This is a genomic window from Streptomyces olivoverticillatus (assembly GCF_014203555.1).
Taxonomy (GTDB): Bacteria; Actinomycetota; Actinomycetes; order Streptomycetales; family Streptomycetaceae; genus Streptomyces; species Streptomyces olivoverticillatus.
Window position 1 is genome coordinate 282,699 of record NZ_JACHJH010000006.1, and the last position, 199,626, is coordinate 482,324.

184 protein-coding genes, 3 pseudogenes and 1 riboswitch (1 of these 188 cut by a window edge) are annotated in these 199,626 nt (G+C 72.6%); of the genes and pseudogenes, 123 read left to right on the plus strand and 64 right to left on the minus strand.

All coding sequences use genetic code 11. From position 1 onward, the window contains the following. The 5 genes from yajC to FHS39_RS20830 all read left to right on the plus strand — a co-directional run. Positions 1–100: the final stretch of a preprotein translocase subunit YajC gene (yajC, locus tag FHS39_RS20810; RefSeq protein WP_184350911.1), read on the plus strand. 386 nt of this gene lie to the left of the window's left edge; 100 of the gene's 486 nt are visible here — the last part of the coding sequence; its start codon lies beyond the left edge, outside the window; the stop codon is at positions 98–100. Between the two features lie 148 nt (positions 101–248). Then, positions 249–2,087: a protein translocase subunit SecD gene (gene secD / locus FHS39_RS20815; RefSeq protein WP_184350913.1), complete on the plus strand. Its 1,839-nt coding sequence runs from the start codon at positions 249–251 to the stop codon at positions 2,085–2,087. A gap of 1 nt (position 2,088) precedes the next feature. Next, entirely contained in the window at positions 2,089–3,225 is a 1,137-nt protein-coding gene (gene secF, locus FHS39_RS20820; RefSeq protein WP_184350915.1) for a protein translocase subunit SecF, read from the plus strand. Next, positions 3,222–3,788 (plus strand): adenine phosphoribosyltransferase, encoded by a 567-nt coding sequence (locus FHS39_RS20825; RefSeq protein WP_184350917.1) that lies wholly within the window; start codon positions 3,222–3,224, stop codon positions 3,786–3,788. Before secF ends, FHS39_RS20825 begins: the two co-directional genes overlap by 4 nt. Before the next feature lie 165 nt (positions 3,789–3,953). After that, positions 3,954–6,506 carry a RelA/SpoT family protein gene (locus FHS39_RS20830; protein WP_184350918.1) on the plus strand — a complete coding sequence of 851 codons (2,553 nt, stop codon included), beginning with the start codon at positions 3,954–3,956 and terminating at the stop codon, positions 6,504–6,506. A 63-nt stretch (positions 6,507–6,569) separates the two neighbouring features. Here the strand turns inward: FHS39_RS20830 and FHS39_RS20835 are convergent, their stop codons facing one another. Then, on the minus strand, positions 6,570–7,799 hold the full coding sequence (locus FHS39_RS20835; RefSeq protein ID WP_184350920.1) for a DUF349 domain-containing protein: 1,230 nt from the start codon (positions 7,797–7,799) through the stop codon (positions 6,570–6,572). A 230-nt stretch (positions 7,800–8,029) separates the two neighbouring features. Next, positions 8,030–8,857, minus strand: coding sequence for a peptidylprolyl isomerase (locus FHS39_RS20840; RefSeq protein WP_184350922.1), 828 nt, complete (start codon positions 8,855–8,857; stop codon positions 8,030–8,032). Positions 8,858–9,041: 184 nt separating this feature from the next. Between FHS39_RS20840 and FHS39_RS20845 the strand changes: the two genes are divergently transcribed. The 4 genes from FHS39_RS20845 (at position 9,042) to FHS39_RS20860 (ending at position 13,197) form a co-directional block, all read left to right on the plus strand. After that, positions 9,042–9,752 carry an MBL fold metallo-hydrolase gene (locus FHS39_RS20845; protein ID WP_184350924.1) on the plus strand — a complete coding sequence of 237 codons (711 nt, stop codon included), beginning with the start codon at positions 9,042–9,044 and terminating at the stop codon, positions 9,750–9,752. An 11-nt stretch (positions 9,753–9,763) separates the two neighbouring features. Beyond that, on the plus strand, positions 9,764–11,032 hold the full coding sequence (hisS, locus tag FHS39_RS20850; protein ID WP_184350926.1) for a histidine--tRNA ligase: 1,269 nt from the start codon (positions 9,764–9,766) through the stop codon (positions 11,030–11,032). Between the two features lie 58 nt (positions 11,033–11,090). Further along, positions 11,091–11,741, plus strand: coding sequence for a vitamin K epoxide reductase family protein (locus FHS39_RS20855; protein WP_184350927.1), 651 nt, complete (start codon positions 11,091–11,093; stop codon positions 11,739–11,741). An 85-nt stretch (positions 11,742–11,826) separates the two neighbouring features. Continuing rightward, entirely contained in the window at positions 11,827–13,197 is a 1,371-nt protein-coding gene (locus FHS39_RS20860) for an AAA family ATPase (protein WP_184350928.1), read from the plus strand. Between the two features lie 60 nt (positions 13,198–13,257). On the opposite strand, the gene FHS39_RS20865 is transcribed toward FHS39_RS20860, so the two are convergent. After that, complete coding sequence (locus FHS39_RS20865; RefSeq protein ID WP_184350930.1) at positions 13,258–13,968, minus strand: DUF2470 domain-containing protein; 711 nt, start codon at positions 13,966–13,968, stop codon at positions 13,258–13,260. A 188-nt stretch (positions 13,969–14,156) separates the two neighbouring features. Between FHS39_RS20865 and rpsD the strand changes: the two genes are divergently transcribed. The 15 genes from rpsD to nusB all read left to right on the plus strand — a co-directional run bounded on the left by rpsD (position 14,157) and on the right by nusB (position 28,117). After that, positions 14,157–14,771, plus strand: coding sequence for a 30S ribosomal protein S4 (gene rpsD / locus FHS39_RS20870; protein ID WP_184350932.1), 615 nt, complete (start codon positions 14,157–14,159; stop codon positions 14,769–14,771). Positions 14,772–15,026: 255 nt separating this feature from the next. Next, positions 15,027–15,473 (plus strand): DUF948 domain-containing protein, encoded by a 447-nt coding sequence (locus FHS39_RS25540; protein ID WP_343069664.1) that lies wholly within the window; start codon positions 15,027–15,029, stop codon positions 15,471–15,473. A gap of 8 nt (positions 15,474–15,481) precedes the next feature. Beyond that, positions 15,482–15,808 carry a DUF6167 family protein gene (locus tag FHS39_RS20880; protein WP_184350933.1) on the plus strand — a complete coding sequence of 109 codons (327 nt, stop codon included), beginning with the start codon at positions 15,482–15,484 and terminating at the stop codon, positions 15,806–15,808. Beyond that, the gene (gene alaS, locus FHS39_RS20885) at positions 15,808–18,477 is read left to right on the plus strand and encodes an alanine--tRNA ligase (protein WP_184350935.1); all 2,670 of its coding nucleotides are present in this window, start codon (positions 15,808–15,810) and stop codon (positions 18,475–18,477) included. Before FHS39_RS20880 ends, alaS begins: the two co-directional genes overlap by 1 nt. Positions 18,478–18,479: 2 nt before the next feature. After that, positions 18,480–18,944, plus strand: a complete 465-nt coding sequence (ruvX, locus tag FHS39_RS20890; RefSeq protein ID WP_184350936.1) for a Holliday junction resolvase RuvX — start codon at positions 18,480–18,482, stop codon at positions 18,942–18,944. Between the two features lie 123 nt (positions 18,945–19,067). Continuing rightward, positions 19,068–20,684 carry an endolytic transglycosylase MltG gene (mltG, locus tag FHS39_RS20895; RefSeq protein ID WP_184350938.1) on the plus strand — a complete coding sequence of 539 codons (1,617 nt, stop codon included), beginning with the start codon at positions 19,068–19,070 and terminating at the stop codon, positions 20,682–20,684. After that, complete coding sequence (locus FHS39_RS20900; protein ID WP_184350940.1) at positions 20,681–21,514, plus strand: shikimate dehydrogenase; 834 nt, start codon at positions 20,681–20,683, stop codon at positions 21,512–21,514. Before mltG ends, FHS39_RS20900 begins: the two co-directional genes overlap by 4 nt. Before the next feature lie 177 nt (positions 21,515–21,691). Next, entirely contained in the window at positions 21,692–22,876 is a 1,185-nt protein-coding gene (gene aroC, locus FHS39_RS20905) for a chorismate synthase (protein WP_184350941.1), read from the plus strand. Beyond that, the gene (locus FHS39_RS20910; RefSeq protein WP_343069665.1) at positions 22,873–23,418 is read left to right on the plus strand and encodes a shikimate kinase; all 546 of its coding nucleotides are present in this window, start codon (positions 22,873–22,875) and stop codon (positions 23,416–23,418) included. Before aroC ends, FHS39_RS20910 begins: the two co-directional genes overlap by 4 nt. A gap of 7 nt (positions 23,419–23,425) precedes the next feature. Further along, on the plus strand, positions 23,426–24,517 hold the full coding sequence (aroB, locus tag FHS39_RS20915) for a 3-dehydroquinate synthase (RefSeq protein ID WP_184350943.1): 1,092 nt from the start codon (positions 23,426–23,428) through the stop codon (positions 24,515–24,517). Beyond that, the gene (gene aroQ / locus FHS39_RS20920) at positions 24,514–24,951 is read left to right on the plus strand and encodes a type II 3-dehydroquinate dehydratase (protein ID WP_184350945.1); all 438 of its coding nucleotides are present in this window, start codon (positions 24,514–24,516) and stop codon (positions 24,949–24,951) included. The genes aroB and aroQ overlap by 4 nt, the downstream gene beginning before the upstream one ends. A 258-nt stretch (positions 24,952–25,209) precedes the next feature. Next, positions 25,210–25,887 carry an AAA family ATPase gene (locus tag FHS39_RS20925; RefSeq protein WP_184350947.1) on the plus strand — a complete coding sequence of 226 codons (678 nt, stop codon included), beginning with the start codon at positions 25,210–25,212 and terminating at the stop codon, positions 25,885–25,887. A 65-nt stretch (positions 25,888–25,952) separates the two neighbouring features. Next, positions 25,953–27,059 carry a M24 family metallopeptidase gene (locus FHS39_RS20930; RefSeq protein ID WP_184350949.1) on the plus strand — a complete coding sequence of 369 codons (1,107 nt, stop codon included), beginning with the start codon at positions 25,953–25,955 and terminating at the stop codon, positions 27,057–27,059. A 54-nt stretch (positions 27,060–27,113) separates the two neighbouring features. Continuing rightward, entirely contained in the window at positions 27,114–27,680 is a 567-nt protein-coding gene (gene efp, locus FHS39_RS20935; RefSeq protein ID WP_184350951.1) for an elongation factor P, read from the plus strand. 2 nt (positions 27,681–27,682) lie between these two features. Beyond that, positions 27,683–28,117 (plus strand): transcription antitermination factor NusB, encoded by a 435-nt coding sequence (gene nusB / locus FHS39_RS20940; RefSeq protein WP_184350953.1) that lies wholly within the window; start codon positions 27,683–27,685, stop codon positions 28,115–28,117. Between the two features lie 110 nt (positions 28,118–28,227). Here the strand turns inward: nusB and bldD are convergent, their stop codons facing one another. Then, positions 28,228–28,728: a transcriptional regulator BldD gene (gene bldD, locus FHS39_RS20945; protein ID WP_004948690.1), complete on the minus strand. Its 501-nt coding sequence runs from the start codon at positions 28,726–28,728 to the stop codon at positions 28,228–28,230. A 235-nt stretch (positions 28,729–28,963) separates the two neighbouring features. Here bldD and pyrR point away from each other — a divergent pair, with 235 nt between their 5' ends. From pyrR to FHS39_RS21015, 14 genes are all read left to right on the plus strand, one after another. Further along, positions 28,964–29,545 carry a bifunctional pyr operon transcriptional regulator/uracil phosphoribosyltransferase PyrR gene (gene pyrR / locus FHS39_RS20950; RefSeq protein ID WP_184350954.1) on the plus strand — a complete coding sequence of 194 codons (582 nt, stop codon included), beginning with the start codon at positions 28,964–28,966 and terminating at the stop codon, positions 29,543–29,545. 90 nt (positions 29,546–29,635) lie between these two features. Further along, a complete protein-coding gene (locus FHS39_RS20955) occupies positions 29,636–30,625 on the plus strand; it encodes an aspartate carbamoyltransferase catalytic subunit (protein ID WP_184350955.1) in 990 nt (329 codons plus the stop codon). Positions 30,626–30,627: 2 nt separating this feature from the next. Continuing rightward, complete coding sequence (locus tag FHS39_RS20960; protein ID WP_184350956.1) at positions 30,628–31,914, plus strand: dihydroorotase; 1,287 nt, start codon at positions 30,628–30,630, stop codon at positions 31,912–31,914. Then, positions 31,911–32,483 carry a PH-like domain-containing protein gene (locus FHS39_RS20965; RefSeq protein ID WP_184350957.1) on the plus strand — a complete coding sequence of 191 codons (573 nt, stop codon included), beginning with the start codon at positions 31,911–31,913 and terminating at the stop codon, positions 32,481–32,483. The genes FHS39_RS20960 and FHS39_RS20965 overlap by 4 nt, the downstream gene beginning before the upstream one ends. Beyond that, entirely contained in the window at positions 32,480–33,637 is a 1,158-nt protein-coding gene (gene carA, locus FHS39_RS20970) for a glutamine-hydrolyzing carbamoyl-phosphate synthase small subunit (RefSeq protein ID WP_184350958.1), read from the plus strand. The genes FHS39_RS20965 and carA overlap by 4 nt, the downstream gene beginning before the upstream one ends. Continuing rightward, positions 33,630–36,941: a carbamoyl-phosphate synthase large subunit gene (gene carB, locus FHS39_RS20975; RefSeq protein WP_184350959.1), complete on the plus strand. Its 3,312-nt coding sequence runs from the start codon at positions 33,630–33,632 to the stop codon at positions 36,939–36,941. The genes carA and carB overlap by 8 nt, the downstream gene beginning before the upstream one ends. A 90-nt stretch (positions 36,942–37,031) precedes the next feature. Continuing rightward, entirely contained in the window at positions 37,032–38,147 is a 1,116-nt protein-coding gene (locus FHS39_RS20980) for a quinone-dependent dihydroorotate dehydrogenase (RefSeq protein ID WP_184350960.1), read from the plus strand. A gap of 62 nt (positions 38,148–38,209) precedes the next feature. Further along, complete coding sequence (gene pyrF, locus FHS39_RS20985; protein ID WP_281396888.1) at positions 38,210–39,064, plus strand: orotidine-5'-phosphate decarboxylase; 855 nt, start codon at positions 38,210–38,212, stop codon at positions 39,062–39,064. A 214-nt stretch (positions 39,065–39,278) separates the two neighbouring features. After that, complete coding sequence (locus FHS39_RS20990) at positions 39,279–39,602, plus strand: integration host factor (protein WP_071966183.1); 324 nt, start codon at positions 39,279–39,281, stop codon at positions 39,600–39,602. A gap of 38 nt (positions 39,603–39,640) precedes the next feature. After that, positions 39,641–40,231 (plus strand): guanylate kinase, encoded by a 591-nt coding sequence (gene gmk, locus FHS39_RS20995; protein WP_184350962.1) that lies wholly within the window; start codon positions 39,641–39,643, stop codon positions 40,229–40,231. A gap of 34 nt (positions 40,232–40,265) precedes the next feature. Beyond that, entirely contained in the window at positions 40,266–40,538 is a 273-nt protein-coding gene (gene rpoZ / locus FHS39_RS21000; protein WP_030360466.1) for a DNA-directed RNA polymerase subunit omega, read from the plus strand. 109 nt (positions 40,539–40,647) lie between these two features. Continuing rightward, complete coding sequence (gene coaBC / locus FHS39_RS21005) at positions 40,648–41,856, plus strand: bifunctional phosphopantothenoylcysteine decarboxylase/phosphopantothenate--cysteine ligase CoaBC (RefSeq protein WP_184350963.1); 1,209 nt, start codon at positions 40,648–40,650, stop codon at positions 41,854–41,856. Between the two features lie 220 nt (positions 41,857–42,076). Beyond that, on the plus strand, positions 42,077–43,285 hold the full coding sequence (gene metK, locus FHS39_RS21010) for a methionine adenosyltransferase (protein ID WP_184350964.1): 1,209 nt from the start codon (positions 42,077–42,079) through the stop codon (positions 43,283–43,285). Between the two features lie 109 nt (positions 43,286–43,394). Beyond that, entirely contained in the window at positions 43,395–45,545 is a 2,151-nt protein-coding gene (locus FHS39_RS21015; RefSeq protein WP_184350965.1) for a primosomal protein N', read from the plus strand. A 33-nt stretch (positions 45,546–45,578) separates the two neighbouring features. On the opposite strand, the gene FHS39_RS21020 is transcribed toward FHS39_RS21015, so the two are convergent. Further along, a complete protein-coding gene (locus tag FHS39_RS21020) occupies positions 45,579–46,067 on the minus strand; it encodes a hypothetical protein (protein WP_184350966.1) in 489 nt (162 codons plus the stop codon). Positions 46,068–46,333: 266 nt separating this feature from the next. Between FHS39_RS21020 and fmt the strand changes: the two genes are divergently transcribed. The 4 genes from fmt (at position 46,334) to FHS39_RS21040 (ending at position 50,920) form a co-directional block, all read left to right on the plus strand. Then, a complete protein-coding gene (gene fmt, locus FHS39_RS21025; protein WP_184350967.1) occupies positions 46,334–47,278 on the plus strand; it encodes a methionyl-tRNA formyltransferase in 945 nt (314 codons plus the stop codon). A gap of 38 nt (positions 47,279–47,316) precedes the next feature. Next, positions 47,317–48,753, plus strand: coding sequence for a transcription antitermination factor NusB (locus FHS39_RS21030; RefSeq protein ID WP_184350968.1), 1,437 nt, complete (start codon positions 47,317–47,319; stop codon positions 48,751–48,753). Between the two features lie 346 nt (positions 48,754–49,099). Beyond that, positions 49,100–49,783 carry a ribulose-phosphate 3-epimerase gene (gene rpe, locus FHS39_RS21035; RefSeq protein WP_184350969.1) on the plus strand — a complete coding sequence of 228 codons (684 nt, stop codon included), beginning with the start codon at positions 49,100–49,102 and terminating at the stop codon, positions 49,781–49,783. A gap of 147 nt (positions 49,784–49,930) precedes the next feature. After that, positions 49,931–50,920: a sugar-binding transcriptional regulator gene (locus FHS39_RS21040; RefSeq protein WP_184351108.1), complete on the plus strand. Its 990-nt coding sequence runs from the start codon at positions 49,931–49,933 to the stop codon at positions 50,918–50,920. Between the two features lie 21 nt (positions 50,921–50,941). Here FHS39_RS21040 and FHS39_RS21045 read toward each other — a convergent pair whose 3' ends face one another. From FHS39_RS21045 to FHS39_RS21055, 3 genes are all read right to left on the minus strand, one after another. Continuing rightward, a complete protein-coding gene (locus FHS39_RS21045) occupies positions 50,942–51,589 on the minus strand; it encodes a PadR family transcriptional regulator (protein ID WP_184350970.1) in 648 nt (215 codons plus the stop codon). 8 nt (positions 51,590–51,597) lie between these two features. Beyond that, positions 51,598–52,380 carry a DUF4097 family beta strand repeat-containing protein gene (locus FHS39_RS21050; RefSeq protein ID WP_184350971.1) on the minus strand — a complete coding sequence of 261 codons (783 nt, stop codon included), beginning with the start codon at positions 52,378–52,380 and terminating at the stop codon, positions 51,598–51,600. Positions 52,381–52,487: 107 nt separating this feature from the next. Then, positions 52,488–52,982, minus strand: coding sequence for a MarR family winged helix-turn-helix transcriptional regulator (locus tag FHS39_RS21055; RefSeq protein ID WP_184350972.1), 495 nt, complete (start codon positions 52,980–52,982; stop codon positions 52,488–52,490). A gap of 250 nt (positions 52,983–53,232) precedes the next feature. Between FHS39_RS21055 and FHS39_RS21060 the strand changes: the two genes are divergently transcribed. Continuing rightward, positions 53,233–54,939 (plus strand): DHA2 family efflux MFS transporter permease subunit, encoded by a 1,707-nt coding sequence (locus tag FHS39_RS21060; protein WP_184350973.1) that lies wholly within the window; start codon positions 53,233–53,235, stop codon positions 54,937–54,939. Between the two features lie 66 nt (positions 54,940–55,005). On the opposite strand, the gene FHS39_RS21065 is transcribed toward FHS39_RS21060, so the two are convergent. After that, a complete protein-coding gene (locus tag FHS39_RS21065; RefSeq protein WP_184350974.1) occupies positions 55,006–55,794 on the minus strand; it encodes an SDR family NAD(P)-dependent oxidoreductase in 789 nt (262 codons plus the stop codon). Positions 55,795–56,041: 247 nt separating this feature from the next. Here FHS39_RS21065 and FHS39_RS21070 point away from each other — a divergent pair, with 247 nt between their 5' ends. From FHS39_RS21070 to FHS39_RS21090, 5 genes are all read left to right on the plus strand, one after another. Next, positions 56,042–56,497, plus strand: a complete 456-nt coding sequence (locus tag FHS39_RS21070) for an anthrone oxygenase family protein (RefSeq protein ID WP_184350975.1) — start codon at positions 56,042–56,044, stop codon at positions 56,495–56,497. A gap of 71 nt (positions 56,498–56,568) precedes the next feature. Beyond that, positions 56,569–57,198: a class I SAM-dependent methyltransferase gene (locus FHS39_RS21075; RefSeq protein WP_184350976.1), complete on the plus strand. Its 630-nt coding sequence runs from the start codon at positions 56,569–56,571 to the stop codon at positions 57,196–57,198. Positions 57,199–57,400: 202 nt separating this feature from the next. After that, entirely contained in the window at positions 57,401–59,308 is a 1,908-nt protein-coding gene (locus tag FHS39_RS21080) for an AfsR/SARP family transcriptional regulator (RefSeq protein ID WP_184350977.1), read from the plus strand. 12 nt (positions 59,309–59,320) lie between these two features. Beyond that, complete coding sequence (locus FHS39_RS21085; protein ID WP_184350978.1) at positions 59,321–60,517, plus strand: cytochrome P450; 1,197 nt, start codon at positions 59,321–59,323, stop codon at positions 60,515–60,517. Between the two features lie 73 nt (positions 60,518–60,590). Further along, entirely contained in the window at positions 60,591–61,136 is a 546-nt protein-coding gene (locus FHS39_RS21090) for a DUF1707 SHOCT-like domain-containing protein (RefSeq protein ID WP_184350979.1), read from the plus strand. 69 nt (positions 61,137–61,205) lie between these two features. Here FHS39_RS21090 and FHS39_RS21095 read toward each other — a convergent pair whose 3' ends face one another. Continuing rightward, positions 61,206–62,396, minus strand: a complete 1,191-nt coding sequence (locus tag FHS39_RS21095; protein WP_184350980.1) for a cytochrome P450 — start codon at positions 62,394–62,396, stop codon at positions 61,206–61,208. Between the two features lie 124 nt (positions 62,397–62,520). Continuing rightward, positions 62,521–63,525: an acyltransferase domain-containing protein gene (locus FHS39_RS21100; RefSeq protein WP_184350981.1), complete on the minus strand. Its 1,005-nt coding sequence runs from the start codon at positions 63,523–63,525 to the stop codon at positions 62,521–62,523. Between the two features lie 179 nt (positions 63,526–63,704). Here FHS39_RS21100 and FHS39_RS21105 point away from each other — a divergent pair, with 179 nt between their 5' ends. The 15 genes from FHS39_RS21105 (at position 63,705) to FHS39_RS21175 (ending at position 74,425) form a co-directional block, all read left to right on the plus strand. Then, on the plus strand, positions 63,705–64,028 hold the full coding sequence (locus tag FHS39_RS21105; RefSeq protein WP_184350982.1) for a TcmI family type II polyketide cyclase: 324 nt from the start codon (positions 63,705–63,707) through the stop codon (positions 64,026–64,028). Then, positions 64,025–64,471 carry a cupin domain-containing protein gene (locus FHS39_RS21110; RefSeq protein WP_343069667.1) on the plus strand — a complete coding sequence of 149 codons (447 nt, stop codon included), beginning with the start codon at positions 64,025–64,027 and terminating at the stop codon, positions 64,469–64,471. The genes FHS39_RS21105 and FHS39_RS21110 overlap by 4 nt, the downstream gene beginning before the upstream one ends. Before the next feature lie 5 nt (positions 64,472–64,476). Continuing rightward, on the plus strand, positions 64,477–65,739 hold the full coding sequence (locus tag FHS39_RS21115) for a beta-ketoacyl-[acyl-carrier-protein] synthase family protein (RefSeq protein ID WP_425507802.1): 1,263 nt from the start codon (positions 64,477–64,479) through the stop codon (positions 65,737–65,739). Continuing rightward, positions 65,736–66,986, plus strand: coding sequence for a ketosynthase chain-length factor (locus FHS39_RS21120; protein ID WP_184350985.1), 1,251 nt, complete (start codon positions 65,736–65,738; stop codon positions 66,984–66,986). The genes FHS39_RS21115 and FHS39_RS21120 overlap by 4 nt, the downstream gene beginning before the upstream one ends. Positions 66,987–67,033: 47 nt before the next feature. Then, positions 67,034–67,291, plus strand: a complete 258-nt coding sequence (locus FHS39_RS21125) for a phosphopantetheine-binding protein (RefSeq protein WP_184350986.1) — start codon at positions 67,034–67,036, stop codon at positions 67,289–67,291. 2 nt (positions 67,292–67,293) lie between these two features. Beyond that, positions 67,294–67,758, plus strand: a complete 465-nt coding sequence (locus tag FHS39_RS21130) for an SRPBCC family protein (protein ID WP_184350987.1) — start codon at positions 67,294–67,296, stop codon at positions 67,756–67,758. Then, positions 67,755–68,219: an anthrone oxygenase family protein gene (locus FHS39_RS21135; RefSeq protein ID WP_184350988.1), complete on the plus strand. Its 465-nt coding sequence runs from the start codon at positions 67,755–67,757 to the stop codon at positions 68,217–68,219. The genes FHS39_RS21130 and FHS39_RS21135 overlap by 4 nt, the downstream gene beginning before the upstream one ends. A 54-nt stretch (positions 68,220–68,273) precedes the next feature. Further along, positions 68,274–69,023: an SDR family NAD(P)-dependent oxidoreductase gene (locus FHS39_RS21140; RefSeq protein WP_184350989.1), complete on the plus strand. Its 750-nt coding sequence runs from the start codon at positions 68,274–68,276 to the stop codon at positions 69,021–69,023. A 1-nt stretch (position 69,024) separates the two neighbouring features. After that, positions 69,025–69,354, plus strand: a complete 330-nt coding sequence (locus FHS39_RS21145; RefSeq protein ID WP_184350990.1) for an antibiotic biosynthesis monooxygenase family protein — start codon at positions 69,025–69,027, stop codon at positions 69,352–69,354. Beyond that, entirely contained in the window at positions 69,351–69,665 is a 315-nt protein-coding gene (locus FHS39_RS21150) for an antibiotic biosynthesis monooxygenase family protein (protein WP_184350991.1), read from the plus strand. Before FHS39_RS21145 ends, FHS39_RS21150 begins: the two co-directional genes overlap by 4 nt. A gap of 29 nt (positions 69,666–69,694) precedes the next feature. Beyond that, positions 69,695–69,931, plus strand: coding sequence for a DUF6059 family protein (locus FHS39_RS21155; protein ID WP_184350992.1), 237 nt, complete (start codon positions 69,695–69,697; stop codon positions 69,929–69,931). A gap of 68 nt (positions 69,932–69,999) precedes the next feature. Beyond that, positions 70,000–71,037 carry a dTDP-glucose 4,6-dehydratase gene (gene rfbB, locus FHS39_RS21160; protein WP_184350993.1) on the plus strand — a complete coding sequence of 346 codons (1,038 nt, stop codon included), beginning with the start codon at positions 70,000–70,002 and terminating at the stop codon, positions 71,035–71,037. Continuing rightward, the gene (locus FHS39_RS21165; RefSeq protein ID WP_184351109.1) at positions 71,034–72,101 is read left to right on the plus strand and encodes a glucose-1-phosphate thymidylyltransferase; all 1,068 of its coding nucleotides are present in this window, start codon (positions 71,034–71,036) and stop codon (positions 72,099–72,101) included. The genes rfbB and FHS39_RS21165 overlap by 4 nt, the downstream gene beginning before the upstream one ends. Before the next feature lie 15 nt (positions 72,102–72,116). Beyond that, complete coding sequence (locus tag FHS39_RS21170; RefSeq protein WP_184350994.1) at positions 72,117–73,730, plus strand: FAD-dependent monooxygenase; 1,614 nt, start codon at positions 72,117–72,119, stop codon at positions 73,728–73,730. Then, positions 73,727–74,425, plus strand: a complete 699-nt coding sequence (locus FHS39_RS21175) for an N-acyl homoserine lactonase family protein (RefSeq protein ID WP_184350995.1) — start codon at positions 73,727–73,729, stop codon at positions 74,423–74,425. The genes FHS39_RS21170 and FHS39_RS21175 overlap by 4 nt, the downstream gene beginning before the upstream one ends. A 61-nt stretch (positions 74,426–74,486) precedes the next feature. Here FHS39_RS21175 and FHS39_RS21180 read toward each other — a convergent pair whose 3' ends face one another. The 3 genes from FHS39_RS21180 to FHS39_RS21190 all read right to left on the minus strand — a co-directional run bounded on the left by FHS39_RS21180 (position 74,487) and on the right by FHS39_RS21190 (position 78,352). After that, entirely contained in the window at positions 74,487–75,677 is a 1,191-nt protein-coding gene (locus FHS39_RS21180) for a cytochrome P450 (protein WP_184350996.1), read from the minus strand. Continuing rightward, the gene (locus FHS39_RS21185) at positions 75,674–77,008 is read right to left on the minus strand and encodes a glycosyltransferase (RefSeq protein ID WP_184350997.1); all 1,335 of its coding nucleotides are present in this window, start codon (positions 77,006–77,008) and stop codon (positions 75,674–75,676) included. Before FHS39_RS21185 ends, FHS39_RS21180 begins: the two co-directional genes overlap by 4 nt. 147 nt (positions 77,009–77,155) lie before the next feature. Beyond that, entirely contained in the window at positions 77,156–78,352 is a 1,197-nt protein-coding gene (locus FHS39_RS21190) for an amidohydrolase family protein (RefSeq protein WP_184350998.1), read from the minus strand. 240 nt (positions 78,353–78,592) lie between these two features. Between FHS39_RS21190 and FHS39_RS21195 the strand changes: the two genes are divergently transcribed. Genes FHS39_RS21195 through FHS39_RS21205 form a run of 3 tightly spaced genes read left to right on the plus strand, consistent with a single transcriptional unit; the run spans position 78,593 to position 82,129 of the window. After that, the gene (locus FHS39_RS21195; RefSeq protein WP_184350999.1) at positions 78,593–80,068 is read left to right on the plus strand and encodes an FAD-dependent oxidoreductase; all 1,476 of its coding nucleotides are present in this window, start codon (positions 78,593–78,595) and stop codon (positions 80,066–80,068) included. A 40-nt stretch (positions 80,069–80,108) separates the two neighbouring features. Beyond that, positions 80,109–80,903, plus strand: coding sequence for an FkbM family methyltransferase (locus tag FHS39_RS21200; RefSeq protein WP_184351000.1), 795 nt, complete (start codon positions 80,109–80,111; stop codon positions 80,901–80,903). Between the two features lie 53 nt (positions 80,904–80,956). Then, entirely contained in the window at positions 80,957–82,129 is a 1,173-nt protein-coding gene (locus FHS39_RS21205; protein ID WP_184351001.1) for a nucleotide disphospho-sugar-binding domain-containing protein, read from the plus strand. Positions 82,130–82,198: 69 nt separating this feature from the next. Here the strand turns inward: FHS39_RS21205 and FHS39_RS21210 are convergent, their stop codons facing one another. Then, on the minus strand, positions 82,199–82,627 hold the full coding sequence (locus FHS39_RS21210; RefSeq protein ID WP_184351002.1) for a hypothetical protein: 429 nt from the start codon (positions 82,625–82,627) through the stop codon (positions 82,199–82,201). A gap of 174 nt (positions 82,628–82,801) precedes the next feature. Here FHS39_RS21210 and FHS39_RS21215 point away from each other — a divergent pair, with 174 nt between their 5' ends. The 3 genes from FHS39_RS21215 to FHS39_RS21225 are packed head-to-tail and all read left to right on the plus strand — an operon-like array spanning position 82,802 to position 84,857. Further along, positions 82,802–83,575 (plus strand): NAD-dependent epimerase/dehydratase family protein, encoded by a 774-nt coding sequence (locus FHS39_RS21215; protein WP_184351003.1) that lies wholly within the window; start codon positions 82,802–82,804, stop codon positions 83,573–83,575. Further along, positions 83,572–84,555, plus strand: a complete 984-nt coding sequence (locus FHS39_RS21220; RefSeq protein WP_184351004.1) for a beta-ketoacyl-ACP synthase III — start codon at positions 83,572–83,574, stop codon at positions 84,553–84,555. Before FHS39_RS21215 ends, FHS39_RS21220 begins: the two co-directional genes overlap by 4 nt. Before the next feature lie 47 nt (positions 84,556–84,602). Next, positions 84,603–84,857: an acyl carrier protein gene (locus tag FHS39_RS21225; RefSeq protein WP_184351005.1), complete on the plus strand. Its 255-nt coding sequence runs from the start codon at positions 84,603–84,605 to the stop codon at positions 84,855–84,857. A gap of 64 nt (positions 84,858–84,921) precedes the next feature. On the opposite strand, the gene FHS39_RS21230 is transcribed toward FHS39_RS21225, so the two are convergent. The 3 genes from FHS39_RS21230 to FHS39_RS21240 form a co-directional block, all read right to left on the minus strand. Next, positions 84,922–85,779 (minus strand): NAD(P)-dependent oxidoreductase, encoded by an 858-nt coding sequence (locus tag FHS39_RS21230; protein ID WP_184351006.1) that lies wholly within the window; start codon positions 85,777–85,779, stop codon positions 84,922–84,924. Between the two features lie 30 nt (positions 85,780–85,809). After that, the gene (locus FHS39_RS21235; RefSeq protein WP_184351007.1) at positions 85,810–86,202 is read right to left on the minus strand and encodes a SchA/CurD-like domain-containing protein; all 393 of its coding nucleotides are present in this window, start codon (positions 86,200–86,202) and stop codon (positions 85,810–85,812) included. A gap of 65 nt (positions 86,203–86,267) precedes the next feature. Then, positions 86,268–87,005 carry an SDR family oxidoreductase gene (locus tag FHS39_RS21240; RefSeq protein ID WP_184351008.1) on the minus strand — a complete coding sequence of 246 codons (738 nt, stop codon included), beginning with the start codon at positions 87,003–87,005 and terminating at the stop codon, positions 86,268–86,270. 288 nt (positions 87,006–87,293) lie between these two features. Here FHS39_RS21240 and FHS39_RS21245 point away from each other — a divergent pair, with 288 nt between their 5' ends. The 3 genes from FHS39_RS21245 (at position 87,294) to FHS39_RS21255 (ending at position 91,469) form a co-directional block, all read left to right on the plus strand. Beyond that, positions 87,294–88,736, plus strand: coding sequence for a GuaB1 family IMP dehydrogenase-related protein (locus FHS39_RS21245; RefSeq protein ID WP_045932836.1), 1,443 nt, complete (start codon positions 87,294–87,296; stop codon positions 88,734–88,736). Positions 88,737–89,055: 319 nt separating this feature from the next. Further along, entirely contained in the window at positions 89,056–90,831 is a 1,776-nt protein-coding gene (locus FHS39_RS21250) for an amino acid permease (RefSeq protein WP_425507803.1), read from the plus strand. Positions 90,832–91,013: 182 nt separating this feature from the next. Further along, positions 91,014–91,469, plus strand: a complete 456-nt coding sequence (locus FHS39_RS21255; RefSeq protein ID WP_045932835.1) for an Lrp/AsnC family transcriptional regulator — start codon at positions 91,014–91,016, stop codon at positions 91,467–91,469. Between the two features lie 15 nt (positions 91,470–91,484). Here FHS39_RS21255 and FHS39_RS21260 read toward each other — a convergent pair whose 3' ends face one another. After that, positions 91,485–92,033, minus strand: a complete 549-nt coding sequence (locus FHS39_RS21260; RefSeq protein ID WP_184351009.1) for a hypothetical protein — start codon at positions 92,031–92,033, stop codon at positions 91,485–91,487. 333 nt (positions 92,034–92,366) lie between these two features. On the opposite strand from FHS39_RS21260, the gene FHS39_RS21265 reads away from it, so the two are divergent. Both FHS39_RS21265 and FHS39_RS21270 read left to right on the plus strand, forming a co-directional pair. After that, positions 92,367–93,167, plus strand: coding sequence for a carbon-nitrogen hydrolase family protein (locus tag FHS39_RS21265; RefSeq protein WP_184351010.1), 801 nt, complete (start codon positions 92,367–92,369; stop codon positions 93,165–93,167). A 48-nt stretch (positions 93,168–93,215) separates the two neighbouring features. Further along, the gene (locus FHS39_RS21270) at positions 93,216–94,931 is read left to right on the plus strand and encodes a flavin monoamine oxidase family protein (RefSeq protein WP_184351011.1); all 1,716 of its coding nucleotides are present in this window, start codon (positions 93,216–93,218) and stop codon (positions 94,929–94,931) included. A gap of 44 nt (positions 94,932–94,975) precedes the next feature. Here the strand turns inward: FHS39_RS21270 and FHS39_RS21275 are convergent, their stop codons facing one another. Both FHS39_RS21275 and FHS39_RS21280 read right to left on the minus strand, forming a co-directional pair. Next, on the minus strand, positions 94,976–95,668 hold the full coding sequence (locus FHS39_RS21275) for a DUF5995 family protein (RefSeq protein ID WP_184351012.1): 693 nt from the start codon (positions 95,666–95,668) through the stop codon (positions 94,976–94,978). A gap of 108 nt (positions 95,669–95,776) precedes the next feature. Further along, entirely contained in the window at positions 95,777–97,195 is a 1,419-nt protein-coding gene (locus FHS39_RS21280) for a uracil-xanthine permease family protein (RefSeq protein WP_184351013.1), read from the minus strand. Positions 97,196–97,426: 231 nt separating this feature from the next. Between FHS39_RS21280 and FHS39_RS21285 the strand changes: the two genes are divergently transcribed. After that, positions 97,427–98,149 carry a hypothetical protein gene (locus FHS39_RS21285; protein WP_184351014.1) on the plus strand — a complete coding sequence of 241 codons (723 nt, stop codon included), beginning with the start codon at positions 97,427–97,429 and terminating at the stop codon, positions 98,147–98,149. Between the two features lie 109 nt (positions 98,150–98,258). On the opposite strand, the gene FHS39_RS21290 is transcribed toward FHS39_RS21285, so the two are convergent. Next, positions 98,259–100,607: a chitinase C-terminal domain-containing protein gene (locus tag FHS39_RS21290; protein ID WP_343069670.1), complete on the minus strand. Its 2,349-nt coding sequence runs from the start codon at positions 100,605–100,607 to the stop codon at positions 98,259–98,261. 325 nt (positions 100,608–100,932) lie between these two features. Then, a riboswitch (FMN riboswitch) is annotated at positions 100,933–101,063 on the plus strand. Positions 101,064–101,230: 167 nt separating this feature from the next. Here FHS39_RS21290 and ribD point away from each other — a divergent pair. The 10 genes from ribD to FHS39_RS21340 all read left to right on the plus strand — a co-directional run bounded on the left by ribD (position 101,231) and on the right by FHS39_RS21340 (position 109,762). Beyond that, positions 101,231–102,343 carry a bifunctional diaminohydroxyphosphoribosylaminopyrimidine deaminase/5-amino-6-(5-phosphoribosylamino)uracil reductase RibD gene (gene ribD, locus FHS39_RS21295; RefSeq protein ID WP_343069672.1) on the plus strand — a complete coding sequence of 371 codons (1,113 nt, stop codon included), beginning with the start codon at positions 101,231–101,233 and terminating at the stop codon, positions 102,341–102,343. Between the two features lies 1 nt (position 102,344). Continuing rightward, positions 102,345–102,956 carry a riboflavin synthase gene (locus tag FHS39_RS21300; protein ID WP_184351015.1) on the plus strand — a complete coding sequence of 204 codons (612 nt, stop codon included), beginning with the start codon at positions 102,345–102,347 and terminating at the stop codon, positions 102,954–102,956. Further along, positions 102,953–103,621, plus strand: coding sequence for a nicotinamide mononucleotide transporter family protein (locus FHS39_RS21305; RefSeq protein ID WP_184351016.1), 669 nt, complete (start codon positions 102,953–102,955; stop codon positions 103,619–103,621). The genes FHS39_RS21300 and FHS39_RS21305 overlap by 4 nt, the downstream gene beginning before the upstream one ends. Then, positions 103,618–104,907: a bifunctional 3,4-dihydroxy-2-butanone-4-phosphate synthase/GTP cyclohydrolase II gene (locus tag FHS39_RS21310; protein ID WP_184351017.1), complete on the plus strand. Its 1,290-nt coding sequence runs from the start codon at positions 103,618–103,620 to the stop codon at positions 104,905–104,907. Before FHS39_RS21305 ends, FHS39_RS21310 begins: the two co-directional genes overlap by 4 nt. Before the next feature lie 29 nt (positions 104,908–104,936). Next, positions 104,937–105,422: a 6,7-dimethyl-8-ribityllumazine synthase gene (gene ribH / locus FHS39_RS21315; RefSeq protein WP_045932823.1), complete on the plus strand. Its 486-nt coding sequence runs from the start codon at positions 104,937–104,939 to the stop codon at positions 105,420–105,422. A gap of 33 nt (positions 105,423–105,455) precedes the next feature. Next, a complete protein-coding gene (locus FHS39_RS21320; protein WP_045932822.1) occupies positions 105,456–105,725 on the plus strand; it encodes a phosphoribosyl-ATP diphosphatase in 270 nt (89 codons plus the stop codon). A 62-nt stretch (positions 105,726–105,787) separates the two neighbouring features. Then, the gene (gene hisG / locus FHS39_RS21325; protein WP_045932821.1) at positions 105,788–106,636 is read left to right on the plus strand and encodes an ATP phosphoribosyltransferase; all 849 of its coding nucleotides are present in this window, start codon (positions 105,788–105,790) and stop codon (positions 106,634–106,636) included. A gap of 50 nt (positions 106,637–106,686) precedes the next feature. Next, on the plus strand, positions 106,687–107,148 hold the full coding sequence (locus FHS39_RS21330; protein WP_343069673.1) for a PH domain-containing protein: 462 nt from the start codon (positions 106,687–106,689) through the stop codon (positions 107,146–107,148). A 185-nt stretch (positions 107,149–107,333) separates the two neighbouring features. Beyond that, positions 107,334–108,680, plus strand: a complete 1,347-nt coding sequence (locus FHS39_RS21335; protein WP_184351018.1) for a hemolysin family protein — start codon at positions 107,334–107,336, stop codon at positions 108,678–108,680. Continuing rightward, positions 108,677–109,762 carry a hemolysin family protein gene (locus FHS39_RS21340; protein ID WP_184351019.1) on the plus strand — a complete coding sequence of 362 codons (1,086 nt, stop codon included), beginning with the start codon at positions 108,677–108,679 and terminating at the stop codon, positions 109,760–109,762. The genes FHS39_RS21335 and FHS39_RS21340 overlap by 4 nt, the downstream gene beginning before the upstream one ends. Positions 109,763–109,777: 15 nt before the next feature. Here FHS39_RS21340 and FHS39_RS21345 read toward each other — a convergent pair whose 3' ends face one another. Further along, positions 109,778–111,691, minus strand: a complete 1,914-nt coding sequence (locus FHS39_RS21345; protein WP_184351020.1) for an AAA family ATPase — start codon at positions 111,689–111,691, stop codon at positions 109,778–109,780. A gap of 509 nt (positions 111,692–112,200) precedes the next feature. After that, on the minus strand, positions 112,201–112,773 hold the full coding sequence (locus FHS39_RS21350) for a uridine kinase family protein (protein WP_184351113.1): 573 nt from the start codon (positions 112,771–112,773) through the stop codon (positions 112,201–112,203). Positions 112,774–113,025: 252 nt separating this feature from the next. On the opposite strand from FHS39_RS21350, the gene FHS39_RS21355 reads away from it, so the two are divergent. Together FHS39_RS21355 and FHS39_RS21360 are read left to right on the plus strand one after the other, a co-directional pair. Next, on the plus strand, positions 113,026–114,396 hold the full coding sequence (locus FHS39_RS21355; protein WP_184351021.1) for a peptidase C39 family protein: 1,371 nt from the start codon (positions 113,026–113,028) through the stop codon (positions 114,394–114,396). A 667-nt stretch (positions 114,397–115,063) separates the two neighbouring features. Beyond that, entirely contained in the window at positions 115,064–117,253 is a 2,190-nt protein-coding gene (locus FHS39_RS21360; RefSeq protein ID WP_343069674.1) for a putative bifunctional diguanylate cyclase/phosphodiesterase, read from the plus strand. Between the two features lie 20 nt (positions 117,254–117,273). Here FHS39_RS21360 and FHS39_RS21365 read toward each other — a convergent pair. After that, positions 117,274–117,699, minus strand: a pseudogene (locus FHS39_RS21365) (DUF779 domain-containing protein); the annotation flags it as partial. Then, positions 117,696–118,445, minus strand: a complete 750-nt coding sequence (locus FHS39_RS21370; protein ID WP_184351023.1) for a PhzF family phenazine biosynthesis protein — start codon at positions 118,443–118,445, stop codon at positions 117,696–117,698. The pseudogene FHS39_RS21365 and the gene FHS39_RS21370, both read right to left, overlap by 4 nt. A gap of 75 nt (positions 118,446–118,520) precedes the next feature. Here FHS39_RS21370 and FHS39_RS21375 point away from each other — a divergent pair, with 75 nt between their 5' ends. Then, the gene (locus tag FHS39_RS21375; RefSeq protein ID WP_425507804.1) at positions 118,521–119,249 is read left to right on the plus strand and encodes a nucleotidyltransferase domain-containing protein; all 729 of its coding nucleotides are present in this window, start codon (positions 118,521–118,523) and stop codon (positions 119,247–119,249) included. A gap of 5 nt (positions 119,250–119,254) precedes the next feature. On the opposite strand, the gene FHS39_RS21380 is transcribed toward FHS39_RS21375, so the two are convergent. Together FHS39_RS21380 and FHS39_RS21385 are read right to left on the minus strand one after the other, a co-directional pair. Next, entirely contained in the window at positions 119,255–119,857 is a 603-nt protein-coding gene (locus FHS39_RS21380; RefSeq protein WP_184351024.1) for an AAA family ATPase, read from the minus strand. Positions 119,858–119,885: 28 nt separating this feature from the next. Further along, the gene (locus FHS39_RS21385) at positions 119,886–120,683 is read right to left on the minus strand and encodes a class F sortase (protein ID WP_184351025.1); all 798 of its coding nucleotides are present in this window, start codon (positions 120,681–120,683) and stop codon (positions 119,886–119,888) included. A 187-nt stretch (positions 120,684–120,870) separates the two neighbouring features. Between FHS39_RS21385 and FHS39_RS21390 the strand changes: the two genes are divergently transcribed. From FHS39_RS21390 to FHS39_RS21405, 4 genes are all read left to right on the plus strand, one after another. Next, positions 120,871–121,380: a hypothetical protein gene (locus FHS39_RS21390; RefSeq protein WP_184351026.1), complete on the plus strand. Its 510-nt coding sequence runs from the start codon at positions 120,871–120,873 to the stop codon at positions 121,378–121,380. A gap of 744 nt (positions 121,381–122,124) precedes the next feature. Then, complete coding sequence (locus FHS39_RS21395; protein ID WP_246470370.1) at positions 122,125–123,213, plus strand: globin domain-containing protein; 1,089 nt, start codon at positions 122,125–122,127, stop codon at positions 123,211–123,213. A 44-nt stretch (positions 123,214–123,257) separates the two neighbouring features. Then, entirely contained in the window at positions 123,258–123,875 is a 618-nt protein-coding gene (locus FHS39_RS21400) for a pyridoxamine 5'-phosphate oxidase family protein (RefSeq protein ID WP_184351028.1), read from the plus strand. 229 nt (positions 123,876–124,104) lie between these two features. Continuing rightward, positions 124,105–124,536 (plus strand): tautomerase family protein, encoded by a 432-nt coding sequence (locus FHS39_RS21405; RefSeq protein ID WP_184351029.1) that lies wholly within the window; start codon positions 124,105–124,107, stop codon positions 124,534–124,536. A gap of 107 nt (positions 124,537–124,643) precedes the next feature. Here FHS39_RS21405 and FHS39_RS21410 read toward each other — a convergent pair whose 3' ends face one another. The 3 genes from FHS39_RS21410 to FHS39_RS21420 all read right to left on the minus strand — a co-directional run bounded on the left by FHS39_RS21410 (position 124,644) and on the right by FHS39_RS21420 (position 128,775). Then, positions 124,644–125,192: a hypothetical protein gene (locus FHS39_RS21410; protein WP_184351030.1), complete on the minus strand. Its 549-nt coding sequence runs from the start codon at positions 125,190–125,192 to the stop codon at positions 124,644–124,646. Between the two features lie 748 nt (positions 125,193–125,940). Then, positions 125,941–127,464: an acetaldehyde dehydrogenase ExaC gene (gene exaC, locus FHS39_RS21415; RefSeq protein ID WP_184351031.1), complete on the minus strand. Its 1,524-nt coding sequence runs from the start codon at positions 127,462–127,464 to the stop codon at positions 125,941–125,943. 51 nt (positions 127,465–127,515) lie between these two features. Further along, positions 127,516–128,775: a GAF domain-containing protein gene (locus FHS39_RS21420; RefSeq protein ID WP_184351114.1), complete on the minus strand. Its 1,260-nt coding sequence runs from the start codon at positions 128,773–128,775 to the stop codon at positions 127,516–127,518. Between the two features lie 233 nt (positions 128,776–129,008). Between FHS39_RS21420 and FHS39_RS21425 the strand changes: the two genes are divergently transcribed. Beyond that, complete coding sequence (locus tag FHS39_RS21425) at positions 129,009–129,284, plus strand: holin (protein ID WP_184351032.1); 276 nt, start codon at positions 129,009–129,011, stop codon at positions 129,282–129,284. 410 nt (positions 129,285–129,694) lie between these two features. Further along, positions 129,695–130,354 (plus strand): hypothetical protein, encoded by a 660-nt coding sequence (locus FHS39_RS21430; protein ID WP_246470371.1) that lies wholly within the window; start codon positions 129,695–129,697, stop codon positions 130,352–130,354. A 120-nt stretch (positions 130,355–130,474) separates the two neighbouring features. Here the strand turns inward: FHS39_RS21430 and FHS39_RS21435 are convergent, their stop codons facing one another. Further along, a complete protein-coding gene (locus tag FHS39_RS21435) occupies positions 130,475–130,723 on the minus strand; it encodes a zf-HC2 domain-containing protein (RefSeq protein WP_184351034.1) in 249 nt (82 codons plus the stop codon). Between the two features lie 61 nt (positions 130,724–130,784). Here FHS39_RS21435 and FHS39_RS21440 point away from each other — a divergent pair, with 61 nt between their 5' ends. Next, positions 130,785–131,363: a sigma-70 family RNA polymerase sigma factor gene (locus tag FHS39_RS21440; RefSeq protein ID WP_184351035.1), complete on the plus strand. Its 579-nt coding sequence runs from the start codon at positions 130,785–130,787 to the stop codon at positions 131,361–131,363. Positions 131,364–131,449: 86 nt separating this feature from the next. On the opposite strand, the gene FHS39_RS21445 is transcribed toward FHS39_RS21440, so the two are convergent. Genes FHS39_RS21445 through FHS39_RS21455 form a run of 3 tightly spaced genes read right to left on the minus strand, consistent with a single transcriptional unit; the run spans position 131,450 to position 134,576 of the window. Next, a complete protein-coding gene (locus tag FHS39_RS21445) occupies positions 131,450–131,929 on the minus strand; it encodes a copper chaperone PCu(A)C (RefSeq protein WP_246470372.1) in 480 nt (159 codons plus the stop codon). Continuing rightward, the gene (locus FHS39_RS21450) at positions 131,926–134,322 is read right to left on the minus strand and encodes a heavy metal translocating P-type ATPase (RefSeq protein ID WP_184351036.1); all 2,397 of its coding nucleotides are present in this window, start codon (positions 134,320–134,322) and stop codon (positions 131,926–131,928) included. The genes FHS39_RS21445 and FHS39_RS21450 overlap by 4 nt, the downstream gene beginning before the upstream one ends. Continuing rightward, a complete protein-coding gene (locus FHS39_RS21455) occupies positions 134,322–134,576 on the minus strand; it encodes a hypothetical protein (protein ID WP_184351037.1) in 255 nt (84 codons plus the stop codon). Before FHS39_RS21455 ends, FHS39_RS21450 begins: the two co-directional genes overlap by 1 nt. A gap of 236 nt (positions 134,577–134,812) precedes the next feature. On the opposite strand from FHS39_RS21455, the gene FHS39_RS21460 reads away from it, so the two are divergent. Both FHS39_RS21460 and FHS39_RS21465 read left to right on the plus strand, forming a co-directional pair. Then, entirely contained in the window at positions 134,813–136,060 is a 1,248-nt protein-coding gene (locus FHS39_RS21460; RefSeq protein WP_184351038.1) for a cytochrome P450, read from the plus strand. 7 nt (positions 136,061–136,067) lie between these two features. Then, entirely contained in the window at positions 136,068–137,021 is a 954-nt protein-coding gene (locus FHS39_RS21465; protein WP_184351039.1) for an L-tyrosine/L-tryptophan isonitrile synthase family protein, read from the plus strand. Here the strand turns inward: FHS39_RS21465 and FHS39_RS21470 are convergent. From FHS39_RS21470 to FHS39_RS21480, 3 genes are read right to left on the minus strand one after another with little or no spacing between them, the layout of a single operon-like run. Continuing rightward, entirely contained in the window at positions 137,018–137,809 is a 792-nt protein-coding gene (locus FHS39_RS21470) for an ABC transporter ATP-binding protein (RefSeq protein ID WP_184351040.1), read from the minus strand. The genes FHS39_RS21465 and FHS39_RS21470 overlap by 4 nt on opposite strands. Before the next feature lie 4 nt (positions 137,810–137,813). Then, the gene (locus FHS39_RS21475; protein ID WP_184351041.1) at positions 137,814–138,896 is read right to left on the minus strand and encodes a FecCD family ABC transporter permease; all 1,083 of its coding nucleotides are present in this window, start codon (positions 138,894–138,896) and stop codon (positions 137,814–137,816) included. Further along, complete coding sequence (locus FHS39_RS21480; RefSeq protein WP_184351042.1) at positions 138,897–139,955, minus strand: ABC transporter substrate-binding protein; 1,059 nt, start codon at positions 139,953–139,955, stop codon at positions 138,897–138,899. 175 nt (positions 139,956–140,130) lie between these two features. Here FHS39_RS21480 and FHS39_RS21485 point away from each other — a divergent pair, with 175 nt between their 5' ends. Beyond that, on the plus strand, positions 140,131–140,865 hold the full coding sequence (locus FHS39_RS21485; protein ID WP_184351043.1) for a PIG-L deacetylase family protein: 735 nt from the start codon (positions 140,131–140,133) through the stop codon (positions 140,863–140,865). Here FHS39_RS21485 and FHS39_RS21490 read toward each other — a convergent pair. The 4 genes and pseudogenes from FHS39_RS21490 to FHS39_RS21500 form a co-directional block, all read right to left on the minus strand. Then, complete coding sequence (locus FHS39_RS21490; protein ID WP_184351044.1) at positions 140,840–141,988, minus strand: PP2C family protein-serine/threonine phosphatase; 1,149 nt, start codon at positions 141,986–141,988, stop codon at positions 140,840–140,842. The two genes, FHS39_RS21485 and FHS39_RS21490, sit on opposite strands and share 26 nt — an antisense overlap. 145 nt (positions 141,989–142,133) lie before the next feature. Next, positions 142,134–142,514, minus strand: a complete 381-nt coding sequence (dhaM, locus tag FHS39_RS25545) for a dihydroxyacetone kinase phosphoryl donor subunit DhaM (RefSeq protein WP_343069682.1) — start codon at positions 142,512–142,514, stop codon at positions 142,134–142,136. A 90-nt stretch (positions 142,515–142,604) separates the two neighbouring features. Beyond that, positions 142,605–143,231: pseudogene (gene dhaL / locus FHS39_RS25550) on the minus strand (dihydroxyacetone kinase subunit DhaL); the annotation flags it as partial. 91 nt (positions 143,232–143,322) lie between these two features. Beyond that, positions 143,323–144,537 carry a glycoside hydrolase family 18 protein gene (locus FHS39_RS21500; protein WP_184351046.1) on the minus strand — a complete coding sequence of 405 codons (1,215 nt, stop codon included), beginning with the start codon at positions 144,535–144,537 and terminating at the stop codon, positions 143,323–143,325. A 367-nt stretch (positions 144,538–144,904) separates the two neighbouring features. Here FHS39_RS21500 and FHS39_RS21505 point away from each other — a divergent pair, with 367 nt between their 5' ends. Further along, positions 144,905–146,077 carry an acyl-CoA dehydrogenase family protein gene (locus FHS39_RS21505; protein ID WP_184351047.1) on the plus strand — a complete coding sequence of 391 codons (1,173 nt, stop codon included), beginning with the start codon at positions 144,905–144,907 and terminating at the stop codon, positions 146,075–146,077. 96 nt (positions 146,078–146,173) lie between these two features. Here FHS39_RS21505 and FHS39_RS21510 read toward each other — a convergent pair whose 3' ends face one another. After that, positions 146,174–146,554 (minus strand): hypothetical protein, encoded by a 381-nt coding sequence (locus tag FHS39_RS21510; RefSeq protein WP_184351048.1) that lies wholly within the window; start codon positions 146,552–146,554, stop codon positions 146,174–146,176. 194 nt (positions 146,555–146,748) lie between these two features. Between FHS39_RS21510 and FHS39_RS21515 the strand changes: the two genes are divergently transcribed. The 5 genes from FHS39_RS21515 to fxsA all read left to right on the plus strand — a co-directional run bounded on the left by FHS39_RS21515 (position 146,749) and on the right by fxsA (position 152,473). Next, complete coding sequence (locus FHS39_RS21515) at positions 146,749–147,192, plus strand: Lrp/AsnC ligand binding domain-containing protein (protein WP_184351049.1); 444 nt, start codon at positions 146,749–146,751, stop codon at positions 147,190–147,192. A gap of 53 nt (positions 147,193–147,245) precedes the next feature. Next, positions 147,246–148,904 (plus strand): amidohydrolase, encoded by a 1,659-nt coding sequence (locus tag FHS39_RS21520; protein WP_184351050.1) that lies wholly within the window; start codon positions 147,246–147,248, stop codon positions 148,902–148,904. A 517-nt stretch (positions 148,905–149,421) separates the two neighbouring features. Continuing rightward, positions 149,422–151,101, plus strand: coding sequence for an apolipoprotein N-acyltransferase (lnt, locus tag FHS39_RS21525; RefSeq protein WP_184351051.1), 1,680 nt, complete (start codon positions 149,422–149,424; stop codon positions 151,099–151,101). Further along, the gene (locus FHS39_RS21530) at positions 151,098–151,862 is read left to right on the plus strand and encodes a glycosyltransferase (RefSeq protein ID WP_184351052.1); all 765 of its coding nucleotides are present in this window, start codon (positions 151,098–151,100) and stop codon (positions 151,860–151,862) included. Before lnt ends, FHS39_RS21530 begins: the two co-directional genes overlap by 4 nt. Before the next feature lie 50 nt (positions 151,863–151,912). Next, positions 151,913–152,473, plus strand: coding sequence for an FxsA family membrane protein (gene fxsA, locus FHS39_RS21535; RefSeq protein WP_184351053.1), 561 nt, complete (start codon positions 151,913–151,915; stop codon positions 152,471–152,473). A gap of 77 nt (positions 152,474–152,550) precedes the next feature. Here the strand turns inward: fxsA and FHS39_RS21540 are convergent, their stop codons facing one another. Next, positions 152,551–152,925 (minus strand): RNA polymerase-binding protein RbpA, encoded by a 375-nt coding sequence (locus FHS39_RS21540; RefSeq protein WP_004948858.1) that lies wholly within the window; start codon positions 152,923–152,925, stop codon positions 152,551–152,553. A 255-nt stretch (positions 152,926–153,180) separates the two neighbouring features. Further along, positions 153,181–153,897, minus strand: a complete 717-nt coding sequence (gene yczE, locus FHS39_RS21545; RefSeq protein WP_343069675.1) for a membrane protein YczE — start codon at positions 153,895–153,897, stop codon at positions 153,181–153,183. A 102-nt stretch (positions 153,898–153,999) separates the two neighbouring features. Between yczE and FHS39_RS21550 the strand changes: the two genes are divergently transcribed. Next, the gene (locus FHS39_RS21550; protein ID WP_184351054.1) at positions 154,000–155,505 is read left to right on the plus strand and encodes an SCO1417 family PLP biosynthesis transcription factor; all 1,506 of its coding nucleotides are present in this window, start codon (positions 154,000–154,002) and stop codon (positions 155,503–155,505) included. On the opposite strand, the gene FHS39_RS21555 is transcribed toward FHS39_RS21550, so the two are convergent. Together FHS39_RS21555 and FHS39_RS21560 are read right to left on the minus strand one after the other, a co-directional pair. Next, positions 155,493–157,064 carry a hypothetical protein gene (locus tag FHS39_RS21555; RefSeq protein ID WP_184351055.1) on the minus strand — a complete coding sequence of 524 codons (1,572 nt, stop codon included), beginning with the start codon at positions 157,062–157,064 and terminating at the stop codon, positions 155,493–155,495. The genes FHS39_RS21550 and FHS39_RS21555 overlap by 13 nt on opposite strands. Positions 157,065–157,106: 42 nt before the next feature. Beyond that, positions 157,107–157,301: a hypothetical protein gene (locus FHS39_RS21560; protein ID WP_184351056.1), complete on the minus strand. Its 195-nt coding sequence runs from the start codon at positions 157,299–157,301 to the stop codon at positions 157,107–157,109. Between the two features lie 103 nt (positions 157,302–157,404). Here FHS39_RS21560 and FHS39_RS21565 point away from each other — a divergent pair, with 103 nt between their 5' ends. Both FHS39_RS21565 and FHS39_RS21570 read left to right on the plus strand, forming a co-directional pair. Then, positions 157,405–157,821: an ankyrin repeat domain-containing protein gene (locus tag FHS39_RS21565; protein WP_184351057.1), complete on the plus strand. Its 417-nt coding sequence runs from the start codon at positions 157,405–157,407 to the stop codon at positions 157,819–157,821. 106 nt (positions 157,822–157,927) lie between these two features. Continuing rightward, positions 157,928–159,922, plus strand: coding sequence for a glycoside hydrolase (locus FHS39_RS21570; RefSeq protein WP_184351058.1), 1,995 nt, complete (start codon positions 157,928–157,930; stop codon positions 159,920–159,922). A 53-nt stretch (positions 159,923–159,975) separates the two neighbouring features. On the opposite strand, the gene FHS39_RS21575 is transcribed toward FHS39_RS21570, so the two are convergent. Together FHS39_RS21575 and FHS39_RS21580 are read right to left on the minus strand one after the other, a co-directional pair. Continuing rightward, complete coding sequence (locus FHS39_RS21575; RefSeq protein WP_184351059.1) at positions 159,976–161,511, minus strand: ATP-dependent DNA ligase; 1,536 nt, start codon at positions 161,509–161,511, stop codon at positions 159,976–159,978. A gap of 41 nt (positions 161,512–161,552) precedes the next feature. Beyond that, the gene (locus tag FHS39_RS21580; RefSeq protein ID WP_246470374.1) at positions 161,553–162,959 is read right to left on the minus strand and encodes an FtsW/RodA/SpoVE family cell cycle protein; all 1,407 of its coding nucleotides are present in this window, start codon (positions 162,957–162,959) and stop codon (positions 161,553–161,555) included. A gap of 123 nt (positions 162,960–163,082) precedes the next feature. On the opposite strand from FHS39_RS21580, the gene FHS39_RS21585 reads away from it, so the two are divergent. Then, positions 163,083–163,460, plus strand: coding sequence for a hypothetical protein (locus FHS39_RS21585; RefSeq protein ID WP_045933881.1), 378 nt, complete (start codon positions 163,083–163,085; stop codon positions 163,458–163,460). A gap of 62 nt (positions 163,461–163,522) precedes the next feature. Here FHS39_RS21585 and FHS39_RS21590 read toward each other — a convergent pair whose 3' ends face one another. The 4 genes from FHS39_RS21590 to FHS39_RS21605 are packed head-to-tail and all read right to left on the minus strand — an operon-like array spanning position 163,523 to position 168,369. Continuing rightward, positions 163,523–163,807, minus strand: a complete 285-nt coding sequence (locus FHS39_RS21590; RefSeq protein ID WP_184351060.1) for a hypothetical protein — start codon at positions 163,805–163,807, stop codon at positions 163,523–163,525. Then, positions 163,804–165,567: a peroxidase family protein gene (locus FHS39_RS21595; RefSeq protein ID WP_184351061.1), complete on the minus strand. Its 1,764-nt coding sequence runs from the start codon at positions 165,565–165,567 to the stop codon at positions 163,804–163,806. Before FHS39_RS21595 ends, FHS39_RS21590 begins: the two co-directional genes overlap by 4 nt. Before the next feature lie 37 nt (positions 165,568–165,604). Then, positions 165,605–166,972, minus strand: coding sequence for an alpha/beta fold hydrolase (locus FHS39_RS21600; RefSeq protein WP_343069676.1), 1,368 nt, complete (start codon positions 166,970–166,972; stop codon positions 165,605–165,607). Continuing rightward, the gene (locus tag FHS39_RS21605; RefSeq protein ID WP_184351062.1) at positions 166,969–168,369 is read right to left on the minus strand and encodes a cytochrome P450; all 1,401 of its coding nucleotides are present in this window, start codon (positions 168,367–168,369) and stop codon (positions 166,969–166,971) included. The genes FHS39_RS21600 and FHS39_RS21605 overlap by 4 nt, the downstream gene beginning before the upstream one ends. Positions 168,370–168,713: 344 nt before the next feature. On the opposite strand from FHS39_RS21605, the gene FHS39_RS21610 reads away from it, so the two are divergent. Further along, entirely contained in the window at positions 168,714–168,989 is a 276-nt protein-coding gene (locus FHS39_RS21610) for a hypothetical protein (protein WP_184351063.1), read from the plus strand. A 133-nt stretch (positions 168,990–169,122) separates the two neighbouring features. Here FHS39_RS21610 and FHS39_RS21615 read toward each other — a convergent pair whose 3' ends face one another. Beyond that, a complete protein-coding gene (locus FHS39_RS21615) occupies positions 169,123–169,563 on the minus strand; it encodes an SPW repeat domain-containing protein (protein WP_107072684.1) in 441 nt (146 codons plus the stop codon). A gap of 199 nt (positions 169,564–169,762) precedes the next feature. Between FHS39_RS21615 and FHS39_RS21620 the strand changes: the two genes are divergently transcribed. Together FHS39_RS21620 and FHS39_RS21625 are read left to right on the plus strand one after the other, a co-directional pair. After that, the gene (locus FHS39_RS21620) at positions 169,763–169,912 is read left to right on the plus strand and encodes a hypothetical protein (RefSeq protein WP_184351064.1); all 150 of its coding nucleotides are present in this window, start codon (positions 169,763–169,765) and stop codon (positions 169,910–169,912) included. An 84-nt stretch (positions 169,913–169,996) separates the two neighbouring features. Next, positions 169,997–171,130, plus strand: a complete 1,134-nt coding sequence (locus FHS39_RS21625) for a glycosyltransferase family 4 protein (protein WP_184351065.1) — start codon at positions 169,997–169,999, stop codon at positions 171,128–171,130. 13 nt (positions 171,131–171,143) lie between these two features. Here FHS39_RS21625 and FHS39_RS21630 read toward each other — a convergent pair whose 3' ends face one another. The 4 genes from FHS39_RS21630 to FHS39_RS21645 are packed head-to-tail and all read right to left on the minus strand — an operon-like array spanning position 171,144 to position 174,068. Continuing rightward, on the minus strand, positions 171,144–172,007 hold the full coding sequence (locus FHS39_RS21630) for a 5-oxoprolinase subunit C family protein (RefSeq protein WP_184351066.1): 864 nt from the start codon (positions 172,005–172,007) through the stop codon (positions 171,144–171,146). Then, a complete protein-coding gene (gene pxpB / locus FHS39_RS21635; protein WP_078847879.1) occupies positions 172,004–172,642 on the minus strand; it encodes a 5-oxoprolinase subunit PxpB in 639 nt (212 codons plus the stop codon). The genes FHS39_RS21630 and pxpB overlap by 4 nt, the downstream gene beginning before the upstream one ends. Then, positions 172,639–173,427, minus strand: a complete 789-nt coding sequence (locus FHS39_RS21640; protein WP_184351067.1) for a LamB/YcsF family protein — start codon at positions 173,425–173,427, stop codon at positions 172,639–172,641. Before FHS39_RS21640 ends, pxpB begins: the two co-directional genes overlap by 4 nt. Beyond that, positions 173,424–174,068, minus strand: coding sequence for a GntR family transcriptional regulator (locus FHS39_RS21645; protein WP_184351068.1), 645 nt, complete (start codon positions 174,066–174,068; stop codon positions 173,424–173,426). Before FHS39_RS21645 ends, FHS39_RS21640 begins: the two co-directional genes overlap by 4 nt. Before the next feature lie 184 nt (positions 174,069–174,252). Between FHS39_RS21645 and FHS39_RS21650 the strand changes: the two genes are divergently transcribed. The 6 genes from FHS39_RS21650 to FHS39_RS21675 all read left to right on the plus strand — a co-directional run bounded on the left by FHS39_RS21650 (position 174,253) and on the right by FHS39_RS21675 (position 183,991). After that, the gene (locus FHS39_RS21650; RefSeq protein WP_184351069.1) at positions 174,253–174,960 is read left to right on the plus strand and encodes a DUF969 domain-containing protein; all 708 of its coding nucleotides are present in this window, start codon (positions 174,253–174,255) and stop codon (positions 174,958–174,960) included. Then, complete coding sequence (locus FHS39_RS21655; protein ID WP_184351070.1) at positions 174,957–175,925, plus strand: 5-oxoproline transporter, DUF979 family subunit; 969 nt, start codon at positions 174,957–174,959, stop codon at positions 175,923–175,925. The genes FHS39_RS21650 and FHS39_RS21655 overlap by 4 nt, the downstream gene beginning before the upstream one ends. 15 nt (positions 175,926–175,940) lie before the next feature. After that, a complete protein-coding gene (pcp, locus tag FHS39_RS21660) occupies positions 175,941–176,600 on the plus strand; it encodes a pyroglutamyl-peptidase I (RefSeq protein ID WP_184351071.1) in 660 nt (219 codons plus the stop codon). A gap of 67 nt (positions 176,601–176,667) precedes the next feature. Then, on the plus strand, positions 176,668–178,209 hold the full coding sequence (locus FHS39_RS21665; RefSeq protein ID WP_184351072.1) for a hypothetical protein: 1,542 nt from the start codon (positions 176,668–176,670) through the stop codon (positions 178,207–178,209). Between the two features lie 166 nt (positions 178,210–178,375). Then, positions 178,376–179,284, plus strand: a complete 909-nt coding sequence (locus FHS39_RS21670) for a hypothetical protein (protein ID WP_184351073.1) — start codon at positions 178,376–178,378, stop codon at positions 179,282–179,284. A 48-nt stretch (positions 179,285–179,332) separates the two neighbouring features. Continuing rightward, positions 179,333–183,991 carry a coiled-coil domain-containing protein gene (locus FHS39_RS21675; RefSeq protein ID WP_184351074.1) on the plus strand — a complete coding sequence of 1,553 codons (4,659 nt, stop codon included), beginning with the start codon at positions 179,333–179,335 and terminating at the stop codon, positions 183,989–183,991. Here FHS39_RS21675 and FHS39_RS21680 read toward each other — a convergent pair. Then, positions 183,988–184,399: pseudogene (locus FHS39_RS21680) on the minus strand (hypothetical protein). The gene FHS39_RS21675 and the pseudogene FHS39_RS21680 overlap by 4 nt on opposite strands. Positions 184,400–184,661: 262 nt before the next feature. Between FHS39_RS21680 and FHS39_RS21685 the strand changes: the two are divergent. From FHS39_RS21685 to FHS39_RS21700, 4 genes are all read left to right on the plus strand, one after another. After that, the gene (locus FHS39_RS21685) at positions 184,662–187,010 is read left to right on the plus strand and encodes a sensor histidine kinase (RefSeq protein WP_184351076.1); all 2,349 of its coding nucleotides are present in this window, start codon (positions 184,662–184,664) and stop codon (positions 187,008–187,010) included. Further along, positions 187,007–187,468: a roadblock/LC7 domain-containing protein gene (locus tag FHS39_RS21690; RefSeq protein ID WP_184351077.1), complete on the plus strand. Its 462-nt coding sequence runs from the start codon at positions 187,007–187,009 to the stop codon at positions 187,466–187,468. The genes FHS39_RS21685 and FHS39_RS21690 overlap by 4 nt, the downstream gene beginning before the upstream one ends. An 8-nt stretch (positions 187,469–187,476) precedes the next feature. After that, the gene (locus FHS39_RS21695; RefSeq protein ID WP_184351078.1) at positions 187,477–187,896 is read left to right on the plus strand and encodes a DUF742 domain-containing protein; all 420 of its coding nucleotides are present in this window, start codon (positions 187,477–187,479) and stop codon (positions 187,894–187,896) included. Between the two features lie 98 nt (positions 187,897–187,994). Next, complete coding sequence (locus FHS39_RS21700; RefSeq protein WP_184351079.1) at positions 187,995–188,603, plus strand: GTP-binding protein; 609 nt, start codon at positions 187,995–187,997, stop codon at positions 188,601–188,603. Between the two features lie 4 nt (positions 188,604–188,607). Here the strand turns inward: FHS39_RS21700 and glpK are convergent, their stop codons facing one another. The 3 genes from glpK to FHS39_RS21715 all read right to left on the minus strand — a co-directional run bounded on the left by glpK (position 188,608) and on the right by FHS39_RS21715 (position 193,413). Further along, a complete protein-coding gene (gene glpK / locus FHS39_RS21705; protein ID WP_184351080.1) occupies positions 188,608–190,122 on the minus strand; it encodes a glycerol kinase GlpK in 1,515 nt (504 codons plus the stop codon). 84 nt (positions 190,123–190,206) lie between these two features. Further along, positions 190,207–190,995, minus strand: a complete 789-nt coding sequence (locus FHS39_RS21710; RefSeq protein WP_184351081.1) for a M15 family metallopeptidase — start codon at positions 190,993–190,995, stop codon at positions 190,207–190,209. 63 nt (positions 190,996–191,058) lie between these two features. Further along, the gene (locus tag FHS39_RS21715; protein ID WP_184351082.1) at positions 191,059–193,413 is read right to left on the minus strand and encodes a glycoside hydrolase family 31 protein; all 2,355 of its coding nucleotides are present in this window, start codon (positions 193,411–193,413) and stop codon (positions 191,059–191,061) included. A 209-nt stretch (positions 193,414–193,622) separates the two neighbouring features. Here FHS39_RS21715 and FHS39_RS21720 point away from each other — a divergent pair, with 209 nt between their 5' ends. After that, positions 193,623–195,632: an acetoacetate--CoA ligase gene (locus FHS39_RS21720; protein WP_184351083.1), complete on the plus strand. Its 2,010-nt coding sequence runs from the start codon at positions 193,623–193,625 to the stop codon at positions 195,630–195,632. Positions 195,633–195,699: 67 nt separating this feature from the next. Continuing rightward, a complete protein-coding gene (locus FHS39_RS21725) occupies positions 195,700–196,605 on the plus strand; it encodes a hypothetical protein (RefSeq protein ID WP_184351084.1) in 906 nt (301 codons plus the stop codon). Positions 196,606–196,709: 104 nt separating this feature from the next. Here the strand turns inward: FHS39_RS21725 and ptsP are convergent, their stop codons facing one another. Continuing rightward, the gene (ptsP, locus tag FHS39_RS21730) at positions 196,710–198,380 is read right to left on the minus strand and encodes a phosphoenolpyruvate--protein phosphotransferase (RefSeq protein ID WP_045934509.1); all 1,671 of its coding nucleotides are present in this window, start codon (positions 198,378–198,380) and stop codon (positions 196,710–196,712) included. Between the two features lie 247 nt (positions 198,381–198,627). Beyond that, positions 198,628–199,077: a PTS sugar transporter subunit IIA gene (locus tag FHS39_RS21735; RefSeq protein WP_184351085.1), complete on the minus strand. Its 450-nt coding sequence runs from the start codon at positions 199,075–199,077 to the stop codon at positions 198,628–198,630. Between the last annotated feature and the right edge of the window lie 549 nt (positions 199,078–199,626).

The following is a 199,626-nucleotide window of genomic DNA, read 5'->3' on the forward strand; positions in this document are numbered from 1 at the left end:
GGCCGCCGCTGACGAGTCCGGGAAGCAGGACGAGAAGCCCGAGGCCGAGGGCACCGAGGCGAAGGACGCCAAGCGGGACGGCAACACCGACGCGAAGTAGCCCCTTCACGGAACCGCGGAGCACCCACCGAGCGGTGCGCCGCGGTTCCGTTACGGTCTAGGCTCCGGCGGGGGCAGGTCCCCACAACACTTCGTGGCCGTCCGGCGAACACCCGACGCCCGGCGGTTGGACAGGGAGAAACGACAAGGTGGCAGCACCGAAGAAGGGCCGCAGGTCCCCGGGCGGCCAGGGCAGGCCGGGCCGAGTCCTGGCCCTGATCCTGATCGCCATGGTGGCGCTCACCGGGGGGATGTTCGCCTCCGGGCACACCACGCCGCGGCTGGGCATCGACCTCGCGGGCGGCACCAGCTTCACGCTGGAGGCCAAGAACCAGCCCGGCAAGCCCAACGCGATCAACAAGACCAACATGAACACCGCCGTCGGCATCATCGAGCGGCGTGTCAACGGTCTGGGTGTCACCGAGGCCGAGGTCCAGACGCAGGGCGACAAGCACATCATCGTGAACATCCCTCGCGGGACGAACGCGAAGCAGGCCCGTCAGCAGGTCGGCACCACCGCCCAGCTCGGCTTCCGCCCCGTGCTGGTATCCGCCCCCGCGATGAAGGCGCCCGAGCCCACGCCGAGCACCTCCGCCAACGGCAAGGACAACGGCGACAAGAGCAAGGGCGACAAGAGCAAGGGCGACAAGAGCAAGGACGACAAGAACAAGTCCTCCGGCTCCCCGTCCCCCTCCGCCAGCACCCAGGGCCGCCCGGTCACCGACGCCCTCAAGGCCGACGGCACCGCGACCCCCGGCGCCACCGCCACCGTCTCCCCGTCCGGCAAGACGGACGACAAGAGCACGGACGGCAAGACCGACGCGAAGAAGCAGGACGACAAGAAGGCGCCCACGCCCACCCCGTCCGCCGGGGACACGGCCGCCCTGCAGAAGAAGCTCGACGCCGTGGACTGCACCACCAAGGACGGCCGCGCCAAGGCGAACGCGGACGCTGCCAACACCGCGCCGACCGACCCCATCGTCGCCTGCCGCAAGGACGGCACGACGAAGGAGATCCTCGGTCCCGTGGCCGTCGAGGGCACCGGCGTCACCGAGGCCAATGCCGTCTTCGACAGCCAGGGCGGCAAGGGCTGGATCGTCCAGCTGAAGTTCAACTCCTCGGGCTCCAAGAAGTTCGCCCAGGTCACCGGCGATCTGGCCACCAAGCAGCCGCCGCAGAACCAGTTCGCGATCGTCCTCGACGGCGAGGTCGTCTCCGACCCGTCGGTCAGCACCTCGATCGCGGGCGGCCAGGCGGAGATCTCCGGCGGCTTCACCCAGCAGTCCGCCCGGGACCTGTCCAACGTGCTGTCCTACGGTGCCCTGCCGCTCTCCTTCGACGTCGTCACCGAGCAGACGGTCACCGCCGCGCTCGGCGGTGAGCAGCTGCGTGCCGGCCTGATCGCCGGCGCCATCGGCCTCGGCCTCGTGATCATCTACCTGGTGGCGTACTACCGCGGGCTGGCGCTCGTCGCCCTCGCGAGCCTGGCGTGCTCGGCCGTCCTCACGTACACGATCATGGTCCTGCTCGGCACGGCACTCAGCTTCGCGCTGAACCTGCCCGCCGTCTGCGGCGCCATCGTGGCGATCGGCATCACGGCCGACTCCTTCATCGTCTACTTCGAGCGCATCCGGGACGAGATCCGCGAGGGCCGCACCCTGCGCCCCGCCGTCGAGCGTGGCTGGCCGCGGGCCCGCCGCACCATCCTCGTCTCCGACTTCGTCTCCTTCCTCGCCGCCGCGGTGCTCTTCATCGTCACCGTCGGCAAGGTGCAGGGCTTCGCCTTCACCCTCGGTCTGACCACGCTGCTCGACGTCGTCGTGGTCTTCTTCTTCACCAAGCCGCTGATGACACTCCTCGCGCGCCGCAAGTTCTTCGCCAGCGGCCACCCCTGGTCCGGCCTCGACCCCAAGCGGCTCGGCGCCAAGCCGCCGCTGCGGGCCTCCCGCCGCCGCCCCTCCGCCACCGTCGACCCGAAGGAGGCGTGAGATGTCGCGACTCGGCACCCTCGGCGCCCGGCTCTACCGCGGCGAGGTCGGCTACGACTTCGTCGGCAAGCGGAAGATCTGGTACGGCATCTCGATCCTCATCACCATCACGGCCATCCTCGGCCTGGCGGTGCGCGGCCTGAACATGGGCATCGAGTTCTCCGGCGGCGCGGTCTTCACCACCCCCACGACCTCGGTCTCGGCCGAGGACGCCCGTCGCACGGCCCAGGATGCCTCCGGTCACACCGCGATCGTCCAGAAGCTCGGCAACCACTCGCTGCGCGTCCAGGTCAGCGAGCTGACCACGGACCAGTCGCGCAAGACCCAGGAGGCGCTGGCCAAGAAGCTGGACGTCTCCACGGACAAGGTCAACACCGACATCGTCGGCCCCAGCTGGGGTGATGAGATCGCCAACAAGGCCTGGACGGGCCTCGGGGTCTTCATGATCCTCGTGGTGATCTACCTGGCGATCGCCTTCGAGTGGCGGATGGCGCTCGCCGCGCTGATCGCGCTGATCCACGACCTCACCATCACCGTCGGCGTCTACGCGCTGGTGGGCTTCGAGGTCACCCCCGGCACCGTGATCGGTCTGCTGACCATCCTCGGCTACTCCCTCTACGACACCGTCGTCGTCTTCGACGGTCTCAAGGAGAGCTCGAAGGACATCACCAAGCAGACCCGCTTCACCTACAGCGAGATCGCCAACCGCAGCCTCAACGGCACCCTGGTGCGCTCCATCAACACCACGGTCGTGGCGCTGCTGCCGGTCGCCGGTCTGCTCTTCATCGGCGGCGGCTTCCTCGGCGCGGGCATGCTCAACGACATCTCCCTCGCCCTGTTCGTCGGCCTCGCGGCCGGTGCGTACTCCTCGATCTTCATCGCCACCCCGCTGGTCGCCGACCTCAAGGAGCGCGACCCGCAGATGAAGGCGCTGGCCAAGCGGGTGCGCGCCCGCCGGGCCGCGGACGCCGCCAAGGCGGAGCAGGGCGCCGTGCAGGACGAGGCCGCAGAGTCGGCCGAGGCGGACGAGGACGACGAGCCGCAGGACGCGTCGCCCGCCGGCGTCGTCGGCCAGCGCGACCGGTCCGCAGGCCGGGGCCGCGGCGGCCGCGGCCGCACCTCGGGGAAGCGCCGATGACCGCCGTGAGCGCCTCGGGCGCCGACGAGAACCTGCGCGAGCTGCTGCTCAGCCGCATCCACGACGTGCCGGACTACCCCAAGCCGGGCGTGATGTTCAAGGACATCACCCCGCTGCTCGCCGACGCCCAGGCGTTCGGCGCGCTGACGGACGCGCTCGTCGACCTGTGCGAGCGCTGCGATGCCGACAAGGTGGTGGGCCTGGAGGCCCGCGGCTTCATCCTGGCGGCCCCCGTCGCCGTCCGCGCCGGGGTCGGTTTCGTGCCCGTGCGCAAGGCGGGCAAGCTGCCGGGCGCCACGCTGTCGCAGGCCTACGACCTGGAGTACGGCACCGCCGAGATCGAGATACACGCCGACGCGCTGGCCCCCGGCGACCGGGTGCTCGTCATCGACGACGTGCTCGCCACCGGCGGCACGGCCGAGGCCTCGCTGAAGCTGATCCGCCGGGCCGGGGCAGAGGTGGCCGGGGTGGCCGTGCTGATGGAGCTCGGATTCCTGCCCGGGCGCGAGCGTCTGGAACCCGCTCTCGAAGGCGCGCCGCTCGCCGCACTGATCACCGTCTGACCAGCTCAGGCCGCGGATACACCAACCAAGGCGGGCACCGGGAGACACCCGGTGCCCGCCTTGTGCGTACCCGGCCGGCACCGGGCGAGCGGCGCCGAGGTGGCCGGGATCGATACCATGGCAGTCCGGACCTGAACGGGGGGCCGGTACGCATGAGGAGTGCTCTTGCCAGACGAGGTCCAGCCGCTCACCGCCGCTCAACAGGACAAGCCGTCTCCCGAGGCCGCGGCGGCCCCGGGCGCGCCCAAGGGCCGCCCGCGAAGCGCGCCGGAGGCCGCGGCCGCGCCCGGCGCGGGCCGTGAGCCGGAATCCCAGGAGCCGCACCGCAGGGCGGCTCCCCAGCCGGAGCCTGCCCGCCCGCAGCCCCCGGCCTCCACCTCGGCGGCCCGCCCCGCCGCGGCCCCGCAGGGCCCCACGCCCCGCAGCGGCTCCTCGAGCCGGGTCCGCGCCCGCCTCGCCCGCCTCGGCGTCCAGCGCTCCAGCCCGTACAACCCCGTGCTGGAGCCCCTGCTGCGCATCGTCCGCGGCAACGACCCCAAGGCCGACACCACCACGCTCCGCCAGATCGAGCGGGCCTACCAGGTGGCCGAGCGCTGGCACCGCGGCCAGAAGCGCAAGAGCGGCGACCCGTACATCACCCACCCCCTGGCGGTGACCACGATCCTCGCCGAGCTGGGCATGGACCCGGCCACCCTGATGGCGGGCCTGCTGCACGACACCGTCGAGGACACCGAGTACGGCCTGGAGGACCTGCGCCGCGACTTCGGCGACCAGGTGGCCCTGCTCGTCGACGGCGTCACCAAGCTGGACCGCGTGCAGTTCGGCGAGGCCGCCCAGGCCGAGACCGTGCGCAAGATGGTCGTGGCCATGGCCAAGGACCCGCGCGTCCTGGTCATCAAGCTCGCCGACCGCCTGCACAACATGCGCACCATGCGCTACCTCAAGCGGGAGAAGCAGGAGAAGAAGGCCCGCGAGACCCTGGAGATCTACGCCCCGCTGGCGCACCGGCTGGGCATGAACACCATCAAGTGGGAGCTGGAGGACCTCGCCTTCGCGATCCTCTACCCCAAGATGTACGACGAGATCGTCCGCCTCGTCGCCGAGCGGGCCCCCAAGCGCGACGAGTACCTGGCCATCGTCACCGACGAGGTCCAGGCCGACCTGCGCGCCGCCCGCATCAAGGCCACCGTCACCGGACGGCCGAAGCACTACTACAGCGTCTACCAGAAGATGATCGTGCGGGGCCGGGACTTCGCCGAGATCTACGACCTGGTGGGCATCCGCGTCCTCGTCGACACCGTCCGCGACTGCTACGCGGCGCTCGGCACCGTCCACGCCCGGTGGAACCCGGTGCCGGGGCGGTTCAAGGACTACATCGCGATGCCCAAGTTCAATATGTACCAGTCGCTGCACACGACGGTCATAGGGCCCAGCGGCAAGCCCGTCGAACTCCAGATCCGTACGTTCGACATGCACCGCCGCGCCGAGTACGGCATCGCCGCGCACTGGAAGTACAAGCAGGAGGCCGTCGCCGGTGCCTCCAAGATCCGTACGGACGTGCCGAAGAACGCCGGCAAGAACCAGGACACCGTCAACGACATGGCCTGGCTGCGGCAGTTGCTCGACTGGCAGAAGGAGACGGAGGACCCGGGCGAGTTCCTGGAGTCCCTGCGCTTCGACCTCTCGCGCAACGAGGTCTTCGTCTTCACCCCCAAGGGCGACGTCATAGCGCTGCCCGCCGGCGCCACTCCGGTCGACTTCGCCTACGCCGTGCACACCGAGGTCGGCCACCGCACGATAGGCGCCCGGGTCAACGGGCGGCTCGTCCCGCTGGAGTCGACCCTCGACAACGGCGATCTGGTGGAGGTCTTCACCTCCAAGGCGACCGGTGCCGGGCCCTCCCGCGACTGGCTGGGCTTCGTCAAGTCGCCGCGCGCCCGCAACAAGATCCGCGCCTGGTTCTCCAAGGAGCGCCGCGACGAGGCCATCGAGCAGGGCAAGGACGCCATCGCGCGGGCGATGCGCAAGCAGAACCTGCCCATCCAGCGCATCCTCACCGGCGACTCGCTGGTCACCCTCGCGCACGAGATGCGCTACCCCGACATCTCCTCCCTCTACGCCGCCATCGGCGAGGGCCATGTCGCGGCCCAGGGCGTGGTGCAGAAGCTGGTCCAGGCCCTCGGCGGCGAGGACGCGGCGACCGAGGACATCGAAGAGGCGGCGCCGATCCGCGGCCGCTCCAAGCGGCGCTCCAGCGCCGACCCGGGCGTCGTGGTCAAGGGCGTCGACGACGTGTGGGTCAAGCTGGCCCGCTGCTGCACCCCCGTCCCCGGCGACCCGATCATCGGCTTCGTCACCCGGGGCAACGGCATCTCGGTGCACCGCGCCGACTGCGTCAACGTCGACTCGCTCTCGCAGCAGCCCGAGCGGATCCTCGACGTCGAATGGGCGCCCACCCAGTCGTCGGTCTTCCTCGTGGCCATCCAGGTCGAGGCGCTGGACCGCTCCCGGCTGCTGTCGGACGTCACCCGGGTCCTCTCCGACCAGCACGTCAACATCCTCTCCGCCGCCGTGCAGACCTCCCGCGACCGGGTGGCCACCTCGCGCTTCACGTTCGAGATGGGCGACCCCAAGCACCTGGGCCATGTGCTCAAGGCCGTCCGCGGCGTGGAGGGCGTCTACGACGTCTACCGCGTGACGTCGGCCCGCAGGCCGTGACACGGCAATGAGTAAGGGGCTCCGGCAATAGCCGGAGCCCCTTACTTCATGCGCTCGTGCGGGTCAGCCGCCGAACTCCTCAAGCCCCTTGAGGGCCTGGTCCAGCAGCGCCTTGCGGCCCTCCAGCTCCTTGGCGAGCTTGTCGGCCTTGGCGTCGTTGCCCGCGGCACGCGCCTTGTCCACCTGCTCCTGGAGCTTGTCGACGGCCGACTGCAGCTGCCCGGTCAGCCCGGCCGCACGGGCCCGCGCCTCCGGGTTCGTACGCCGCCACTCGGCCTCCTCGGCCTCCTGGATGGCGCGCTCGACCGCGTGCATCCGGCCTTCGATCTTCGGCCGGGCGTCGCGCGGCACGTGGCCGATGGCCTCCCAGCGTTCGTTGATCGAGCGGAACGCCGCCCGCGCCGACTTGAGGTCCGTCACCGGCAGGAGCTTCTCGGCCTCGACGACCAGCTCCTCCTTGAGCGTGAGGTTGCCCTGCTGCTCGGCGTCGCGCTCGGCGAACACCTCGCCGCGCGCCTGGAAGAAGACGTCCTGGGCGCCCCGGAAGCGCGCCCACAGCTCGTCCTCCGCCTCGCGCTGGGCGCGGCCGGCGGACTTCCACTCGGTCATCAGATCGCGGTAACGCGCGGCCGTGGGGCCCCAGTCGGTGGACCCGGAGAGCGCCTCGGCCTCGGCGACCAGCTTCTCCTTGGCCTTGCGGGCGTCCTCGCGCTGCGCGTCCAGAGAGGCAAAGTGCGCCTTGCGCCGCTTGGAGAACGCGGAGCGGGCGTGCGAGAAGCGGTGCCACAGCTCGTCGTCCGTCTTGCGGTCCAGCCGCGGCAGGCCCTTCCAGGTGTCGACCAGCGAGCGCAGCCGCTCCCCGGCCGACCGCCACTGCTCGCTCGCCGCCAGCTCCTCGGCCTCGGCGACCAGCGCCTCCTTCGCCGTACGGGCCTCTTCCGACTGCTTCGCCTTCGCGGCCTTGCGCTCCTCGCGGCGCGACTCGACCGTGGCGACCAGCGCCTCCAGCCGGCCCCGCAGCGCGGCCAGATCGCCGACCGCGTGGTGCTCGTCGACCTGGGTGCGCAGATGCTCGATGGCCGTCATCGCGTCCTTGGCCGACAGGTCGGTGGTCCTGACCCGGCGCTCGAGGAGGCCGATCTCCACGACCAAGCCCTCGTACTTGCGCTCGAAGTAAGCCAGGGCCTCCTCCGGAGACCCGGCCTGCCACGAGCCGACGACCTGCTCGCCGTCGGCGGTACGCACGTACACGGTCCCCGTCTCGTCGACGCGGCCCCACGGGTCGCTGCTCACAGCGCCTCCTCCACATGATGCCGGGCCGGTGTGCGGCCCGCGCATCGTCCACAGTTGTTCCGGGCAGGGCCGCGCCCTGGCCGGTCCGACGGCTTGATCATCCGGGTGCGTACAGCCGCCGGAGCAGGCACCCTACACAACGCCAACATAGGCGAACGGCGCCCCGGCTGTCCGTATCCCGCGCGACCGAAATTTCGCCGTACGGGCATCGAGAACGCGCCAGGACCGGCTCAGGACTTCGAGACGACCGCCTTGTCGATCACCACGGTCGCCTGGGGGGCGCCGTCCCCGGCCCCCGACTGCTCGCCCGCGGCGGCGATCTTCTTGAGGGTCTTCATGCCCTCGGCCCCGATCGTGCCGAAGGGCGTGTAGTTGGGGGGCAGCGGGCTGTCCTGGTAGACGAGGAAGAACTGGCTGCCGCCGGAGTTGCGGCCCTGGCCCGACTGCTCGTCGAACCGGTTGGCCATCGCCACCGTGCCCGCCGGGTAGACGCTCCCCTTGAGCCTGGGGTCCTTGAGGTTCTCGTCCGGAATGGTGTAACCCGGCCCACCCGCGCCGGTGCCCTTCGGGTCACCGCACTGCAGCACGTAGATGTTGGCCGTCGTCAGCCGACTGCACTTGCTGTGGTCGAGGAAGCCCTCCTTCGCCAGGAAGTCGAAGGAGTTGACCGTGTGCGGGGCGGCCGCGGCGTCGAGCTTGAGGTCGATCGAGCCGCACGTCGTCTTGAGGTCCATCGCGTACGAGGCGGACTTGTCGATGCTCATCTCCGGCTCCGACTTCCACGTCTTGGTGGAAGGCGACCCGGGGGCGGGCTTGCCGCACGGGTCCGGGACCTTCTTGGGCGTGGGGGTGTCGGAGGCGTCGGCGCGGTCGCTCTTGTTGCCCTCCAGGACGCCCGTGGCGTACGCGGTGGCACCCGCGGCGAGGACCAGCGTCAGGCCGCCGGCGATCGCCGCGTTGCGGAGTCGGGCCTTGCGGCGCGCCGCCTCGCGGCGCTGCTGCTGCCGCTCGTACTTCTCCCGGGCGAGCTGCCGCCGCCGCTGCTCGTTACTGACCACCGGGTCGTCTCCTCGTCAGCCGTCTGGTCCGTGTGCGATCCATGCTCTGAGCCGCGCATCGCGAGTGTCCGTACCGTATACGGGTTCGCGGCGGCGGGAGTGCCGCCGGTAGGCTCTTAGGCGGTCGGGTGTCTCAGCGGGGCTCCCGCCTCACACTCCTACTGGCCGACCTTTAAGGACGAACGTGCTCATTGCCGGGTTCCCTGCCGGAGCCTGGGGGACCAACTGTTACCTGGTCGCCCCGGCCGCAGGCGAGGAGTGCGTGATCATCGACCCGGGCCATCAGGCCGCCGAGGGCGTCGAGGAAGCACTGCGCAAGCATCGGCTCAAGCCCGTCGCCGTCGTCCTCACCCATGGCCACATCGACCACGTCGCCTCGGTCGTCCCGGTGTGCGGCGCGCACGACGTCCCGGCCTGGATCCACCCCGCGGACCGCTTCATGATGAGCGACCCGGAGAAGGCCCTCGGCCGCTCCATAGGGCAGCAGCTCATGGGCGAACTGACCGTGGGGGAGCCCGACGACGTCAAGGAGCTGTCCGACGGCGCCCGGCTCGACCTCGCGGGCATGGAGTTCACCGTCGCGCACGCGCCCGGCCATACCAAGGGGTCGGTGACCTTCCGGATGCCCGAGAGCCCCGACGTCCCGTCGGTGTTCTTCTCGGGCGACCTGTTGTTCGCCGGCTCCATCGGACGCACCGACCTGCCCGGCGGTGACCACGCCGAGATGCTCCAGTCGCTGGCCCGTGTGTGCCTGCCCCTGGACGACTCGACCGTGGTGCTGTCCGGCCACGGCCCCCAGACGACCATCGGCCGCGAGCGCGCCACCAATCCCTACCTCCGGGACGTGGCCGCCGGCCTTGGAGCCGGATCCCCGGCTCCGCGACGAGGAATGTGACGAAAGCTTCCGTGAGCACCTTCAAGGCCCCCCGGGGCACCTACGACCTGACCCCGCCGGACTCCGCGGTCTACCTGGCCGTCCGCGAGGCCATCTCCGCCCCCCTCAAGCGGGCCGGCTACGGCTACATCGAGACCCCCGGTTTCGAGCAGGTGGAGCTGTTCTCCCGCGGCGTCGGCGAGTCCACCGACATCGTGACCAAGGAGATGTACACCCTCACCCAGCGCAGCGAAGGCAGCGAGCGGCTCGCCCTGCGCCCCGAGGGCACCGCCTCCGTGCTGCGCGCCACGCTGGAGGCCAACCTCCACAAGGCGGGCAACCTCCCCGTCAAGCTCTGGTACTCCGGCTCGTACTACCGCTACGAGCGCCCGCAGAAGGGCCGCTACCGCCACTTCTCGCAGGTCGGTGCCGAGGCCATCGGTGCCGAGGACCCGGCGCTGGACGCCGAGCTGATCATCCTGGCCGTCGACGCCTACAAGTCGCTCGGCCTGACGAACTTCCGCCTGCTGCTGAACTCGCTCGGCGACAAGGAGTGCCGCCCCGCCTACCGGGCCGCCCTGCAGGACTTCCTGCGCGGCCTGGAGCTGGACGAGGACACCCGCCGCCGCGTCGAGATCAACCCGCTGCGCGTGCTCGACGACAAGCGCGACGACGTGCAGAAGCAGCTCGTCGGCGCCCCCATGCTCCGCGACCACCTGTGCGAGGCGTGCAAGGAGTACCACGAGCAGGTGCGCGAGCTGCTGACCGCCGCCGGCGTCGCCTTCCAGGACGACGAGAAGCTGGTGCGCGGCCTGGACTACTACACCCGCACCACCTTCGAGTTCGTCCACGACGGCCTCGGCTCGCAGTCCGCGGTCGGCGGCGGCGGCCGCTACGACGGCCTGTCCGAGATGATCGGCGGCCCCGCGCTGCCGTCCGTCGGCTGGGCGCTCGGCGTGGACCGCACGGTGCTGGCGCTCCAGGCGGAGGGCATCGAGCTCGAACTGCCCCCCGTCACCCAGGTCTTCGCGGTGCCGCTGGGCGAGGAGGCCCGCCGGGTGCTCTTCGGCGTGGTGACCGAGCTGCGCCGGGCGGGCATCGCCACCGACTTCGCGTTCGGCGGCAAGGGCCTGAAGAACGCCATGAAGTCGGCCAACCGTTCGGGCGCCCGCTACGCGCTCGTCGCGGGCGAGCGCGACCTGGCCGAGGGCGTGGTGCAGCTCAAGGACCTGGAAAGCGGCGAGCAGCGGGCCGTCCCGTTTGACACCGTCGTGAGTGAACTCAAGGCCGCACAGGGCTGATTGCCAGGCCCCTGGTGCACAATGGGCGCAACGACCGACTGATGGGACCCACGGCGCTATGACCACTTCGGCTCTCGACCGTTCCGACACCGACGACGTGGAGCGGGACGGCCCCGGCACCGGTGCCGTGGGAGGCAGCCGGGCGTTCGCCCTGCTGCTGGTGATCACCGGTGCGCTGGGGGTGCTGGCGTCCTGGGTCATCACGCTCGACAAGTTCAAGCTGCTGGAAGACCCGAACTTCGTACCGGGCTGCAGCCTGAACCCCATCGTGTCCTGCGGCAACATCATGAAGAGCGAGCAGGCCCACGCCTTCGGGTTCCCCAACCCGATGCTGGGCCTCGCCACCTACAGCGTGATCGTCGCCATCGGGCTCGGCCTGCTCGGCGGGGCCCGCTTCCCCCGGTGGTACTGGCTGGGCATGGAGGCCGGCTGCCTCTTCGGCGTCGGCTTCGTCACGTGGCTGCAGTACCAGTCGCTGTACGTGATCGGCTCGCTGTGCCTGTGGTGCTGCCTGGCCTGGGTCGCCACGATCGTCATGTTCTGCTACGTGACCGTGCAGAACATCCGGCACCGCTTCATCCCGGTCCCGGAGGGGCTGCGCCGCGGCCTCCTGGAGTTCCACTGGGTGGTGCCGGTGCTGTGGGTCGGCGTGATCGGCATGCTGATCCTCACCAAGTGGTGGTGGTTCTGGACAGGCGGCACGCCCTGACGCGCGCCCGCGCCCTGGCTTGACCTACGCCGTCGGACCTTCGGGTCCGGCGGCGTTGTCAGTGCCGTGGCATAGGGTTTCGAGCGTGGAGCCCGACCTGTTCACCGCAGCCGCAGAGGACCGCCAGGAGAAGGATCCGGCGGGCAGCCCTCTGGCCGTTCGCATGCGCCCCCGCACCCTCGACGAGGTCGTCGGCCAGGGGCACCTCCTCAAGCCGGGCTCGCCGATGCGCAGACTTGTCGAGAGGGGGGCAGAGGGGAGCGGCGGCCCGGCCGGGCCCTCCTCGGTGATCCTCTGGGGCCCGCCCGGCATCGGCAAGACGACGCTGGCCTATGTGGTCAGCCAGGCCACCAACAAGCGCTTCGTGGAGCTGTCCGCGATCACCGCCGGGGTCAAGGAGGTGCGGGCCGTCATCGACGGCGCCCGCCGGGCCTCGGGCGGTTACGGCAAGGAGACCGTCCTCTTCCTGGACGAGATCCACCGTTTCAGCAAGGCCCAGCAGGACTCCCTGCTGCCCGCCGTGGAGAACCGCTGGGTCACCCTGATCGCGGCCACCACCGAGAACCCCTACTTCTCGATCATCTCCCCGCTGCTGTCGCGCTCGCTGCTGCTGACGCTCCAGGCGCTCACCGACGATGATCTGCGCGCCCTGATCTGGCGGGCGCTGGCCGATGAGCGCGGGCTCGGCGGTGCCGTGACCCTGCCAAAGGACGCCGAGGCGCACCTGCTGCGCATCGCGGGGGGCGACGCCCGGCGGGCGCTGACGGCCCTGGAGGCCGGTGCGGGCTCCGCCCTCGCCAAGGGCGAGGGCGAGGTCAGCCTGGAGACCCTGGAGGGCGCCGTCGACCGCGCCGCGGTGAAGTACGACCGCGACGGCGATCAGCACTACGACGTGGCCAGCGCCCTCATCAAGTCGATCCGCGGCTCGGACGTGGACGCGACGCTGCACTACCTGGCCCGCATGATCGAGGCGGGGGAGGACCCCCGGTTCATCGCCCGGCGCCTGATGATCTCGGCGAGCGAGGACATCGGGCTGGCGGACCCCACGGCCTTGCAGACCGCCGTCGCGGGCGCGCAGGCGGTGGCGCTGATCGGCTTCCCCGAGGCCCGGATCACGCTCAGCCAGGTCGCCGTGGCGCTGGCCCTGGCGCCCAAGTCCAATGCGGCGTATCTCGCGATCGACGCCGCGTTGGCGGACGTCCGGGCGGGGCTGGCGGGGCCGGTTCCGCCGCATCTGCGGGACGGGCACTACAAGGGTGCCGAAAAGCTCGGCCATGCGCAGGGCTATGTCTATCCGCACGACCTTCCCGGCGGCATCGCCGCCCAGCAGTACGCGCCGGATGCCATTCACGGCAAGCGCTATTACGAGCCGACGCGCCACGGGGCGGAGGCGCGGTACGCGGATGTGGTCGAGCGCGTCCGGGACCGGCTGCGCGGCGAGCAGCCGAAGGAGTAGCCGGCCCCCGGCCGTCGACGGCCGGACGGGCCGCCGGATCCGGCCCGTCCGGCCCCGGCGTCAGGAAGCCGCCGATTCGAAGAGGCGGTGCATCTCGGCGCGGAGGCCCGCGATGTCGCGGACCGGCTGCGGGAATTCGAAGCGTGCGTCGAAGGAGCGGTCCGCCGGGCTGCCGCCGCCGTGGCGCCGGGTGAAGCGCACCCGCAGTCCGAAGCGGTCCAGGGCGAGGGGCGTCACCTGCTCGTAATCGCCGTCGTCGTGGCCGCCGCCGAGCAGCGTGCCCAGGCCGCGCACCTGGTCGCCGTGGCCGGCGGCCAGGTGCTGCAGCAGCTCCGTCTCGTGGCAGGCCAGCGGGTCCGCCGAGGCGGTGGCGAAGGCCTCCGGCTCGACGTGGTCGGCGCCCCACAGGTCGTCTACGCTCACCTCGCCCGGCTCCAGGCGCAGCAGCATCCGCCCCGGCTCCGCGACCCCGGGCACGCAGGTGAGCCAGCCGGAGATCCAAGCCCGGCCCCGGATACGGTCGGGTACGGAGACCGGCGCCACGTCGGTGATCTCCAGCACAGCGGCCAGTTCGTCGTCCTGGGCGTGCGTGGCGGCCCGTACGGCCGGGGAATCGGCGGGCAGCAGCAGGAACACCTCGCCGTCCGGGCCCACGGTGCGGACCTCGGGCGCCGGCCGGTCGGCCCCGGCGGCCCGGAGCCCGGGCACGAGCAGTACCGAGGAGCATGTACTCTGTACGAGAGTTCGTGTGCGCTCGGCTGCTGACGGCATCCGTGCGATTTCAAGTCCGCTGGGACGCGGCTGACCACGATCTGATCGGACCTCCGTCGCGTCGACGCCTTGAGCTGCGTCGGCCTTCTTCGTGCTGTCCGTGATGTGACTGGTGTTCCCCGGACGAGACATGCGATCTCCTTGAGTAAGGTGAGCCTAACCTAACCTACAATGGAGGTCTGGAGAACGTGCCTAACCAGTCGCGTCCCAAGGTCAAGAAGTCTCGCGCGCTCGGCATCGCGCTGACCCCGAAGGCTGTCAAGTACTTCGAGGCCCGCCCCTACCCGCCGGGCGAGCACGGCCGTGGCCGCAAGCAGAACTCGGACTACAAGGTCCGTCTGCTCGAGAAGCAGCGTCTGCGCGCCCAGTACGACATCAGCGAGCGCCAGATGGCCCGCGCCTACGACCGTGCCAAGAAGGCCGAGGGCAAGACGGGTGAGGCGCTGGTCGTCGAGCTCGAGCGCCGCCTCGACGCCCTGGTCCTGCGTTCGGGCATCGCCCGCACCATCTACCAGGCCCGCCAGATGGTCGTCCACGGCCACATCGAGGTCAACGGTGGCAAGGTCGACAAGCCGTCCTTCCGCGTCCGTCCCGACGACGTCGTGATGGTCCGCGAGCGCAGCCGCACCAAGCCCCTCTTCGAGGTCTCCCGCGCCGGTGGCTTCGCCGCCGAGGGCGAGACCCCGCGCTACCTCCAGGTCAACCTGGCCGCGCTGGCCTTCCGCCTGGACCGCGAGCCGAACCGCAAGGAGATCCCCGTGATCTGCGACGAGCAGCTCGTCGTCGAGTACTACGCCCGCTGACCCGGACGTCGCACTCTCCTTTTCGCCCAGCCCGTCGTCTTCGCCGTCCCTCGTGGTCGGCGAGCCGGCGGGCTGGCGCGTTTACGGCCTTTCCCCGCGGCCAAGGCCCTTCCCCGCGGCTGCGGCCTTTCCCCGCGGCGTAATGCGGTACGGGCCGCGAGGCCCGGCGCGATAAGGTCGGTACCCGACGTTTATTTCGATGGACGCGATGTCCATTCCGATGGACAGCGACGATTTTGCAGGGAGCGGTGCAGCGTGTCCGGTGGAGAAGTGGCCGGGATCCTCGTGGCCGTCTTCTGGGCGATCCTGGTGTCCTTCCTCGCCTTGGTGCTGGTGCGGCTCGCGCAGGCGCTGAGGGCGGCCACCAAGCTCGTCACCGACGTCTGCGAACAGGCCGTGCCGCTGCTCGCCGACGCCTCCGCGACCGTCCGCTCCGCGAACACCCAGCTCGCCCGCGTCGACTCGATCACCGCGGACGTCCAGGAGGTCACGGCCAACGCCTCCGCGCTCTCCTCGACCGTCTCCTCCGCCTTCGGCGGGCCGCTGGTCAAGGTCGCCGCGTTCGGCTACGGCGTACGGCGCGCGATCGGGCGCAAGACGGACCCCGTGGCATCGCCGGGCACCGTCTTCGTCGGCCGGGCCGTCGACCAGAAACTCCCGTCCGCCCGCCGGGGCGGCCGCCGCACCCGTGGGAAGGGTTGACCCCAGAAATGTTCCGCCGCACGTTCTGGTTCACCACCGGTGTAGCAGCCGGTGTCTGGGCCACCACCAAGGTCAACCGCAAGCTCGCCAAGCTCACCCCGGAGAGCCTGGCCCTGCAGGCGGCGGACCGCGCTGTCATCGCGGGCCGGAAGGTCAAGCTCTTCGCCCTCGACGTCCGCGACGGCATGGCGCATCGCGAAGCAGCACTCAAGGACGCGCTCGGCCTGAGCGCACCGCCGCCCGAGCCCGAGCGCGGCGCACTCCCCGAGCAGCGCCGCCTGGTCGCTCTCGAACAGCACACCTACAACTCGCTCACCCGGAAAGAGGACCACTGATGGAGTCGGCTGAAATCCGCCGCCGCTGGCTGCGCTTCTTCGAAGAGCGCGGGCACACCGTCGTGCCGTCGGCGTCGCTCATCGCGGACGACCCGACCCTGCTGCTGGTCAACGCGGGCATGGTGCCCTTCAAGCCGTACTTCCTCGGCGAGGTCAAGCCGTCCTTCTCCCGCGCCACCAGCGTGCAGAAGTGCGTCCGCACCCCGGACATCGAAGAGGTCGGCAAGACCACCCGGCACGGCACGTTCTTCCAGATGTGCGGCAACTTCTCCTTCGGCGATTACTTCAAGGAAGGCGCCATCAAGTACGCCTGGGAGCTGCTGACGGCTCCCGTGGCGGATGGCGGCTACGGCCTGGAGCCCGAGAAGCTCTGGATCACCGTCTACCTCGACGACGACGAGGCCGAGCGCATCTGGCGCGACGTCATCGGCGTGCCCGCCCAGCGCATTCAGCGCCTGGGCAAGAAGGAGAACTTCTGGTCCATGGGCGTTCCCGGCCCCTGCGGACCGTGCTCCGAGATCAACTACGACCGCGGCCCCGAGTTCGGCATCGAGGGCGGCCCGGCCGTCAACGACGAGCGCTACGTGGAGATCTGGAACCTGGTCTTCATGCAGTACGAGCGCGGCGCGGGCGAGGGCAAGGAGGACTTCCCGATCCTCGGCGACCTGCCCGCCCAGAACATCGACACCGGCCTCGGTCTCGAGCGCCTGGCGATGATCCTGCAGGGCGTGCAGAACATGTACGAGACCGACACCCTGCGCGTCGTCATCGACAAGGCCACCGAGCTGACCGGCGTCCAGTACGGCGCCGCCAAGGACTCGGACGTCTCGCTGCGCGTGATCGCCGACCACCTGCGCACCTCCACCATGCTCATCGGAGACGGCGTCACCCCCGGCAACGAGGGCCGCGGTTACGTCCTGCGCCGCATCATGCGCCGTGCCATCCGCAACATGCGCCTGCTGGGCGCCACCGGCCCGGTCGTCGGCGAGCTCATCGACGTCGTCATCAAGACGATGGGCCAGCAGTACCCGGAGCTGCTGACGGACCGCAAGCGCATCGAGACCGTCGCGCTCGCCGAAGAGGCCGCCTTCCTCAAGGCCCTCAAGGGCGGCACCAACATCCTCGACGCCGCCGTCACCGAGACCAAGGCCGCCGGCGGCAAGGTGCTCGCCGGCGACAGGGCGTTCCTGCTCCACGACACGTGGGGCTTCCCGATCGACCTCACCCTGGAAATGGCCGCCGAGCAGGGCCTGTCCGTGGACGAGGACGGCTTCCGCCGCCTGATGAAGGAGCAGCGGGAGCGCGCCAAGGCCGACGCCAAGGCCAAGAAGACCGGCCACGCCGACCTCTCCGCCTACCGCGAGGTGGCCGACACCGCAGGCGAGACCGACTTCACCGGCTACACCCTCACCGAGAACGAGGCCACGGTCGTCGGCCTGCTCGTCGACGGCGTGCCCTCGCCCGCCGCCTCCGAGGGCGACGAGGTCGAGGTCGTCCTGGACCGCACCCCCTTCTACGCCGAGGGCGGCGGCCAGTTGGCCGACCAGGGCCGCATCAAGCTCGACAACGGCGCGGTCATCGAGGTCCGCGACGTCCAGAAGCCCGTCCCGGGCGTCAACGTCCACAAGGGCGTCGTGCAGGTCGGCGAGGTCACCCTCGGTGCCACCGCCTACGCGTCCATCGACGTCCGGCGCCGCCGGGCCATCGCCCGTGCCCACAGCGCCACTCACCTCACCCACCAGGCGCTGCGCGACGCGCTGGGCCCGACGGCCGCCCAGGCCGGTTCGGAGAACTCGCCCGGCCGCTTCCGCTTCGACTTCGGTTCGCCGGCGGCCGTGCCGGGCTCGGTCCTCACCGACGTCGAGCAGCGGATCAACGAGGTCCTCTCGCACGAACTCGACGTGCACGCCGAGGTGATGAGCCTGGAGGAGGCCAAGAAGCAGGGCGCCATCGCCGAGTTCGGCGAGAAGTACGGCGAGCGCGTGCGCGTGGTGACCATCGGCGACTTCTCCAAGGAGCTGTGCGGTGGCACGCACGTCCACAACACTGCCCAACTGGGCCTGGTGAAGCTGCTGGGTGAGTCTTCCATCGGCTCGGGCGTGCGCCGCGTCGAGGCCCTCGTCGGTGCCGACGCCTACAACTTCCTGGCCAAGGAGCACACGGTCGTCGCCCAGCTCACCGAGCTGGTCAAGGGCCGTCCCGAGGAGCTTCCGGAGAAGATCTCCGGCATGCTCGCCAAGCTCAAGGACGCCGAGAAGGAGATCGAGCGCTTCCGCGCCGAGAAGGTCCTGCAGGCCGCGGCCGGTCTGGCCGAGGGTGCCAAGGACGTGCACGGCGTGGCCCTGGCGATCGGCCGGGTGCCGGACGGCACCGGCGCCGACGACCTGCGCAAGCTCGTCCTCGACGTCCGCGGGCGCATCCAGGGCGGCCGCCCGGCCGTCGTGGCCCTGTTCACCGTGGCCAACGGCCGTCCGCTGACCGTCATCGCCACCAACGACGCCGCCCGCGAGCGCGGCCTCAAGGCCGGCGACCTGGTCCGTACGGCCGCCAAGACCCTCGGCGGCGGAGGCGGCGGCAAGCCGGACGTCGCCCAGGGCGGCGGCCAGAACCCCGAGGCCCTCGACGAGGCCATGGCCGCCATCGAGCGCCTCGTGGCGGAAGCGGCCTGATCGTGCGACGAGGCAGGCGCATCGCCGTCGACGTCGGGGACGCCCGGATCGGGGTCGCTTCGTGCGACCCCGACGGGATCCTCGCCACTCCGGTCGAGACCGTGCCGGGCCGTGACATCCCGCAGGCCCACAAGCGGCTCGTGGCGATCGTCGCGGAGTACGAGCCCATCGAGGTCGTTGTCGGTCTGCCCCGCTCCCTCAAGGGGGGAGAGGGGCCGGCCGCGGCCAAGGTGCGGACCTTCGCCCGGGAGATGGCGCGGCGCATCGCCCCGGTGCCGGTCCGGCTGGTCGACGAGCGGATGACGACCGTCACGGCCACCCAGGGGCTCCGTGCCTCCGGGGTGAACTCGAAGAAGGGCCGCTCCGTCGTCGACCAGGCGGCGGCCGTGATCATCCTGCAGAACGCCCTGGAGACCGAGAAGGTCTCCGGGCGGCCGCCGGGGGAGACCGTGGAAGTGGTCATCTGATCGCAATACGGTAACGTTCCGCGCGACATGGCAGCTGTTCGAATGTCTTCCGGGCAGGACCAGACATCGGATCGCGTCCGACGGGGCGCTCATTGGCTGCCGCTGTGCGGCTCTAGGGGATAGATGACTGAGTACGGCCGGGGTTCCGGCTCCCAACCGTGGCATCCCGAGGACCCCCTCTACGGGGACCAGGGATACAACGGGCAGCAGTACCCGCAGCAGCACCAGCCGCAGCAGTCGCAGCCCCCCTACGGTCAGCAGCAGCACTACCCCGAACAGCAGCAGGGCCACGGCTGGGACCCCTCCCAGGACACCGGAGGCCACTACGTCCCCCAGCCCGGCGGCCAGTACGCCGGGCAGGGCGGCGGCTCCTACCCCGGGGAGGGGCAGGGCCACTACGGCACGCCGCAGGAGGCCTACCCGCCCCAGCAGCACGCCCCCTACGTGGGCGAGCAGCGCCAGGGCGGGCACGAGCAGCTGCAGCAGCAGTCCGCTCCGCAGGGGCTGCACGAGGAGTGGCGCCCGGAGCCCGACCAGGACAAGATCTCCCTCTTCGACGACCCGCCGGAGGCGCCGTCCGCCCCCGCCGAGGACGAGCCCGAGCCGGACGAGGGGCGCGGCCGCGGCCGTGACCGGCGCGGCAAGGGCAAGAAGAAGAACAAGCGCCGCAGCGGCACGGCCTGCCTGCTGGTGGCCGTCGTGCTCGTCGGCGGCGTGGGCGGCCTCGGCTATCTCGGCTACGACTACTGGGAGGCCAACTTCGGTCCCGCGCCCGACTACGACGGCGAGGGCACCGGGCAGGTCCAGGTCGAGATCCCCAAGGGGTCCGGGCTTACCCAGATGGGCGACATCCTGCAGAAGAACGGCGTGGTCAAGAGCTCCCGCGCGTTCACTGAGGCCGCCGGGGAGTCCGCCAAGGGCAAGGGCATCCAGCCGGGCACGTACACCCTGCACAAGGAGATGTCGGCACAGGCGGCCATCGCGATGATGACCGACACCAAGAACCTGCTCACCTTCGGCGAGGGGACCCGGGCCGCCGAGGTCTATGCCGCGATCGACAAGAAGCTCGGCCTCAAGGCGGGCACCACCCAGGACGTCGCCAAGAGCCAGGCGAAGAACCTGGGCCTGCCCGACTGGGCCGGCACCGAGGCCGACATCAAGGACCCGCTCGAGGGCTTCCTCTTCCCCTCGCAGTACAACGCGGCCAAGGGCACCAAGCCCGAGGACCTGCTGCGGCAGATGGTGGCCCGCGCCAAGGACAACTACGCCGAGCAGGACCTGGACGGCAAGGCCAAGGAGCTGGGGCTCAAGTCCCCGCTGCAGGTCCTCACCGTCGCCAGCCTGGTGCAGGCCGAGGGCCGCTACAAGCACGACTTCGACAAGGTCTCCCGCGTCATCTACAACCGGCTCAAGCCGGACAACAAGGAGACCTACGGACTGCTCGACTTCGACTCGACGGTCAACTACGCCAAGAAGACGAGCACCCTGGACACCGGCGCCGTCAGCGACCTGCGCCAGTTCAAGGACCCGTACAACACCTACAAGATCAAGGGCCTGCCGCCCGGACCGATCGACAACCCCGGTCTCGAGGCGCTGAAGTCGGCGCTCCAGCCCGCGCCGGGCCCCTGGTACTACTTCGTGTCGATCAACGAGAACGAGACGCTGTTCGCGGTGACGAACGAGGAGCAGAACCGCAACCGCGAGAAGTACAACCAGGCGCACAAGAAGGGCGGCCAATGACCACACGTCACCGGGCGGCGGTGCTCGGTACGCCGATCGCCCACTCGCTCTCCCCGGTGCTGCACCGGGCGGCCTACGCGGAGCTGGGCCTGACGCAGTGGACGTACGACCGCTTCGAGGTCGACGAGGCGGCGCTGCCCGCCTTCGTCGAAGGGCTCGACGACAGCTGGGCCGGGCTGTCGCTGACCATGCCGCTCAAGCGGGCGGTCATCCCGCTGCTCGACGGCGTCAGCGCCACCGCCGAGTCCGTCGAGGCCGTCAACACCGTGGTGTTCACCGAGGACGGCCGCCGCATCGGCGACAACACCGACATCCCCGGCATCGCGGCCGCCCTGCGCGAGCGCGGCGTCGAGAAGACGGACTCCGCCGCCGTGCTGGGCGCGGGCGCCACCGCCTCCTCCGCGCTCGCCGCCCTCGCCCGCATCTGCACCGGCGAGGTCACCGCCTACGTGCGCAGTGCCGAACGCGCCGCCGAGATGCGGCAGTGGGGCGAGCGCCTCGGGGTGTCCGTGCGCACCGCCGACTGGTCGCGCGCCGCCGAGGCCCTCACCGCGCCCCTGGTGATCGCCACCACCCCGGCCGGAGCCACCGACGAGCTGGCCGCCGCCGTCCCCGAACACCCTGGCACCCTCTTCGACGTGCTGTACGAGCCCTGGCCCACCCCGCTCGCCGCTGCCTGGCGCTTGCGTGGCGGCGCGATCCTCGGCGGCCTCGACCTGCTGGTGCACCAGGCCGTCCTCCAGGTCGAGCAGATGACCGGCCGCGCCCCGGCGCCGCTGGCCGCGATGCGCGCCGCGGGCGAGGCCGCACTGGCGGCCCGCGGCCGTTGACCGGTCTCACAACCTGACGCAGTAGGTCCGCAAACTGGACCTGCGACCGGAGAAATCGCCCGGACGTGGGAGGATCGGAGTCGGCGGGCCAAGGGCCGCGTTCCTCCAGCCACCGCTGGGAGGTGTCCCCGGGCCGCGCCGCCGCATGATCCCGAGGCGCGAGCAAGAGGAGTCCCGTTGAGCAGGTTGCGCTGGCTGACGGCCGGGGAATCGCATGGTCCGGCACTGGTGGCGACGTTGGAGGGGCTGCCTGCCGGCGTGCCGGTCACCACGGACATGGTGGCGGACGCCCTCGCCCGCCGCCGCCTGGGCTACGGCCGCGGCGCGCGCATGAAGTTCGAGAAGGACGAGGTCACCTTCCTCGGCGGCGTCCGGCACGGCCTGTCGCTGGGCTCCCCGGTCGCGGTCATGGTCGGCAACACCGAGTGGCCCAAGTGGGAGAAGATCATGGCGGCCGACCCCGTCGACCCCGACGAGCTCGCCGCGCTGGCCCGCAACGCCCCGCTGACCCGTCCCCGCCCCGGCCACGCCGACCTCGCGGGCATGCAGAAGTACGGCTTCGACGAGGCCCGGCCGATCCTGGAGCGCGCCTCCGCCCGGGAGACCGCCGCCCGTGTCGCCCTCGGCACGATCGCCCGCTCCTTCCTCAAGGAGACGACGGGCATCGAGATCGTCTCGCACGTCGTGGAGCTCGCCGCGGCCAAGGCCCCCTACGGCGTCCACCCCAAGCCCTCCGACGTCGAGAAGCTCGACGCCGACCCGGTGCGCTGCCTGGACGCCGACGCGAGCAAGGCGATGGTCGCCGAGATCGACCAGGCCCACAAGGACGGCGACACCCTCGGCGGCGTCGTCGAGGTCCTCGCCTACGGAGTGCCGGTCGGCCTCGGCTCGCACGTGCACTGGGACCGCCGTCTGGACGCCCGCCTCGCCGCCGCCCTGATGGGCATTCAGGCGATCAAGGGCGTCGAGGTCGGCGACGGCTTCGAGCTGGCCCGGGTGCCCGGCTCCAAGGCGCACGACGAGATCGTCGCCACCGAGGACGGCATCCGCCGCACCTCCGGCCGCTCCGGTGGCACCGAGGGTGGCCTGACCACCGGCGAGCTGCTGCGCGTGCGCGCCGCGATGAAGCCCATCGCGACCGTCCCGCGCGCTCTGGCCACGGTGGACGTCGCCACCGGCGAGGCCGCCCAGGCGCACCACCAGCGCTCCGACGTCTGCGCCGTCCCGGCCGCCGGGATCGTCGCCGAGGCGATGGTGGCCCTGGTCCTCGCGGATGCGGTGGTGGAGAAGTTCGGCGGCGACAGCGTCGCCGAGACCCGCCGCAACGTCCGCTCCTACCTCGACAACCTGGCGATCAAGTGACCGGAAGCGCAGGTCCCGTGGTCGTCCTGGTGGGCCCGCCCGGAGCGGGCAAGTCCACCATCGGCGCCCTGCTCGCCGAGCGGCTGGGCACCGGCTACCGGGACACCGACGCCGACATCGAGCGCACCGCGGGCAAGCCCATCCCGGAGATCTTCCTCGACGACGGCGAGCCGCACTTCCGCGAGCTGGAGCGGCAAGCCGTCCGCGCCGCCGTGGCCGAGCACCGCGGAGTGCTCGCCCTCGGCGGCGGCGCGATCATGGATGCCGCCACCCGAGCCCTCCTCAAGGGGCTGCCGGTGGTCTTCCTCGACGTCGAACTGGCCGACGCCGTGCGCCGCGTCGGCCTGGACACCCCGCGTCCGCTGCTCGCCGTCAACCCCCGCAAGCGGTGGCGCGAGCTGATGGAGGCGCGCCGCCCGCTCTACACCGAGGTCGCCCGTGCCGTCGTCGCCACCGGCGGCCGCACCCCGGCCGAGGTCGCCGACGCCGTGCTCGAGGCGCTGGCCCCGCCCCCGGCCCACACACCGGACACCACGCAGTGAGGAACGCATGACCGACGCCCCCACCCGCATCCACGTCGCAGGCAGCGCGGGCACCGCGCCGTACGACGTCCTGGTCGGGCGCCAGCTGCTGGGCGAGCTGCCCGGCCTCGTCGGCGACAAGGCCAAGCGGGTCGCCGTGCTGCACCCCGAGGCGCTCGCCGAGACCGGCGAGGTGCTCCGGCAGGACCTGACCGACCAGGGATACGAGGCCATCGCGATCCAGGTGCCCAACGCGGAGGAGGCCAAGACCGTCGAGGTCGCCGCCTACTGCTGGAAGGCGCTGGGGCAGTCCAACTTCACCCGCACCGACGTCATCGTCGGCGTGGGCGGCGGTGCCACCACCGACCTGGCCGGATTCGTCGCCGCGACCTGGCTGCGCGGGGTGCGCTGGATCGCGGTGCCCACCACCGTGCTGGCCATGGTCGACGCGGCAGTCGGCGGCAAGACCGGCATCAACACCGCCGAGGGCAAGAACCTCGTCGGCGCCTTCCACCCGCCCGCCGGGGTGCTGTGCGACCTGGCCGCGCTGGACTCGCTGCCGGTCAACGACTACGTCAGCGGGCTGGCCGAGATCATCAAGGCCGGGTTCATCGCCGACCCCGCCATCCTGGAGCTGATCGAGGCCGACCCCGAGGCCGCCCGCAGCCCCCGGGGCCCGCACACCGCCGAGCTCATCGAGCGCTCGATCCGCGTCAAGGCCGAGGTCGTCTCCTCCGACCTCAAGGAATCCGGCCTGCGCGAGATCCTCAACTACGGGCACACCCTGGCCCACGCGATCGAGAAGAACGAGCGCTACAACTGGCGGCACGGCGCGGCCGTCTCCGTCGGCATGGTCTTCGCCGCCGAGCTCGGCCGCATCGCGGGCCGCCTCGACGACGCCACCGCCGACCGCCACCGCGAGGTCCTCGCCTCCGTCGGACTGCCCGTCACCTACCGCGGCGACCAGTGGCCCAAGCTGCTGGAGACCATGAAGGTCGACAAGAAGACGCGCGGTGACCGTCTGCGCTTCATCGTGCTGGACGGCCTGGCCAAGCCCACGGTCCTGGAGGGCCCGGACCCGGCCATGCTGCTGGCGGCACACGCGGAGATTGCGGCGTGAGGCCCGTCCTGGTCCTGAACGGGCCCAACCTCGGACGGCTCGGCTCGCGCGAGCCCGACGTCTACGGCTCGACCTCCTACAAGGGCCTGGTCGAGGAGTGCGGCCGGCTCGGCGCGGAGCTCGGCCTCGCCGTCGAGGTCCGCGAGACCAATGACGAGGGCGAGTTGATCCGCTGGCTGCACGAGGCGGCCGACGGCAGCATCCCCGTCGTCATCAACCCCGGCGCCTTCACGCACTACTCGTACGCGATGCGGGACGCGGCCGCCCAGCGCACGGCGCCGCTCATCGAGGTGCACATCTCCAACCCGTACGCCCGGGAGGAGTTCCGGCACACGTCCGTGATCGCGGCGGTCGCGAGCGGGACGGTGGCGGGCTTCGGCATCGGCTCCTACCGGCTGGCGCTGCGGGCGCTGGCGGAGGAACTCGCGGGCTGAGCCGCCCGTTTGCTGTTTGGGGTACGCTCCCGGGGCTGCGCCCCGGACCTCCGGTGGTGCGGCCCGGTGGGCCGGTTGGTGCCCACCCTCCCCCGGCTACCGCTGGGAGGGGCCCCCAGCCCTGCGGAACGCCTGCCCACCAACCGGGGGCTGGGGGCGGTAGCCCCCAGGAAACGGTGAAAGGGCGGGACCGGGGCACCCTCACCGGGTGTACCCCGGCGCACAGATCACCCGCACGAAAACGGAGCGTGCCACAGGATGCAGCAGCCCGTGGAGTCACCGCTGCCCCCCGCCCATCCGCCGATGCCGGCCGTGCCGCCGCCCGGCCCGGAGGCGGCCACCGGCCACTTCCCGCCGGCGGCGGCCCCGGTCGTGGCGGACGCCACGACCGCCCCGGTCGCCGTGCTGCTGATCGGCCCCGCAGGGGCAGGCAAGACCACCGTCGCCCGGCACTGGGCGGATACCCGCCGGGTGCCCACGGCCCACATCAGCCTCGACGACGTCCGCGAATGGGTCCGCTCCGGCTTCGCCGACCCCCAGTCCGGGTGGAACGACCACTCCGAGGCGCAGTACCGCCTCGCCCGCCGCACCTGCGGCTTCGCCGCCCGCAATTTCCTGGCCAACGGCATCTCCTGCATCCTCGACGACGCCGTCTTCCCCGACCGGCCCGTCGTGGGCCTCGGCGGCTGGAAGCGGCACGTGGGCCCCGGCCTGCTGCCGGTCGTCCTGCTGCCGGGCCTGGAGGTCGTCCTCGAGCGCAACGCCGAGCGCACCGGCAACCGCCGCCTGAGCGACGAGGAGGTCGCCCGCATCCACGGCCGGATGGCGGGCTGGTACGGCTCCGGCCTGCCGATCATCGACAACTCGCAGCAGGACGTCGCCACCACGGCCCGCCTCATCGACGAGGCCGTCGCCCGCGCCCTCGCCCCCTGGTAGCGGCACCCGCCCGGTCGGACGCGCTGAACCGGCCGGATCCCTCCGCCGAACGTACGCTCGGGACCATGTCCGAGGTGTACGCGGCACGGCGCGCCCGGCTGCGCGAGCGGTGCGAGGCGGGCGGCAGCGCGGCCGCACTGGTCACCGGCGAGGCCAATCTCCGCTATCTGGCGGCTGATGCGCCCGCCGGGTCCGCGCTGCTCGTCGGGCCCGGCCAGGACCTCCTCGTCTGCACCCGCGACCCCTTCACCGACGTCGCGGGCGGGCGGCCCGCGGAGGACCTGCGGGTCTTCGTCCTGCCGACGCCCGAGGGCGACCCGGCCGTCGCGGCGGCCGAGCGGGCCGCCGCGGCCGGGGCCGCCTCGCTGGCCGTCGAGGAGCACCACCTGACCGTCGCCCGGCACCGCGCCGTGCGCTCGGTGGCGCCCCGGCTGCGCCTGGACGACCTGGGCACGGCCGTGGAGCAGCAGCGGATCGTCAAGGACAACGAGGAGATCTCCTGCCTGCGGATCGCCGCCGAGATCGCGGACCAGGCGCTGGGCGAGCTGCTGGAGTCGATACTCGTCGGGCGCACCGAGCGGCATCTGGCCCTGGAACTGGAGCGCCGGCTGATCGACCACGGTGCGGAGGGCACGGCCTTCCCGACCAGTGTGGGCACCGGCCCCCACTCGGGGCTCGCCGGGCACACGCCCACCGACCGGCGTGTCGAGGAGGGAGATTTCCTGAGCGTCTGCCTGGGCGCCGACTACCGTGGATACCGCAGCGAGATCGCCCGCACCTTCGTGATCGGCACCTCGCCGGCCGACTGGCAGATCGAGCTGTACGAGCAGGTCTTCGCGGCTCAGCGGGCGGGCCGGGAGGCGCTGGCGCCGGGCACGGCCTACCGCGATGTGGACCGCGCCGCGCGCGTTGTGCTGGAGGCCGCGGGCCACGGGGAGCGGGTCGGACCGAGGGTCGGACACGGCGTGGGACTCGAAAACGACGAGGACCCTCGGCTCGCGCCCTCGGCAATGGGTAAACTGGACGCTTGCGTGCCGGTCGCCGTAGATCCGGGGGTTCACCTCCCGGGGCGGGGCGGCGTCCGGATCGATGACACGCTCGTCGTCCGCCCCGAGGCGGACGGCGGTCCCGAGCTACTCACCATTACGACCAAAGAGCTGCTCGCGCTGTAGCGGCGCACCGCACTTTCTGGTTCCACCAGTCGCAGTCCAGGAGATACCGCAACCGTGGCATCCACGAACGACCTCAAGAACGGCATGGTGCTCAAGCTCGAAGGCGGCCAGCTCTGGTCCGTCGTCGAGTTCCAGCACGTCAAGCCCGGCAAGGGCCCCGCCTTCGTCCGTACGAAGCTGAAGAACGTGCTCTCCGGCAAGGTGGTCGACAAGACCTTCAACGCCGGTGTGAAGGTCGAGACGGCCACCGTCGACAAGCGGACGATGCAGTTCTCGTACATGGACGGCGAGTACTTCGTGTTCATGGACATGGACACGTACGACCAGCTCATGGTCGACCGCAAGGCCGTCGGTGACGCCGCCAACTTCCTGATCGAGGGCTTCGAGGCCACCGTCGCTCAGCACGAGGGCGAGGTCCTCTACGTCGAGCTGCCGGCCGCCGTCGAGCTCGTCATCGAGCACACCGAGCCGGGTGTCCAGGGCGACCGCTCCACCGGTGGCTCCAAGCCCGCCAAGCTGGTGACCGGCTACGAGATCGCGGTCCCGCTCTTCATCACCACGGGTGAGAAGATCAAGGTCGACACCCGCTCCGGTGAGTACCTCGGTCGGGTGAACAGCTAACCGTGGCCGCCCGTAGCAAGGCCCGTAAGCGCGCCTTCCAGATCCTCTTCGAGGCCGACCAGCGCGGTGCCTCCGTGCGCAGCGTCCTCGCGGACTGGGTCCGGCACTCCCGGTCCGACGACCGTCAGCCGCCGGTCAACGAGTACACGATGCAGCTGGTCGAGGGCTATGCGGAGCATGTCGCCCGGATCGACGACCTGATCGCCACCTATGCGGTCGACTGGGACCTGGACCGGATGCCGGTCGCCGACCGGAACATCGTCCGGCTCGGGGCCTACGAGCTGATCTGGGAGGACGGCACCCCGGACGCGGTGGCGATCGACGAGGCGGTTCAGCTCGCCAAGGAGTTCTCCACCGACGACTCGCCCGCCTTTGTGAACGGTCTGCTGGGCCGTTTCAAGGAGCTCAAGCCGAGCCTTCGGCGCGACGAGCGCTAACTAGCAGCGCGCGAGCGCCGCAGGCACAGCGGAGCAACAGACGAAAAACCGCCGGGGGCGGGAGATCCGAATGGGTCTCCCGCCCCCGGCGGTACGTTTCTCTGTCGCTGTCAGGCGTCTTCGTGCTGGACGGCACGGCGCGCATCGGCGTCGAGCACGCCCCAGCTGATCAGCTGCTCGGTGAGCACCGAGGGCGACTGGTCGTAGATGACGGCAAGGGTGCGCAGGTCGTCCTGGCGGATCGAGAGGACCTTGCCGTTGTAGTCACCGCGCTGGCTCTGGATGGTCGCGGCGTAACGCTGGAGGGGGCCCGCCTTCTCGGCCGGGACGTGGGCGAGGCGCTCCAGGTCCAGGACGAGCTTCGGCGGGGGCTCGGCGGCGCCGCCGGGCGTGGTGCCGGGCAGGAGCTCCTGCACGGGCACACCGTAGAAGTCGGCGAGCTCGGCCAGACGCTGCACGGTCACGGCACGGTCACCGCGCTCGTACGAGCCCACCACGACGGCCTTCCAGCGGCCCTGGGACTTCTCCTCGACGCCATGGAGGGAGAGGCCCTGCTGGGTGCGGATGGCGCGGAGCTTGGCCCCGAGCTGCTTGGCGTATTCGCTGGACATAAAGCTCCCCGGACGCTGTATCGACGGCGACGGCCTCTTCTCGACTGCCGCGTGTCTGGTAACTCACTGTGAGGTTACGCAGCGTAATCTCGGTTCGTCAAGCCGAATGGTCCACCCCCTCGGCCGTCAGGGGGGTGGTGGTGAGGGGCCGCCGTTCCTCCTGGTACCGTGAAACCTGTAAATCCGACGTCCTTTAAAGTCCGTCCCGTGAGGCGGAGAAGGAGGTCCGTTTCGTATGGACGCAGTCATTCCTGCGGCAGACCCCGCGCGTCCCGTGCTGGAAGCACCGGACATCGCCCGGGTTCTGACCCGTATCGCCCACGAGATCGTCGAACGCGCCAAGGGCGCCGGCGACGTCGTCCTCCTCGGCATCCCCACCCGTGGCGTCTTCCTCGCCCACCGGCTGGCCGCCAAGCTCGAGGAGATCACCGGGGCCAGGACCCCGGTCGGCTCCCTCGACATCACCATGTACCGCGACGACCTGCGGCTGCGCCCCGCCCGCGCGCTCGCGCGCACCGAGATCCCCGGTGAGGGGATCGACGGCAAGCTGGTGGTCCTCGTCGACGACGTGCTCTTCTCCGGCCGCACGATCCGCGCCGCGCTCGACGCGCTGAACGACATCGGCCGCCCCCGCGCCGTCCAGCTCGCGGTCCTCGTCGACCGCGGCCACCGCGAACTGCCGATCCGCGCCGACTACGTCGGCAAGAACCTCCCCACGTCGCTGCGGGAGACGGTCAAGGTCCAGCTCACCGAGGAGGACGGCCGCGACAGCGTGCTCCTCGGCGTGCGCGCGGCCGCCCCGGCCGACGGGCAGTAGCTCCCACTCCACGGACCCGGCACCCCGGGCCCGCGGAGCGGCATGTCCGGCCACCACCCCCGCAAACCTCCTAAACCACGGAGCAACCGGATGAAGCGCCACCTCATCTCGGCCGCCGACCTCTCGCGCGACGACGCCGTCCTCATCCTCGACACCGCCGAGGAGATGGCCCGGGTCGCGGACCGGCCGATCAAGAAGCTGCCCACCCTGCGCGGCCGCACCGTCGTCAACCTCTTCTTCGAGGACTCGACGCGCACCCGCATCTCCTTCGAGGCCGCCGCCAAGCGGCTCTCCGCCGACGTCATCAACTTCTCCGCCAAGGGCTCCTCGGTCTCCAAGGGCGAATCCCTCAAGGACACCGCCCTGACCCTGGAGGCGATGGGCGCGGACGCCGTCGTCATCCGCCACCACGACTCCGGCGCCCCGCACCGCCTGGCCACCTCCGGCTGGATCGGCGGCTCGGTCGTCAACGCCGGCGACGGCACCCACGAGCACCCCACGCAGGCGCTGCTGGACGCCTTCACCATGCGCCGCCGCCTCGTCGGCCCGGACGCCGGGATCGGACGCGATCTGGCCGGCCGCCGGATCACCATCGTCGGCGACATCCTGCACAGCCGGGTGGCCCGCTCCAACGTGCACCTGCTGAACACCCTCGGCGCCGAGGTCACCCTCGTCGCGCCGCCCACCCTGGTGCCGATCGGCGTCGAGACCTGGCCGTGCGAGGTCTCCTACGACCTGGACGCGGTGCTGCCGAAGTCCGACGCCGTGATGATGCTGCGCGTCCAGCGCGAGCGGATGAACGCCGCGTTCTTCCCCACCGAGCGCGAGTACGCCCGCCGCTACGGGCTCGACGGCGACCGGATGGCCCGGATGCCGGAAGACGCCATCGTCATGCACCCGGGGCCGATGAACCGGGGTATGGAGATCACCGCCGAGGTTGCCGACTCCGACCGCTGCACCGCCGTCGAACAGGTGGCCAACGGCGTCTCGACCCGCATGGCCGTCCTGTACCTGCTGCTCGGCGGCTCCGAGCCGGCCGTGGCGCCCCAGAACAACGCTCGCACCGAGGAGAACAAGTAACCATGCCGAAGATCCTGATCCGTGGTGCGAAGCTCCTCGGCGGCGAGCCGCAGGACGTCCTCGTGGACGGCGAGACCATCGCCGCGGTGGGCACGGGCCTGAGCGCCGAAGGCGCCACCGTCGTCGAGGCCGACGGCAAGATCCTGCTGCCGGGCCTGGTCGACCTCCACACCCACCTGCGCGAGCCCGGCCGCGAGGACTCCGAGACGGTGCTGACCGGCACCCGCGCCGCGGCGAGCGGCGGCTACACGGCGGTCTTCGCCATGGCCAACACCTTCCCCGTCGCCGACACCGCGGGCGTCGTCGAGCAGGTCTGGCGGCTCGGCAAGGAGTCCGGCTACTGCGACGTGCAGCCCATCGGCGCCGTCACCGTCGGCCTGGAGGGCAAGAAGCTCGCCGAGCTGGGCGCCATGCACGACTCCGCCGCCGCGGTGAAGGTCTTCTCCGACGACGGCAAGTGCGTCGACGACGCCGTGATCATGCGCCGCGCGCTGGAGTACGTGAAGGCCTTCGACGGCGTCGTCGCCCAGCACGCCCAGGAGCCCCGGCTGACCGAGGGCGCCCAGATGAACGAGGGCGTCGTCTCCGCCGAGCTGGGCCTGGGCGGCTGGCCGGCCGTCGCCGAGGAGTCGATCATCGCCCGCGACGTGCTGCTCGCCGAGCACGTCGGCTCCCGCGTCCACATCTGCCACCTCTCCACCGCCGGCTCGGTCGAGATCGTCCGCTGGGCCAAGTCCCGCGGCATCGACGTGACCGCCGAGGTCACCCCGCACCACCTGCTCCTCACCGACGAGCTGGTGCGCTCGTACAACCCGGTCTACAAGGTCAACCCGCCGCTGCGCACCGAGCGCGACGTCATGGCCCTGCGCGAGGCCCTCGCCGACGGCACCATCGACATCGTCGCCACCGACCACGCCCCGCACCCGCACGAGGACAAGGACTGCGAGTGGGGCGCGGCCGCCATGGGCATGGTGGGCCTGGAGACGGCGCTGTCGGTCGTCCAGCACACGATGGTCGAGACCGGCCTGCTGGACTGGGCGGGCGTCGCCGAGCGCATGTCCTTCCGCCCCGCGGGCATCGGCCGCCTCTCCGGCCACGGCCGCCCCATCGCCCCCGGTGAGCCCGCCAACCTCACGCTGGTGGATTCCGCTTACCGTGGTGTCGTGGACCCCGCGGGCTTCGCCTCCCGCAGCCGCAACACGCCCTACGAGGGCATCGAGCTGCCGGGACGCGTCACCCACACCTTCCTGCGGGGCCGGGCGACGGTCGTGGACGGGAAACTCGCGTGACACCTGCACTGATCAATCTGGCGGCCGAGGAGAAGTCTGCGGCCGTCACCGACTGGGCCGCACGGATCGGCTGGGTCGTCGGGCTGCTGCTCTTCATCGCGCTGCTGTACTGGCTGATGCGCGAGGGCTGGAAGTGGCGCGGCACCCTCCAGGGTGACCTGCCCGAGCTCCCCGCCGCGCCCGCCGAGCCCGGTGCGGCCACGCTCACCATGACCGGCCGCTACCACGGCTCCACCACCGCCGGGCAGTGGCTCGACCGCATCGTCGCCCAGGGCCTGGGCACCCGCAGCCGAGCCGAGCTCACCCTGACGGAGCAGGGGGTGGCCGTCGTACGGCCCGGTGCCAAGGACTTCTTCGTCCCGGCGGCGGCGCTGCGCGGCGCCCGTCTGGACAACGGCATCGCGGGCAAGGTCCTCGCCGAGGGCGGCCTGCTCGTGATCACGTGGCAGCACGGCGACAAGACGATCGACTCGGGCTTCCGCTCCGACCGGGCGGCCGAGCACACCGCCTGGGTCGAGGCCCTCACCACCCTGCACGACTCGCACAACGACACGGAAGGCGCACGATGACGACCTCCATCCAGGGGAACGGCTCGCAGAGTAAAAGGGGGATCCCCGCCGTACTCGTCCTGGAGGACGGCCGCAGCTTCCGCGGACGCGCCTACGGGGCCGTGGGGGAGACCTTCGGCGAGGCCGTGTTCTCCACCGGCATGACCGGCTACCAGGAGACCCTGACCGACCCCTCCTACCACCGCCAGGTGGTCGTCATGACCGCCCCGCACGTCGGCAACACGGGCGTCAACGACGAGGACCCCGAGTCCGCCCGCATCTGGGTCTCCGGCTACGTCGTGCGCGACCCCGCACGCATCCCCTCCAACTGGCGCTCGCGCCGCTCCCTCGACGAGGAGCTCGAGCGCCAGGGCGTGGTGGGCATCAGCGGCATCGACACCCGCGCGCTCACCCGCCACCTGCGCGAGCGCGGCGCCATGCGCGTCGGCATCTTCTCCGGCGAGGCGATCGCCGACGAGGCCGCGATGCTCGCCAAGGTGCAGGCGTCCCCGCAGATGAAGGGCGCCGACCTCTCCGCCGAGGTCGCCACCAAGGAGACCTACGTGGTCCCTGCGATCGGCGAGAAGCGCTTCACCGTCGCCGCCGTGGACCTCGGCATCAAGGGCATGACCCCGCAGCGGATGGCCGAGCGCGGCATCGAGGTGCACGTGCTGCCCGCCACCGCCACGGTCGAGGACGTCTACGCCGTCAACCCCGACGGCGTGTTCTTCTCCAACGGCCCCGGCGACCCGTCCACCGCCGACCACCCCGTCTCGGTGATGCGCAGCGTGCTGGAGCGCAAGACCCCGCTCTTCGGTATCTGCTTCGGCAACCAGATCCTGGGCCGCGCGCTCGGCTTCGGCACCTACAAGCTGAAGTACGGCCACCGCGGCATCAACCAGCCCGTGCAGGACCGTACGACCGGCAAGGTCGAGGTCACCGCGCACAACCACGGCTTCGCCGTCGACGCCCCGCTCGACGCCGCGACCGACACGCCCTACGGCCGGGTCGAGGTCTCCCACGTGTGTCTCAACGACAACGTGGTCGAGGGTCTCCAGCTGCTCGACCAGCCGGCATTCAGCGTCCAGTACCACCCCGAGGCAGCCGCAGGACCGCACGACGCCGCGTACCTGTTCGACCGCTTCGTCTCCCTGATGGAGGGCCAGCGTGCCTAAGCGCACCGACATCCAGTCCGTTCTGGTCATCGGCTCCGGCCCGATCGTCATCGGCCAGGCCGCGGAGTTCGACTACTCCGGCACGCAGGCCTGCCGCGTGCTGAAGTCGGAGGGCCTGCGGGTCATCCTGGTGAACTCCAACCCCGCCACGATCATGACGGACCCGGAGATCGCCGACGCCACCTACGTCGAGCCGATCACCCCGGAGTTCGTCGAGAAGATCATCGCCAAGGAGCGCCCCGACGCACTCCTGCCCACCCTCGGCGGCCAGACCGCGCTCAACACCGCGATCTCGATGCACGAGAACGGCGTTCTGGAGAAGTACGGCGTCGAGCTGATCGGCGCCAACGTCGAGGCCATCCACAAGGGCGAGGACCGCGACCTCTTCAAGGGCGTCGTCGAGGCCGTCAACGCCAAGATCGGGCACGGCGAGTCCGCCCGCTCGGTCATCTGCCACACCATGGACGAGGTCCTCGCGGGCGTCGACACGCTCGGCGGCTACCCCGTCGTCGTCCGCCCCTCCTTCACCATGGGCGGCGCGGGCTCCGGCTTCGCGCACAACGAGGAGGAGCTGCGCCGCATCGCCGGCCAGGGCCTCACGCTCTCCCCGACCACCGAGGTGCTCCTGGAGGAGTCCATCCTCGGCTGGAAGGAGTACGAGCTGGAGCTGATGCGCGACAAGCACGACAACGTCGTGGTCGTCTGCTCCATCGAGAACTTCGACCCGATGGGCGTCCACACCGGTGACTCCATCACCGTCGCCCCGGCGATGACGCTCACCGACCGCGAGTACCAGATCCTGCGGGACGTCGGCATCGCGATCATCCGCGAGGTCGGCGTCGACACCGGCGGCTGCAACATCCAGTTCGCGGTCAACCCCGAGGACGGCCGGGTCATCGTCATCGAGATGAACCCGCGCGTCTCACGCTCCTCCGCGCTCGCCTCCAAGGCCACCGGCTTCCCGATCGCCAAGATCGCGGCCCGGCTCGCGGTGGGCTACACGCTGGACGAGGTCCCCAACGACATCACCGAGAAGACCCCGGCGTCCTTCGAGCCCACGCTCGACTACGTCGTGGTCAAGGCGCCCCGCTTCGCCTTCGAGAAGTTCCCGGCCGCCGACGCCACCCTCACCACGACCATGAAGTCGGTCGGCGAGGCCATGGCCATCGGCCGCAACTTCACCGAGGCGCTGCAGAAGGCGCTGCGCTCGCTGGAGAAGAAGGGCTCGCAGTTCGACTTTGTGAGCCCCGTCGGCGACAAGGCCGAGCTGCTGGCCAAGGCGGTCGTCCCCACCGACGGCCGGATCAACACCGTCATGGCGGCCATCCGCGCCGGGGCCACCCCGGAGGAGGTCTTCGAGGCGACGAAGATCGACCCCTGGTTCGTCGACCAGCTCTTCCTGATCCACGAGATCGCCCAGGAGCTCGGCGCCGCCGAGAAGCTCGAGCCCGAGCTGCTCGCCGAGGCCAAGCGGCACGGCTTCTCCGACGCCCAGATCGCCGCGATCCGCGGTCTGCGCGAGGACGTCGTGCGCGAGGTCCGGCACGCGCTGGGGGTCCGCCCGGTCTACAAGACGGTCGACACCTGCGCCGCCGAGTTCGCTGCCAAGACCCCGTACTTCTACTCCGCCTACGACGAGGAGTCCGAGGTCGCGCCGCGCGAGAAGCCCGCGGTGATCATCCTCGGCTCCGGCCCCAACCGCATCGGCCAGGGCATCGAGTTCGACTACTCCTGCGTCCACGCCTCCTTCGCGCTCAGCGAGGCCGGCTACGAGACCGTGATGGTCAACTGCAACCCGGAGACCGTCTCCACCGACTACGACACCTCCGACCGGCTCTACTTCGAGCCGCTCACCCTGGAGGACGTCCTGGAGATCGTCCACGCCGAGCAGCAGGCGGGCCCGGTCGCGGGCGTCGTCGTGCAGCTCGGCGGCCAGACCCCGCTGGGCCTGGCGCAGGCACTCAAGGACAACGGCGTGCCGATCGTCGGCACCTCGCCCGAGGCCATCGACCTCGCCGAGGAGCGCGGCGCCTTCGGCCGGGTGCTCACCGAGGCCGGGCTGCCCGCGCCGAAGTACGGCACGGCCTTCTCCTTCGCCGAGGCCCAGGCCATCGCCGCGGAGATCGGCTACCCGGTCATGGTCCGCCCCTCCTACGTGCTGGGCGGCCGCGGCATGGAGATCGTCTACGACGAGCCCTCCCTGGCCGGCTACCTGGAGCGGCACGCGGGCCTGATCTCCGAGCACCCGGTGCTCATCGACCGCTTCCTCGACGACGCGATCGAGATCGACGTCGACGCGCTCTACGACGGCCACGAGCTCTACCTCGGCGGCGTGATGGAGCACATCGAGGAGGCCGGCATCCACTCCGGCGACTCCGCCTGCGCACTGCCCCCGATCACGCTGGGCGGCTTCGACATCAAGCGCCTGCGCGCCTCCACCGAGGCGATCGCCAAGGGCGTCGGGGTCCGTGGCCTGATCAACATCCAGTTCGCGATGGCCGGGGACATCCTCTATGTCCTGGAGGCCAACCCGCGTGCCTCCCGCACGGTCCCCTTCACCTCGAAGGCGACCGCGGTGCCGCTGGCGAAGGCCGCCGCCCGGATCTCCCTGGGCGCGACCATCGCCGAGCTGCGCGAGGAGGGCATGCTGCCGAAGAACGGCGACGGCGGCACGCTGCCGCTGGACGCGCCGATCTCGGTGAAGGAGGCCGTGATGCCGTGGTCGCGCTTCCGCGACATCCACGGCCGCGGCGTGGACACCGTGCTGGGCCCGGAGATGCGCTCGACCGGCGAGGTCATGGGCATCGACTCCGTCTTCGGCACCGCCTACGCCAAGTCGCAGGCCGGCGCCTACGGCGCGCTGCCGACCAAGGGACGGGCCTTCGTCTCGGTCGCCAACCGCGACAAGCGCTCGATGATCTTCCCGGCCCGCGAGCTGGTCGCGCACGGCTTCGAGCTGCTGGCCACCTCCGGCACGGCCGAGGTCCTCAAGCGCAACGGCATCAACGCCACCGTGGTGCGCAAGCAGTCCGAGGGCGAGGGGCCGAACGGCGAGAAGACGATCGTCCAGCTCATCCACGACGGCCAGGTCGACCTGATCGTCAACACCCCCTACGGCACCGGCGGCCGCCTCGACGGCTACGAGATCCGCACCGCGGCCGTCGCCCGCGCGGTGCCCTGCCTGACCACGGTCCAGGCGCTCGCCGCCGCCGTCCAGGGCATCGAGGCCCTCACCCGCGGCGACGTGGGCGTGCGCTCCCTGCAGGAGCACGCGGAACATCTGACCGCCGCACGCGAGGCGTAAGGCGAACGAGGGGGACACCGCAAGGTGTCCCCCTCTTCGTGAGACCTCTGACGAGACCCGCTTGCCCCTCCCCGCCCGAGAAGGCCAGAAATGTACCGTCTCTTCTTCGACCTGATCTTCAAGCGCATGGACCCCGAGAAGGCCCACCACCTGGCCTTCGCCTGGATCCGCGCCGCCGCCCGGATGCCCGTCCTGCGCACCTTCGTCGCGGCCGTTCTCGCCCCCCGCCACAAGGAGCTGCGCACCGAGGCCCTGGGCCTGCGCATGCACGGCCCCTTCGGCCTCGCCGCGGGCTTCGACAAGAACGCCGCCGCCATCGACGGCATGGCCATGCTCGGCTTCGACCATGTCGAGATCGGCACCGTCACCGCCCAGCCGCAGCCCGGCAACCCCAAGAAGCGCCTCTTCCGCCTCGTCGCGGACCGCGCGCTCGTCAACCGCATGGGCTTCAACAACGACGGCTCGGCCGCCGTGGCACAGCGCCTGGCCGAGCGCAAGAGCGTTTTCCGGACGACCGTGGGCGTCAACATCGGCAAGACCAAGATCGTCCCGGAGGCGGAGGCGGTCGCCGACTACGTCACCTCCACCGAGCGCCTGGCCGGCCACGCCGACTACCTCGTCGTCAACGTGTCCTCCCCGAACACGCCCGGCCTGCGCAACCTGCAGGCCACCGAGGCGCTGCGCCCGCTGCTGACCGCCGTCCGCGAGGCCGCCGACCGCACGGTCACCGACCGCCGCGTGCCCCTGCTGGTGAAAATCGCGCCCGACCTCGCCGACGAGGACGTCGACGCCGTGGCCGACCTCGCCGTGGAGCTGGGCCTGGACGGCATCATCGCCACCAACACCACCATTGCCCGCGACGGCCTGGGCCTGAAGACCCCCAAGCGCACCGTCGAGGCCATCGGTGCCGGCGGTCTGTCCGGCGCCCCCCTCAAGGCGCGCTCCCTGGAGGTCCTGAGCCGCCTGTACGCCCGTGTGGGCGACCGGATCACCCTGGTGGGGGTCGGCGGCATCGAGACCGCCGACGACGCCTGGGAGCGCATCCTGGCGGGCGCCACGCTGGTCCAGGGCTACAGCGCCTTCATCTACGAGGGCCCGTTCTGGTGCCGGAAGATCCATAACGGGCTGGCCGAGAAGCTGGCCGCCAGCCCGTATGCCACCCTCGCCGAAGCCGTCGGCGCCGAGCACCGGAAGGTGACCGCATGACCGCCCACCCGTCACCCGACCACCACCCCTCATCGAGGCCCTCCGGGCCGCAGCGGTCTTCCCTGCCGCCCTTCGGCGCCCGCCTGCGCCGCGCCATGGACGAGCGCGGCCCCCTGTGCGTCGGCATCGACCCGCACGCCTCCCTGCTCGCCGACTGGGGACTCGGCGACGACATCAAGGGCCTGGAGCGCTTCACGTACACGGTCGTGGAGGCGCTGGCCGACCGGGTCGCGGTGCTCAAGCCGCAGTCCGCCTTCTTCGAGCGGTTCGGCTCGCGCGGCATCGCCGTCCTGGAGCAGGCCGTGGCCGACTCCCGCGCCGCCGGGGCCCTGGTGCTGATGGACGCCAAGCGCGGCGACATCGGCTCCACCATGGCCGCCTACGCCGCCACCTACCTCGACCCCGCCTCGCCGCTGTTCTCGGACGCCGTGACCGTCAGCCCGTACCTCGGCTACGGCTCCCTGCGCCCGGCCCTGGACCTGGCCCGGCAGAGCGGCACCGGCGTCTTCGTCCTCGCGCTCACCTCCAACCCCGAGGGAGCCGAGGTGCAGCACGCGGTGCGTGCCGACGGCGCGAGCGTAGCGGCGACCATGCTGGACCACCTCAAGGCCGAGAACGCCCGGGACGCCGCGCCCATGGGCTCGTACGGAGCCGTCGTCGGCGCCACCCTCGGCGACACGCTGGCCGCGGCAGGTGCGGATCTGGCCATCGGCGGGCCGCTGCTCGCCCCCGGCATCGGGGCGCAGGGCGCCACCGCCGCCGACCTGCCCAAGGTCTTCGGCGCGGCCGTCGCGAACGTCGTCCCGAACGTCAGCCGCGGCGTCCTGAAGCACGGTCCGGACGTCGCGGCGCTGCGCGAGAGTGCCGCCCGCTTCGCCGGCGAGGTGCGCGACGCGGTGGCCTCCGCGCGAGGCTGACGTCAATTTTGTCGTGCGTTATGTCCGGAAAAGTCCTGGTCGAGCGAGTCTGACCAGGACTTTTCGTCTGTTCTCGCTGACTGGAGCGGGATCGGCCGCTAGTCTCCGTCGAGAGCGAACGTGCAAGCGCGTTGCGCGTTGCTCCCCAGGTGTGGGCCGACTAGGTTCCTCACCGGTCCGTATCCGACAGTTCGACATCCGAGGTGACGCAGGCGTGGCTCTTCCGCCCCTTACCCCTGAACAGCGCGCAGCCGCGCTCGAAAAGGCCGCCGCGGCTCGCCGGGAGCGCGCCGAGGTCAAGAATCGGCTCAAGCACTCCGGCGCCTCGCTGCACGAGGTCATCCAGCAGGGCCAGAAGAACGATGTCATCGGCAAGATGAAGGTGAGCGCTCTCCTGGAGAGCCTTCCCGGTGTGGGCAAGGTCCGCGCCAAGCAGATCATGGAGCGGCTCGGGATCTCCGAGAGCCGCCGGGTGCGCGGGCTCGGTTCCAACCAGATCGCTTCTCTGGAACGAGAGTTCGGCAACAAGGCGGCCTGACGTTCTCAGGCACTCCCGGAAACCGGGATAATCGCTGCATGAGTACTGCAGTCTCCCGGGGGACGTCCCCCGTACCCCCGGCCAGACAACCGCGGCTGACCGTGCTCTCCGGCCCATCCGGGGTCGGCAAGAGCACGGTCGTCGCCCATATGCGCAAGGCCCACCCCGAGGTGTGGCTCTCGGTGTCCTGCACCACCCGCAAGCCGCGCCCCGGCGAGCAGGAGGGCGTCCAGTACTTCTTCGTCGACGACGAGCAGTTCGACAAGCTCATCGCCAACGGGGAACTGCTGGAGTGGGCCGAGTTCGCGGGCAACCGCTACGGCACGCCGCGGAAGGCCGTGCTCGACCACCTCGAGGCGGGCGAGCCCGTGCTGCTGGAGATCGACCTCCAGGGCGCCCGGCAGGTCCGTGAGACCATGCCCGACGCCCAGCTGGTCTTCCTGGCGCCGCCGAGCTGGGAGGAGCTGGTCCGCCGGCTCACCGGCCGGGGCACGGAGTCGCCCGAGGTGATCGAGCGCCGGCTGGCGGCCGCCAAGGTGGAGCTCGCGGCCGAGTCCGAGTTCGACACCACGCTGGTCAACACCTCCGTCGAGGACGTTGCCCGTGAGCTGCTAGCCTTGCTGCGCTGAACATCTTTCTTCACCCCCCTTCGGAAGGCAGAGAGTGTCCTCTTCCATCACCGCGCCCGAGGGCATCATCAACCCGCCGATTGATGAACTGCTCGAGGCGACCGACTCGAAGTACAGCCTCGTGATCTACGCCGCCAAGCGCGCGCGCCAGATCAACGCGTACTACTCGCAGCTCGGCGAGGGCCTGCTGGAGTACGTCGGCCCGCTGGTGGACACCCACGTCCACGAGAAGCCGCTCTCCATCGCGCTCCGCGAGATCAACGCGGGCCTGCTGACCTCCGAGGCCGTCGAGGCCCCGGCGCAGTAAGCGCTGATTTTCGTCATTTTCGTCACCAAGGGCCCGGCAGCACGATTGCCGGGCCCTTGGTGTGTCATAGGACGCGTACGCGCGTACGAGCCGGGGAGAAGCGAGAGCGATGGACAAGCCCAAGGTCGTCCTGGGGGTCAGCGGCGGGATCGCCGCCTACAAGGCGTGCGAGCTGCTGCGCCGGCTCACGGAGTCCGGGCACGACGTACGCGTCGTGCCGACCGAGTCGGCCCTGCACTTCGTCGGTGAGGCGACCTGGTCCGCGCTCTCCGGCCACCCCGCGGTCACCCAGGTCTGGGAGAGCGTCCACGAGGTGCCGCACGTGCGCATCGGGCAGGAGGCCGACCTGGTCGTGGTGGCCCCCGCCACCGCCGACATACTCGCCAAGGCCGCCCACGGCCTCGCCGACGACCTGCTGACCAACACGCTGCTCACCGCCCGCTGCCCGGTGGTCTTCGCCCCCGCGATGCACACCGAGATGTGGGAGAACGCCGCCACCCAGGAGAACGTGGCGACGCTGCGCCGCCGTGGGGCGGTCGTCATCGAGCCCGCCGTGGGCCGGCTGACGGGCGTCGACACCGGCAAGGGACGCTTCCCGGAGCCCGGCGAGATCTTCGAGCTCTGCCGCCGGGTGCTGGCGCGCGGCGCCGAGGAGCTCCCCGCCGACCTCGTCGGCCGCCATGTGGTGGTCAGCGCGGGCGGCACCCGGGAGCCGCTGGACCCGGTGCGCTTCCTGGGCAACCGCTCCTCCGGCAAGCAGGGCTACGCCCTGGCCCGTACCGCCGTGGCGCGCGGTGCCCGCGTCACGCTGGTCGCCGCCAACAGCGAGCTGCCCGACCCCGTCGGCGTGGACGTGGTGCACGTCGGGACCGCCCTGCAGCTGCGGGAGGCCGTCGTGAAGGCCGCGGCGGACGCCGACGCCGTGGTGATGGCCGCGGCCGTGGCCGACTTCCGGCCCGCCCGGTACGCCGAGGGCAAGATCAAGAAGCAGGACGGCCGGGAGCCGGAGCCGGTCGAGCTCGTGCGCAACCCCGACGTCCTCGCGGAGCTGTCGGCCGAGCGGGCCCGCCCCGGCCAGGTCGTCGTGGGCTTCGCCGCCGAGACCGACGACGTGCTCTCCAACGGGCGCGCCAAGCTGGCCCGCAAGCGCTGTGACCTGCTGGTCGTCAACGAGGTGGGGGAGCGCAAGACCTTCGGTTCCGAGGAGAACGAGGCTGTCGTCCTCGCTTCCGACGGCACCGAGACCCCGGTTCCGCATGGTCCCAAGGAAGCCCTCGCCGACACGGTCTGGGATCTGGTCCGGGAGCGCCTCGCCTGAGGTCGCCGGGACTTTTCCCCTGACATATTCGTGGCGTGATTACGCGGCGTTTCCCGAGGTCACAGAGGCGAGTGTCGCAGGTCACGCGGTCGCTGACGGCAGGCGGGATGCCCGGGGGGCGCGAAGGCCGGATAAACTGGCACCGGATTCGCGCCGAGCGCAGCTCTCGGCCGGGTCCATCAATGATCAGCCAGCAGCCGCTGCAACCCCAGGGAGCGATGTGTCCCGCCGCCTGTTCACCTCGGAGTCCGTGACCGAGGGCCACCCCGACAAGATCGCCGACCAGATCAGCGATTCCATTCTCGACGCCCTGCTGAAGGAAGACCCTTCCTCGCGCGTCGCGGTCGAGACTTTGATCACCACCGGCCTGGTCCATGTGGCCGGCGAGGTGACGACGAAGGCGTACGCGCCGATCGCGTCGCTGGTGCGCAACAAGATCCTTGAGATCGGTTACGACTCGTCGAAGAAGGGCTTCGACGGCGCCTCCTGTGGTGTGTCGGTGTCCATTGGTGCGCAGTCGCCGGATATCGCGCAGGGTGTCGACACGGCGTATGAGTCGCGGGTCGAGGGTGATGAGGACGAGCTCGACAAGCAGGGTGCGGGCGACCAGGGCCTGATGTTCGGGTTTGCCTGTGATGAGACGCCGAATCTGATGCCGTTGCCGATCGAGCTGGCGCACCGGTTGTCGCGGCGTCTGTCGGAGGTCCGCAAGAACGGCACGATTCCTTACCTGCGGCCGGACGGCAAGACGCAGGTGACGATCGAGTACGACGGCAACAAGGCTGTGCGTCTGGACACGGTGGTGGTTTCCTCGCAGCATGCCTCGGACATCGATCTGGAGTCGCTGCTGGCTCCGGACATCCGTGAGTTCGTGGTGGAGCACGTGCTCAAGGAGCTGGTCGGGGACGGCATCAAGCTGGACACCGAGGGTTACCGTCTGCTGGTGAACCCGACGGGCCGGTTCGAGATCGGCGGCCCGATGGGTGATGCGGGGCTTACGGGCCGGAAGATCATCATCGACACCTACGGCGGCATGGCCCGTCACGGTGGCGGTGCGTTCTCGGGCAAGGACCCGTCCAAGGTGGACCGCTCGGCCGCGTACGCGATGCGCTGGGTCGCCAAGAACGTCGTGGCCGCGGGTCTTGCCGCGCGCTGCGAGGTGCAGGTGGCGTACGCGATCGGCAAGGCGGAGCCGGTGGGCCTGTTCGTCGAGACCTTCGGCACCCACACCATCGAGCCCGAGAAGATCGAGAACGCCATCGCCGAGGTCTTCGACCTCCGCCCGGCCGCCATCATCCGCGACCTCGACCTGCTCCGCCCGATCTACGCGCAGACGGCTGCCTACGGTCACTTCGGCCGCGAGCTGCCCGACTTCACCTGGGAGCGGACCGACCGCGTCGAGGCCCTCCGCAAGGCCGCGGGCCTGTAAGGCCCGAGCCTGCCGCAGCACGTCCCACAGCCCCGGACCGGGTTCCCGGTCCGGGGCTGTGGCGTTGAGGCAGGGCGGGCTGTCAGTGCCGTCTGGTAGGACTGGAGCTGTGAGCAGCGAGAACGGGCGGGGCGAGCGGGGTGCGGGGGAGGCGCCGGAGGTGGAGCAGCTCGCGTTGATCCGGGAGAGCGTGCGCAAGGCCAAGGTGCCGCGGGCCAAGCCGCGGACGTGGCGGGGGGCCGCGCTGGCCGCGGAGCTGCCCGTCGCCCGGGTGCTGGTCGACAAGGGGCCCGTCCACCTCGACAAGCTGTGGGATTACGCCGTGCCCGCCGAGCTCGACGCCGACGCCCGGTCCGGGGTGCGGGTGCGCGTGCGGTTCGGGGCCGGGACGCGCAATGTGCGCGGCGGGCGCCGTGAGGGGGGCGGGCTGCTCGACGGGTTCATCGTCGAGCGCGTGGCCGAGTCCGGCTTCCAGGGGCCGCTGGCCGCGATCGCCCAAGTGCTCTCTCCCGAGCCGGTGCTCTCCCCGGCGCTGCTGGGGCTGTGCAGGGCCGTGGCCGACCGGTACGCCGGATCGCTCGCCGATGTGCTGCAGTTGGCCGTGCCGCCCCGGCACGCGCGGATCGAGGCCGAGCCGTCGGCCGGGCCGCTGCCGCCGCCCGGGGCGCCCGAGGCGGGCAGTTGGCAGCGGTATCCGACCGGCCCGGCCTTCCTCGACGCCCTCGCCCGCGGCGACGCACCGCGCGCGGTGTGGGCGGCACTGCCCGGCCCGCACTGGCCCGCCGAGCTGGCGCGGGCCGCGGCCGCCGCGCTCGCGTCCGGGCGGGGCGCGCTGATCGTCGTGCCGGACGGCCGGGCCGCCGCCCGGGTCGACGCGGCGCTCGACGCGCTGCTCGGCGCGGGGCGGCACGTGCTGCTGACGGCCGACGTCGGGGCCGAGGAGCGCTACCGCCGCTGGCTGGCGGTCAGCCGGGGCGCGGTGCGGGCGGTCGTCGGCACCCGGGCCGCCATGTTCGCGCCCGTACGGGATCTGGGGCTCGCCGCCATCTGGGATGACGGCGACTCCAGCCACAGCGAGCCGCACGCCCCGCAGCCGCACGCCCGCGAGGTGCTGCTCACGCGCGCGGCGCGCGAGAAGGCGGCCTTCCTGCTCGGCGGCTTCGGCTGCACGGTGGAGGCGGCCCAGCTGGTCGACAGCGGCTGGGCGCTGCCGCTGGCCGCCGCCCGGGAGCAGGTGCGGGCCACGGCCCCCCTGGTCCGTACGGTCGGCGACGGCGACGAGGCGCGCGATGCCGCGGCCCGGGCCGCCCGGCTGCCCTCCCTCGCCTGGCAGGCCGCCCGTGAGGGGCTCAAGCACGGGCCCGTGCTGGTGCAGGTGCCGCGCCGCGGGTACGTACCCCGGCTCGCCTGCGAGCGCTGCCGCGAGGCCGCGCGCTGCGCGCACTGCGCGGGGCCCCTGGAGGCGCGGGCCGACGGCGGGCTGCACTGCGGCTGGTGCGGCGAGGAGGCCCGCGGCTGGCACTGCGCCGAGTGCGGCGGCGGCCGGCTGCGCGCGCAGGTCGTGGGGGCGCGGCGGACCGCGGAGGAGCTGGGCCGCGCGTTTCCGGCCGTGCCGGTACGGACGTCCGGCCGCGATCACGTGCTGGACACCGTCCCCGACCGGCCCGCGCTGATCGTCTCGACCCCGGGCGCGGAGCCGGTCGCCGAAGGCGGCTACGCGGCCGCGCTGCTGCTGGACGGCTGGGCGCTGCTCGGCCGCCCCGACCTGCGCGCGGGGGAGGAGGCGCTGCGCCGCTGGCTGGGTGCGGCGGCGCTGGTCAGGGGGCAGGAGGCGGGCGGCACCGTGGTGGTCGTCGCCGAGCCGACGCTCAGGCCCGTGCAGGCGCTGGTCCGCTGGGACCCGGCCGGGCACGCGGTGCGGGAGCTGGCCGACCGGGCGGAGCTGGGCTTCCCGCCCGTCTCCCGGATGGCCGCGGTCGCGGGCCCGCCGGAGGCGGTCGCGGAGCTCGTCGCCATGGCGGAGCTGCCAGCGGGTGCCGAGGTGCTCGGCCCGGTGGAGCTGTCGGCGCCGCCGCCGGGACGGCCGCGCCGGGCGGGCGATCCTCCGCCGGGGGAGCGGTGGGAGCGTGCGCTGATCCGGGTGCGCCCGGGCCAGGGTGCGGCGCTCGCGGCCGCCTTGAAGACGGCCCACGCCATACGTCTCGCCCGTCGCGAGGGCGATCCGGTCCGGCTGCGGATGGACCCGCCGGACATCGGCTGACGCGCCGGCCGCGCGGCGCCTGCCCGCAGCCGGTCAGCCGTTGCGGGGCCCGGGGAAGGCCGTGGGGCGTGCCTCGTCACGGGAGGGGACCGAGCGGGCGGCCGGGACGACCGGTACGGGCGCGGGCTCGGCCGTGCGGACCGACTCCGCGGCCTCGGCTGCCGCCTGCCCCGCGGACCGGCGCGCCCCGTAACGCCGGTGCACCGCCTGCTTGGTGACGCCGAGCGCCGAACCCACCGCGTCCCACGAGAAGCCCAGCGAACGGTCGAAGTCGACCGCGGCCGTGACCAGCGTCTCGACGCTGTCCCGCAGCTCCTGTGCCAGCCGGACGGTGGGTGCGGGAGCCCGTCCGTAGACGACGAAGCCCGCGGACGGGCCGGTGCGGCGCGGACGGTAGACGTTGCCCAGCTGGGCGGTGAGCGTGCGCAGCGCGTCCACTTGGCGGCGCACCCTCTCGATGTCCCGGACCAGGAGATGCAGGCTGGCCCGTGCCTGGGCGTCGTGGGTTGCGTGGTCGGGCATGAACAAGCCTCTCGGACCGGCGGTAAAAGGAACGTAGGTGGACGAGAATTGACGGGTGGTTGACGAACAACCCAACGGAAGCGGGCCGTGGTTGCGGCCCGTTTCGGTCAATCTCTCTTGACCCAACGCGCCACGGGCCGCCGGGTCACGGTATGGGGGCGTACATCCTCCAGAATGGGGCGCGCGCCAACCCGCACGCCCCCAGAGGGACACGCCCTAGACTGGTGCGCCGTCCCCCTCGGCGTCTGAGAGGTTGTTCGCCACCCATGAGGCTTGTTTTCGCCGGTACCCCCGAGGTCGCCGTCCCCGCCCTCGACGCCCTGATCGCCTCGGACCGCCACGAGGTCGTCGCCGTCGTCACCCGGCCCGACGCGCCCGCCGGGCGCGGCCGCCGGCTGGTCGCCAGCCCCGTCGCCGAGCGCGCGGAGGAGGCCGGCATCGAGGTGCTCAAGCCCGCCCGCCCGCGCGACGAGGACTTCCTCGCCCGGCTGCGCGAGATCGCGCCCGACTGCTGCCCGGTCGTCGCCTACGGCGCCCTGCTGCCCAAGGCGGCGCTCGACATCCCCGCGCACGGCTGGGTCAACCTGCACTTCTCCCTCCTGCCCGCCTGGCGCGGCGCCGCCCCCGTGCAGCACGCGATCCTCGCCGGGGACGAGGTCACCGGCGCCTCCACCTTTCTGATCGAGGAAGGCCTGGACTCCGGCCCCGTCTTCGGCGTGCTCACCGAGCTGATCCGCCCCACCGACACCAGCGGCGACCTGCTGACCAGGCTCGCCTTCGCGGGCTCCGGGCTGCTCACCGCGACCATGGACGGCATCGAGGACGGCAGCCTCAAGGCCGTGCCGCAGCCCGCCGACGGCATCTCCCTCGCCCCCAAGATCAACGTCGAGGACGCCCGCATCGACTGGGCCGCGCCCGCGCTCCGCATCGACCGCGTCGTGCGCGGCTGCGCCCCCGGCCCCGGTGCCTGGACGACCTTCCGGGGAGAGCGGCTCAAGGTCATGTCCGTGGCCCTGCACCCCGACCGCACCGAGCTCGCCGCCGGCGACATCGCCGCCGCCAAGAACTCCGTGCACATCGGCACCGGCTCCCACGCCGTGGAGCTTCTGTGGGTCCAGCCGCAGGGCAAGAAGCCGATGAAGGCCGCCGACTGGGCCCGCGGAGTGCGCATCGGTGCAGGCGAGCGGCTCGGCGCGGAGGGAGCGGCGTAGGCTTGAGGCCTTCGCCACCCAGCCCCGGAGCACCTTTCGTGAACGATCAGGCCCGTCGTCCCCGCCCCGCTAAGCCCTACCGCCGTCCCAAGAAGGACCCGGTGCGGATGCTCGCCTTCGAGGCGCTGCGGGCGGTCGACGAACGGGACGCCTACGCGAACCTGGTGCTGCCCCCGCTGCTGCGCAAGGCTCGGGAGAAGGACGGCTTCGAGACGCGGGACGCCGCGCTGGCCACCGAGCTGGTGTACGGGACGCTGCGCCGCCAGGGCACGTACGACGCGATCATCGCGTCCTGCGTGGACCGGCCGCTGCGCGAGGTCGACCCGCCGGTGCTGGACGTCCTGAGCCTCGGCGCCCACCAGCTGCTGGGCACGCGCATCCCCTCGCATGCCGCCGTCTCCGCCAGCGTCGAGCTGGCGCGGGTCGTACTCGGCGACGGGCGGGCCAAGTTCGTCAACGCCGTGCTCCGCAAGATCGCCGCCCATGATCTGGACGGCTGGCTGGAACGCGTCGCTCCGCCGTACGAGGACGACCCCGAGGAGCACCTCGCCGTCGTCCACTCGCACCCGCGCTGGATCGTCACCGCCCTGTGGGACGCGCTTGGCGGCGGGCGGGCCGGGATCGAGGACCTGCTGGAGGCGGACAACGAACGCCCCGAGGTCACGCTCGTCGCCCGCCCCGGGCGCTCCACCACCGAGGAGCTGCTGGCCGCGGTCGGCGAGGACTCCGCGCTGCCGGGGCGCTGGTCGCCGTACGCGGTGCGGCTCGCCGAGGGCGGCGAGCCGGGGGCGCTGGAGGCGGTGCGCGAGGGCCGGGCCGGCGTGCAGGACGAGGGCAGCCAGCTCGTGGCGCTGGCGCTGGCCTCCGCGCCGCTGGAGGGGCCGGACGAGCGCTGGCTGGACGGGTGCGCCGGTCCCGGCGGCAAGGCCGCCCTGCTCGGTGCGCTGGCCGCGCAGCGGGGTGCTGCGCTGCTGGCGTCCGAGAAGCAGCCGCACCGGGCCCGGCTGGTCGAGCGTGCGCTGGCCGGCAACCCCGGCCCGTACCAGGTCATCGCCGCGGACGGCACGCGGCCGCCGTGGCGCGAGGGCTCCTTCGACCGGGTGCTGGTCGACGTGCCGTGCAGCGGGCTGGGCGCCCTGCGCCGCCGCCCGGAGGCGCGCTGGCGCCGCCGCCCCGAGGACGTGGCCGGTTTCGCGACGCTGCAGCGCGATCTGCTGCGCGAGGCGCTGCGTGCCGTGCGGGTGGGCGGGGTCGTCGGCTACGCGACGTGCTCGCCGCACCCGGCGGAGACGCGGGCCGTCGTCGAGGACGTCCTCAAGGGCCGCGGCGCCCCGGCTCCGGCCGCGGAGTGGATCGATGCCCGCCCCTTCATGCAGGGCGTTCCGGTACTGGGCGAGGGGCCGGACGTGCAGCTGTGGCCGCATCTGCACGGTACGGATGCGATGTATCTGGCGCTGGTGCGCCGCACGGGGTGACCTGCCGGTCGGGGTGGGGTGTCGGTGCCCCGACTGGGGGTGTCGGCACGTGCCGCCCCGGACCGCCGGGGATGCGTCGGCTCTCTGCCCTGCGGCCCCCGTCCGCCGCAGCGGTGATCAGCTCTCGTGGCGCGGTTCGGCGGTGCCGGGCGGTCGTGGCCTGAGCGTGTACGGCACCGCCGGGTTCCGCCGTCGTGGTTGCTCGCCGCTGCAGCGGATTTGGGGGCCCGTATGCGGGCCCCTCGGCCCCTGCGCCCCCCTCTCGGAGGCCCCGCCAAGGGGCCTGGGCCGGCGGAAAAGGGCTCCCGTGTCGGGGGGTGGGCTTGCGGCATGGCAGGCTTGGGGTATGGCTCAGATCAACCCCAGCATTCTGTCCGCGGACTTCGCCCGCCTTGCCGACGAGGCCCAGGCCGTGAAGGGCGCCGACTGGCTCCACGTCGATGTGATGGACAATCACTTCGTCCCCAACCTCACGCTCGGCGTCCCGGTCGTCGAGTCGCTGAGCCGGGCCACGGACACCCCGCTGGACTGCCACCTGATGATCGAGGACCCCGACCGCTGGGCGCCGCAGTACGTGGAGGCCGGTGCGGGGTCGGTCACCTTCCACGCGGAGGCCGCCGCCGCGCCCGTACGCCTGGCGCGGGAGATCCGGGCCAAGGGGGCGCGCGCCTCGATGGCGCTCAAGCCCGCCACCCCGATCGAGCCCTACGAGGACCTGCTGCCCGAGCTGGACATGCTGCTGATCATGACCGTCGAGCCGGGCTTCGGCGGCCAGGCGTTCCTGGACATCATGCTGCCGAAGATCCGCCGCACTCGGGAGCTGATCTCCCGGCACGGTCTGGAGATGTGGCTGCAGGTCGACGGCGGTGTCTCGGCCGAGACGATCGAGCGCTGCGCCGAGGCCGGCGCGGACGTGTTCGTGGCCGGATCCGCCGTCTACGGTACGGAGGACCCGGCGGCCGCCGTACGCAGCCTGCGCGCGCAGGCGGAGCGGGCCACCGCCGCCGCGCCCTGGGCATGTGCCCACTGACGTGCCCCGTGCCGCTCGCCCGAATTGCTGAGGGCCGAGGCAGGGGTCTGATCAAGGACCGTCGCATCTGACAGGATGACGTCGAGTCCACAGCAAGAACACAGTAGTGAGGAGACCACGGTGTCGACGGGCCGTTCAGCCACGCCGATGGGGCCCGCCGAGCTGGTGCAGGCGGCGGCGATGGCCCGCCGTTTCTACCTCGAGGGCAAGTCGAAGATCCAGATCGCCGAGGAGTTCGGCGTCAGCCGCTTCAAGGTCGCCCGGGTGCTGGAGACGGCGCTCGAGCGGGACCTGGTGCGGATCGAGATCCGGGTGCCGGCCGAGCTGGACGCGGAGCGCTCCGACGCGCTGCGCGCCCGCTACGGCCTGCGGCACGCGGTCGTCGTGGAATCCCCGGCCGACGCGGCCGACGACGCGCCCGACCCCGAGAACCTCGGCGAGGTGGCAGCTGACCTGCTCGGCGAGCTGGTGCACGAGGGCGATGTGCTCGGCCTCGCCTGGGGCCGCTCCACCATTCACATGGCGGCGGCCCTGCACCGGCTGCCCCCCTGCACGGTCGTACAGCTCACGGGCGTGTACGACGCCGGGACCGCCGAGCGCGGCTCCGTGGAGGCCGTCCGCCGGGCCGCCCAGGTCTCCGGCGGCGAGGCCCACCCCATCTACGCCCCGATGCTGCTGCCGGACTCGGCCACCGCGGCCGCGCTGCGCGGGCAGACGGGCATCGCGCGGGCCTTCGACTACTTCGACAAGGTCACCGTGGCGGCCGTCTCCATCGGCTCCTGGGCGCCGGGCATCTCGACCGTCTACGACATGCTCAGCGACGAGGAGCGCGCCCACTACGCCTCGCTGGGGGCGGCCGCCGAGATGTCGGCTCACCTCTTCGACGCCGAGGGCCGCCGGATCGGCCGCGACCTGGGCGAGCGCTGCATCACCGTCGAGGCGGACCGGCTCCGGCGCATACCGGAGGTCGTCGCGATCGCCGGAGGCCTGCGCAAGGCCGCCGCGATCGGCGCGGTGCTGCGGTCCGGGCTGGTCACCAGCCTGGTGACGGACACGGCGGCCGCCGACTACCTGCTGCTGGAGACGGGCCCGGGGCCGCGCCCCGCGCTCGACCGGGCCGACCCCGACGGCTCCTGAGCCGGCCGGCCGCCACCCGGTTCAGCTGCCGGGCGGGAGCAGCAAGCGCAGCGCGGCGGCCGCCTCGGCGAGCAGGCCGGCCGCCTCGCGCAGGCTCTCGTCCGGGGCCCGGCCGGTGCCGAGCAGGAGCCGTGCCGCCTCGGTGAGGCCGTCCAGCTCCTGCTGGAGGCTCTCCCGGGCGCCGGGCCGGGGGCGGCTCGCGGCGGCCGCGGGCCAGCCGGACCAGCTGAGCCAGTCGCGTTCCTCCGAGGTCTGCCCGGGATCGGCCAGGGCCGACTGGAATTGCTGCCGGAAGGTGCGCACGATGTCCTCCACGTCGCTGCGGATGGCCTCGCTCAGCCCGCCCACCGGCGCCTGGGCGGCCGCGGACGCACCCGCCGCCTCCGCCTCCGGGCGCCCGGCCTCCTCCCGGTGCCGGGCCAGCTCGCGCTGCCCGGCCGGGGTGAGGTGGTAGATCTTGCGGCCGTCCACCACTTCGTGCCGCACCAGCCCGTCGGACTCCATCCGGCGCAGCCGTGGGTAGACCGTGCCCGGCGAGGGGCGGTAATCGTCACCGAACTTCTCGCCCAACGCGCTGAGCAGCTTGTATCCGTGGCGCGGCTGACGCTCCAGCAGATCCAGCAGCAGGAAGCGCACTTGGCCGTAGCCGAACCGGGGGCCGCCGCTCATTCTCTGTGCTACTCCCATTCCGCCATGTCGTGGGGGCCGAAGACCTCCGCCCGGCCGCTGATGAGGGAGATGCGGCCGGAGACGCTGGTGGCCCACACCGAGGAATCACCGCTGCCGAGATCGCCCTTGGCCCTATGATGCCCCGGCATCCGCACCGGGGTGACACTGGGGAACTGGCTCGACACCCGTCCGTTGAGGGACTCCAGATGGACCCTGGCGTCGGAGACGGCGGGCAGGCAGACGCTGATGTCGCCGGAGACGCTGGAGAGTTTGAGGTTGCGCTTGCGGCGGGGCCGGGCGTAGAGCGCGACGGCGCCCGAGACGGACCGCACCTCCACGTCGCCGGTCAGCCCGATGGCGTCCACGTGGCCCGAGGCGGTGTCGACCTCCACGGGGCCGGACAGCCGGTTGAGGGTGGTCCCGCCGCCGCCGTTGTGCACCTGGATCCCCGCGCGGCTGTCGCAGGCCACGACCTCGGCGGAGACCGACCACAGATCCAGCGGGCAGTCGCGCGGCACGGCGAGGGAGACCACGGCGTGCTGGGCGTGGCGGCGGCTGAGCCGGCCCTTGAGGATCTGCTGCCAGGAGGTGCCCTGGTGCCCGATGTGCAGCAGCCCGTCCTCGTGCTGCCGGATGTAGAACGGGTGCCGGCCGACCTCCGAGACTTCGATCGTCACGAAGCTGTCGTCCGTCCCCACGACCTGTACCCGGCCGCGCACGGTGAAGGAGCGCACCGCGCGCACCCCTTCGAAGACCTTGCGCTGGGGACGGTCGACCTTCCAGCCCTTCATGATGCTCCTTCGGTTCCGGGTGAGTGAGCGGCCGCGCCCGGCGATGTGCGGTGCTGCGGCCCCGGCACGCGGGCGCTGCCGGGACGTGCCGACCCATCGGACACGCCCTAGGCGCCGACGACGGCCGAGTCCCCCGTCTGCTGAAGCTTTGCGGCCTGTTCGTGGGTCGTCTTCGCCGCGCGGCTGATGAAGTCCAGGACCAGGGCGAGTTCGTGGTCCTCGTACCGGGAGCACAGTTCGAGCATCGCGTCGGTCATGGAGCCGAAGAGCGCGGTGACCCGGTCGGGCACCTCGGGGCTCGGCACGATGATCACCTTGCGGCGGTCGCCGGGGTCGCGCTCCCTGCGGACGAGCCCGGCCTTCTCCAGCCGGTTGATCACGCCGGTGATGGCGCCGGAGGTCAGCCCGGAGACCTCGGCCAGCCGGCCCGCGGTGACCGGCTCCGGGCCGGCCGCGAGGTCCAGGCACTTCAGGTCGGTGGCGTTGATGGCCAGCCGGTCGGCGATGGCCTGGTGGAAGAGGACGGTCTCACCGCTGAGGCGGCGCATCTTCCAGGCGAGCGCTCCGATGAGTTCTTCCCGCTGGGGCAGCTGAGTTGACATGGATGCCAGGGCCTCCCTAATCTCTTAGTGCGTGAACTAAAACATATCACAAAGGTGCGCTATCCAGTGATGCCCTGTGTGAACCTCACATCGCGTGCTGCAGGCCGATTCATGGCCGCTATCCGGACGTACCACGAGACGTACCGAGTGACGTACCGAGCCTCGCCGAGACCCTCGGCCGTACGCGACACCACTTGCGACTGTTATGCGTTATCGAGCGCAGCCCTGAACGAACGATGGGGAGACTGATGTGACGACTCAAACCGACGCGTCCGCCGCTGCGGCGGGCGGGCAGTCCCTTACCAGTAGGCAGTGGTGGGCGATCCTGGCCCTGCTCCTCGCGAGCTTCATGGACCTGCTGGACGGCACCATCGTCAACGTGGCCATCCCCTCGCTCCAGCGGGATCTGGACGCGAGCTACTCGGACGCGCAGTGGGTGGCCTCCGGCTACGCGCTGGCGTTCGCGCTGGTCCTGATCACCGGCAGCCGGCTGGGGGACATCTTCGGCCGCAAGAACATGTTCATGCTGGGCGTGGCGGGCTTCGTGATCTCCTCCGCCCTGTGCGGCGCGGCCCAGGGCCCGGGCATGCTGATCGGGGCCCGGCTGCTGCAGGGCGCGATGGCCGCGGTGATGGTGCCGCAGGTGCTGTCCACCCTGATGGCCACCCTCCCGGCGCAGCAAGGCGCCGCCGTGGCAGGCATGTTCGGCGGGGTGTCCGGCCTCGCCGTGGTCAGCGGGCCCATGCTCGGCGCCCTGCTGATCAAGGCCGACGTGGCAGGCCTGGAGTGGCGCTCCATCTTCCTGGTGAACATCCCGGTGGGCATCATCGCGCTGATCGCCGCGGCGATCTACGTGCCGAACACCAAGTCCGAACACGCCTCGCGGCTGGACCTGTTGGGCAGCGCGGTGGTCACCCTTGCCCTGCTGATGCTGGTCTACCCCCTGCTGCAGGGGCGCGATCTCGGCTGGCCGGCCTGGACGTTCGTCTCGATGGTGCTCTCGGTGCCCATGTTCGCGCTCTTCGCCGTGTTGCAGCACCGCAAGAGCCGCACCAACAGCTCGCCGCTGGTGGAGATGAGCCTCTTCCGCAAGCTGCCGTTCAACGGCGGCCTGATCATCGGCGCCCTGTTCTTCGCCGGGCTGATCGGCTTCTTCTTCGTCTTCATGCTCTACCTGCAGATCGGCCGCGGCTTCGAGGTCATGCACGCGGGTCTGACCGCGCTGCCCTGGTCGCTCGGCATGGCCGTGGGCTCGGCCGTCTGCGGGGCCGTGCTCGCCCCGCGCCTGGGCCGCAAGCTGATCAGCATCGGCGCGCTGATGATGGCGGCCTCCTTCGTCGGGCTCATCGCGACCCTGCACTACCAGGGCACCGACACCACGTCCTGGCAGATGCTGCCCTGGCTGCTGGTCGCGGGGCTGGGCATGGGGGCCGTCGTCTCCTCCCTGTTCGGGATCGTGATGGCCGCCGTGGAGCCGCGTGAGATCGGCTCCGCCTCGGGCCTGCTCAACGCCATCACCCAGGTCGGCGCCTCGGCGGGCATCGCGGTGCTGGGCGTGGTCTTCTTCTCGCTGCTGGGCTCCCAGTCGACCCACATGGCCGACCGCGCGGCGCCCGACATCCGCTCCGCGCTCAGCGCGGCGCACGTGCCGGCGCAGAACCAGGACCAGATCGTCCGGACCTTCCGCACCTGCTACCACGACCGCTCGGTGGAGACGGACCCGGGACGCACGCCCGAGAGCTGCCGCACCGGCGCGGGCAACTCCGCAGACGGCAAGGGGCAGTTCCCGGCTGAGAACAAGGAGATCGCCGCCGCCTTCAAGAAGGCCAGCGGCAAGGCCAACGCGGAGAACTTCACCCTCGCCCTGCAGCGCACCCTGTGGTGTGCGACCGGAGCGATGCTGCTGGTCTTCGCGCTCTCCTTCATCCTGCCCGCCCGTCAGCGCAAGTTCGGCTGACGCGACCGACCGGCAGCGGCGCCGCGCCCCTTCAGGGGGCGCGGCGCCGCTGCGCGGCCGGACCGCTCAGCGCGCCCACAGCCGTTCGAAGCCCCGGCGGGACAGTGACCGGGGCAGGATCCTGCTCGCGGCCAGCACCGCCCGGTAACCCGCCCCCGGCACACAGACGGGCTTGCCCGCCGCCACCGCCTCCAGCGCCTCGCGGGCCACCTCCTCCCGGTCCAGCCAGACGAACTCCGGCAGCCGGACACTGCGCGTGCCCCCCACCGGTGCCGCCGCGCCGCGCCGTACGAAACCGGGGCAGAGCACGGTGACGTGGACCCCGTGGCCGCGCGCCTCGCAGTGCACCGTCTCGGTCAGCGAGGTGAGGAACGCCTTGGTCGCCGCGTATGTCGCCCCCTGGGGCTGGGGCAGGAAACCGGCGATCGAGGAGACGTTGAGGATGCCGCCGTGCCGCCGCGGCACCATCGCGGACAGCGCGGCGTGCGTCAGGCGCAGCGGCGCCAGCACATTGAGGGCCACCTTGCCCTCCTCGTACTCCAGCGGCTGGTCCACCAGCGGCCGCGGCGGCCTCGACCCCGCCCCCGCGTTGTTGACCAGCAGTTCCACCGGCCGCTCGGGGTCGGCCAGGCGCTCGGCCACCGTGGAGAGCTCCTCCGCGACGGTGAGGTCGGCCGCCAGCACCTCCACCCGCACCCGGAACCGCTTGCGCACGTCCTCGGCCAGCTCCTCGAGGAGTTCGCCGCGTCTGGCCACCACGGTCAGGTCGGCCCCCTGGGCCGCCAGCCGCCACGCCAGACTACGGCCGATGCCGCTGGACGCCCCCGTCACGAGAGCGGATGCGTAGCTCACCATTCCGTACCATCCCGTCTCTTCAGCGTGTCGGCCCCCCGGTTCACGGGAGGCCGCCGTGTTCGGCCCCCGATGCTGGCCACGGAGGCTAGCGCGGCGCTGGACCGGACCGGCGCGCGGCCCCGGCGGAAGGAGCCGGTCCAGTGAGCTGCGAGCGGAGATCGCAATCATCGGGGCCGCACACGAACGATGTCCGCGGCATTTTCTCCCGGAGCGGCCGGGATGCCGCTTGGAAGAGAGGGCACCGGGAGTGATCCACCTCGTCAGCGTCGTCGTCCTGCTCGGCAGCGGCATCGTGGCCGGAGTGTTCTTCGCCGTCGCAGTCAGCGTGCTGCCGGCCCTCGCCGCCATGTCGCCCGACCGCTATCTGCACACCCACCAGCTGCTGGGCAAGGGATACCACCCCGCGATGCCCCTGCTGGTCAACGCGACGCTGCTGGCGGACATCGCGCTGGCGGTGCTGGTGGGCCCCGGGACCGCCCGGGCCCTGCTGATCGCGACCGCCGTGGGGATCGTGGTGGTCGAGGCCGTCTCCCACCTGTGCAACGCGCCCATCAACAAGGAGGTCGGCAGAACCTCCGCGCAGGCGCCGCCGGCCGACTGGCGCGACCCCCGCCCCCGGTGGCGGAGATGGCACATGGTCCGGACCGCCGCCGCCCTGCTCGTCCTGGTGCTCAACAGCTACGCGGTCACGCTCGGCGGCTGACCGCGGCACGTCGGAGAACCGGGGCCGGCCGGGCCCCGGGGGGATACGACTTACGCCGAAGGGATGCTGCGATGAAACCCTGGTTCTACACCTGGCTGTACAAGCGCGGAGCAGCTTGGGAGCACGTGGGCGTCGCCCCGGAGCTGCGCGAACTCCTCGACGAGGGACGCATCGAAGTGGACCCGGAGTCCGGCCGCCGCCCGCGCGCCGTCGACCTGGGCTGCGGCACCGGGGCGAACGCCGTCTTCCTCGCCCAGCGCGGTTTCGACGTGGTCGGCGTGGACTTCACCGCCTACGCCCTGGAGCGCGCCCGGGAGCGGGCCCGCGAGGCGAAGGTGGAGGAGCACTGCCGCTTCGTGGAAGCCGATCTGTCGGCCCGTCATATTCCTGGCGTCGAAGGCCCGTTTGACCTGCTCGTCGACTACGGGACGCTGGACGACACCACCGGGCCGGTACGGCGCGGGATGGCGGACACGGTGGTGCGGCTGTCGCGGCCGGGCTCCCAGTTCTTCCTGTGGTGCTTCTCGGCGGACAAGAAGGAGCTGCCGCTGGTGGCGCGCAAGCGGATGTCCCGGCTGCTGCACACGGTGATGGCGCCGGGGGAGGAGCGGCGGCTGTTCGGCTCCTCCTTCGAGATCGAGCGGCTGCCCGACCCGCCCCGGCCGCCGCACGCCGCCTGCTTCCTGATGGTGCGGCGCTGAGGGTACGGATGCGAAGCCGCCGCCGGGCGACGGCAGCGGGAACGGCGATAGGTGGTTCGTAAAAGACCTTTCCAAGGACGTTATTTCCATCTTGAACGGTGGTATGGCATGGGATTCTGCGGCTCGAATCGTTCGGTCGCAGGCAATCGAGTGCACGGGGCTGATGGAGATGGAAGCACCACTGAAATCAGGGGAAGTCGCCATGAAGTTCAGCGTTCTGGGGAGCCTCGAAGTATTTGACGGTGAAACGGCGGTGACCCCCACGTCACCCAAGCTGCGTCATGTGCTGGCGGCCCTGATCCTGCACGCGAACCGGCCCGTCAGGCCGGAGTCGCTCATCGAGGAGATCTGGTTGCAGGCACCGCCCGCGAGTGCCGCCACCACGCTCCAGACCTACATCTACCGGCTGCGGAAAATATTCGCCGCCCGGCAACGGGCGGGAAGCCCTGAAATTCTTGTCACCATAAACTCGAGCTATCTGGTGCGTGCCCAGGCCGATCAGCTGGATCTGGCCATGTTCGAACAATTTTCCCGGCAGGGACAGGCCGCCCTGCGCAGCGGAAAACCGGAGGAAGCATCTTCATTTCTCGGCGAGGCGTTATCACTCTGGCGCGGCCACATGCTGGAGGGCGTCACCGTGGGGCCGCTGCTGGAGGCCCACCTCGTGCGCTTCGAGGAGGCCCGGCTGCGCGCCTACGAGCTGCGGATGGAGGCCGGGCTCCAGCTGGGCCGGCACCATGAGCTGATCGCCGAACTCAAGGCCCTGACCACCGAACACCCCTTGCACGAGGGGTTCCCGGCGCAGCTGATGCTGGCGCTGTACCGCTCCGGCAGGCGGCTGGAGGCGCTGGAGGTCTACCGTTCGCTGCGGCAACGCCTGGTCAGCGAGCTGGGGGTGGAGCCGTCGGGTGAACTGGCCCGGCTGCACCGGGCGGTGCTGGGCGGCGACCAGTCGCTGAACCTGCCCGGCGGCAAGCGGGCCCGCATCCAGGTGCAGGGCTCACCCGCCCAACTACCCGCCGCCAAGCCGGGCTTCACCGGGCGGCGGGACGCCTCCGCACAGCTGGAGGCGCTGCTGTGCGCCTCGGGCGGCGCCGGGCGGCGCGGCGACGCCAAGCCGCGGCTCGCCTCCCTGCACGGCATGCCCGGGGTGGGCAAGAGTGCTTTGGCCATTCACACGGCGCAGCGGTTGCGTTCGCACTTCCCCGACGGCCAGCTCTATGTGGACCTCCGGGAGGCGGGCGGCCGTCCGGGCTCGCCCGCCGAGGCGGTCGCCGGGTTTCTGCGGGCCGCCGGGACCCGGCCCCCGCAGCGGCTGGAGGCGCGCTGCGAGCTCTTCCGCCAATGGAGCGCCCACCGCAGGCTGTTGGTGGTCCTGGACAACGTCGAGTCGGCGGAGCAGGTCCTGCCGCTGCTGCCCGCGGGACCGGAGTGCGCCACGATCCTCACCAGCCGCTCGCATCTCGCCGGGCTGGGCGAGGTCGCCGCGCTGGAGCTCGCCCTGCCGTCGACCGACGAGGCCGTTCAACTGCTCGCGAGTCTGGTGGGGCAGGAGCGTACGGAGCGGGAACCGGCGCAGGCGGAGCGCATCGTCCGGCTCTGCGGCGCGCTGCCCGCCGCCCTGCGCGCCGCCGCCTACCGGATCAACGCCGGGCACGGCACCCTGCGGGAGACGGCCGAGCGGCTGTCCGACGAGGGCGGCAGGCTGGATGCGCTGACCTCGCCCGACGTGGACCTTCGGGAGAGCTTCGCGCTCAGCTACCGGCGGCTGGGGCAGAACGGCCGCCGGATGTTCGACCGGCTGGGCTCGCTGCCGGACGGCGGCTTCACCCGCGCCGACCTCGCGGCAGGCGACGTCGACGTCGACGAGGCACTTGAGCAGCTGGTGGACTCCAAACTGGTGGAGCGGGTATTCAGGATCGGCGCCGACGACAGCTACGAACCGGTGTACAGGTGCCACGAGTTGGTGCGGCTCTACATGCAGGAACGTTTTTTCAGGACCCGGGCCCGGCTGGGCGCCGGCCCCATCGCAGGCGTCGCCGCCCTGGCGGGCGCCTGTGCCTTCGGACGCGACGCCATCGCACAGCCGGGCATGCCGGCCCACCGGTGAAGGAGTGACCTCATGGACCACAGCGATGCCCTGCCGTTTCCCTTCACCGGCCCCGGCCTCCTTGAGATGGCCCCCGAGTGGGCCGAGCTGCGCCGCAGCCGCCCGGTCGCCCGCGTCCGCTTCGTCACCGGGGACACCGGCTGGCTGGTCACCCGGTACGAGGACGTACGCACCGTGCTCACCGACCCGCGCTTCAGCCGGGCCGCCGCCGCGCGGCCCGACGCGCCGCGGATGCGGCCGCTCGCGGCGGACGGGGCCTCCATCCTGGCCATGGACCCGCCCGAGCACACCCGCCTGCACAAGCTCGTGGCCCGGGCCTTCGGCAAGAAGCACATCGAGCGGCTGCGGCCCTGCGTCGAGCAGACCACCGCAAGCGCGCTGGACGCGATGGCGAAGCAGGGCCCGCCCGCCGACCTGGTGGCGGTCCTGTGCATGCCGCTGCCGGTCGCCGTCATCTGCCAGCTGCTCGGGGTCCCGTACGCCGACCGCGAGCGGTTCTGCCACTGGGCCGACGTGATGCTCAGCCTCGGATCGCATACCCCCGAGCAGGTGCGCGGCGCCCGCGCCGACATCGCCCGCTACCTCGCGGAGCTGATCGAGGCCAAACGCCGCGAGCCGGCCGGCGAGGACCTGCTGGCCACCCTGATCGACGCCCGGGAGGCGGGCGAGAGCCTGAGCGAGCACGAACTGGTCGTCTTCGGCGTCACGTTGCTGATCGCCGGCTACCACACGACCTCCAGCACCCTGGCGAACGGCGCCCTGCAACTGCTGCGCCGCCCCGAGGCCCTGGCCCGCCTCGCCCGGCACCCCGAGGGCGTGGCCGCGGCGGTGGAGGAGATCCTGCGCTTCAGCACGGCCGGGGTCAACGGCGGCACCATCCGGGTCGCCACCGAGGACGTGGAGCTCGGCGGGGTGCTGGTACGGGCCGGGGAGGCGGTGCTGCCCGCGATCACCTCGGCCAACCGCGACGAGGACGTGTTCGCCGACGCCGACGCCTTCGACCCGGGGCGCGAGGACAACCCGCATCTGGCCTTCGGGCTCGGCGCCCACTACTGCCTGGGCTCCCAACTGGCCAGGCTGGAGCTGACCGTGGCGGTGGAGCAGCTGGTGCGCCGCTTCCCGGGCCTGCGCCCGGCCGTACCGGAGGAGGATCTGACCTTGACCCCGGCCGTCATCAGGAATCTGACCGCACTGCCGGTCACCTGGTGACCGGCAGCGCCGCGGGGGCGCTGCCGGTAGTGTGGACGACAGGCCGTAGGCGACCCGGAAGGGCGGACTGGGCATGGCTGACGAACAGGACGTACCCACCGAGCGGGGGCTGCTGCGCGTCTCCGACGCCGAGCGGGAGGCCGCGGCCGGGCGGCTGCAGGCCGCCGTCGGCGAGGGCAGGCTCTCGCTGGAGGAGCTGGACCGGCGGGTCGCCGCGCTCTACGCCGCCCGTACCCGCGGCGAGATGGAGGCGGTCACCGCCGATCTGCCCGTCGAGGCGACGCCGAAGAGCCTGCGGATCCACCGGGTGAAGTCGCTCTCTCGGATCGACGGCCGCTGGCAGGTGCCCGCCGTGCTGACCGTCGACTGCTACGACGCCCTCGTCCGGCTCGACTTCCGGCAGGCGGCCTTCGTCCATCCCGAGGTGCGCATCGAACTGTCCGCGACCAAGAGCCTGTTGCGGCTGCGGCTGCCGCCGGGCGCGGTGGTGGATGCCAACGGTCTGGTGTTCCACAAGGCGTTCGTCCGCAACCGCGTCCGCCCCGCGAAGGGGGTGCCGGGTGGCGCCCGCTTCGTTGTCACCGGCCAGCTGGTCAAGGGCATGCTCATCCTGCGCTGACCTTCGCCCGCACGGCGGGGCGGATTACGGGAAAAGGCACCGGCCGCACGGCGCGGCCGGTGCCTTCGGTCACCACACCACCGGGACCTCGAGGAAGTTCTGGATGAGCGCGCCCTCGTTGCGCGGCAGCTCTTCGGCCGGCTTCGCCAGGCGCAGGTCCGGGAAGCGCCGGACGATCTCGCCCATCGCCACCCGCAGTTCCATCCGGGCGAGCGCCGCCCCCGCGCAGTAGTGGAGGCCGGTGCTGAAGGTGACGTGCCGGTTGTCCTGCCGGGTGATGTCGAAGGTCTCCGGGTCGGGAAAGACGCTCTCGTCGACGTTGGCGGACTCTATCGAGGGGATGATGCTCGACCCCGCCGGGATGAGCACCCCGCCGACCTCGATGTCCTCCTTCACATACCGCAGCATGGACAGCGAGGACCCCATCACCTGCAGCCGCAGCAGCTCCTCCACCGCCGACGGCACCAACTCCGGCTCCGCGCGCAGCCGGGCCAGGTCGTCCGGCCGGCTGAGCAGCATCACCAGGCTGGAGCCCAGCTGCCCGGCCGTCGTCTCGTAGCCCGCTATCAGCAGCAGCATGCTCCAGTAACACAGCTCGTACTCGCTGAGCCCCGAGGCGTCCTCGTCCCGGACGGCGACCATGGCACTTATCAGATCGTCGCCGGGCTCCGCCCGCTTGGCGGCGACCAGCCGCTGGATGTAGGCGATCAGCTCGCCCCTGGCCCGGCCCACCTCCTCGGCCGTGAACCGGCTCACCGACAGGAAGGCGTCGGTCCAGCCGCGGAACCGGTCCTGGTCCTCGACCGGCACCCCCAGCAGCTCGCACGTCATCCGGATCGTCAGCGGGAAGGCCAGGGCCTCGTTGAGGTCGGCCGGCCGCGGCCCCGCCTCCATCGCATCCAGCAGCTCGCCCACGACCTCCTCGGTGCGCGGCCGCAGCCCCTCGACGCGCTTGGGCGTGAACGCCTTGGTGATCAGCCGCCGCATCCGGGTGTGCTCGGGCGGGTCCGGGCTGATGTGCGGGTCCTGGAACATGACGTTGTCCTTCGTCATGCGCGCGGCACCCGGGCGGGTCAGATCACGGCTCACCCGCTCGTCCGACAGGACGGCACGCAAGTCCTCGTACCGCGTGATCAGAAAGGCCGGGTCGCCGCTGGGAAGCGTCACCGGCACCACCGGCCGCTCCCGAAGGGTGCGCAGCTCCGAGGGCTGTTCGAGCGCCGACGGCCGCTGGAACGGGTAAGGGCAGCCTGTACTCATGCGTCTCGCTTCCTGGCTCGGTCCGGCCGCGGGCGGCCGGCTCGGGATGTCGGCCCGCGCGGCACGATCGGGCCCGGCGCGCGGACTGGTGTACTCCGCAACAGTGCCAGGCGACGATGGACGATCACTGGACTCGCACCCGGTGCCCCTCGGCCGCGATCCGCCGCAGGGCCCCCGCCAGCGCCGCCCCGCGGTCCTTGCCCGTGAGGTGCGCGGGCGGCAGCGCGGACACCACGGCGCTGCGCCCGGTGGCCACCGAAGGATGACGGCGGGCCAGGCTCAGCAGGCTCTCGCCCGGCCCCGCGTCCACCAGCAGGAAGTCCCCGTCGCCCAGCAGCCGGTCCAACGCGGGCCAGAACAGCACCGGTTCGCACAGCTGGCGCGCCCAGAACCCCGGGTCCACCGCCTCGCGGCCGGTCAGCGGGCGGCCGGTGCAGGCCGAGTACAGCGCAACCCCCGGTGAGCGGAAGGCGGTTCGCTCGTACTCCGCCGAGGTGGCGGTCACGGCCGGGGCGACCAAGGGGCTGTGGAACGCCTGCCGGGCGCGGGCGCGGCGGCACAGCAGCCCCCGCTGCCGCAACCACTCCTGCGCCCGGTCCAACGCCGCGTCGGGTCCGGCGAGCACGGTCTGGGCGGGCCCGTTGACCGCGCCGACGACCACTCCATCGCGCAGCGCGCCCTCCAGCGCGCCGACGGGCGCGGCCACCGCCAGCATCCCCCCGGGCGGGGTGTCCCGCACCGCGTGCGTCCGCGCGGCCAGCAGCCGCACCGCGTCGGGCAGCGACACCACCCCCGCCAGCACGGCCGCCACGGCCTCCCCGACGCTGTGCCCGAGCAGCGCCGCCGGGCGCACTCCCCGGTCCAGCAGCAGCCTCCCCAGGGCGTGGCCCAGTGCGAACAGCAGCGGCTGGGCCCGCCCGGCGTCGTCCAGGCCGTCCTCCCGCCCGTCCAGCCACTCGGCCCGCAGCGCGGCACCCCCGGGCCCCAGCAGGCCGAAGACGGCGTCCATCGCGTCGGTGAACACCGGCTCCGTGCCGTACAGATGCGCGCCCATGCCCGGATGCTGGGCGCCCTGGCCTGCGAAGAGCAGCGCCACGGGACGGGGCCGGCCGGCCTTGGCGGACTCCATGGAACACCTCCTGAGTCGAGCGGACGCCCGAGTGTGGGCGGGCCGGGTGTCGGCGGGCTCGACGGCCGCTGGACCGGGCCCGCCAGGCACCCGCCAGCTGATCACCAGTCCACGTCCAGCGGGGCCGCGCAGGGTGGTGCGCCGCAGGACGCCTCACACCGTCCGAACGGGAGGGACCCTTGTACCGCAACCTGATCGTCGCCCGGATGGACCCGGCGGAGGCCGACTCCGTCGCCGAGATCTTCGCGGAGTCCGACGCCTCCGAACTGCCGCACCTGATCGGGGTCTCCCGGCGCTCGCTGTGGCGCTTCCACGACCTCTACTTCCACCTCGTCGAGGCGGAGCAGGAGGTCACCCCGAACCTGTACCGGGCCCGCAGCCACCCCCTGTACGAGGACATCCACATCAAGCTCGCCCGGCACATCCGGCCCTACGACCCGGCGTGGAGCGAGCCCAAGGACGCCATGGCCAGCCAGTTCTACACATGGGAGAACCCCCGGTGAGCGAGCGTGCGACGAAGGTGGCGGTCACCGATGTGCCGCCGAACCGGCGCCGGGGCGGGGACGTGCGCGTCCTGCTCAGCCCCAGGACCGTGGGCGCCACCTCCGGCTTCATGGGCACCCTGACGCTGGAGCCCGGCGAGTACGTCTGCGAGCACTACCACCCCTACTCCGAGGAGTTCGTCCACCTGGTGTCGGGCCTGGTCGCCCTCACCATCGGGGACACCACGCTCCACCTGGAGCCGGGCGACTCGGCGATGGTGCCGATCGGGGTGCGGCACCGGATGGTGAACACCGGCGGCGTCCCCGCCCGGGCCGTCTTCCACCTCGGCCCGCTCGCCCCCCGCCCCGAACTCGGGCACGTGGACACCGAGTTCCTGCCGGGCGCCGAGAACGAGCCCTCGCCGCAGGTGGGCGGGGCACCGGCCGCCGGGACGGCCACATGAGGCCGATGGACGTCGCGATCACCGGAATCGGGGTGATGGCCCCCGGCGGGCTGGGCCGCGAAGCCTTCTGGGACCGCGTGCTCTCGGGCCGGGCCGCCACCCGCCGCGTCACGTTCTTCGATCCGGCGGGCTTCCGCTGCCAGGTGGCCGCCGAGGCCGACTTCGACCCGGCCGCCCACGGCCTCACCCCGCAGGAGGTGCGCCGCATGGACCGCGCGGCGCAACTGGCCGTCGCCGCCACGGACGAGGCCCTGGCCGACGGCGGGCTGGACCTGTCGGAGCTGGACCCCGGCCGGACGGCGGTGACCGTCGGCAACGCGGTCGGCTGCACCACCGGCCTGGAACAGGAGTACCGCGTGCTCAGCGACGACGGCAGGCAGTGGTCGGTCGACCACACCTTCGCCGTCCCCCAGCTCTACGGCTACCTCGTGCCCAGCTCGATCGCCGCCGAAGTGGCGTGGCGGGCCGGCGCCGAGGGCCCGGCCTCGGTGGTCTCCTCCGGCTGCACCTCGGGCATCGACGCCCTCGGCCAGGCGGCCGAACTGCTCGCCGAGGGCAGCGCTGACGTCGTGGTGGCCGGCTCCACCGACGCGCCGATCTCCCCGATCACCATGGCCTGCTTCGACGCCATCAAGGCCACCTCCACCTACAACGACGACCCCGAACACGCCTGCCGCCCCTTCGACCGGGGCCGCCGCGGGCTCGTCCTGGGGGAGGGGGCCGCCATGTTCGTCCTGGAGCCCACCGCACGCGCCCGCCGCCGCGGGGCCCGCATCTACGCCCGCATCCTCGGCTACGCCGGCCGCGCCAACGGCTTCCACATGACCGGGCTGCGCGCGGACGGCCGGGAGATGGCCGAGGCCATCACCGCCGCCCTGGACCAGGCGAGGCTCAACCCGCAGGACATCGACTACGTCAACGCGCACGGCTCCGGCACCCGGCAGAACGACCGGCACGAGACCGCCGCCGTCAAGACCAGTCTGGGGGAGCGGGCCCACGAGGTGCCGATGAGCTCCATCAAGGCCGTGGTCGGCCACTCCCTCGGGGCCATCGGCTCCATCGAGGCGGCGGCCTGCGCCCTCGCCATCGAACGCGGCGCCGTCCCGCCCACCGCCAACCTCCGGGAACGCGACCCCGAGTGCGACCTGGACTACGTGCCGCTCACTGCCCGCGAACAGCGGGTGGACGCGGTCCTGTCGGTGGGCAGCGGCTTCGGCGGCTTCCAGAGCGCCCTCGTGCTCGCCGCCCCGGACAAGGCGGCCGCATGACCGGCCTGGCGGCGCGGACCGCCGACACCGCACCCACCGCCGTCTTCACCGGCATCGGGGTGACGGCCCCCAACGGGGTCGGCACCGAGGACTGGTGGGCCGCCACCCTCGCGGGCAAGAGCGGGATCGACGAGATCGGCGGCTTCGACGCCCGCACCTACCCCTCCCGGCTCGCCGGCGAGGTCAAGGACTTCGACGCGGCCGAGCACCTGCCCGCGCGGCTGGTCGTGGAGACCTCCCGGATGAGCCACTTCGCCCTGGTGGCCACCGCCATGGCCCTCGACGACGCGGCCGTGGACCCGGCCAGCACCCCCGAGTACACGATGGGCGTGGTCACCGCCAACGCCAGCGGCGGCGCCGAATTCGGCCAGCGCGAGCTGCAGAAGCTCTGGCGCGGGGGGCCGCGGGACGTCAGCCCGTACATGTCCATCGCCTGGTTCTACGCCGCGACCACCGGCCAGATCTCCATCCGCTACGGCATGCGCGGACCCTGCGGCGTGGCCGTCGCCGAACAGGCGGGCGGCCTGGACGCGCTGGGACAGGCGCGCCGCGTGGTGCGCTCCGGCGCCGCCCTCGTCGTCACCGGCGGCACGGACTCCTCGCTCTCCCCGGCCGGCTTCGTCTCCCAGCTGCCCACCGGACTGCTCACCACCGTCACCGACCCGCTCCGCGCCTACCAGCCGTTCGGCACCGAGGCGAGCGGCTACGTGCCGGGCGAGGGCGGCGCCATCCTCGTCCTGGAGGACGCGGCCGCGGCACGGCGGCGCGGAGCCGGCCGGCCGTACGGCGAACTCGCCGGATACGCGGCCGCCTTCGACCCGCGCCCCGGCTCCGGGCGGCCGCCCGCCCTCGCCCGCTGCCTGCGCACCGCCCTCGACGACGCGCGGCTGCGGCCCGAGGACGTGGACGTGGTCTTCGCCGACGGCCACGGCACGCCCGGCCACGACCGCGAAGAAGCCCGCGCGCTCGCCGAGGTCTTCGGCCCGCACGGGGTCCCCGTCACCGTACCCAAGACCATGACCGGCCGGCTCTACGCCGGCGGCGGAGCGCTCGATGCCGCCGCCGCCCTGCTGGCCCTGCGCGACCAGGTCGTGCCCCCCACCGTCCACGTCACCCGCCCGGACCCCGGGCACGGCCTGGACCTGGTGCTCGGCCAGCCGCGCGAGATCCCGCTGCGCACCGCCGTGGTCGTGGCGCGCGGACACGGCGGCTTCACCGCCGTGACCGTGCTGCGCCGCACGGGGTGACACGGGAGTCGCCCCCGGCACACCACCGTCGAAAGGGAGGAACAACCGTGAGCGCCTTCACGCTCGACCAGCTCAAGACCATCCTGCGGGAGGGGGTGGGCGTCGACGAGGCGGTGGACCTCGACGGGCCGATCCTCGACACCCCCTTCAGCAGCCTCGGATACGACTCCCTGGCGCTGCTGGAGATCGCCGCCCGCATCCAGAACCAGTACGGCGTCGCGATCCGGGACGAGGACGTCGAACTCCTCGCCACCCCGCGGGCCGTCCTGGAGTACGTCGACGCGCACCTGGCGGAGGTGGCCTGACCATGGCGGCGAAGACCGAGAACTCCGTGGTGATCGACGCCCCCATGGACCTGGTGTGGCGGATGACCAACGACATCGAGTCCTGGCCCGGACTGTTCGACGAATACGCCTCGGCCGAGATCCTCGAACGCACCCCGGACGGCGGGATCCGCTTCCGGCTGACGATGTTCCCCGACGAGGACGGCAAGGTCTGGAGCTGGGTGTCGGTGCGCCACCCCGACCCCGTCACCCGCACCGTGCGGGCGCGCCGGGTGGAGACCGGGCCGTTCGAGTTCATGAACATCCACTGGGACTACGCGGAGGCCGAGGGCGGCGTCCGGATGCGCTGGGTCCAGGAGTTCCACGTCCGGCCCGAGATGCCCTTCGACGACGAGGCGATGGCCGCCCACCTGAACACCAACACCGGCGTCCAGATGGCCCGGATCAAGAAGCTCGTCGAGCAGGCGGCCCGCGGAACCGGGAAATGACCCAGATACTCCTGCCCTTCGCGCTGATCGGCAGCGGCATGGCGGCCGGCGGCCTGATGATCGCCTCGCTGGGCGGCGCCCCGCTGCTGCTCAGCCTCCCCGCCGACCGCTATGTGCCGGTGCACCAGTTCCTGGTCACCCGGTTCGACCCGTTCATGCCCCTGTGCATGATCACCGCCCTGCTCACCGATGCCGCGACCGCCGTGCTGCCCGGCACCGCGACGGCGGTCCGGGTGCCCGTCGCGGCCGCCGCCGTGCTGCTCCTGGGCGCGATCGTGGTCTCGCTCGTGAAGAACGTGCCCATCAACAAATGGGTCGGCTCCCTGGAACCGGACACCCTTCCACCGGACTTCGAGCGCATCGACCCACGGGTGAAATGGCGCAACTGGAACCTCGTGCGGACCGCCCTCGCGGTCGCCGCGCTGCTGGCCAACGCCGCCGCGGCAGCACTCGCCCTGTGATCCACCGACCGTGATCCATCGACTGTGACTTACCGACCCATGGACGGAGAACTCATGGACCTCTCTCTCGACGGGCAGCACGTGCTCGTCACCGGAGGCACCCGCGGCATCGGCCGGGCCGTGGTGCTGGCCCTGGCCGAGGCGGGCGCCGACGTCGTCACCTGCCACCGCCAGGACGGCGAGGCCGCCGAGAGCCTGGCCCGCGAACTGAAGGCGCTCCCCGGCGACCACCACCTGGTCAAGGCCGACGTCGGCAACCCGGAGGACGTGGCACGGCTGGTCGAGGAGTGCCGCACCCGCTTCGGCACGCTCGACACCATCGTCAACAACGCGGGCGTCATCTCCCACATCCCCTTCGCCGAACTGCCGTTGGAGGAGTGGCGGCGCATCGTCGACGCCAACCTCACCGCCCCCTTCCTCGTCACCCAGAAGGCGCTGCCGCTGCTCTCGCCCGGCGCCTCGGTCGTCAACATCGGCTCCCGCGTCGCCACCGTCGGGCTGCCGCTGCGCGCCCACTACACCGCCAGCAAGGCCGGCGTCATCGGGCTCAGCAGGTCGCTGGCCAAGGAGCTCGGCCCGCGCGGCATCCGCGTCAACGTCGTCGCCCCCGGCGTGATCGAGACCGAGGAGGCGACGAAGCTGCCGCCCGAGGAGTACGAGGCGCTCCAGCAGCGCTACCGCCACATGACCGCGCTCGGCAGGCTCGGCCTGCCCGCCGAGGTCGCCTCGGTCGTCGTCTTCCTCGCCAGCGCCGCCTCCGTCTACCTCACCGGCGAGATCATCCACGTCGACGGGGGGATCTGAGATGGCGCACCCCGAGGAGGTCTTCCGGGTCCTGCTGCGCGTGGAGACCCACCCCGGCAAGCAGGACGACTTCGAGCGCACCTGGCTGGAGATCGGCAACGCCGTCACCGGCGACCCGGCCAACCTCGGCCAGTGGTTGCTGCGTTCGACCGACGAGGACCACGTCTACTACATCATCAGCGACTGGACCGACGAGGCCGGCTTCCGCACCTTCGAGCACAGCGCCGAACACGTCACCCACCGCGAGCGGCTGCACCCGTACCGCTCCGGCGGCTCCATGGCCACCATGCGGATCGTGCGCCACCTGCCCTCCGCCCGGGCGGCGGCATGAGCGGCGAGGTCAGGGTGGTGCTCTACTGCCGCGCACCCGAGGAGGGCCCCGGCCCCCTCGAAGCCGCCTTCCACCGCATCAACGAGGAACTGGCCGGGGTACCCGGCCTGCTGCGCAGCGAACTGCTGCGCTCCCGCCTCGACGGCGAGGACGGCTCCTTCGCCGTCCTCAGCTACTGGAAGGACGCCGACTCCTTCCGCGACTGGGAACAGGGCCCCGCACACCGGGCCCAGACCTCACCGCTGCGCCCGTACCAGGACCGGGGGAGCGGCCGGCACTACGGGATCTACGAGGTCCTCGCCGCCCAGTGAGGGGCGAGGGCCCGAGGAGGAATCCGGCGATGCTGCGGACCATGCTGCGCGCGCTGGGCTCGGCCCTCTTCCAGGGGTTCCGGGCGCTGGGGGCGCTGTACTTCCCGATGCCCCCGTGCCCGGAGTCCTACGGCGGGCCGCCGCCCTGCCTGTCGGAACCCCCGCCGGGCTCGCCCGAGCGGCTGCTCCTCGGGGTTCCGCCGACCCCGGCGGAGCGGGGGCTGTTCGGCCAGCTGGGTGGAGATCCACCGTGGCCGGGCCGGTGACCGGGGTGCGGGCCCCGGTCACCGGGCCCGGCCCGCAGCCTGCGTGACTCACCGAAAGGGATGCCCTGATGCACCGTGCCACACCACCCCGCACCGTCCTCGTCACCGGCGCCGCCGGCTTCATCGGCGCCAACTTCGTCCGCTACTGGCGCGACCGGCACCCCGACGACCCGGTCGTCGCCGTCGACGCCCTGACCTACGCGGGCAACGAGGAGAACCTCGCCGCGGTGCGCGAGGACATCGTCTTCGCGCACGCCGACATCGCCGACGGCCCCCGCATGGCGGAGATCCTGCGCGAGCACCGGGTGAACGTGGTGGTGAACTTCGCCGCCGAGTCCCACAACAGCCTCGCCGTCCTCGACCCGGCCCGCTTCTTCCGCACCAACGTGCTGGGCACCCAGCAGCTGCTGGAAGCGTCCCGGCAGGCCGGGATCGAGCGCTTCCACCACGTGTCGACCTGCGAGGTCTACGGCGATCTGGCCCTGGACGCCACCGAGGCCTTCCACGAGGACTCCCCCTACCGGCCCCGCACCCCGTACAACGCCTCCAAGGCGGGCGCCGACCACGCCGTGCGCGCCTACCACGAGACGTACGGACTGCCCGTCACCCTCACCAACTGCGCCAACAACTACGGGCCTTACCAGTTCCCGGAGAAGGTCCTCCCGCTGTTCGTCACCAACGCCCTGCGCGGCAAACAGCTGCCCGTGTACGCCTCCCGGCACCACCGGCGCGAGTGGATCCACGTCGACGACCACTGCCGGGCCATCGACGCCGTGCTGTCGGGCGGCGTGCCGGGGCGGACGTACCACGTCGGCACCGCGAAGGAGGCCAGCGTGCAGGAGATCGCGGACCTGGTCCTCGACGAGCTCGGCCTCCCGGCCTCGTTGCAGACCACGGTCGCCGACCGGCCCGGCCACGACCGCAGGTATTTGCTGGACTCCTCCCGCATCGAGCGGGAGCTCGGCTGGCGGCCCACCGTGCCCTTCGAGGAGGGCATGCGGGAGACCATCCGCTGGTACCGCGACCATCCGCAGTGGTGGAAGCCGCTGCTGGACCGGCGCCCGGTCGCCGAGGAGTCGGTGTGGCAGGAGGGCGGCGCACGATGAAGGCCCTGGTCCTCGCGGGCGGCACCGGATCCCGGCTGCGGCCCATCACCCACACCTCCGCCAAACAGCTCGTGCCCGTCGCCAACAAACCGGTGCTCTTCTACGGCCTGGAGGCCATCCGCGACTGCGGCATCCGCGACGTCGGCATCATCGTCGGCGAGACCGCCGCCGAGGTCCGCGCCGCGGTGGGCGACGGCTCCCGGTTCGGCCTGTCGGTCACCTACATCCCGCAGGCCGAGCCGCTGGGGCTCGCGCACTGCGTGCTGATCGCCCGCGACTACCTGGCCGACGACGACTTCCTGATGTACCTCGGCGACAACTTCGTCATCGCCGGCATCCGCAGCTTCGTCGACGACTTCCGCGCCCGGCGGCCCGACGCCCAGATCCTGCTGACCAAGGTCGCCGACCCCACCCAGTTCGGCGTGGCCGAACTGAATGCGGCGGGGCGGGTGACCGGGGTCGCGGAGAAGCCGAGCCGGCCCAAGAGCGACCTCGCCCTCGTCGGCGTCTACATGTTCACCCCCCTGGTGCACGAGGCCGTGCGCACGCTGCGCCCCAGCCACCGGGGCGAGTTGGAGATCACCGACGCGGTCCAGGTGCTGATCCGCGAGCACGCCGACGTCTCCTCGCACGTCATCACCGGCTACTGGAAGGACACCGGCCGGGTCGAGGACATGCTGGAGTGCAACCGCATGGTGCTGGAGAACATCGAGCCCCGCCTGCGCGGCACCGCCGACGACGACAGCGAGATCGTCGGACGGGTGGACGTCGCCGAGGACGTGGTCATCACCCGCTCGCGCCTGGTGGGCCCGCTCACCATAGGCCCGGGCGCGGTCGTCACCGACAGCTACGTGGGCCCGTTCACCTCGATCGGCCCGGGCTGCCGCCTGGAGGGCACCGAGATCGAGTACTCGATCGTCATGGACCGCTCCTCCATCCGCGGCGTCCCCGGCATCCGCGACTCGCTCATCGGCAAGGACGTCGAAGTGTCGCCCGCCGCCTTCGCGCCGCGGGCCCACCAGCTGATCGTCGGTGACCACAGCCGGGTCCGCCTGAACCGCTGAGGAAAGGGAAGAGAGATGGACGACGCGAGGACACCCGTCCTCATCGTGGGCGGCGGCCTCGTCGGCCTCGCCGCCGCCGTGTTCCTCACCCGGCACGGCGAGCGGCCGCTGCTCGTCGAGCGCCACCGCGGCACCTGCCCGCACCCGCGGGCACGCGGCGTCAACGTCCGGGCCATGGAGCTGTTCCGGCAGGCCGGGCTGGAGGAGCGCATCCGGGGCACCGGCTCCGCCCGCGCCCTCGCGGGCAACAGCGGCATCGTCCGCATGGAGTCCCTCGCCGGACGCCAGGCCCCCGGCTTCACCCGCGACTACATGCAGGACCCGCAGGACGGTACGGGCGAGCTCAGCCCCACCGGCTGGACCCTGTGCGAGCAGGACGAGCTGGAGCCGCTGCTGCGCGAGGCCGCCGAAGATGCAGGCGCAGAGCTGCGGTTCGGCCACGAACTGCGCTCCCACACCCAGGACGCCGACGGTGTCACCGCCACCGTCCGGGACCGCGACACCGGCGAGGAGTACGCGGTGCGCGCCCGCTATCTGGTGGCGGCCGACGGCGTCGCCAGCCCGCTGCGCGAGGCCCTGGGCATCCCCATGGAGGGCCACGGCACCCTCGCCCACTACCTCAACATCCACTTCCGCGCCGACCTCACCGCACCGCTCGGCGACCGCCGCTTCCTCATGGCCTACGTCCGCAACGCCGAGGTCACCGCCGGGCTGCTGCCCGTCAACAACACCGACCGCTGGCTGCTGCACGTGCCGTTGGCGGCGGGCGAGGGCGCGGCCGACTGGCCGCCGGAGCGCTGCCGCGCCGCAGTGCGGGCCGCCGCGGGCCTGCCCGCACTGGAGGCGGACATCCTGGGTGCCCAGCCCTGGGAGGCGGCCGGCCGGACGGCGCGGCAGCTGCGCTCGGGCCGCGTCTTCCTCGTCGGCGACGCCGCCCACGCCATGCCGCCCACCGGGGCCTTCGGCTCGGCCACCGGCATTCAGGACGCGCACAACCTCGCGTGGCGCCTCGCCCTGGTGCTGCGCGGCAGCGCCGCCCCCGAACTGCTCGACGGCTACGAGCGCGAGCGGCTGCCCGTGGTCCGGGCCACCGTCCAACAGGCGGTGCTGCGCTCCCTGGACCGGCCCGGCCACGGGCAGCAGCCCCTGCCCGGTGCGATCCGGCCGGACCACACGGTGGCACTCGGATACCGCTACCCGGCCGGGGACACGGCCCCCGCCGACGTCCTGGCGGACGGCGGATTCACCGGCGAGCCGGGCACCCGCGCTCCCCACCTGTGGCTGGAGCGCGACGGCCGCCGGATCTCCACGCTCGACCTGTACGACGGCCGGGGCCCGGTCCTGGTGACCGGACCCGCGGCGGACGGCCCGCAGCCGGCCGCCGGACCGCTCCCGCTGACCGTCCACCGGATCGGCCACGACGGCCTGGCCGACCCCTCGCACGGGTGGGCGAAGGCCCACGGCGTCCCGCCGCACGGCGCGGTCCTCGTCCGCCCGGACGGCTTCGTCGGGGCCCGGTTCGACCGGCAGCCGTCGACAGCCGCCCTGGACGGGGAGCTGCACCGCCTGCTGGGACGACGGCCCGCCGCCGTGCCCACGACCACCGCGCCGGAAGGAAGCACCCGATGAGACTGCACCTGTTCCGCCTGGGCACCACCCCCGTCGGGGCTCCCGTGCCCGGCTACCTCCTGCGGCTCGGCGACGGCACCAACGTGCTGATCGACACCGGCTTCCCGCCCGACGCCACCGGCCCCAAGGCCTTCGTCCGGGTGACGGCCGAGGAGCGGGTGACGGCCCGCCTTGCCGCGGAGGGGCTGCGGCCCGAGGACGTCCACCTGGTGGTCTGCACCCACCTCGACCCCGACCACGCCGGCAACCACGACCTCTTCCCCGGCTCCGAGTTCGTCGTCCAGCGCGCCCACCACGAGCTGGCGCTGTCGGGCTCGGTGCCCCGGCTGGAGATGGCCCGGGCCCACTGGGACCTGCCGCATCTGAAGTACCGGCACGTCGAAGGGGACACGGACCTGCTGCCCGGGGTGCGCCTGGTGGAGAGCCCCGGCCACATCGCCGGGCACCAGTCGGTCCTCGTCCGCCTGCCCCGCACCGGCGCCGTGCTGCTGGCGGCCGACGCCATCCCCTCCGCCGAACACCTCGACCCCGGCCAGCGGGCGATGACGCCCTTCGACACGGACGAGGACGCGGTACGGGCCAGCACCCGCAAACTCCTCGACCTGGCCGAGGCGGAGAACGCCCTGCTGGTGCGCGGCCACGACGCCGAGCAGTGGGCGACGCTGCGCACCGGCCCCGGCGAGTACTACGACTGACGGCGGTACCCGACAGCGGCGCGGCGGACCGGGGAGGGTCCGCCGCGCCGCCGTGCCCGTCTCACCAGACGACGGGCAGCGCCCGCGGCCCCCGCTGCATCGTGCGCAGGTCCCATTCGAGCTCCTCCACGTCCACGGCAGGGCGCAGCCCGGGGAAACGCGCGGCCAGCGAGCCCACGGCGATGCCGAGTTCGGCGCGGGCGAGCTGTGCGCCCAGGCAGCGGTGCGGGCCGTGGCCGAAGCCGATGTGCGGATTGGGGTCGCGGGTGACGTCGAGCCGGTCGGGGCCGTCGAAGACGGCCGCGTCCCGGTCGGCCGAGATCACGGCGGGCAGCACCGCCTCGCCGGCTCGCACGAGCACTCCGCCCAACTCCACGTCCTCCAGGGCGATCCGCACCGTGCCGCCGCTCACCGCCGCCGGGGTGTAGCGGATCAGCTCCTCCACCGCCTTCTCCAGCACCCCGGGCTTCTGCAGCAGCTCCCACTGGTCGCGGTGGCGCAGCAGCGCCAGCACCGAGCCGCTGATCTCGTGGGCGACGGTCTCCACCCCGGCGACCAGCAGCGTCACCCCGAACGTCAGCAGCTCCTCCTCGTCGAGGCGCTCCTCCTCGGGGGCGCATGCCAGGTCCGCGAGCAGATCGTCCGTGGGCCGCCGCCGCTTCTCGGCGATCAGGCCGGCCAGATAGCCCTTGAGCGAGGCGGCGGCCGCCTCGATCTCCTCGGCCGAGCGGCCGTCCACGCTCAGGTAGACGCGCGTCCAGGCACCGAACCGCTCGTGGTCCCCGGCCGGCACGCCCAGGAGTTGGCAGATCACCGCGACCGGCAGCGGCCTGGCGAGGCCGGCGACCAGGTCGGCGCCCGGCCCGGCCGCGGCCAGGCCGTCGAGCAGCCGGTCGGTGGTGCGCTGGATGCCGGGCCGCAGCGCCTGCACCCGCCGGGTGGTGAACGCCCGCATGGCCACCCGGCGCAGCCTGGTGTGCTCGGGCGGGTCCATGGTCGTCAGCGAGCGCGCCTCCAGCGGTGCACGCCGGGCGCGCGGCGCCCCTGCGCGCGCTGCCGCGGCCCTGCTGAAGCGGGGGTCGGACAGCACACGCCGGTTGTCCTCGTAGCGGGTGACGAGCCAGGCCCGGTCACCGGTGGGCAGCCGGACGCGCCGGATGCCGTCCAGCGCCCGCAGTGCGGCGAATTCGCGGGCGGGCTCCCAGGGCCGGTCGGTGGGGAAGGGGAACGGCGGGGCTTCTTCCGTGGTCATGTCGCTCTCCTGGCGGTGGGGGAGGGGCGGCGGCGCGGCGGGGCCGGCACCGGGCGGCGGGTGGCGACGAGCCGCTCCAGCAGCTCCGCCACCTCCCGCGGCGCCCGATGGGCGGCGAAGGAGGCCCGCATGCCCTGGGTGGCCCGGCGGTAGCGGGGGTCGCGGAGCACGGTGCGCACGGCGTCGGCGACCTGCGGCCCCGACGGGCGGCGCTGTCGCAGGTCGATGCCGGTGCCGCTCCAGGCGACCCGCGCGCACACCTCCGGCTTGTCCTCGGTCACCCCCGAGGCCACGACGGGGACGCCGTGCGCGAGCGCGAGCTGTACGGTCCCGTAGCCGCCGTTGGTGACCAGCGCATCCAGGTGCGGCATCAACTGCGCGTACGGCAGGAACGGTTCGACGTGGACGTTGGCGGGCAGGTCCGCCGACCGCAGCTCCTCGGGCGGCGGGCCGCCCGTCGTCACCACGAGGGTGAGGTCGTCGCCCGCCAGCTCCCGGACGGCCGGGATCACCAGCTCGCCGAGGTCGCGGGCGCCCGTCCCCTGGGTCAGCAGCACCGCCGGGCGGTCCTTCTCCAGCTCCGGCCACCACGCCGGGAGCGGCCCCGCGGCGCGGGGCTCGGGCAGCAGCGGCCCGACGAAGTGCACGTGCGCGGGCAGCCGCCGCCGCGGGTACTCGAACTCGGGGACGGTCGCCTGCGCGTAGAGGTACGGGGTGAGATTGGCGTCGAACGGGCCGGTCCGTACGGGCGGTACGCCCAGCTCCCGGCGGATGGCGTTCATCCGGCGCAGCGGCTGCGGGAAGCGGCGGCGTTCGACCAGCTCGGTGTAGCGGCGGCGGGCGCGGCGCCACGGCTGTCCGCCGGGCGGCCGGCCCTTGCCGAAGGGCGGCACCAGCGGGTCCGGCAGCGCCAGCGGCGCCACGCTCAGCGTGGCCCACAGGGCCCCGTGCAGCTCGTGCATCAGCGAGGCGGCGGCCAGGGTGGAGTCGGCCAGCAGCACATCGGCCCCGTGGCGGGCCATCAGCGTCCGCAGGTCCCGGTACTGCCCCGGCACGGGCTCGACGAAGACGTGCTCGACGAACCAGGGGCCGCGCGCCTCGGGAGGCAGGGACAGGAACTCGGGGAACTCCTCGGTCAGCCGGTCGAGATCGGTGAAGCGGCCCTCTTCGGGCGGTGCGTACCGGGCCCCCGAGCGGGCCACCCGCTCGCCGTAGGCGGCCCCCGTGTACCAGATCACGTCGTGCCCGCGCCCGGCCAGTTCCGCGGCCACGGGGCCGAAGGGGTTGACATGGCCGCTGGCGGCCAGAGTGGCGATGAGTACGGTGGACATCGTCCGCTCCATTCGGGTCCGAGGGATGCGTCGAGGCCGCACGGATGGGGGAGCGGGCGGGCCGGGACAGCGGACAGGGTGGCCCATGGCGCTGGACCGCCGCTGGACGCCCTGCTCGTGGCGCCGGCCGCACCCGCACCGACCCGTCTAGTTCTCCCGGGAGACCCGTTCCCCCCGCTTCCACACGCCCGCGATCGCCCGGCTCGCCCGGATGTCCGCGGTGGGGTCGGCGTCGACCAGTACGAGGTCCGCGCGCAGGCCGGGGGCGATCCGTCCCCGGTCGGCCAGCGAGAATGCCTCCGCGGGGGCGGCGGTCGCCGCGGTGAGGGCCTCGGAGGGGGTCAGCCCGGCCCGGACCAGCAGCTCCAGCTCCCGGTGCAGCCCGATGCCGTGCAGCCACATCACCGCGTCGGTGCCGGCCAGCAGCCGCACCCCGGCGGCGCGTGCCGAGCGGACGGCGGCCTCGGCGGCCGCCAGGTCCACGGGGAGGCGACGCGCCTCGCCCTTGCGGTGGCGTGCGAGCAGGTCGTGGTCCTCGGCGGTGAGGTACGGGGCGACGGCCGCCTCCTCGCCGAGGCCGCCCAGGTCCGGGCCGCCGGAGAGCAGCTCGACCATGCTGAGCGTGGGCACGGCGAACGCCCCGTGCCGGGCGAGGAGTTGCCCGAACTCCGGGCCCGGCGCCCGGTCCACCAGCAGGTGCGCCAGCCCGTGCGCACCTGCCTCGACCGCCTCGACGGCGGCCTGCACGGTGCCGGTGTGCACCAGGGTGAGCAGCCCCCGCTCGCGGGCCGCGGTCAGCACCGCCGCCATCGTCTCCCGGCGGATGACGGGCAGTTCGGTGTTCTCCATGCGGCCCGCGATCTGGCCGTCGTCGTAGTGCACCTTGATGTAGTCCGAACCCTCGGCGATGCGCGCGTCGACGAAGGCGGCCGCCTCCTCGGGCTCGGTCAGCGTGGGAATGTCGGGAAAGCGCTCCGAACCGTGCCCCCCGGGCACCGTGGCGGCGCAGCAGGCCGAGCGCAGATCCGCGATCGAGCCGCCGAGCGGGCCGTGCTGGTCCCGCTTGGCGCGGGCGATGGGCTCGGGGAAGTTGGCCATGTCCAGCTCCGTGGTCACCCCCCACCGCAGCGCCTGCCGCAGCGCCGGGCCGACCACGTGGGTGTGCGCGTCGATGAGGCCGGGCAGCAGGGTGCGCCCCCGGCCCTCGACGACCTCGGCGCCCGCGGGGACGGGCAGCCCACGGCCGACCGCCTCGATGAGGCCGTCGTCGACGACGACCGTGTCGTCGGTGCGAACGCCGTGCCCGTCGAAGACGGTCACTTCGCGGAAGATCGTGCGGCTCATGGGTTCCCTCCTGCGGATCCGGCACTGCCATTGCGCGTCGACCGTGCGTCCAGTGCGCACGGTGAGGCTGGGGAAGCGGAGCCGGGAGGGGGCCGACAGGGCTGTGGGAGTCCGGTCGGATCCACCGTAGGCGAGGGGGCGTACGCCTGTCCACGCAGCTCGGCAATCAACTGATGTCACATCAATTGATCTACGCCACAAGCCAGTTGGCGCTCGGAGAGCGGGAGGAAGGTGGCTGCCTTGGCAACGGCGACCGGGGTTCTGGTCGTGGGCGCGGGCCCCGTGGGCCTGACCACGGCGGTCGAGCTCGCCCGGCGGGGAGTGGACTGCCGCATCGTGGACCGCAGGCCGCAGCCCCGCGAGGGGACGCGGGGCTGCACCGTGTGGCAGCGGACCCTGGAGACGTTCGAGCTGATGGGCTTGGACGTCGCGGACCTGCGGCGGCGCGGCGTCGGCTACGAGCGCCGCGTCTACCACCTCTTCGGACCCGAGGAACTGGCCGTCGGACTCGCCGAGGTCGGCGGCCGCTACCCGGTCCCGCTGCTGATCGGCCAGCAGGAGACCGAACGCGCCCTGACACGGCGGCTGCGGGAGCTGGGCGTCGAGGTCGAACGCGGCGTGCGGGCGATGGGGCTGGGGCAGGACGCCGACGGCGTGACGGTCCTCCTCGACCGCGACGGGGTACGGGAGCGGGCGCGGGCCGGCTGGGTGGTCTCCGCCGAGGGCTCGCACAGCGTGGTCCGGCAGGAGCTCGGCATCGGCTGGCGCACCACCCCCTTCCCCGGAACCCAGCTCGTCCAGGTGGACGCGGTCGCGCACGGGCTGCCGGGCGGCCCCGGCGAGGCGCACCTGTACCTCGCCGGGGACGGCTTCCTGGGAAACCTCCCGCTGCCGGGCGGCCGGCGCCGGCTGTTCGCGGCCGTCGCCGACCCCGACCCCGGCCGCCGCGAGGACCCGGCCGTGGAGGAGGTGGAGAGTTACGTCCGCAAGCTCTCCGGCTCCGCGCGCGTACGCCTGGACGCCCCGCTGCACAACTGGCGGGTGCGGCTGCACAACAGCGTCGCCGAGGACTTCCGCCGGGGCCGCTGCCTGCTCGTCGGCGACGCCGCCCGCACCGTCATGCCCGTCACCGCACAGGGCATGAACACCGGCATCCAGGACGCCTTCAACCTCGGCTGGAAACTCGCCGCCGTCCACCGTGGCGCCCCCGACGCGCTGCTGGACACCTACGCCGCCGAGCGGATGCCCGTCGCCCACGACCTGATCCGGCGCACCGAACGCTCCTTCTGGGGCGGCGTCGGCACGCCCCCCGCCGCCGAGGCGGTCCGCGCGGGGGTCCGCAAACAGCAGCGCGCCCGCGGGGCACAGGCCGTCGACTACCGCACGGGCCCGCTGAGCGAGCAGGAGTCCGACCGCCCCGGCCTGCAGGCCGGCGACCGCGCCCCGCAGGTGGCGCTCGTACGGGCGGACGGGCGTGCCACCACCCTCTACGACGAACTGCGCGAAGGCGGCTGGGTCGCGGTCACCGCCGACCGGGCCGCCCCCTTGGACGCGCTGCCCGGCGTCCGCCGCGCCCGGCTCGCCGCCGGTGAAGCCGGCGGCTACGCCCTGGAGACCGGCGAAACGCTGCTGATCCGGCCGGACGGCCACCTCGGCAGGCGCGGCCACGCGGACGAGGGGGCACGCCGGTACCTGGAGCGTGTCCTCGGCGGTTGAGCGCAGCCCGGCAAGGCCACAGACGAGAGCGAGGAGAGACATGAACGGATCACCCGGAGCGTCCGGCGACGCCAGTGAGGTCGCCCTGCCCGACGCCCGGAAGGTGTTGAGCCCCGATCCCCACCAGGCGGCCACGCTGTGGGAGGACATCACCGACAACGAGCTCTACCGCAAAGGGGTGAGCGGCCTGGCCGCCGGCGACGTCGTCTTCGACGTGGGGGCCAACATCGGGCTCGCCGCGCTGTTCTTCACCGGGCTGGTGCCCGGCCTGCGGGTGTTCGCCTTCGAACCCGCCGAGGACTGCTTCTCCTGCCTGCGCGAGAACGTCGCCCGGCACGGCCCCGGCATCACCCCCGTCCAGGCCGCCCTGGGCGCGGAGCCCGGTGAGCGGGACCTCACCTACTACCCGCGCTCGCCCGCCCAGAGCAGCTTCTACCCCGACGCGGAGGAGGACCGCCGGAACACCTCCGTCTACCTCGCCAACGCGGGCTTCGACGAGGAGCTCGCACGCGCCTTCCTCCCCGCCATGCACCAGGGACGGAGCTACCCGGTGCGGGTCACCACCGTGTCCGCCGCCCTCGACGAGCACGGCGTCGAGGAGATCGCCCTGCTGAAGATCGACGTGGAGCGGGCCGAGCAGGACGTGCTCGACGGCGTCGGCGAGGCGGCCTGGCCCCGGGTGCGCCGCGTCGTGGCCGAGATCCACGACACCGACGGGCGGCTGGCCTCCGTCGCCGAGCAGCTCACCGGCCGCGGGTTCCACGTCGAGACCGGGCAGGAGGCCCTGCTCGCCGGCACCAACGTCCACATGCTGTACGCGGCGAGGGACCACTGACACCACCCCGCCCGCCCAAGTCGTCCCTTCAACCGAGGAGTTGTGGCAGACCCATGCGCATCGTGCTGACCGCCATCCCCGCCAACGGACATCTCACCCCCATGGTGCCGCTCGCCTGGGCCCTGCGCGCCGCCGGCCACGAGGTCGTCGTCGCGGGCCAGCCCGATCTGGTGCCGGTGGCCCGGGCGGCGGGGCTGTGCGCCCAGCCGATCGGCGAGCCCTTCGGGCAACTGGCCTTCCTCCGGGAGCGGCTGCCCGAGGACGAGTCGCCGATCGAGGCGTGGGGGCGCCTGATCGAGCCCATGTACGGGATGGCGTCCCGCACCTGGGCCACGCACACTCAGTACACCGTCGACAAGTACCTGGAGTTCGCCCGCTCCTGGCGGCCCGACCTGGTCGTCAGCGAACCGTTCGAGTTCGCCGGCCGCCTGGTGAGCGGGGCACTGAAGGTGCCCCACGTCCGGCACGGCCTCGGCCTGACGGCCGTCTCCGAGCGGTTCGAGGAGACCGCCCGGGGCCTGCTCTCCTCCACCGCCGACCGGCTGGGCACCGGCGCGGGCCTGCCCGCCCCCGACCTGACCCTCGACAACTGCCCGCCCACACTGTGGTCCCCGCCCGCCGACGGCGTCCGGCAGCCCATGCGCTACATCCCGTACAACGGCACCGGCACGCTCCCCGACTGGGCGCGCGAGCCCTCCGGCCCCCGCAGGGTGTGCATCTCCCTGGGCACCCAGACCATCGTGCTCAACGGCATGCCGCTGCTGCGCAGGCTCGTCGAGGCGGTGGCCGGGATCGAGGGGGTGGAGCCGGTGATCGCGATCGCGGCCTCGGACCGCGAAGGGCTGGGCCCGGTTCCCTCCTCCGTGCGGATCGTGGAGTCCCTGCCGCTGAACCTCTTCCTGGACCGCTGCGACGTGGTCGTCCACCACGGGGGCGCCGGCACCTGCCTGACCGCGACCGCGTTCGGCCTGCCCCAGCTCGTCCTGCCGCAGTTCCTCGACCAGTTCCAGTACGGAGACCAGGTGGCCGCCTGCGGGGCGGGCCGCACGGTCGACACCGCCGACGACCAGAACAGCGTGGAGCACCTGCGGCAGGCGGTCGTCGACCTGCTCGACGACCCCTCCTACGCCCGGGTGGCCCGCGCGGTGGCCGAGGAGGCCGCGGCGATGCCGTCACCCGCGCAGACCGTCGCCCGCCTGGAACAGCTGGTGGCCGCCGGGGCCTGACCGCGAACACCGGGCACACACACGAGAACGGGAGGCCTGAGGCCTCCCGTTCCGCTGTGCGCCCCCGGATCAGCCGAACACGAACCAGTCCTTGAAGCCGATCGCGGCGGTCAAGTCGCCCTCGGTGGTCAGCAGTTTCTTGCCGTACAGCCGGAACCCGGTGACCTCGCCCGCCGCCATCAGCAGCAGATTGCCCAGCCCGACGGTCGTCACGGCGGTGGCCGGCGCGCCGGGACCCCGGCGCGCCTCGCAGCGACCCTCGCCCACCGCGACCGTGTACTGCCGCGTCCCGGCCGAGGTGGTCACGTCGAACTGGAACTCGCCCTGTGCGTCGCCCGCCCGCTGCGGGTCGAAGGCGTCCCGGTAGGCGGTGAAGACCGCGTCCAGCACCTCGTCCACCCCGCCGCAGGCCTCCACCGCGGCCGCTTCCACCTCCTCGGCCGACCTGCCCTCGGTCAGCTTCCGCAGTTCCCGGAAGTCGTGCGTACGTGCTGCCATGTCCGCTCCGATCTCGCTGTGGCTGCCGGGGGCCCGGCCCTGTCGGTCACCTTCGCAGCCGCCCCTCGACGCCCTCTGGACGCACCACGACAGCCGTGCTCCAGCGACCTGCCAGGGCACTGCCGCAAGCTCGGGGCGCACGGTTCACCGTCGCGAGGAGGGACCACGAAGCCCATGGAGATCGTCGGTGACGGCTTTATCGCCCGCCATCTTCGCCCGCTCGCCCACCGGCACCCCGGCGCCGTGGTGTTCGCGGCCGGGGTCTCGAGCGCGGGCTCGGTGTCGCAGGAGCAGTTCGCCCGGGAGGCGGACCTGCTCTACGGCACGGTCCGGCGCTGCCGCGCCGACGGGCGGCGCCTGGTCTACCTCTCGACCTGCTCGGCGGGCATGTACGGGGCGCCCGACTGCCCCGGCCGGGAGGACGGCCCGGTCTACCCCCGCTCCGCCTACGCCCGGCACAAGCTGGCCCTCGAAGGGGTGCTCGCCCTCTCGGGCGTCGCGCACCTGATCCTGCGGACGACCCACCTGGTGGGCCCGGGACAACGGCCGCACCAACTGCTCCCCTCGCTGGTCGGCCAGGTCCGCGCGGGCGCACTGGAAGTTCACCGCGGCGCCTACCGCGACCTGCTGCACATCGACGACGCCGTCCGCTTCTTCGATGCCCTGCTCGCCGCCACCGAACCGGGCCGCGTGGTCAACGTGGCCTCCGGTACCGCGGTGCCCGTCGAGGACATCGGCGCCCACCTCGAACGCGCGCTGGGCGTCGTCGCACGCAAGACCTACCGGGACGCGGCGGGCGCGTACACCGTCTCCGTCGAACGCCTCGCCGCGCTCGTACCCGACGTCCACCGGCGGGTGTCCGCGCCCGGCTACTACCGCGAGGTCATCGACCGCTACCTCCGCGAGACGCAGGCGGCGCCCGCCGACGCCGGGACGGAGCGGCGATGACCGTGCGGCTGAGCACCCCGGGCCGCCGCCACAGCCGCATCCTCGGCGTGGGCGCGTACCGGCCCCGGCGGGTGGTGGACAACGCGGAGCTGTGCCGGCGCATCGACTCCACCGAGGAGTGGATCGAGACCCGCTCCGGCATCCGCACCCGGCACTTCGCGGAACCGGACGAAACGCTGGCCCTGATGGCCACCCAGGCCGCGGCCAAGGCCCTGTCCCAGGCGGGCCTGACGGCCCCTCAGGTGGACTGCGTGATCGTGGCCAGCATGTCGAACGTGCTGCAGACCCCGCCCCTGGCCATGACCGTGGCCCACCGGCTCGGCGCCCGGGGCGCGGCGGCCTTCGACCTCTCCGCCGCCTGCGCGGGCTTCTGCCACGCGCTGGCCGTGGCGGCCGACACGGTCGCGGCCGGGGGCGCCGGGCACGTCCTGGTCGTCGGCGCCGAGCGGATGACCGACATCGTCGAGCCGCACGACCGCACCATCGCCTTCCTCTTCGCCGACGGGGCGGGAGCGGTGGTCGTCGGCCCCTCCGCGGAACCCGGCATCGGCCCGGTGGTCCGTGGCGCCGACGGGTCGCAGGCCGACGCCATCCGGATGGACGGCGCGTGGGGAGCCGCCGAGCGCCCCTACATGAGGATGGACGGCCGCCGCGTCTTCCGGTGGGCGGTCGGCCACGTCCCGCCCGCTGGACGGGCGGCCCTGGCGGCCGCGGGCGTGACCCTCGAAGAACTTGCGGCCTTCGTGCCCCACCAGGCCAATCTGCGCATGACCGAGGTCATGGCCGACCGCCTCGGACTCGCAGCCGGCACCGTCGTCGCCGACGACGTCGTGCACAGCGGCAACACCTCGGCAGCCTCCGTCCCCCTGGCCCTGGAACGGCTGGCCGACCAGGGGACGGTGCGCAGCGGGGACGCGGCGCTGCTCATCGGATTCGGGGCGGGCCTGAACTACGCGGGCCAGGTCGTGCTGTTGCCGTGACCCACGACAGGCACCACCGGACAGACACGACTCACGAGGAGGAACAGATGCGGGAATTCACCGTGACCGACTTCCAGCGGAACGTCGACGCCTGCGTCGGGGTGGAGGACTCGATCGTCTTCGACGACACCACCTTGGACGTCGAGTTCGCCGAACTCGGCCTGGATTCGCTGGCGGTCTACGAGATCATGACGCGCCTGGAGGAGGACCTGGGCTTTCCCATCCCCGACGAGGACCTCGACGACCTCAAGACGGTCGGGGGAGTGCTCACCTACGTACGCCGCAGGCTCGCGGAGGTGTAGCGGCCGCATGCGTCGGGCGGTGAGACCCCCAGGGTCCCACCGCCCTTCGCATGCGGCCGGCCGCTCACTCCTTCGCGGCCCCGACGACCGCCGCGTCTGCGTCGCCGTTCCCCTCGGCGATCGCCTGCCCGAAGTACGCGGCCGCACAGTCCGTCACCGCGAGGTCCAGGCCCAGCTCGCGGGCGTCCTCCACCACCAGCCGCAGGTCCTTGTGCATCAACGCCGCCCGGAAGGCGGCCGGTTCGTACGCCCCGCTGCGCATCACCTCGGCACGGAACGACATGACCTTGGAGCTGAACCCGCTGCCGCCGATCGCGGCCAGCAGCAGATCACGGTCGAGCCCGGCGTGCTCCCCGTAGCGCACGGCGTCCGCGAGCGAGGCGACCTGGGCACCCAGCAGCAGATTGAACGCCAGCTTCATGGCGGGCGCCCGGCCGACCGGGCCCAGCGGCAGTACGGTGCCGCCCAGCGCCCGCAGCACCGGGCCGGCCGCCTCGACGTCCTCCGGCGCCCCGGAGGCGAGCACCCGCATCGTGCCCTCGCGGGCCTGTGCCGGGTTGCCCACCACACAGGCGTCGACCCAACGGGCCCCGGCCGCCGACGCCTTGGCGGCCGCGCCGCGGGCGTAGCCGGGGGAGACGGTGGAGGTGTTGATCACCAGCATGCCGGGCCGCAGCGTGACCTGGCCGAAGAGGACCTCGTCGACGGCCTTGTCGTCGGCGAGGCTGAGCACGAGCACGTCGGCGGCGTCCGCGGCCTCGGCCGCCGAAGCGGCCAGCGCCGCACCGGCGGCGGCCACCGGGCGCGCCCGGTCGGCGGTCCGGTTGTGGACGGTGACGGGAAAACCGGAGTCGAGCAGGCGCAGCGCCATGCCGCTGCCCATGCTGCCGAGCCCCAGGAAGGCGAGGTGCGGGCCTGTCATCAGCAACCCTTCGTCTGTTTCGTCCGATGGTCAGAGCTTGGCGAGGATCTCCGGCGGCAGGCTGTCCACGGAGAGCTCGGACAGGCACCGCATGGTGCTGTTGCGGAAGTAGGTGAGGAAGCCCTCGACGGTGGAGGTGTCCCTGGGCTCGGCCAGGTACGCGGCGAGCCGCCGCTCGGCCTCCTTGACGCCCTCCTGGGCCGCCATGTGCCGGGCCACGTCGTCCAGCGTTCCGTCGAACCGGATGAAGCGGACCATCCGGTCGTCCTTGATGAACAGCGCGGTGGCCTGGATGCGGCCGATCTCCTTGCCGCTGTCGTCCCGCATGATCGGCGAGCCGGCCCGCTTGAAGTCCGCGAAGATCTCCGCGATCTCCTCCTCGAAGCCGGGCTTGACCTTGTAGGTGATGGCGGCGGTGGGCATGGGTGTCTCCTTCTTGATCGGAACGGGTTGAGAGAAGGCGTCGGCCGTGATGGGCGTGCCGGCCGTCACAGGCCGCCGTCGACGCCGAGCGTGACGCCGGTGACGTAGGCGGCCGCGCCGGACGCCAGGAACAGCACGCTTTGGGCCACCTCCTGCGCGGTCACCAGCCGCCCCAGCGCCGACATCCGGGCCATCCGGGCCCGGATCTCCGGGGACGGCCCGCCGTCCGCGCCGACGTCGACGATCCCGGGCGCGACCGCGTTGACCCGTACGCCCCGCGGGCCGAGCTCCTTGCTCAGCGACCGGGTGAGCCCGATGACGCCCGACTTCGCCGCGCCGTAGTGGGCGCGTGCCGGGACGCCCCGGGCGGCGGCGGAGGAGCCGACCGAGACGACCGAGGCGCCCTGCGCGAGCAGCGGCAGGGCCGCTCTGGTCACCCGGTAGACGGTGGTGAGGTCGGTGTCCAGTACCCGCTGCCACTCCGCCTCCGACAGCTCGGGCAGGGTGGCCGCGGCGTCGACGCCCACATTGTTGACGAGCACATCGAGCGCGGGGCCCGCCTCGCGGCAGGTGTCCATCAGCCGCTGCACGTCCTCGGGCCGGGTCACGTCGGCCCGGACGATCCGGTGCTTTCCACCGGTCTCGGCCAGCTCCCGTGCGACACCGTCCGCGGCCTCGGCATCCGTCCGGTAGCAGCCGACGACATCCGCCCCGGCCCGGGCCAGGGCCAGGGCCGTCTCCCGGCCGATCCCGCGCGTCGCTCCGGTGACAAGCGCCAGCTTGCCGTCCAATCGCTGATCCACTGTGCCTCCAGGCGTGGTCAAACGCTTCGCGTGTACGGCAGACTGTTCCGCCCCCGCCTGGACGGTCGCTGGAGCCGCGGGGCGCCCGTCACGCCCGGTGAGCGCGGTTGGCCGAAGGAACATAAGGAAGCGCCCGCTCCTTGGCCGAAGGCACAGAATCGGGCTGCGGTTCGCCCCTGTCGGGGGAATTCAGGGATAATGGGTCTAGGAGCCGCAGCCCGGATGCTGTCGGTCCGGTGCTGACTCCCCGCCCGCTTTCGCGCAAAACCGCAGGTGAGAGAGTTAGCAATGCGTTTCCTCAATGACCAGAAGCCGCCGTACGACCTGACGTACGACGATGTGTTCATGGTGCCGAGCCGCTCCGCGGTCGGTTCCCGTCAGGGTGTCGACCTGTCCGCCCAGGACGGGACGGGCACCACCATCCCGCTGGTGGTCGCCAACATGACCGCGATCGCGGGCCGCCGTATGGCCGAGACCGTCGCCCGCCGCGGTGGCATCGTCGTCATCCCCCAGGACATCCCGATCGAGGTCGTCACCGAGGTCATCTCCTGGGTCAAGAGCCGCCACCACGTGCTCGACACCCCGATCGTGCTGACCCCGACCCAGACCGTCGCCGACGCGCTGTCCCTGCTGCACAAGCGGGCCCACGGCGCGGGCGTCGTCGTCGACGGCGAGCACCGCCCGGTCGGCGTCGTCACCGAGTCCGACCTGACCGGCGTGGACCGCTTCACGCAGCTGTCCGAGGTCATGTCCAAGGAGCTGCTGCTCCTCGACGCCGACATCGACCCGCGCGAGGCGTTCAACCAGCTCGACGCCGCCCACCGCAAGCTCGCCCCCGCCGTGGACAAGGACGGCAAGCTCGCCGGCATCCTGACCCGCAAGGGCGCCCTGCGCGCGACCCTCTACACCCCCGCCACCGACGCGGACGGCAAGCTGCGCATCGCCGCCGCCGTCGGCATCAACGGCGACGTGGCGGGCAAGGCCAAGGCCCTGCTGGAGGCCGGTGCCGACACCATCGTCGTGGACACCGCCCATGGCCACCAGGAGGGCATGATCTCCGCGGTCAAGGCCGTCCGGTCCCTGGACCCGCAGGTCCCGATCGTCGCGGGCAACATCGTCGCCGCCGAGGGCGTGCGCGACCTCATCGAGGCCGGCGCCGACATCATCAAGGTCGGTGTGGGCCCGGGCGCCATGTGCACCACCCGCATGATGACCGGCGTGGGCCGCCCGCAGTTCTCCGCCGTCCTCGAGTGCTCCGCCGAGGCCAAGAAGTACGGCAAGCACGTGTGGGCCGACGGTGGCGTCCGTCACCCCCGTGACGTGGCGATGGCGCTGGCCGCCGGCGCCTCCAACGTCATGATCGGCTCCTGGTTCGCCGGTACGTACGAGTCCCCGGGCGACCTGCAGCAGACCGCCGACGGCCGGCTGTACAAGGAGAGCTTCGGCATGGCCTCGGCGCGCGCCGTGCGCAACCGCACCTCCGAGGAGTCCGCCTACGACCGCGCCCGCAAGGGCCTGTTCGAGGAGGGCATCTCCACCTCCCGCATGTTCCTCGACCCGGCCCGCCCGGGCGTCGAGGACCTGATCGACTCGATCATCGCGGGCGTCCGCTCCTCCTGCACCTACGCCGGTGCGGGCTCCTTGGAGGAGTTCCAGGAGCGGGCCGTCGTCGGCGTCCAGAGCGCCGCCGGCTACGCCGAGGGCAAGCCGCTGCACGCCAGCTGGCAGTAACCCTCCGTGGTCCCGAAAGGGGCGCGGCCCGGTTCCGGGCCGCGCCCCTTTTTTGCTGTCCGTGTACCGATTCATAACACGACGTGCAACGATCGCCCGCTCTGTGTCCCCGGACGCAATGATCGTCCGCTCATACGCAAGAATGGTGCATTACGAGCGCGGGCCCTGACCTCGTAAGGTCTGCGCAGTACGTGGAGTGGCGGGTACCGCTTGCTCGGCGGTCCCCCCTTGCTACGGGTTTGCTCTGCCCTGCCGGCGCGCCCGCGGGTGATCGCTGTCGGTCACCGCCTCCACCGGCAGAGATGAACGGAGCCACCCAGTGTTGGACCAAGGCATAGCGCCGCCCGCCACCGGTGAGGACCAGCGGACCCCGAAGCAGCAGTCCACCGGCTTCGGCGCGCGCCTCATGCGGCGCAAGCCGGTCGAGCGACTGGTCGCCGAGGGCGGCCAGGGCGAGGGCGGCTCCCTGCGCCGCTCGCTCGGCATGTGGCAGCTGACGATGATCAGCATTGGGGCGACCCTCGGCACGGGCATCTTCGTCGTCCTCGGCCAGGCTGTGCCGCAGGCGGGCCCTGCGGTGATCATCTCGTTCGTCCTCGCGGGCATCACCGCCCTGTTCTCGGCGCTGTCCTACGCCGAGCTGGCGGGCAGCATCCCGGTCTCCGGATCCTCGTACTCCTACGCGTACGCCACCCTCGGCGAGCTCATCGCCTGGGTCTGCGGCTGGTGCCTGATCCTCGAGTACGGCGTCTCGGTCGCGGCCGTGGCCGTCGGCTGGGGGCAGTACCTCAACGAGCTGCTCGACGGCACGATCGGCGTCACCATCCCCGCCGCGCTGGCCAACCCGCCGGGCGTCGACGGCGGCATCTTCAACCTGCCCGCGCTGCTGGTCGTCCTGCTGTGCATGGCGTTCCTGCTGGGCGGCGCCAAGGAGAGCGCCCGCGCCAACACCATCATGGTGGGCGTGAAGATCGTGTCGCTGCTGCTCTTCTGCGCCGTCGCGTACACCGGCATCCGCGCCGGCAACTACAAGCCGTTCATGCCGCTGGGCCTCGGCGGCGTCAGCGCCGCGGGCGCCACGCTCTTCTTCTCCTACATCGGCTTCGACGCCGCCTCCACCGCGGGCGAGGAGGCCAAGGACCCCAAGCGGGACCTGCCGAAGGCGATCATGCTGTCGCTGCTGATCGTCACCGCGCTGTACGTCCTGGTCGCGGCGATCGCGGTCGGTGCCATGCCGTGGGGCCAGTTCAAGGACTCCGAGGCCGCGCTGGCCGGGATCATGAAGGACGTCACCGGCCAGAGCTTCTGGGCCGTGCTGCTCGCCGCCGGTGCGGTCATCGCCATCGCGAGCGTCGTGCTGACCGTGCTCTACGGCCAGACCCGCATCCTCTTCGCGATGTCCCGCGACGGCCTGGTCCCCAAGACCTTCGCCAAGGTCAACCCGCGCAACGGTGTGCCGCGCAGCAACACGGTGATCGTCTCCCTCTTCTGCGGCATCCTCGCCGCGGCGATCCCGCTGGGCCAGCTGGCCGACGCCACGAGCATCGGCACGCTCTTCGCCTTCGCCCTGGTCAACGTGGCCGTCATGGTGCTCCGCCGCACCCGCCCCGGGATGCGCCGCACCTTCCGGGTCCCGTTCGGCCCGCTCTTCCCGGCCATCGGCCTGGTGATGTGCGTGTACATGATGGGCAGCCTCGACGTGGTCACCTGGGAGGTCTTCGGCGGCTGGATGCTCGTCGGCCTCGTCATCTACTTCGCCTACGGCATGAGCCGCTCGAAGCTGGCGACGGAGGGCGCGGAGCTGCTCGAGCCGGTGGCTGTGGAATCCGCGGACGCGGGTGAGCCGAAGGCTGCGGCCAAGGTCGCGGTGAAGGCCGCGGCCAAGGGTGAGGCCAAGGCCGCCGAGGTGAAGAAGGCCGCCGAGCCGAAGAAGACCGGTGAGGAGCCGAAGAAGGCCGCCGAGCCGGGGAAGGCCGCTGAGCCGAAGAAGGCCGCCGGGTCGGCCAAGGCCGGGGCCAAGCCCGCCGCCAAGCCCCGGCCGGCGAGGCCGGGCAAGAATGCCAAGGGCCGGAAGAAGAGCAAGCGACGGCGCTAGCTCGGTCCGGCCGGCTCCAGCGAGAGCGAAACCGCGGGTCGCGTGGGTCCCCTGTACGGGTGACCCCGCGGCCCGCGGGCGTTCCCGGGCCGTTCACCCGGTTCTGGGCGGGCGGAACACCGAAAGCGTGATCTACTGCTCGTGGCAAACAGCAGGTACCCCGTAGAAAAGATCGACCCGCCGTGCGATTGAACGAGCTCGACGAACGCATCGTGCATGCCCTGGCCGAAGACGCCAGGCGCTCCTACGCCGACATCGGCTCGGAGGTCGGCCTCTCCGCGCCCGCCGTCAAACGGCGCGTGGACCGGCTGCGCGCCGAGGGCGCCATCACCGGCTTCACCGTCCGGGTCGACCCCGCCGCCCTCGGCTGGGAGACGGAAGGCTTCATCGAGCTCTACTGCCGCCGCAACACCTCCCCGGAAGCCATCCACCGCGGCCTCTCGCGCTACCCCGAGGTGGCCTCCGCCTCCACCGTCACCGGCGAGGCCGACGCCATCGTCCAGATCTTCGCCTCGGACATGCGTCACTTCGAGCGCGTGCTGGAGCGCATCGCGGGCGAGCCCTTCGTGGAGCGCACCAAGTCGGTGCTGGTGCTCTCCCCGCTGCTGCGCCGCTTCAGCTCCGGCGCACCCTCCTGACCCCTTCCGCCCCGGTCAGCCCTTGGGCAGCGGCTGCGGCTCCCACGGCGCCACCGTGAAGTCGCCGCTCTCGACGATCTCGTAGGGCGCGGAGCTCACGCACTTGGGCAGGTCCTTCATGCTGCTCGGGTCGTTCGTGATCGCCCAGCTGTAGCCGAGCCGGTCCCGCTTGCCCTTGCCCTGGTCGACGACGGTGAAGCCGACCCGCTTTCCCTTGAGACCCGGCTTGTCGGTCCGGGTGACGATGCCGGTGGCCACGGCCACGTTGCCGCCGGAGATCAGGCAGTCGATCCTGCCCTCGGCCCAGGCGCCGCCGCCCTGGACGAAGCGGTGGCTGAAGCCGAACGTGCCCTTCGCCTGCTCCCCGGCACCGTGTGCGTCGAAAGAGAAGTGCACGGTGTCGCCGGAGTAGCGGTACATCTTGGCGGAACCGGTCAGCGCGGGCTCCTTCGCGAAATGGGTGTCCCCGGCGGAGTCGGCGGCGAGCGCCGGGCAGGCGACCGCGGCGGTCAGCAGCAGGGCACCACCGACGGTGGCGAGGCGGGTGCGCGAAGGACGGTTCACGGCAGGCCCTTTCGATGGGCGAGGCGGGACATCGGCCGGTGATCCCGGCCGGTGATCACACTCCCGCGCGGCGCGGTGCGCGCACATCGCGCCAGGGAGTGATCACCGCTCATCCCCATGGCGGGCCGCCGTCGGTCCGCAGGCGTACGAGGGCCCGAATCCGGCCGGTGCGACGACGCGCAACGAATCGCCGCCGATCCCGGCAAAGGCGCAACGAATGTGCCACTGGCACGCAACGTCGGCGCCTTGTCCGGCCGAGAGCGCAAACCGTACCGTCAATGCCACTGACGAATGCGTGTTTGGCCCCCGCCCGCTCGACGCTGAAGAGGACGCATGACACCGCTGCGTATCGCGCTGTACCAAGGCCCCAGTGGTGTTCCCGCCTCGACCGCCGACAGCCTGCACTCCCTCGCCGGCGCCGCCCGCCGGGCCGCGGAGGCCGGGGCGCGGCTGCTGCTGACCAACGAGCTGTACCTCACCGGATACGCCCTCGGGGACACGGCGGCGGACCGTGCCGAGCCGGCCGACGGCCCCGGCGCCGAAGCCGTGGCGGAGATCGCCGCCGAGCACGGCCTGGCCATCGGCTACGGCTATCCCGAGCGCGACGGCGAGGCGGTCTACAACTCCTTCCAGCTGCTCGGTCCGGACGGCGCCGCCCTGGCCAACTACCGCAAGACCCACCTCTTCGGCGCGTATGAGACCGGATCCTTCCGCCCGGGGGACGAGGCCGTCGTCCAGGCCGACTTCGACGGCCTCCGGCTGGGGATCCTGATCTGCTACGACGTGGAGTTCCCGGAGACCGTGCGGGCCCACGCCCTGGCCGGCACCGAGCTGCTGCTGACGCCTACCGCGCTGATGCGGCCGTACGAGATCGTTCCGCAGACGATCGTGCCTGCCCGCGCGTGGGAGAGCCAGCTCTACATCGCGTACGTCAACCGCTGCGGCGAGGAAGGCGACTTCACCTTCGCGGGGCTGTCCTGCCTCGCCGCCCCCGACGGGACCGTCCGGGCGCGCGCGGGCGCCGGTGAGGATCTGATCTTCGCCGACGTCGACCCGGGGCTGCTGAAGGCCTCGCGTGCAGAGACCACCTATCTGGGCGATCGCCGCCCCGAGCTGTACTCGGCGCTCGTCTGAGCTCGCTCGCCCCATCCCCACCCCCCTGCCAGTAGGAGAGTTCAGCCGATGACGTCCACGGTGCCCACTGCCGTCCACGACGAGCAGGCCAAGCCCGCCGAGCCGCCGATCACCATGTTCGGGCCGGACTTCCCGTTCGCCTACGACGACTTCCTGGCCCACCCGGCGGGTCTGGGCCAGATACCGGCCACCGAGCACGGCACCGAGGTCGCCGTCATCGGCGGTGGACTGTCCGGCATCATCGCCGCGTACGAGCTGATGAAGATGGGCCTCAAGCCCGTCGTCTACGAGGCCGACCAGATCGGCGGCCGGCTGCGGACCGTCGGCTTCGAGGGCTGCGAGGGCGAGCTCACGGCCGAGATGGGCGCGATGCGCTTCCCGCCGTCCTCCACCGCCTTCCAGCACTACATCGACCTGGTGGGCCTGGAGACCAAGCCCTTCCCCAACCCGCTCGCGCCGGAGACCCCCTCCACCGTCGTGGACCTCAAGGGCGAGTCCCACTACGCGGAGACGATCGAGGACCTGCCGCAGGTCTACCGCGACGTGGCGAACGCGTGGAACGCCTGCCTGGAGGAGGGCGCGGACTTCTCCGACATGAACCGCGCCATGCGCGAGCGCGATGTGCCGCGCATCCGCGAGATCTGGGCGAAGCTCGTGGAGAAGCTGGACAACCAGACCTTCTACGGCTTCCTCTGCGAGTCGGAGGCCTTCAAGTCCTTCCGGCACCGGGAGATCTTCGGCCAGGTCGGCTTCGGCACCGGAGGCTGGGACACCGACTTCCCCAACTCCATCCTGGAGATCCTGCGCGTCGTCTACACCGAGGCCGACGACCACCACCGCGGCATCGTCGGCGGCAGCCAGCAGCTGCCGCTGCGGCTGTGGGAGCGCGAGCCGCAGAAGATCATCCACTGGGCGCCCGGCACCTCGCTGTCCACGCTGCACGGCGGCACCCCCCGCCCGGCCGTGACCAGGCTGCACCGCACGGCGGGCAATCACATCACGGTCACGGACGCGAGCGGTGACATCCGCACCTACCGGGCGGCGATCTTCACGGCGCAGTCGTGGATGCTGCTGTCGAAGATCGAGTGCGACGACTCGCTCTTCCCCATCGACCACTGGACGGCGATGGAGCGCACCCACTACATGGAGTCGTCCAAGCTGTTCGTGCCGGTCGACCGGCCGTTCTGGCTGGACAAGGCCGTCGACGACAAGGGAAATCCGACCGGGCGGGACGTCATGTCGATGACGCTCACCGACCGGATGACCCGCGGCACCTACCTGCTGGACGACGGGCCGGACAAGCCCGCCGTCATCTGCCTGTCGTACACCTGGTGCGACGACAGCCTCAAGTGGCTGCCGCTGTCGGCGAACGAGCGCATGGAGGTCATGCTCAAGTCGCTCGGCGAGATCTACCCCAAGGTCGACATCCGCAAGCACATCATCGGCAACCCGGTGACGGTCTCCTGGGAGAACGAGCCCTACTTCATGGGCGCGTTCAAGGCGAACCTGCCGGGCCACTACCGCTACCAGCGGCGGCTGTTCACCCACTTCATGCAGGACCGGCTGCCCGAGGACAAGCGCGGCATCTTCCTGGCGGGAGACGACATCTCCTGGACGGCCGGCTGGGCCGAGGGCGCCGTGCAGACCGCACTGAACGCGGTGTGGGGCGTCATGAACCAGTTCGGCGGCGCCACGGACGCCACCAACCCCGGCCCGGGCGACGTCTACGACGAGATCGCGCCCGTCGAGCTGTCGGAGGACTGACCCTCCTCGCTGCCGCCGCCGCACCCGCCCGGTGCGGCGGCGCTTCAGCCCAGGGGTGTGAGCAGACACCGGCTCACCATCCCCACGCTCGCGTCGACGCGGTCCGTGAACTCCTCGGCCAGATCGGGCAGGGAGCGCATCGCCCACAGTGCGCGGAAGGACGCCCAGGCCGCATTGCGCGCGGCCTCCAGCGTCCACGAGCCGACCAGGTGCGTCAGCGGATCGGCCACGTCCAGCAGATCCGGCCCCGGCATCAACTCCTCGCGGATGCGCTCCTCCATGGACGTGAGCAGCTCGCCGATCCGGTGGAAGTCGGCCTCCAGCGCGCGCGGTTCGGCATCGACGGCCCGGCAGGTCTCGGCGAGGGCCAGCGCCAGATCGTGCCCGATGTGGGCGTTGATCCCCGCGAGCGCGAACTGCAGGGGCTGCACGGCCGGATGGCCCCGCAGCTGGAACAGCGGTCGCCAGCAGGCGGGCGTCCGCCGCCCGGCGGAGGCCTGGTCGACGGCGTGCAGAAAGCGCTTGGCGAAGCGCACGTCCAGCTCCGCGGCCGCCTTGCGGTCACGGAACGTGCCGCTCGCCACCCGGCGGCCGACTTCTTCGGTGACCGCCAGATACACCCGGTTGAAGACGGCCACCCCGTCCCTCGGCGGCAGTGCGGCCTCCAGGCTCCGCATCCGCGCCAGTACCCAGTCGATACCGGCGGGCACCGCCGGCTGCGCCCGCGTCATCGTCATATGCACAGAGTGACAGTCGAACACGGAGCGTAGGTGATCGGGCCGGGCATTTAACTCGAACGGGTGAACGGATCGCCGGGTCCGGGCGGCTTCAGCTCTGGGGCGGTGTCAGCTCCGGGGTGGTGTCCCGCCCTGTACCGGGCCGCCTTCGCCCGCGGTGTCGTCGTAACCGCTGGTCCCCGAGTCCAGCAGCGGCCCCTGCTGCTTGAGGTGCGCCGGGGCCATGGCCCGCAGGGCGTGGTAGCCGCTGATGACCACGATCGTGCCCAGCGCGATGCCGCTCAGCTCGAAGTTCCGGCTGATCTTGAGGCTGACGCCGCCGATGCCGATGATGACGCCCGCCGCCACCGGCACCAGGTTCAGCGGATTGCGCAGATCCACCTTGTTGTGCACCCAGATCTGCGCACCCAGCAGGCCGATCATGCCGTAGAGGATCACGGTGATGCCGCCCAGGACGCCGCCCGGGATGGCCGCGACGACCGCGCCGAACTTGGGGCAGAGGCCGAAGAGCAGCGCGAAGCCGGCGGCCGCCCAGTAGGCGGCGGTGGAGTAGACGCGGGTGGCCGCCATGACGCCGATGTTCTCGGAGTAGGTGGTGTTGGCCGGGCCGCCCACCGCCGTGGAGAGCACGGTCGCCACGCCGTCCGCCGAGATCGCGGTGCCCAGCTGGTCGTCCAGCGGATCGCCCGTCATCTCGCCGACCGCCTTGACGTGCCCGGCGTTCTCCGCGATCAGTGCGATGACGACCGGCAGCGCCACCAGCGCCGCCGACCAGCCGAAGCTGGGCCCGTGCAGCGAGGGAAGGCCGATCCAGTCGGCCTTGGACACCCCCGACAGGTCCAGCCGCCAGTGGTCCACCGCCTCGGTGCCGCCGTGCACCGAGTGGATCTTCCCGAAGATCCGGTCGAAGACCCACGAGACCGCATAGCCGAAGACCAGCCCGAGGAAGATCGCGATCCGTGACCAGAAGCCCCGCAGGCACACCACCGCGAGCCCGGTGAAGAGCATGGTCAGCAGTGCCGTCCACTGGTCCTGCGGCCAGTACGTGCGCGCGGTCACCGGCGCCAGGTTGAAGCCGATCAGCATGACCACCGCGCCGGTGACCACCGGCGGCATCGCCGCGTGGATGATCCGCGCCCCGAAGGTCCGCACCGCGAGACCGGCGAGGAAGAGGGCCACGCCGACCACGAGGATCGCCCCCGTGACGGCGGCGCTGTCACCCCCCTGCGCCCGGATGATCGCAGCCACCCCGACGAAGGAGAGGCTGCACCCCAGATAGCTGGGCACCCGGCCGCGCGTCGCGAGGAGGAAGAGGATCGTGGCGACGCCCGACATCATGATCGCCAAGTTGGGGTCCAGGCCCATGAGCACCGGAGCGACGAACGACGCCCCGAACATGGCGACCACGTGCTGGGCGCCGAGCCCCGCGGTCCTGGGCCAGGTGAGCCGCTCGTCCGGTCTGACGACGGCGCCGGGGGCGGGGGTGCGCCCGTCGCCGTGCAGAGTCCAGCGCACGCCGAGGCCCATGACGTCTCCCGATGTCTCGCGTTGTGATGATCCGGTCAATGCTAAGCCGGGCCGTGCGGTGCCCCGCGCTCCGGCGGAGGGGCCCCCGCCCCTGTGGCCCCGCCTCGCGGTGTTGCTGCGATCGGCGCAATTAACACCTCGTAGGGCTGTATGCCTGCGACCTTCGGCAGCTCCTCGGCGTGTGCGAGGTATGCGTTCGGTGTCCGATTTCCTGCACTACAGGAGACACACATGCGTAAGTTCGTCGGCCGCTCTGCGGCCGCCGCGATTCTCGCTGCGGCAGTCATCGTTCCGGTTTCCGGAGTGGCCCAGGCAGCGCCACAGGTCGTGCCGGCCAACCAGTCGTGGGACCACGACCACGGCCGTGACCACGACGACTGCGACCGTGGGGGCCACAGCTGGGGCCGTGACGGTGGCTGGAGCCGTGAGGAATGGACCCGTAGCGACCGCTGGGGCGGTGGCTGGGGCGGTGGCTGCGGCGGCGGTAACCGCTGGGGTGGCAACTGGGGCAACTGGGGTGGCAACTGGGGTGGCATCCTCGGCCTCGGCTGGGGCTGGAACCACCACAAGCACCATGGAGACTGGGGCAACTGGGGTGGCGGCTGGGGCGGTAACTGCGGCTGGAGCAACTGGGGTGGCAACTGGGGTGGCGGCCGCGGGGAATGCGGCAGTTGGGGTCGTGGCCGCGAGGGCGGCTGGGAGCGTGGCCGCGAGGGCGGCTGGGAGCGTGGCCGCGAGGGCGGCTGGGAGCGTGACCGCTGCGACCGTGACCGCGACCGCTGCGACCACGGCCGCGACCGCCGCGACCGCGACTGCGACCACGGTCGCCGCGACGACCGCCGCGACGACCGTCGTGACGACCGTCGTGACGACGGCCGCCGCGACCGTGACTGCGACCACGGCCGTGACCGGCACGACGGCGGCCGTCACCACGGCAACCGTGTAACCCTCTGACCGCTCGCGCCTGACGGTCCCCTTTCACCGCGGGCCGTGGGCGACCCCCTCCGGGGTCGTTCCGCGGCCCGCGGCGGCGTTCCGGGCCGGAACCCGCTCCCCGGACGCGTCAGCAGGAGCCCATGTCCTGCCACACCCCCCACTCGCCGGTGGTACCCGGTTCCTCGCCCTGCGTCCACCACTTCGCCTTCCAGGTGTGCGCCTTCCAGGAGACGGTGACCCCGCCGTTGTACGCGGCCGCCTTGTCCCAGGGCGCGGCCGTGCACGTCCCGCCGGTGGGCGTGGCCGTGGGGCTGCCGGTCGGCGTGGGGGTGGATCCGCCGGGGTCGACGACCGTCGTGCCGCGGGCCAGGTCCCCGGCCAGGGCATAGGTCTTCCCGCCGAAGCTCACCGTCCAGTTGGAGGGCGTGGCAGCGGGCAGGTAGTAGACGTAGTCGAGGTCCGCCGAGGCGCCCGGGGCGAGCGGCTGGGAGGCGGGCAGCTTCACCGACACGCGGTTGTAGTCGCCCTTGAGGCCGCCGATGTTGTCCGGCGCGTTGTGATCGCTGCGGATCACCTTGAGCCCCCAGCCCGACTGGTCCTTGGCGTTGCCCGGTGCGGAGCTGCCGTAGTCGAACTGGAACTCCGCGCCGCCGGGGAGGGTGGTCTTGGTGTTGTTGGCGAGGTGGATCTTGGGGTTGATGGGGTAATTCGAGTCGCCGAGCGGGAAGTTGACGAGGCTGGCGTCGACGGCCAGCGCTTCGGACGGCAGGTCGGTGGTGGCGCGCCGGGCGCCGTAGGCCGGGGCGGCCTTGAAGGCGTCGTACATCGCCGAGGTGAGGGTGGAGCCCGGTTCGTGCTGGCCCTTGGCGGCGTTCCAGCCGTAGTCGCCCGCGAGCTCCCAGACCATCGTGCCGCCGAGGCCCTTGTCGATCACGTACTGCGCTTTGGCCTTCACCGACTGCTCGTCCTCGGTGGACAGGAAGACCTTCTTCTCGGCGTTCCAGAGCCAGGGCGCGGTCAGCGTGGCGTCGTAGTTGCGGACGTACGAGCCGGTGAGCCTGGTGCCGGCCGGGAAGCCGTACCGGGTGGCGTAGTCGCCGACGATGCCCTTCTCCAGGTTCTTCGCGTGCCACATCGGGTTGGAGCCGGCCGGGGACTCCTTGCCGTCGTCGTCGTTGTCGTGCCAGAGGTCGTCGATGCCGACCGCGCCGTCGCCACAGCTGGTCAGCCCCGATCCGGCCGGGCAGGTGGTGGTCTTCGCCGTGCCCCACAGGCCGTTCGAGCCGCCGGTGACGTTCTTCCAGCCGCGGGTGTAATACGGCAGGCCCAGATTGATCCGCCCTGGGGGCAGCGCGCCGCGGAAGTAGTGGTAGGCCCAGTCGCCGTTGAGGTAGCCGATGCCGCCGTACTGCGGGGTGGTGTAGACGCCCCACTTGGCGAGCTCCGCGTCCTTTCCGTCGTCGTACAGGGCGGCATTGGGTCCGACGAATTCGTTCCAGGCGCCGTGCAGGTCGTACGACATCACATTGACGTAGTCCAGGTATTTCGTGGCCCGGTACGTCTCCATGCCCCGCAGCAGATAGCCGGAGGAGGGGGCGGCGACGGACAGCAGATAGTGCCTGCCGTCGGCGGCGCCCGCCCGGTCGAGCTTTTCCCGCAGGGTTTTCAGCAGCGCCGCATAGCCCTGGTCGAGACCGCCGCGCCGGGCGTTGGCGAGCGTCCAGTCCTTGGGGTTTCCGGCGTCCTTCATCGACGTCGGGTACTCGTAGTCGATGTCGACGCCGTTGAAACCGTATTTCTTGACGAAGGCGACGGCCGAATCCGCGAAGGTGTCGATTCCGGACTGGTTCACCGAGCCGTCGGCATTGGTGGCCGTCTTGTAGAAGCCGCCCGAGTCGACGCGTTTTCCGTGCTCGTCGAGGTAGCCGCCGGTCTCCGCCCAGCCGCCCACCGATATGAGCGTCTTGACGTCCGGGTGCTGCTTCTTGAATTTGCCGAGCAGATTGAAGTGGCCCTGGTAGGGGAGGGCGGGGTCCATCTCGGCTCCGGGGACGCCCGGCCACGTCATTCCGGTGGCGGGGTTGTCCGGGCCGTCCGCGCCGACGGAGATCTTGTCGTCCGGGCCGACGTGGGCGAAGGCGTAGTTGAGGTGGGTGACCTTCTCCCACGGGATGTCGGGGACGAGGTAGGCGGGGGTGCCGTCCTTGCCGGTGCGCCAGCCGGTGAAGTAGCCGATGACGCGGCGCTGGTGCCCGTCGCCCATCTTCTCCCGGCCTGCGGAGTCGTAGACGGAACAGTAGGGGACCTCGACGCCCGGGGTGATGTAGAGGCCGTCGGGGCGGCAGGCGGACTGGTCCTCGGCATGCGAGACGGCAGTGGAGAGGGTGCCGGTGACCAGTCCCGCGAGCGCGGCGCCGGCGGCCGCCAGCGCGGCCGTGCGTCTGCGGAGCCAGGGCGTTCTGCTGCGGGGCAACACGATCGGGTCCTCCAGTGGGGGGCTCGTGAGAGCGGTGAGGGGGGTGCGCCGTGCTGTGGCCCCTGATGTGCGCACACCAGACGCCGTACTCCTCGGAGGTGTGGCAGAGGTTAAGAGGACTAGACCAGTTGGTCAATAGGTCTGTACCAAGTCCGCGAGTTGGGGGGAGAAGACCCCGCCGCATGGGCGATGTGAACCGGCGCACTCTGTCAAGTCCCCGTGGACACTGCGGCGCCCCCCGGCGTACGCTCAAAGGCGTCAGAGCTGCGGTATTCAAGAAACCGCAGCTCAGGCACGCTGTACCATCAATCGAGAACTATTTACGCAGCGCACTCCGGGGTCGGTGAAAGTCCGAACCGGCGGTTACAGTCCGCGACCCGTCCGCAGCCAGCGGCCGGTTGACCAGGTGAAATTCCTGGACCGACGGTTAAAGTCCGGATGGGAGGCAGTGCGCGGCGGGCCCGCATCGGCACACCGTCACAGGTGGCGCGGATGGTCTGCCCCTCTATCCACGGGCAGTCCCGCACCCCCTGTTTCTGTATCACCCCGTTGTGGTCTACCCGCTTCTTGTCGTCCCCGACGACAGCCCCGGAGTCCGTGCCCGAAGAGGCAGGAGGACCCCGGTGGCCACCGCGACCGAAGCAGACGCGATGCGACGCGCCATCGCGCTCGCTGCTCGCGCTCTCGGCTCGACCAGCCCCAACCCCGTCGTCGGCTGCGTCATCCTCGATGCCCTGGGCCACACCCTCGGCGAGGGCTGGCACCGACGGGCCGGCGGCCCGCACGCCGAGGTCGAGGCTCTGCGCGCCGCCGCCGACGCCGGCCACGAGGTCCGGGGCGCCACCGCCGTCGTCACCCTCGAACCCTGCAACCACACCGGCCGCACCGGCCCCTGCGCCGGGGCGCTCATCGACGCCGGCATCGCCCGCGTCGTCTACGCCGTGGCCGACCCCAACCCCACCGCCACCGGCGGCGCCGCCACGCTGGACGCGGCGGGCGTCGACGTCGAAGGCGGGCTGTGCGCCGACGAGGCCGCCGCGGGCAACGCCGCCTGGCTCACCTCCGTCCTGCACCACCGCCCGTTCGTGGTGTGGAAGTACGCCGCCACCCTCGACGGCCGCAGCGCCGCCGCCGACGGCACCAGCCGCTGGATCACCTCCGCCGAGTCCCGCGCCGACGTCCACCGGCTGCGCGCCGAGGCCGACGCGGTCGTGGTCGGCTCCGGCACCCTGCGCGCCGACGACCCGCACCTGGCCGTGCGCGGCCCCCTCCCGGAGCGGGCCGCCGTCACCCAGCCGCTGCGCGTCGTCGTCGACACCACCGCCTGCATCACCGCCGAAGCCCGCGTCCTGGACGACGCCGCCCCGACCCTCGTCGCCGTCGGCGAGGACGCCGACACCGGGCACCTGCCCGGCGTGGAGATCGCACGGCTGCCCCGCGACAAGACCGGAGTCGACGTCCACGCCCTGCTCACCGAGCTCTACCGGCGCGGCGTCTGCTCCGTCCTGCTCGAAGGCGGCTCCACGCTCGCCGGCGCCTTCCTCGCCGCGGGCCTGGTCGACCAGGTCATTGGATACCTCGCGCCCGCCCTGCTCGGCGCCGGACCCGGGGCCCTGGGCGACGCCGGCATCGGCACCATCGCCCAGGCCATGCGCCTCGACATCACCGACGTCACCCGGCTCGGCCCCGACCTGCGCATCACCGCCACCCCCGTCACCACCTCCGAGGAGAGCTGAAGTGTTCACCGGAATCGTCGAAGAACTGGGCGAAGTCGTCGCCGTCGAAAACCTCGGCGACAGCTCCCGCTTCCAGCTGCGCGGCCCCGTCGTCACCGACGGCGCCAAGCACGGCGACTCGATCGCCGTCAACGGCGTCTGCCTCACCGTGGTCGACACCTCCGACGGCACGTTCACCGCCGACGTCATGGCCGAGACCCTCAGCCGCTCCTCTCTCGGCGCCCTCACCGCCGGCTCCCGCGTCAACCTCGAACGCCCCATGGCGCTCGGCGGACGCCTGGGCGGCCACCTCGTCCAGGGCCACGTCGACGGCACCGGCACCATCATCGAGCGGACGCCCGCCGAGCACTGGGAGATCGTCAAGATCGCCCTCCCGGCGGAGCTGAGCCGCTACGTCGTGGACAAGGGCTCCATCACCGTCGACGGCGTCAGCCTGACCGTCGTCGAGGCCGGCGACGACTACTTCACCATCAGCCTCATCCCCACCACGCTTGCGCTGACCACCCTCGGCCTGAAGAAGGCCGGAGACCCGGTCAACCTCGAGGTCGACGTCCTCGCCAAGTACGTCGAGCGCCTCCTGGGCGGCCGCGGCACCGAGGAGCCCGTCGCATGAGCGCCGTCGACTGGCTGGGCGGCGAGGCGTTCGCGGCCTTCGGGCAGCACGTCATCTGGTCCGACATGATCGGCAACACCATCGGCCTGGCCGCCCTCGCCCTCGGCTGGCGCCGGTCCATATGGAGCTGGCCCGCACAGCTCCTCTCCGGCCTCGTGCTCGTCGCCGCCTACGCCTCCGCCCACCTCAGCGGCGGCATCGGCAAGCAACTGCTGGTCATCGGCGTCGCCCTGTGGGGCTGGCAGCAGTGGCAGCGCGGCAAGCGCAACGCCCAGGACGGCACCCTCGCCGTCCGCTTCGCCACCGGGCGCGAGCGCACCGTGCTGCTCGCCGGCACCGCGCTGGGCACCCTCGCCGTCGGCGGCCTCTTCACCGCCGTCCCCCAGCTCTCCTGGAACCCCTGGCCGGACGCGTACATCTTCGTCGGCACCCTCGCCGCGATGGTCGCCCAGGCCCGCGGGCTGGTCGAGTTCTGGTTCGCCTGGCTGCTCGTCGACGTGGTGGGCGTCCCGCTCGCCTTCACCAGCGGCCTGGCCTTCTCCGGCTTCGTCTACATCATCTACCTCGCCCTCGTCCTGTGGGGCATGCGCGACTGGTGGCTGCGCTCGCGCACCGCCCGTACCGGCGCCGAGCGCGCGCCCCTCTCGGAAGGAGTCACGGCATGACCGCCCTGCAGACCTGGTACGGCACCGACGACGGTGACGTCATCACCCTCGACCCCGTCGAGCGCGCCATCGCCGACATCGCGGCCGGCCGGCCCGTCGTCGTCGTGGACGACGCCGACCGCGAGAACGAGGGCGACCTGATCGTCGCCGCCGAGAAGGTCACCACCGAGATCGTGGCCTTCATGATGAGCGAGTGCCGCGGCCTGATCTGCGTGCCGATGGAAGAGCCCGACCTCGACCGGCTCGACCTGCCCCAAATGGTCGAGCGCAACACCGAGTCGATGCGCACCGCCTTCACCGTCTCCGTCGACGCCACCCGCGCCCACGGCACCGACACCGGCATCTCCGCCGCCGACCGCGCCACCACCATCCGCCTGCTCGCCGACCAGGCCGCCGTCCCCGGCGACTTCGTCCGCCCCGGACACGTCTTCCCGCTGCGCGCCAAGCCCGGCGGCGTCCTGGTGCGCAACGGCCACACCGAGGCCGGCGTCGACCTCGCCCGCCTCGCCGGGCTGCGCCCGGCCGCCGCCATCGTGGAGATCGCCGGCGAGGACGGCGCCATGCTGCGCCTGCCCGAGCTCGTCCCCTTCGCCCGCAAGCACGGCCTGTCGATCATCTCCATCGAGGACCTGATCGCCTACCGCGAATCCTCCGAGCCCACCGTCCGGCGCGAGGCCGCGACCCGGCTGCCCACCGCCCACGGCGACTTCCGCGCCTACGGCTACCGCTCCACCCGCGACGGCGTCGAGCACATCGCGCTCGTCGCCGGAGACCTCGGCGACGGCGAGGACGTCCTGGTGCGGGTCCACTCCGAGTGCCTGACCGGCGACGTCTTCGGCTCGCTGCGCTGCGACTGCGGCCCGCAGCTGCAGGCCTCCCTCGAACGGATCACGGCCGAGGGCCGCGGCGTCGTCCTCTACCTCCGCGGCCACGAGGGACGCGGCATCGGCCTGCTGCCCAAGCTGCGCGCCTACGAGCTGCAGGAGGGCGGCCGAGACACCCTCGACGCCAACCTCGACCTGGGCCTGCCCGCCGACGCCCGCGACTACGCCGCCGGGGCGCAGATCCTCACCGACCTCGGGGTGCGCTCCCTGCGGCTGATGACCAACAACCCCGACAAGACCGCCGCCCTGGTCCGGCACGGCCTCAAGGTCACCGGCCGCGAGCCCATGCCCGTACAGGCCGGCGAGCACAACCTGGGCTACCTGCGCACCAAGCGCGACCGCATGGGCCACGATCTGCCGTGGCTGGACACCGACCGCGTGTCCGCCTGCGGCAACCAGTGATCAGAAACCGACCGAGGAGACGAAGAGACGTGAGCGGCAAGGGCGCCCCCGAGCTGAGTGTGAAGAACTGCCAGGACCTGCGGGTGGCCGTGATCGCCGCGCAGTGGCACGAGAAGGTGATGGACGGCCTCGTCGACGGCGCGCTGCGCGCCCTGCACGAGCTGGGCATCGACGAGCCGACGCTGCTGCGCGTCCCCGGCAGCTGGGAGCTGCCCGTCGTCGCCAAGGCCCTCGCCGGCCGCGGCTACGACGCGGTCGTGGCCCTCGGCGTGGTCATCCGCGGCGGCACCCCCCACTTCGAGTACGTGTGCCAGGGCGTCACCCAGGGCCTCGCCCAGGTCTCCGCCGACAGCGGTGTCCCCATCGGCTTCGGCGTGCTCACCTGCGACACCGAGGAGCAGGCCCTGGACCGCGCCGGACTCGACGGCTCGGCCGAGGACAAGGGCCACGAGGCGGTCACCGCCGCCGTCGCCACGGCCGTCATCCTCCGCTCGGTCGCGGAGCCCTGGCACTGACCGGTGCCGGGACCGGCGTAGGGTAGGACCACCATGTCCAAGAAGACGTTCGAGGAGCTCTTCGTCGAGCTCCAGCAGAAGGCCTCCGGCGACCCCGCCACGTCCCGCACCGCAGAGCTGGTGGGCAAGGGCGTCCATGCCATCGGCAAGAAGGTCGTCGAGGAGGCCGCCGAAGTGTGGATGGCCGCCGAGTACGAGGGAGCCGAGGCCACGGCCGAGGAAATCTCCCAGCTCCTGTACCACCTTCAGGTGATGATGGTGGCCCGGGGCATCTCCCTGGACGACGTCTACGCCCACCTCTGACCGGCCCCGCGCCGGTCACACCGTCACCGACCCCATCCCCACGCACGAAGGAAACCGACCTCATGCTGCGCATTGCCGTCCCCAACAAGGGTTCTCTCTCCGAGCCTGCGTCGGCGATGCTCCATGAGGCCGGCTACCGCCAGCGCAAGGACCGCAGGGAGCTCGTCCTCGTCGACGCGGCGAACGAGGTCGAGTTCTTCTTCCTGCGCCCCCGCGACATCGCCGTCTACGTCGGCTCCGGCAAGCTCGACATTGGCATCACCGGCCGCGACCTGCTGCTCGACTCCGGCTCCCGGGCCGAGGAGATCATGCAGCTGGGCTTCGCCGGGTCGACCTTCCGCTACGCCACCCGGCCCGGCACCGCCAAGGACGTCTCCGAGTTCGGCGGGATGACGATCGCCACCTCCTTCGCCGGCCTGGTCACCAAGCACCTCGCCGACAACGGCGTGGACGCCTCCGTCGTCCACCTCGACGGGGCCGTGGAGACCGCCATCCAGCTGGGCGTCGCCGAGGTCATCGCGGACGTCGTGGAGACCGGCACCACGCTGCGCAACGCCGGGCTGGAGATCATCGGCGAGCCGATCCTCAAGTCCGAGGCCGTCGTGATCCGCCGCACCGGCGCCCCGGCCGACGACCCCAAGGTGCAGCAGTTCCTCCGCCGCATGCAGGGCGTCCTCGTGGCCCGCCGCTACGTGATGATGGACTACGACATCCGCGTGGAGCACGTCGAGCGCGCCGTCGCCCTCACCCCGGGCCTGGAGTCGCCCACCGTCTCCCCCCTGCACCACGAGGGCTGGGTCGCGGTCCGCTCGATGGTCCCGGCCAAGGACGCCCAGCGCATCATGGACGAGCTGTACGAGCTCGGCGCCCGCGCCATCCTCACCACCGGCATCCACGCCTGCCGCCTCTGACCGGCGCACCTCCGACCGGCGAAGTGCCCGACCGCGAAAGAACGTACGACGTGCCCACCCCCGTGCCCTCCGGCCTCCCCGAGCTGCCCGTCACCTTCCGCCCGACCCGCACCAGGGTCGTGCTGCTGAGCATCGGCGCCGCCCTGCTCGCCGTGCTCACGGTGCTGTCGCTGATGCTGGAGGCCTTCACCACGGGGGACCGGGCCACCTTCATCGGCACCGGGCTCCTCGTCTTCGGCGTGCTCGTGCTGCTCAGCCGCCCCAAGGTCGTCGCCTCCGACGAGGGGGTGACGGTGGTGAACCTGACGACCAGCCGGAAGCTGGCCTGGGCGCAGATCGTCCGGGTCAATCTGCGGGCCGGCGACGCCTGGGTGCACCTCGACCTCTCCGACGGAACGAGCCTGCCGGCCATGGGCATCCAGCCCGGCATCGCCAAGGACCAGGCCGTCGCCGACGCCCGCGCGCTGCGCGCCCTCGTCGAAGCGCACGGCACCGCGGGCTCCGCCACCTGACGGGCGCCGCGGCCCCGCACGGGGTGCTGGCCGCCCCGGACGCCACTTCCTTGATTACTCTGGTGCCACGGGCACACACGTGCCCCGCCCCTGCCGGGGCACCTGCGAACCGAGGAGTGACGTACTCCGGCAATGGACGGATCGTCCTGTAGTACCTGCGCCGCCCCCTACCGCGAGGCGGCGTCATGAGTATCACCGTGTCTCTGCTGCTGCTTGCGGCAGCGCTGCTCCTGATCCTGGCGAACGGCTTCTTCGTCGCCGCCGAGTTCGGTCTGGTGACCGTCGAGAAGCCGGAGGCCGAGCGGGCCGCGGCCGACGGCGATCCCCGGGCCCGGACCGTGGTCGCCTCCCTTCGTGAGCTCTCCTTCCAGCTGTCGGGCACCCAATTGGGCATCACCATCACCTCCTTGGTGGTGGGCATGCTCGCCGAGCCCGCGCTGGGCAGCCTGCTGACCGGCCCCTTCACGGCGGCCGGGCTGCCGGGCGGCGCCGCACCCGGTGCGGCCGTGGTGACCGGCATGCTGGTGGCCTCCGCCGTACAGATGGTCATCGGCGAGCTGGTGCCCAAGAACTGGGCCGTCTCCCGGCCGCTCCAGGTCGCGCGGTTTGTCGCCGGCCCGCAGAGCGCCTTCTCCCATCTCTTCCGCCCCGTGATCACCCTGCTCAACACGGTCGCCAACCGGCTGGTGCGCGCCCTGGGCGTGGAGCCCGCCGAGGAGCTGGCCTCCGCCCGTACCCCCGGCGAACTGGTCTCCCTCGCCCGGCACTCGGCCCGGGCCGGCGCCCTGGAGCAGGACACCGCCGACCTGTTCGTGCGGACCCTCTCGCTCGGCGGCCTGACGGCCCAGCACGTGATGACGCCCCGGGTGAAGGTCAGCGCCCTGCAGTCCACCGCGACCGCCGAGGACGTCCTCAACCTCACCCGCGCCACCGGCCTGTCCCGCTTCCCGGTCTACCGGGAGCGGCTGGACGAGGTCGTGGGCATGGTCCACCTCAAGGACGCCCTCGCGGTGCCCGGCCACGACCGGCTGCGCACGCCCGTCGGGCGGATCGCCGTGGCCCCCATGCTCGTGCCCGAAACCCTGCCCGTGCAGCCGCTGCTGGAGCGGCTGCGCAGCGAGCAGCCGATAGCCGTGGTCGTCGACGAGTACGGCGGCACGGCCGGGGTGGTCACGCTGGAGGACATCGTCGAAGAGCTCGTCGGCGAGGTGCGCGACGAGCACGACGCCGCGGACGCCGACCGGCCGGAGCTGGCACCGGTCGCCTGTGAGGACGGGCGCTCCGCGTGGGACGCCGACGGCGGCTGCCGGGTCGACGCGCTGCGGCGCATCGGCCTGCAGGCGCCCGACGGCCCGTACGAGACCGTCGCCGGTCTCGTCGCCGACCTGCTGGGACGCATCCCCGCCGCCGGGGACACCGCCGAGCTGCCCGGGTGGCGGCTGTCGGTGCGCCGGGTGGGGCACCACCGGGCCGAGCGGGTGCGGATCGTCCGTGCGGAGGCCGCCAAGGCGATCGTGGGGGAGCAGCGATGAGCCTGCTGCAACTCCTCTTCGCCGTGTTGCTGGTCCTGACCAACGGCTTTTTCGTGGGTGCCGAGTTCGCCCTGGTCTCCGTGCGGCGGAGCCAGATCGAGCCGAAGGCCGCCGAGGGCTCGGGCCGGGCCCGGACCGTCCTGACCGGACTGGAGAACCTGCCACAGATGATGGCGGCCGCTCAGTTCGGCATCACCGTCTGCTCGCTGACGCTCGGTGCGGTCGCCGAGCCGACCGTGGCGCGGCTGCTGGAGCCCGCCTTCCACGCGGCCGGTCTGCCCGAGGGGCTGATCCACCCGCTGGGCTATGTGATCGCGCTGGCCCTGGTGGTCTTCCTGCACCTGGTCATCGGCGAGATGGTGCCGAAGAACCTGGCGATGTCGGCCCCCGACCGGGCGGCGCTGTGGCTGGGCCCCGGGCTGGTGGCGTTCGCCCGGGTGTGCCGCCCGGTGACCCGGCTGCTGGGCGCCTGCGCCCACGGTGTCCTGCGGCTCTTCCGCGTCGAGCCCAAGGACGAGGTGGAGGCGGTGTTCACCAGCGAGCAGCTCAACCGGCTGGTCGAGGACTCGCTCCAGGCCGGCCTGCTGGAGCCCGAGCAGCAGGAGCGGCTGGAGGACGCCCTGGGGCTGGGCAGCCGCCCGGTCACGGACGTCCTGCTCGATCCCGCCACGCTGGTGACGGTCGATCCTTCGGTGACGCCCCGGCAGGTGGAGGAGCTGACGGTGCGCACCGGATACTCGCGCTTCCCCGTCCGCGCCCCCGGCCGCGGCGGCTCCTTCATGGGCTATTTGCACGTCAAGGACGTCCTCGACTTGGAGGACCGGGACCGGGCCGTGCCGCAGCGCGTCTGGCGGCGCGTGGAGACGCTCCGCGCCGAGCTGCCGCTGGACGATGCGCTGACGGTGATGCGCAGGGCCGCCGCCCACCTGGCCGCGGTGACCGACGCGTCGGGGCGGGTGCTGGGCCTGGTCGCCCTGGAGGACGTGCTGGAGATGCTGGTGGGCGAGGTGCGGGACCCGGCGCACCGGGACGTTCCGGAAGCGCGGGTGCCGAGGGAGCGGGGCGTGGTGGTGCCGGGCTGAGCGCGGCGCCCGCCGTCAGGGCGACGGGTCCTGGGGGTCCCGCGCGTCGCCCTGGCGGCGGTGCGGGGAGCCCCAGCCCGGTCCGGAGAGCACCTCTCCGTAGGCCTGCATCAGATCCGGCAGCCGCAGTGTCGCGAGGTCGTCGCGCGTCGGCGTCCCCGCGTATCCCGACAGCCGCAGATCCCGGTAGGCGCAGCTCTTCTCGTACAGGGTGCGCAGGAAACGGCCGTTGCCCAGCTCGTCGATCCAGCCCTGCTCGACGACGTGGCCGCTGATGCTGCGCAGCTCCTCCAGCGCTTCCTCGTCCCAGCTGTCGCCGTTCTCCGCGGCGAGGACCTCGCCGATGCTGGTGAGTTCGGAGGGGCGGTAGCTGGGGAAGTCGACCCGTGTGGTGAAGCGGGAGCCGAGTCCGGGGTTGGCGGCGAGCAGCCGGTCCATGCCCTCCGGATAGCCGGCGAGGATGACCACCAGCCGGTCGCGGTTGTCCTCGGCGCGTTTGAGCAGCACCTGCAGCGCCTCGTCGCCGTAGGCGTCGCCCTTGCTGTAGCCGGAGTTGGACAGGCTGTACGCCTCGTCGACGAAGAGCACCCCGCCGAGGGCCGAGTCGATCAGCTCATTGGCCTTGACGGCCGTCTGGCCCAGGAACTCGCCGACCAGGTCGGCCCGCTGGGCCTCCACCAGGTGGTCGCCGCCGAGCAGCCCGAGGGCGTAGAAGACCCGGCCGAGGATGCGGGCGACCGTGGTCTTGCCGGTGCCGGAGGGGCCGGAGAAGACGAAGTGGCGCTTGGGGGGCTGGACCGGCAGCCCCTGCCCGGCCCGCAGCCGGGCCATGTGCAGCTGCGCCGACAGCGCCCGCACCTGCCGCTTGACCGGCTCCAGGCCCACCATCCGCTCCAGCTCGGTCAGGGCCTTGGCCAGGAGGACGGGATCGGAGCGGCCGGGCAGCGGCTGGGATCCGGGCTGGGCGGGGAGGCGGAACTTCTCGCGCACCCCGTCCGCCTCCACCGCGGTGCTGCCCGCCGGTTCGAGGCCGGTGCCGGTGAGTACGTCCCGGCCCTCCAGGGGGTCGGCGGCGCTCAGGGCCTCGCTCTCGCCGCCCGGGTCCGGGCCTTCCGGCGACGGGCCGCCCAGCGGTACGGACGTCAGGTCCACCGGGTCCCCCAGGCCGTCCCCGTCCGCGATGGCGGTCAGTCGGGCCGAGGTGTCCATGAACGCGGGGTCCACGCGGTGCACGGCACGGTAGAGCGGCAGGGCGGCGGCGCTGCGGCCGGTGCCCTCGTGGGCACGGGCCAGCCAGTAGCGCAGCTCCTTGCGCTGCGGCTGTTCGCTGCGGCAGCGCATCAGCGCGGCCGCCAGCAGCGGTTCCGCCTGCCCGTACATCTCCAGGCGCACCCGGGCCATCCCGCCGAAGAGCCCGGCCTCGATGCCGAGCAGCGGATCGTCGAGCAGCTGCTCGGTGTGGCGCACGAGCTGGTCCCAGTCCTTGACCAGGTAGGCGCGGCAGGCGTGCAGGAAGCGCACCTGCGGGTCGGTTTCGACCGGCGGGCAGCCCGCGAGCGCCCGGTCGAGCTCGGGCACGTGCCGGCCGTCGAGCCAGTGAGAGGCATGGGCGAGCAGCAGATCGCGGCTGCTCTCCAGCACCGGCTGTACCCACCAGCCCAGCCAGTACCAGGAGTTCAGCGGCCGCCGGTGGCGGGCGCGCTGTTCGCCGAAGCGGTCGCGGTGGCGGAACATCCGCAGCAGCGCGGTGGTGGTGTCGGCGCGCAGCGCGTGCAGGCCGAGCCAGGCGTCGGCCATCCCCGGGTCCACCCGGACCGCTGCCTTGAACTCCTCTTCGGCCTGTGCGTACGCGCCCATGGTGTAGGCCTCGACGGCGCGCAGCCAGGCGAGATCGGCCGGGGCGGGTGGGCCCTGCATGCCGAGATCCATCACGTCCCCCACAAACCTGCCCCCGTAGCGTGCCGTGCGCCGGGCGAGTGCCTTGGCCGCGCCTTTCCGAACATCTGTACTGTGGACGGGAGTTGACCAGCGTGCCGACGTGCCCGCCGGGGTGCCTCCCCGATGGGTGCGCCGCCTCGCATCGTACCTGCGCGAACGGTGTCGGCCGAAGGGTGCGGGGGGTGCTGTTCGCGGCGCGAACGCGCTCCGGGGGCAGTGGAAAAAGCGATCCGGAGAGTGGTCACCCAGGGTGACGCGGCGGAGGGATCAGGGGGAACAAAGCCCCCGAATCGACGGGCGGCGGACAGAACGAAGCCCCCGATCACGGGGGAACAACCGGGGGCTTCGCGTCTGCAAGCAGCCTCATCGGGCCGCACATTGAGAACGTAAGTCCTGTACGCCCCCCGGGTCAAGCCGAGTTGGGGCAGTAGGCGGGGATCGTTCGCCCTCGGACGGCATGCGGGCGGTGAACGCTCACGGAGCGTAAGCCGGGGGGTAGGTCAGTCGGTTTTCCGAGGCCCCGGGAGCAACTCGTACCCCTCTGGCCTCTCCAGCACCAGGAGTTCGGCATACGGCCGCGTGGGGTCGGTAGTGAAATGTTCGCGCTCCGCGCGCTTCCAGCCGTCCCAGAAATCGGTCAGTCCGGGGCCGTCGCGGAGTTGACCCCTTTCCCAGGAGCCCTCGTGGGTCAACTCCATCCACAGCAGGCACGCCAGATGGGGCCTCAGCTCCCGGCGGCCCGCGCCCACGCCCTCCACCAGGACCACCGGTGCCGGCTCCAGCACCCGCTCGTCTGTGAAGCGCCGCGCCACCCAGTCGTACACGCGGTACCGGGCGGGCTCCCCGCACGCGAAGGGCGCAAGGATCCACTCCCGGAGCCGCCCGGTCCACTCGAACAGCTCCTCGTGCGTCGCCAGGTCGTCCAGATGCAGTACGGGCGCATCCCCCAATGCCGCCGACAGCCGTCCGCTGAACGTGGTCTTCCCCGACCCCGCGTGCCCGTCCACGGCGACGAGCCGCACCGGCCCGACGGACGGCGGCCGCGCCCGCAGCCGCCGGGCGAGGGCGTTCAGGGTGCCGGGGGGTTCGGGTGCGCCGGGCGGCGCGGGAGGCCGGAAGCGATCGTTCACCGGACCACCCTAGGGGCGCCCGCGCCCGGACCGGCATCGCGGACGCGCCGTGCGGGAATCACTGGCCGTGGGCCACCGCAGCGGCGATAGTGGTCCGGCTGTACCGGGCCGGGCCCGCGCTCGCCGCCCCGTTCGCAGCGCCGCCCGTCCGGCTCGATCCAGCCCCATCCACTTCACGACTGGGGGACCACCGTCATGTCCAGCAGACCCACGCCCCGCCGCACCGTGCTCGGCGCGGCCCTCGCCGTCACGGCCGCCGCCCCCCTCGCCTCGGCCACCTCGGCCTTCGCGGCCGCCTCCGGCGGCGGACCCGGCCGGTCCCCGGCGCCCGTCGACTACCGCGCCTGGGCCACCTATCCCCAGTGGTCCAGCGGCAAGGGGGCGGGCACCCGGGTCGTCGGCGAGACCCGCCCCGGCCTCGTCATCCACCGCCCCATCGGCACCTTCCGCTACACCGATCCCCATACGGACTCCACCGCCACCTGGGAGTACGCCACCTGGCTCTCGCCCGTGCACACCCTGCCCGCGCCCGCGAGCGAGGTCGTCGTCTCCTGGAACGCCCGCACCCCCGCCGGCACCTGGCTCCAGACCGAGCTGCGCGGCAGCTACACCGACGGCACCCGCACCCCCTGGTATGTGATGGGCCGCTGGACCTCCGGCGACGGGCCCGGCGACATCCGGCGCACCTCCGTCGACGGGCAGGGCGACAAGAAGAGCAGCGTCTCCACCGACACGCTCGCCGTCGACGACCGCGCGAGCGGGCTGCGCATCGCCTCGTACGAGCTGCGGCTCACCCTCTTCCGCAAGCCCGGCACCGACCGCACCCCCCAGGTCTGGCGGCTGGGTGCCATGGCCTCGGACGTGCCCGACCGCTTCACGGTGCCCGCCTCGCGGCCGGGGGAGGGCGCCGGGCACAAGCTGAGGGTGCCGCGCTACTCGCAGGAGATCCACAAGGGTCAGTACCCCGAATACGACAACGGGGGCGAGGCGTGGTGCAGCCCGACCTCCTCGCAGATGGTCGTCGAGTTCTGGGGCCGCCGGCCCACCGCCGAGGACCTGCGCTGGGTCGACCCCTCCTACGCCGACCCCCAGGTCTGCCACGCCGCCCGCCACACCTACGACTACCAGTACCAGGGCTGCGGCAACTGGCCCTTCAACGCCGCCTACGCCGCCACCTACGCCGACCTGCAAGGGGTGGTCACCAGGCTGCGCTCGCTCGGCGACGCGGAGAAGCTGATCCGCGCGGGCATCCCCGTGATCACCTCGCAGTCCTTCCTCGCCTCCGAGCTCGACGGAGCGGGCTACGGGACGGCGGGGCACCTGATGTGCGTGGTGGGCTTCACCGCGGACGGGGACGTGGTGGCCAACGACCCGGCGAGCCCCTCGGACGCGGCCGTCGAACGCGTCTACAAGCGCCGCCAGTTCGAGAACATCTGGCTGCGCACCAAGCGCCACAATGTGCAGGGTCAGGTCAAGAGCGGTTCGGGAGGCGTGTGTTACCTCTACTTCCCGGTCCGCCCGACGGCCCGCCAGGTGCGGGCGCTGGCCTCGGTGGGGGTGCGCTGACGGGCCTTCGGCGGTCGGCGCGGTCCTTCCGTGCCGGCCGCCGCCCCGCGCCGCGGGCCCCCCGCGCATCGCGCATACGGGCCCCATGTGATCATTTGCAGCAGTGGCCACCGATGTGATCGATATCGTGACCATCGACGCATCCTGCCCCGGGGGAATTCGCAGGCGACACCCGGGGCGAACGAGATGCATGTCACGTACACGGGTGGTTTCGAATCGCCCCGCAGGACACACCCGCTGGAGGCGATGGTGAACAGTGGCCGAATGCGGATCGCCCATTTCCGCTTGCTGCTTCCATTCGAACGAACGATCAGTAGCCTCTGCTCAACACACCTGCGATGAGCTGGAGACACAGTCTGATGGAGCGTCCCACCCGGGCCTCTCAAGGCATCGCCCCGTCCGCGCCGAGCGTGTCCCGCATCCGCGACCGGATGGTCGGTTCCCGGTCGGTGATGCGCCCGGAGCGGGATTTCCCGTGCACCACCGCCGGGTTCGCCGACTCCCGTGACGGTTACTCTGGCCACCGCGCACCACACCGCCCTGACGGTCGGTTCGGCGCGTGCCACCGGCTTGACGTAGCCGGTGGGGAAGGCGTTGATGCCCGCGACAGGGGTGCCGGGGTGGGGCGGAAACCGTGAGTCGAGTGTCCAGTGGCAGAATGCTGTCCGTGAACCAAACCGCAGACCCGGTTTCGTACAGTCCCGTGGCGGCCCGTGGCCCCGATCCGCGGGCCGATCGGTTGCTGCGGTTCGCCGCCATCTGGAGCCGGGCGGTCCACCCTGCCACGAACGGCGCCATGACCCGCACCGAGTTCGAGCGCTACCTGGTGCCGCTGGCGGGCGTCCTCCGCGACACGCTGGGCGCCCGGCCCTTCGACCCGCGGCCCGCCGCCGAGGTCGGCGTCGCCCTGGTACGGGCGCACTGCACCGACCCCGACGCCCTGCCCCTGGTCCTCAGCGTCATCGACGCCTACCTCGTGCTGTACTGCCCGCCCGCCGGCGTCTCCGCCGAGGAGAGCCGGGCCCGCTGCGCCCGTCTGCAGCACGCCGTGGCCGCCGGCTTCGCCCGCGCACTGCGCGAGCGCACCCTCGCCGAGCAGGAAACCGTCGCCCGCGCCGCGCTCGACGCGCAGGCCCGCGCCGAAAAGGCCCTGCACAGCAGCGAGGCCCGCTTCCGCGCGGTCTTCGAGGGCGCGGCCGTCGGCGTCGGCATCGCCGACCTCGACGGCCGTATCACGGACGTCAACAACGCACTGATCCGGATGTTCGGCGGCTCCGAAGGCCGGGCGACGGGCCGCAACGTGGGCGAGTTCATCCACCCCGAGGACTCGCCCGAAGTGTGGGGCCTCTACCGCGAGCTGGCCCGCGGCGACCGCGACCACTACCGCGTCGAGAAGCCGTACTACCGCGCCGACGGCAGCGTCCTGTGGACCGACCTCTCCGTCACCCTCCTGCGCGACGCCGCCGGGCGGCCCCAGAGCCAGCTCGCGCTCATGGAGGACATCACCGAACGGCGGCTGCTGCACGAGCGGCTGCGCTACGAGTCCACCCACGACGCCCTCACCGGCCTGCCCAACCGCACCCTGTTCTTCGAGCGCCTCGACCGGGCCCTCGCACCCGGCGGGGACGGCACCCGCTTCGGCCTGTGCTACCTCGACCTCGACGGCTTCAAGGCCGTCAACGACAGCCTCGGGCACACCGTCGGCGACCGGCTGCTCGTCGAGGTCGCCGAACGGCTCCGCTCCTGCGCCGCCGGCCCGCACGAACTGGTGGCGCGGCTCGGCGGCGACGAATTCGTCGCCCTGATCACCGAGCCGCCGACCGCTGCCCCGACGGACACCTCCCAGGCGCCCGCCGGCCCGGCCGGCCTCGCCCGGCGGATGCTGGCCGCGCTCTCCCAGCCCGTCCACCTCGACGGCCACGACCTCTCCATACGGGCCAGCATCGGCATCGTCGAGGGCGCGGCGGGCGAGAAGGGCGCGGCCGAGGTGCTGCGCAGCGCCGACATCACCATGTACCGGGCCAAGGCCGCGGGCGGCAATCGCTACGAGCTCGCCGACGCCCGGGCCATCGCCCGGCACAACCTCACCAACTGCCTGCCCACCGCCCTGGAAAACGGCGAGTTCTTCATCGAATACCAGCCACTCGTGCGCCTCGCCGACGGCACGGTACGGGGCGCGGAGGCGCTCGTACGCTGGCTGCACCCGGTGCACGGCGTGCTCGGGCCGGACCAGTTCATCCCGCTCGCCGAGAACACCGGACTGATCGTGCCGCTGGGCCGCTGGGTGCTGGAGGAGGCCGCCCGCCAGGCGCGCGCATGGCGCAGCGACGGCGAAGGCCCGATGCGGGTCAACGTCAACCTCTCGCCGTCCCAGCTGCGCTGCCCCACCCTGGTCGCCGACACCGTCGCCGTGCTGCGCAACGCCGGCCTCGACGCCTCCGCGCTGTGCCTGGAGGTCACCGAGAACGCCCTGATCGGCGCCGACGAGAAGGAGCTGCGCCCGCTGCGCGAACTGGCCGACCTCGGCGTCGACATCGCCCTCGACGACTTCGGGACCGGGTACTCCAACCTCTCGTACCTGCGGCGGCTGCCCGTGAGCACCCTCAAGCTCGACCGGTGCTTCACGCGCGGCATGCAGCAGGCCCCGGCCGACCCCGTGGACGTGAAGATCGTCGAGGGCATTGTGTCGCTGGCCCACACCCTCGACCTGTCGGTGACGGTCGAGGGCGTGGAAACCGGAAACCAGGCCGAGCACCTGCGGTTACTTGGCTGCGATACGGCTCAGGGCTGGTACTACGCGCGGCCCGGCCCGCCGGAGCGCCTGCACACGCTCTCGCTGGCGGACGCTGCGTCCTGACCGTCCCGACTGCCCTGACCGTCCAGGGCCCGTGCTTCCTCGTCCGTCAGCAGGCGGGAGCGGATGAGGAAACGCACGCCTTCGGGGGCCTCGACCGAGAAGCCGCTGCCGCGGCCGGGCACCACGTCCACGGTGAGGTGGGTGTGGCGCCAGCGTTCGAACTGCTCGGCCGACATCCAGAATCCGACCGGTTCGGGGAGGGCGTCGACGCGGAGCTCGGCGAGCAGGACGTCGGAGCCGCCCGTACGGAACTCGCCGCGGGGGTAGCACATCGGCGAACTGCCGTCGCAACAGCCGCCGGACTGGTGGAACATCAACGGTCCGTGCTTGGCGGTGAGGCGACACAGGAGCTCTGCCGCAGCGGGGGTGAGGGCGATGCGGGAATAGGGGGTGTTGCCGGTACCGGCGTCGTTCTCGGGCTTGTTCGGGGATAAGTGCGGATTCATGAAATGTCCTCCTCGTGGTCCTGGGGACGACAGCCTGCCCCGGCCGCACGCTGATCGCCAGGTCCCGCGGCCGGTGCGAACGGCCGGCGGCCGTCCCATCGGACCCGGCCTCCGAGGTCCACGGTGCCGTCGTGGTGAAACCGGGTCAGGATGCTTGAGCCGCCGCCCTGCCGGACGGTGAGGGAGCGCCCGAGCTCGGCGGTCAGGGCGAGCGCGGCGGCGCCGGTCGCCTCGTCCTCCACGACGTTGTCCCCGCGGCGGGGGAAGCCGCGGGCCCGCACCCGGCCGGCGCCCTCGTCCTCCCAGGCCCAGGCGTACAGCCAGCCGTCCCCGGGCGGGGGCGCGGGCAGCGCGTCGACCTCCGCGACGGTGCGGAACTGCTCGGTCCGTCGCCCCGTGGCCCACTCGGCCCGGGCCCGGATCCACGACGCCTCACCCTCGGCCCAGGCCGCCACCTCGCCCACGGGGGGCCGCAGCACCGGCACGTCCTCCCCTTGCCGCCGCAGCAGCCATGCCACTCCGACGAGCGGATGCCCGGCGAACGGCAGCCGCGCGCCGGGTGTGTAGACGTCGACCAGCCCGGTGCGGGCGTCGTCGACGAACAGGCTCTCGCTGAAACCCCATTCGGCGGCGAGACCCTGCCGCATTTCCTGTGGCACGGTCCGTCCTTCCCGGACGACTCCCAGCGCATTTCCGCCCCGGCCGTCGGGTCCGACGAATACGTTCACCACGTCGAGTTCGTACATGGCGCCGATTGAACCACCGGGGGTGGGGAGGGGCGGCCGCATATTCAGTGGTGATTGGGCGAAGCCGGCACGAGAATGCCGGGTATGCCTTCGTCTCCATCGCCTTCGCCGTACCACCACCTTGTGGAGCAGCACACCATCTTGTCGGTGGTCGCCGGATCGAGGGCCTTCGGGCTGGCCACGGAGGGTTCGGACACCGACCGGCGGGGCGTGTACGTGGCACCCACGGAGGATTTCTGGCGGCTGGACAAGCCGCCGGCTCATGTGGAAGGCCCGCTGCCGGAGCAATTCGGCTGGGAGGTCGAGCGATTCTGCGAGCTGGCCTTGAACGGCAACCCCAACATCCTTGAGGTGCTGCACAGCCCGCAGATCGAGCAGTGCACCGAGCTGGGAAACGAACTGCTGGCGCTGGCCCCGGCTTTCCTCTCCCGCCGCGCGCACCGGACCTTCGGCCGCTATGCGCAGTCGCAGTTCGGCAAGGCACAGGCCCACCGGGAACGTCACGGCGAGCCACGCTGGAAGCACGTCCAGCACCTGCTGCGCCTGCTGATCAGCGGAGCCACGCTGCTGGAGACCGGAGCCCTGCACATCGACGTCGGCCGGGACCGTGACCTCCTGCTGAGCGTCCGGCGCGGCGAACTCACCTGGGAAGAGACACGCGCCTGGCACGACCGCCTGACCACCCGCCTGGACGCGGCGCTGCCGCAAAGCCCCCTGCCGGATGCTCCGGACGAGGCCCGGGTGGAGGAGTGGCTGATGTCGGTACGCCGACGCTCGCTGCGGGGGGCGGTGTTCGTGCCGTGATGCGTTCAGTCGAACCGGATGTGGCGGATGCCGGTCGCGTAGCGGCGCAGCCGTGCACGCAAGGGGCTGTCGGTATTGGGAAGCACCGTCAGTCCGGCCGAGCGGGCGATGCGGTCGGCGACTTGTGGGACGGTCAGCTGGTCGGTGTGGATGTGCTCGGCGAACTCCTCGGCCTGTAGGCGTGCGAGGCAGTCGTCGAGGCGGGCGACGGCAAAGCTCTCGTGTTTGAGGCCGTGCCCCAGGCCGCGCTCGGTCAGCCGTCGCAGGACGGTGGCCCGTTGGGCGAGCAGTGCGAAGTGGTGCACCTCGTGGCCGTCCTCGCGCAGTCTGCCGACGATCTCCGCGAAGTAGCCGGGGTCGACGAGGGTCATCGGGGCGATGACGGGCCCGTCGTGCGCGCGCAGTGTCAGCTCCAGCATGGCGTGGACGCCGTGTCGCCAGGCCGGAAGGTCCTGGAAGTCGCCGCGCAAGGCGGGCGGCAGCATGCGGTGCAGGCCGAATCCGACGTGCTCGGGGTCGCATACGACGCTGCCGGGCAGGCGCCGCCGGAGTTCGTACGCGGTCTGGGTCTTGCCGCCGCCGAAGGGGCCGTTGATCCAAAGCAGCATGGGCGGACGATACAACCGGGGCCGCGGATCAGGAGCCGGGGCTTTCCTCCGGGTCGTGGCCGTCCGTGCCGTCGGGGCCGGTGCTCGGGGGAGCCGGCGGGGCGGGAGGCTGTGCCGGTGCCGGGGGGTTCGCGGGGGTGGTGGCCGGCTTGGGGGGCTGCGGGGGCTGGGTGACCGACGTCAGATAGGCGGAGACCACCACGTTGGCCTTGTAGCCGTGGTGAGCCCGGTCGTAGTCGCCGCCGCAGGTGATCAGGTGGAGTTCGGCGCGGTTCGGGTCCCGCGGCCCGTACTCCTTCTCGGCGTTGAAGTGGTCGTTGGCGACGAGGGAGACGTCCTCGACGGTGAAGTCGGCGGTCGAGCCGTCGGTGCGGGTGATGCTGACGGTCGTACCGCGCTTGATGGTTCTGAGCTCGAAGAAGACGGCCGACGACTGCTTGGTGTCGACGTGGCCGACGAGTACGGCCGCGCCGGCGCTGCCGGGCCGGGGGCCGTCCCGGTACCAGGCCACGGAGCCCGGCCGGTCGTACGGGGGCGCCTCGACCCCGCCCTGCGGGTCGAGCCCGTGGGCCTCGATGGGCGCCGTCAGGCCCATGGCCTTGATGACGAGCGACTTGGGGTCCGCCCCCGGCACCGGTTCGTGTGCCGGGGGCAGGCCCTGCGCAGGGGAGTGGCCCTTGATGGCGACACCACCGGGTTTCGGAGCCTTGGCCGTCGGCCCCTCGGTGGTGTCATTGTTGCTCGCCAGCCACACGGCCAGCAGCAACGTCGCCCAGACCACCCCTGTCAGCAGACGGCCGAGGCCGCCCCTGCGCGCATCTGACATGACGCCGGATCGCTCCCTGTCACTGCTTGGCCGCGTTGGCGCGGCGGCGGTACCAGATCAGTCCACCGGCAATACCCAACGCGCCGCCCGCGAGGACGAGTGCCGGGGTTTCGGGAGACGAGGATTCCGACGCGGCCACGGTCGCGGTCGCACCGCCACCCGCGTGCGCGGGTGCGTGAGGCCGGCCGTGCTCCTCGTGGTCCCGGCCGTGTTCGCCGCGGCCGTGGTCCTCACGTCCGTGGTCGTCACGACCGTGTTCGCCGCGGCCCTCGTGGTCCCGGCCGTGTTCGCCGCGGCCGTGTTCGCCGCGGCCGTGGTCCTCACGTCCGTGGTCCTCGCGCCCGTGGTCGTCACGACCATGGTCCTCACGACCGTCGTGGTCCCGGCCGTGTTCGCCGCGGCCCTCGTGGTCCCGGCCGTGTTCGCCGCGACCGTGCTCGTCACGACCGTGGTCCTCACGTCCGTGATCGTCACGCTCGTCGCAGTCCTCACGGTCCCGGTCACCGCGCCCGTGATCGTCGTCACGGTCGCAGTCCTCACGGCCGCAGTCCTCACGGCCGCCGTCACGACCGTGACCGCCACCGTGGTCGGTGGCCACGAGACGGCTTTCCGCCTGGACGGGGGACAGAGCGTAGGCGGCGGGCGCCGCGCAGACGGCAACGGCCGTCAGAGTGCCGCAGAGAGCGGTACGTATTGACTTCATTGGATGTACCTCCTTGCTCAGAGGTTCACCCGGCTCTCCACGCGGGGCATCCGCACGGTAGTTGAATTGCTCCATTCGGTAATGGATCAGGGCCACACGGGTCACCGGGGGCCCGTGACCGGGTGCTGGGCGCCCGGCAGAACCCCGGATTTCCGGCCGAGTGGGGCGAGGCGGGGCAATTTGCCCGGATCTTGACCGGCCGGCCTGGGGGGCGGGTGGCCCGGGACCGGGTGGGCGGTCGGGGTCAGGGTGGGGCCGGGGTGGCGGCAGCGGTTCGATATGTGCCCCAAATCAGTACACCGGCCGGGTTCGACCGGGGTAATTCCACAAGAAGCCGCCCCGAGTTCTGGCGGGTACGTCGCTATCCCGCCTCGTGGCCCTCATTGAGGATCGTGGGACATCCGGAAGGGCTCCGTCCGTTTCGATCGGCTCTGCACTCCTATATCGACTATGAGGACTCATGTTGGCCCCATGCGGCTCCCGTGCCATCCCCTCCAGAGGGAGATCCAGTGAAAAGCCATGCCGGGAGTCATGCAGGTCATGTCAGGAGTCATGTCGCATGGCGGATGGGGGAGCGCTGACACCTTGAGGTTCCGGATGCGTCGTCCAAGCAGCACGCCCGTGCTTCCGTCTCCGGAGGAATCGGCCCCCACCCCGGTCGTCCACGCCGAAGAGCCGAAGGCCGCGGAAGCGCCTTTGTCGGACCACGAGATAGCCCTTATCAGGACTTCCCTGTCGATGGTCGAGCCGCTCGCGGGGGAGATAACGGTCTATTTCTACGCGATCCTTTTCGCCCGCTATCCCGACGTCCGTCCGATGTTCCCGGAAGGGATGGATGCCCAGCGCGATCGCCTCCTGCGCGCGCTGTTGCGCATCGTGGACATGGTCGACGCCCCCGAAAACCTCGTCCGCTTCTGCGGACACCTCGGCCGTGATCACCGCAAGTTCGGCACCCTCGCCGCGCACTTCCCGGCCGTGGGCGAGTGCCTCCTCGACTCCCTGGCCCGGTACGCCGGCCCCGCGTGGACCCCGGAAATCGCCGCCGCCTGGACAAAGGCGTACGGCACGGTCGCCCAGGTCATGATCAGTGCGGCCGAGGAGGACGAGGCGGTACGGCCCGCCGTGTGGCCCGCCACGGTGGTGCACCGTGTCTCGCGCGGCAACGGCATCGCCGAAATCACCGTGCGCCCCCATATCGCGTACGAGTACGCCGCAGGCCAATACGCGAGCGTCGAGACCCCTTGGTGGCCGAAGCGGTGGCGTTACTACTCCATCGGCAACGCCCCTCGCGAGGACGGCACACTCACCTTCCACGTGCGCGCAGTGCCCGGCGGCTCGGTCAGCAATGCGCTGGTGCATCGAGCGGCGGTGGGCGACGTACTCCAACTGGGCCCTCCGATGGGCGACATGAACCTGGACGTGGCCGACCACAGCGAACTGCTCCTGGTGGCCGGCGGCACCGGTCTCGCCCCGATCCGCGCACTCATCGAAGAGGTCGCCCGCCGCGGCGGACGCCACCAAGTGCAACTGTTCCTCGGCGCCCGCACCGCGGCCGAGCTGTACGGCGTTGACGACATGCTCCGCATGGCCCAACGGCACCACTGGCTGACCATCAGGGGCGCGGTCTCCCACGAGCACGTCCCCGGAATCCGGGGCTCCCTGCCGGAGGTGCTGGCCGAGTACGGACCGTGGTTCGAGCACGACGTCTTTCTCAGCGGCCCGGCTCAGATGGTCGTCTCGGCCAAGGAGACGCTCACCCTCCACGGCACCCCGGATCACCTCATCCATCACGACCCGTTCGAGACTCCGGTCCTGTCCGCTCCCTGAGTTCCTGAGCCGCACTCTCTTCCACCCTGCCAGGAGACCCTCTCGTGACCTTGCCTCCGCCGCCTTTCGGGTCAGCAGGTGAGCATCAACTGCAGCAGCAACTGGGCACTGCCGGCCGCGCCGCCCGGTTCTACGACCAACAGGTGCGCTCCCATCTCACTTCCGAGATGCGGGACTTCATCGGCCGCCAGGAAATGGTCTTCCTGGCCACCGCCGACTCCAAGGGGGAGTGCGATTCCAGCTTTCGGGCCGGGCCACCGGGATTTGTCCACGTGATCGACGACCGCACGCTCGCCTACCCCGAATTCCGCGGGAACGGTGTGATGGCGAGTGCCGGCAACATGATCGAGAACCCTCATCTCGGCATGCTCTTCGTGGACTTCACCCACCATCGCGTGGGGCTTCACGTCAATGGCGTGGCCCATCTCTACCGCGACTGGGACCTGCGCAGCATTCATCCCGGACTACCCACTGACGTCGCGCCCGGGCGCAGCCCGGAAATGTGGGTCCACCTCACCGTCGAGGAGGCCTACATCCACTGCTCCAAGCACATCCCCCACCTCCAACCGGCCCCCCGCCCCACGGCCCGCGACACGGCCCGCCCCAAGGACTCGGAGTACTTCACCAGTCCCCGTACGGCAGGGTGGCAGAGCCCTCCGTAGATAGCTGGCTGTTCCCACTGCGTACCCCGGGCCGCCCGGAGCGGATCCGGTCTCGGATCATCTGCCGACGCGGTCTGGCCCGGCATTGCCTCCGCAGGGGCACCAGTAACGGGACAGCCTTCGGTCTGTACGATCATGGTCGTTGGCAGGATGGAGCGGCTCATCTGCTTTGGGGCCACGGCACGGTTGACGAGCCGCCGATCCGACCCCCGAAAGGAGAACCGCTGATATGCCTCTGGTTCGTATTGACGCATTGAGGGCCGACAGCGATCGGCTCGACGCACTCGGGCGCGCCGTGCACGACGCCTTGGTCGAGACAATCGGTTTCCCGCCCGACGACCGGTTCCAGGTACTGGTCAGCCACGACGGGGTCAGCAGCACGCTGCGTTACGACAATTACCTGGGCATACACCGTGATGACGACATCGTGTTCGTCGCGATCACGCTGCGCTCCGGGCGCACTCCAACGGAGAAGCAGGCGCTCTACAGGCGGATCGCCGAACTCGCCCACGAGTACGCGGGAACCGACCCTCGGAACGTTGTGGTCACTCTGACCGAGAACGAGTCGATTGACTGGTCGTTCGGCTATGGCAAAGCCCAGTACGCCGCTACTGCGGATGAGGTGAACACCGACCCCTCATCGGTAGCCGCTGAGAGCTAACTGGTGAAGCCGTCCAGCGAGAGCGCGAGTTGTTCGTCATGACAGTGCGCGGACGGTTCGAGACCGAACTGCTTTCACGCGTCGGGCGAGGGTGTGGTCGGTCCTGATCAGGAGGTGCGCTTCCGCGCAGTGACGTAGCTGAAGGGCGCGGAGACTCCGGCGCTGTGGTGGCCGGCAGCTGCGAGAGCCAGAGCCAGACGCCTACGTGGTTTGAGGTCCAGGCCCTCGGTGGCGTGCAGGGCGCCGAGTGCGAATTCGTCCCCGCACCCCACGGCCGCGTATCCGTCGGCGGGCTCGGCTATCTGATAGTCGTCGTAGACGGTGAACAGGCGGCCATGTACGCCGACGAGGAACGTCCCGGCCTGCTCCTGCTCGGAGTCCTTGCGCGCCCAGCCGCCGTCCTTGAGGCACTTGCGCAGCTTGTCGACGAAGACGGTGGTCATGAACCGGTCCAGGTCGCCCTTGGGGCTGGGCGCCTTGAACGCGTGGTGCAACAGCTGCCCCATACGGAAGCTGGTGGTGAAGCCCATGGCGTAAGGGCCGTTGCGGAAGATCTTCGGATCCCGGCGGACGCTGATTCTGAGGCCGGAGACACCGGCCGAGTCCCCGCCCAGATGCACCCGCCCGTTGTGCACGAGCCCGACAATCACGGTCACGGTTCTCCCCCTCCGCTGCACCGCCCTCTCGGATACTGCGCCGGAGGAGGCGAGCAGAAACCGAGCAACCTACGGGCGAGACGTCCCGCTACCTTCGCCGATGTCGAGAAGCGGTTCCTCGAGGAGTGAGGCCAGTTCGTCTGCAGCCTGTCGGCCTCGCCACGGACTCCGCCGAAGCATGAAGCGGGCCTGCGAGCTCCGGTCACCCCTGGTCAGTGCAACGCACCAGCAGGGGGCGGCGTGTTCCGACGCCACGGCGCACCGACCCGCTCCGACGCGGCAGACCGGAACGACTCAGTCAGGACGCTCCCCGGATAAGTGCCGAACACCGGATACTCCCGGCGGTGGTAGCAGGACCAGTTCCGCGGGTGCGGGACGACAGCCCAGGGAAGTGCGGGCCTGGTCGGCCAGGGGAACTACCCTCGCGCCAGCGGGGGTAGTTCGTGTACCGGCCGCGTCCTTGATCGCGGTCGTGCCCACTACGCCAGGTTCCTGAACGGCGTGCGAGAACAGGCCAACCGCCTCATTGAGCAGTCCATGCAGGAGTGGGACCGCATCGGCCAGGGTGCGGCGTCTGAGGGGTGAGCCGGGGGTATTGGTCCGTGACTGGTCCGGAAGCGCTGGTCAGGGGCGGGATAGCCATGTGAGGAACTGGGAGTTACACCGCAAACCGGGCACTGCTCTGGGCGGGGTGAGCGGAAGGCGTCTGACGGGCATAAGCCCAGGTCAGACGCCTTTTCTCGTGCGTCTAGAAGAAGCCGAGCTTCTTCGGGGAGTACGACACCAGCATGTTCTTCGTCTGCTGGTAGTGACCCAGCATCATCTTGTGGCCCTCCCTCCCTATGCCCGACTGTTTGTAGCCGCCGAAGGCTGCGTGGGCCGGGTAGGCGTGGTAGCAGTTGGTCCAGACTCGGCCTGCCTGGATGGCTCTTGCCGCGCGGTAGGCCGTGGTGCCGTTGCGGGTCCAGACGCCTGCGCCCAGGCCGTAGAGGGTGTCGTTGGCCTGGGAGATCGCGTCGGTGAAGTCCGTGAAGGGGGCCACCGCCACTACCGGGCCGAAGATTTCCTCCTGGAAGATGCGCATGCGGTTGTGGCCTTCGAAGATCGTGGGCTGGACGTAGTAGCCGCCCGCGAGTTCGCCGTCCAGGTCGGCGCGGGCGCCGCCGGTGAGGGTGCGGGCGCCTTCCTGGCGGGCGATGTCGAGGTAGGAGAGGATCTTCTCCAGCTGGTCGTTGGAGGCCTGGGCGCCGATCATCGTCTCCGTGTCCAGGGGGTGCCCGGGGCGGATGCGTTCCGTGCGGGCCGTCGCCGCCTCCAGGAAGGCCGCGTAGTGGCCGCGCTCGATGAGGGCGCGGGACGGGCAGGTGCAGACCTCGCCCTGGTTGAGGGCGAACATGGTGAAGCCCTCTAGGGCCTTGTCGAGGAAGTCGTCGTCGGCCGCGGAGACGTCGTCGAAGAAGATGTTGGGGCTCTTGCCGCCGAGTTCGAGCGTCACCGGCTTCAGGTTCTCCGACGCGTACTGCATGATCAGGCGGCCTGTTGTCGTTTCGCCGGTGAAGGCGATTTTTGCTACGCGAGGGCTGGAGGCCAGCGGTTTGCCCGCTTCCACCCCGAAGCCGTTCACGATGTTCACCACGCCCGGCGGCAGCAGGTCCGCCACCAGGTCCAGCCAGACGTGGATGGAGGCCGGGGTCTGCTCCGCCGGCTTGAGGACCACCGCGTTGCCCGCCGCCAGGGCCGGGGCCAGTTTCCAAGCGGCCATCAGGAGGGGGAAGTTCCACGGGATGATCTGGGCCACCACGCCCAGCGGCTCGTGGAAGTGGTACGCCACCGTGTCCTCGTCGATCTCCGAGAGGCCGCCCTCCTGGGCCCGGATGGCGCCCGCGAAGTAGCGGAAATGGTCGATGGCCAGCGGGATGTCGGCGGCCAGCGTCTCGCGGACCGGCTTGCCGTTCTCCCAGGACTCCGCGACCGCGAGGACTTCCAGGTTCCGCTCCATGCGGTCGGCGATGCGGTTCAGCACGGCGGCGCGCTCGGCGGGCGAGGTGCGGGCCCAGGAGGGGGCGGCGGCGTGGGCGGCGTCCAGGGCCCGCTCGACGTCCTCCGCCGTGCCGCGCGCCACCTCGGTGAAGGTCATGCCGTTGATGGGGGTCGGGTTCTCGAAGTAGCCGCCCTGCTTGGGCGGTACGTACTCGCCGCCGATCCAGTGGTCGTACCGCGGCCGGTAGGTGACGATCGCGTCGGGGGAGCCCGGGCTGGCGTATCGGGTCATGGGGGACGGCCCTCCGGTTGACGGGGCTGACGTCTTGCAGTCGGCAGGACGCTAGCCCCCGGCACGTTGCGCGAACGTTGCCCGCAGGCGCCCGGCCCGCACGGCCACCGAGCGCCGGTGCCCGGCGCTCTCCGGAAGGGCCGCCAGCAGCCGCTCCCACACCTCCAGATCACCCTCGCCCCACGCGCTGTCCGCCCACAGCTGGAGCGCGGCTGCATCGCCGCTGCCCAGCACGGCCCGGCGCAACCGGTCCTCCAGCAGCCGCCGCATCCGGCCCACCCCCGGCGCCTCCGACGTCGGCAGCAGCGGACCGCTGTACGAACGCAGGGCCGAGCGGAGGTCCCCCGCCGCCAACTCGCCCTCTACGCACGCCGCATCCGTCTCCAGCGGGCCGCACAGGCGGTACGGGCGGGACGCGAGCAGCGGGCCCACCAGGCGCCGCAGCCGGGACAGCTCGGCGCGCAGGGTCACCGGCGGCACCGGACGCTCCCCGTACAGGGCCGCCGCCAGTTGCTCGCCCGTCAGCCCTTCGGGGCGGCCGGACAGCAGGACGAGGATCTCGCTGTGCCGCCGCCCCAGCCGTAATCGCCGCCCGTCCACCACCAGCAGCGCCTCGTCCCGGCCGAGCGCCGACAGCACCCGGCGCGGCCCGGTACCGGTCGTCGCCAGGTGCGCCTCGGCCGCCCGCGCGGTCGCCTGGACCAGCGCGAGGCTGTGCGGCCCCGCGAGGTGGTCGCCGCCGGTGAGGTCCACCGCACCCAGCAGCCGGCCGGTGTGCAGGTCGTGCACGGGGGCGGCGGCGCAAGTCCAGTGCTGCACCAGCCGGTTGTAGTGCTCGGTGGCGAAGATCTGCACGGCGTGGTCGAGGGCGAGCGCGGTGCCCGGGGCGTTGGTGCCCGCGTGGCGCTCGTCCCAGCGGGCGCCCGCGACGAAGTTCATCCGCTCGGCCCGTCTCCGCAGCCCCGCATGCCCCTCCACCCACAGCAGCCGGCCCGCGGCGTCGCACACCGCGAGCAGGTGCGCGCCGTCGTCGGCGATGGAGCCCAACAGCTCGCGGAAGAGCGGCATCGCGCGCGCCATCGGATGCGCGCGGCGGTAGCGCTCGAGCTCGCCGCCCTCCAGCTCGACCGGAGCCGTGAACTCGGCCCCGGGCAGCGCCGCCGCCGAGCGCCGCCAGGAGTCGGCGACCACGTCCCGTACGCCCGGGCGCACGCCGCCGCCGGAGACGAACGCCGCATGGGCGCCCCGGACCGTGCGGCTCCGCTCGGCGGGATCGGCTCCGCACGCCATCGCCAGCCATGGATTGACCACGTGGACCCTCCCCGGAGGCCGTCCGCCGACCTCGACGATACCGCCGCGCAGCACGGAAGTTGATCGTGCGGCACGGCCGCCGACGCCGGGAGCAGCGCCGGAACATCAGGCTCCGGGCAGCTGCGGGCCGATGGACCTTGCGGTGAACACATCAGTCACGCGAATCTGCCCCCACAGCAACGAACTCCAGCAAACGAACGTCCGCAAACGAACTCCCGAACGGATACGACGACATGGCCGACTCCCACCCCCGGACCTCCACCTCCCAGGTCCTCCTCGACATAGCCGAGCGCACGCTCGCCGCCTACATCACCACCTTTCTCGGACTGCTCATCGCCGACGGTTTCGATCTCACCAGCGTCTCGGCGATCAAGGCGGCCGCCATCGCCGCGCTGCCGGCCGCCCTCTCCGTGATCAAGGGGGCGATCGGAGCGCGCTTCGGCGACCGGACGAGCGCCGCCTGGCTGCCGCGCAGGAGCGGGGGTGAGGGCGGGGGCGGACAGAAGTAGTCCACCGGCGCCGGGGGAGGGACGGCCGCCGGAGTGGAGGCGTTCACACGGGGTGCGCGCGCCGCACACACACCTCCCCCCACGCACACGTTCCCGGCCGGGGGGATGCGGAGTTGACTTACTCGTGCGAGTCCCACATGGCGCGACGGGACCGGGTCACCGGTCATTCCCCCCGAGCCGGAGGCCCGCCGCCCCGTACCGCCGGGCGGACGGTACGGGGCGGAGCCATGCCTCCGAGTAGGGGGTCGTACGGGCGACAGCGCGCCCCCCGCCTGCGCCGCGCGCGGGGCGGGTGCAACGATGTCCCCGTCATGAGAACAGGGGAGCCGACGCATCAGGTGCCGCGGGCCCTGCGAGCCGCAGTGTTCGCAGCGGTCTGTGTGCTGCTGGCTGCCCTCGGCCACGCTGTCATGTCCGGGACCGACGTCCCGTGGTGGGCTGTCGCCGTCGCGCTGTGCGGTACGGGCAGCTGCGCATGGTTCGCGGCGGGGCGCGAGCGCGGCCCGCTGCTGATCACGCTCGCCACGGTGGGCGCCCAGACGGCCTTGCACTCCTTCTTCTCGCTCGCCCAGCAGGTCGCCCACAAGGCGGCTGCCGCCGGGACGGGCGCGATGCCGGACGCCGCCCTGCAGACCGGCGACGCCTCGTGCGGCGGACTGCCGATGCCCCTGGGCAGCGGCGGTGGTGGCACGGCCGGCATGGCGCACTCCATGCCGGACGCCCTCGGCATGCCGATGGACGCCATGACGATGGACGTCATGCCCATGCACGCGATGCCGCTGCACCTCGGCCACGGCGCCCTCGGCATGTGGTCGGCGCACGTACTGGTCGCGGTCGTCTGCGGCATCTGGCTCTCCGGCGGCGAACAGGCCGCCTTCCGGCTCGGCCGCGCGATCGGCGCCCGCCTCTTCGCGCCGCTGCTCTTCCTCTTCCACGACGCGCCGGTGCGCCAGGGCCCGCCGCGCGTCCGCGCCGGCCTCGGGCGCGCCGCCCAGCGGCTGCGCCGGCTGCTGTACGCCCACGTCCTCGACACGCGGGGTCCTCCCACGGTCCGAGCCGCCGTCGCCTGACGGCGACCGACAAGGCCGGACCACTTCACCGGGCCGCCCGCGCCGTACGCGGCGCGAGAGCGCCCCGGATTCCAGGAAGGACCCAGGGCGATGACCCCTGCCCTCACCCGGCCGGCTGCCTCAGCCGAGCCCGGAACCACCACCGACGTCACCCACGACGCCGAGCCCAAAACCTCCGCCCGCGTCACCCACCGCGCCGAGCCCCAGCCCCGCCGCGAGCACCTTGAGCCGGCGCGCCCGCTCGCCCCAGTCGCGGCATGCGGGGCACTCCCGCAGATGCGCGTCGAGCGCCGCGCCGGGGATGCCCGGCGGCAGCGCCTCGCCGTCGACGCGGGCGGATATGGCGGTACGAAACTCACTGCAGTGCACCCCGCCATCGTCCCCGGCGCGGACGCATCCGTGCGCACCACCCCCCGCGCGGGGGGCCGCCGTGCGTGACGACCAGACGGTGACCGCCTGGGCGCTCGAGGCCCGCGGCGGGGACGCCGACGCCGTGGAGCGCTTCATCCGAGCCACCCAGAATGACGTACGGCGCTACGTGGCACGCCTGAGCAACGATCCGCAGGGTGCGGACGACCTCGTTCAGGAAACGTATCTGCGTGCATTGCGCTCCTTGCCGCGCTTCGAGGGCCGTTCCTCGGCCCGTACCTGGCTGTTGTCCATCGCCCGCCGCACGGTCGTGGACCGCCTGCGCTTCCAGGCGGCCCGGCCGCGGCTGTCCGACACGGACGACTGGCAGTCGGCCGCCGAACGGGCCCAGCCCGCGGGGCTGCCCGGCTTCGACGAGGGCGTGGCCCTCTCCCAGCTGCTCGACCGCCTGCCGTACGAGCGCCGCGAGGCGTTCGTGCTGACCCAGCTGCTGGGGCTGCCGTACGCGGAGGCGGCGGTGGTCGTTGGCTGCCCGGTCGGCACCGTGCGCTCCCGGGTGGCCCGGGCGCGCGAGGCGCTGATCGTCCAGCTGGAGACGGCCGAGCGCGCCGCGGCGCGCATACCGGCGATGGCGGGCTAGCCGGCCCACCCACAACCAGCTCGCCCACATGCGGAGGGGGTCACGGTGCTCACGGCACCGTGACCCCCTCCGCCGTTTCCGGGAGGTCAGCTGCCCGGCCGTACCACCACGGCCTCCGCCCGCACCGCGCCGCTCTCGCGGAAGTGCAGGACGACCGGGAGCCGGTCGCCGACCCGCAGCCGGGGCGGCGACGTCACCATGACGTCCAGCCCGTGCGGCGACATCTCCAGCGTGCCGTGCGCGGGCAGGGGCGCCTCGGTGACCATGCGCATGGAGCCCGCGCCGTCCTTGACGACCGTACGGCTGAGCATCGCGCGCCCTGCCGTGGGCACGTCGACGCCGACGAGCTCGTCGGCGACGTCCCCGGTGTTGCGCAGCCGGAAGAACGCGGCGGTGTCGTCCGTGCCGAACGGCACCAGGACGCGGGCGTCCTCCACGGTCACGGCCGCGGGGTGGCTCGCGGCGCCGGAGGCCGTCCAGGCGCCGAGGCCGCCGAGGGCAACGGCGCAGGCCGCGACGGGCACGAGGGCGGCCCGCAGGGTCCGCATGAGGGGGGAGTCGTTCATCGCGCGCCTCCTCGCGACGCCGGGGCGGCGGTGCGGCCGCGGGACGGGGACGGCTGCCAGGTGCGCAGCCGCAGGCTGTTGCCCACCACCAGGAGCGAGCTGGCGGACATCGCCGCCGCCGCGACCATCGGGCTCAGCAGCCCCGCCGCCGCGAGCGGCAGGGTGACCAGGTTGTAGCCGAACGCCCAGGCGAGGTTGGACCGCACCGTCACGGAGGTGCGGCGGGCCAGCCGGACTGCGTCGGCGAGCGCGCTCATGTCCTCGCGGACGAGCGTCACGTCGGCCGCGCCGATGGCCGCGTCGGTGCCGCTGCCCATCGCGATGCCGAGGTCGGCGCCCGCGAGGGCGGCCGTGTCGTTGACCCCGTCGCCGATCACGGCGACCCGGTGGCCCTGCTCGCGCAGGGTGCGGACGAGCTCCGCCTTGTCCTCGGGGGTGGCGCGGGCGTGCACTTCGGTGATGCCGAGCTCGGCCGCGACGGCGCGGGCCGGTGCCTCGCCGTCGCCGGTGGCGAGGACGGGGCGCAGACCGAGCCGCTTGAGGTGGTCGACGGCGCGGTAACTGCCGGCGCGTACGGTGTCGCCGAGGGCGATCACCGCTTCGGGGATGCCGTCGATGTGGACGAGGACGGCTGTGCGGCCGGCGTCGTCGGCGCGGCGGAGGGCCGTGGCGAGCCACTCGTCGCCAGGGGCACCAGGCTGAGGCCGTCGCGTTCCCGCCGGACCTTCGCCGTCGTGGTTGCTCGCCGTTGCGGCGGGGAGGGATTCCCCCGACCCGCCCCTTCCCGTTTCTTCCGGGGGCTGCGCCCCCGGGCGGACCACCTCCACCAGGCGGCCCTCCACCTGCGCCCGTACGCCCACCCCGGCCGTCGCCGTGAAGCTCTCCGCAGGGGGCACCGCGACGGCGGACGCGTGAATCGCAAGGCCCACCGGGTGTTCCGAGCCCGCCTCCGCCGCCGCGGCCAGGCGGAGTACGGCGTCGCGGTCGAAGCCGCCAGGGCGGGCGGTCACCTCGGTGACCGTCATCGAACCCGTCGTCAGGGTGCCGGTCTTGTCCAGGACGACCGTGTCGACGCGGCGCAGTCCTTCCAGCGCCTGCGGGCCGCTGACGAGGATGCCGAGCCCGGCGCCGCGGCCCGTGGCGGCCAGCAGGGCCGTGGGCGTGGCCAGCCCCAGGGCGCACGGGCAGGCGACCACGAGCACCGCGACCGCCGTCGTGACGGCCGACTGTGCGGACGCGCCGGCGCCGAGCCAGAAGCCGAGGACCGTGACCGCCACCGACAGCACGGCCGGGACGAAGACGCCCGCGACCGCGTCCGCGACGCGCTGCACCCGGGCCTTGCCCGCCTGCGCGTCCTCCACGAGCCGGGCGATCCGGGCGAGTTGGGTGTCCGCGCCCACCGCCTCGGCCCGTACCTCCAGCACCCCGCCGGAGTTGACCGCGCCGCCGACCACGGCCGCGCCCGGCCCGGCCTCCACGGGCGCGCTCTCGCCCGTGACCAGCGACAGGTCCAGCGCCGAGCTGCCCGAGACCACCACACCGTCGGTCGCGACCCGCTCGCCGGGGCGTACGACGAAGTGGTCGCCCACCCGGAGGCCGTCGATCGGAATCCGGCGTTCGGTGCCGTCGGGCGCCCGTACGACCACGTCCTTGGCCGCGAGCGAGGCGAGCGCCCGCAGCGCCGAGCCCGTGCCGCGCCGGGCCCGCGCCTCCAGCAGCCGCCCGACCAGGACGAACAGCGGCACGCCGACCACCGCCTCCAGGTACACGTCCGCCGTGCCGGTCGTCATCGAGGGCACCAGCGTGAACGGCATCCGCATGCCCGGCTCGCCCGCGCCGCCGAAGAAGAGGGCGTAGGCCGACCAGAGGTAGGAGGCCAGCACGCCGAGGGAGACGAGCGTGTCCATGGTCGCGGTCGAGTGCCGCAGCCCGCGCAGCGCCCGCTCGTGGAAGGGCCATGCTCCCCAGAGCGCGACCGGCGTGGCCAGGGCGAAGCAGAGCCACTGCCAGGAGTCGAACTGCGCCGCGGGGACCATGGACAGCACCAGGACCGGCACGGACAGCAGGGCGGTGACCGCCAGCCGGAGCACACCGGCGGGCGCCTCGGCCGCGCCCTGGTCAGACGTCTCGGGCGATACGGGCTGGGGCAGCGCGGCCGTGAAGCCCGCGCCCTCCACCACTGCCATCAGCTCGTCGGCCGTCACGTCGGCCGGGTGGCTGACGCGGGCCCGGCCCGTGGCGAGGTTGACGGTGGCGCGCACGCCGTCCAGCCGCCCGAGCTTCTTCTCGACGCGAGCCACACAGGCGGCGCAGGTCATGCCGCCGACGATCAGCTCGGTCTCGGCGACGGCAGTGCCCGCCGCGCCCGTCTCGGCGCGTGTCGTCGTACTCATCAGTGACTCATCCCCGGCATGTCGCCCATGGTGCCCATGTCGCCGCCCGATCCCTGGCCGCCCGAGCCCGACCCGGAGCCGGATCCGCCGCCCTCGCCACCGCCCGAGCGGTGGATTCCGGGCGCCACGGGCCCGGCCGCCACCCCCGCCGCATAGGCGGCGCCGAAGACGGCGGCCAGCAGCAGGACGAAGCCGAACAGGGCTGCATACGGTCTGAGGAGGGTGCGCGGGGAGCGCGCTGGACGTGCGGTCATCGCCGCATCGTGACACGGCGCGGGCCGTCCGCTCCCGAATGCGCCGTCTTCTCGGCACGTGAGGATTGTCCCTTTCGCGGGCGGGAACCAGCGCGCCGGCCCGCCCGACTACCCAGAGATCACGGCGCAGTCGACGCCCCCTAAGCCCGCCTGGGCGCCCGCCGGATTGCCGGGAACTCCCGCCGCTCTCCATCCGACTTCCTACGGGTCCACGACTTCGCGAGGAGAGCCCCACCGTGTCGCTGCCCGACCCCGTACCCCTCTACGGACCCGAGTACAAGCGCGATCCGTACCCGCTGTACGCCCGGATGCGCGAAGCAGGCCCCATCCACCGGGTGCTCTTCCCCAGCGGGGTCACCGCCTGGCTGGTCACCGGCCACGCCGCCGCCCAGCGCACGCTCGCCGACCCGCGGCTGGGCAAGAATCACGCACTGGGCAACGATCGCTGGCGCGCCCGCGCCTCGATCATGCCCGAGCCGCAGCACTCCCAGCTCCAGGTGCACCTCCTGCACCAGGACCCGCCCAAGCACACCGCCATGCGGCAGTTGGTCACCGATGCCTTCGCCCCGCGCCGCATGGAGGAGCTGCGCCCGCGCTTCCAGCAGATGGCGGACGCGCTGCTGGACGCCATACCCGCCGAGGCGGACGGCGCCGACCTCGTGCGCTGCTTCGCCGCCCGCTTCCCCTTCCAGGTCCTCTCCGAGGTCATTGGCCTGCCCCCGCACCTGGCCGCCCGCTTCCGGCGCGAGTGGGGCAAGGTCGTGGCGCCCGTGGGCCCGGCCGACCCCGGCCGCCCGGCCTACGAGGCACTGCTGCGCGAACTCCAGGGATACATCGCCGAGATCGTCGCCGACCGCCGCGAGCACCCCGGCGACGGGCTGCTCGGCCGCTTGGTGCTCGCCCGCGACGAGGGCGAACTGACCCAGGAGGAGCTGGACTCCATGATCTTCCAGCTGCTGGTGGCCGGACAGGAGCCCGTCACCAACCAGATCACCACGGCGCTGGTGAACCTGATGCGCCACCCGGAGGCCCTGGAGCGGCTGCGCGCCGAACCCGCCCTGATGCCGAGGGCCGTGGAGGAGCTGATGCGCCTCGACAGCGCCTTCGAGCTCACCACCTGGCGCTTCCTTGCCGAGGACGCCGACCTGCACGGCACCCGCGTCCCGGCGGGCGACTCCGTGATCGTCTCGCTCTGCGCCGCCAACCGCGACCCCGAGCGCTTCCCTGACCCCGACACCCTCGACCTCGACCGTGCACAGGGCCCCCACCTGGGCTTCGGGCACGGCATCCACTTCTGTCCCGGCGCGGCCCTGGCCCGCATCGAACTCCAGGTCGCCCTCGGCACCCTGATCCGCCGACTGCCCGGGCTGCGCCTCGCCGTCCCCGACGAGGAGCTCTCCTGGATCCCCGCCGTCCTCGGCCGGGGCACCTCCGAGCTGCCCGTCGCCTTCGAACGGCCCGTCTGCCCCCGCTCCCGTGGATGACCGCACCATGCCCTACAGCAGCACCCTCACCCTGAACCCGGCCGAGCCCGCCACCGGCACCGACGCCGCCACCCGCATCCTGGGCCTCCTTCTGCCGTACCACCGCACCACCGGAGCGGCCACGCCCGACCCCGGGGCGCACCCGGAACAGCTACGCCAGATACGGCAGTTCACCCGGGCGTCGGAGCCCGTCGTCCTCACCCTGCCCGGCTTCCCGTGCAAGTCCCCGAACCCCGCCAAGGTCCTCGGACACCTGCCCGACGAAGGAGAGCGCCTCTCGCTGGGCTTCCTCGACCGGCTGTGCGCCCGCATCGGCGAGGTCTACGAGCCCGGGGCGCGCATGCTCATCTGCTCGGACGGCCACATCTTCGGCGACCTCATCCACGTCCCCGACGAGCACATCGACGCCTACGGCGACGCGCTGCGCTCCCTGATCCGCCGCGAGGGCCTGCGCCACCTGGACACCTTCGACCTGCGCCACGTCCACGGGGACCTGTCCTACGACGCCAAGCGCCAGCTGGTCACCGACGCCTATGCCCCGTCCCTGGACGTGCTGCGCGCGCAGGCCCGCACCGACGAGGAGACCACCCGGCTCTACCGGGGCATCACCCGGTTCCTGGTGGAGGACACCGCGGACTTCACCGGCACCCGCTCGGCGCTGCAACGCCGCTGCCGGGCCCGGGCGTACGAGGTCATCGCGCGCAGCCGGGCCTGGGGAGAGCTCATCGCGGACTGCCACCCGCGCTCCGTACGGCTGTCCATCCACCCGCAGCGGCCGGGCGCCGCCAAGTTCGGCATACGCCTGCTGGACGCCGCCGACGCATGGGCCACGCCCTGGCACACCACCGTGCTGCGGCAGCCCGGGGGCGGCGCCCGGCTGATGCACCGTGCACAAGCCGAAAAGCTGGGGCGCCTCGTCGTACGCGACGGGCGCCCCAGCCACTTCGAAGCGGCCCGCTAGCGGCCGGACACGGGGAAGACCGGCGCCCGGTGGTCGAAGGCGATCAGCGGGTCGCCGGTCAGCGGATGGTCCACCACGGCCGCCCGCACGCCGAACACCTCGGCCAGCAGTCCGGCCGTCAGCACCTCGCGCGGCGTGCCGGAGGCCACCACCTTGCCGCCGTGCAGGACGTGCAGCCGGTCGCACACCGACGCGGCCGCGTTGAGGTCGTGGATGGCCAGCAGCGTCGTACGGCGGTGCCGGCGCAACAGGGCCAGCAGCTCCACCTGGTGGCGCACGTCCAGATGGTTCGTCGGCTCGTCCAGCACCAGCACCTTCGGGTCCTGGGCGAGCGCCCGGGCCAGCAGCACGCGCTGGCGCTCGCCGCCGGACAGCGCGGAGAACCGCCGCCGCCCCGCCCCCGCCATGCCCACCTGGTCCAGCGCCGCCGCCACGGCGTCGCCGTCCGTGGGGTCCTCGCCGGCGAAGGCCCGCTTGTAGGGGGTGCGGCCCATGGCGACGACCTCGCGCACCGACAGCTCGAAGTCGGTGCCCCGCTCCTGCGGCAGCGCCGCCACCTGCCGGGCGGACTGCACGGCCGTCAGCGCCCGGATGTCGGCGCCGCCGACCAGCACCCGCCCGGCGTGCGGCCGCAAGTGCCGGTAGACGGTGCGCAGTACGGTCGACTTGCCGCTGCCGTTCGGCCCGACGAGCCCCGCGATCTCCCCTTCCTCCGCCATGATCCGCACCCCGGAGACGACGGTCCGGCCGGACAGCGCGACGTCCAGGTCCTCGATGGCAGTCCTCAATGCCTCATGTCCTCTCCAGGCGTCGGTCCAGCAGATACAGCAGCGTCGGCGCGCCGATCAGCGCCGTGACCACGCCCACCGGCAACTCCTGGTCAGCCAGGGCGGTACGGGCCATCACGTCGACGACCACCAGCAGCAGCGCGCCGAAGAGCGCGGCGACCGGCAGCAGCCGCCGGTGGTCGCCGCCCACCACCATCCGGCACGCGTGCGGCACCATCAGGCCCACGAAGCCGATCGCCCCGGAGACCGCTACCAGCACGCCCGTCAGCAGGCTCGTCACCACGAACAGCTCGCGCCGCAGGCGCCCGACGTCCACGCCCAGGCTGGCGGCGGTCTCGTCGCCCATCAGCATCGCGTTGAGCGCCCGGGCCCGCGCCACCAGCACGGCCAGCGCCAGCAGCACCGCCGCCGTGGGCAGGGCCAGCGTCGACCACTGCGCCCCGCCGAGCGAGCCCATCATCCAGAACAGCGCGCCGTGCGTCTGCTGTTCGTCGCCGGCTTGCAGCACCAGGTAGTGGGTGAAGCCCGACAGGAACTGCCCGATACCCACCCCGGCGAGCACCAGCCGCAGCGGCGAGAAGCCGCCCCCGCGTCGGGCCACCGTCCACACCAGTGCGAAGGAGGCCAGCGCTCCGGCGAACGCGGCCGAGGACAGCCCGAGCCCCAGCAGCCCGCCGGCGCCCGCCCCCAGCACGATCGCGGCGACCGCGCCGAGCGACGCCCCGCTGGAGATGCCCAGCAGATAGGGGTCCGCGAGCGGATTTCGGACCAGGGCCTGGACGGCCGTGCCGACCAGGCCCAGCCCCGCGCCCACCACGGCCGCCAGCAGGGCGCGCGGCACCCGCAGCTGCCAGACGATCAGGTCCCGGGTGCCCGGTGCCGGAGCGCTTCCGCTCAACCCGCGCCGCACCGCCGACCACACGTCGGCGAGCGGCACTTGCGTCGACCCCAGGCACACCGAGGCGGTCAGCGCCACCAACAGCGCCACCCCCAGCCCGGCCGCCACCCAGCCGGTGCGCACCGTGCGCACGCCCGGCCCCTCCTCCGCGGCCGCCCCGGGGGCCGCGTCCGTGGCGAGGGACGCCATCTACTTGACCTGATCCGGGTGCAGCTCGTGCGCGATCTCGCGGACGGTGTCCGCGCTGCGCACCCCGCCGATCGTGGTGCGCTCGGAGCCGATGCGCAGGAAGCGGCCCTCCTTGACGGCCGTGAGGTCCTTGGTGGCGGGGAAGGACCGCAGGAAGTCGGCGGCCTCGTCGAAGGCCTTGCGGTTGGCCTCCTCGCTGCCGCGGTTGCGCACCGCGAGCTGGATCCGGTCGGGGTTCTTGGCGACGACGTCCTCCCAGCCGACGGGCTTGAAGTCGCCGTCGCAGTCGGCGAAGACGTTGCGCGCCCCGGCCATCGTGATCACCGCGTTGGCCACCTGCCGGTTGCAGACCGCCATCGGCTGCTTGGTCCCGGCGTCGTAGTCGAAGAGGAAGTACGTGGGCCGCTTGTCCTGCGGCACGTCCTTGAGGGCGGCCTGGACATCGCCGGTCTTCTTGCGCATGCCCTCGACGAGTTCGGCGGCGCGCTTCGAGGTGCCGGTGACCTTCCCCAGCTCCTCGATGTCCGCCTCGACACCGGACAGGTCGGTGCGCGCGGCCTTGGCCATCGACGCGCACGCCGTCGACTTCAGGAACACGTGCTTGATCCCGGCGGCCTCGAACTCCTTGGGCGTGGGGGCGTCGCCCGTCTTGCCCATGTTCTTCATGGAGGAGAACGAGTCGACATACAGATCGGCCCCGGAGCCCAGCAGCTTCTCCTTGGGGATCACGGTCTTGCCGAGCACCGGCACCTTCGCCGCGCTGTCCGCGTACTGCTGCGGCATGCTGCCCTTGCCGGGCGGGAAGCCCGTGCCGACGATCCGGTCGCCCGCGCCCAGCCATGTCAGCAGCTCCAGCGCCGCGGCGTTGCTCGTGACGATCCGCCGGGGGGCGGAGTCGAAGGTCGTCTTCGCGCCCGTGCAGTCGGTGACGCTCACGGGGAAGCCGGCCGCACCGGCAGCCGCCGCGTCGTCGGCCTTCTCCGCCGCACCGCCCCCGCCGCAAGCCGTCGCCGACAGGGCCACAGCGGCCAGCACACCGCACCACGCACGAGGGCGCATCAGGAACTCTCCAAAAGCTCGACAGGCACGGGCCCGCCGATACGGACCCGGACCAGATAGTCGGACCGCAGGGCCGACGAGTTCCCGCGTGTCGTGAAGAAGCCCGTAACCGCCCGCATACGCTGCCCCAAGGGCTCACCGACCGTGCGGACGGCGCGACGCGAAGGAGACGGCCATGACGGACCAGCTCGCCGAGATGCCCACCGACTGGCGGCGCGCGCTCGCGATCGTCGCGCACCCGGACGACCTCGAATACGGCGCCTCCGCCGCCATCGCCACCTGGATCGACGGCGGACGCGAGTGCGTCTATGTGCTCGCCACCTCAGGGGAGGCGGGCATCGACACCCTGCCGCCCGGTGAGGCCGCACCGCTGCGCGAGAGCGAGCAGCGGGCGAGCGCCGCCGCCGTGGGCGTGGACACCGTCGAGTTCCTCGGCCACCCCGACGGCGTCATCGCCTACGGCACCGCGCTGCGCCGCGACTTCGCCGCCGCCGTCCGCCGCCACCGCCCCGACCTCGTCCTGACCCTCAACCACCACGACACCTGGCCCGGCGGCACGCACTGGAACACGCCCGACCACCGGGCCGTCGGCCGGGCCGTCCTCGACGCGGTGGCCGACGCGGGCAACCGCTGGATCTTCCCCGACCTCGTCGACGAGGGCCTGATGCCGTGGGACGGGGTGCGGTACGTGGCCGTGGCCGGCTCCCCGCGGCCCACCCACGCCGTCGACGCGGCCGCGGGCTTGGACCGGGCCGTCGCCTCGCTGCTGTGCCACCGCACCTACATCGAGGCGCTGACCACCGAGGACCCGCAGACGTACTGCCGCTCCTTCCTGGAGGGCAACATGGCGGCCGCGGCCGAGCGGTTCGGCGGCCGCCCGGCCGTCACCTTCGAGCTGTTCGGCCGCTGACTGCCCCCGCGGACACGGGCGCACGCTCCATCACCAGCATGGCGGCGTCGTCCTGGAGCCTGCCGCGGGTGTGCGCGACGAGGTCCGTGCGCAGCCGCTCCAGCAGCTCGGGGGTGGGCAGGGCGGCCCAGGCGCCCAGCCGCTCGGCCAGCGGGTAGAAGCCGCCGTCCGCGGAGCGCGCCTCGGTCACCCCGTCGGTGCAGGCCAGCACCCGGCTCCCGGGCGGCAGCGCGATCCGCTGCACGGTGCGAGGCGCCGCCACCAGGTCGCCCAGGCCCAGCGGCAGCCCGGGCTCGGCCGTCTCCAGCTCGCGCACCGCCCCGTCCGGGCCGATGACGAACGGGGCGAGGTGCCCGCAGTCGACGAACACCAGCTGCATCCGGCCGCCCGTCCCCTCCTGCCCGGCCGGGGCCTCCTCGGTGCCGAGGACCAGCGCCGTCACGAACTCCTCCGAGGCCTGCACCTCGCGGGCGGTGCTCTCGTACTCGGCCGTGCGGTGGTAGCGGTACAGGCCCTGTTCCATCGCTTCGACGCCGCTCTCCAGATCCCGCCGGTGGTAGGCCGCCTCCCGGAACGCGGTGAGCACCGCGGCCCCCGCACCCAGCGTGCCGAGCCCCTTGCCCCGCACGTCCCCGATGAGCACCCGGGTCCCGTAGGGCGTGTCGACGACTTCGTAGATGTCGCCCCCGATCAGCGCCTCGCGCTGCGAGGACATGTAGAAGCCGTCCACGACCACGCTCTGGGTGCGCAGCGGCAGCGGCCGCAGCAGCGCCCGTTGGGCCGCCTCGCCCGTGGCCCGTACGCGCTCCAGCAGTTCCTCCCCGTCCCGCCGCAGCCGGGCGATCACCACGGCCGTGCCGACCATGAGGACGTTGCCCAGGACCGAGCCGACGCGGTTGACGGTCTCCGTGTCCCCGGCGAAGACGCCGTGGTGGGCCACCATCAGGAGCAGGTCGGCGATGCCCACGAACACGGTCTGCCGGTAGGTGCAGACCGCCGCGGCGGTGACCGGGGCGAGCGCGGCGTAGACGTCCAGCCGCAGCGAGGCCGGGGTCATCAGGTCGACGACCACGATGACCACGAGATAGCCCAGGACGAGCGCGAAGGGGAGACTGCGCGACATCGTGTGACGCGACACCGTTGGCAGGACCTCCGCACCGTGAACCAGGAAACCGAACATATCCAGACGCATCCGGATGGTTCGGCATTTCCAGACTTTCACGGTGGCTGCGCGTCGGCCACTCCCGCCCCGCGGCGCCGAGAGGCGGTCAGAGCTTGCGGTACGTCCGGGCGTCGTCGGCGGCCGCCAGGACGGCGGCCATGTCGCCGCCGGCCGACGCCGTGACCACGGCGGCCACCGCGCCCTCGACGAAGGGGGCGTCCGCGATGTGCGCGTCCCGCAGCTCCCCGGCGGTCAGGAGCGCCTTGACGGTGAGGACCGCGCTGCCCATGTCGCAGAAGACGACCACGCCCGCCTTGCGGTCCGCATCGGCGACCGCCCGGCGGACCAGCTCGGCGCTGGTGCCGACGGAGCCGTCGGGCAGGCCGCCCGCGGCGGCGACCGGTGCCGGGTCGCCGGTGCCGACCAGGGCCCGGGCCAGCGCGGCGGTCGACTCGGCCACGGCGCGGCTGTGCGAGACGAGCACCACGCCGACCCGGCCCGCCTCGGGCTCCGGCTCGGCTGCTGCTTCCGGCTCCGCCGCGGGCTGCGGGGCGGTGGCGCACAGCCGGGGGTCGGTGGCCTCGTACAGCGCGGTGATCAGGAGTGCGGAGGAGGTGGCCCCGGGATCCTGGTGGCCGATGCTGCGCTCGCCCAGGTAGCTCGCGCGCCCGCGGCGGGCCTGGAGCGGTACGGTCGCCTCGGCGCCGGCCCGGGCCGCGCGGGCCGCCGCGTCAAGGGCCACCACCACGTCGCCGCCGCCCGCCAGCGCCTCGGCGTAGGCGTCGGCGGCGGGTTGCAGCGCGTCGACCATGGTCTTGTCGCCGGGCGCGGAGTCCCCGAGCCGCCGTACGCTGGCCACCGCCGCGGCGAGCGCCCGGCCCAGCGCCTCGGGGGTGGCGACGGCCTCCTCGCCGAGCACCTTGCCCATCCGGCGCAGCACCGTTCCGTACAGCGGACCGGCCGCGCCGCCCACGGTGTTGGTCAGGTGCACCCCGGCCGCGGTCAGCAGCGCACCGGGCCCTTCCGGCGCCTCGGCGGCCAACGCCTGGGCGATGGAGGCGAAGCCGCGCTTGAGGTTGATGCCGTGGTCGGCGTCGCCGATGGCGGCGTCGAGTTCGGTCAGGTGCGCGGCCTCGGCGGTGACGACGCTCGTGGCACGGTCCAGGAAGCGGCGGAAGAAGGCCTGGTCGAGCGTGACGGTCATGGGCGGCGGCTCCTGCGGGCGCTGGGGCTGATGCGGGCTCGGACCGGCTCAGCGTAATGCGGGCCGCCGCCGGCTGCTCGGTGACACGGGGTCAGTTGATCGCCTTGACCAGCTCGCCGTCCGCCGTATCGCCGCTGAGCTCCCAGAAGAAGGTGCCGCCCAGCCTCCGACGGTCCTTGTATGCCATCTTCCCGGCGATGGTCGACGGCGTGTCGTAACTCCACCACTGGCTGTCGCACTTGGCGTAGGCGGTGCCCGCCACCGTGCCGTTCGCCGGGCACGTGGACTTGAGCACCTTGTAGTCGTCGATGCCCTGCTCGTAGGTGCCCGGGGCCGGGCCGGTGGCCGGGCCGCCGGGGGCGGCCTGGTCCACGCCGGTCCAGCCGCGGCCGTAGAAGCCGATGCCCAGCAGCAGCTTCGAGGAGGGCACGCCCAGGGACGTGAGTTTGCGGATCGCCGAGTCGGTGTCGAAGCCCGCCTTGGGCATGCCGGGGTAGGAAGTGAGCGGGGAGTGCGGGGCGGTGGGGCCCTTGGCGTCCCAGGCGCCGAAGAAGTCGTACGTCATCGGGTTGTACCAGTCGACGTAACGGGCCGCGCCCGCGTAGTCCGCCGCCTCCAGCTTGCCGCCGTCCGAACCGTCCGCGCTGATCGCCGCGGTGACGAGGTTCTTGTCCCCGAACTTCGCGCGCAGCGCTGCCATCAGCTCGCGGAACGCGGCCCGGTCGCTGGTGTCGCAGGTCAGACCGCAGGCGCCCGGGTACTCCCAGTCGATGTCGATGCCGTCGAAGACGTCGGCCCAGCGCGGGTCCTCGACCAGCCCGTAACAGGACTCGGCGAACGCCGCCGGGTCCTTGGCGGCCTCCGCGAAGCCGCCGGACCAGGTCCAGCCGCCGAAGGACCAGAGCACCTTGAGGCCGGGGTGGAGCTTCTTGAGCTTGCGCAGCTGGTTGAAGTTGCCGCGCAGCGCGCCCTCGTCCCAGGTGTCGGCCTTGCCGTCGACGCTGCCCGCCGCGTCGTAGGCCTTGTCGTAGTCGGCGTAGGCGTCGCCGATGGCGCACTTGCCGCCGGTGACGTTGCCGAAGGCGTAGTTGATGTGGGTGAGTCTGGCGGCCGAGCCGGAGGTCTCGATGTTCTTGACGTGGTAATTGCGCCCGTAGACACCCCAGTTGGTGAAGTAGCCGACGATGCGGTGCCCGGCCTGGGTGTCGTCGGGGTCGGCGGTGGCGGCCGGGGCCGCGGCGAGGGTGGTGGCCAGGAGGGCGGCGGTGGCGGCGAGGGCCGCGAGGGGTCCGTGCGGTCGGGGCATGGTGCGTTCTCCTCGGTGGGGTGGGAGAGAGCAGGGGGGTGCCGCGCTGCCGTGCAGGGGCGGTGACCGGGGACGGTGACACCCGCGCGAGTGGCATGTACGCGTCGGTCCGCTGAACGGTGGGGAAACCGTAGAAGGACTAGACCATTGCGGTCAATGGTCCGGACCGAACCTGACAGGCCAGTCCGTCATGATCGGCAGACCCGTGACGGCAGGCCCCCGATCGGGCATACTCCAAGCGCCACAGCCGCAGGTCACCCCGGTCCGCGACCCGGCGGGGGACCATCGGCTGGGCGAACCACCGACGGCGGCGCCGACACCCAGGGCGCCCGTCGCCGCAGCGCCCGACAGGGAGGAGAGCGCCGCCATGACCGACCACGGCCCGCAGCCGGTGGAGCGTCAGCTGCCCACCGAGGAAGCCCGCGACCTGATCTCGCTCGTACGCGATCTGGTCCAGCGGGAGATCGAGCCCCACGCGGCCGAGGAGGAGGACGCCGGACGCTTCCCGCGCGAGGTCTTCGGGCTGCTGTCCGCCTCGGGGCTGCTGGCCCTGCCCTACGCCGAGGAGTTCGGCGGCGGCGACCAGCCGTACGAGGTCTACCTCCAGGTGCTCGAAGAGCTCGCCGCCGCCCGCCTCACCGTCGGGCTCGGCGTCAGCGTGCACACCCTCGCCTGCCACGCCCTCGCCGGATACGGCACCAAGCAGCAGCGCACCGAGCACCTGCCCGCCATGCTCGGCGGCGGGCTCCTGGGCGCGTACTGCCTCTCCGAGCCCTCCTCCGGCTCCGACGCCGCCTCGCTGCGCACCCGCGCCACGCGCTCCGGCGACACCTGGACGCTGCAGGGCACCAAGGCGTGGATCACCCACGGCGGCATCGCCGACTTCTACACCGTCCTGGCGCGCACGGGCGGCGAAGGCGCCCACGGCATCACGGCCTTCCTCGTGCCGGGCGACGCCGAGGGCCTGAGCGCGGCACCGCCCGAGAAGAAGATGGGCATGAAGGGATCGCCCACCGCCCAGCTGCACTTCGACGGCGTCCAGGTCTCCGACGCGCGCCGCATCGGCGACGAGGGACAGGGCTTCGCCATCGCGCTGTCCGCCCTCGACTCCGGCCGCCTCGGCATCGCGGCCTGTGCCATCGGCGTGGCCCAGGCCGCGCTGGACCAGGCGCTCTCCTACGTCACCCAGCGGCGGCAGTTCGGCCGCCCGGTCGTCGACTTCCAGGGCCTGCGCTTCATGCTGGCCGACATGGGCACCCAGATCGAGGCGGGCCGCGCGCTCTACCTCGCCGCGGCCCGGCTGCGCGACGAGGGCAAGCCCTTCGCCAAGCAGGCCGCCATGGCCAAGCTCTTCTGCACCGACGCGGCGATGCGGGTCACCACCGACGCCGTCCAGCTGATGGGCGGCTACGGCTACACCGCCGACTTCCCCGCCGAGCGCTACATGCGCGAGGCCAAGGTCCTGCAGATCGTCGAAGGGACCAACCAGATCCAGCGGATGGTCGTCGCCCGGCACCTGGCCGGCCCCGAATCCCGCTGAGCCGACGCCCCGTTGGCCCCCTGAGCACCACGGCAGACCGGCCGGTTCCGGGACGCGCCCTCGCGGCCGTCGGCGGAACCGGCGGGATGCCGGCGCTCAGGCGGCGGGCCGGCGCACCCCCGGCACGCGCACCGGCCGCGAGCCCGGCCCGCCGATGTGCGAAAACGGCTGCGTGCGCCAGTCCAGGCTCTCCGGAAGCGTCAGCAGCAGCGCCGCGTCCAGCTCTTGGGTCTCCGGCGATTCACCGGCCGGCGCGGCATTCTCGATGGCACGCCCCGCGCCGGGGCACACGGTGAGCCCGAAGGGATCCCAGGGCGACGGGCACAGCGCGTGCTCCGGCAGCACTTCCTCACCGTCGAGCAGTCCGATCGGACGGGCGCAGTCCGGGCACGTCACCCGGAACATCTCGCAGGTCTCGGACTCGTAGGCATACGGTCCGACATCGCCCTCGTGATCGACACGTTCCAGGCTGGGCATAGGTTTCTCCCCCTCGGATGAGCCGGCCAGGCACCTCGGCCTCGGCCACAGCAAGCATTTCCCTCGGCAGAGGCCGGGTAATCGCTGCACCCGGGAGGACACGGGTGCATGCCTGTGGCGTTTGTCACATACCTTGTGTGCCAGCGGCGCCGCCGACTGTGCCGGGGGCGCACCGACGCAGTAGGTTGACCCGCGTGGAGGAGTTGGACAGAGAGATCGTGGAACTGCTCGTCAAGGACGGGCGGATGAGCTACACCGACTTGGGCAAGGCCACTGGGCTGTCCACCTCGGCGGTGCACCAGCGCGTGCGCAGGCTCGAACAGCGAGGCGTCATCCGCGGATACGCGGCGGTCGTCGACCCCGAGGCGGTCGGGCTGCCCCTGACCGCGTTCATCTCGGTCAAGCCGTTCGACCCCAGCGCGCCCGACGACATCGCCGACCGGCTGGCGGAGATCCCCGAGATCGAGGCCTGTCACAGCGTGGCGGGGGACGAGAACTACATACTCAAGGTGCGGGTCGCCACCCCGCTGGAGCTTGAGCACCTGCTCGCCACCATCCGGTCGCTGGCCGGGGTCTCCACGCGGACGACGATCGTGCTGTCCACCCCGTACGAGGCCCGGCCGCCGCGGGTCGGGTGAGCACGGGCGGGGCCGGTTACGGGACCGGGCGGCGAGGGGACAGACTGATCCCCATGACAGAGCGCACCACCCCCCAGGACCCGCCGCGCACCACACTGCTGCGCGGCGGCACCGTCCACAGCCCCGCCGACCCCTTCGCGACCGCGATGGTCGTCGAGCACGGGCACGTCGCCTGGGTCGGCTCCGAAGGCGCCGCGGACTCCTTCGCCGACGGCGTGGACGAGGTCGTCGACCTCCGCGGCGCGCTCGTCACCCCCGCCTTCGTGGACGCCCACGTGCACACCACCGCCACGGGCCTCGCCCTGACCGGCCTCGACCTCACCGGCGCCGCCACGCTCGCCGAGGCCCTGGACCGGGTGCGGGCGCACGCCGCGGCGCGGCCCGCCGACCGGGTCCTGCTCGGCCACGGCTGGGACGCCAGCGCCTGGCCCGAGCGGCGACCCCCGTCCCGCCGCGAGCTCGACGAGGCCACCGGCGGGCGCCCCCTCTACCTCACCCGCGCCGACGTGCACTCCGCCGTGGTCACCACGGCCCTGCTCGACCTCGTGCCGCACGTGCGCGAACGCTCCGGGTACGCCGCGGACGCGCCGCTGACCGGTGACGCCCACCACGCCGTGCGCGCCGCCGCCTACGACAGCGTCACCCCCACCCAGCGCGCCGAGGCCCAGCGCGCCGCGCTCGCCCGCGCCGCCTCGCTCGGCATCGGCTCCCTCCACGAATGCGCCGGACCGCAGATCTCCTCCGTCGACGACCTCACCGGCCTGCTGCGCCTCGCCGCCCGGGAGACGGGCCCCCGGGTGACCGGCTACTGGGCGAAGGCGCTGACCCGCGCCGAGGACGCCGCGCACATCCGCGAGCTCGGCGCGATCGGCGCGGCCGGCGACCTCTTCGTGGACGGCTCCCTCGGCTCGCACACCGCCTGCCTCCACGAGCCGTACGCCGATGCCCCCGAGGCCGGACACACCGGCACCGCCCACCTCGACGCCACCGCCATCGCCGCCCATGTCACCGCGTGCACCGAGGCGGGCATCCAGGCCGGCTTCCACGCCATCGGCGACGCCGCGCTCACCGCCGTCGTCGAAGGCGTCCGGGCCGCCGCCGACAAGCTGGGCACGGCCCGCGTCCGGGCCGCCCGGCACCGCGTCGAGCACGCCGAAATGCTCACCCCCGAGCACATTGCCGGCTTCGCCGAACTGGCCCTGACCGCCTCCGTGCAGCCCGCCTTCGACGCCGCCTGGGGCGGCGACGACGCGATGTACGCCGAGCGCCTGGGCGCCGAGCGGGCCCGCACCCTCAACCCGTACGCGGCCCTGCTGCGCGCCGGAGTCCCGCTCGCGCTGGGCTCCGACAGCCCCGTCACCCCCCTCGACCCCTGGGGCACCGTCCGCGCCGCCGCCTTCCACCGCACGCCCGAGCACCGGGTCTCGGTGCGGGCGGCGTTCACCGCGCACACGCGCGGCGGCTGGCGGGCGATCGGCCGCGACGACGCGGGCGTCCTGGTGCCCGGCGCCCCCGCCGACTACGCGGTCTGGGAGACCGGCGACCTCGTGGTGCAGGTGCCCGACCACCGCGTCGCCGACTGGTCCACCGACCCCCGCTCTGGCACGCCCGGCCTGCCGGACCTCACCCCCGGCGCCCTGCTGCCGGTGTGCCTGCGCACGGTCGTGGGCGGACGTGAGGTGTACGCGTCCCCCGCGCGCCCGAACGAGTGACGCGCAGGGCGCCGCGTACCGCCGAACGACGTGCCGTCGGGCTGTCGCGGCGCCCTGCCCTCGTCCATACTGACCTGCTGGTTCGCCCGAGCCACGCAGGTCGCGGAGGTATTGACAGGGTGCGGGCGGCGGCCGGTAGGTTCTGCCGGGTCCACCGCAGGACGTCCGGCCGGTGAACCTCCACACAGTCGTCGAACGCCGCTGGGCCATGGGGCGGGCGCCACACGGGCGCTCCGCCACTGGGAGCCAGGTACCAGCGCACGGGGGCGAAGGAAGGTTCCGCCTGCCCGGCAGGTGCGACCCGGGTGGGGCCCGGATGTTCAGTAGACAACGGCTCTCGGCCGACCGCAGCCAGCGGACCCGAGGTCGGCCCGAAGGACGCCGGGCCCCGATTCCGCCTCCTCCCCGTTCTTCCTGGGCTTCCCCTGCCGCACCCCTCGTGCACCTGTGGGCCGCCGTGCGCCCGTGGCGAGGTACGGTCTGCTGATACACCCGAAAGCTCCAGGAAGGCGCGACCGTGCCCTCGGGTTCCGAAACCACCCCCGAAGCCGCCACGGCCCCCCCGACGGCCGTCGGCGCACCTGGCGCCGCGGCGACCGGGCGCCCGGGCCGGGCCGTGCGCCTGGCCCGGCTGGCCCGCCGCGAGGCGGCCCGCACCGCTCTGGCCGCCGTCGGCGGCACCGCCCTCGCCCTGGCCTTCCCGCCGTACGACCTGTGGCCGCTGTCGGTCCTGGCGGTGGCCGCGCTGGCGCTGCTGACCCGGGGCCGCACCGCACGGCAGGGCGCCTGGACGGGGTTCGCCTTCGCGCTGCCCTTCTTCTTCCTGCTGCTGCGCTGGCTGCACGTGGTGGGCTACGACGCGGTGCTGGGCCTGGCGGTCGTCGAGGCCCTCTTCGTGGCCGCGCTCGGCGCCGCCCTCGCGGTGACCTCGCGGCTGCCCGCCTGGCCGCTGTGGGGCGCCTGCCTGTGGATCGCCCAGGAGTGGGCGCGCGACCGGGTGCCCTTCGGCGGCTTCCCGTGGGGCCGGCTGGCGTTCGCCAACACCGGCTCGCCCTTCACCCCGCTCGCGGCGCTGGGCGGGGCACCGCTGGTGACCTTCGCGGTGGCGCTGTCCGGTGGCCTGCTGGCGTACGCGGCCGTCGCCGCCGTGCGGCTGCGATCTGGAGCCGGAGGCCTGCGGGCGGTGCTGCCGGGCGCCGGGGCGGTGGCCCTGGCGGCGGCGGTGACGGCCGCCGGATTCGCCGTGCCCGTACCCACCAAGGGCGACGACAGCGTGGACATCGCCATCATCCAGGGCAACGTCGAAAAGCCCGGCATGGACTTCCTGGGCCGCCCGCTGATGGTCCTCGACAACCACGTCTCCGCCACGCTGAAGCTGGCCCGGGACATCCGCGAGGGGAAGACGAAGAAGCCGGATCTCGTGATCTGGCCGGAGAACTCCTCCGACCTCGACCCCTTCCAGTACACGCAGGCCTACGACCGGATCGACAAGGCCGTCAGGGCCGTCGGCGTGCCGGTCCTCGTGGGCGCGCTCGTCGACCACCCCGGCAAGCCGGGCTTCATCGACAACATGGGCATCGTCTGGGACCCGACGACCGGACCCGGGGCCTCCTACGCCAAGCAGCACCCGGTGCCGTTCGGCGAGTACGTGCCCTTCCGGCAGGAGCTCAGCAAGGTCATCACCCGCCTCCAGCGGGTCCCGCGCGACTTCTACCCCGGTGACCACACCGGCGTGCTGCAGGTCGGGCCCGCGCGCCTCGGTGATGTCATCTGCTTCGAGGTGGCCTACGACGAGATCGTCCACGACACCGTTCGGGCCGGGGCCCGGGCCCTGGTCGTGCAGACCAACAACGCCACCTACGGCCGCACGGGCCAGCCCGAGCAGCAGCTGGCCATGTCCCGGCTGCGGGCCGTCGAGCACGGCCGGGCCGTGGTCACCGCAGCCACCAGCGGCATCAGCGCGGTGGTCGCGCCGGACGGCCGGGTGCTCCAGCGCAGCAAGGAGTTCACCCAGGACGTCATCACCGCGCGCATCCCGCTGCGGGACGGGACGACCCTCGCCGACCGCGCGGGTGCGGCTCCCGAATGGGCGCTCGCTATCGTGGGCCTCCTGTCCTGCGCGGCCGCTCTCCTGATCGGCCGTCGGGTCCGGCCGGAGGGGGCGGAAAAGAACATGGACAAGAAGGGTCAGCAGTGAACGACGGTGGTCAGCGGAGTTTCGGTCCGCTCGGCACGACCTTGGTGATCATTCCGACCTACAACGAGGCGGAGAACATCAAGCCCATCGTCGCCCGGGTACGGGAGTCCGTACCGGAGGCGCACGTCCTCGTCGCCGACGACAACAGTCCCGACGGCACCGGCAAGCTCGCCGACGAGCTGGCCGCCGACGACGACCACGTCAAGGTGCTGCACCGGCAGGGCAAGGAGGGGCTGGGGGCCGCCTATCTGGCGGGCTTCCGCTGGGGCCTGGACAACGGCTACGGCGTCCTGGTGGAAATGGACGCCGACGGCTCCCACCAGCCGGAGGAGCTGCCCCGCCTGCTGACCGCGCTCAAGGGCGCCGACCTGGTGCTCGGCTCGCGCTGGGTGCCCGGCGGCCGGGTGGTGAACTGGCCGAAGTCGCGCGAGTTCCTCTCCCGCGGCGGCTCCACCTACTCCCGGCTGATGCTCGACGTCCCCCTGCGCGACGTCACCGGCGGCTACCGGGCCTTCCGGCGGGAGACGCTGGAGGGGCTGGGCATGGACGAGGTCGCCTCCCAGGGCTACTGCTTCCAGGTCGACCTGGCCTGGCGCGCGGTCAAGGCCGGGTTCCACGTGGTGGAGGTCCCCATCACCTTCGTCGAGCGGGAGCTGGGCGACAGCAAGATGAGCCGGGACATCGTCGCGGAGGCGCTGTGGCGGGTGACCTCCTGGGGCCTCGGCTCCCGCGTCTCCAAGGCCCTGGGCAAGGAGCGCTAGACCTTGACCCTCGCCCGCGGCCCGGCCGCGGTTCCGGGCACACTTGAGGCATGACGTTCGGAACACAGCAGACCGTGAACGGCACACCGCCCCGGCGCAGCCTCGCCCGCAGGCTCGTCCCGCTGGGCGTGGCGGTCTGGGCGGTGCTGGAGATCTGGCTGCTGATGCTGGTGGGCGAAGCGGCGGGCGGGCTCACCGTGCTGGCGCTGCTGGCCGGGGGCGTGCTCGCCGGCTCGTACGTGATCAAGCGGGCGGGGCGGCGGGCCTGGCAGCGGCTCACCCAGTCCCTCCAGCAGCCGGGCACGGCCCCGCAGGCCGAGGATGGCGGCGGCAACGCCCTGACGATGCTGGGCGGCCTGCTGCTGATCGTGCCGGGCCTCATATCGGACGCGGCAGGGCTGCTGTGCCTCTTCCCGCCGACGCGGAAGCTGCTGCGCACGTCCGTGGGGCGGCGGCTGGACCGCGCGGGCGGCTACGGGCCGGGGACGCTCGGCGACGCCTTCCGGCAGGCGAGGATGCACCAGCCGGACGGCAAGGTCGTCCAGGGCGAGGTGATCCGCGAGGACGAACCGCCCGCCCCGCGGCCGGACGGGCCGCAGCTGCCCCGGTAGGGGCGTGAAAAGACGTAAAAAAGGGCCCGGGCCACTGCGCGAAGCAGTGGCCCGGGCCCTTTGTCGTGCGCCCGCCGTCAGGCGGACTTGCGGGTGTCCCGCGGATGCACGGCAATGTTCATGGCGCCGGAGCGCAGGACGGCCAGCCGCTCGGCCAGCACCTCCTCGAGCTCCTCGCGGGTGCGCCGCTCCATGAGCATGTCCCAGTGCGTACGCGCAGGCTTGCCCTTCTTCTCCTCAGGCCCATCGCCGTCTACCAGGAGTGCAACGGCGCCGCACGCCTTGCACTCCCACTCCGGCGGAATCTCCGCCTCTACCGAGAACGGCATCTCGAATCGATGGCCGTTCGGGCATGCGTACTCCACCGCCTGGCGCGGGGCCAGATCGATGCCGCGGTCGGTCTCGTAGCTGGTAACCACAAGTCGCGTGCCGCGGAGAGCTCGCTCACTCATGAATCGTGCCTCCCGGGCTTGTCGCCCACAGGACAGGTGTCGCTGTCGTCGTCATCCGGTCAACGTCCGGTCGGCGGTGAAGATTCCCGTTGAGGGACATGCGTCGCCCGTCGTGCCGCCCCTTGTTGTACCCACCGGCGCCCGTTTTGTCACATCTGGCAATAGATGTCACCCTGTGTTTGCACTACTTAAGCGCGCAGTAACGGTCCATCCGGTGGGTCGAAGGCGTACACTACCGGCCCGCGTGTTTCCGGCCTAAACCGGGTCCGGCACTTCGGTGCCCGCGGTCACCGGAGGAGCCGATTCCGCCACGATCGCGGACGGTGTTCCGGGCAGCTCGAAGAACCTCAGGAAGAACTGCGACAGCGGCCCGATGGCCAGCGCGTAGAGCACCGTGCCCGCCCCCGCGGAGCCGCCCAGCGCGAAGCCCGTGGCCAGCACCGCCACCTCGATGCAGGTCCGCACCAGCCGCACCGAGCGGCCGGTCCGCCGGTGCAGCCCCGTCATCAGGCCGTCCCGCGGGCCCGGCCCGAAGCGCGGGCTGATGTAGAGGCCGGTCGCCACTCCGCACAGCGCCACCGCGAACAGCAGCAGCGCGATCCGCGCCCACAGCGGTCCGGGCGCCGGGGCCAGGCTCAGCGTGGCGTCCAGCGCCAGGCCGATCACCAGCACGTTGGAGACCGTGCCCAGCCCCGGGCGCTGCCGCAGCGGTATCCACAGGAGCAGCACCATCGCGCCGATGAGGATCGAGGCCGTGCCGATCGACAGGCCCGCGTGCCGGGCGACGCCCTGGTTGAGCACGTCCCACGGCGCAAGCCCCAGCCCCGCCCGCAGCTGCAGCCCCGCGCTCACCCCGTACAGCACCAGCCCGGCGTACAGCTGCAGCAGGCGGCGGGCGAGGTGCGGCCCCCGCGACCCCCCGGGTGCCCGCCCCTCCGGCGACTCCTCTGATCCCAATCCGGCTGCGGACACGATTCTTCCCCTCCGCTGGTGCAAGTGGCCTGTTGCGTGACAGTCTGTGGACTGGGTCAACTCAAGATCCATGGCCAATTCCGGGAAGGTGGACCGCAAACCATGAGTCCGTGGACTTCTTCGGTGGGTGCGCCCCAGCTGGCGCGCCTGCTCGGCTCGCAGCACGGGCGCGACGCCGTGACACCCCTCACGGGCCGCCGCTCGCCCGCCTACCGCTCCCTCGCTGACGGCATCCGGCTGCTCGTCCTCGAAGGCCGCGTCCCGGTGGCGGCCCGGCTTCCCGCGGAGCGCGAGCTGGCCACCGCCCTCTCCGTCAGCCGCACCACCGTGGCCGCCGCCTACGAGGCACTGCGCGGCGAGGGGTTCCTGGAATCCCGGCGCGGGGCCGGCAGCTGGACCGCGATGCCCGCCGGGAACCCGCTGCCCACCCGGGCCCTGGAGCCGCTGCCCCCGGAGGCCGCCGGCTCGGTGATCGACCTGGGCTGCGCCGCGATGACCGCGCCGGAGCCCTGGCTCACCCGCTCCTTCCAGGGCGCCCTGGAAGAGCTGCCGCCCTACGCCCACACCCACGGCGACTACCCGGCGGGGCTGCCCGCCCTGCGGCGGGCCGTCGCCGACCGCTACACCGCCCGTGGCGTGCCGACCATGCCCGAGCAGATCATGATCACCACCGGTGCGATGGGCGCCGTCGCCGCGATCTGCCGCCAGATGGCCGGCCGGGGGGAACGGGTCGCCGTCGACTCGCCCTCCTACGCCAACGTCCTGCAGCTGATGCGCGAGGCCGGGGCCCGGCTGGTGCCGGTGGCCATGGCCGGCGGGATCGGAGGCTGGGACCTGCCCGCCTGGCGGCAGGTGCTGCGGGACGCCGCCCCGCGCATGGCCTACGTCATCGCCGACTTCCACAACCCCACCGGGGCCCTGGCCTCCGAGGAGCAGCGCCGGGAGCTGGTGGAGGCCGCCCGCGCCGCGGGCACCCTGCTGGTCGCCGACGAGACCATGTCCGAGCTGCTGCTCGACCCCGAGGTCGAACTGCCCCGGCCCCTCTGCGCCTTCGACCCCGCCGGCAGCTCCATCATCACCGTCGGCTCGGCCAGCAAGAGCATCTGGGCCGGGCTGCGCATCGGCTGGGTGCGCGCCGCCCCCGACGTCATCCGCAGCCTGGTCGCCGCCCGCGCCTACGCCGACCTCGGCACCCCCGTCCTCGAACAGCTGGCCGTCGCCTGGCTGATGGGCTCCGAGGGCTGGGACTCCGCGATCGCCATCCGGCGGGCCGAGGCGCGCGAGAGCCGCGACGCGGTCGTCGGCGCGCTCCGACGCCACCTGCCCGACTGGGAGTTCGCCGTCCCGCACGGCGGCCTCACCCTCTGGGCACGCACCGGCGGGCTGTCCGGCTCCCGGATCGCGGAGGCGGGGGAGCGGCTGGGGGTGCGGGTGCCCTCGGGGCCGCGCTTCGGGGTGGACGGGGCCTTCGAGGGGTACGTGCGCCTGCCGTTCACCGTCCGGGGCCCGGTGGCCGAGGAGGCCGCCACCCGGCTGGCCGAGGCCGCCCGCCTGGTGGCGAGCGGCGCCACCGCCGCCGCCGAGGTGCCGCGGACCTACGTGGCCTGAGCAGGCAGCTCCTCGTCGTATCCGCTCCAGGGCACCGCCTCCACCCCGGACGGCAGCGCGGCGGTCCGCACCGGCAGCAGGGCCAGCACCGCACCGCGCTGCGCCTCGTCGGCCTCCTCGTCGTACGGGTCCGGGGTGGCCGGCACCTGCAACCGGTGCACCGGGCCCGAGCCGAGCCGGGCGTAGCCCCGGCCGGGCGGCAGCTCCGGGCCTGCCGTGGTGTGGGGCGGCGAGCCGAGGGCGGCCGTCGTCCGGTCGGGGCCGGCGGCGCCGAGCACCGCCCGGGCCCGGGCGGCCGTCCACACCGGTTCGGCGAGCCGCCCGGCCGCGTCCAGCTGCTCGCCGACCGCCACGGTGACGCCCGTGACCCGCCCGTGCCGCAGCGGCACCGCGAGCAGCTCCTGGGGGTCGGTGCGGCCCTGGCCCGTCGCGAGCTGGCTCAGCCCCACGGGCCGGTCCACGACGATCCACAGCGGGCGGCGTACGTCCTCGGGGACGGCGCGCCCCAGCTGGCGCGCGTGGCCCGCGGCCGTCAGCCGCCGTTCGGTCTCGTGGCAGGCCCATTCCAGGATGGCCAGCGCCCCGGTGAGCGAGGTCTCCACCGCCAGCACCCCCTCCCGCCCGGTGAGGCAGGCGTACTCGCCCGTGCCGCCGCCGTCCACGACCACCACGTCGCCGCCGTGGTGGAGCGCCTGCAGGGTGACCGACCGCAGCAGGGTCGTGGTGCCGCCGCCGGGCCGGCCCAGGGCCAGCAGGTGCGGCTCGGCGGAGCGGGGGCCCGTACGCCAGACGACGGGCGGCGCGTCGCGCATCTCCTCGCCGTCGCCGACCGGCAGCGTCCGCTGGACGTCGCCGGGGTCGGTGAAGCCCAGGACGGTCTCGCCCGGCGCGGTCACGAACCGCTGGGCCGCGATGTCGGCCGGCAGCGGGGGCAGGGCGCTCAGGGTGAGCCGGTTGGCCTCTTCGTCCCAGTCGAACCGGTACTCCCGGCCCCGTCCGGCCTTCAGGTGCAGCAGTTGCTCGACCCGCGCGCGGGGCTCCTCCTCGCCGTCGGCGAAGTAGGCGGGGTAGCGCAGCCGCAGGGAGCTCAGGCGGCCCTCGTCGTCGAAGGCGTGCTCCTCGAAGGCCTTGGGCCAGTGGCCGCCGTGCTGGTAGAGGGGTTTCGGGTCCTCGGGCACCGAGAAGTACGGCACCAGGGCGTCGTAGAGGGTCTGCAGCCGGGCGTTCTCCGCCTCGCCCGTCTCGCGGTGCCCGCGCCCGCGTCCCGCCCAGGCGCCCGCCCCCATCACCGCCGCCGCGACCAGCGGCGGGCCGTAGGGGATCAGGGCCAGGATGGCCAGGCACGAGGCCGTCAGCAGCAGGGCCGGGCCGCGCCGCTCGCGCGGGGTCTGCGCCCAGGTGCGGCGCCCGGTGGCCATCAGGGTGCGCAGCCCGCGGCCGATGACGATCAGCGGATGGAATATGTCCCTGGTGCCGTCGGCGACCGCGTACGCCAGCTCCCGGTGCGCGGAGGGCGGGGCGCCGCCGGCCGTTCCGCGATGAATTCCTCGCCGGCCCACGTCGTTCTCCTGGTGTCGGTGATTGACGGTCGCGGAGGCGGGCTAGAACTTGATCCCGCCCAGAAGGCTGGCGAGGCTGGCACCGCCCGCCTTGATGCTCGGTGCGATGGCGGTGCCGGCGAGGTAGAAGCCGAAGAGCGAGCAGACGAGCGCGTGCGAGAGCTTGAGGCCGTCTTTTCGGAAGAACAGAAACGCGATGACTCCGAGCAGTACGACGCCCGAAATGGAGAGGATCATGGAGTCTCCCGAGTGCTGGGGGCGGTCACCTTGAGCTCCTCCAGCTTCACAGAAAGTATTATTCCGGCAAGTGGGGATACACCCGTACGGAGGACCGCACAACATGTCAGAACAGACTCCAGAGACCGATGAGCCCGCGCACGACCCCGAGGTGCTCCAACTGGCTTCGAAGGTCTTCGACCTGGCGCGGCACGGCGACACCGACACCCTCGCCGCCTACGTCGACGCGGGCGTCCCGGCGAATCTCACCAACGACAAGGGCGATTCGCTCCTGATGCTGGCCGCCTACCATGGCCATCCCGGCGCCGTCACCGCCCTGCTCGACCGCGGTGCCGACCCCGACCGGCCCAACGACCGCGGGCAGACGCCGCTGGCCGGGGCCGTCTTCAAGGGCGAGGACGAGGTGGTGCGCATCCTTCTCGCCCACGGCGCGGACCCGGCCGCCGGCACGCCCTCGGCCATCGAAGCGGCGGGCGTCTTCGGGCGCCAGGACCTGCTGGAGCTCTTCCAGGGCAAGTGACACGGGGCCTCCAGGGGTGCCCCCTCCGCCTGACGCAAGGTCAGCACCCCTGGTGGTCCGCCCTGTTCCTTAGAAGTCTCTTAAAGCGGCCCGTTATCAATTCCTCATGCCCTTCATCACCTCGTCCCGCACGGCCCGCGCCGCCGCCGTGGTGCTGGCCGCCACCCTGCCCTGCGTCGCCCTCCTGCCCTCGGCCGACGCCGCCCCGCCCCGCCCGGCGCAGTCGGCCCGCGTCCACGGCCACCTCGTCGACCTGCCCGTACGCGGCGGCACCGCCACCGTCGACACCGCCTCGCTGCGTGTGACCGCGCGCACGGACGCGGGCGCCACGGTCGAACTCTCCGCCCCCGCCGCCACCGCGCTCGGCACCCCCGGCCCCGTGACCGCCAGCGCCGACGGCGCTCGCTGGACGTACCCCGGGAGCGGCCTGACCATCACCGTCCGCGCCGACAAGGGGCGGCTGCTGGTCTCCGTCCGGTCCACCGGCACCGCCGACCGCACCCTGCAGTGGCCCGTCACCGGCGCCGACCCCGCCGCCTCCGCCCTCCAGCTGCCGCGCGGCGAGGGGCTGTCCATACCGGTCGCCGACACCTTCTGGAACTCGTCCGAGGCCGGTCTCGTCGGCAGCAAGTCGGACATGGAGTCCCAGTCCCTGCCGCTGTGGGGCTACAGCGCCGGCCGGACCGGCGCGAGCTATCTCGTCCCCACCGACATCGGCACCACGCTGAACGTCGGCTCCGAGAAGGGCAGGCTCCGGGCCACCGCCGAGCACACCTTCTCGCGCGGCGACGGCACCACGGACTACACCGTCGCCCTCTCCCTCACCGACGGCTCCCCGGTCGCCCCCGCCCTGGACTACCGCGCCTGGCTGAAGGAGCAGGGACAGCTCGGCAGCCTCAAGCGCAAGATGGCGGCCGCCCCCGCGAACCAGAAGCTCCTCGGCGCCTTCCACGCCTACGTATGGGGCCAGGCCCGCACCGCCGAGGGCGTGCGCAAGCTGCGCGCGCTCGGCGTGGACCGCATGTGGCTCGGCTACGACGCCGACGACAACCCCATGGACGCCGCCGCGGTCGCCGCCGCGAAGAAGGCCGGCTACCTCGTCGGCCCGTACGACTCCTTCGCCAACGGCCAGGACCCGAAGAAGTCCGACACCCCCACCTCCGCATGGCCCGACAAGCTGTACCCCGACTTCTGCGTCCAGAAGGCCGACAAGACGCCGGAGACCGGCTTCCACGACCGCGGCTGCTACATGAGCTCGCAGGCCTTCGAGAAGGCCGAGCCCACCCACCACTACCTCGCCGACCGCACCCGGAAGATGACCGCCAACGGCGCCGACAGCTACTTCCTCGACGTCGACGCGGCCGGCGAACTCTTCCGCGACCACAGCGACGCTCACCCCATGACCAAGGCGCAGGACCGCGCCAACCGCCTCGCCCGCATGAAGCGCCTCGCCGACGACGACCACCTCGCCCTCGGCTCCGAATCCGCCGGCGCCTGGGCCAACCAGGTCCTCTCCTACGACCACGGCTCCGGCACCCCCGTGACCGACGGGCTCTGGAAGGCCGAGCGGGACAAGAAGACCTGGGGCGGCTACACCCCCGCCAAGGCCCCCGACGCCTTCTTCAAGCCCGCCGAACTCCCGGCGAACGTGGCCAAGGCCATGTACGACCCCACCTACCGCGTACCGCTGTTCGAGACCGCCCTGCACGACTCGCTCGTCAACGTCGAACGCTGGGAACTGCCGTACGACAAGCTGCCGCAGCAGAAGACCGACCGAGCCCTGCTGGCGATGCTCTACAACACGCCGCTCAACTTCGTCATCGGCGGCGACTCCCTGGAGAAGAACGGCAGTGAACTGGCTGCCCTCCAGAAGTACTTCTCCCCGCTCCACCAGGCCGCGGGCACCGAGCCGATGACCGGCTTCCGCACGCTGACCGCCGACCGCACCGTCCAGCGCACCGTCTTCGGCGACGGCACGCTCACCGTCACCGCCAACTTCGGCACCAAGGCGCACGACGGGCTGCCGGGCGGCTGCGTGGACGCGAAGCTGAAGGGCGACAAGCAGGCACGGCGTCTGTGCCCGGCGGACGTCAACCGCTAGGAGTCTCCTCGCCGGACGGGCTCTTGCGAGCCCGTCCGGCCAGCGGAATGCACTCAGCGGAAAGCGCTCAGCACCGTCTCCACCGTGTCCGCGTCCTCCGCCCGCTTGTCCTCACGGAACCGCACCACCCGCGCGAAGCGCAGCGCCACCCCCGCCGGATACCGCGACGACCGCTGCAAGCCGTCGTACGCGATCTCCACCACCAGCTCCGGCCGCACCGTCACCACGAACCCGTCGTCGCCGACGGCCAGTTCCCGCAGCCGCTCCGTCTGCCAGGCCAGCATCGCATCCGTCAGCCCCTTGAACGTCTTGCCCAGCATGGCGAACGAGCCGTCCGGCCGCCGCGCGCCCAGATGCAGGTTCGACAGCTTGCCGGTGCGCCGGCCGTGCCCCCACTCCGCGGCCAGCACCACCAGGTCCAGGGTGTGCACCGGCTTCACCTTCAGCCACGCGGCACCCCGCCGGCCCGCGGTGTAGGGGGCGTCGAGGGCCTTGAGGACCACCCCCTCGTGGCCGCGCTCCAGCACCTGCGCCGCGAACTCCCGCGCCGCCGCCCGCGCTTCCTCCCCGCCCGGGTCCGCCACCACCAGCCGCCGCACCCGCAGCGGCTCGGGCACCACGCCCGCCAGCACCGCGTGCCGCTCCGCCGTCGGCAGGGCCAGCAGATCCCGGCCGTCCACCGCCAGCGCGTCGAAGAACACCGGCGACAGCGGCAGTCCCGCGGCCGCACCCGCGGCGGCCGGCCGGGAACCGACCCGCCCCGCGATGTCCTGGAACGGGTGCGGGCGGCCCGCCGCGTCCAGGGCGATGACCTCGCCGTCCAGCACCGCCGAGGACACCGGCAGCGCCCGAGCCGCCGCCGTCAGCTCGGGCAGCCGCTCGGTGATCTCGTCCAGGGTCCGGGTGAAGACGCGCACGTCGGCGCCGTCCCGGTGGACCTGGACCCGGATGCCGTCCAGCTTCTCCTCCACCGCGCACGGCCCCAGCCGCTCCAGCGCCTCGTCCACGTCCTTGGCGCTCTGCGCCAGCATCGGCAGCACCGGCCGCCCCACCTGAAGCCGGAACGCCTCCAGCGCCTGCGGACCCCCGGCCAGCAGCTCCCGGGCGACCGCCCCGAGCGAACCGCCCAGCATCACCGCCCGCCGCACGTCCTGCGGCGGGGCCCCCGACGCGGCCGCCAGTGCCTCCACGGTCAGTGCGTCCAGCGCGCCCTGGCGCAGCTCGCCGCCGATCAGCCGCAGCAGGAAGTGCTGCTCCTCCGCGGTGGCGGCGCCCAGCAACTCGCCCACCAGCCGCCTGCGTTCCGCCTGCGCTCCCCGGCCCGTCACGGCCGCGATCCGGGTGAGCGCGCCGTCCACCTCCCGCAGGGACAGCGTCGGATGCGCCGCCGGGGAGGGGGCGTGCCGCAGGGTGCTCCAGCCCACGCCGATCCTGCGCTGCGGCAGCCGCCCGGCCAGATACGGGATCGCGATCGGCACGTCGTACGGCCCGGCCTCCCGGAACAGCCCGGCCAGCAGAGCGGTCTTCCGCGACCGCGAGCTCGTGGCCGCCACCTCGCCGGACACCCGTGCGACATCCGCCAGCAGCATGTCCTCATCGTGCTACGGGACCGGGCGCCGCGCAGCACGGCTCAACGGGCGGCCCGCTCCCGCCCCGCGCCGTCGCTGATCCGCAGCAGCAGCGCCACCATCAGCCAGTTGGCGACGAGCGACGAGCCGCCCTTGGCCAGGAACGGCAGCGCCTTGCCGGTCAGCGGGATCAGCCCCATGACGCCGCCCGCCACCACGAAGACCTGCAGAGCCAGTGCCGCCGCGAGCCCGACCGCCAGCAGCTTGCCGAACGGATCGCGGGACCGCAGCGCCACGTTCAGGCCGCGCTCCACCAGCAGCGCATAGAGCATCAGCACCGCCATCACCCCGGCGAGCCCCAGCTCCTCGCCCACCGTGGCGAGGATGAAGTCGCTGCGGCCGGCGAAGCCCACCAGCTCGGGGTGGCCCCGCCCCAGGCCGGCTCCGGTGAGGCCGCCGGTGCCGAAGCCGAACAGCGCCTCGGCGAGCTGGTCGGAGACCCCGGAGCCCGGCCTGAACGCGTCGAAGGGGTGCAGCCAGGCGACGATACGGCCCTTGACGTGCGGCTCCAGCGAGCCGACAACGGCGGCTCCCACCGCGGCCAGCAGCACACCGCACACCACCCAGCCGGTGCGCTCGGTGGCCGCGTACAGCATCACCACGAACAGCCCGAAGAAGATCAGCGAGGTGCCCAGGTCGCGTTCGGCGATGAGCACCAGCAGGCTCAGGCCCCACACCGCCAGGATCGGGCCGAGCTGCCGCCCGGGCGGCAGCCGCGCCCCCATGACCGTGCGCCCCGACAGAGCCAGCGCATCACGGTGAACGACCAGATAGCCGGCGAAGAAGACCGCGATCATGGTCTTGACGAACTCGCCCGGCTGGAAGGACAGCGGCCCGAAGTAGATCCACCGTTTGGCGCCGTAGGTGTCGCCGGGGAACAAGGCGGGCGCCATCAGCAGCACCAGCGCCCCGGCCATCGTCACGTAGAGGTAGCGCTGCAGCCTGCGGTGGTCGGGCAGGACCACCAGCACGCTCACGCAGACCGCCACCCCCGTGACCGTCCACACCAGCTGCGCCGGAGCGGTCGCCTCGGCGTGGTACTCCAGGCGGTAGGCGGGGTCCAGCCGGTAGAGCAGCACGAGACCGAACGCCGAGAGCAGGACGGCCAGGGGCAGGATCAGCGGATCGGCGTACGGGGCCCAGCGCCGCATCGCCAGATGCGGCACCACGGCCAGGCACACCAGGGCGGCCGCGAATCCGGGGAGCCCGTCCGGGACGGTGCCGGTGACCGACAGCCCCACGTAGGCGTAGCCGTAACAGCCCGTCACCACGGCCAGGCCGAGGAGCAGCGCCTCGCGGCGCCGCCGCCGGAGCGCCCAGGGACGGCCGTCCCCGTCATCCCCGGCTCCTGCGCTCTCCTCGGTCACACCGGTCATGATGCCGCCCGCAAGGTCCGTCCCCTGCGGCATCCGGGTCACGGTACGTGATGTCGCGCACACTTAGTGGAATTGTCGTAACCGGCCGGTGTCACACCGAGTTGACGCACCGACACCGCAGGATCGACGACGCAGGACGGAGCAGTGGTTCTCACCATGAGCAAGCGCCAGAAGGGCCGCCGACACCGTCGGGTCAACCGCACGCCGCGCCCGGTCGGGTTGTCCCGGCCGAGCGCCGTACGGCCCGAGCCGAGGCCGGAGGCGCGGCCCGAACCACGGGCCGTCGTGACGGCCCCCGAGCGGCGCCCGGCCCCGGCCCCCGGACTCGGCCGCCACGAGGCCCGCACCTGGGACGGGCTGTGTGCGTTCGGCCCCGGCGGCGCGTCGGTGGACGACCTGTGCGCCTCGGTGGGCTATCAGGCGCGCACCATCCTCAAACACGTCAGCGGGCTGGAGGACCACGGCCTGGCCGAGCGCCGCGGCGACCGCTGGTACGCGCGGCACGAAACCGAAGGGGCGCTCGCGGGCCGCTGACGTGCCCCCGCCGGGCCGGGGCGCACCCGGCCCGGCCCGGCAGGCGGCCCGCTCGCGCGGTGTCAGCCCGCGGCTCTCGCACCCCCGCCCTCGCGCCGCCTCCTCGCCAGGGCCGCCAGCACGGCCTCGTGCTCGCCCAGTGCCTCGGCGGCGCGCTCCAGCGAGCGCGCCGCGGTCTCGGCGCGGTCCGCCTGCGCCAGCACGCGCAGCCGCAGGGCCGCGCCTTCCGGCCCCGGCAGCGTCATCCCTTCGGCGCTCGCCCGCAGCCGCTCGGCCTGCGACTTCAGCCGTACGGCCTGTTCGCGCACCGGCCGCGACCACACCGGGGCCGCACCCGGGTCGCTCACCGCACCGCCTTCCACGGCGCGAACGCATTGCGCACGCCCTCCAACACCGGAGCGAGCTCCGGGTGGTGACGCAGCAGCACCGCCCCCATGTCCGTACGGTCGATCCACTCCAGCCCCTCCGGCGTGTACATTTCCGGCCGGTAGTCGGCGGTGAAGAACCGGTCGCTCTTCAGCCTGCGCGAGGCCATCAGGACGAACACCCGGAACGCCGTGTCGCTGAACGCGAAACCCCGCGGCTTGGGCTCGGCGTACATGCCCACCATGGTGTCGATCCGGTCCAGCCGCCCGTCGTAGACCTCGCGCAGCTCGGCGGCCAGCCTGGCGTCACCGCCCGTCAGCTCCTCGAAGCCGCCCACCGGCGGCCGGTGCAGGGCCGAGCGGAAGGCCGTGTAGCGGGGCACACCGCGCTCACGGTCGCGCAGCACGTCCACCGTGCCGAGGTCCACGCGCTCCCCGGAGATCCGGGCCAGGTCGCGCAGGCAGTCCGGATGGTTGTGCAGGGTGATGGCGCCCGGATGCATGGTGCCGAAGGAGTAGAGCAGGTCCGGCCAGCCCCAGCGCTCCACGGCCTTGCGGGTGGCGAGCCCGTGCAGCGGCTCGAAGCCCGTGCACTCGATCAGCACGCCCGTGCGGTGCGAACGGATCTCGTACTCGTCCCGGATCAGCGGGTGCAGCCGGTAGGAGGAGACGAACTCCTCCGTCATCGAGTACGGGGCGCGGTGGTGCCCGGTGGGGGAGCCGAGGATGCCGAACAGCGCCTCGCCGTGCCCGAAGCGCCGCACCCGCCGCCGCACCCGGCCGGGCAGCATCCCGTACCAGTTGATGTGCATCGCCGCCCGCGTCACCGGCTGGTCGATGACGGCCGGCGTCCACTCCACCGTGTGGATCTTGGCCATGACGGCGGCGTTGACGAGCCGCGCCGTGTGGAACAGCCGCTCGTCGCCCCAGGTCGGGTGGGCGGAGGCGATCCGGTCGCAGATCGCGTTGTGCTCCTTGGCGAACAGCGTGTGCAGCAGCGACAGGCCGACCCAGTAATTGTCGTTGAAACCGGTCGCGTCGATGCCCGAGAGCCCCGGGGCGCTCTCGTCCGGCAGCCTGCCGTCCACCACGGCGAGCTTGCCGCCCTCGCCCGTGCGCAGCTGCCGGCACCGCTCCTCGCCGGACCCGTAGACCTGCGAGCCGTCCCACCAGTGGGTGACCGTGTTCTCGTACGTCGGCGGGCGCTCGGGGTCGGTGTGCGGGACCGGGTCGGGGCGGGTGCGGCGCACCGGCATCGGGCACCGCGGCCAGGCGTCGCCCTCGGCCAGCGGCACCTCCAGCGGCCGGGCGGCCGGGTTGTCGCCGTGGCTGAACCAGCCGTGGTTCTGGAACTGGATCCAGGCCGCCGCCAGCATGTTGAGGGTGCGGGCCGGGCGGAATCCGGTGCTGCGCGCCAGCAGCCGCCTGCTGACCTCGCGCGGGCTGGGCGCGAGCAGACCCCCGTCCTCGGGCTCCGGAAACGTCTGGGGCAGCGCGCAGTTGCGGTCGAAGCGGGTGCCCGCCCGGCCCATGTCGATGTCGTCGGGGTCGTAGCCGGAGCCGTCGTAACTGCGGTACGGCAGCAGCTCGGGGCTGGGCTTGCGGCGCCGCTCGCCGCCCGCCCCGTAGGTGTCGTGCAGATTGTGCGCGCGCAGCAGGTCTCGCTGGCGCTTGAGCTCCCTGAGGGCCAGAGGGAAGGGCAGGGAGTGCCACTCGCGGCGCGGCCGCGGTACCCGGGTCATCGATAGCTCTCCACAAGGGGGGTAGGGGCAGGGCGGTTCAACGGTCGTGGAGCCGGAAGACGAGGGTTTCCTCCACCCGGCCGCGGTACCGTTCGAGCAGGGCGTCCACCCGGTCGCGCGCCTGTGGCACCACCTCGTCGAGGCCCTGCGCGTAGACGACCGCGTTGTGACACTGCGGGAAGTCGTGCGTGGGGTCCGCCCAGGTGATCTCCAGCCAGTCCGCGGGCACGGGGAAGACGGAGACGGGGCTGCGGCCCTCCAGATTGGGCACGACGTCGTGTTCGTTGACGAGACTGACGACCTGCGTCGCCGGGTCGCGCGGACGTTTGAAGTCGACCGGCGAACCCACGGCGACCACATGGGTCAGCCGCCACCGCTCGTTGACCTCGCACAGCTCGGCCAGGTTCATGGCCGTGATGCCGCCCAGGCTGTGCCCCACGAGGGCGATCTGCGACCCGGCCGGCACGGCCTGGGCGAGCGCCTTGCGGACGGCGCGGGTGTACGGGGTGTCATTGCGGGCCACCGCGGTGACCGCGCCGACCAGGTCCTGCGGAGTGGGGTTGCGGGGGCGGCCGAAGGCCATGCCGGGCAGCAGCACCACATAGCGGGCCGCCCCGTCCGGGCCGGTCACCCGCTGGACGAGCATCCGGCCGTCGGTGCCGATGACCGCCAGGTTCCGCAGGTGCGCGCTGACACTCCCGCCCTCCTCCAGACGGGCGAGCAGGGCCGGGTCCGGCGGCTGGAGCACCGCCCGGCCCGGGCCCCGGTCCCAGCGGGCCCACACCGCGGCGGTGGTGCCCAGCAGCGGATCGCTCTCGCCGCGGGTGCCCAGCACGATGTGCCAGGCCGCCTCGTCATTGAAGGGGTTGCCATCCACCAGCGCGTTCCACGCCATCACCTCGGCCAGCGACGGCGCCAGCCGCGCCAGCGTGCGCTCCGCGCCCCGCTCCCGCACCTGCTCGCGCAGCACCTGCAGCGCCCGCGCCCGGCGGCCCGCCTCGACGGCCTCCAGCAGGCGCCGCACCGGCCCCTCCTCGGCGAACTCCGGGTGCCGCACCGCGCACAGCCGGATGCGCAGCTTCAGCGAGGTCACCGCCACCTCTGCCGCCAGGCTGCCGCGGCCGGCGACCACGCCGCCCAGGCGGGCGGCCCGCCCCAGCCCGTCGCCGTCCGCGGCCCAGCCCAGCCCCGCGGGCGCCGTCAGCGCCCGGGCCAGGGCCCGCAGCGCCCGGGCCCCGGTGCGGGGCGAGCGGGCGAGCGAGGCGGCCAGCAGCGGACAGGCCGCCACGGCGGTCAGCGCCCGGCCCGCCGCGCGCACCTCCCCGGCCACCTCGCCCAGGGTGCGCGCCACGGCGGCCAGCGCGGCGGCCTCCGAACCGCCGCGCACGCCGCCGACCGTCGTCACGGCCTCTCCGGCGGCGTGCGGAAGGGGCGGTAGCCGATCCGCAGCCGCGAGGTGTCGAAGGAGTACGGCAGCGGCCGCCGCGGGTGCAGCCGTACTCCCGCCACCGCCAGCTCCCCGCCGCGCAGGAACTCGGCCACGAACCCGGTGGCCAGCTGGAGCACCAGCTCGGTGCCGCTGCACCGGGCCTCGCCCCGGCCGAACGGGCTGACGGCCCAGTCCCGTTCCGCCGTGCCGTCCAGCCACTTCTCCGGGGCGAAGCGGTGCGCGTAGTCGATGCGCTCGCCGTCCCGCATGTGGAAGGCGGCGGGCACCAGCACGTTCGTCCCGCCCGGTGCCACCGCCGTCCGCCACCGGGTCTCGGCCGTGGTGCGCCGCAGCAGGCTCGGCACCGGCGGCCACAGCCGCGCCGCGTCCTGGACACAGGCTTGCAGATACGGCATGGCCTCGAAGCCCGCCGCGGTACGTGCGCCGTGCCCGCGATCGGCCGCCGCGACCTCCGCCGCGGCCCGCTCGTGGTGCTGCGGGTGGCTGGCGAGCAGCGCGAGCGTCTGCACCACCGTGGCGTGCACACTGCCCAGCGCCATGAACCAGTGGGCGACCTGGCCCTCGGGGGCCGTCTCCGGACCGCGCGGCGCGGTCCGGAACAGTCCCGTCAGGCTGCGCGGATCCGCGTCGCACAGATAACGGGCCTGGCGCTGCATCATCTTGCGCCGGGTCCGGCGGGTGCGCCCGGCCCGCCAGCGCCGGGCCCCCAGCCAGTTGGCCTCGGCCAGCAGCTCGCCCAGCAGGCGCGAGAACTCCTCGTCGTCGGCCGCCGCCTCGCCCAGGAAACACCGCCTGCCCATCCGCTCCACGCGGTCGCGGACCTGGCCGGCCGACAGCCCGGCCTCCGCCCGCGGGCCGAGCAGTGCCCGCGCCTCCTCGCCCGCGATCCTCAGGAAGTGCCCCGCGAGCCGGTGCACGGGACGGCCCGCGTCGAGCACCGCGTCGTTGAAGGCCCGCCGGGCCGTGCGCTGGCGGCCGTGCGAGGCGATCAGCGCCTCCGGCTGCACGGTGGCGAATCCGCTCACCTTCTCCCAGGTGTCGACCGCGTACACCTCGACCGGCCCGGCCAGCACCTGGCGGGCGTCCTCGGCGTCCAGCACCAGCAGCGTGGGCCCGCTGGTGCCGCGCACCACCACCGGCCCGCGGCCGTGCCGGCGGCGCATCACCCGCATCAGGCGCAGCCCGCGCCGGCCGGGGTCCAGCCGGGCGACGAGCCGGGCCAGCCGGGGGCGCGAACGGAAGATGCCCCTGAGGTAGTTGGGCAGGAAGTAGCCGACGGTGAGGCGGAAGTTCTCGCCCCGGGAGGCCACGGGGAGGGCGGCGGTCCCGTCCGTGTCCGTGGGTACGGTCATGGGCAGCTCCATGCGGTGGTGGCCCGGCGGCAGCGGGCGTCGAGAAGTGAGGGCGACAAGGAAGAACAGGGAGCGGGGTTCAGGCCCCCGGCGGCACCGCCGCGACCGGCGCCCCGTGGCCCCGGGCCGCTCCGCGGGACCGCAACAGCTCACCTGTGGCTGCGCGTACGGTCGTCATGCCTCGCACCTCTTGGGGTCGTTGGGCCATTCGGGGGAGGGGAGCATTGCCACTTCCCGTCCGGCGAAGCCACGACGGCCGAAGATCACCTGAGTATTCATCCGCGCGGGTGAATACGCCCTGGCCAGTGCCGTTCCGGCCGCGCGGCGCCTCTACCGTCGCCCGCATGCCTGACATGGATGAGATCATCCGACGTATTCGCCGCGACATGGACACGCAGCTGCGCAAACGGGCGAGCCAAGCGCGGGGCGGCCCGTCCGGCTGGACCGTCTCCGGTGAGGCCGCCGCGGATCCCGGGTCCGGTTCACCGGCCCAGGGCGGCCGGTTCACCTCGGCCGGTGCCGCGCAGCAGTCCGGCGGGGACCGCCCGCAGCACCCGTCGCCGGCCAGAGGTGCGGCTGCCGGACCCGCCCGGCAGCCCGGCCCCGACGGCGCCCGCTAGGCCCGCCGACGACGCCCGGCGTACGGCATCCGGGCGGTTCGCGGCTCCGGACCGGACCGTCAGCTCCGGCGGGCGGCGCGGCACATGACCGCCCCGCCGCCCGGGGCAGCGGGCGGCGGGGCCTCGAGGGTGGTCAGGGTGTCCAGCGCCGGACCCTTCCGGTGCCCATGGCCGCTAGGGCCGCTGCGAGCACACATCCCACGATTCCGACGATGACGTTGCTGACGATGGCGCGCGTGGCGAACCCATGGCCCGACACGACCCAGGGGGCAATGATCGTCCAGGCCGCCAGACCCAGCGCGGCCCAGCTCATGGAGTGTGTGCGTTCATACGCGGAACCGAAGCCGCCGATCAGGCAAGCGAAGGCGACACCGGCAATGAGGTTGTTGATGGCCAGGGTGGATGAGCCGTTGAAGCCCACAATCCATGGTGATGCGGCCAGATAGACGCCGCAGAGGACTGCGAGTGCCTCGACGGCCTGGGCGGCGGGGCTCGCCGTCGTCTCCTCGGAGTGGGCGCGGAGCGCCATGATGTCCGGGTGCTGGTCGATCCGGGGCGACGTAGGGGCGGTCACGTCAGCCACCTTCTTTCAGTGTCAGTTCGGACCTGGTTGCATTTTAACCCAATTCCCGCTGAATTCACCCTAATGGGGGGTAATAAGGCCGGAAGGTGACGCCTGGTCCGGACATGTGATTGTCCGGCGGTGCGGCGGGGAAGGCTTACCGGTCACAGGAACCACACATCAGGGGGCAGCAAGGGGGAGAGGGACCGCCATGGACGAACCCACCGACGAGGGACCGGGACGCAAGGACCGCCCGAGAGCCGGGGCCGTAGCCCCGGAAGGCGCCGACGGGCTCGGCACCCCGGACCGCCACATCGACGAGGACGACCCGGAGTCACACATCATCCGCGGGCTGGACTGACCCGCGGCCAACGCTCATGGGACGTTCCCCGGGCGGAAAGGCGGGCGTCTCCGGCTCCACGCGCGGGATGGCGACAACTGGGTTATGCGTGTCGCCATCGTCACCGAATCGTTTCCGCCCGACGTCAACGGCGTCGCGCACTGCGCCTGGCAGACCGCCCGGCACCTCGTGCGCCGCGGCCACGAGCCGCTCGTCGTGACACCCGCCGGCCCCGGCGGCGGGCCGGGCACGCAGGACGGGCCGTATCCGGTGGTCCGCGTGCCCTCCGTGCCCCTGCCCGGCTATCCGCAGGTCCGCGTCGCGCTGCCCGGCAGGCGGCTGGCCGCCGCACTGGCCGGCCACCGCCCCGACGTCGTCCACCTCGCGAGCCCCTTCGTCCTCGGGGCCCGCGCCGTGCCGCTCGCCGCCCGCCTGGGCGCGCCCGTCGTCGCCGTCTACCAGACCGACCTCGGCGGCTACGCCCGTACCTACCTGGGCACGGGCGAGGGCATCGCCTGGCGCCGGATCCGCGCCGTGCACCGCGCCGCCGACCGCACCCTCGCGCCCTCGGCGGCCGCCGCCCGCGACCTGGCCCGGCACGGCGTGCCGCGGGTGTGGCTGTGGCCGCGCGGCGTCGACTGCGAGCGCTTCCACCCCGCCCGCCGCGACCTCGAACTGCGCCGCGCGCTGGCCCCCGGCGGCGAACTCATCGTGGGCTACGTCGGGCGCCTCGCGCCGGAGAAGCGGGTGGAGTTACTGGCGCCCGTCTGCGCGCTGCCGGGCGTCCGCGTCGTCATCGCCGGGGACGGGCCGCAGGCGGCCAGACTGCGCGCGGCCCTGCCGGGCGCCCGCTTCCTCGGTGCCCTCACCGGCGACGAACTCGCCCGGATCTTCGCCTCGCTGGACGTCTTCGTGCACACCGGACCGCAGGAGACCTTCTGCCAGACCATCCAGGAGGCGCAGGCCAGCGGAGTGCCCGTCATCGCCCCCGCCGCCGGCGGCCCCCTCGACCTCATCGAGCACGCCCGCACCGGCCTGCTGGTGCGCCCGCACGACGCCGAGGCGGTCCGCGACGCGGTCCTCACCCTGGAAGCGGGCCGCCGCCGGCGCGCCGCATACGCCCGCGCGGCCCGCGCCCGCGTCCTCACCCGCACCTGGTCGGCGGTGGGCGACCGGCTCCTCGGGCACTACGCGCAGGTCCTCGGGGAGCGGCGCCCGGGCTGGGCGGCGGTGGCGTGAACGGACCGCGGCCTCACGCCCGTACGGGCACGAAGCGCACCGGCGTGCCCGGCGCCGCCTGGGCCGCCGCCGCCAGGGCGGGCGCGGGGACGACGCCGACGACCGGGTAGCCGCCGGTCGTGGGGTGGTCGGCGAGGAAGACGACCGGCCGGCCGGCGGGCGGGACCTGGACGGCGCCCAGGACCATGCCCTCGCTGGGCAGTTCGTCCGTGCGCGCACGCGGCAGGGCGGGGCCGTCCGTGCGCAGCCCGATGCGGTTGCTCGCGGACGACACCCGGAAGCCGTCCCCCGCCAGGATCCGCAGGGCCTGCGGCGCGAACCAGTCGTCGCGCGGGCCGAGGACGAGCGGCAGGACCAGCCCGCCCGTCGGGGGCGCGGCCCAGGGCACCACGTCGGCTGCGGCCGGCGGCCCGCAGGGTGCGCCGAGCGGCAGCCGCGCGCCGTCCGCGAGCGGGTCCGGGCCCAGCCCGGAGAGCAGGTCACGGGAGCGGCTGCCGAGGACGGGCGGCACCGCGACGCCGCCCGCGAAGGCCACGTAGCTGCGCAGCCCGGCGCGGGCGGGGCCCACGTCGAGCACGGCCCCCGCGGGCAGCCGCACCGGCGCGCACCAGGCCACCGGGCGGCCGTCGGCCCGTACTGCGCAGGGCGCGCCCGTCACGGCGACGGTCACGGCCGTGTCGGTGCGCAGTGCACAGCCGTTGACGGTCGTCTCCAGGGTGGCACAGCCGCCGGGGTTGCCGACCAGCCGGTTGGCGAGCAGGTGCGCGGGCTCGTCCAGCGCGCCCGAGCGCGGCACGCCCAGGTGCGCGTGGCCGGGCCGGCCGAGATCCTGCACGGTGGTCAGCGCCCCGGCCCGCACCACCGTGAGGCTGCTCATGCGATCTCCTCGAACCGCACGCGCGTCCCCGGCGCGAGCAGCGCCGCGGGTTCGCGCGCCGGATCCCAAAGCCGCACGTCGGTGCGGCCGATGAGCTGCCAGCCGCCGGGGGAGGAACTGGGGTAGACGCCGGTGTACGGACCGGCCAGGCCCACCGAACCTGCGGGCACCGCGGTGCGCGGGGTGGCGCGGCGCGGGACGTGCAGGTGCTCGGGCGCTCCCGTGAGGTAGCCGAAGCCCGGTGCGAATCCGCAGAAGGCGACCCGGAAGGACATGCTCGCGTGGAGGCGCGGGACCTCCTCCTCGGCCACCCCCCACAGGGCCGCCACCTCGGCCAGGTCGGCGCCGTCGTAGCGCACCGGCAGCACGACGGGCTCGCCCTCGGCGGCGTCGGCCGGCGGCACGGTCCACTCGGCGATCCGCGCGGCGAGGGCGTGCGGATCGCCGACCCCGTCGAGCAGCACGGTGCGGGCCGCCGGAACGATCTCGCGTATGGGCGGCAGCGCACCGGCCGCGCGGCGGCGCAGCAACTCGGCGTGGAACACCTGGGCCTCCTCGCTCCCGGCGACCTCCACGAGCAGCGCGTGCCGTCCGACGGGCAGCACCCGCGGGCGCATGGCGGCGGCCCCCGTCATGCGAACGCCTGGACGCGCACGCCCGCGGCCTCCAGCGCCTCGCGCACCCGCCGGGCCAGCCGGGCCGCGCCGGGGGTGTCGCCGTGCACGCACAACGACCGGGCGCCGACGGCTATGTCCTCGCCGGTGAGCGCGGTGACCGCCGCGTGCCGGGCCATGCGCACGGAGCGGGCCACGACGGTGTCCGGGTCGAGGACGACGGCGTCGGGCCGCCCGCGCGGGACGAGCGTGCCGGCGGCCGTGTACGCGCGGTCCGCGAACGCCTCCCGCACCACGGGCAGCCCCGCCTCCTCCGCCGCCTCGTGCAGCCTCGATCCGGGCAGGCCCAGCACCGGCAGCGCCCCGCCCGCCCGCAGCACGCCCGCCACCACGGCCGCCGCCTGCTCGGTGTCGGTGACCGCGCGGTTGTACAGCGCGCCGTGCGGCTTGACGTACGCCACGTCCGTACCGGCCGCCTGGGCGAAGACGCGCAACGCGCCGATCTGATAGGCGATTTCGTCGGCGAGCTCGTCCGGCGGCACCTCCATGGCGCGGCGGCCGAACCCGGCGAGGTCGCGGTAGGAGACCTGCGCGCCGATGCGCACCCCGTGCAGGGCGGCGCGCTCGCACACCCGGCGCATGGTGGAGGGGTCGCCGGCGTGGAAGCCGCAGGCGACGTTCGCGCTGGTGACGACCGACAGCAGCGCCTCGTCGTCGGTGAGCTGCCAGCGGCCGAAGCCCTCGCCCAGGTCGGCGTTGAGGTCCATGACCGCGGCCCCGGCCTCCGGCGTCGTCGGCTGTGTCATCGCCCTGCCTCTCGCATCGCGTCGAGGATGAGCTCGCGGGCGTCATCCAGGTAGGTGATCAACTCCGCTTCGGCGCGCGCGGATTCGTTGCCCTCCAGCAACCCGGCGAGGACGCGGTTGCGCTGCAGGAACGGCTGGTGAAAGCGGTGCGGCGAGGGCATCGCATGGAAGGCGAGGCGCAGTTCGGCCATCAGCCGGTCCATGGCGGCGTCGATGCGCGGGCTGCCGGCCAGGGCGGCGAGCGCGCGGTGGAAGCGGAGGTCCGCCGAGCCCACCTGCCGCCAGTCGCCCTCGGCGGCGGCCCGCTCGCCCTCGTCCACCGACGCCGCGACGGCCGCCCGCAGCGGGGCGGGGGCGGTGGCCGCGGCCCGTACGCCCGCGGTCTCCAGGGCGGTGCGCATCCGGTAGACGTCGGTGACGTCGGCGGCCGTCGGCACCCGGACGAAGACGCCGCGGTTGAGCAGGTGTTCCACCAGGCTCTCGTGGATCAGCAGCCGGAAGGCCTCGCGGAGCGTATTGCGGGAGACCTCCAGGTCCCGGCCCAGGGCCTCCTCCGACAGCTGGGTACCGGGCGGCAGTTCGCCGCCCTCGATGCGCTCGCGCAACGCCATGGCGACGCGCTGGGCGGTGGATCGGGCCATGGCCTCTCCCGCGGGCTCAGGGGCGGCTGGATGCGGATACGGCGGATATGCGGCGAATGCAGCGGGCCGTCGACACCGGCCTCCAGCCGTTACAGCAGGGGCTGTTGAGGATTGTTGAACAATACCTTAGCCTCCTCGCAGTCTCCTCACCCGAACAAGTGAGGTCCGAGCGGAAGGGCGGCGCATGCTCGTACTTCTGGGCGTCCTCGTCGTCGTGGCCGGTTTCGCCACGAAACGCAACCCCCTCCTGGTGGTCGGCGCCGCAGGCATCGCCACCGGACTGCTCGGCGGGCTCTCGCCGCGCCAGGTCCTCGCCGCCTTCGGCACCGGCTTCGCCGCCAGCCGTTCGGTGACTATCTTCGCCATCACCCTCCCGATCATCGGCCTCCTGGAGCGCAACGGCCTCCAGGAGCAGGCCCGTCGCATCGTCACCCGCTTCGCCGGACTCACCGTCGGCCGCTTCCTCGCCCTCTACCTCCTGCTGCGCCAGCTCACCGCCGCCCTCGGGCTCAACAGCATCTTCGGGCACGCCCAGACCGTGCGGCCGCTCGCCGTACCCATGGCCGAGGGCGCGGCCGAGCGGCGCCACGGGCCGCTGCCGCCCGAAATCCGGGAGAAGGTGCGCTCCTTCGCGGCCAGCGCCGACAACGTCGGACTCTTCTTCGGCGAGGACGTCTTCCTCGCCGTCGGTTCGATCCTGCTCATCACCGGCTTCGTCAACACCACCTACCACACCCATCTGGAGCCGCTCCAGCTCGCGCTGTGGGCCGTGCCCACTGCCCTGTGCGCCCTCGCCGTGCACGGCTGGCGGCTGCTGCGGCTGGACCGCACGCTGCTCGGTGCGCCCCTCGGCACGGTGGCCCGCAAGGGCCGGAAGGAGACGGCCCGGTGATCAAGGCGGAGTGGTTCTTCTGGCTCGTCGGCGGCATCTTCCTGGTGATGGCGGCCCAGATGCTCGCCGACCGCACCAACCCCAAGCGCCACGGCACGGCCGCGTTCTGGGGCCTGCTCGGCCTCGGCTTCGTCTACAGCACCTGGGTGGCGGACAAGAGCGCGCCGGCCGAACCGCTCGGCGCTGCCGTCCTCGCCATGGTCGGCCTCGCGGGCTTCGGCTTCACCGGGCGCGGTGCGGCCCGTACCGCCGCGCCGGAGCAGCGGGCGGCGAGCGCCGAGAGGTTCGGCTCCCGGCTGTTCGTGCCCGCGCTCACCATCCCCCTCGTCGCTCTGGTCTGCGCCGTCGGCGTCAAGAGGCTCTCCGTCGGCGGGGAGCCGGTCCTGCAGAAGGGCAACGAGACGATCCTCGGGCTGGGCATCGGCGCGGTCGTGGCCCTGGCCGTCGGCATGGTGATGCTGCGCGAGAAGCGGATCTCGGTGCCGCTGCACGCCGGGCGTTCGACGCTGGAGTCGATGGGCTGGGTGATGCTGCTGCCGCAGCTGCTCGCCACACTGGGGGCGATCTTCTCGGTCGCCGGGGTGGGGGAGCAGGTGCGCCGGATCGCCACGTCCGTGCTGCCGGGGCACTCCGTCTTCCCGGCCGTCGTCGTCTACTGCGTCGGCATGTTCCTCTTCACCGCCGTGATGGGCAACGGCTTCGCCGCCTTCCCGGTGATGACGGCGGCCGTCGGATGGCCGGTGCTGATCGAGCAGGCGCACGGCAATGCGGCGGGTGTCCTCGCGGTCGGCATGCTCGCGGGCTTCTGCGGCACGCTGGTGACCCCCATGGCGGCCAACTACAACCTCGCCCCGGCGGCGCTGCTGGAGCTGCGGGACCAGTACGGGCCCATCAAGGCCCAACTGCCCACGGCCTTGGCCCTGCTGGGCTGCAACATCGCCATCATGTCGCTGTTCGCCGTTTAGGGGGATGTGCCCGAAATGATCGCTACCCAGAACCCTCGGGTGCTTCTGGCCGGATTCGAACCATTTGGCGGCGAAACGGTGAACCCCTCCTGGGAGGCGGTCCGAGCCGTCGCCGACGAGCCGCCGGGCGGCGTCGACGTCACCGCCGTCCGGCTGCCCTGCGTCTTCGGCGCCGCCCTCGATGTGCTGCGTGAGGCCGTCCGCGCCGTCCGGCCCGGCCTCGTGCTGTGCACCGGCCAGGCCGGCGGCCGCCCCGACCTCACCATCGAACGTATCGCCGTCAACCTGGATGATGCCCGCATACCCGACAATTCAGGTGGGCGGCCGGTCGACCGGCCCGTCGTACCGGGCGGCCCCGCGGCCTACTTCGCCACGCTGCCGGTCAAGCGCTGCGTCGCCGCAGTCCGCGCCGCCGGCCTGCCCGCCTCCGTCTCGCAGACCGCCGGGACGTTCGTCTGCAACCACGTCTTCTACGGGCTGATGCACCTCGCCGCGACCGAATACCCCACCCTTCGTGGTGGATTCGTGCACATCCCGTACATACCCGAACAAGTCGTCGCCCGTTCCGAGCCGTCCCTGCCCCTCGCCGCGGCCGCCGAGGCGCTCCGTGTGATCGTGATCACCGCCGCCCGGCACACCGACGACATCCGGGCCGTGGGCGGCGCCACGCACTGAGGGCGCGGCAGCCCCGCAGCCCGCGCCGTTTCGTCCGTTGTCGGTGCGACCGCCTACTCTGTGCGACGTGACTTCTCCAGCCCCGGCGGCCGTTCCGCCCCAGCTCAACGGGGTATCCCGTCCTGCCCCGGGCCCCGCCGCGGACGAGGGCCTGGCCCGCAGGCTGCGTGCCCTCGCCTGCACCGCGCCGCTGCACGACCTCGACGCCCGCAAGGCCAACCTCGCGGGCGAGTACGGCATCTACGCCATGGCGGAGGTGGCGCTCGCCGCCATCGACCTGGTCACGCTCAACATGGACTTCGACACCGGCGCCGACCACGAGCAGATAGTGACCCGGCTGCTGCCGCGCGTCGCGGCCCAGGCCCCCGAGCGGCCGCACGCCGAGCACGAGCGCGTCGCCCGCTGGGTCCTGGAGAACCTCATCAACGTCGGCAGCGTCGACCGCGGCTTCCGCGCCGTCTACGGCACGTTCGGCTCCGACGGCAGCTACGTCCGGCGCGACTACGACTTCAAGCTCGTCGAGGAAGTGCCCGGCCACGGCGGCACCGTCTTCCTGCGCACCACCGACGAGGCGGTCAACGTCCTGGTCGGCGCCCTCGACACGGACGTCACCAGCGCGCAGATCGCGGCCGAGGTCAAGCTGGAGGTCCTCATCAGCCGCGGCCGGCTCGCCGACGCCCAGCTCGCCGCGGAGCAGGCCCGCTATCGCACGGTGCAGTACGCCGAGACGCTCCGCAAGACCCTCGACGCGACCCGGCGCAACGTCCGCGCCGTCGACTGGCTGCGCACCGTGCCCGACATGATCGCCGAGGCGCTCGACCACGTCGCCGACCGCTACCGGCACGAGAACGCGATCCTCACCAACATCCGCAAGGTGCGCGACGAAGCCGAAGCCGGTCTCGATTCGAAGACGGCCGAGCACAAGCGGCGCGCCGCCGAGCTCGTCGACATCGTCAAGGACTGCATCCGCCGCCACACCCAGCTGCAGTCCCGGCTGCTGGAGGCAGGACCGCTCTTCCGCGCGGAGCAGGACCGGCAGGCCTTCGCCACCCCCGCCGCACACGCCGGCATCGATCTGTACGGACAGCTGCTCGCGCCCCTGCTGCCGCTCCCCCTGGAACAGGCCGGCCGCGTCACCGACGCCTTCTTCGCCCGCGGCACGGGGCTGCGCACCCCGGTCTCGGTGCGCGTCGGCGACCTGGTCGAGATGCTGCTGACGCCGCCCGCCGAGCGGGAGCACCTCGGCGCCGAGATGCCCGAGCCGGACCTGGTGGAGACGCCCGACGACAGCCGCTTCAGCGAGGAGCAGCTCGCGGCCGCGACGGAGCTGCTCGACCTGCCGCCGGATGCCCCTCGGCGGCTGTCCGGCCTGCTGACAGAGGCCCGCCGCAGCGACCCCGAACTGCCCTATCTGGTCGCCCTGCTCGCCGTGCACGCGGCGAGCCCCTCGGTCGGCACGGCCTATCGCCAGGGCGAACAGCAGCTGCTGTTCGCCGTCGACGACGGCACACAGCTGGACGACCCGGAATTCGGTGGCGCCGACCTGATCGTCGGCAAGGCCTTGCTGGACGCGGCGGGCATGGCAGCGGACCGCCAGGAGGCGTCGTGATCGCTGTACCGCGGCCCTGGCGCCCGGGGTCCGGGGCGCAAGCCCGGGAAACGGTGAAAGGGCGGGACCGGGGCCCCACCCCGCCGCGACGGCGCTCAGCCCCCGGCCGCCTGTCTGGCGGTGCCGAACCGACCACACTCCATGGACACCAGCAGGAGCACCAACCGTGACTGAGTACGACGCCGACGACCCGGCGGAGCCGGCGGCCCCGGAAGCCCCCGCCGCAGGCGGCCCCGCACAGGTGACGCCCGCCGACGCCGCCGACGCCGCGCGCCTGATCGCCTTCGGGCTCCAGCCCAAGCTGGCCCCCGCCCGCGACGCCGAATACACCGAGCTGCTGCGCCGCCACCGCGACGACCCGGCCTTCGCCCGCCTCGCGGACGCCGTCGCCGCCGGGCTCGGCCTCGTCGTGCTCGAAGTCTCCACCCGCGCCGGCATGGCCGTCACCGCGGCGGAGGACTCCGTCTTCGCCGTCCGCATGGGCGACTACGCCCGCCGTGCCGCCACCGACTCCGCCGACCGCTTCCTGCACGGCCTCGCCCACCTCGCGGTCGCCGCCATGGCCTTCCCGCGCCCCGAGGACCTCGCCGACGACGGCTACATCGGTCGCATCACCGTCAACGGCGTCGACGCCTTCGTCCGCCAGGCCTGCCGCAGGCTCGAGGAGAAGGCCGCCGAGCAGGGCGAGAACACCGACCCCACCACCGACGCCCCCGGCCTGGAGGCCGCCTGGCGGGTCTACGCCCGCCGCAGCGCCACCGGCGCCACCAAGGACGCGCGCCGCCTGGCCGGTTCCACCACCGGCATCATCGCCAAGGCCGTCGCCTTCCTCGTCGACTCCGGCTTCCTCCAGCGCACCGGCGACGACGCCGGCGGCGCCTTCCGCACCACCGCCCGCTACCAGCTCCAGGTCCGGGACATGGCCGGCACCGCCGCCATGGCCGAACTGCTCGAGCTCGGCATCGTGCCCGTGGCCGACGGCAGCGCCACCCTTCTGCCGCCGGACGACGCCGACGCCCTCGACCTGGTCGCCGACGCCGGCCTGCCGTTCTTCGAGCCCGGCTCCCAGCGGTAGCTGGGGAGCTTCCCGACCAACCGCCCGTCACGACAACGAGAGTCCGCCATGTACGAGCTGTCCCGGGTCCGCCTCTACTCCATCGGGCCCGCCGGTGCGCGCTACGCCGACACCGTGCTGGACCTGCGCGGGGTGGGCGCTCCGGTGCCGAATCCCGCCCCCGCGCAGGCGGAGTTCTTCGAGGACGAGCCCGTCGGCCCGCCGCGCCGCCCCGCCCCCGCAGGCGTGCTCTTCCTGGAGAACGGCGGCGGCAAGTCCGTCCTGCTCAAGCTGATCTTCTCGGTGATGCTGCCGGGCCACCGCAACACCCTGGGCGGCGCCAGCTCCGGCGTGCTGCGCAAGTTCCTGCTCGCCGACGACTGCGGGCACGTCGCCCTGGAGTGGCAGCACGTGCTCACCGGCGAGAGCGTCGTCGTCGGCAAGGTCAGCGAATGGCGCGGCCGCCAGGTCTCCAACGACCCGCGCAAGTTCGCCGAGGCCTGGTACTCCTTCCGCCCCGGCCCGGGGCTCAGCCTCGACTCGCTGCCCGTCGCCGAGTCCACGGCGATGCGCACCCGTGCCGACGGTGCCTCCGGGGCCCGCGGCCGCCGCCGCACCATGAAGGGCTTCCGCGACGCCCTCACCGAGGCCGGCAAGGCCTACCCGCATCTGGACGTGGTGTGGGAGGAGATCCACGAGCGCTGGAACGAACACCTCGGCGAGCTCGGCCTCGACCCCGAACTCTTCCGCTACCAGCGCGAGATGAACGCCGACGAGGGCGAGGCCGCCGGCCTCTTCGCCGTCAAGAACGACTCCGACTTCACCGACCTGCTGCTGCGCGCGGTCACCGACACCCGCGACACCGACGGCCTCGCCGACCTCGTGCACGGCTTCGCCCACAAGCTGGGCCGCAGGGCCGAGCTCACCGCCGAGCGGGACTTCACCGCTGGCTCCCTCGACCTGCTCTCCCGCATCGCGGAAGCCGCCGTCCGGCGCGACCAGGCGCGCGGCGTCCACGCCGGCGCCGAGCGCCGCACCCGCGTGCTGGCCCGCCGCCTGTCCGCGCGCGGCGCCGAGGAGCGCGGCCGCGCCATCGAGCTGGCCGGACAGGTCGCGGCCGCCGCCCACGCCGTCACCGACGCCGAGAACCAGCGCGGTCGCAGCTCGCTCATCGCCGCCGAAATCGCCTACCGGCACGCCTCCTTGGCGCTCGCCGCCGCCGAGAAGGCCGCCGCCGCCCAGCGCCGCGAGCTCAACGACGCCCGCACCCTGTACTCCGCCTGGCAGGCCGCCGAGACCGTGCTGCGCCACCGCGCCGCCGCCGACCGCTCCGCGCGGGTGGCCGCCGCCATCCAGGAGGCCGAGCGGGACGCGGCACCCGCCCTCGCGGCACGCACCCAGGCCGCCGTCGAGCTCGTACGGGCCCTCAACGCCGCGGCGGAGGAGGGCGAGCGGGTCGCCAACGAGCAGGAGGAGCGCTCCGCCGTCCTCCAGGAGGCCGGCGAGGCCGCCCACCGCGACGCCACCGCCGCCGCCACCGAGGCCCAGCGCGCCCGCAGCGAATCCGGGCACCTGCGCCAGCGCCTGGCCGAGGTCGAGCAGGAGACCGCCGAGGCGGTCCGTGCCGGCTGGCTCGACGACACCGCCCCGGACGCCGACCCCGCCCGCGCCGCGCTCGCCGCGAGCGACGCAGAGAAGCCCGCCGTGGCGGCGTACGAGACGGCCCGGGAGGCCGCCCGTCAAGCCGCCGAGCAGGCCAGGCAGGCCGCCGCCGACGAGTCCCGTGCGGAGCTGACCGCCGCCCGCGCGGCGGACGCCGCGACCGCGGCCGAGGGCGCGTACGAAGCCGAGCGCCGCGCCGCGGAGTCGCTCGGCTCGGAGCGGCGCCTGACCGAGCTGCTCGGCCTGCCCGAAGCGACGGCGGACGCCCGGGTGCCGGCCCAGCGTGGCTTCTCCTCCGAGCCCGGCGCCACGGCCGCCGACGGCCCCCTCACCGCCGAGGAGCTCGACCGCAACGCCGACGCGCTGCGCGAGCTGCTCGACGACAACGTGGCCGCGGCCGAGCGGCAGCTGTTCGAGCTGCGGACCGCGGCCGCCGACGACTCCCGCATCCTGGGCGCCCTCGGCGACGGCGGCCTGCTGCCGCCCAGCCCCGACGTCCTGGCCGCCGTCGAGTACCTCGGCGAGCACGGTATCCCCGCCCTGCCCGGCTGGCGCTACCTGGCCCAGGCCGTCGACCCGGCCGACCACGCCGCCGTGCTCGCGGCCCGCCCCGAGCTCGTCGACGGCGTCGTCATCACCGACCCCGACGCCCACGGCCGCGCCCGCGAAGTGCTCGGCAGCGCCTCCCTGCTGCCGCGCTCCGCCGTGGCCGTCGGCACCGCCGCCGCCCTCCTCGCGCCCACCCCCGCAGCCGACGGCCAGGACACCGGCGTCTTCCTCGTGCCGCCGAACCCGGCCATGCACGACGAGCGCGCCGCCGACGAGGAGCGGCACGCCCTGCGCGAGCGGGCCCTCGCCCGCGACGAGGAGATCCGCGCCGTGGCGGCCCGGCTCGCCGGGGACCGCACCCTCGCCGCACGGCTGTCCTCCTGGCGCGCGGGCTGCCCCGCGGGCCGCCTCGCCGAGCTGGCGGACGCCGCCCGGCTGGCCCGTACGGCCGCCGACACCGCACAGGCCGCCCTCGCCGAAGCCCGTACCGCCCGGGCCGAGGCCGAGGAGAGCGCCGCCGAGACGGCCCGGGTGCGCGACGAGCGGCAGGAAGCCGCCCAGCGCGCCCGCCGCGTCGCCGACGCCCTCGCGGGGCTCGCCTACCGGCTGCGCGAGCGCGCCAACTGGCAGACGAGGCTGCGCGAACTCGCCGAGGAAGCCACCGAATCCGAAGAGCGCGCCGCCACCTGCGTGGACCGCGCCCGCGCCGCCGACGAGGACCGCCGGGCCGCCCAGCGCACCGCCGACGACGCGCACCGCACCGCCCGCGCCCTGCGCGCCGAGCGCGCCGAGATCGCCGGCGCCGCCGACGACGTCCCCGAGGGCACCGAGCCGCAGACCGTCTCACTGCCCGCCCTGCGCGAGGCCTACCGCACCGCCTCCCAGGTGTACGAGAAGGTGGGCGTCGGCGCCGACCTGCGCGCCGAACAGGCTCGCGCCGAGAGCGACGAGAGCGCAGCCCGCGCCGAGCTCGACCGCCTCACCAACAAGGTCCGCACCCGCGCCGCCCAGCTCCTGGAGGGCACCGACGGCGCCGACGGCCCCTCCCGCCAGGCCGCCGCCGCCCGCGCCGAACAGCTCGTCCAGATGCTGGAGAGCCGGGCCTCCACCGCGAGCGAGCAGCTCGGCCGCCTGCGCGGCGAGGCCGAGCGCCTCGCCCCGGCGGACGGCGACGCCCACACCGAGCTCGCCGAGGAGCAGGTGCCCGCCGACGCGGCCCAGGCCAAGGAACTGCTGCGCACCGCCACCGCCGAACTCGCCGCCCGCACCGACGCCCTGGAAGGCGCCCGCACCGCCCACGGCGACCTGCTGCGCGCCCACCGGGCCGCGGAGGACGCGGCCACCGGCTTCGACGACACCGCGGCCCTCCTGCGCGACCTCCTGCGCGACAACTCCGGCGAGGAGGACGCCGAGCAGCCCGAGGCCTACGCCGGGACGCTGGAGGAGGCCCGGCAGACCGCGGCCGAGTCCCGGCGCTCCCTGCGCGGCTGCGCGGGCGACCTCTCGGCCGCGGAGGCCGCCCTCCGCGAGACGAGCGACGTGCTCGTCCGTCACGCCAACTCCACCCGCTACGAGCAGGTGCGGACCCCCGCCCGCCAGCAGATCCGCGAACTGCCCGCGGCCGCCCTGCCCGAGCACGCCGTGGCCTGGGCCGAGGCCTTCGCGCCCCGGCTGCGGGTCCTCACCGACGAGCTGGAGCAACTGGAGCGCAACCGCGACAGCATCGTCGACCGGCTGCGCGGGCTGGTGGAGTCCTCGCTCACCACGCTGCGCTCCGCCCAGCGGCTCTCCCGGCTGCCCGAAGGGCTGGGGGAGTGGTCGGGCCAGGAGTTCCTGCGCATCCGTTTCGACGACCCGGACCAGTCCACGCTCACCGAGCGGCTCGGCGAGGTCATCGACGAGGCGACCCGCTCCGCCGTCAAGAAGAACTCCGACCTGCGCCGTGATGGCATGTCGCTGCTGCTGCGCGGCGTACGGGCCGCGCTGCTGCCGCGCGGCGTGGCCGTCGAGATCCTCAAGCCCGACGCGGTGCTGCGCGCCGAGCGGGTGCCGGTGGGTCAGATGGGCGACGTCTTCTCCGGCGGCCAGCTGCTCACCGCCGCCATCGCCCTGTACTGCACGATGGCGGCGCTCCGCAGCAACGACCGCGGGCGCGACAAGCAGCGCCACGCGGGCACGCTGTTCCTGGACAACCCCATCGGCCGCGCCAACGCCACCTACCTGCTGGAGCTCCAGCGGGCCGTGGCCGACGCCCTGGGCGTCCAGCTGCTCTACACCACCGGCCTCTTCGACACCACGGCGCTCGCCGAATTCCCGCTGGTCATCCGGCTGCGCAACGACGCCGACCTGCGGGCGGGCCTGAAGTACATCAGCGTCGAGGAGCACCTGCGTCCCGGCCTGCCGCAGCAACAGGATCCGGAAGCCGAGCGGGTGCACGGGGAGATCACGGCGACGCGGATGTACCGCCGCCCGGCCGACGAGGAGGCACGGCAGGAGCCCGCGGCCACCAGGTCCTAGGACACATGAGTGCCGGGACAGCCCGCGCCGCCCCTCGCCGCACGCCGGTCAGGGGTAGCGCGGGCTGCGGGCCCTGCGCATCTCCTTCGCCTCACGGGCCGAGCTGCTCGGCACGGACACCACGCCGTGCCGCTGCCGCCACACCTGTCGCGTCACCCAGACGTCCAGCACGCCCCAGGTGGCGGCCACGGTGCTCGCCACCGTGCACAGCACCGCCGGAAGGGCCAGCCAGGACCCGGCGAGCGCGAACAGCACCGTGACGATGGTCTGCACCACCGTCACGGCGACGACGAGGACGGCACGCACCGCGGCCGTCCGCACGGGATCGGGCATCCTGGGCCTGCGGGCCGGCTCCTCGACCCACAACGACCGGCGCACGGCCGACGGGACGTCACGGTCCGGGTCCATGGCGGCTCACCTCCCCCAGCGGCTGCCCGACGGGCGCTCCCTCGACAGCTAAGAGCGAACGACGCCGCTCCAAGGTTCCCGGGAATCGCCGGGAAACCCAAGGAAAGCGGAGAAAGGGGAGGGGAAATCAGGCCAGACTCCACCGGTCGGCGACCCGCTGACCGCACTGGCCTTCGAGCTGCACACTTCGCAGTAGTAGGCTCTCGCCGCATTACTGTCGGAACACCACCCCCGGGGCACCGGGGTTGTCATAGGGGAGGCCATGCGCTTTCGCGGGAAATCGATCCGCCGGAAGATCGTGGCGCTGCTGCTGGTGCCACTGGTGTCCCTGACCGCTCTGTGGGCCTTCGCCACCGTCATCACCGGCAAACAGGCCATCGAGCTGCTCTCCGTCGCCGATGTGCTGCGCAAACTCGGCTATCCGACCGAGGACATGGCCCGCGCCCTGGAAAAGGAGCGCCGTCAGGCCCTCGTCTACCTCGCCGACCCCGGCCGCGCCGGCGCACTGGCAGATCTGCGCGCCCGCCAGCGCACCACCGACAAAATGGTCGCCGTTTTCCGTTCCCGCGCCGACGCCGATGCCCGCAGCGATATGAGCCCGGCCGCGAAGGATCGTTTCCGTGCCATCGAGAAGAGCCTCGATGACATCGAAGGGCTCCGCCGCAAGGTCGAGGACAACACCGTCACCCGCTTCTCCGCGTTCCAGGCCTACAACGAACTCGTCGAGCCCTATTACGACTTCACCGGAAGCCTCAGCGTCGTCCCGGACCCCGACATGGACAAGCAGGGCCGCGCCCTCGTCGGCATCGCCCGCGCCCGCGAGGCCCTCGCCCGCGAGGACGCCCTGCTCGCCTCCGGCCTCGCCGCGGGCAGCATGAGCCGGCAGGACCTGCGCGCCTTCTCCGACCGCATCGCCGAGCGCAACATCCTCTACAGCACCAACCTCGACGTTCTGCCCGCCGCCGACCAGAAGGTCTTCGACGACTACTGGAACAGCGCCCACGCCCGGGCGCTGCGCAACGCCGAGGAAGCCGTCCTCCTCGCCGGACCGGGACAGACCACGCACGCGGCCGACGCCCGGCGCTGGGACGCGGCCGTCGCCCCCGTGCTCGCGGACCTCGGCAAGATGAGCACCGCGGCCAACGACCGCTACGCCGGCCGCGTCGAGCCGATCGCCATCACCGTCCTGACCAAGGCCGCCGTCGCGGGCGTCCTCGGCCTCATCGCCCTCGTGGCCTCCCTCGTCATCTCCCTGCGCGTCGGCCGCGGCCTCGTCCGCGACCTGCGGCGGCTGCGCAAGGAGGCCCACGAGATATCCGGCGTGCGCCTGCCCGCCGTGATGCGCCGCCTGGCCGCGGGCGAACGCGTCGACGTCGACGCCGAGGCGCCCCTGCGCGCCTACGGCCCCGACGAGCTCGGCCAGGTCGGGCAGGCGCTCGGCACCCTCCAGCGCGCCGCCGTCGAAGCCGCCGTCAAACAGGCCGAGATGCGCCGCGGCGTCTCCGAGGTGTTCGTCAACCTCGCCCGCCGCAGCCAGGTCCTGCTGCACCGCCAGCTGACCCTCCTGGACACCATGGAGCGCCGCACCGAGGACGCCGGCGAACTCGCCGACCTCTTCCGCCTCGACCACCTCACCACCCGCATGCGCCGCCATGCCGAGGGCCTGGTCATCCTCTCCGGCGCCGCCCCCTCCCGGCAGTGGCGCAAGCCGATCCGCCTGATGGACGTCGTACGGGCCGCCGTCGCCGAGGTCGAGGCGTACGAGCGGATCGAGGTGCGCCGCATGCCGCGCCTGGCCCTCAGCGGCCCGGCCGTCGCCGACCTCACCCACCTGGTGGCCGAGCTCGTGGAGAACGCCACGGTCTTCTCGCCGCCGCACACCGCCGTGCACGTCGTCGGCGAGCGCGTCTCCAACGGCTTCGCCCTCGAAATCCACGACCGGGGCCTCGGCATGAGCCCCGAGGCGCTGCTGGAGGCCAACCTCCGGCTCGCCGAGACCCCCGAGTTCGAGCTGTCCGACACCGACCGCCTCGGCCTCTTCGTCGTCAGCCGCCTCGCCCAGCGCCAGGGCGTCCGGGTCTCGCTGCAGCCCTCCCCATACGGCGGCACGACGGCCGTCGTCCTCATCCCCTCGGCGCTGCTCGTGGAGAGCCCTCCCGGCACCCGCGCGGCATGGGACGAGGACACCGGCGGGCAGCCGCTGCCCGGCGCGCACGTGACGCCTCCCGGCCCCGGGCCCGCGGCCGCGGTCGAACAGCCCACCCGGGGCTGGGCCACCCTCGGCGCCCCGGCCGTGCCCTCGGGCGAGCAGCACCAGCAGGCCGCCGAGGAGGAGCGGACCCCCACCGGGGGGCTGCCCCGGCGCGTCCGCCAGGCCAGCCTCGCCCCGCAACTGAAGGAACCCACCGCGGCCCGGCCCCGGCCGGCCCCGGACCCCGCCGACCCGGACCCCGAGCGCGACGCCGACGAGGTACGGGCCCGCATGGCCGCCCTGCAGCGGGGCTGGCAGCGGGGGCGGGAGGAAGCTCCCCCCGGCCATCGGGGGAACAACGAGGCGGACCCCACCGGAACGCCTGCACCAGGAACGACAATTGAGGGGGACGGTCGATGACCGCACCGAAGGCCGACACAAGCAACGCTCCGACGGGGACGGCCCCCGGCCGGCCGACCACCGGCACGGGCGACCTCAACTGGCTCCTCGACGACCTCGTCGAGCGCGTCGGCACCATCAGCAAGGCACTGGTCCTGTCCGGCGACGGCCTGGCCACCGGCGCCTCCAAGGACCTCAGCCGCGAGGACGGCGAGCACCTGGCCGCCGTGGCCTCCGGCTTCCACAGCCTCGCCAAGGGCGTGGGGCGGCACTTCGAGGCGGGTGACGTCCGGCAGACCGTCGTCGAGCTGGACCAGGCCTTCCTGTTCGTCACCGCGGCCGGCGAAGGCAGCGCCCTCGCCGTGCTCGCCGACGCCGACTCCGACATCGGCCTCGTCGCCTACGAGATGACGCTGCTGGTCAAACGTGTGGGAGCGCACCTGGCCACTGCTCCGCGCGCCGGTGTCGCCGGCGCGTGAGCGGCGGCATGACCTCAGACGGTGGTGAGGGGACGGCCGCGCGCTGGTACGACGACGCGGCGGGCCCGGTGGTCCGCCCGTACGCCATGACGCGCGGCCGCACCCGGGCCGCTGACGAGGAGCGGCTGGACCTCATCGCACTGGTCGTGGCCGAGGAGTTCTGGGCCGGGCACCCCGAAGGCGCACACGCCATCGTCGACCCGACCCTCTCCCCGGAACACCTCGACATCGCCGACCTCGCCCGGACCGAGCCCCGCTCCATCGCCGAACTCGCCGCCGGGCTGGACCTGCCGGTCGGCGTGGTCCGCGTCCTCGTCGGCGATCTGATCGACGCCGGGTATGTGCAGGTCACCCGCCCGGTGCCGCCCGCGGAACTGCCCGCCGAGGACGTGCTGCGCGAGGTCATCGAAGGCCTGCGGGCCCTGTGAGGGGCCCGGGGCTTGTCCCGGCGGCGGTCCATGCGGAACGATCACCGGGCACGGGGGAGCGCGCTGCCGTACCCACCTTGAATCGGAGGAAGAAACCCATGGTGTTCGGGCGCTTGGACCGCGGCCGCAAACGGCCCGCCGCCGCTCCGGTGGCCCTCAAGATCCTGGTCGCGGGCGGCTTCGGCGTCGGCAAGACCACCCTCGTCGGTGCCGTCAGCGAAATCCAGCCGCTGCGCACCGAAGAGCTGCTGACCGAGGCGGGGCGCCCGGTGGACGACATCGACGGGGTGGAAGGCAAGCACACCACCACCGTCGCCATGGACTTCGGCCGGATCACCCTGCGCGAAGACCTGGTCCTCTACCTGTTCGGCACCCCCGGCCAGCAGCGCTTCTGGTTCCTGTGGGACGAGCTGGCCCAGGGCGCGCTCGGCGCGGTCGTGCTGGCCGACACCCGGCGGCTCGCGGACTGCTTCGCCGCCGTCGACTACTTCGAGCGGCGCGGCATCGCCTTCACCCTGGCCGTCAACTGCTTCGACGGCGCCGAGCGGCACCCCGAGGAAGCCGTGCGCGACGCGCTCGACCTCGACCCCCACGTGCCGGTCGTGATGTGCGACGCCCGCGACCGGGAGTCCGCCAAGGACGTGCTCGTCTCCGTCGTCGAACACGCCCTGGCCAGCAGTGCCGCACGCCGCACGGCCGCCGTGTGAGCGGCTACGCCCCCTCGCCCTCCTCCAGCCAGCCGAAGGTGCGCTCCACGGCCTTGCGCCAGTTGCGGTACTCCCGCTCCCGCACCTCGGCCGGCATCGACGGCGTCCACTCGGCATCGCGCCGCCAGTGCGTGCGCAGCTCGTCCGGCCCGTCCCACACACCGGTGGCGAGGCCGGCCGCGTAGGCCGCGCCCAGACACGTCGTCTCCGAGACCACCGGGCGGATCACCGGCACCCCCAGCACGTCCGCCTGGTGCTGCATCAGCAGCCCGTTGGCCGTCATCCCGCCGTCCACCTTGAGCTCGGTGATGCGCACCCCGGAGTCCTGGTACATCGCGTCCACCACCTCACGCGTCTGCCAGCTCGTGGCCTCCAGCACGGCCCGTGCCAGGTGCGCCCGGGTGACGAAGCGCGTCAGCCCGGTGACGACCCCGCGGGCGTCCGAGCGCCAGTACGGCGCGTACAGGCCGGAGAAGGCGGGCACGATGTAGGCCCCGCCATTGTCGGGGACGCTCGCCGCCAGTGGCTCGATCTCGTCGGTCGAGCGGATCAGGCCCAGCTGGTCGCGGATCCACTGCACCAGGGCGCCCGTGACGGCGATCGAGCCCTCCAGGCAGTAGACGGGCTCCTCGCCGCCGAGCCGGTAGCCCACCGTCGTCAGCAGGCCGTTCTTCGAAGCCACCGGCCTGGTGCCGGTGTTCAGCAGCAGGAAGCTGCCGGTGCCGTAGGTGTTCTTGGCCTCGCCCACCCGGTAGCAGGTCTGCCCGAAGACCGCCGCCTGCTGGTCCCCGAGCGCGGCGGCCACCGGAACGCCTGCCAGTTTGCCGGTGGCCCTGCCGTAAACCTCCGCGGAGGAGCGGATTTCGGGCAGCATGGCCTCCGGGATCCGCAGGGCCGACAGGATCGCCGGATCCCACTGGAGCGTCTCCAGGTTCATCAGCAAGGTGCGCGAGGCGTTGGTGACGTCGGTGACGTGCACCCCGCCGTCCGTACCGCCCGTCAGGTTCCACACGAGCCAGGAGTCGACGGTGCCGAACGCGATCTCGCCGTTCTCGGCGCGACGCCGCAGGCCCGGCACCTTTTCCAGCAGCCAGGCGGCCTTCGGGCCGGAGAAGTACGAGGCCAGCGGCAGCCCCGTCGCCTGCCGGAACCGGTCGGGCCCCTGCGCCCCGCCCAGCTCGTGGCACAGGGCCGCGGTGCGGGTGTCCTGCCAGACGACCGCGTTGTGCACCGGCTTGCCGGTGGCCCGGTCCCACAGCACCGTCGTCTCACGCTGATTGGTGATGCCCAGGGCGCTCACCTCGCCCGCCGACAGCCCCGCCCGCGCGAGCGCACCCGCCACCACCGCCTGCACCTTCGCCCAGATCTCACCCGCGTCGTGCTCCACCCAGCCGGGCCGCGGAAAGATCTGCCGGTGTTCGCGCTGGTCGACGGCGACGATCCGGCCGCTGCGGTCGAAGACGATGCAGCGGCTGGACGTGGTGCCCTGGTCGATCGCGGCGACGTACGAACCCGTCATGGCGTCTCCTGATCGGGAGGCTGCGGTGGCGCATGGCACCGGGCAGTGTTCTGCGGCCCCCGGGCAGCGTCAAGGCCGGTCGCGTCAGCGCACGGGGAAGTCGAAATAGGTGGTGGGGAACGGCTCGTTCCGGAGCGTGTAGTGCCACCACTCCTCCGCCAGGTTGACGAAACCGGCCGCCTCCATGGCCGACTTCAACAGCAGCCGGTTGGCCCGCTGCGCCCCCTGCACCCGCGGATCGAGCGTATGGGACAGCGTGTCGAAGCAGTCGAAACCGGTCCCCATGTCCAGGGAGTTGTCCGGGAAGCGCGCCGCCTTCGGCGCGTAGCACGGCACCAGCGGCTCACCGGGAACGTACGGCCGGGTGCGCCGCACCGGCAGCGGCACGACGGTCAGATCCATCGTGCTGCCCCGGCTGTGCCCGGACTTCGCGGCGATGTAGCCGTCCTCGAACAACCTCGACTTCTCCACCCTCGGATAGAACTCCGCCTTCATCCGCACGTCGTCGAGGTCCTTCGCCCATGCGACGAAGGCGTCCACCGCGCGCTGCGGCCGGTAGCAGTCGTACACCTTGAGGGTGTAGCCCCGGCGCAGCAGCCCCCGCTGCACCCGGTGCAGCGCCTTCGCCGCCGGGCGCGTCAGCAGACAGCGCGGCCGCTGATAGCCCTCGACGCGAACGCCGGTGAAGTTGTGCACCGTGGCGTACCGCATCTCCTGCACGATCGTCGGATCCACGTCGGCCAGCTCCGTGAACCCCGGCGGCAGCCCGGACGACCGCTGCTCGGCCCGCGCCGCCGCCGGGGCGGAGGAGAGGGCCACGACGGCCACGAGAGGCAGCACCAGGGCACGCAGGGCGGCGGAGAGTCTCGGCATGCCCCTCCTGATACCAGCCCGAAGAGCGCGGAGGAAGAGGGCCCACGCCCCCGCGCACCCCCGTCAACCGCGCATGCGCACCGGGTACGCCAGCTCCGGCGCGCCCTCCTGCTCCACCGTCACCACCCCGCCCCGCGCCCGCGTCGTAAAACGCACCACCTCCGGCCGCTCCCACCCCTCACCCGCATCCGTGATCAGCACCCCACCGCCCGTACGCCCCGCGGCAGGCGCCCACACCTCCAGCTCCACCCCGCCCTCCGCACCCGCCACCGGAATCACCGAACCCGCCCGGGCCAGCACCGGAATCCGCGACAGCGGTGCATCCAGCAACACCTGACCCGGCCCCTCGTGCGCCCGCCCCGTCACCGTGTCGTACCACCGCCCGCGCGGCAGCCGCACCGCCCGCCGGTCCGCCCCCGCCTCCAGCACCGGCGCCACCAGCAGCGAATCACCCAGTAAGAACTCGTCCTCACAGTCGCGCAGCGCCCTGTCCTCCGGCGAACGCCACCACACCGGCCGCGCATACGGCGCCCCCGTACGCCGCGCCAGATGCGCCAGCGTCACGAAATACGGCAACAGCCGCATCCGCTCCCGCAACGCCGCCCCCGCGTGCTCCAGCACCTCGGCCCCGAACTCCCACGGCTCCCGCCGCCCCGCCGAAATCGCCGAATGCGTACGGAACAACGGCAGGTACGCGCCCAGCTGGAACCACCGCAGATACAGCTCCGGCGACGGCGAACCGGTGAAACCCCCGATGTCCGGCCCCGAATACGGCACCCCGCACAACCCCAGCCCCAGCACCAGCGCCAACGACGCCCGCAACCCCGTCCAGCCCGTCACCACGTCACCGGACCACGTGCCGCCATAGCGCTGCATGCCCGCCCAGCCCGACCGCGAGAACACAAAAGGCCGCTCACCCGGCCGCAGCGCGCCGAGCCCCTCGTAACCGGCCCGCGCCATCGTCAGCCCGTAGACGTTGTGCGCCTCGCGGTGATCGCCGCCCCGGCCCTCCAGCACATGCCGGGCAGAACGCGGCAGCGTCGGATCCCCGAACGCCGCGAAGGACACCGGCTCGTTCATGTCGTGCCAGAAACCCGAGAACCCCTGCGCCAGCCGCTCGGCATACAGCCCGCCCCACCACGCACGGGCCTTCGGATCGGTGAAATCCGGAAAGACCGACTCACCCGGCCACACCTCACCGCGCACCTCCCGCCCCTGCGCGTCCCGGACGAACGCCCCCGCCTCCCGCCCGCCCTCGTACACCGCCATCCCCGGCTCCGCCTTCACCGCCGGATCCACGATCGACACCAGCCGCACCCCGTCCCGCCGCAGGTCGGCGGCGAGCCCCGGCAGATCGGGAAACCGCTCGCGGTCCACCGTGAACACCCGGTGCCCCCGGTAGTGGTCGATGTCCAAATGCACCGCCGACAGCGGCAGACCACGCTCCTTGTAGCCCTCCACCACCCGCCGCACTTCACGCTCGCTGCCGAACCCCCAGCGCGCATGGTGATGCCCCAGCGCCCACGCCGGCGGCAGCGCCGCACCCCCGGTCAGCGCCGCCCAGTCGTGCAGCACCCGCGCCGGAGTGCCCGCCATCACCCAGTACCGCAGCGGACCCCCCTCCAGGCGCACCTCGCACCGCCCCGGCCGGTCGTGCCCCGACCCCGCCCCCTCCTCGCCCTCCCACAAGGTGACGCGGCCGTCCCACGAGTTGTCGTGGAACACCAGATGCGACCCCGCGTCCGCCACCACCAGCTGCACCGGCATCGTGATGTACAGCGGATCGTCACCCGGCTCGAAAACGCCCCCCGGATCGGTGTTCCACAGCCGGTACGACCCCGCCCGCAGCCGCGGCCCCGCCGCCCGGCCCCCCAGACCGAAGAACCGGGCGTCCGCCGCCAGCTCCGACCGCTGCACCCACCGCGGACCCCCGCCGTCCTGCGCCTGCGGATCCACCGGCTCCCACCACCGCGGCGGCAGATCCCGCCGCAGCCTCACCCCGCCCGGTGTCCGCACCTCCACCGCACCGTGCCGCGAGACCACCACCAGCACCCGCTCGGACACCACTCGCCAGCCGCCGTCCGTGTCCGGCTCCAGGACCGCCCGCTCGTCCACCTCCGGACACGCCCCGGCCAGCGCGTACGACGGCTCCGGCTCCGCACCGTCCCAGCCGCAGAACACCGCGCCACCCGCCACCACCCGCACCCGCAGCGACGACCGCGCGAACCGCACCACCCCGCCCCCCGGCTCCGGCTCCGCCCCCTGCGCCACCCCCGGCACACGCGCCCGCTCCGCCCCCGGCCGGGGCAGCCCCATCGCATCCGCACACCGGCGCCGCCACGCGGACCGCACCGACCGCAGCCCCTGCCCCGTCCCCACCGTCCGCAGCGCGGCCATCCACTTGTCACCCGCATCCATGCCGCTCAGCCTGCCACCGACCCCCCAGGCCACGCGTACCGTTCAACCACCGTTCACCCCCCGCACCGACAAGCCCCGACCGGCTCGCACGCCGCCGCCTCTGGTGCCGGAGTCGATCACATGGCATCGTCCTGCTCAGCCTCCGCACGCGCAGACCCAGCCGTGCGCACGGCGCCGCCCACGACGCGCAGAAGCCCGGGAGCAGCCAGATGACCACCGCACCGCAGCCCGCCGACAGCCCGCAGCCCCTGTGGAGCCCCGGCCCGGACCGCATCGCCCGTGCACAGGTCACCCGCTTCCACACCTGGGCGGCCCAGAAGCACGGCGCGCCCGCCCCCGTCCCCGGCGACCCCGTCGCGAGCTACGCGGCCCTGCACCGCTGGTCCGTCGAACAGCTCGAACCCTTCTGGCAGGCCGTCTGCGAATGGTGCGACGTACGGTTCACCGCGCCCTACGAGCGCGTGCTCGCCGACCGCACCATGCCCGGCGCCCAGTGGTTCCCCGGGGCCACCCTCAACTACGCCGAACACGCCCTGCGCGCCGCCGGGGACCCCGCCCGCGCCGACGAACCCGCACTCCTCCACCTCGACGAGACCCACGACGACCCCAGGACCGTCACCTGGGCAGAACTCCGCCGCCAGGTCGGCTCGCTCGCCGCCGAGCTGCGCCGCCTCGGCGTCCGCCCCGGCGACCGCGTCAGCGGCTACCTGCCCAACGTCCCGCAGGCCGTCGTCGCGCTCCTCGCCACCGCCGCCGTCGGCGGCGTGTGGACCTCCTGCGCCCCCGACTTCGGCGCCCGCAGCGTCCTCGACCGCTTCCAGCAGGTCGAGCCGGTCGTGCTGTTCGCCGTCGACGGCTACCACTACGGCGGCAAGCGGCACGAGCGCACGGACGTCGTCACCGAACTGCGCGCCGAACTGCCCACCGTGCGTGCCGTCGTGCACATCCCGCTGCTGGGCACGCCGGCCCCCGAAGGCGCCCTCGCCTGGGACGACCTCACCTCCAAGGCCGCCGAGCCGGTCTTCGAGCAGGTCCCCTTCGCCCACCCGCTGTGGGTCCTCTACTCCTCCGGCACCACCGGCCTGCCCAAGGCCATCGTCCAGTCCCAGGGCGGCATCCTCCTCGAACACCTCAAGCAGCTCACCCTGCACTGCGACCTCGGCCCCGGCGACCGGTTCTTCTGGTACACCTCCACCGGCTGGATGATGTGGAACTTCCTCGTCTCCGGCCTCCTCGCGGGCTCCACCGTCGTCCTCTACGACGGCAGCCCCGGCCACCCGGACACCGCCGCGCAGTGGCGCGTCGCCGAACGCACCCGGGCCACGCTCCTGGGCACCTCCGCCGCCTACGTGATGGCCTGCCGCAAGGCCGACGTCCACCCAGGCCGCGACTTCGACCTCTCCACCGTCCGCTGCGTCGCCACCACCGGCTCGCCGCTGCCGCCCGACGGCTTCCGCTGGATCCACGACCGGGTCGCGGAAGACATGTGGATCGCCTCCGTGAGCGGCGGCACCGACGTCTGCAGCTGCTTCGCCGGCGCCGTGCCCACCCTCCCTGTCTACATCGGTGAACTCCAGGCCCCCTGCCTGGGCACCGACCTGCAGGCCTGGGACACCCACGGCAGGCCCATGACCGACGAGGTCGGCGAGCTCGTCGTCACCAACCCCATGCCGTCCATGCCCGTCACCTTCTGGAACGACCCCGACGGCGCCCGCTACCGCGAGAGCTACTTCGAGATGTTCCCCGGCGTCTGGCGCCACGGCGACTGGATCACCCTCACCTCGCGCGGCAGCGTCGTCATCCACGGCCGCTCCGACTCCACCCTCAACCGGCAGGGCGTCCGCATGGGCTCCGCCGACATCTACGAGGCCGTCGAACGCCTCCCGGAGATCCGCGAATCCCTCGTCATCGGCGTCGAACAGCCCGACGGCGGCTACTGGATGCCCCTCTTCGTCCACCTCGCGCCCGGCGCCGTCCTGGACGAGGCCCTCCTCGACGTGATCAAGCGGACCATCCGCGAACAGCTCTCGCCCCGCCACGTCCCCGACGAGGTCATCGAGGTGCCGGGCATCCCGCACACCCTCACCGGCAAGCGCATCGAGGTCCCCGTCAAGCGCCTGCTCCAAGGCACGCCGCTGGAGAAGGCGGTCAACCCCGGCTCCGTGGACGACGTCGCGCTCCTGGACTTCTACGAGCAGCTGGCGCGCGAGCGCGGCTGACGGCCGTTGTCAGTGGCTCCCCTTACGGTGAGTGAGCATCGATCACTCGCGCTGAGGGGGAGAGTTCATGGCGCACACGCACAAGGACCGGCGGCGGCCGACCGCCCGCCGCCGGCAGCGGCCCACCGCACGCCGCAGGCTGCGCTCCGAGACACCGAGCACCGTGGCCGTCCTGGCCGTGCCCCGGGACTTCGCGGCCATGCGGCGGTACACCAGCTTCGACTTCGATGATCACGCCACCTATCTGGAGCAGGTGGAGGGGCTGCTCAGGGCCCTGACCGCCCAGGGCACCTACACCAGCGTCGCCCTCTTCGACCCCGTCGGCTTCGAGGAGTACTGCACCGAACTGCACCTCGACCCCGACACCCCCGCCAGCCGGACCCGCTACACCGCCGAGATCGCGGCCGCGGGCACCAAGGTCCCCTACGAAGGCCAGCCGCTGTCCCGGCTGCTGCCCCGCCTCGTCGACGACACCGAGCAGCACGCCACCTGGGAATACGCCTCGGCCCTGCTCCAGAGCGGCGACTGCGCCTCCTGCGGCGAGGACATCGGCCGGGCGGCCTTCGCCCGGGCCTCGAAGATCCTTCGACGGCTCCTCGAAGCGGTGGGCACGGGCACGCACCACCTGGTGTGCAGCGTCCCCGCCGAGGGCCAGACCCCGCTGATCGCCGTCCTGCCCGCGGACTGCGCCGAAGACGGCACGCTGCACATGGGAGAGGCGGCGGCCCTGGTCTTCTGCACGGTCCTGGCAGCCGGCATCGCCACGAACCGTCCGGGCGGAGTCGTCATGCGCAGCACCACCCCCGGCCGGCCCGTCACGGTCCGCGGCTGGAAGCTCAAGGACGGCGGGCTGCGGCCACTGACCGAAGCCGAGGTCTTCTCCGCCTACTGCACGGACGCGGAGACGGGCGAGCCCGTACCGCCGGAGCACGGCGTCGCCTACCGGGAGGGCATCCGGCTCGACCTCGACTGACAGGCCGGGGCCCCAAGAAGAAGGGGTGCCCCACCGGTCCGGTGGGGCACCCCTTCTTCTTGGGCACATCAGCTCATCGGCGAAACCGCCGACGGCTCACTCGCTCACTCGCCGGAGAGCACCGCCTGCGCGGCGAGCCGCGCCTCCTCCGCCGAGTCCGTGGCCCGCGCGGCCGCCGCCGCACGCTCGCACTGGGCCAGCGTGTGCTTGGCCAGCGTGGCGCGCACATACGGAATCGACGCGGCACCCATGGACAGGCTCGTCACGCCCAGCCCGGTCAGCACACAGGCGAGCAGCGGGTCGGACGCGGCCTCGCCGCACACACCGCAGCTCTTGCCCTCGGCCTTGGCGGCCTCGGCCGACGCGGCGATCAGGTCCAGCAGCGCAGGCTGCCACGGGTCCTGCAGCCGCGAGACCGCACCGACCTGACGGTCGGCGGCGAAGGTGTACTGCGCCAGGTCGTTGGTGCCCAGCGACAGGAACTCCACCTCCTGCAGGATCGAGCGCGCCCGCAGCGCGGCGGAGGGGATCTCCACCATCGCACCGAACTTGGCCTGCAGCCCGGCCTCCCGGCAGGCATCGGCGAACGCCTTGGCATCGGTCCGGTCCGCCACCATCGGGGCCATGACCTCGAGGTAGACCGGCAGGCCCTCGGCCGCCTTGGCCAGCGCGGTGAGCTGCGTGCGCAGCACCTCCGGGTGGTCCAGCAGGGTGCGCAGACCGCGCACGCCCAGGGCCGGGTTGGGCTCGTCGGCCGGGGTCAGGAAGTCCAGCGGCTTGTCCGCGCCCGCGTCGAGCACCCGGACGACCACACGGCCCTCGGGGAACGCCTCCAGCACCTTGCGGTAGGCCTCGATCTGCTTGGCCTCGGACGGCGCCTTCTTGCTGTCGTCGAGGAAGAGGAACTCGGTGCGGAACAGGCCCACGCCCTCCGCACCCGCCTCGACGGCGGCCGGCACGTCGGCCGGACCGCCGACGTTCGCCAGCAGCGGCACCTTGTGCCCGTCGGACGTCGCACCCGGGCCGGACGAAGCGGACAGCGCCGCCTTGCGCTCCTCGGCCGCCTTCGTCAGCTCGGCACGCTTCTCCTCGCTCGGGTCGACGAAGATGTCGCCCGTGCTGCCGTCCACGGCCACCACCGTGCCCTCGGCAAGCTCACCCGCGCCCGGCAGCGCGACCACGGCGGGCACTCCCAGCGCCCGGGCGAGGATGGCGCTGTGGCTGGTCGGCCCGCCCTCCTCGGTCACGAAGCCGAGCACCAGCGTGGGGTCCAGCAGCGCCGTGTCGGCGGGCGCCAGGTCCCGCGCGATGAGGACGTACGGCTCGTCGCTGTCCGGCACACCCGGCATCGGCACGCCCAGCAGTCGCGCGACGATGCGGTTGCGGACGTCGTCGAGGTCGGCGACCCGGCCCGCCAGGTACTCGCCCGCGTTGGCGAGCAGCGCCCGGTAGGCGGCAAAGGCGTCGTACACCGCGCGCTCGGCGGTGCTGCCGACGGTGATGCGCCGTTCGACGTCGGCCATCAGCTCCGGGTCCTGCGCCATCATGGCCTGGGCCTCGAGCACGTGCTGGGCCTCGCCGCCGGCCAGGTTGCCGCGTGCGATGAGGTCGGCGGCCACAGCCTCGACCGCCTGGCGTGCGCGACCCTGTTCGCGCGGCGCCTCGTCGGCCGGGATCTGCTTGGCCGGCGGTTCCAGGACCGCCGTGCCCATGTGCCGCACCTCGCCGATCGCCACACCGTGGCTCACGCCGACGCCTCGCAGCGTTGTCTCCATCGTTCCTCTTCTCCGGGACAAAGAGATCCGGGTGATCCACGACACATGCCGTGGTAGCGTGGTGCCCTGCCCTTTGGGCAGCGGTCAGGGCTTGACCGCGCCTCAGCTCCGCGGAGTTGAGGGGGAAGCCCCGCATATGGGGCGGAGTCACTTCACCCGTGTCCGGTTGAAATTAAAATGCTGCGGCTTGTCCGCCGCTGTGGATGATGAGTAACGCCATCTGGGATACGTCGCAGATGGCGTTGGCTCACTGCCAGGTGAAGAGGACGTCGCCCGCCTTGAGATCGCTGTCGTCGCGGAGATCGGCCAGCACGTCCGGCGTGGCCTCGAGCGCAACGACCGGGCAGATCGGGGACTTGCCGGCCTCCTCGACGGCCACGGGGTTCCAGCGCACGACGTCCTGTCCGCGCGTCACGGTGTCGCCCTTGTTGACGAGCAGTTCGAAGCCCTCGCCGTTGAGCTGGACGGTGTCGATGCCGAGGTGCGTCAGCACGCCGTGGCCCTCGCTGTCGACGACGACGAACGCGTGGGGGTGAAGCGAGACGATGACACCGTCAACGGGCGAGACCGCCGTCGCGGGCTCGCGCACGGGGTCAATAGCGGTACCGGGTCCCACCATCGCGCCGGAGAAAACCGGATCGGGCACTGCCGCGAGTCCGATGGCACGTCCGGCGATCGGGGACGTCACGGTGGTCATGGGAAGCCTCCCAGGGGTGAAGATTCATCACGCGCCGTCACTGCCTGTCCTGGACGGCGCACTGGCCAGAAGCGTATGTCATAGGAACTAAGGATTCCGCACGAGCGCGCGAGGGGTGAGCGTGTGCGGTCCGTAATCGATTTGCCTCGCGTGTGCGGGACATGTACTGTCAGATCCCTGCCCACGACCGAGGCTTGCAGACAACTGCGGCGCGACGGGGGCGGCACCTCTCATCGGATAAGATCCAATTCCGGATCTGCTCTGGTTTTCCGTGTGCGAATTTCACGGAAAGCGGGGCGGTAAGGAAGCGGGAAAAGTCCTGATAGAGTGTGAAACACCGAAGGGAAGCGCCCGGAGGGCCCGGTGAAACGGGACCAAAGGAAGCGTCCGTTCCTTGAGAACTCAACAGCGTGCCAAAAGTCAACGCCAGATATGTTGACACCCCGTCCATCTCGATGGATGAGGTTCCTTTAAAAGTCCTTCCTTAGGGAAGGCACACAGCGAGGACGCTGTGCACGGCCGGGCTTATTCCGCCTGGCTGTGCCGCTC

Coding starts and splice junctions, on each gene's coding strand:
- FHS39_RS21080 (WP_184350977.1), top strand. CDS start 57,401: ATGAAGTTCAGCGTTCTGGGGAGCCTCGAAGTATTTGACGGTGAAACG.
- fmt (WP_184350967.1), top strand. CDS start 46,334: ATGAGGCTTGTTTTCGCCGGTACCCCCGAGGTCGCCGTCCCCGCCCTC.
- FHS39_RS21355 (WP_184351021.1), top strand. CDS start 113,026: ATGTCCAGCAGACCCACGCCCCGCCGCACCGTGCTCGGCGCGGCCCTC.
- FHS39_RS21135 (WP_184350988.1), top strand. CDS start 67,755: ATGACCCAGATACTCCTGCCCTTCGCGCTGATCGGCAGCGGCATGGCG.
- FHS39_RS21140 (WP_184350989.1), top strand. CDS start 68,274: ATGGACCTCTCTCTCGACGGGCAGCACGTGCTCGTCACCGGAGGCACC.
- FHS39_RS21720 (WP_184351083.1), top strand. CDS start 193,623: ATGACCACCGCACCGCAGCCCGCCGACAGCCCGCAGCCCCTGTGGAGC.
- secF (WP_184350915.1), top strand. CDS start 2,089: ATGTCGCGACTCGGCACCCTCGGCGCCCGGCTCTACCGCGGCGAGGTC.
- FHS39_RS21685 (WP_184351076.1), top strand. CDS start 184,662: ATGCGCTTTCGCGGGAAATCGATCCGCCGGAAGATCGTGGCGCTGCTG.
- FHS39_RS21695 (WP_184351078.1), top strand. CDS start 187,477: ATGACCTCAGACGGTGGTGAGGGGACGGCCGCGCGCTGGTACGACGAC.
- FHS39_RS21230 (WP_184351006.1), bottom strand. CDS start 85,779: ATGACAGGCCCGCACCTCGCCTTCCTGGGGCTCGGCAGCATGGGCAGC.
- FHS39_RS21205 (WP_184351001.1), top strand. CDS start 80,957: ATGCGCATCGTGCTGACCGCCATCCCCGCCAACGGACATCTCACCCCC.
- FHS39_RS21490 (WP_184351044.1), bottom strand. CDS start 141,988: ATGTCGCGCAGTCTCCCCTTCGCGCTCGTCCTGGGCTATCTCGTGGTC.
- FHS39_RS20955 (WP_184350955.1), top strand. CDS start 29,636: ATGAAGCGCCACCTCATCTCGGCCGCCGACCTCTCGCGCGACGACGCC.
- FHS39_RS21275 (WP_184351012.1), bottom strand. CDS start 95,668: ATGACGATGACGCGGGCGCAGCCGGCGGTGCCCGCCGGTATCGACTGG.
- FHS39_RS21340 (WP_184351019.1), top strand. CDS start 108,677: ATGAGCCTGCTGCAACTCCTCTTCGCCGTGTTGCTGGTCCTGACCAAC.
- FHS39_RS21595 (WP_184351061.1), bottom strand. CDS start 165,567: ATGACCCGGGTACCGCGGCCGCGCCGCGAGTGGCACTCCCTGCCCTTC.
- FHS39_RS21640 (WP_184351067.1), bottom strand. CDS start 173,427: ATGACACAGCCGACGACGCCGGAGGCCGGGGCCGCGGTCATGGACCTC.
- aroB (WP_184350943.1), top strand. CDS start 23,426: ATGACCGACGCCCCCACCCGCATCCACGTCGCAGGCAGCGCGGGCACC.
- FHS39_RS21505 (WP_184351047.1), top strand. CDS start 144,905: ATGACCGACCACGGCCCGCAGCCGGTGGAGCGTCAGCTGCCCACCGAG.
- FHS39_RS21650 (WP_184351069.1), top strand. CDS start 174,253: ATGCTCGTACTTCTGGGCGTCCTCGTCGTCGTGGCCGGTTTCGCCACG.
- FHS39_RS21625 (WP_184351065.1), top strand. CDS start 169,997: ATGCGTGTCGCCATCGTCACCGAATCGTTTCCGCCCGACGTCAACGGC.
- mltG (WP_184350938.1), top strand. CDS start 19,068: ATGACTGAGTACGGCCGGGGTTCCGGCTCCCAACCGTGGCATCCCGAG.
- FHS39_RS21045 (WP_184350970.1), bottom strand. CDS start 51,589: ATGAGCGGCGGCCCCCGGTTCGGCTACGGCCAAGTGCGCTTCCTGCTG.
- FHS39_RS21710 (WP_184351081.1), bottom strand. CDS start 190,995: ATGCCGAGACTCTCCGCCGCCCTGCGTGCCCTGGTGCTGCCTCTCGTG.
- FHS39_RS21570 (WP_184351058.1), top strand. CDS start 157,928: ATGCCCTTCATCACCTCGTCCCGCACGGCCCGCGCCGCCGCCGTGGTG.
- FHS39_RS21475 (WP_184351041.1), bottom strand. CDS start 138,896: ATGGCGTCCCTCGCCACGGACGCGGCCCCCGGGGCGGCCGCGGAGGAG.
- FHS39_RS21245 (WP_045932836.1), top strand. CDS start 87,294: ATGCGTTTCCTCAATGACCAGAAGCCGCCGTACGACCTGACGTACGAC.
- FHS39_RS21130 (WP_184350987.1), top strand. CDS start 67,294: ATGGCGGCGAAGACCGAGAACTCCGTGGTGATCGACGCCCCCATGGAC.
- pxpB (WP_078847879.1), bottom strand. CDS start 172,642: ATGACGGGGGCCGCCGCCATGCGCCCGCGGGTGCTGCCCGTCGGACGG.
- FHS39_RS21270 (WP_184351011.1), top strand. CDS start 93,216: ATGACGTCCACGGTGCCCACTGCCGTCCACGACGAGCAGGCCAAGCCC.
- FHS39_RS21560 (WP_184351056.1), bottom strand. CDS start 157,301: ATGATCCTCTCCATTTCGGGCGTCGTACTGCTCGGAGTCATCGCGTTT.
- FHS39_RS21090 (WP_184350979.1), top strand. CDS start 60,591: ATGGCTGACGAACAGGACGTACCCACCGAGCGGGGGCTGCTGCGCGTC.
- FHS39_RS20825 (WP_184350917.1), top strand. CDS start 3,222: ATGACCGCCGTGAGCGCCTCGGGCGCCGACGAGAACCTGCGCGAGCTG.
- FHS39_RS21180 (WP_184350996.1), bottom strand. CDS start 75,677: ATGACCACGGAAGAAGCCCCGCCGTTCCCCTTCCCCACCGACCGGCCC.
- FHS39_RS21385 (WP_184351025.1), bottom strand. CDS start 120,683: ATGTCAGATGCGCGCAGGGGCGGCCTCGGCCGTCTGCTGACAGGGGTG.
- FHS39_RS21335 (WP_184351018.1), top strand. CDS start 107,334: ATGAGTATCACCGTGTCTCTGCTGCTGCTTGCGGCAGCGCTGCTCCTG.
- FHS39_RS21310 (WP_184351017.1), top strand. CDS start 103,618: ATGACCGCCCTGCAGACCTGGTACGGCACCGACGACGGTGACGTCATC.
- glpK (WP_184351080.1), bottom strand. CDS start 190,122: ATGACGGGTTCGTACGTCGCCGCGATCGACCAGGGCACCACGTCCAGC.
- FHS39_RS21020 (WP_184350966.1), bottom strand. CDS start 46,067: ATGCCCGACCACGCAACCCACGACGCCCAGGCACGGGCCAGCCTGCAT.
- FHS39_RS21610 (WP_184351063.1), top strand. CDS start 168,714: ATGCCTGACATGGATGAGATCATCCGACGTATTCGCCGCGACATGGAC.
- FHS39_RS21175 (WP_184350995.1), top strand. CDS start 73,727: ATGAGACTGCACCTGTTCCGCCTGGGCACCACCCCCGTCGGGGCTCCC.
- FHS39_RS21215 (WP_184351003.1), top strand. CDS start 82,802: ATGGAGATCGTCGGTGACGGCTTTATCGCCCGCCATCTTCGCCCGCTC.
- gmk (WP_184350962.1), top strand. CDS start 39,641: ATGAGTACTGCAGTCTCCCGGGGGACGTCCCCCGTACCCCCGGCCAGA.
- FHS39_RS21700 (WP_184351079.1), top strand. CDS start 187,995: ATGGTGTTCGGGCGCTTGGACCGCGGCCGCAAACGGCCCGCCGCCGCT.
- rfbB (WP_184350993.1), top strand. CDS start 70,000: ATGCACCGTGCCACACCACCCCGCACCGTCCTCGTCACCGGCGCCGCC.
- FHS39_RS21265 (WP_184351010.1), top strand. CDS start 92,367: ATGACACCGCTGCGTATCGCGCTGTACCAAGGCCCCAGTGGTGTTCCC.
- FHS39_RS21065 (WP_184350974.1), bottom strand. CDS start 55,794: ATGGTGAGCTACGCATCCGCTCTCGTGACGGGGGCGTCCAGCGGCATC.
- FHS39_RS21725 (WP_184351084.1), top strand. CDS start 195,700: ATGGCGCACACGCACAAGGACCGGCGGCGGCCGACCGCCCGCCGCCGG.
- FHS39_RS21085 (WP_184350978.1), top strand. CDS start 59,321: ATGGACCACAGCGATGCCCTGCCGTTTCCCTTCACCGGCCCCGGCCTC.
- FHS39_RS21370 (WP_184351023.1), bottom strand. CDS start 118,445: ATGTACGAACTCGACGTGGTGAACGTATTCGTCGGACCCGACGGCCGG.
- FHS39_RS21485 (WP_184351043.1), top strand. CDS start 140,131: ATGACGGACCAGCTCGCCGAGATGCCCACCGACTGGCGGCGCGCGCTC.
- FHS39_RS21605 (WP_184351062.1), bottom strand. CDS start 168,369: ATGACCGTACCCACGGACACGGACGGGACCGCCGCCCTCCCCGTGGCC.
- FHS39_RS21115 (WP_425507802.1), top strand. CDS start 64,477: ATGGACGTCGCGATCACCGGAATCGGGGTGATGGCCCCCGGCGGGCTG.
- FHS39_RS21345 (WP_184351020.1), bottom strand. CDS start 111,691: ATGGATCTCGGCATGCAGGGCCCACCCGCCCCGGCCGATCTCGCCTGG.
- FHS39_RS21285 (WP_184351014.1), top strand. CDS start 97,427: ATGCGTAAGTTCGTCGGCCGCTCTGCGGCCGCCGCGATTCTCGCTGCG.
- FHS39_RS21450 (WP_184351036.1), bottom strand. CDS start 134,322: ATGAGTACGACGACACGCGCCGAGACGGGCGCGGCGGGCACTGCCGTC.
- FHS39_RS20980 (WP_184350960.1), top strand. CDS start 37,032: ATGTACCGTCTCTTCTTCGACCTGATCTTCAAGCGCATGGACCCCGAG.
- FHS39_RS21500 (WP_184351046.1), bottom strand. CDS start 144,537: ATGCCCCGACCGCACGGACCCCTCGCGGCCCTCGCCGCCACCGCCGCC.
- FHS39_RS21120 (WP_184350985.1), top strand. CDS start 65,736: ATGACCGGCCTGGCGGCGCGGACCGCCGACACCGCACCCACCGCCGTC.
- FHS39_RS20880 (WP_184350933.1), top strand. CDS start 15,482: ATGTTCCGCCGCACGTTCTGGTTCACCACCGGTGTAGCAGCCGGTGTC.
- coaBC (WP_184350963.1), top strand. CDS start 40,648: ATGGACAAGCCCAAGGTCGTCCTGGGGGTCAGCGGCGGGATCGCCGCC.
- FHS39_RS21575 (WP_184351059.1), bottom strand. CDS start 161,511: ATGCTGCTGGCGGATGTCGCACGGGTGTCCGGCGAGGTGGCGGCCACG.
- FHS39_RS21690 (WP_184351077.1), top strand. CDS start 187,007: ATGACCGCACCGAAGGCCGACACAAGCAACGCTCCGACGGGGACGGCC.
- FHS39_RS21510 (WP_184351048.1), bottom strand. CDS start 146,554: ATGCCCAGCCTGGAACGTGTCGATCACGAGGGCGATGTCGGACCGTAT.
- FHS39_RS21165 (WP_184351109.1), top strand. CDS start 71,034: ATGAAGGCCCTGGTCCTCGCGGGCGGCACCGGATCCCGGCTGCGGCCC.
- FHS39_RS20865 (WP_184350930.1), bottom strand. CDS start 13,968: ATGCCGTCAGCAGCCGAGCGCACACGAACTCTCGTACAGAGTACATGC.
- FHS39_RS21185 (WP_184350997.1), bottom strand. CDS start 77,008: ATGTCCACCGTACTCATCGCCACTCTGGCCGCCAGCGGCCATGTCAAC.
- FHS39_RS21445 (WP_246470372.1), bottom strand. CDS start 131,929: ATGAACGACTCCCCCCTCATGCGGACCCTGCGGGCCGCCCTCGTGCCC.
- FHS39_RS21170 (WP_184350994.1), top strand. CDS start 72,117: ATGGACGACGCGAGGACACCCGTCCTCATCGTGGGCGGCGGCCTCGTC.
- FHS39_RS21380 (WP_184351024.1), bottom strand. CDS start 119,857: ATGCTGCTTTGGATCAACGGCCCCTTCGGCGGCGGCAAGACCCAGACC.
- FHS39_RS21480 (WP_184351042.1), bottom strand. CDS start 139,955: ATGCGCCCTCGTGCGTGGTGCGGTGTGCTGGCCGCTGTGGCCCTGTCG.
- alaS (WP_184350935.1), top strand. CDS start 15,808: ATGGAGTCGGCTGAAATCCGCCGCCGCTGGCTGCGCTTCTTCGAAGAG.
- FHS39_RS20930 (WP_184350949.1), top strand. CDS start 25,953: ATGTCCGAGGTGTACGCGGCACGGCGCGCCCGGCTGCGCGAGCGGTGC.
- FHS39_RS21465 (WP_184351039.1), top strand. CDS start 136,068: ATGCCCTACAGCAGCACCCTCACCCTGAACCCGGCCGAGCCCGCCACC.
- FHS39_RS21155 (WP_184350992.1), top strand. CDS start 69,695: ATGCTGCGGACCATGCTGCGCGCGCTGGGCTCGGCCCTCTTCCAGGGG.
- FHS39_RS21425 (WP_184351032.1), top strand. CDS start 129,009: ATGGCCGACTCCCACCCCCGGACCTCCACCTCCCAGGTCCTCCTCGAC.
- bldD (WP_004948690.1), bottom strand. CDS start 28,728: ATGTCCAGCGAATACGCCAAGCAGCTCGGGGCCAAGCTCCGCGCCATC.
- FHS39_RS20900 (WP_184350940.1), top strand. CDS start 20,681: ATGACCACACGTCACCGGGCGGCGGTGCTCGGTACGCCGATCGCCCAC.
- FHS39_RS21580 (WP_246470374.1), bottom strand. CDS start 162,959: ATGCCGCAGGGGACGGACCTTGCGGGCGGCATCATGACCGGTGTGACC.
- FHS39_RS21675 (WP_184351074.1), top strand. CDS start 179,333: ATGTACGAGCTGTCCCGGGTCCGCCTCTACTCCATCGGGCCCGCCGGT.
- FHS39_RS21055 (WP_184350972.1), bottom strand. CDS start 52,982: ATGTCAACTCAGCTGCCCCAGCGGGAAGAACTCATCGGAGCGCTCGCC.
- pcp (WP_184351071.1), top strand. CDS start 175,941: ATGATCGCTACCCAGAACCCTCGGGTGCTTCTGGCCGGATTCGAACCA.
- FHS39_RS21735 (WP_184351085.1), bottom strand. CDS start 199,077: ATGACCACCGTGACGTCCCCGATCGCCGGACGTGCCATCGGACTCGCG.
- FHS39_RS21455 (WP_184351037.1), bottom strand. CDS start 134,576: ATGACCGCACGTCCAGCGCGCTCCCCGCGCACCCTCCTCAGACCGTAT.
- FHS39_RS21630 (WP_184351066.1), bottom strand. CDS start 172,007: ATGAGCAGCCTCACGGTGGTGCGGGCCGGGGCGCTGACCACCGTGCAG.
- FHS39_RS21235 (WP_184351007.1), bottom strand. CDS start 86,202: ATGCCCACCGCCGCCATCACCTACAAGGTCAAGCCCGGCTTCGAGGAG.
- rpe (WP_184350969.1), top strand. CDS start 49,100: ATGGCTCAGATCAACCCCAGCATTCTGTCCGCGGACTTCGCCCGCCTT.
- FHS39_RS21395 (WP_246470370.1), top strand. CDS start 122,125: ATGGTCGAGCCGCTCGCGGGGGAGATAACGGTCTATTTCTACGCGATC.
- FHS39_RS21225 (WP_184351005.1), top strand. CDS start 84,603: ATGCGGGAATTCACCGTGACCGACTTCCAGCGGAACGTCGACGCCTGC.
- FHS39_RS20960 (WP_184350956.1), top strand. CDS start 30,628: ATGCCGAAGATCCTGATCCGTGGTGCGAAGCTCCTCGGCGGCGAGCCG.
- FHS39_RS21075 (WP_184350976.1), top strand. CDS start 56,569: ATGAAACCCTGGTTCTACACCTGGCTGTACAAGCGCGGAGCAGCTTGG.
- FHS39_RS21305 (WP_184351016.1), top strand. CDS start 102,953: ATGAGCGCCGTCGACTGGCTGGGCGGCGAGGCGTTCGCGGCCTTCGGG.
- pyrR (WP_184350954.1), top strand. CDS start 28,964: ATGGACGCAGTCATTCCTGCGGCAGACCCCGCGCGTCCCGTGCTGGAA.
- FHS39_RS21050 (WP_184350971.1), bottom strand. CDS start 52,380: ATGAAGGGCTGGAAGGTCGACCGTCCCCAGCGCAAGGTCTTCGAAGGG.
- FHS39_RS21645 (WP_184351068.1), bottom strand. CDS start 174,068: ATGGCCCGATCCACCGCCCAGCGCGTCGCCATGGCGTTGCGCGAGCGC.
- FHS39_RS21040 (WP_184351108.1), top strand. CDS start 49,931: ATGGGGCCCGCCGAGCTGGTGCAGGCGGCGGCGATGGCCCGCCGTTTC.
- FHS39_RS21375 (WP_425507804.1), top strand. CDS start 118,521: ATGCCGGGTATGCCTTCGTCTCCATCGCCTTCGCCGTACCACCACCTT.
- FHS39_RS21320 (WP_045932822.1), top strand. CDS start 105,456: ATGTCCAAGAAGACGTTCGAGGAGCTCTTCGTCGAGCTCCAGCAGAAG.
- FHS39_RS21220 (WP_184351004.1), top strand. CDS start 83,572: ATGACCGTGCGGCTGAGCACCCCGGGCCGCCGCCACAGCCGCATCCTC.
- FHS39_RS21565 (WP_184351057.1), top strand. CDS start 157,405: ATGTCAGAACAGACTCCAGAGACCGATGAGCCCGCGCACGACCCCGAG.
- FHS39_RS21100 (WP_184350981.1), bottom strand. CDS start 63,525: ATGGAGTCCGCCAAGGCCGGCCGGCCCCGTCCCGTGGCGCTGCTCTTC.
- exaC (WP_184351031.1), bottom strand. CDS start 127,464: ATGACCCGATACGCCAGCCCGGGCTCCCCCGACGCGATCGTCACCTAC.
- FHS39_RS21715 (WP_184351082.1), bottom strand. CDS start 193,413: ATGGATGCGGGTGACAAGTGGATGGCCGCGCTGCGGACGGTGGGGACG.
- FHS39_RS20855 (WP_184350927.1), top strand. CDS start 11,091: ATGACCACTTCGGCTCTCGACCGTTCCGACACCGACGACGTGGAGCGG.
- fxsA (WP_184351053.1), top strand. CDS start 151,913: ATGACGTTCGGAACACAGCAGACCGTGAACGGCACACCGCCCCGGCGC.
- FHS39_RS21430 (WP_246470371.1), top strand. CDS start 129,695: ATGTCCGGGACCGACGTCCCGTGGTGGGCTGTCGCCGTCGCGCTGTGC.
- FHS39_RS21540 (WP_004948858.1), bottom strand. CDS start 152,925: ATGAGTGAGCGAGCTCTCCGCGGCACGCGACTTGTGGTTACCAGCTAC.
- FHS39_RS21190 (WP_184350998.1), bottom strand. CDS start 78,352: ATGAGCCGCACGATCTTCCGCGAAGTGACCGTCTTCGACGGGCACGGC.
- hisG (WP_045932821.1), top strand. CDS start 105,788: ATGCTGCGCATTGCCGTCCCCAACAAGGGTTCTCTCTCCGAGCCTGCG.
- FHS39_RS21210 (WP_184351002.1), bottom strand. CDS start 82,627: ATGGCAGCACGTACGCACGACTTCCGGGAACTGCGGAAGCTGACCGAG.
- FHS39_RS21200 (WP_184351000.1), top strand. CDS start 80,109: ATGAACGGATCACCCGGAGCGTCCGGCGACGCCAGTGAGGTCGCCCTG.
- ptsP (WP_045934509.1), bottom strand. CDS start 198,380: ATGGAGACAACGCTGCGAGGCGTCGGCGTGAGCCACGGTGTGGCGATC.
- FHS39_RS21405 (WP_184351029.1), top strand. CDS start 124,105: ATGCCTCTGGTTCGTATTGACGCATTGAGGGCCGACAGCGATCGGCTC.
- FHS39_RS21150 (WP_184350991.1), top strand. CDS start 69,351: ATGAGCGGCGAGGTCAGGGTGGTGCTCTACTGCCGCGCACCCGAGGAG.
- FHS39_RS21585 (WP_045933881.1), top strand. CDS start 163,083: ATGAGCAAGCGCCAGAAGGGCCGCCGACACCGTCGGGTCAACCGCACG.
- FHS39_RS21550 (WP_184351054.1), top strand. CDS start 154,000: ATGAGTCCGTGGACTTCTTCGGTGGGTGCGCCCCAGCTGGCGCGCCTG.
- FHS39_RS21145 (WP_184350990.1), top strand. CDS start 69,025: ATGGCGCACCCCGAGGAGGTCTTCCGGGTCCTGCTGCGCGTGGAGACC.
- carA (WP_184350958.1), top strand. CDS start 32,480: ATGACGACCTCCATCCAGGGGAACGGCTCGCAGAGTAAAAGGGGGATC.
- FHS39_RS21095 (WP_184350980.1), bottom strand. CDS start 62,396: ATGAGTACAGGCTGCCCTTACCCGTTCCAGCGGCCGTCGGCGCTCGAA.
- FHS39_RS21520 (WP_184351050.1), top strand. CDS start 147,246: ATGACAGAGCGCACCACCCCCCAGGACCCGCCGCGCACCACACTGCTG.
- FHS39_RS21620 (WP_184351064.1), top strand. CDS start 169,763: ATGGACGAACCCACCGACGAGGGACCGGGACGCAAGGACCGCCCGAGA.
- FHS39_RS20925 (WP_184350947.1), top strand. CDS start 25,210: ATGCAGCAGCCCGTGGAGTCACCGCTGCCCCCCGCCCATCCGCCGATG.
- FHS39_RS21280 (WP_184351013.1), bottom strand. CDS start 97,195: ATGGGCCTCGGCGTGCGCTGGACTCTGCACGGCGACGGGCGCACCCCC.